Origin of the sequence: Burkholderia sp. BCC0405 (assembly GCF_902833075.1) — a bacterium.
Taxonomy (GTDB): Bacteria; Pseudomonadota; Gammaproteobacteria; order Burkholderiales; family Burkholderiaceae; genus Burkholderia.
On record NZ_CADFEO010000013.1, the window covers coordinates 1 to 230,686 of the forward strand.

Annotated in this window: 195 protein-coding genes, 5 pseudogenes and 1 riboswitch (1 of these 201 cut by a window edge); of the genes and pseudogenes, 110 read left to right on the top strand and 90 right to left on the bottom strand. The window is 66.2% G+C overall.

Annotated elements, in window-relative coordinates:
- Positions 1 to 1,258: 1,258 nt before the first annotated feature.
- The 12 genes from HWX36_RS21680 to HWX36_RS21730 all read left to right on the top strand — a co-directional run bounded on the left by HWX36_RS21680 (position 1,259) and on the right by HWX36_RS21730 (position 9,137).
- On the top strand, positions 1,259 to 1,558 hold the full coding sequence (locus tag HWX36_RS21680) for a hypothetical protein (protein WP_175954580.1): 300 nt from the start codon (positions 1,259 to 1,261) through the stop codon (positions 1,556 to 1,558).
- Positions 1,559 to 1,598: 40 nt separating this feature from the next.
- Positions 1,599 to 1,733, top strand: coding sequence for a hypothetical protein (locus HWX36_RS37665; RefSeq protein ID WP_279613392.1), 135 nt, complete (start codon positions 1,599 to 1,601; stop codon positions 1,731 to 1,733).
- Positions 1,730 to 2,617, top strand: coding sequence for a hypothetical protein (locus HWX36_RS21685; RefSeq protein ID WP_175954582.1), 888 nt, complete (start codon positions 1,730 to 1,732; stop codon positions 2,615 to 2,617). Before HWX36_RS37665 ends, HWX36_RS21685 begins: the two co-directional genes overlap by 4 nt.
- 159 nt (positions 2,618 to 2,776) lie before the next feature.
- On the top strand, positions 2,777 to 3,235 hold the full coding sequence (locus tag HWX36_RS21690; RefSeq protein ID WP_175954584.1) for an MbcA/ParS/Xre antitoxin family protein: 459 nt from the start codon (positions 2,777 to 2,779) through the stop codon (positions 3,233 to 3,235).
- Between the two features lie 3 nt (positions 3,236 to 3,238).
- Complete coding sequence (locus tag HWX36_RS21695; RefSeq protein WP_175954587.1) at positions 3,239 to 3,739, top strand: RES family NAD+ phosphorylase; 501 nt, start codon at positions 3,239 to 3,241, stop codon at positions 3,737 to 3,739.
- 33 nt (positions 3,740 to 3,772) lie between these two features.
- Positions 3,773 to 5,143, top strand: coding sequence for an RES family NAD+ phosphorylase (locus tag HWX36_RS21700; protein ID WP_175954589.1), 1,371 nt, complete (start codon positions 3,773 to 3,775; stop codon positions 5,141 to 5,143).
- 183 nt (positions 5,144 to 5,326) lie between these two features.
- The gene (locus HWX36_RS21705) at positions 5,327 to 5,596 is read left to right on the top strand and encodes a hypothetical protein (RefSeq protein ID WP_175954591.1); all 270 of its coding nucleotides are present in this window, start codon (positions 5,327 to 5,329) and stop codon (positions 5,594 to 5,596) included.
- Positions 5,597 to 5,769: 173 nt separating this feature from the next.
- Positions 5,770 to 6,552 (top strand): hypothetical protein, encoded by a 783-nt coding sequence (locus HWX36_RS21710; protein WP_175954593.1) that lies wholly within the window; start codon positions 5,770 to 5,772, stop codon positions 6,550 to 6,552.
- Positions 6,553 to 6,820: 268 nt separating this feature from the next.
- Positions 6,821 to 7,126 (top strand): hypothetical protein, encoded by a 306-nt coding sequence (locus HWX36_RS21715; protein WP_175954595.1) that lies wholly within the window; start codon positions 6,821 to 6,823, stop codon positions 7,124 to 7,126.
- 72 nt (positions 7,127 to 7,198) lie between these two features.
- Positions 7,199 to 8,286, top strand: a protein-coding gene (locus HWX36_RS21720; RefSeq protein WP_175954597.1) for an IS3 family transposase whose coding sequence is annotated in 2 segments (ribosomal slippage) — positions 7,199 to 7,460 and positions 7,460 to 8,286 — 1,089 coding nt in all. Because the reading frame shifts where the segments join, the coding sequence is not laid out codon by codon here.
- A gap of 52 nt (positions 8,287 to 8,338) precedes the next feature.
- Positions 8,339 to 8,698 carry a M35 family metallo-endopeptidase gene (locus HWX36_RS37820; RefSeq protein WP_347879226.1) on the top strand — a complete coding sequence of 120 codons (360 nt, stop codon included), beginning with the start codon at positions 8,339 to 8,341 and terminating at the stop codon, positions 8,696 to 8,698.
- The gene (locus HWX36_RS21730; protein ID WP_347879227.1) at positions 8,589 to 9,137 is read left to right on the top strand and encodes a hypothetical protein; all 549 of its coding nucleotides are present in this window, start codon (positions 8,589 to 8,591) and stop codon (positions 9,135 to 9,137) included. The genes HWX36_RS37820 and HWX36_RS21730 overlap by 110 nt, the downstream gene beginning before the upstream one ends.
- A 227-nt stretch (positions 9,138 to 9,364) precedes the next feature.
- Here HWX36_RS21730 and HWX36_RS21735 read toward each other — a convergent pair whose 3' ends face one another.
- The gene (locus tag HWX36_RS21735) at positions 9,365 to 10,777 is read right to left on the bottom strand and encodes a discoidin domain-containing protein (protein WP_175954600.1); all 1,413 of its coding nucleotides are present in this window, start codon (positions 10,775 to 10,777) and stop codon (positions 9,365 to 9,367) included.
- Positions 10,778 to 11,045: 268 nt separating this feature from the next.
- On the opposite strand from HWX36_RS21735, the gene HWX36_RS21740 reads away from it, so the two are divergent.
- From HWX36_RS21740 to HWX36_RS37830, 3 genes are all read left to right on the top strand, one after another.
- The gene (locus tag HWX36_RS21740; protein WP_175954602.1) at positions 11,046 to 12,467 is read left to right on the top strand and encodes a PLP-dependent aminotransferase family protein; all 1,422 of its coding nucleotides are present in this window, start codon (positions 11,046 to 11,048) and stop codon (positions 12,465 to 12,467) included.
- Between the two features lie 272 nt (positions 12,468 to 12,739).
- Entirely contained in the window at positions 12,740 to 12,958 is a 219-nt protein-coding gene (locus tag HWX36_RS37825) for a hypothetical protein (protein WP_347879228.1), read from the top strand.
- A 210-nt stretch (positions 12,959 to 13,168) separates the two neighbouring features.
- Positions 13,169 to 13,480 carry a hypothetical protein gene (locus HWX36_RS37830; protein ID WP_347879229.1) on the top strand — a complete coding sequence of 104 codons (312 nt, stop codon included), beginning with the start codon at positions 13,169 to 13,171 and terminating at the stop codon, positions 13,478 to 13,480.
- Positions 13,481 to 13,582: 102 nt separating this feature from the next.
- Here the strand turns inward: HWX36_RS37830 and fdhA are convergent, their stop codons facing one another.
- From fdhA to HWX36_RS21790, 9 genes are all read right to left on the bottom strand, one after another.
- Positions 13,583 to 14,779, bottom strand: a complete 1,197-nt coding sequence (gene fdhA / locus HWX36_RS21750; protein WP_059525191.1) for a formaldehyde dehydrogenase, glutathione-independent — start codon at positions 14,777 to 14,779, stop codon at positions 13,583 to 13,585.
- 187 nt (positions 14,780 to 14,966) lie between these two features.
- Positions 14,967 to 15,899 (bottom strand): glucose 1-dehydrogenase, encoded by a 933-nt coding sequence (locus HWX36_RS21755; RefSeq protein ID WP_244136489.1) that lies wholly within the window; start codon positions 15,897 to 15,899, stop codon positions 14,967 to 14,969.
- Positions 15,896 to 17,086, bottom strand: a complete 1,191-nt coding sequence (locus HWX36_RS21760) for an efflux RND transporter periplasmic adaptor subunit (protein WP_175954604.1) — start codon at positions 17,084 to 17,086, stop codon at positions 15,896 to 15,898. Before HWX36_RS21760 ends, HWX36_RS21755 begins: the two co-directional genes overlap by 4 nt.
- On the bottom strand, positions 17,086 to 18,942 hold the full coding sequence (locus HWX36_RS21765; RefSeq protein ID WP_175954606.1) for an efflux transporter outer membrane subunit: 1,857 nt from the start codon (positions 18,940 to 18,942) through the stop codon (positions 17,086 to 17,088). Before HWX36_RS21765 ends, HWX36_RS21760 begins: the two co-directional genes overlap by 1 nt.
- Positions 18,943 to 18,950: 8 nt before the next feature.
- Positions 18,951 to 19,889 (bottom strand): glycosyltransferase family 2 protein, encoded by a 939-nt coding sequence (locus tag HWX36_RS21770; protein ID WP_175954608.1) that lies wholly within the window; start codon positions 19,887 to 19,889, stop codon positions 18,951 to 18,953.
- 10 nt (positions 19,890 to 19,899) lie between these two features.
- Positions 19,900 to 21,495 (bottom strand): DHA2 family efflux MFS transporter permease subunit, encoded by a 1,596-nt coding sequence (locus HWX36_RS21775; RefSeq protein WP_175954610.1) that lies wholly within the window; start codon positions 21,493 to 21,495, stop codon positions 19,900 to 19,902.
- Complete coding sequence (locus tag HWX36_RS21780; protein ID WP_175954613.1) at positions 21,492 to 22,775, bottom strand: nucleotide disphospho-sugar-binding domain-containing protein; 1,284 nt, start codon at positions 22,773 to 22,775, stop codon at positions 21,492 to 21,494. The genes HWX36_RS21775 and HWX36_RS21780 overlap by 4 nt, the downstream gene beginning before the upstream one ends.
- Before the next feature lie 17 nt (positions 22,776 to 22,792).
- Entirely contained in the window at positions 22,793 to 23,362 is a 570-nt protein-coding gene (locus HWX36_RS21785) for an isoprenylcysteine carboxylmethyltransferase family protein (RefSeq protein ID WP_175954614.1), read from the bottom strand.
- Positions 23,363 to 23,429: 67 nt separating this feature from the next.
- A complete protein-coding gene (locus tag HWX36_RS21790) occupies positions 23,430 to 24,332 on the bottom strand; it encodes an alpha/beta hydrolase (protein ID WP_175954616.1) in 903 nt (300 codons plus the stop codon).
- A gap of 719 nt (positions 24,333 to 25,051) precedes the next feature.
- Here HWX36_RS21790 and betI point away from each other — a divergent pair.
- Genes betI through betA form a run of 3 tightly spaced genes read left to right on the top strand, consistent with a single transcriptional unit; the run spans position 25,052 to position 28,855 of the window.
- Complete coding sequence (gene betI / locus HWX36_RS21795; RefSeq protein WP_175954618.1) at positions 25,052 to 25,636, top strand: transcriptional regulator BetI; 585 nt, start codon at positions 25,052 to 25,054, stop codon at positions 25,634 to 25,636.
- Between the two features lie 32 nt (positions 25,637 to 25,668).
- A complete protein-coding gene (gene betB, locus HWX36_RS21800) occupies positions 25,669 to 27,138 on the top strand; it encodes a betaine-aldehyde dehydrogenase (RefSeq protein WP_175954620.1) in 1,470 nt (489 codons plus the stop codon).
- 16 nt (positions 27,139 to 27,154) lie between these two features.
- Complete coding sequence (betA, locus tag HWX36_RS21805) at positions 27,155 to 28,855, top strand: choline dehydrogenase (RefSeq protein WP_175954622.1); 1,701 nt, start codon at positions 27,155 to 27,157, stop codon at positions 28,853 to 28,855.
- Between the two features lie 104 nt (positions 28,856 to 28,959).
- Here the strand turns inward: betA and HWX36_RS21810 are convergent, their stop codons facing one another.
- The 10 genes from HWX36_RS21810 to HWX36_RS21855 all read right to left on the bottom strand — a co-directional run bounded on the left by HWX36_RS21810 (position 28,960) and on the right by HWX36_RS21855 (position 38,752).
- A complete protein-coding gene (locus tag HWX36_RS21810; RefSeq protein WP_175954624.1) occupies positions 28,960 to 29,544 on the bottom strand; it encodes a dual specificity protein phosphatase family protein in 585 nt (194 codons plus the stop codon).
- A 13-nt stretch (positions 29,545 to 29,557) separates the two neighbouring features.
- On the bottom strand, positions 29,558 to 30,052 hold the full coding sequence (locus HWX36_RS21815; protein ID WP_175954626.1) for a hypothetical protein: 495 nt from the start codon (positions 30,050 to 30,052) through the stop codon (positions 29,558 to 29,560).
- Positions 30,049 to 31,191 carry a glycosyltransferase gene (locus HWX36_RS21820; RefSeq protein ID WP_175954628.1) on the bottom strand — a complete coding sequence of 381 codons (1,143 nt, stop codon included), beginning with the start codon at positions 31,189 to 31,191 and terminating at the stop codon, positions 30,049 to 30,051. Before HWX36_RS21820 ends, HWX36_RS21815 begins: the two co-directional genes overlap by 4 nt.
- A gap of 418 nt (positions 31,192 to 31,609) precedes the next feature.
- Entirely contained in the window at positions 31,610 to 32,701 is a 1,092-nt protein-coding gene (locus HWX36_RS21825; protein ID WP_175954920.1) for a hypothetical protein, read from the bottom strand.
- A 232-nt stretch (positions 32,702 to 32,933) separates the two neighbouring features.
- Complete coding sequence (locus tag HWX36_RS37835; protein WP_347879230.1) at positions 32,934 to 33,203, bottom strand: hypothetical protein; 270 nt, start codon at positions 33,201 to 33,203, stop codon at positions 32,934 to 32,936.
- 182 nt (positions 33,204 to 33,385) lie between these two features.
- Positions 33,386 to 33,889, bottom strand: a complete 504-nt coding sequence (locus tag HWX36_RS21835) for an activator protein (RefSeq protein WP_069260616.1) — start codon at positions 33,887 to 33,889, stop codon at positions 33,386 to 33,388.
- A gap of 121 nt (positions 33,890 to 34,010) precedes the next feature.
- Positions 34,011 to 34,835: an OmpW family outer membrane protein gene (locus HWX36_RS21840; RefSeq protein WP_175954632.1), complete on the bottom strand. Its 825-nt coding sequence runs from the start codon at positions 34,833 to 34,835 to the stop codon at positions 34,011 to 34,013.
- Between the two features lie 73 nt (positions 34,836 to 34,908).
- The gene (locus HWX36_RS21845; RefSeq protein ID WP_175954633.1) at positions 34,909 to 36,162 is read right to left on the bottom strand and encodes a DUF2957 domain-containing protein; all 1,254 of its coding nucleotides are present in this window, start codon (positions 36,160 to 36,162) and stop codon (positions 34,909 to 34,911) included.
- A 71-nt stretch (positions 36,163 to 36,233) separates the two neighbouring features.
- Entirely contained in the window at positions 36,234 to 37,838 is a 1,605-nt protein-coding gene (locus HWX36_RS21850; RefSeq protein ID WP_175954635.1) for a DUF2957 domain-containing protein, read from the bottom strand.
- A gap of 617 nt (positions 37,839 to 38,455) precedes the next feature.
- Positions 38,456 to 38,752, bottom strand: a complete 297-nt coding sequence (locus HWX36_RS21855) for a cupin domain-containing protein (protein WP_175954637.1) — start codon at positions 38,750 to 38,752, stop codon at positions 38,456 to 38,458.
- A 435-nt stretch (positions 38,753 to 39,187) separates the two neighbouring features.
- Between HWX36_RS21855 and HWX36_RS21860 the strand changes: the two genes are divergently transcribed.
- The 4 genes from HWX36_RS21860 (at position 39,188) to HWX36_RS21875 (ending at position 42,890) form a co-directional block, all read left to right on the top strand.
- Positions 39,188 to 40,132, top strand: coding sequence for an ABC transporter ATP-binding protein (locus tag HWX36_RS21860; RefSeq protein WP_175954639.1), 945 nt, complete (start codon positions 39,188 to 39,190; stop codon positions 40,130 to 40,132).
- A 3-nt stretch (positions 40,133 to 40,135) separates the two neighbouring features.
- Positions 40,136 to 40,897 carry an ABC transporter permease gene (locus HWX36_RS21865; RefSeq protein WP_175954641.1) on the top strand — a complete coding sequence of 254 codons (762 nt, stop codon included), beginning with the start codon at positions 40,136 to 40,138 and terminating at the stop codon, positions 40,895 to 40,897.
- A 159-nt stretch (positions 40,898 to 41,056) separates the two neighbouring features.
- Positions 41,057 to 42,478: an MFS transporter gene (locus tag HWX36_RS21870; protein WP_175954643.1), complete on the top strand. Its 1,422-nt coding sequence runs from the start codon at positions 41,057 to 41,059 to the stop codon at positions 42,476 to 42,478.
- A 97-nt stretch (positions 42,479 to 42,575) separates the two neighbouring features.
- Positions 42,576 to 42,890 carry a hypothetical protein gene (locus tag HWX36_RS21875; protein ID WP_244136490.1) on the top strand — a complete coding sequence of 105 codons (315 nt, stop codon included), beginning with the start codon at positions 42,576 to 42,578 and terminating at the stop codon, positions 42,888 to 42,890.
- A 53-nt stretch (positions 42,891 to 42,943) separates the two neighbouring features.
- Here HWX36_RS21875 and HWX36_RS21880 read toward each other — a convergent pair whose 3' ends face one another.
- Positions 42,944 to 43,174 carry a hypothetical protein gene (locus HWX36_RS21880; RefSeq protein WP_027790668.1) on the bottom strand — a complete coding sequence of 77 codons (231 nt, stop codon included), beginning with the start codon at positions 43,172 to 43,174 and terminating at the stop codon, positions 42,944 to 42,946.
- A gap of 206 nt (positions 43,175 to 43,380) precedes the next feature.
- On the opposite strand from HWX36_RS21880, the gene HWX36_RS21885 reads away from it, so the two are divergent.
- On the top strand, positions 43,381 to 43,812 hold the full coding sequence (locus HWX36_RS21885; RefSeq protein WP_175954645.1) for a YciI family protein: 432 nt from the start codon (positions 43,381 to 43,383) through the stop codon (positions 43,810 to 43,812).
- A 68-nt stretch (positions 43,813 to 43,880) separates the two neighbouring features.
- On the opposite strand, the gene HWX36_RS21890 is transcribed toward HWX36_RS21885, so the two are convergent.
- Positions 43,881 to 44,477, bottom strand: coding sequence for a TetR/AcrR family transcriptional regulator (locus HWX36_RS21890; protein ID WP_175954647.1), 597 nt, complete (start codon positions 44,475 to 44,477; stop codon positions 43,881 to 43,883).
- Between the two features lie 182 nt (positions 44,478 to 44,659).
- On the opposite strand from HWX36_RS21890, the gene HWX36_RS21895 reads away from it, so the two are divergent.
- From HWX36_RS21895 to HWX36_RS21925, 7 genes and pseudogenes are all read left to right on the top strand, one after another.
- The gene (locus HWX36_RS21895; protein WP_175954649.1) at positions 44,660 to 45,430 is read left to right on the top strand and encodes an alpha/beta hydrolase; all 771 of its coding nucleotides are present in this window, start codon (positions 44,660 to 44,662) and stop codon (positions 45,428 to 45,430) included.
- Positions 45,431 to 45,517: 87 nt separating this feature from the next.
- A complete protein-coding gene (locus HWX36_RS21900) occupies positions 45,518 to 46,324 on the top strand; it encodes a DinB family protein (protein WP_175954651.1) in 807 nt (268 codons plus the stop codon).
- Entirely contained in the window at positions 46,321 to 47,061 is a 741-nt protein-coding gene (locus tag HWX36_RS21905) for an alpha/beta hydrolase (protein WP_175954653.1), read from the top strand. Before HWX36_RS21900 ends, HWX36_RS21905 begins: the two co-directional genes overlap by 4 nt.
- Before the next feature lie 97 nt (positions 47,062 to 47,158).
- Positions 47,159 to 48,049, top strand: coding sequence for an alpha/beta hydrolase family protein (locus tag HWX36_RS21910; RefSeq protein WP_175954655.1), 891 nt, complete (start codon positions 47,159 to 47,161; stop codon positions 48,047 to 48,049).
- Between the two features lie 10 nt (positions 48,050 to 48,059).
- Positions 48,060 to 48,212: pseudogene (locus HWX36_RS21915) on the top strand (LysR family transcriptional regulator); the annotation flags it as partial.
- A gap of 132 nt (positions 48,213 to 48,344) precedes the next feature.
- On the top strand, positions 48,345 to 48,671 hold the full coding sequence (locus HWX36_RS21920) for a carboxymuconolactone decarboxylase family protein (RefSeq protein WP_175954657.1): 327 nt from the start codon (positions 48,345 to 48,347) through the stop codon (positions 48,669 to 48,671).
- A gap of 51 nt (positions 48,672 to 48,722) precedes the next feature.
- On the top strand, positions 48,723 to 49,730 hold the full coding sequence (locus HWX36_RS21925) for an aldo/keto reductase (protein WP_175954659.1): 1,008 nt from the start codon (positions 48,723 to 48,725) through the stop codon (positions 49,728 to 49,730).
- A gap of 97 nt (positions 49,731 to 49,827) precedes the next feature.
- Here the strand turns inward: HWX36_RS21925 and HWX36_RS21930 are convergent, their stop codons facing one another.
- The gene (locus HWX36_RS21930) at positions 49,828 to 50,058 is read right to left on the bottom strand and encodes a hypothetical protein (protein WP_175954661.1); all 231 of its coding nucleotides are present in this window, start codon (positions 50,056 to 50,058) and stop codon (positions 49,828 to 49,830) included.
- A 208-nt stretch (positions 50,059 to 50,266) separates the two neighbouring features.
- The gene (locus HWX36_RS21935; RefSeq protein ID WP_175954663.1) at positions 50,267 to 51,166 is read right to left on the bottom strand and encodes a hypothetical protein; all 900 of its coding nucleotides are present in this window, start codon (positions 51,164 to 51,166) and stop codon (positions 50,267 to 50,269) included.
- A gap of 78 nt (positions 51,167 to 51,244) precedes the next feature.
- Here HWX36_RS21935 and HWX36_RS21940 point away from each other — a divergent pair, with 78 nt between their 5' ends.
- Positions 51,245 to 51,583 carry a helix-turn-helix transcriptional regulator gene (locus HWX36_RS21940; RefSeq protein WP_011354126.1) on the top strand — a complete coding sequence of 113 codons (339 nt, stop codon included), beginning with the start codon at positions 51,245 to 51,247 and terminating at the stop codon, positions 51,581 to 51,583.
- Positions 51,584 to 51,717: 134 nt separating this feature from the next.
- On the opposite strand, the gene pbpC is transcribed toward HWX36_RS21940, so the two are convergent.
- Both pbpC and HWX36_RS21950 read right to left on the bottom strand, forming a co-directional pair.
- Positions 51,718 to 54,132, bottom strand: a complete 2,415-nt coding sequence (pbpC, locus tag HWX36_RS21945) for a penicillin-binding protein 1C (RefSeq protein WP_175954665.1) — start codon at positions 54,130 to 54,132, stop codon at positions 51,718 to 51,720.
- A 54-nt stretch (positions 54,133 to 54,186) separates the two neighbouring features.
- The gene (locus HWX36_RS21950) at positions 54,187 to 60,213 is read right to left on the bottom strand and encodes an MG2 domain-containing protein (protein ID WP_175954667.1); all 6,027 of its coding nucleotides are present in this window, start codon (positions 60,211 to 60,213) and stop codon (positions 54,187 to 54,189) included.
- A 284-nt stretch (positions 60,214 to 60,497) separates the two neighbouring features.
- On the opposite strand from HWX36_RS21950, the pseudogene HWX36_RS21955 reads away from it, so the two are divergent.
- Together HWX36_RS21955 and HWX36_RS21960 are read left to right on the top strand one after the other, a co-directional pair.
- Positions 60,498 to 61,217 (top strand): annotated as a pseudogene (locus tag HWX36_RS21955) (ABC transporter permease); the annotation flags it as partial.
- A gap of 519 nt (positions 61,218 to 61,736) precedes the next feature.
- Positions 61,737 to 63,701, top strand: coding sequence for a Xaa-Pro dipeptidyl-peptidase (locus tag HWX36_RS21960; protein ID WP_175954669.1), 1,965 nt, complete (start codon positions 61,737 to 61,739; stop codon positions 63,699 to 63,701).
- 100 nt (positions 63,702 to 63,801) lie between these two features.
- On the opposite strand, the gene HWX36_RS21965 is transcribed toward HWX36_RS21960, so the two are convergent.
- Positions 63,802 to 64,731 (bottom strand): 2-hydroxyacid dehydrogenase, encoded by a 930-nt coding sequence (locus HWX36_RS21965; RefSeq protein ID WP_175954671.1) that lies wholly within the window; start codon positions 64,729 to 64,731, stop codon positions 63,802 to 63,804.
- A 164-nt stretch (positions 64,732 to 64,895) separates the two neighbouring features.
- Between HWX36_RS21965 and HWX36_RS21970 the strand changes: the two genes are divergently transcribed.
- The 8 genes from HWX36_RS21970 to HWX36_RS22005 all read left to right on the top strand — a co-directional run bounded on the left by HWX36_RS21970 (position 64,896) and on the right by HWX36_RS22005 (position 72,600).
- Positions 64,896 to 65,819 (top strand): ABC transporter substrate-binding protein, encoded by a 924-nt coding sequence (locus HWX36_RS21970; protein ID WP_175954673.1) that lies wholly within the window; start codon positions 64,896 to 64,898, stop codon positions 65,817 to 65,819.
- Entirely contained in the window at positions 65,816 to 66,994 is a 1,179-nt protein-coding gene (locus HWX36_RS21975) for an ABC transporter permease (RefSeq protein WP_175954674.1), read from the top strand. Before HWX36_RS21970 ends, HWX36_RS21975 begins: the two co-directional genes overlap by 4 nt.
- Positions 66,991 to 67,929 (top strand): ABC transporter ATP-binding protein, encoded by a 939-nt coding sequence (locus tag HWX36_RS21980; protein WP_175954676.1) that lies wholly within the window; start codon positions 66,991 to 66,993, stop codon positions 67,927 to 67,929. The genes HWX36_RS21975 and HWX36_RS21980 overlap by 4 nt, the downstream gene beginning before the upstream one ends.
- Entirely contained in the window at positions 67,926 to 68,702 is a 777-nt protein-coding gene (locus HWX36_RS21985) for an ABC transporter permease (RefSeq protein ID WP_175954677.1), read from the top strand. The genes HWX36_RS21980 and HWX36_RS21985 overlap by 4 nt, the downstream gene beginning before the upstream one ends.
- Positions 68,703 to 68,921: 219 nt before the next feature.
- Positions 68,922 to 69,590, top strand: coding sequence for a lytic transglycosylase domain-containing protein (locus HWX36_RS21990; protein WP_175954679.1), 669 nt, complete (start codon positions 68,922 to 68,924; stop codon positions 69,588 to 69,590).
- A 30-nt stretch (positions 69,591 to 69,620) separates the two neighbouring features.
- A complete protein-coding gene (locus HWX36_RS21995; protein WP_175954680.1) occupies positions 69,621 to 70,544 on the top strand; it encodes a LysR family transcriptional regulator in 924 nt (307 codons plus the stop codon).
- 145 nt (positions 70,545 to 70,689) lie between these two features.
- Positions 70,690 to 71,412 carry an alpha/beta hydrolase gene (locus tag HWX36_RS22000; protein ID WP_208457813.1) on the top strand — a complete coding sequence of 241 codons (723 nt, stop codon included), beginning with the start codon at positions 70,690 to 70,692 and terminating at the stop codon, positions 71,410 to 71,412.
- 396 nt (positions 71,413 to 71,808) lie between these two features.
- On the top strand, positions 71,809 to 72,600 hold the full coding sequence (locus HWX36_RS22005) for a response regulator transcription factor (protein WP_175954682.1): 792 nt from the start codon (positions 71,809 to 71,811) through the stop codon (positions 72,598 to 72,600).
- Between the two features lie 162 nt (positions 72,601 to 72,762).
- Here the strand turns inward: HWX36_RS22005 and HWX36_RS22010 are convergent, their stop codons facing one another.
- The gene (locus tag HWX36_RS22010) at positions 72,763 to 73,638 is read right to left on the bottom strand and encodes a LysR family transcriptional regulator (RefSeq protein ID WP_175954683.1); all 876 of its coding nucleotides are present in this window, start codon (positions 73,636 to 73,638) and stop codon (positions 72,763 to 72,765) included.
- Positions 73,639 to 73,809: 171 nt separating this feature from the next.
- On the opposite strand from HWX36_RS22010, the gene HWX36_RS22015 reads away from it, so the two are divergent.
- Positions 73,810 to 74,883, top strand: a complete 1,074-nt coding sequence (locus tag HWX36_RS22015) for an alkene reductase (protein WP_175954685.1) — start codon at positions 73,810 to 73,812, stop codon at positions 74,881 to 74,883.
- 132 nt (positions 74,884 to 75,015) lie between these two features.
- Here the strand turns inward: HWX36_RS22015 and HWX36_RS22020 are convergent.
- The 7 genes and pseudogenes from HWX36_RS22020 to HWX36_RS22050 all read right to left on the bottom strand — a co-directional run bounded on the left by HWX36_RS22020 (position 75,016) and on the right by HWX36_RS22050 (position 82,562).
- Positions 75,016 to 75,337: pseudogene (locus HWX36_RS22020) on the bottom strand (helix-turn-helix transcriptional regulator).
- Between the two features lie 197 nt (positions 75,338 to 75,534).
- A complete protein-coding gene (locus HWX36_RS22025; protein WP_175954687.1) occupies positions 75,535 to 75,975 on the bottom strand; it encodes a dihydroneopterin aldolase in 441 nt (146 codons plus the stop codon).
- Positions 75,972 to 76,604, bottom strand: coding sequence for a sarcosine oxidase subunit gamma (locus HWX36_RS22030; protein WP_175954689.1), 633 nt, complete (start codon positions 76,602 to 76,604; stop codon positions 75,972 to 75,974). Before HWX36_RS22030 ends, HWX36_RS22025 begins: the two co-directional genes overlap by 4 nt.
- A complete protein-coding gene (locus HWX36_RS22035) occupies positions 76,594 to 79,605 on the bottom strand; it encodes a sarcosine oxidase subunit alpha family protein (RefSeq protein ID WP_175954690.1) in 3,012 nt (1,003 codons plus the stop codon). The genes HWX36_RS22030 and HWX36_RS22035 overlap by 11 nt, the downstream gene beginning before the upstream one ends.
- Entirely contained in the window at positions 79,602 to 79,901 is a 300-nt protein-coding gene (locus HWX36_RS22040; RefSeq protein ID WP_069260676.1) for a sarcosine oxidase subunit delta, read from the bottom strand. The genes HWX36_RS22035 and HWX36_RS22040 overlap by 4 nt, the downstream gene beginning before the upstream one ends.
- Positions 79,902 to 79,915: 14 nt before the next feature.
- Positions 79,916 to 81,160: a sarcosine oxidase subunit beta family protein gene (locus tag HWX36_RS22045; protein ID WP_006480591.1), complete on the bottom strand. Its 1,245-nt coding sequence runs from the start codon at positions 81,158 to 81,160 to the stop codon at positions 79,916 to 79,918.
- Between the two features lie 16 nt (positions 81,161 to 81,176).
- Positions 81,177 to 82,562, bottom strand: coding sequence for an L-serine ammonia-lyase (locus tag HWX36_RS22050; RefSeq protein ID WP_175954692.1), 1,386 nt, complete (start codon positions 82,560 to 82,562; stop codon positions 81,177 to 81,179).
- Between the two features lie 285 nt (positions 82,563 to 82,847).
- Between HWX36_RS22050 and HWX36_RS22055 the strand changes: the two genes are divergently transcribed.
- From HWX36_RS22055 to denD, 8 genes are all read left to right on the top strand, one after another.
- Positions 82,848 to 83,921: a GlxA family transcriptional regulator gene (locus HWX36_RS22055; RefSeq protein ID WP_175954694.1), complete on the top strand. Its 1,074-nt coding sequence runs from the start codon at positions 82,848 to 82,850 to the stop codon at positions 83,919 to 83,921.
- A 201-nt stretch (positions 83,922 to 84,122) separates the two neighbouring features.
- Positions 84,123 to 84,827 (top strand): FadR/GntR family transcriptional regulator, encoded by a 705-nt coding sequence (locus HWX36_RS22060; RefSeq protein WP_175954695.1) that lies wholly within the window; start codon positions 84,123 to 84,125, stop codon positions 84,825 to 84,827.
- Positions 84,828 to 84,888: 61 nt separating this feature from the next.
- Positions 84,889 to 85,779 (top strand): L-threonate dehydrogenase, encoded by an 891-nt coding sequence (gene ltnD / locus HWX36_RS22065; protein ID WP_175954697.1) that lies wholly within the window; start codon positions 84,889 to 84,891, stop codon positions 85,777 to 85,779.
- Positions 85,780 to 85,798: 19 nt separating this feature from the next.
- Positions 85,799 to 87,094: a 3-oxo-tetronate kinase gene (gene otnK, locus HWX36_RS22070; protein WP_175954699.1), complete on the top strand. Its 1,296-nt coding sequence runs from the start codon at positions 85,799 to 85,801 to the stop codon at positions 87,092 to 87,094.
- Positions 87,094 to 87,732: an aldolase gene (locus HWX36_RS22075; RefSeq protein ID WP_175954924.1), complete on the top strand. Its 639-nt coding sequence runs from the start codon at positions 87,094 to 87,096 to the stop codon at positions 87,730 to 87,732. Before otnK ends, HWX36_RS22075 begins: the two co-directional genes overlap by 1 nt.
- 113 nt (positions 87,733 to 87,845) lie before the next feature.
- Positions 87,846 to 89,171: an MFS transporter gene (locus HWX36_RS22080; protein ID WP_175954701.1), complete on the top strand. Its 1,326-nt coding sequence runs from the start codon at positions 87,846 to 87,848 to the stop codon at positions 89,169 to 89,171.
- An 84-nt stretch (positions 89,172 to 89,255) separates the two neighbouring features.
- On the top strand, positions 89,256 to 90,032 hold the full coding sequence (gene otnI, locus HWX36_RS22085; protein ID WP_175954702.1) for a 2-oxo-tetronate isomerase: 777 nt from the start codon (positions 89,256 to 89,258) through the stop codon (positions 90,030 to 90,032).
- A gap of 28 nt (positions 90,033 to 90,060) precedes the next feature.
- Positions 90,061 to 91,032: a D-erythronate dehydrogenase gene (denD, locus tag HWX36_RS22090; RefSeq protein ID WP_175954704.1), complete on the top strand. Its 972-nt coding sequence runs from the start codon at positions 90,061 to 90,063 to the stop codon at positions 91,030 to 91,032.
- A gap of 43 nt (positions 91,033 to 91,075) precedes the next feature.
- Here denD and HWX36_RS22095 read toward each other — a convergent pair whose 3' ends face one another.
- The 3 genes from HWX36_RS22095 to HWX36_RS22105 all read right to left on the bottom strand — a co-directional run bounded on the left by HWX36_RS22095 (position 91,076) and on the right by HWX36_RS22105 (position 93,743).
- Positions 91,076 to 92,164: a lysylphosphatidylglycerol synthase domain-containing protein gene (locus HWX36_RS22095; protein WP_175954707.1), complete on the bottom strand. Its 1,089-nt coding sequence runs from the start codon at positions 92,162 to 92,164 to the stop codon at positions 91,076 to 91,078.
- Positions 92,161 to 93,330, bottom strand: coding sequence for a bacteriohopanetetrol glucosamine biosynthesis glycosyltransferase HpnI (gene hpnI, locus HWX36_RS22100; RefSeq protein ID WP_175954709.1), 1,170 nt, complete (start codon positions 93,328 to 93,330; stop codon positions 92,161 to 92,163). The genes HWX36_RS22095 and hpnI overlap by 4 nt, the downstream gene beginning before the upstream one ends.
- Positions 93,331 to 93,392: 62 nt before the next feature.
- Positions 93,393 to 93,743, bottom strand: a complete 351-nt coding sequence (locus HWX36_RS22105) for a hypothetical protein (protein WP_175954711.1) — start codon at positions 93,741 to 93,743, stop codon at positions 93,393 to 93,395.
- Between the two features lie 293 nt (positions 93,744 to 94,036).
- On the opposite strand from HWX36_RS22105, the gene HWX36_RS22110 reads away from it, so the two are divergent.
- The 4 genes from HWX36_RS22110 (at position 94,037) to HWX36_RS37670 (ending at position 96,873) form a co-directional block, all read left to right on the top strand.
- Complete coding sequence (locus HWX36_RS22110) at positions 94,037 to 94,696, top strand: response regulator (RefSeq protein WP_175954713.1); 660 nt, start codon at positions 94,037 to 94,039, stop codon at positions 94,694 to 94,696.
- A gap of 32 nt (positions 94,697 to 94,728) precedes the next feature.
- Positions 94,729 to 96,147 (top strand): ATP-binding protein, encoded by a 1,419-nt coding sequence (locus tag HWX36_RS22115; RefSeq protein ID WP_244136491.1) that lies wholly within the window; start codon positions 94,729 to 94,731, stop codon positions 96,145 to 96,147.
- 70 nt (positions 96,148 to 96,217) lie between these two features.
- Positions 96,218 to 96,745 carry a cytochrome b gene (locus HWX36_RS22120; protein WP_175954718.1) on the top strand — a complete coding sequence of 176 codons (528 nt, stop codon included), beginning with the start codon at positions 96,218 to 96,220 and terminating at the stop codon, positions 96,743 to 96,745.
- Positions 96,742 to 96,873, top strand: a complete 132-nt coding sequence (locus tag HWX36_RS37670) for a hypothetical protein (RefSeq protein WP_279613393.1) — start codon at positions 96,742 to 96,744, stop codon at positions 96,871 to 96,873. Before HWX36_RS22120 ends, HWX36_RS37670 begins: the two co-directional genes overlap by 4 nt.
- Before the next feature lie 139 nt (positions 96,874 to 97,012).
- On the opposite strand, the gene HWX36_RS22125 is transcribed toward HWX36_RS37670, so the two are convergent.
- Both HWX36_RS22125 and HWX36_RS22130 read right to left on the bottom strand, forming a co-directional pair.
- On the bottom strand, positions 97,013 to 97,288 hold the full coding sequence (locus HWX36_RS22125) for a DUF4148 domain-containing protein (protein ID WP_175954720.1): 276 nt from the start codon (positions 97,286 to 97,288) through the stop codon (positions 97,013 to 97,015).
- A gap of 71 nt (positions 97,289 to 97,359) precedes the next feature.
- Positions 97,360 to 97,704, bottom strand: coding sequence for a DUF4148 domain-containing protein (locus HWX36_RS22130; RefSeq protein ID WP_175954722.1), 345 nt, complete (start codon positions 97,702 to 97,704; stop codon positions 97,360 to 97,362).
- 242 nt (positions 97,705 to 97,946) lie between these two features.
- On the opposite strand from HWX36_RS22130, the gene HWX36_RS22135 reads away from it, so the two are divergent.
- Positions 97,947 to 98,636 carry an aspartyl/asparaginyl beta-hydroxylase domain-containing protein gene (locus tag HWX36_RS22135; RefSeq protein WP_175954724.1) on the top strand — a complete coding sequence of 230 codons (690 nt, stop codon included), beginning with the start codon at positions 97,947 to 97,949 and terminating at the stop codon, positions 98,634 to 98,636.
- A gap of 25 nt (positions 98,637 to 98,661) precedes the next feature.
- Here the strand turns inward: HWX36_RS22135 and HWX36_RS22140 are convergent, their stop codons facing one another.
- The gene (locus tag HWX36_RS22140) at positions 98,662 to 99,618 is read right to left on the bottom strand and encodes a LysR substrate-binding domain-containing protein (RefSeq protein ID WP_175954725.1); all 957 of its coding nucleotides are present in this window, start codon (positions 99,616 to 99,618) and stop codon (positions 98,662 to 98,664) included.
- Between the two features lie 80 nt (positions 99,619 to 99,698).
- On the opposite strand from HWX36_RS22140, the gene HWX36_RS22145 reads away from it, so the two are divergent.
- Entirely contained in the window at positions 99,699 to 100,097 is a 399-nt protein-coding gene (locus tag HWX36_RS22145) for a nuclear transport factor 2 family protein (protein ID WP_175954727.1), read from the top strand.
- Positions 100,098 to 100,166: 69 nt separating this feature from the next.
- On the opposite strand, the gene HWX36_RS22150 is transcribed toward HWX36_RS22145, so the two are convergent.
- Positions 100,167 to 100,532 (bottom strand): ASCH domain-containing protein, encoded by a 366-nt coding sequence (locus HWX36_RS22150; protein ID WP_175954730.1) that lies wholly within the window; start codon positions 100,530 to 100,532, stop codon positions 100,167 to 100,169.
- 270 nt (positions 100,533 to 100,802) lie between these two features.
- On the opposite strand from HWX36_RS22150, the gene HWX36_RS22155 reads away from it, so the two are divergent.
- The 3 genes from HWX36_RS22155 (at position 100,803) to HWX36_RS22165 (ending at position 103,157) form a co-directional block, all read left to right on the top strand.
- On the top strand, positions 100,803 to 101,072 hold the full coding sequence (locus HWX36_RS22155) for a MoaD/ThiS family protein (RefSeq protein WP_175954732.1): 270 nt from the start codon (positions 100,803 to 100,805) through the stop codon (positions 101,070 to 101,072).
- A 52-nt stretch (positions 101,073 to 101,124) separates the two neighbouring features.
- Entirely contained in the window at positions 101,125 to 102,273 is a 1,149-nt protein-coding gene (locus HWX36_RS22160; RefSeq protein ID WP_175954734.1) for an exo-alpha-sialidase, read from the top strand.
- Between the two features lie 158 nt (positions 102,274 to 102,431).
- Entirely contained in the window at positions 102,432 to 103,157 is a 726-nt protein-coding gene (locus tag HWX36_RS22165) for a hypothetical protein (protein WP_175954737.1), read from the top strand.
- A gap of 52 nt (positions 103,158 to 103,209) precedes the next feature.
- Here HWX36_RS22165 and HWX36_RS22170 read toward each other — a convergent pair whose 3' ends face one another.
- The gene (locus tag HWX36_RS22170; protein WP_175954739.1) at positions 103,210 to 104,133 is read right to left on the bottom strand and encodes a LysR substrate-binding domain-containing protein; all 924 of its coding nucleotides are present in this window, start codon (positions 104,131 to 104,133) and stop codon (positions 103,210 to 103,212) included.
- Between the two features lie 147 nt (positions 104,134 to 104,280).
- On the opposite strand from HWX36_RS22170, the gene HWX36_RS22175 reads away from it, so the two are divergent.
- Entirely contained in the window at positions 104,281 to 104,706 is a 426-nt protein-coding gene (locus HWX36_RS22175) for a PACE efflux transporter (protein ID WP_175954741.1), read from the top strand.
- 9 nt (positions 104,707 to 104,715) lie between these two features.
- Here HWX36_RS22175 and HWX36_RS22180 read toward each other — a convergent pair whose 3' ends face one another.
- The 5 genes and pseudogenes from HWX36_RS22180 to HWX36_RS22200 form a co-directional block, all read right to left on the bottom strand.
- Positions 104,716 to 105,342, bottom strand: coding sequence for a trimeric intracellular cation channel family protein (locus HWX36_RS22180; protein WP_175954744.1), 627 nt, complete (start codon positions 105,340 to 105,342; stop codon positions 104,716 to 104,718).
- Positions 105,343 to 105,638: 296 nt separating this feature from the next.
- Positions 105,639 to 106,586: a choline ABC transporter substrate-binding protein gene (locus HWX36_RS22185; protein WP_175954746.1), complete on the bottom strand. Its 948-nt coding sequence runs from the start codon at positions 106,584 to 106,586 to the stop codon at positions 105,639 to 105,641.
- Positions 106,587 to 106,684: 98 nt separating this feature from the next.
- Positions 106,685 to 107,683 carry a GlxA family transcriptional regulator gene (locus tag HWX36_RS22190; protein ID WP_175954748.1) on the bottom strand — a complete coding sequence of 333 codons (999 nt, stop codon included), beginning with the start codon at positions 107,681 to 107,683 and terminating at the stop codon, positions 106,685 to 106,687.
- 105 nt (positions 107,684 to 107,788) lie between these two features.
- Positions 107,789 to 108,685 (bottom strand): choline ABC transporter permease subunit, encoded by an 897-nt coding sequence (gene choW / locus HWX36_RS22195; protein WP_175954750.1) that lies wholly within the window; start codon positions 108,683 to 108,685, stop codon positions 107,789 to 107,791.
- Positions 108,678 to 109,971, bottom strand: a pseudogene (locus tag HWX36_RS22200) (glycine betaine/L-proline ABC transporter ATP-binding protein); the annotation flags it as partial. The pseudogene HWX36_RS22200 and the gene choW, both read right to left, overlap by 8 nt.
- A gap of 482 nt (positions 109,972 to 110,453) precedes the next feature.
- On the opposite strand from HWX36_RS22200, the gene HWX36_RS22205 reads away from it, so the two are divergent.
- The 3 genes from HWX36_RS22205 (at position 110,454) to HWX36_RS22215 (ending at position 115,998) form a co-directional block, all read left to right on the top strand.
- Entirely contained in the window at positions 110,454 to 113,861 is a 3,408-nt protein-coding gene (locus HWX36_RS22205) for a DUF2339 domain-containing protein (RefSeq protein WP_175954751.1), read from the top strand.
- Positions 113,858 to 115,216, top strand: coding sequence for a DUF3999 domain-containing protein (locus tag HWX36_RS22210; protein WP_175954753.1), 1,359 nt, complete (start codon positions 113,858 to 113,860; stop codon positions 115,214 to 115,216). The genes HWX36_RS22205 and HWX36_RS22210 overlap by 4 nt, the downstream gene beginning before the upstream one ends.
- 134 nt (positions 115,217 to 115,350) lie before the next feature.
- Complete coding sequence (locus HWX36_RS22215) at positions 115,351 to 115,998, top strand: lytic transglycosylase domain-containing protein (protein WP_175954755.1); 648 nt, start codon at positions 115,351 to 115,353, stop codon at positions 115,996 to 115,998.
- On the opposite strand, the gene HWX36_RS22220 is transcribed toward HWX36_RS22215, so the two are convergent.
- The 3 genes from HWX36_RS22220 to HWX36_RS22230 form a co-directional block, all read right to left on the bottom strand.
- Positions 115,989 to 116,705: a winged helix-turn-helix domain-containing protein gene (locus HWX36_RS22220; RefSeq protein ID WP_175954757.1), complete on the bottom strand. Its 717-nt coding sequence runs from the start codon at positions 116,703 to 116,705 to the stop codon at positions 115,989 to 115,991. The two genes, HWX36_RS22215 and HWX36_RS22220, sit on opposite strands and share 10 nt — an antisense overlap.
- 64 nt (positions 116,706 to 116,769) lie before the next feature.
- Positions 116,770 to 118,827 (bottom strand): potassium-transporting ATPase subunit KdpB, encoded by a 2,058-nt coding sequence (gene kdpB, locus HWX36_RS22225; protein WP_175954928.1) that lies wholly within the window; start codon positions 118,825 to 118,827, stop codon positions 116,770 to 116,772.
- Between the two features lie 311 nt (positions 118,828 to 119,138).
- On the bottom strand, positions 119,139 to 119,936 hold the full coding sequence (locus tag HWX36_RS22230) for a GNAT family N-acetyltransferase (RefSeq protein WP_175954759.1): 798 nt from the start codon (positions 119,934 to 119,936) through the stop codon (positions 119,139 to 119,141).
- Between the two features lie 279 nt (positions 119,937 to 120,215).
- Here HWX36_RS22230 and HWX36_RS22235 point away from each other — a divergent pair, with 279 nt between their 5' ends.
- From HWX36_RS22235 to HWX36_RS22285, 11 genes are all read left to right on the top strand, one after another.
- Positions 120,216 to 120,521 carry an NIPSNAP family protein gene (locus HWX36_RS22235; protein WP_175954761.1) on the top strand — a complete coding sequence of 102 codons (306 nt, stop codon included), beginning with the start codon at positions 120,216 to 120,218 and terminating at the stop codon, positions 120,519 to 120,521.
- A gap of 310 nt (positions 120,522 to 120,831) precedes the next feature.
- On the top strand, positions 120,832 to 121,482 hold the full coding sequence (locus tag HWX36_RS22240) for an NAD(P)H-dependent oxidoreductase (RefSeq protein WP_175954763.1): 651 nt from the start codon (positions 120,832 to 120,834) through the stop codon (positions 121,480 to 121,482).
- Between the two features lie 230 nt (positions 121,483 to 121,712).
- Entirely contained in the window at positions 121,713 to 121,931 is a 219-nt protein-coding gene (locus tag HWX36_RS22245; RefSeq protein ID WP_175954765.1) for a transcriptional regulator, read from the top strand.
- A gap of 95 nt (positions 121,932 to 122,026) precedes the next feature.
- Positions 122,027 to 122,929, top strand: a complete 903-nt coding sequence (locus HWX36_RS22250) for a ferritin-like domain-containing protein (RefSeq protein WP_175954767.1) — start codon at positions 122,027 to 122,029, stop codon at positions 122,927 to 122,929.
- A gap of 1,217 nt (positions 122,930 to 124,146) precedes the next feature.
- Positions 124,147 to 131,325 (top strand): ESPR-type extended signal peptide-containing protein, encoded by a 7,179-nt coding sequence (locus HWX36_RS22255; protein WP_175954930.1) that lies wholly within the window; start codon positions 124,147 to 124,149, stop codon positions 131,323 to 131,325.
- 124 nt (positions 131,326 to 131,449) lie between these two features.
- The gene (locus HWX36_RS22260) at positions 131,450 to 132,112 is read left to right on the top strand and encodes an OmpA family protein (RefSeq protein WP_175954769.1); all 663 of its coding nucleotides are present in this window, start codon (positions 131,450 to 131,452) and stop codon (positions 132,110 to 132,112) included.
- Between the two features lie 402 nt (positions 132,113 to 132,514).
- Positions 132,515 to 133,660 (top strand): DUF2827 domain-containing protein, encoded by a 1,146-nt coding sequence (locus HWX36_RS22265; RefSeq protein ID WP_175954771.1) that lies wholly within the window; start codon positions 132,515 to 132,517, stop codon positions 133,658 to 133,660.
- Positions 133,661 to 133,674: 14 nt separating this feature from the next.
- Positions 133,675 to 134,829: a DUF2827 domain-containing protein gene (locus HWX36_RS22270; protein ID WP_175954773.1), complete on the top strand. Its 1,155-nt coding sequence runs from the start codon at positions 133,675 to 133,677 to the stop codon at positions 134,827 to 134,829.
- A gap of 25 nt (positions 134,830 to 134,854) precedes the next feature.
- Positions 134,855 to 135,322 carry a DUF4019 domain-containing protein gene (locus HWX36_RS22275; RefSeq protein ID WP_175954775.1) on the top strand — a complete coding sequence of 156 codons (468 nt, stop codon included), beginning with the start codon at positions 134,855 to 134,857 and terminating at the stop codon, positions 135,320 to 135,322.
- 28 nt (positions 135,323 to 135,350) lie between these two features.
- The gene (locus HWX36_RS22280; RefSeq protein ID WP_175954776.1) at positions 135,351 to 136,487 is read left to right on the top strand and encodes a DUF2827 family protein; all 1,137 of its coding nucleotides are present in this window, start codon (positions 135,351 to 135,353) and stop codon (positions 136,485 to 136,487) included.
- Between the two features lie 23 nt (positions 136,488 to 136,510).
- Complete coding sequence (locus tag HWX36_RS22285; protein ID WP_175954778.1) at positions 136,511 to 138,484, top strand: FkbM family methyltransferase; 1,974 nt, start codon at positions 136,511 to 136,513, stop codon at positions 138,482 to 138,484.
- A gap of 98 nt (positions 138,485 to 138,582) precedes the next feature.
- Here the strand turns inward: HWX36_RS22285 and HWX36_RS22290 are convergent, their stop codons facing one another.
- From HWX36_RS22290 to HWX36_RS22335, 10 genes are all read right to left on the bottom strand, one after another.
- Entirely contained in the window at positions 138,583 to 138,999 is a 417-nt protein-coding gene (locus tag HWX36_RS22290; RefSeq protein WP_175954780.1) for a hypothetical protein, read from the bottom strand.
- Between the two features lie 93 nt (positions 139,000 to 139,092).
- A complete protein-coding gene (locus tag HWX36_RS22295) occupies positions 139,093 to 139,896 on the bottom strand; it encodes an EAL domain-containing protein (RefSeq protein WP_175954782.1) in 804 nt (267 codons plus the stop codon).
- A 787-nt stretch (positions 139,897 to 140,683) separates the two neighbouring features.
- Positions 140,684 to 141,826, bottom strand: a complete 1,143-nt coding sequence (locus HWX36_RS22300; protein ID WP_175954784.1) for a DUF2827 domain-containing protein — start codon at positions 141,824 to 141,826, stop codon at positions 140,684 to 140,686.
- Positions 141,827 to 141,929: 103 nt separating this feature from the next.
- Positions 141,930 to 142,223: a hypothetical protein gene (locus tag HWX36_RS37300; RefSeq protein ID WP_244136492.1), complete on the bottom strand. Its 294-nt coding sequence runs from the start codon at positions 142,221 to 142,223 to the stop codon at positions 141,930 to 141,932.
- 36 nt (positions 142,224 to 142,259) lie between these two features.
- The gene (locus tag HWX36_RS22310; protein ID WP_175954786.1) at positions 142,260 to 144,374 is read right to left on the bottom strand and encodes a phospholipase C, phosphocholine-specific; all 2,115 of its coding nucleotides are present in this window, start codon (positions 144,372 to 144,374) and stop codon (positions 142,260 to 142,262) included.
- 42 nt (positions 144,375 to 144,416) lie between these two features.
- A complete protein-coding gene (locus HWX36_RS22315; RefSeq protein ID WP_175954787.1) occupies positions 144,417 to 144,620 on the bottom strand; it encodes a hypothetical protein in 204 nt (67 codons plus the stop codon).
- Positions 144,621 to 144,937: 317 nt separating this feature from the next.
- Positions 144,938 to 146,935 (bottom strand): acetyl/propionyl/methylcrotonyl-CoA carboxylase subunit alpha, encoded by a 1,998-nt coding sequence (locus HWX36_RS22320; protein ID WP_175954789.1) that lies wholly within the window; start codon positions 146,933 to 146,935, stop codon positions 144,938 to 144,940.
- 45 nt (positions 146,936 to 146,980) lie between these two features.
- Positions 146,981 to 147,766, bottom strand: a complete 786-nt coding sequence (locus tag HWX36_RS22325) for an enoyl-CoA hydratase/isomerase family protein (protein WP_034190576.1) — start codon at positions 147,764 to 147,766, stop codon at positions 146,981 to 146,983.
- A 19-nt stretch (positions 147,767 to 147,785) separates the two neighbouring features.
- Positions 147,786 to 149,393, bottom strand: coding sequence for a carboxyl transferase domain-containing protein (locus HWX36_RS22330; protein ID WP_175954791.1), 1,608 nt, complete (start codon positions 149,391 to 149,393; stop codon positions 147,786 to 147,788).
- A 31-nt stretch (positions 149,394 to 149,424) separates the two neighbouring features.
- The gene (locus HWX36_RS22335; protein ID WP_021163017.1) at positions 149,425 to 150,606 is read right to left on the bottom strand and encodes an isovaleryl-CoA dehydrogenase; all 1,182 of its coding nucleotides are present in this window, start codon (positions 150,604 to 150,606) and stop codon (positions 149,425 to 149,427) included.
- A 170-nt stretch (positions 150,607 to 150,776) separates the two neighbouring features.
- Here HWX36_RS22335 and HWX36_RS22340 point away from each other — a divergent pair, with 170 nt between their 5' ends.
- Positions 150,777 to 151,523, top strand: coding sequence for a TetR/AcrR family transcriptional regulator (locus HWX36_RS22340; protein ID WP_175954793.1), 747 nt, complete (start codon positions 150,777 to 150,779; stop codon positions 151,521 to 151,523).
- Positions 151,524 to 151,583: 60 nt separating this feature from the next.
- Here HWX36_RS22340 and HWX36_RS22345 read toward each other — a convergent pair whose 3' ends face one another.
- Entirely contained in the window at positions 151,584 to 152,030 is a 447-nt protein-coding gene (locus tag HWX36_RS22345) for a hypothetical protein (protein ID WP_175954795.1), read from the bottom strand.
- Between the two features lie 236 nt (positions 152,031 to 152,266).
- Entirely contained in the window at positions 152,267 to 157,426 is a 5,160-nt protein-coding gene (locus HWX36_RS22350; RefSeq protein ID WP_175954797.1) for a DUF6531 domain-containing protein, read from the bottom strand.
- Positions 157,427 to 158,653: 1,227 nt separating this feature from the next.
- On the opposite strand from HWX36_RS22350, the gene gspG reads away from it, so the two are divergent.
- From gspG to HWX36_RS22420, 13 genes are all read left to right on the top strand, one after another.
- A complete protein-coding gene (gene gspG / locus HWX36_RS22360; protein ID WP_175954801.1) occupies positions 158,654 to 159,085 on the top strand; it encodes a type II secretion system major pseudopilin GspG in 432 nt (143 codons plus the stop codon).
- Positions 159,086 to 159,132: 47 nt separating this feature from the next.
- Positions 159,133 to 160,389 carry a type II secretion system F family protein gene (locus HWX36_RS22365; protein WP_175954803.1) on the top strand — a complete coding sequence of 419 codons (1,257 nt, stop codon included), beginning with the start codon at positions 159,133 to 159,135 and terminating at the stop codon, positions 160,387 to 160,389.
- Entirely contained in the window at positions 160,386 to 162,059 is a 1,674-nt protein-coding gene (locus tag HWX36_RS22370) for a GspE/PulE family protein (protein ID WP_175954805.1), read from the top strand. The genes HWX36_RS22365 and HWX36_RS22370 overlap by 4 nt, the downstream gene beginning before the upstream one ends.
- Positions 162,040 to 162,879, top strand: a complete 840-nt coding sequence (locus HWX36_RS22375; RefSeq protein WP_175954807.1) for a hypothetical protein — start codon at positions 162,040 to 162,042, stop codon at positions 162,877 to 162,879. The genes HWX36_RS22370 and HWX36_RS22375 overlap by 20 nt, the downstream gene beginning before the upstream one ends.
- A complete protein-coding gene (locus HWX36_RS22380) occupies positions 162,880 to 163,455 on the top strand; it encodes a PilN domain-containing protein (RefSeq protein ID WP_175954809.1) in 576 nt (191 codons plus the stop codon).
- Complete coding sequence (locus HWX36_RS22385; protein WP_175954811.1) at positions 163,452 to 164,018, top strand: hypothetical protein; 567 nt, start codon at positions 163,452 to 163,454, stop codon at positions 164,016 to 164,018. The genes HWX36_RS22380 and HWX36_RS22385 overlap by 4 nt, the downstream gene beginning before the upstream one ends.
- 29 nt (positions 164,019 to 164,047) lie before the next feature.
- Positions 164,048 to 164,647: a hypothetical protein gene (locus HWX36_RS22390; RefSeq protein WP_208457815.1), complete on the top strand. Its 600-nt coding sequence runs from the start codon at positions 164,048 to 164,050 to the stop codon at positions 164,645 to 164,647.
- A gap of 11 nt (positions 164,648 to 164,658) precedes the next feature.
- Positions 164,659 to 167,010, top strand: a complete 2,352-nt coding sequence (locus HWX36_RS22395) for a tetratricopeptide repeat protein (RefSeq protein WP_175954815.1) — start codon at positions 164,659 to 164,661, stop codon at positions 167,008 to 167,010.
- A gap of 1 nt (position 167,011) precedes the next feature.
- Entirely contained in the window at positions 167,012 to 167,491 is a 480-nt protein-coding gene (locus HWX36_RS22400; protein ID WP_175954817.1) for a type II secretion system protein, read from the top strand.
- A gap of 6 nt (positions 167,492 to 167,497) precedes the next feature.
- A complete protein-coding gene (locus HWX36_RS22405; RefSeq protein ID WP_175954818.1) occupies positions 167,498 to 167,878 on the top strand; it encodes a prepilin-type N-terminal cleavage/methylation domain-containing protein in 381 nt (126 codons plus the stop codon).
- Positions 167,879 to 167,934: 56 nt separating this feature from the next.
- Positions 167,935 to 168,366, top strand: a complete 432-nt coding sequence (locus HWX36_RS22410) for a type II secretion system protein (protein WP_208457816.1) — start codon at positions 167,935 to 167,937, stop codon at positions 168,364 to 168,366.
- Positions 168,367 to 168,579: 213 nt separating this feature from the next.
- The gene (locus HWX36_RS22415) at positions 168,580 to 170,754 is read left to right on the top strand and encodes a TonB-dependent siderophore receptor (RefSeq protein ID WP_175954822.1); all 2,175 of its coding nucleotides are present in this window, start codon (positions 168,580 to 168,582) and stop codon (positions 170,752 to 170,754) included.
- Positions 170,755 to 171,288: 534 nt separating this feature from the next.
- Positions 171,289 to 172,491, top strand: coding sequence for a multidrug effflux MFS transporter (locus tag HWX36_RS22420; protein ID WP_175954824.1), 1,203 nt, complete (start codon positions 171,289 to 171,291; stop codon positions 172,489 to 172,491).
- 33 nt (positions 172,492 to 172,524) lie between these two features.
- Here HWX36_RS22420 and HWX36_RS22425 read toward each other — a convergent pair whose 3' ends face one another.
- The 4 genes from HWX36_RS22425 to HWX36_RS22440 all read right to left on the bottom strand — a co-directional run bounded on the left by HWX36_RS22425 (position 172,525) and on the right by HWX36_RS22440 (position 177,586).
- The gene (locus tag HWX36_RS22425) at positions 172,525 to 173,400 is read right to left on the bottom strand and encodes a LysR family transcriptional regulator (protein ID WP_175954826.1); all 876 of its coding nucleotides are present in this window, start codon (positions 173,398 to 173,400) and stop codon (positions 172,525 to 172,527) included.
- Between the two features lie 466 nt (positions 173,401 to 173,866).
- Complete coding sequence (locus HWX36_RS22430; protein WP_175954828.1) at positions 173,867 to 175,789, bottom strand: SMP-30/gluconolactonase/LRE family protein; 1,923 nt, start codon at positions 175,787 to 175,789, stop codon at positions 173,867 to 173,869.
- A gap of 272 nt (positions 175,790 to 176,061) precedes the next feature.
- Positions 176,062 to 176,247, bottom strand: coding sequence for a hypothetical protein (locus HWX36_RS22435; RefSeq protein ID WP_175954830.1), 186 nt, complete (start codon positions 176,245 to 176,247; stop codon positions 176,062 to 176,064).
- A gap of 145 nt (positions 176,248 to 176,392) precedes the next feature.
- A complete protein-coding gene (locus HWX36_RS22440; RefSeq protein WP_175954832.1) occupies positions 176,393 to 177,586 on the bottom strand; it encodes a porin in 1,194 nt (397 codons plus the stop codon).
- Between the two features lie 305 nt (positions 177,587 to 177,891).
- Between HWX36_RS22440 and HWX36_RS22445 the strand changes: the two genes are divergently transcribed.
- The 4 genes from HWX36_RS22445 to HWX36_RS22460 all read left to right on the top strand — a co-directional run bounded on the left by HWX36_RS22445 (position 177,892) and on the right by HWX36_RS22460 (position 180,582).
- Complete coding sequence (locus tag HWX36_RS22445; protein ID WP_175954833.1) at positions 177,892 to 178,524, top strand: LysE family translocator; 633 nt, start codon at positions 177,892 to 177,894, stop codon at positions 178,522 to 178,524.
- Positions 178,525 to 178,536: 12 nt separating this feature from the next.
- Positions 178,537 to 179,073 carry a GNAT family protein gene (locus tag HWX36_RS22450; protein ID WP_175954835.1) on the top strand — a complete coding sequence of 179 codons (537 nt, stop codon included), beginning with the start codon at positions 178,537 to 178,539 and terminating at the stop codon, positions 179,071 to 179,073.
- Between the two features lie 110 nt (positions 179,074 to 179,183).
- A complete protein-coding gene (locus HWX36_RS22455; protein WP_175954837.1) occupies positions 179,184 to 179,918 on the top strand; it encodes a metallophosphoesterase family protein in 735 nt (244 codons plus the stop codon).
- A 52-nt stretch (positions 179,919 to 179,970) separates the two neighbouring features.
- The gene (locus tag HWX36_RS22460; RefSeq protein WP_175954839.1) at positions 179,971 to 180,582 is read left to right on the top strand and encodes an alpha/beta fold hydrolase; all 612 of its coding nucleotides are present in this window, start codon (positions 179,971 to 179,973) and stop codon (positions 180,580 to 180,582) included.
- 96 nt (positions 180,583 to 180,678) lie between these two features.
- On the opposite strand, the gene HWX36_RS22465 is transcribed toward HWX36_RS22460, so the two are convergent.
- Together HWX36_RS22465 and HWX36_RS22470 are read right to left on the bottom strand one after the other, a co-directional pair.
- Positions 180,679 to 182,001, bottom strand: coding sequence for an ATP-binding protein (locus HWX36_RS22465; protein WP_175954841.1), 1,323 nt, complete (start codon positions 181,999 to 182,001; stop codon positions 180,679 to 180,681).
- Positions 181,998 to 182,738, bottom strand: a complete 741-nt coding sequence (locus tag HWX36_RS22470; RefSeq protein WP_175954843.1) for a response regulator — start codon at positions 182,736 to 182,738, stop codon at positions 181,998 to 182,000. Before HWX36_RS22470 ends, HWX36_RS22465 begins: the two co-directional genes overlap by 4 nt.
- Positions 182,739 to 182,965: 227 nt before the next feature.
- Between HWX36_RS22470 and HWX36_RS22475 the strand changes: the two genes are divergently transcribed.
- A complete protein-coding gene (locus tag HWX36_RS22475) occupies positions 182,966 to 183,547 on the top strand; it encodes a thioredoxin family protein (RefSeq protein WP_175954846.1) in 582 nt (193 codons plus the stop codon).
- Positions 183,548 to 183,602: 55 nt separating this feature from the next.
- Here the strand turns inward: HWX36_RS22475 and HWX36_RS22480 are convergent, their stop codons facing one another.
- The gene (locus HWX36_RS22480; RefSeq protein ID WP_175954848.1) at positions 183,603 to 184,241 is read right to left on the bottom strand and encodes an FMN-binding negative transcriptional regulator; all 639 of its coding nucleotides are present in this window, start codon (positions 184,239 to 184,241) and stop codon (positions 183,603 to 183,605) included.
- Between the two features lie 123 nt (positions 184,242 to 184,364).
- Between HWX36_RS22480 and HWX36_RS22485 the strand changes: the two genes are divergently transcribed.
- Positions 184,365 to 185,870, top strand: a complete 1,506-nt coding sequence (locus HWX36_RS22485) for a PLP-dependent aminotransferase family protein (protein WP_175954850.1) — start codon at positions 184,365 to 184,367, stop codon at positions 185,868 to 185,870.
- 135 nt (positions 185,871 to 186,005) lie between these two features.
- On the opposite strand, the gene HWX36_RS22490 is transcribed toward HWX36_RS22485, so the two are convergent.
- On the bottom strand, positions 186,006 to 187,916 hold the full coding sequence (locus HWX36_RS22490) for a WG repeat-containing protein (protein ID WP_175954851.1): 1,911 nt from the start codon (positions 187,914 to 187,916) through the stop codon (positions 186,006 to 186,008).
- Positions 187,917 to 188,111: 195 nt separating this feature from the next.
- On the opposite strand from HWX36_RS22490, the gene HWX36_RS22495 reads away from it, so the two are divergent.
- Positions 188,112 to 188,420, top strand: a complete 309-nt coding sequence (locus HWX36_RS22495) for a nuclear transport factor 2 family protein (RefSeq protein ID WP_175954853.1) — start codon at positions 188,112 to 188,114, stop codon at positions 188,418 to 188,420.
- On the opposite strand, the pseudogene HWX36_RS22500 reads toward HWX36_RS22495, so the two are convergent.
- The 3 genes and pseudogenes from HWX36_RS22500 to HWX36_RS22510 all read right to left on the bottom strand — a co-directional run.
- Positions 188,381 to 188,725 (bottom strand): annotated as a pseudogene (locus HWX36_RS22500) (nucleoside hydrolase); the annotation flags it as partial. The gene HWX36_RS22495 and the pseudogene HWX36_RS22500 overlap by 40 nt on opposite strands.
- Positions 188,726 to 188,731: 6 nt before the next feature.
- Entirely contained in the window at positions 188,732 to 190,078 is a 1,347-nt protein-coding gene (locus tag HWX36_RS22505; RefSeq protein WP_175954855.1) for a hypothetical protein, read from the bottom strand.
- A 370-nt stretch (positions 190,079 to 190,448) separates the two neighbouring features.
- The gene (locus HWX36_RS22510; RefSeq protein ID WP_175954857.1) at positions 190,449 to 191,876 is read right to left on the bottom strand and encodes an MFS transporter; all 1,428 of its coding nucleotides are present in this window, start codon (positions 191,874 to 191,876) and stop codon (positions 190,449 to 190,451) included.
- Positions 191,877 to 191,962: 86 nt separating this feature from the next.
- Between HWX36_RS22510 and HWX36_RS22515 the strand changes: the two genes are divergently transcribed.
- Positions 191,963 to 192,136 carry a hypothetical protein gene (locus HWX36_RS22515; RefSeq protein ID WP_175954859.1) on the top strand — a complete coding sequence of 58 codons (174 nt, stop codon included), beginning with the start codon at positions 191,963 to 191,965 and terminating at the stop codon, positions 192,134 to 192,136.
- 256 nt (positions 192,137 to 192,392) lie between these two features.
- On the opposite strand, the gene HWX36_RS22520 is transcribed toward HWX36_RS22515, so the two are convergent.
- From HWX36_RS22520 to HWX36_RS22530, 3 genes are all read right to left on the bottom strand, one after another.
- Complete coding sequence (locus tag HWX36_RS22520) at positions 192,393 to 192,701, bottom strand: hypothetical protein (protein ID WP_175954861.1); 309 nt, start codon at positions 192,699 to 192,701, stop codon at positions 192,393 to 192,395.
- A gap of 275 nt (positions 192,702 to 192,976) precedes the next feature.
- The gene (locus tag HWX36_RS22525; protein WP_175954863.1) at positions 192,977 to 193,555 is read right to left on the bottom strand and encodes a hypothetical protein; all 579 of its coding nucleotides are present in this window, start codon (positions 193,553 to 193,555) and stop codon (positions 192,977 to 192,979) included.
- Between the two features lies 1 nt (position 193,556).
- Positions 193,557 to 198,221 (bottom strand): RHS repeat-associated core domain-containing protein, encoded by a 4,665-nt coding sequence (locus HWX36_RS22530; protein ID WP_175954865.1) that lies wholly within the window; start codon positions 198,219 to 198,221, stop codon positions 193,557 to 193,559.
- A 466-nt stretch (positions 198,222 to 198,687) separates the two neighbouring features.
- Between HWX36_RS22530 and HWX36_RS22535 the strand changes: the two genes are divergently transcribed.
- Positions 198,688 to 201,135 carry a DUF3772 domain-containing protein gene (locus HWX36_RS22535; RefSeq protein ID WP_175954867.1) on the top strand — a complete coding sequence of 816 codons (2,448 nt, stop codon included), beginning with the start codon at positions 198,688 to 198,690 and terminating at the stop codon, positions 201,133 to 201,135.
- A gap of 105 nt (positions 201,136 to 201,240) precedes the next feature.
- Here HWX36_RS22535 and HWX36_RS22540 read toward each other — a convergent pair whose 3' ends face one another.
- A complete protein-coding gene (locus HWX36_RS22540; RefSeq protein ID WP_175954869.1) occupies positions 201,241 to 202,752 on the bottom strand; it encodes an aldehyde dehydrogenase family protein in 1,512 nt (503 codons plus the stop codon).
- Between the two features lie 731 nt (positions 202,753 to 203,483).
- Here HWX36_RS22540 and HWX36_RS22545 point away from each other — a divergent pair.
- The 3 genes from HWX36_RS22545 (at position 203,484) to HWX36_RS22555 (ending at position 207,170) form a co-directional block, all read left to right on the top strand.
- Positions 203,484 to 204,968, top strand: a complete 1,485-nt coding sequence (locus tag HWX36_RS22545; protein WP_244136494.1) for an amino acid permease — start codon at positions 203,484 to 203,486, stop codon at positions 204,966 to 204,968.
- A 142-nt stretch (positions 204,969 to 205,110) separates the two neighbouring features.
- A complete protein-coding gene (locus tag HWX36_RS22550) occupies positions 205,111 to 206,379 on the top strand; it encodes an FAD-binding oxidoreductase (protein WP_175954873.1) in 1,269 nt (422 codons plus the stop codon).
- 116 nt (positions 206,380 to 206,495) lie between these two features.
- Positions 206,496 to 207,170, top strand: coding sequence for a TetR family transcriptional regulator (locus HWX36_RS22555; RefSeq protein ID WP_175954875.1), 675 nt, complete (start codon positions 206,496 to 206,498; stop codon positions 207,168 to 207,170).
- 75 nt (positions 207,171 to 207,245) lie between these two features.
- Here the strand turns inward: HWX36_RS22555 and HWX36_RS22560 are convergent, their stop codons facing one another.
- Both HWX36_RS22560 and HWX36_RS22565 read right to left on the bottom strand, forming a co-directional pair.
- A complete protein-coding gene (locus HWX36_RS22560; RefSeq protein ID WP_175954877.1) occupies positions 207,246 to 209,033 on the bottom strand; it encodes a phospholipase D-like domain-containing protein in 1,788 nt (595 codons plus the stop codon).
- 105 nt (positions 209,034 to 209,138) lie between these two features.
- Positions 209,139 to 209,897 carry a DeoR/GlpR family DNA-binding transcription regulator gene (locus tag HWX36_RS22565; RefSeq protein WP_175954879.1) on the bottom strand — a complete coding sequence of 253 codons (759 nt, stop codon included), beginning with the start codon at positions 209,895 to 209,897 and terminating at the stop codon, positions 209,139 to 209,141.
- Between the two features lie 208 nt (positions 209,898 to 210,105).
- Between HWX36_RS22565 and HWX36_RS22570 the strand changes: the two genes are divergently transcribed.
- The 3 genes from HWX36_RS22570 (at position 210,106) to nadE (ending at position 212,483) form a co-directional block, all read left to right on the top strand.
- Positions 210,106 to 210,291 carry a hypothetical protein gene (locus HWX36_RS22570; protein WP_060083291.1) on the top strand — a complete coding sequence of 62 codons (186 nt, stop codon included), beginning with the start codon at positions 210,106 to 210,108 and terminating at the stop codon, positions 210,289 to 210,291.
- A 235-nt stretch (positions 210,292 to 210,526) separates the two neighbouring features.
- Complete coding sequence (locus HWX36_RS22575) at positions 210,527 to 211,396, top strand: DMT family transporter (RefSeq protein ID WP_175954881.1); 870 nt, start codon at positions 210,527 to 210,529, stop codon at positions 211,394 to 211,396.
- 238 nt (positions 211,397 to 211,634) lie between these two features.
- A complete protein-coding gene (gene nadE, locus HWX36_RS22580) occupies positions 211,635 to 212,483 on the top strand; it encodes an ammonia-dependent NAD(+) synthetase (RefSeq protein ID WP_175954883.1) in 849 nt (282 codons plus the stop codon).
- A gap of 74 nt (positions 212,484 to 212,557) precedes the next feature.
- Here nadE and HWX36_RS22585 read toward each other — a convergent pair whose 3' ends face one another.
- From HWX36_RS22585 to HWX36_RS22595, 3 genes are all read right to left on the bottom strand, one after another.
- Positions 212,558 to 214,234, bottom strand: a complete 1,677-nt coding sequence (locus HWX36_RS22585) for a peptidase S1 (protein ID WP_175954885.1) — start codon at positions 214,232 to 214,234, stop codon at positions 212,558 to 212,560.
- A 75-nt stretch (positions 214,235 to 214,309) separates the two neighbouring features.
- Positions 214,310 to 215,905: a S53 family peptidase gene (locus HWX36_RS22590; RefSeq protein ID WP_175954887.1), complete on the bottom strand. Its 1,596-nt coding sequence runs from the start codon at positions 215,903 to 215,905 to the stop codon at positions 214,310 to 214,312.
- Positions 215,906 to 216,153: 248 nt separating this feature from the next.
- A complete protein-coding gene (locus HWX36_RS22595) occupies positions 216,154 to 216,780 on the bottom strand; it encodes a LysE family translocator (RefSeq protein ID WP_027790530.1) in 627 nt (208 codons plus the stop codon).
- Positions 216,781 to 216,914: 134 nt separating this feature from the next.
- Here HWX36_RS22595 and HWX36_RS22600 point away from each other — a divergent pair, with 134 nt between their 5' ends.
- The gene (locus HWX36_RS22600) at positions 216,915 to 217,379 is read left to right on the top strand and encodes an Lrp/AsnC family transcriptional regulator (RefSeq protein WP_175954889.1); all 465 of its coding nucleotides are present in this window, start codon (positions 216,915 to 216,917) and stop codon (positions 217,377 to 217,379) included.
- Between the two features lie 126 nt (positions 217,380 to 217,505).
- Here HWX36_RS22600 and HWX36_RS22605 read toward each other — a convergent pair whose 3' ends face one another.
- Positions 217,506 to 218,417: a LysR family transcriptional regulator gene (locus HWX36_RS22605; RefSeq protein ID WP_175954932.1), complete on the bottom strand. Its 912-nt coding sequence runs from the start codon at positions 218,415 to 218,417 to the stop codon at positions 217,506 to 217,508.
- A gap of 139 nt (positions 218,418 to 218,556) precedes the next feature.
- Here HWX36_RS22605 and speB point away from each other — a divergent pair, with 139 nt between their 5' ends.
- On the top strand, positions 218,557 to 219,513 hold the full coding sequence (gene speB / locus HWX36_RS22610) for an agmatinase (protein WP_175954891.1): 957 nt from the start codon (positions 218,557 to 218,559) through the stop codon (positions 219,511 to 219,513).
- A 54-nt stretch (positions 219,514 to 219,567) separates the two neighbouring features.
- Entirely contained in the window at positions 219,568 to 220,893 is a 1,326-nt protein-coding gene (locus tag HWX36_RS22615) for an MFS transporter (protein ID WP_175954893.1), read from the top strand.
- A gap of 165 nt (positions 220,894 to 221,058) precedes the next feature.
- Here HWX36_RS22615 and HWX36_RS22620 read toward each other — a convergent pair whose 3' ends face one another.
- The 3 genes from HWX36_RS22620 to metE all read right to left on the bottom strand — a co-directional run bounded on the left by HWX36_RS22620 (position 221,059) and on the right by metE (position 224,071).
- Positions 221,059 to 221,286: an epoxyqueuosine reductase QueH gene (locus tag HWX36_RS22620; protein WP_175954895.1), complete on the bottom strand. Its 228-nt coding sequence runs from the start codon at positions 221,284 to 221,286 to the stop codon at positions 221,059 to 221,061.
- Complete coding sequence (locus HWX36_RS36845; RefSeq protein ID WP_208457817.1) at positions 221,283 to 221,555, bottom strand: hypothetical protein; 273 nt, start codon at positions 221,553 to 221,555, stop codon at positions 221,283 to 221,285. The genes HWX36_RS22620 and HWX36_RS36845 overlap by 4 nt, the downstream gene beginning before the upstream one ends.
- Positions 221,556 to 221,776: 221 nt before the next feature.
- Entirely contained in the window at positions 221,777 to 224,071 is a 2,295-nt protein-coding gene (gene metE, locus HWX36_RS22630) for a 5-methyltetrahydropteroyltriglutamate--homocysteine S-methyltransferase (protein ID WP_175954899.1), read from the bottom strand.
- A gap of 128 nt (positions 224,072 to 224,199) precedes the next feature.
- On the opposite strand from metE, the gene HWX36_RS22635 reads away from it, so the two are divergent.
- Positions 224,200 to 225,108, top strand: coding sequence for a LysR substrate-binding domain-containing protein (locus HWX36_RS22635; RefSeq protein WP_175954901.1), 909 nt, complete (start codon positions 224,200 to 224,202; stop codon positions 225,106 to 225,108).
- Between the two features lie 22 nt (positions 225,109 to 225,130).
- On the opposite strand, the gene HWX36_RS22640 is transcribed toward HWX36_RS22635, so the two are convergent.
- Together HWX36_RS22640 and HWX36_RS22645 are read right to left on the bottom strand one after the other, a co-directional pair.
- Positions 225,131 to 225,853, bottom strand: coding sequence for a CbtA family protein (locus HWX36_RS22640; protein ID WP_175954903.1), 723 nt, complete (start codon positions 225,851 to 225,853; stop codon positions 225,131 to 225,133).
- 13 nt (positions 225,854 to 225,866) lie between these two features.
- On the bottom strand, positions 225,867 to 226,076 hold the full coding sequence (locus tag HWX36_RS22645; RefSeq protein ID WP_011353973.1) for a CbtB-domain containing protein: 210 nt from the start codon (positions 226,074 to 226,076) through the stop codon (positions 225,867 to 225,869).
- Between the two features lie 32 nt (positions 226,077 to 226,108).
- Positions 226,109 to 226,252: riboswitch (cobalamin riboswitch) on the bottom strand.
- A 40-nt stretch (positions 226,253 to 226,292) separates the two neighbouring features.
- Here HWX36_RS22645 and HWX36_RS22650 point away from each other — a divergent pair.
- From HWX36_RS22650 to HWX36_RS22660, 3 genes are all read left to right on the top strand, one after another.
- Positions 226,293 to 226,880, top strand: coding sequence for a histidine phosphatase family protein (locus HWX36_RS22650; protein WP_175954906.1), 588 nt, complete (start codon positions 226,293 to 226,295; stop codon positions 226,878 to 226,880).
- Positions 226,881 to 227,071: 191 nt separating this feature from the next.
- Entirely contained in the window at positions 227,072 to 228,664 is a 1,593-nt protein-coding gene (locus HWX36_RS22655) for an inorganic phosphate transporter (RefSeq protein ID WP_175954908.1), read from the top strand.
- 295 nt (positions 228,665 to 228,959) lie between these two features.
- A complete protein-coding gene (locus HWX36_RS22660; protein ID WP_175954910.1) occupies positions 228,960 to 229,703 on the top strand; it encodes a 2OG-Fe(II) oxygenase in 744 nt (247 codons plus the stop codon).
- Positions 229,704 to 229,979: 276 nt separating this feature from the next.
- Here HWX36_RS22660 and HWX36_RS22665 read toward each other — a convergent pair whose 3' ends face one another.
- On the bottom strand, positions 229,980 to 230,686 hold the 3' end of the coding sequence (locus HWX36_RS22665) for a DHA2 family efflux MFS transporter permease subunit (RefSeq protein ID WP_175954912.1). Its footprint extends 718 nt past the window's final position; only the last 707 of its 1,425 coding nucleotides appear in the window; the start codon falls outside the window, past its right edge; it ends in the stop codon at positions 229,980 to 229,982.

The following is a 230,686-nucleotide window of genomic DNA, read 5'->3' on the forward strand; positions in this document are numbered from 1 at the left end:
CGCCGCTGAGTGCGTGCGTCGGGTTCTCTTCGTCATTTCCTCGGTTCCTTTGCCGGCATTATCGCTGGCTCAGGCCCCGGCCGTTCCACTTATCTGGCTGTCCGATTTTGCGAGGCCACCTCTAAAAATCTCCCGCTGGTCCCGAATCCAATGTCATTTCGGTATCGAGTCGAACGCCGAGATCCATCTATGCGAAAACACTCTACCTTGCGTCGTCGGCCGCTCACGAAGGCCCAGCTTCTACCCCTTCCGGCGGAACAGGTACGTCGCCTATCGCTCAAACACCATCTCGCTCTTGTCGCCCTCTGCAAAGGTCGCGGCGACGTCGATGCCATCGTTACGCTGCCCAACGTGCTGGTTCTAGCCGTCTGTTTATCCGCTGACGGAGATGCGGAGCCGTATCGTTGAGCGGACACCGCACTTGCTCAATGCATTACACGTGTCGGGCGTGGTGAGCCGTGGACCTTGATCGACTCGGAGCGTACGGCACTCGAGGCGTTGGCTCTTATCCATGATGAGCAGCTTTCCGCTGTTCCAGTCCATTGCTACCTCGATGCGCTGGAGCAAGTGCAGCGCACCGACGTACGGGGCGTTGGATTGCCAATTCAGCCCGATGCGCGACAGACTATCAGCTGACTGAGGTCGCAAATGCTATATCCGGTGAGCACCGACAGTCGGAGGAGTCCATAGGGCAAGGGGCTTTCTAGACCAGGCGCATCTGCGTGCCTCCCTCAACTAAAAGTTTCTACGTAGAAACTTTAGCTATCTACGCAAGGAGGTTCGCCGGGCAGCGCTCGCTTGTGTCTCGGACAGCGCTTGGTTTGCCACGGGCAGGTGGCCGAGTCGTTGGCGGCAGAAGTGAAGGGGTCGATAGTAAGGACTATGTTACCCTTCATTTTGGGACAATTGCCCCGCGGACCTGAATCGCGCGCCGAACCGGTGGCCGGGAGGGGCGGTGATCGGCACGGGAGTGCGCCGCCATAGCCCGTGCGGCCGCTATCGCGCGACGGCGGTAGCGCCGGCAGCCGACGCGCGTCCATCTTTGAACGCGCTGTTCCGATATCAGAACGGCGCGTTCAAAGATTCGCGATAGGGTTAGCTGGGGGGCTTGCAATCGTGGGGCGAAGTTGCCATGCCTCGGCGGCTCGCCATGCGAGAATCGCTTGGTCGACCATTGCGCGCCGCAACGCCACAACGTACCGACGTAGCCCGCGTTCGGCTTTTCACGTCAGCGATACCGATTAGGGGAACAACATCGATGAAGATCATTCGGGAGCCGGTCGATGGTTGGATGGTTCGAATGAACGACGAAGTGGGCAAGCGAGTCGTCCCGGGGTCCGTGTTCCGCTTTGGGCGGGTGACGTCGCTGAACGATGGACAGCCGTTGGTGGAAATTCTTCAGCCTGGCTGGACCCATGGCCTCCGATATTTTGTTCCGTTCAACGACGAGGCTGGGGTGCGCGCGTTCTTGGTTGGACTGGGATTTACGGAAAGGCCGCGGGTGACGCCGGGAGATGGCACGCCGCTCTGGGATTTCGACGCCGATGACCAAGCGTGACCGAACTGCCCCGACCCGCGATGTAGCACGGCAGAAAGCGATGCAGGCTGCGAAGCCAGGCTGGGCGAGCGCGCTTCAGTCGGCGCTCGTCACGTTCACGCGCGAAGTGTGGACGGGCGCGGCCGTTGAACAAGTGCCCGCGATCAAGTTGCACCTGACCACGCGACCGACATGATTCGAACCAATTTTCGCGCCGATCTGGTTGCGTACATCGATGCTCGCCTCGCGGAGCTAGAATTTGACCCCAGTTCGGCCGGCGACGCGCGGGAGAACGTGCCCCAGTACGTGATGTTGCTGATCCGCGCGATGCGCCGTATGCCTGCAGTGGCACCGCGCCGCGTAGTCCGTGCCGCCGAATTTTCTGTCCCCGACGTCCATGAAGCCGGATTTCGAGCGCTGGCAAGTGCCGTTGAGCGGGGCGCAACGCTCCGGCCGTGGCTCAGCGTGCGCGTCGCAGATCTCGCGACCCACGACCGGCTTCTGGATGATTGGGGCATTCATCACTTTCACCTCGGCGTGGCACCGCATCCTCGGCGACCGGGGTTTGTCGAGCGGACCGACGAAGTGGTTTTCGCGATGGTGCATCCCGACGCGATCTATTTTCTTGTTGCGACGAGCCACGATCACCGCCGCGCGCCGCTTGTCTGGACTCAGCCTCTGCTGGTTGACCTCGTTCATCGCAATTGGCCGGCCCTCTTGGATACGCCGGTATCGAGTTCGAACGCTGAAGGGATGTCCGCTGAGGAACACGCGAAATTTAGGAAATGCCACGTGAATGTTGGTGTCGCGACGTCAAACGGGGCAACCTATTATCCGCCAGGGGGCGGGTTAATGAGCAACGGCGATAGCGCGCGCGACTATATGTACCAGATGAGGGTGTTGAGGCAGGTTGAACATTTGGAGGCGCTCGTCAAGCATTACGAGGCCCAAATTCGCGCCAAGTTGGCAGTTCCGGACGGAGCGGAATTGGAGCTTAAGGCGCAATTCCAAATCGAGTATCCCGCAGGGCAGTTTGTCCAGGTCTACGATCCGGTTCGTGACGTTGCCCTGGTGTTTTAACGCGGTCGACCGAGATGCTGTTAGTGTTGTATCAGGGCTCTCCGCGGCGAAAGGATAGGGCGTCGCCAGTCGTTCTACTTCCGGCTAAGACGTGGTCGGCGCTCGTTTGCTTCTGACCTGCTTCCCCCGTATCCTATATGGCGTGATCTAGGAAACACGATGACGACCAAATCCACATCCCAACGCTTTTCCAGGACGGCAGGCGCTCCGCGACCAGCCGCGCCGGCGCGCAAGCAGGGTAAGGTGAGCGGGCAAATGACCGCGAAACCCGTGGTGAAGCATGCACACGTCGCGACGAGCGCCAAACGGGCGGTGGCGTTTGTGGGGTCAAATGAGGTCAAGTCGGAGATCGCAAATGCGGTGCGGCGCGAGGTCGGCCGCCAATTGCGGGTAATGGGTACCACATCCCCTGCGGTTCGGCACGATGATGAAACACTGCGCGCTGTGCGGGCCTACGCGCGCGAAGTATTCGGTAGCGCGGAAAAGGCGAATCGTTGGCTCGAACGACCATCGGTTCGCCTCGGCGGCGAAAGTCCGGTTGCTTGGCTCAAAACTCACGACGATCCAGCTGACGTATATAGCGCGTTGGACGCGATCGCTTACGGCGCCGCGGTCTAACCGATGGTGGTATACCGTTTGTGTGCCGCGGCGTGGGCAAGTCGTCGATTCGCACTGAATGGCGAAGGCGCCGCCCGCTATGGACAACGCTGGAACCCCGCTGGACAACGCGCAGCTTATTTCGGGTCTTCGCGGGCCTTGTGCGCCCTCGAGTACCTTGTGCACGTTGGCGACGTCGAAGACGTGCCGGAACTGCGGATGGTTCGTCTTGAGCTGCGTGATGACCTGGCCCACTACGACGACTTCAGCGATGAGCAGCGCCGACGTCTTCCACGTAACTGGCGTGAACGGGATGCGCTGCCGCGCTGTCAGCAATTCGGCGGCGAACGGCTCGGCCCCACCGGTAAGCTCGGTTTCAAGGTTCCTTCTGCCTTGATTCCTGCGGAGTGGAACATCATTCTGAATCCCGACCACCCTACGTTTCGCGATTCGATCGTGTCGTTTCGCAGCGAGGGGCCGTTTGTCTACGACCCGCGGCTGCTGACGATCGGCCAGTCGAGGTAGGGGGCGGAACGCTCGGGAGAAGAGAAAACTACAATGACCAACACTTCTCCATGCGATTCCGACGACGATCGCATCTGTGTCAACTGCATCTGCGACGACTATTTGCGCGACGAGATTCGGGCAAGCGGGTGCGTCGCTTTGTGTTCGGTGTGCGGCGCCACAGCGATCAGTTGGAGTGCGCGGCAGTATGCCCGACGAATTTTTCCGATCTTCGAATCTCGCTTCAATGCAAGCGCGCCTGAGCCCTTCATGGGCACGAGTTTGATATCGGATGGACTCACCGCCGCCGAAGTCATTCAGGCGATCACCAAGTGCGCAGACGATCGGGCGGCGGACCTGATGCTCGAGGCGTTACACGATGAGTGGCCTTGGTCGCCACAAAACGGTGACGACGATCCGTTGGACGATGATCTGCGTTTTAACCTCGACGATCGAGCGACCGCCGATTCGTTTCTCTGGAATGAGATTGAAGAGGAGTTGAGAACCCGTTCGCGGTATTTCAACCCGACCATCGAGACACGGCTGCACGAAATGTTTTCGGGTGTGGAGGCGCTCCCCAACGCAACGCGCCGGTCCGCCGTGAAAGCCGCTGGGCCAGGAACTGATCTAACCCGTGTTTGGCGAATGCGCGTGACCTCGGTGCTGGATGGCTTGAACAAAATACTGACGAACCCGGAGCGCGAGCTTGGTTCGCCGCCGCCGCACGCTGCCCGCTCGGGGCGGATGAACGCGGCCGGAATTTCGGTGTTCTATGGTGCGACGGACATGGAGACGTGTGTTGGCGAAGTGCGGGCGCCGGTAGGGGCGTGCTGTGTCGTCGCTGCGTTTGACATCGTACGCGAGCTGAGCCTGCTGGACATTTCCGTGATCACGGCCGCTGAAGTGGGGAATCTCAGTCACTTCGATCCCGACTACGTTCACAAGCGGGGGCGTGCGGCCTTCCTACAGCATTTGAGTCGTGCGCTCCAAACACCGGTACTCCCGGGAGATGAGGCCGACGGATATCTACCGTCGCAGATGGTTGCTGAATTCCTTGGTTCGCGCCGGCTTCCTCGATTCGACGGCGTCGTGTTTCCCTCGATTCAGTCGGGCGGAAAGGGCACGAATGTCGTTCTCTTTCATCACGCAAGTGTTGTTCAGTCGCCGCCGACTATGAGGCAGCTTGAGCTGGATGCGTCAGATCCTGAGGGCGACGAGCTCTTGATCGTCGAGCGCGTCGTGCCCGTAGCGCGACCGAAGTACGTCGGGGACGGGGCGCCCATTCGATCCGACTATCGAATCCCGGCACTGCGGCTTGCCACCGAAACGATCTCGATCGTCGATGTTAAGGCCGTCGAGTACACATTCGACAGGAGGCGCGTTGGATGGATGGGGCAACAGCCAAGACGACAGCGGAAGTCGTAGAGAAAATAATAGTCTTGTCCGAACGTCACTATTGCCGCTTCAAGCTGGACTCTCCGCCAACGCACGCCTGACTTCGCGAACCATTTCCGCTCAGCATTGGCTCACTTGGACTGCATCCAGATTCGGATACCATATCCGGAATACCGGACCGTGTTTCAATCTGAATGGAGGAAGGACAACACGATGGAACAAGTCACAGAACTGACTATCGCCGCGCAATCGGACGATGAATTCGATGAATTGTGTGATCGTGCGGAAGCCTTGGCGGGGGTAGTTGTCGGCATCGAGAGCAAAGCCGAATCGCTGCACGTGGTGCTCGTCGCCGCGTATCGTTATGACGAGGCGAACTTGACGGTGACGTTTCTCTTGAACACCGAAGCGATGAGGTTGCTCGACCTATCCGTCGACGGTCGCACGACCTTGGAAACTATCGAAGGAATTACGCTACATTAATTCGAGACCCACGGGCGTTGAACCTGGCTATGGCTGCCGCTTGCTGACCGCGGGAAAAATAGTGGTCCAGCGATCGTTCGCGACAGAGGGTGTTTCGAGGGGGATTGGTAGAAACTCTCGTCTGCCGGAACACCGCTCTGAAAGAGCAAGCAAACTCCTCGCCAATCACGACCATGACCGCCCTTGACGCGCTGCACTTGAATCAAACCTTCGCGGATGTGCAGACGGCCCTGTATAGGCCGCGAATCCGCGCGTTTCTGCGTGATGTAGTGCAGCCGGCGCTGACGGCGCTTGATCGCGACATCGAGCACTGGAGCAAAACCCAAGAAGGGGGCGCCCCGTTCGCGCACGCCGACGCCGAGGCGCTGCTGCAAGCAACAATCCAGGCGTTCTGCCTCGCCGTTCAGTCGATCTGGGAACGCCAGCTGCGCGCGTGGCTGAGTGACAGCGTTCACCACGACGGCGCCGGAGACGTTGGCCAGCTACGCAGTGCCCGGAAGGGCCCTTTCGACAAGTTGAGCCTGCTTCTCTACACGTTGCGCGGCGTCGAACTGACGAGCTTTCCGAGCTATGCGGACCTTGCGTTCCTGCAGTTGGTCGCCAACGCTTGCCGCCACGGTGATGGGCCATCGTCGGACGCGCTGTTTCGCGCCCACCCGGAGCTATGGCCGATGTGGACGTCTGCGCCGTACCCGTGGCCCACCGAAAATCCGATTATGGGGCCGCCTGCTGTACCGGCCTTTCGTGAGGCTGTGCTCCCGCGCGAATTGCTCACGCGCTTCGTGAATGCGATTGCGTGGTTCTGGGAAGACGTGTCGTACGTTTGCATGAACAGCTTCGCCCAGAAAGACGACGCGATTGAAGGTCAGCTAGCAGCGATGCGTGCAGCACGCGCATCACGTCTAATTCGCGACGACCGTCGGTCAGGGATCGGCAAGTTTGCAGCGAGTCAATAATCTGCAGACGCTGAGCGCGACTGCAGAAGCCCGCGTATCTGATAACTATTCTTATCAGATAGGAAACTTTTCGCTGTCAGATCGGCCGCATTTTCCCCTATATTTGGCCAGGCCCCGCCGGGCAAGGCCGGGCCGGGCGCGCGGCGCCGTCGGCTCGCCACCGGTTGGGCGGGGCGCCGATCCCGCACGTGGTCGGCGTTACGACTTCCGTGGCAACCATTACGGTGCGCATCGCGCGCGCCTCAACCATTTGACGGAGGACATGAGCATGACCACCATCACGAACGAGACCCGCCTCTGCGTCGGCGGCGTCTTGCACACCTACTCACTGCCTAGTGGGAAAGGCGGTGCCATGGCGAGCTACAACGCCACGGGCGACTACCGCGACCCACAGGCCACGCACCTCTATCGCAGCGTGTCGCTCACGCGCACGACGCCTGACGGGCCGCAAACGCGGGATTTCTTCGTGCTCGACACCCTGCGAGATGACGACGGCAAGGTGATCGTTCAGGGGCTGTCGAATGAGCCGGCCCTCGCGCAGACCCTAGCGGCGCCCGAGCGCTTCTGGCTGTAAGTGGGCCGGTAATCCCCCCGAAAAACCGGTGTGATCAGAAGTGGAATTTTCTTGTTGAGGGAGTTCTACGGAATGAAGAAATCGAGATTCACGGACAGCCAGATCATGGACGCGCTCAAGCGCGTGGAATCGGGGCTGTCGGTGCCGGACCTGTGCCGGGAGTTGGGCATCAGCACGGCGACGTTCTACAAATGGCGTTCGAAGTACGGCGGCATGGACGTTTCGCTGATCGCGCGGATGAAGGAACTGGAGGCCGAGAACGCCCGGCTGCGCAAGATGTACGTCGAGGAGAAGATCAAGGCCGAGATCGTAGCGGAGGCGCTCGCAAAAAAAGATTGAGGCCATCTTGCCGGCGTGAGATGGCCATGCATGCGGTGTGCAGCCGGGGCGTATCGATCCGGCTGGCATGTGAGGCATTTGGGATCAGTCAGGCCTGTTATCGGTACGTCGGTCGGCGCAGCGCCGAGAACGACGAGATTGCGAACTGGCTGCTGCGCCTGACGGACAACCACCGGAACTGGGGCTTCGGACTGTGCTTCCTGTACCTGCGCAACGTGAAAGGCTTCGGCTGGAATCACAAGCGCGTGTACCGGATCTATTGTGAACTGGAGTTGAACCTGCGAATCAAGCCGCGCAAGCGACTGGTCAGGCAGGTCCCGGAACCGCTGGCGGTGCCGTCTGCCGTCAATCAGGTCTGGTCGATGGACTTCATGCACGACCAACTTGCCGACGGACGTAGCATCCGGCTGTTTAACGTGATCGACGACTTCAACCGCGAGGCACTCGGCATCGAGATCGACTTCTCATTGCCGTCCGAACGCGTGATCCGTGCGCTGCGGCAGATCATCGGTTGGCGCGGCAGGCCCAAAGCGATTCGGTGCGATAACGGGCCCGAGTACCTGAGCGCGGCGATCATCGAATGGGCCCGACAGTACGGCATCAGGCTCGACTACATCCAGCCGGGCAAGCCGCAGCAGAATGCGTATGTCGAACGATTCAACCGGACCGTACGGTACGAATGGCTGTCGCAGTACCACTGGGAAGACTTGGACCACGTGCAGCGCTTCGCGACCGATTGGATGTGGACTTACAATCATGACCGCCCGAACATGGCCCTGGGCGGATTTACGCCAAAGCAGCGGTTGGCCGTGGCCGCTTAGTTTCTACTTCTGAACCCCGTGCAAAACGGGGGGATTACCGGTAGTTAAGGTAGTGCGCTCCTTCAATGAAAAGAACGTCGTCCGTACCGGAAGCGCCGCCGATCTGGCGACCGGATGCACACCTAACCCGGTTGGCACCGACGGGGAAGCGGCGCACGTATGCGCGCCGGATACGACAACACATACCATCGCCATCAGCGTGCGATTCTGCACGATGCGCCCGTGGACTGCGAATGCCGATTCCCACGTATCCACTATCATCCATGAAGCAACGCACTTCCACGACACGATGTCATCTACAGATGATCAATACACAATCACGCGATTCCTTCCTGAATGGGGGCGATCGCATCCGGCCTTGGCAATCAACAACGCCGACAGCATTGCGGGGTACGTCGTCGATGGTGACTAAGTTCCTGACTGCCGCCGCGCTCACGTTGATCTGCGCACATGCAGCATCCGCGTGCGACGGTCCGTCGAACATGCCTGCCCATTACATCGACATTGTTTTCGATACTGATTCGAGCGCAATTTCTTCGATCGAACTATCGAGGTTATCGACATGGTCTAGCGATCTGAAAACGCGCTTTCCGATCATCGATACGGTATGGCTTGTAGGACTGGCCGAAAGAACCGAGCGAGACGCGAAGCAGCTTGCAACGCGACGTGCGGAAAACGTGATGACTGCCCTAGGTCAGTTTTCGATCCGTGGCGAGAAAAGCGATTTCATGGGTCAAATTTTCAAACCGGACGAGTTCGGCCAATCGGGGCGGCGCGTCGAGGTGAACGTTAGTCCGGGATGCCCTGATCACTGCTGCCCGAACCTAAACCCGATACCCAGGACGCGTTGACGTAACGCGGAGCGTTCGGACTTGCCCGCGCGAAGCGGTCCGTCTTCTTCTAACCTTTCCGGCACCTTCGCCTTCCCTCGTCCGGTCAGCCCATCGCCCGCGATTGACACACCGCACGCCCAGCGTTTTCCGAAAACATCAAGATTCCGGAATCTGCAACGTATCGGCGACCGCTCCAGCAGTGCCGACACTATGCATCGACTTTGGCCGCCGCTTCCAGCGCGCACTTACGACCCCCACACCTGCATTTCGTAAAGCGAGTAACCCCACTGCGTCGCGCGCTTCGTGCCGAGCATCCGCACGTAGCGGCCGCTTCCGTTGAGATTCGGCAGCGTGACGTGGTTATATGAAACGCCGTTGCTCGTCGAGTAGATCGTCGTCCAGTTGACGTTGTCGTTCGACGTCTGGATCTGGTAGACGAGCGCGCCCGCATCCCAGTAGAGATCGACGTGATCGATATGCTTCGTCGCGCCGAGATCCACGGAGATCCATTGCGGATCGACGCCCGCCCCTTCCGGCGAATCCCAGCGCGTGCTCGTGGTGTTGCCGTCGAACGCCTTGTCGGGGGTGAGCGATGCGTTGTAGCTCGCCGACGCGGCCGCCGGATGTCCCTGCGACAGCAGCGTCGGCTGCGCTGCGGCCGGGCCGCCGTAGTAGCTCGAACCGAGCTTGGCCTTCGTCGTGTCGGCGTTCACGCCGAACTGCGACAGGCTCCAGCGCTGGCCGGTCGTCACGTCGCCGACGTAGAGCTGATAGCCGCCCGCCGTCGTCGACGAGAAGAACACATAGTTGGTGCCGGTCACCGGCGCCGGATCCGAGTTGTTGCTCACGCAATCGTTGATCGGCAACGCGTTCGGCGTCGATGCCGGGTCCGCGGTCTTCGTGTAGATCTGGTCGGCCTGGCCGCTGTCTTTCCAGCGTGCGTAGAACACCATGCCGTCCCCACGCACGATCGGGTAGTACGTCTGCAGTCCGGCCGGGTGATCGAACGTGACGGTGACGCCGGTCGCGAGCGTGCGCTTCATCAGCCCCATATTCGCGCCCGTGCCGGTCGCGTAGTACACGGCGCTCGCATCCGGCGAAAGGTACGGCATCGAGTATTCGGCGCCGGCCGGCGCATTCGTCAGGCTCACGACCGACGTGAACACCGGGCCCGCGCTCGTGTACGACAGCGTGGCCTGCTTGACGTCGCCGTTCTGCTTGAACACGAGCGTCTTGCCGTCCGCGCTGAATTTCGGGTCCTCGTTGCGCGTGGCACCCGTGCTGTTGGTCAGGTTGACCGGCGGCGTGCCGGCGCCAAGCTGCAGCATGAACACGTTCCACGCGCCGTTGCTGATGCCCATGAATGCGAGCCACTTGCCGTCGGGGCTGAACACGCCGTTCATCGGATCGGTGATGCCCCACGTGCTCTTGCTCAGTTGCGTCAGCGTATGAGCCGAGAAGTCGTACAGGAACAACTGGCTCGTGCCGTCGCCGTATTTGACGTAGCTGTGATAGACGAGCTTGCCGGTCAGTGCGGCGGGAAACGTCGTGTTCGGCTGGGCGGCGGGATTGCTGATGCAGGCGGCTTGTGCCGCGCCGCCGGACATGCCGAGGGCGAGGCCGGCCATCAGGCCCGCGATGAGGGTCGTCGATTTCACGCTGGTTGATTCCGGGAAAGGTAAGGAGGACGCCGCGGAAAAGTCCCGCACGCGATGCGCGGGCGCTACGGATCCGCCGCGCGGCAGCGGGGTCTCCGTATCGATCGGACATCGGGAATGAAGCTTGCGCTAGGATGCCCGCTCGTCAGACGAAAGAAAAGGATCAGAGGCCACGCAAAACATGCGGATCAGCGCGTCGACGGGATTGCGCGCGACGGGTGCCGTGCTACTCTTTTTGCAGCGACGCCCACGCGCCCGGAGGGCCGTCATGAAGCGATATGCGGCGCTGGCACAGACGATCGCCGAAGCCATCCGGCGCGGCGATCTGGCGGCCGGTGTGCGCATCCCCACCGTGCGCGCGGCCTGTCGCGCGTACGGCGTGAGCCCGTCCACCGTGTTTCGCGCGTACTACGCGCTCGAAAGCGAGGGTCTGATCGTCGCGCGTGCACGGTCCGGTTATTTCGTTGCGAACCTCGAGGACAAGCACGTGCGGTTCGGCCATGAACCGCCGCGCAAGCCGGCCGCCCCGCCAGCCGGCAACGACGATACGCTGTTCCGCCTGCTCGACTCCCTCAAATGCGACGACATCGTTCCGCTCGGCTCGGCCTTCGCCAGCTATTCGCTGTTCCCGATGAGCAGCCTGTGGCGCGCGATGGCGTCGGCGGCCCGCAACATGGATCGCACGGCCCTGCTGTCCGGCGCGCCGCCCGGCCACGACGGGCTGCGCCGCCAGATCGCGCTGCGCTACCTGAATGCGGGCGGGGCGTTGCCGATGGACGAGATCGTCATCACGACCGGCGCGCTCGAAGCGCTGACGCTCTGCCTGCAAGCGCTGACGCGCCCGGGCGATATCGTCGCGATCGAGCGACCGGCATTCCACGCAGTCCTGGAGGCCGTGCAGCGCCTGCACCTGAAGGCCGTCGAGATTCCAGTCGACCCGCGCACCGGCCTCGATCTCGACGCGCTCGAGAAAGCGCTCGACACGCATCCGGTGCGCGCTTGCTGGTTCATGACGTCGTTCCACAACCCAACCGGCGCGACGCTGACCGACGAGCGCAAGCGCGCGCTGATCGACCTGCTCGCGGCACGCAACGTGCCGCTGATCGAGGACGACGTGTATGGCGAGCTGCATTTCGGGACGGTCCCCACGCGCCCCGCCAAACTGTACGACGACAGCGGGCTCGTCCTGCATTGCGGTTCGTTCTCGAAATGCCTCGCGCCCGGGTTCCGGATCGGCTGGGTCGCGGCCGGACGCTACGTGCGGCAAATCCGTCAGGCAAAAGGCGCGAGCGCGCCGGCGGCCGACGTGCCTGCGCAGATGGCGATTTCGAGCGACCTGCGCGACGGCGCCTACGACCGCTTCCTGCGCAAGCTGCGCCGCAATCTCGCTGCGCACCAGGCGCAGAGGCTGGCGGCCGTGCGCGCCTGTTTTCCCGCGAGTACAGACGTGTTCGCGCCGCCCGGCGGGTATTTCCTGTGGATCGAACGGCCACCGCGCGTGGATGCGATGCACCTGTTCGGCGACGCGATGGCAAGCGGCGTCAGCATTGCGCCGGGGCCGCTCTTTTCCGCGACCGGCGGATTCCGCCGCTATCTTCGGCTCAATGACGGCCGGCCGTGGACGCCGGCCGTCGAGCACGCGATGCAGACCATCGGGACGCTCGCAGCGCGGCAGCGGCAGGACGGATAGGTCGGATCCGACGAATCGCGACGGCCCGCCCGCGCCTTGCGTTTCACGCGCCGACGACCAAGAATGAAGCGGTAGGTCGCCACGGACGAACGTGTTCCGCGCACCCGACGTCACGGAGAACCTCATGAGCACCGCATGCGAACGACCGGCGGCGACGCGCGCTCCGCCGGATGCCTGCACGAGCCGATCGGTTGCCTTGCCGGAAACGATCATGACGACCGGCGAACGTTCGCGTCATTGACGGCGCCCGTCCGCTTGCCGCGATGCGAGTCTTGCCCAACCGCACCATTCACGCACGAGATGACTGGCGCGCGATCCTGAACGCGCGAGCCGAAGCGCGGCGCACGGCCGGCTTCCGCTGCAGGGAATGCGGCTTCGTGGCCTTCCGCGCGCTCGAGCACTGCCCCGTGTGCGGCCGCTGGAACTGGCCGTTCGATTCGATCCGCGTCGCATCGAACGGCGCGCATGCGGCGCACTCCTTTCACACGTGATCATCGCGCATCGCGCGGGCGCTTCGCAACGCGGCATTCCGACGGCCGCGCGCATCGAGCGCGCCGATCCTGAGCCTCCTGACACTCGTTCTGCTGGTCGGCGGCTACGTGACGGTCGACCGGACATGCAAGGCCGATCCCGTTTGTCGCGGGTCGAATGAGTATGGCGCGAGGGCGAGCCATGCCGGCCTGTACGCATCGAACGATCCCGTGCTGCCGGTCCTGCCGGCGCCCGCCTATCTGTTTCATTCGACTGACGGAACGCAGGTGCCAACCGCCCGCCAGGGCAGCCTGGATGTCGGCGAATCCGGCGAACGGACGACAGTCGCGCGAGCCACGCCGGCCATGCGTGCACCCGACCGGTCGCACGGCACCGGCACGGTTCGCCTGGCGGACTCGAATGCCAGGCGTGGCGCCGCGCATCGCGCCCGCGCCTTCCACGGTGTGAGCGTGCACACCACCCATGCGCGACGCACCAGCACCGGCAATACGCAAATCGCGCAGCTCTATCGCGGCCACTGAGCGCGGCCCGCCCTGCTCCGCGCCTCGCCAGTAGAAACGGGCGGCCCGCTTCCGGCACCGCCCGTCTCGCATGACGCGTCGCGCGCGTCGAACGCTAGCGCCTCACGCTGCCAGCAACCCGTGCGGGTCGATGACGAATTTGCGCGGCGCGCCGCCGTCGAACTTCTTGTAGCCTTCCGGCGCCTGGTCGAGCGAAATCACTTCGACGTTGACGATCTTCGCGATCGGCAGCCGGTCGAACAGGATCGCCTGCATCAGGTTGCGGTTGTACTTCAGCACCGGCGTCTGGCCCGTGAAGAACGAGTGCGACTTCGCCCAGCCGAGGCCGAAGCGGATGCTCAGGCTGCCGTGCTGCGCAGCCTTGTCCTTCGCGCCGGGATCGTCCGTCACGTACAGGCCCGGGATGCCGATCGCGCCGGCCGGCCGCGTGATTTCCATCAGCGAGTTCAGCACCGTCGCGGGCGCTTCCTCCGCATGGCCCGACGAACCGTGGCCGTGCGCCTCGAAGCCGACGCAGTCGACCGCGCAGTCGATCTCGGGCACGCCGAGGATCTGCTCGATCTGCTCGCCGAGCGATGCGTCCTTCGACAGGTCGACCGTCTCGAAGCCCATCGCCCGCGCGTGCGCGAGGCGTTCCGCGTTCATGTCGCCGACGATCGTCACGGCCGCGCCGAGCAGGCGCGCCGAGGCGGCCGCCGCCATCCCGACCGGGCCCGCGCCCGCGATATAGACCGTCGAGCCCGGCTTCACGCCCGCGCTCACCGCGCCGTGATAACCGGTCGGCAAAATATCGGACAGGCAGGTCAGATCGCGGATCTTCGCCATCGCCTGATCGCGATCGGGGAATTTCAGCAGGTTGAAATCCGCATACGGCACGAGCACGTACTCGGCCTGGCCACCGATCCAGCCGCCCATGTCGACGTAGCCGTACGCGCCGCCCGCACGCGACGGGTTCACGTTCAGGCACACGCCCGTATGCGTGTCCTTGCACATCGCGCAGCGCCCGCAGGCCACGTTGAACGGCACCGACACGAGATCGCCGAGCTTCAGCGTCTCGACGTCGCGACCGATCTCGACCACTTCGCCCGTGATCTCGTGGCCGAGCACGAGGCCGACCGGCGCGGTCGTGCGGCCGCGCACCATGTGCTGGTCGGAACCGCAGATGTTCGTGCTGACCACTTTCAGGATCACGCCGTGGCCGATCGCGCGGCCGCTCGGATCGACCATCTTCGGATAATCGATTTTCTGGACTTCGACCTGGCCCGGTCCAAGATAGACGACACCTCGATTGCTGCTCATCGTATTGTCTCCATGTCTCGTTGGCTGGCGCCGCGGCGCGCCGGCTCATGCGGCACACGCGCAACGTGCTGTTCGAGAGTAGTCCGGGAGGCAGGGGCGCCGACGTCTCAAACGCGACATGCGTTTGAACGGCGCCGACATCGATGGCGGAAATGCGAAAGTCGGGCGGGAAGCCTTCGGGCGGCAGTCACCCCTGAACCGAATAGCCGCCGTCCACGGGAATCACCGCGCCCGTCACGAAGTCGCACTCGGGGGAGCACAACGCGACGGCGATGCCGGCCAGGTCCCGCGGCGTGCCCCAGCGCCGTAAAGGGGTGCGCGCCAGGACGCTGCGTTCGAGATCCGGAAACAGCCGTTTGGCCTCGGCAATCAGTTCGGTTTCGATCCATCCGGGCAGCAGCGTGTTGACCTGGATGTTGTCCGGCGCCCATTCGACGGCCCACGCCCGGCCCAACTGAACGATCCCGCCCTTGCTGGCCGCGTAGGCCGCACCGTAAGTGGTGCCGAACAGCGACATCATCGAGCCGATATTGACGATCTTGCCGCCGCCGGCGCGCCGGAATGCGGGATGAATGGCCTGCGCGCAGAAATGGGCGCCGCTCAGGTTCGTATCGATGATGCGGTGCCACTCGTCGGCACTCAGTTCATGCCCTGGCTTGCGGATATTCATTCCCGCGTTGTTCACGAGAATGTCCAGCCTGCCGAAATGCCGTTCCGCCTGCTCGACGGCCGCCACGCAGGCGTCGCGCCGCGTGACGTCCGCCTGGACGAACAGGCCCCGCTCGGCGCCGGCGGGCAGCGACGCCAGCGCCGCGTCGCCCTTGACGGGATCGCGGCCGACTAGAACGACGCGCGCGCCGGCCTCGACCATGCCGCGCGCGATGCCGAGCCCGATGCCGCTCGCCCCTCCGGTAATGACGGCCACCTTGCCTGAAAGATCGAACACACGTGCCTCCGATTCGCGTTGCTGTCCCGATAGCGCGACAGCATAGCCCTGCGCGACACGGCGTTGCGCCGGTACGAAGCACGATATTTTCTGCCGTGAATCATGCTTTTTTCGAATCTTTCGGACATCGGCCGGCCGGTGCCCGCGGCGCATCGCACAGCGGCGGACGATCAACCGCCGGCATTCTCCCGAATGATCGCCGCGGCGGCCGCATCGGCCTCGCTCGCGACGCCGTCGTGCACGCGCGTGCTGACGGCCGGTGTCGGCGGCTCGCTGTCGAGCGCGTGGCCGTTGCGGTCGTGCGTATCGACCGTCGCGCGCATCGACAGCCCGACGCGCAGCGGATGCGCGGCGAGATCGCGCGCGTCGAGCGCGATCACGACCGGCACACGCTGCACGACCTTGATCCAGTTGCCGGCCGCGTTCTGCGACGGCAGCATCGAGAACGCACTGCCGGTGCCCGCCGAGAAGCCCTGCACGCGGCCGCGATAGGTCACGCGCGAGCCGTACAGATCCGACACGACTTCGACGGGCTGCCCGATGCGCATGTGGCGGATCTGCCCTTCCTTGAAATTCGCCTCGATCCACAGCTGGTCGAGCTGCACGATCGACATCAGCGGCACGCCGGGCCCGACCTGCTGGCCGACCTGCACCGACCGCTGCCCGATCGTGCCGGCGACCGGCGCGACGATCGTCGTGCGCTTCAGGTTCCGGAACGCGAGCTTGAACTGCGCGGCCGCCTGCACGACGGCCGGGCTTTCGTCGACGGGCAGTTTGGTGCCGAGCGCACGCGCCGCATCGAGCTGCGCCTGCGCGGCCGCGAGATTCGCCTGCGCGCCGGCCACCGCCGCGCGTGCGCGCGCCAGTTCCTCGGGCGCGACGATCTCGACCGATGCGCCCGAGCGCGCGGCGAGCGCGCGCTGCGCGAGCGACAGGTCGGCGCGCCGCGCGTTCACGGCCTCGACATACATCGTGTTCGAGATCTTCGCGTTCGCGACCTGCCGCACCGCCTGTGCGAGCTGCGCCTTCGCCTGCGCGAACGCGACGGACGCCTCGGTGTCGTCGAGCCGCACGAGTGTCTGGCCGGCTCGCACGGCCTGCGTATCGGCAACCACGACGTCGGTCACCGATCCGGGGATCTGCGCGGCGACCTGGACGATGCTGCCGGCGACGTAAGCGTCGTCGGTATCTTCGTAGTAGCGGTCGCTCAACAGCCAGTATGCGATCCACGCGAGCGCGGCCACCAGCACAACCGCGAAGAACGCGATGAAGCGCTTGCGGCGCGTCGCACGGCGCGCGTCGAGTGCCGGGTCGTTCAATGCGGCCGGCGGCGCGGCGGTATGGAGGTTGTCGTGGTGCATCAGTCGCTTTGCGTAACGATCAATCGATCGTGCTGAAACAGGGGAATCGGCGGCATGACCGACGGGCTCGGCGCCGGGTTCTCGACTGCCGTGTGCGCGAGAACGGGCGCACCGCGAGGCGTCGCGCCGACGGCTGGCATGCGCGCCGCGTCGTCGCGCCGTGCGGAACCCGGATTCGATGCAGCGACGATCGGCGGCACGGCCGCGCGCTCCGCACGGGCATCCGCCGGCGGCCCCGCCACCGGCCGGCTCGCGGTCGGTGTGGTCGCAGCAGCCACGGCAGCCGCCGCGGGCGGAGCAGCAGAAGCGCCTCGCTTCGCCACCCCGCTACGCGCCCGATGCACGGCCGGCGCCTGTGCGACCGTTGCCCCTGCATCGAACCCGCCGCCCAGCGCGCCGATCAGACCGACGCGCAGCGTCCGCTGCCGGCCGAGCAGCGCGATCAACTGCGCGCGCTCGTCGACCAGCGTGAGATCCGCGACGTCCACGTCCTTCTGCATCAGCACGCCGCGCCGGTGACGGTCGGTCGCGATCTCCACGATCTTCTGCGCGGCCGCGACCGCGTCCTGCTGCTGCGCGACGAGCGTCTGCGACGTCTGCAGCGACGTGACGAACTGCGCGACCTGCCCGAGCGCATCGTCGACGGTCTTGTTGTACAGCCCGATCGCGACATCGGCCTGCGCGACATCCGCACCGAGCTTCGCCTTCAGCCGGCCGCGATCGAAGATCGGCAGCGAGATCGCCGGACCGATGGAGCCGGCGAGCGCGTCGCGCGAGAACAGCGACGCGGGCGTCAGCGCGAACACGCCGCCGAGCGCGACGAGGTTCACGTCCGGATAGAACTGGGCGCGCGTCGAATCGGCATTCGCGAACGCGGCTTCGACGCGCAACCGCGCGGCGACGATGTCGGGCCGGCGCCCCAGGAGATCGGCCGGCAGCCGCGCCGGCAGCGCACCGCCCGCGAACGCGCCGACCCGCGGCCGCTGCAGCGCGAGCCCGCGCTCGGGGCCACGGCCCGACAGCACGCCGAGCTGCAGTTGCGCGAGCTTGATCTGCTCGTCGTTCAGCGCGATCTGCGCGAGCAGCTTGCTGCGCTTGATCGATGCGTCGCTCGCGTCGTACGCGTTGTCGAGCCCGCGCGCGGTGCGCTCGCGCAGCACGGCCGTCACGCGCTGGCTGACCTTCAGCTTCTGCTGCAACAGATCCTGCGTCGCATACGCCTGGTCGAGCTGGCAGTACACGGTGACGATCGCGACCGCCAGCGTGAGCCGCACCTGCTCGGCCTCGACCCGCGCCGCTTCGCGCAGCGACATCAGGCTTTTCGTCGCGGCGCGGTTCTTCCCCCACAGGTCGAGCTGGTAGGTCAGCCCGACGAACACCGACGACGGCGAGGTGTTCGGATCGCCGAAGATCTCGACAGGTACGCGGTAGCCGCTAACCGATACGTCGGCGACGTCGTTGCCCGGTTTCGGCATCCGCGCACGGCTGACCGTTGCGCCGGCCGTGCCCGTCAGCCCCGTCAACGAATCGAACTGCTGAAGCTGCGCCTGCGCGATCCTGAGCCGCGCCTGCGCGACCTGCAGATCGGGGTTGTTTTGCGACGCCTCGGCGACCAGCGCGTCTAGCTGCGGATCCTGCAACTGCTTCACCCAGTCGGGCGCGGGCCATGCGCCGTTCACGCCGGGGCCCGCCGTGTGTGCGAGTGCATCGTCGGCCGGCGCGTGCAACGACAGCGACGGCAGAAAGCCCGACGGCACGCATCCGCTCAACACCAGCGACACTGCCGCGGCGACGATCATCATCGAGCCGCCCTGCGCGCCGCGCGCCGGATCCGCGTTTCCATTCATACGCCGCATCGCGCCCCTCATCCCTGCTGAACGCGCTGCGCCCGCGCGGCCAGACGCGGCCGCGCGCGTTCGAGCGGGCCGAGCCGGCCGAACAGGCCGTCCGCGACGCCGAACAGGATGCCGGCGAGCTTCGCGCGCTTGTCGCGTTCGACGAGCGCGATCTGCACGACCTGCCACACGGTCAGCAGGTTCGGCACGATCGCCACCGGAAAGCGCAGCCCGTACTGCATCCCGAGCTGCACCGCGTTGCGCGCACTGTAGTAGCGCCGTTGCCACGAGTGATTCATCGACGTCATTTCGAAAGGGCCGATCGCGTGACGCTGCTTTGCGCCGATCCGGTGCGGCAGCACCAGCGACGGCACGACATAGAGCGGCACGTTGCGCGACAGCGCGCGGAAGCTGTATTCGGTATCGACGTGATCGATGAACAGCGTCTCGTCGAACCGGCCGAGCACGTCGAACGCGTCGCGCGACACGACGCACCCCGAGGAAATCAGGAACGCGCAGCGTTGCAGCGGCGCGCCCGGCTCGATCCGCAAGCGGCGCAGCCCGATCCCGTTGGTCGACAGTTCGGGCAGGAAGCTGCGCGCGTTCTCGTCGAAGATGCGCGGGCCGGCCAGGAACGCGCGCCCCGCGAGCCCTGCGCAGACATCACGCATCGCGGGGAAATACGCAGCCGGCACCGACGAATCCTGGTCGAACAGCGCCACGGCATCGATGCGATCGCGAAACAGCACCGCAAGCCCCGCGTTGTACGCGCCCGCGATCCCGCCGCGATTGCCGTGATGCAGCAGCGCGATGCCTTCGCGCGCGCACAGCTCGCGTGCCCGTGCATCGGGCTGCGGCGTGTTGTCGACGACGAGCAGCGCGTCGCACGCGTGCCGCCATGCGCCGAGTGCGTCGAGCTGCGCATCGCTCGGGTGATACAGGATCACGAGTGCGCCAAGTGTCGTCATGTTCCTCTCCTCAATGCCCGAACGACGCCGCCGCGCCGCGTTTCGGCCGCGTCAGCCACATCATTGCCGCGAGAGCGAGACACGTCATGCTCGCCATCCAGAACATGTCGTTGGTCGCCATCATGTACGCCTGCTGCATCACGACCTGGTGCAGCGTCGTCAGCTCGCGCACGCCGTCCACGCCCATCGCGTTCAGCGTGTGCACGAAGCGCTGCGTGTTCGCCGACGCATGCGTGACGGATTGCGACACGACGTCGTAGTGATACGTCGCGCGGTTGTCCCACAGCGTCACGCTCATCGCGGTGCCGAACGCGGCCGACAGCGTGCGCAGGAAGTTCGACAGGCTCGACGCGGCGGCGAGCCGGTCGTCCGGAATACGCGACAGCGTCGCGGCGGTCAGCGGGATGAAGAAGCACGGCAGCCCGATCCCCTGGATCAGCCCCGGCGCGGCGATCTGCGCGAACGTCATCTTCAGCGTGAAATGCGCATCCCACGCGAGCACGGCCGCAAACACGAGGAAGCCGAAGGTCGCGAGCACGCGCGCGTCGAAGCGATGCGCATGCAGCCCGACGAGGATCGAGAACACCAGCGCGAGCACGCCGAGCGATGCCGTGGCGAGCCCCGCATGGAACGCGTTGTAGCCCATCACGGCCTGCATCCACAGCGGGAACACGACGCCGACCACCGAAAAGCTCATCATCCCGAGCGAGATGATCAGCACGCAGAACGAGAACGTGCGATCGCGGAACAGGCCGAGATCGACGACGGGATGCGCCTCGCCCGCCTCCCAGATCAGCAGCGACACGATCGAGAGCGCCGCGACCACCGCCAGCGCGACGATCAGCGGCGAGCCGAACCAGCCGCGATCGTGGCCGAGATCGAGCATCGCCTGCAGCGAGCCGACGCCGATCACGAGCAGCACGATGCCCGGCACGTCGATCGGGCCGGCCTCGCCGCGTTGCGCATCAGGGCGCAGCATCGCGGTGCAGGCCGCGAACGAGAACAGCCCGATCGGCAAATTGATCAGGAAGATCCACGGCCACGAGAAGTTGTCGACGATCCAGCCGCCGACCACCGGCCCGAAGATCGGCGCGAGCAGGACCGTCATCGCCCACAGCGCAAGCGCGATCGTGCGCTTGTCCGGCGGGAACGTGCGCAACAGGATCGTCTGCGACAGCGGCACCATCGGCCCCGAGCACAGCCCCTGCAGCGCGCGGCAGATCACCAGCACGTGCAGGTCGCGCGCGAGCCCGCACAACAGCGACGTCAGCGTGAACAGCAGCACCGCGCCGACGAACAGCCGTAACTCGCCGACGCGGCGGGCGAGCCAGCCCGTCAACGGCACCGCGATCGCGGCCGCGACCGAATACGAACTGATCACCCAGGTGCCCTGGCTGTTCGATACGCCGAGACTGCCGGAGATCGCCGGCACCGCGACGTTCGTCACGGTCGAGTCGAGCACCTCGATGAAGGTCGCGAGCGACAGCGCGAACGTCAGCAGCGCAAGCCGGATGCCGCGCACCGGCTGCGCGGCCGGCTTGGGGGCCGGCATGTCGAACGCGGACGGCGCGACGGGCCCGTCGTGAAGCGGCGACGCGCTGCTCATGCGCCGGCCACCGCAACGTCGGGCCGCGTGGCTGACTGCCCGTGCGCCGGTGCGAACCGCTCGATGAAATCGGCGGCGGCATCGCAGCCGTCCCGCTCGGCCGCAAGCAGCGCGCGCGTGCGCGCCGCGTGGGCCGCGAACGATGGTTCGCCGAGCACGCGCGCGAGCGCCGCGCCGAGGCGCGCGCCGTCGATCGGGCCGTCGACGCGCACGCCGCACCCGCTCACGGCGACCCGCTGCGCGTTGTCGAACTGGTCGTGCGCGAACGGCGTGACGACCTGCGCGATCCCGGCTTCGAACGCGAGCGCCGCGGTGCCGATCCCGCCGTGATGCACGAGCGCACGGCAAAGCGGCAGCAGCGTGCGCATCGGCACGAAGTGACGCACAAGCAACCGCTCGCTGCTGCGTGCCGCATCGTCGGGCGTCAGCAGGATGCCGCGCGCGCCGGTCGCACGCAGCGCGTCCGCCACCGCGCGCGCGTAGGCCGCGTGATCGACCAGTGTCGAACCGGCCGTAAAAACGACCGGCGGCTCGCCGGCCGACAGAAATGCGTCGAGTTCGACGTCATAGGCCGGCGCCGCGACATCGTTGAACAACGGAAAGCCGCTTTGCACATGATTCGCGGGCCAGTCGCGCTGCGGCGGCGCGAACCAGCCGGGAAACAGGCACAGCACGCCGTCGGTCGAATGCAGCCAGCGGCCCAGCACGCGCCGCACGGGCGCGAGCCCGAGATCGCGGCGCACCGCGTTCAGTGCGGGGCCGCAGGTGCGATCGAGCACCTGGCGCTCGATCAGCGTCATCAGCGCCGCCTTCACGGGCAGCGGCCAGCGCGCGGGAATGGTCAGGCGCGGGTGGGTCGGCGGCGCATGCGCGGACAACAGCGTCGACGGCGACACCTGCACCGACACGTACGGCGTGCCGTGCAGTTCCTGCATGAAGCGCGCGGAGAACGCCCACAGCGTGCCGACGAGCACCGTATCGCGGTCGGTCAGCGCACGCAGCGCGTCGTAATGCGGGCGCAGCGTCGGCGCGATCACCTGCCACAACGTACGGAACGACGTGCGCGGATCCCACAGCGCGGGGTTCGCCATCGCGGCTTCGTAGTCGGCCTGCGTGCCGATCGGCACGAATGCGAACCCGCAACGGCGCACGGCCGGCTCGAACGGCGCGTGCGTGCAGAACACCACGTCGTGACCGCGCGACGCGAGCGTGCGCGCAACGCCGAGCAGCGGATGCACGTCGCCCGCCGAGCCGATCGCGGTCACGATCATTTTCGCCATCGTGCGCCTCGCGGGGTTCAATAGAAGCCGGGAATCAGCGCCGCGACTTCGCGACGGTACTGCGTGTACGCCGGCCCGAAATACCCGGTCAGCCAGCTTTCCTCGACGCGCACCTTGTACGCGAGCGACGCGAACACGAGCAGTACGCCGATCGCGCCACGCCATTCGCCGCCGATCAGCGCCGCCCCGACGAGCGCGACCAGGCAGCCCGTGTAGATCGGGTGACGCACGAGCCCGTACGGCCCGGTGCGGACGAGTTCATGGTTTTCCTTCAGCGTGACCGACACGCTCCAGTTCGTGCCGAGGTGCAGCCGCGCCCACACCGAGAACAGCAGGCCGGCCACCAGCACCGCGAGCCCGCACTGCGCCTGCAGGCCGAAACGCTGCCAGTCCGGCACGAGCGCCTGCCACGACGGATCGGGCAGGATGATCAGCGCGCCGCCGACGATCAGCGGAATCGACTGCAGCGTGCGCGAGCGTGACGCTTCCTTGCGCACGGTCGTCTTCACGCCCTGCGAAGTGGCGATCCAGTAGGCGAGCCACGCGGCCCAAGGAACGACGATGGCGATGGTCTGGACGATATTCACGGCTGGCCTGCCTCGTTGGGATGGGAATTCGGAAGCGCCGCGCGTACCGGACGCACGGCATGCGGCGTCACGACGACAACACGTGCATCGATGCGGGCACGCACGCCTGCGCGGCAGCACGCGCGACGCCGGCGGCAAGCGACGACCCGCCGCAGAAAAAGTCGAGCAGCGCCGAACGCGTGTATTCGCGCTGCGCGCGACCTTCGATGTCGAGGAAGTGGCCGGCGTCCGGCACCGTCGCGAACCGCGCGCGCGGCACGTGCGCGCCGAGCTGGCGCACGTCGGCGGGCGTCGTGTATTCGTCACGCTCGCCGTTCAGGAACAGCAGCTCGCAGCCGATGTTCGAGAACTCGCTGAAGTAGCGCTCGGGTTGCAGCGACAGGATCTGGTCGACGTGGAACGCGACCTGGTCCTGCTCGTCGCGCGGCAGGCGCGTGAGATACCGGTAGTTGTACAGCTTCATGATGCGCGGCAGGTAGCGGCCGACAGTGTCGTTCAGCAACTGCGCGGCCTTCAGGTTCTCGCCGGCCGCGATGTGATCGCGGGCGCGCGTCACGTAGTCGACCATCGCATCGTTCAGGAGCGGCGAGAACGAGCAGATCGCCGCGCGCCGCACGCTCGGGCAGCCGCGTGCGAGCGCGAACAGCGACGCGACGCCGCCCCACGACACCGATACGAGGTACGCCGGCGCGAAACGCTCGACCAGGTACTGCAGGATCGCGGCCTCGTCGTCCTTCGTCAGGATGAAGCAGCCCGGGTTGTGCTGGCGCGACTGCCCCGCATACGGCAGGTCGAAGCAGATCGTGTTCATCCGCTCGCCGAGATACTGGACGGTCTGCCCGAACGACGCGGTCGTCGCGAGCGCGCCGTTGACGAGCATCGCCGTGTCGAACGCCGGGTCGAACACGTTCCGTTCGACGTAGACCTTCAGACCATTCGGCAGCGGCACCACGTGTTTTTCGGTCAGCATCGTCGTTCTCCGGTGGATGCGGCGTCTCGACGTCGCGGCATGCTGCAGGTGCGCAATGACTGCGCCGGATTCTCGCGCGCGCTACGAATCGCGCTGTTGGCCAATGCACCGCGCCAATTCCGGCGGCATCGATTCATTCCTCATAGTGCGGCGCCATACTAATACGGACAATATTACTGACTCAAGTCATTCCAACGATACCCTCTACTCCATTAGGAAATTCTGCGGATTCAAATTATTCCCTCATTTTTTATGGTAAGCGGAATTCGTCCGAGGACGATCGCAATCGTTTGCGAGGCGATGAAATACCCCGTTTTAATCACACACATCCGTTTGAAATCAATGCGTTATGAATTTTCATTCGCTCATTTAAAACGGATTTCCATGAATGAATCCTGACGCCTTTTTTCGAGCCAACTTCCATGCCAGACCGAATATCACATAATTCAACACTCTTTCATTCAGCAATCGATTCGACACCTGCAACGATTAGCCGGATTGATCGCTCGCTTCACAAAGCGTTTTAAACAAACTCCAGCTTTTTTAATCATCTTTCAATTATTTTCCCGCACCTGCACAACGCCCGATCGGAGCCTCGTTCACCTGCCGGATACCCGCTGAAACCGTCAGACCCCGATTTTTTGTTGATTGAACGATCAATAAAAAACCGCTAAGCTCTCGACTTCCATGAACGGCCCGTCCGGGTGAAGGGAGTCGCGATGCCGAAAGTCGGAATGCGGGAGATTCGCCGCGCACAGTTGATCGACGCCACGCTGCGCTCGATCGACGAAACGGGCCTGCCCGGCACGACGCTCGCATCGGTCGCGCAGCGCGCGAACATCTCGACGGGCATCGTCAGCCACTACTTCGGCGACAAGGACGGCCTGCTCGAAGCGACGATGCGGCACGTGCTGCGCGACCTGTGGTCGGCCACCACGCGGCGCCGCGTGTCGGCACGCAAGGATCCGCGCTCGCGGCTGCGCGCGGTCGTCGCCGCGAACTTCGACGACACGCAGGTCAGCGCGCCCGTGATGAAGACGTGGCTCGCGTTCTGGTCGCAGAGCATGCACGACCCGATGCTCAAGCGTCTGCAGCACGTCAACACACGGCGCCTCCACTCGAACCTGTGCGCCGAATTCGCGAAGGCGTTGCCGCGCAAGCAAGCGCGCGAAGCCGCCAGCGGCCTCGCCGCGCTGATCGACGGTCTGTGGCTGCGCGGCGCACTCGCCGGCGGCCCGATCGACACCCGGGCTGCATTGAAGCTCGCCCACGATTACATCGACCTGCTGCTCGCGTCCGACTGACGCGTCACGCAGTCGCCCTCAAGGAGATCCTCATGTCCGTATTCGGTTTGCAGCGCCTCTACATCGGCGGCGGTTACGTCGACGCCACGAGCGGCAAGACTTTCGACACCTTCGATCCCGCCACCGGCGAACTGCTCGCGCAGGTGCAGCAGGCCAGCGCGGCCGACGTCGACCGCGCGGTGGCGTCCGCCCAGGAAGGCCAGCGTGAATGGGCGGCGATGACCGCGATGCAGCGCTCGCGCATCCTGCGCCGCGCGGTCGACCTGCTGCGCGAGCGCAACGACGAACTCGCGGCGCTCGAAACGCGCGACACCGGCAAGCCGATCGCCGAGACGCTCGCGGTCGACATCGTCACCGGCGCGGACGTGATCGAGTACTACGCGGGCCTCGCGACCGCGATCGAAGGGCTGCAGGTGCCGCTGCGCGCCGAGTCGTTCGTCTACACGCGCCGCGAGCCGCTCGGCGTGTGCGCGGGCATCGGCGCCTGGAACTACCCGATCCAGATCGCGTGCTGGAAGACGGCGCCCGCGCTCGCGGCCGGCAACGCGATGGTGTTCAAGCCGAGCGAAGTCACGCCGCTCACCGCGCTGAAGCTCGCGGAAATCTATACGGAAGCCGGCGTGCCGGCCGGCGTGTTCAACGTCGTGCAGGGCGACGGCTCGGTCGGCGCGCTGCTCACCGGCCACCCCGACATCGCGAAGGTGTCGTTCACCGGCGGCGTCGAAACCGGCAAGAAGGTGATGTCGCTGGCCGGCGCGTCGTCGCTGAAGGAAGTGACGATGGAACTCGGCGGCAAGTCGCCGCTGATCGTGTTCGACGATGCGGATCTCGACCGCGCGGCCGACATCGCCGTGACCGCCAACTTCTTCAGCTCGGGCCAGGTCTGCACGAACGGCACGCGCGTGTTCGTGCACCGCTCGATCAAGGACGCGTTCACGCAGCGCGTGCTCGAACGCGTGAAGCGCATCCGCGTCGGCAAGCCGACCGATGCCGACACCAACTTCGGCCCGCTCGTGTCAGCCGCGCAACTCGACAAGGTGCTCGGCTTCATCGAGAGCGGCAAGGCCGAGGGCGCGAAGCTGCTCGCGGGCGGCACGCGCCTGACCGACGGCCACTTCGGCAGCGGGCAGTACGTCGCGCCGACCGTGTTCGGGGATTGCCGCGACGACATGAAGATCGTCCGCGAGGAAATTTTCGGGCCGGTGATGAGCATCCTCGATTTCGAATCGGAGGACGAAGTGATCGCCCGCGCGAACGACACGCACTACGGCCTGGCAGCCGGCGTCGTGACCGAGAACCTGTCGCGCGCGCACCGCACGATCCATCGTCTCGAAGCCGGCATCTGCTGGATCAACACGTGGGGCGAATCGCCGGCCGAGATGCCGGTTGGCGGATACAAGCAATCCGGTGTCGGACGCGAGAACGGCATCACCACGCTCGAGCACTACACTCGAATCAAGTCGGTGCAGGTCGAGCTCGGCCGCTACAACCCGGTGTTTTAAAGAAGGAGAATCCGTCATGACGACACGCGAATACGACTACATCATCTGCGGCGCAGGTTCCGCGGGCAACGTGCTCGCCACGCGCCTGACGGAAGATCCGGACGTCACGGTGCTGCTGCTCGAAGCGGGCGGCCCCGACTACCGCTTCGACTTCCGCACGCAGATGCCGGCCGCCCTCGCCTATCCGCTGCAGGGCCGCCGCTACAACTGGGCGTACGAAACCGACCCCGAGCCGCACATGGACAACCGCCGGATGGAATGCGGCCGCGGCAAGGGGCTCGGCGGCTCGTCGCTGATCAACGGGATGTGCTACATCCGCGGCAACGCGCTCGACTACGACAACTGGTCGACGCACAAGGGCCTCGAGAACTGGACGTACCTCGACTGCCTGCCGTACTTCAAGAAAGCCGAGACGCGCGACGTCGGCCCGAACGACTATCACGGCGGCAACGGCCCCGTGTCGGTCACGACCAGCAAGCCGGGCGTGAACCCGCTGTTCGAAGCGATGGTCGATGCCGGCGTGCAGGCCGGCTATCCGCGCACCGACGACCTGAACGGCTATCAGCAGGAAGGCTTCGGCCCGATGGACCGCACCGTCACGCCGAAGGGCCGCCGCGCCAGCACCGCGCGCGGCTACCTCGACCAGGCGAAGGCGCGGCCGAACCTCGAGATCGTCACCCACGCGCTCGCCGACCGCATCCTGTTCGACGGCAAGCGCGCGTCGGGCGTCACGTACCTGCGCGGCAGCGAGCGCGCGACCGCGCAGGCGCGCCGCGAAGTGCTCGTGTGCAGCGGCGCGATCGCATCGCCGCAACTGCTGCAGCGCTCGGGCGTCGGCCCCGGCGCGTGGCTGAAGGAACTCGACATTCCCGTCGTGCTCGACCTGCCCGGTGTCGGCCAGAACCTGCAGGATCACCTGGAGATGTACATCCAGTACGAGTGCAAGGAGCCGGTATCGCTGTACCCGGCGCTCAAGTGGTGGAACCAGCCGAAGATCGGCCTCGAATGGATGCTGAACGGCACCGGCCTCGGCGCGAGCAACCACTTCGAGGCGGGCGGCTTCATCCGCACGCGCGACGACGATCTGTGGCCGAACATCCAGTATCACTTCCTGCCCGTTGCGATCAACTACAACGGCTCGAACGCGATCGAGATGCACGGCTTCCAGGCGCACGTCGGCTCGATGCGCTCGCCGAGCCGCGGCCGCGTGAAGCTGCGCTCGCGCGATCCGAACGCGCACCCGAGCATCCTGTTCAACTACATGGCCGAAGCACTCGACTGGCGCGAGTTCCGCGATGCGATCCGCGCGACGCGCGAGATCATGCGGCAGCCCGCGCTCGACCGCTATCGCGGCCGCGAGCTGAATCCGGGCGCCGACTGCAAGTCGGACAAGGAACTCGACGCGTTCGTGCGCGCCCGCGCGGAGACCGCGTTCCATCCGTCATGCTCGTGCAAGATGGGTTACGACGATATGGCCGTGGTCGATGAAGAAGGGCGCGTGCACGGGCTCGACGGCCTGCGCGTCGTCGATGCGTCGATCATGCCGATCATCACGACCGGCAACCTCAATGCGCCGACGATCATGATCGCCGAGAAGATCGCCGACAGGATTCGCGGGCGCAAGGCGCTTGCGCGGGTGGACGTGCCTTACTTCGTGGCGAACGGGGCGATGGCGAGGAATGTCGCGAAGGCGGTGCGGCAGCCGGAGACGGTTTGACGACGGCGGGCGCGCTGCCCGCTCACCGGTACTGACGAAACGCCGCCGGCAGCGATTGTCGGCGGCGTTTTTCATGCGTTTTTCATGCGTTTTTCATGCGTTCGTCAGCCGCTGTTCACTTCTCGCTTCAAACGCTCGACGTCCACGTGCATCAGATAGTGCGTGATGTTCTTCCAGATCGGATGGAACCCGTAGCCGCCGTGCTGCAGTTCATCGAGCGCCTGCTCGCGCGTCCAGCCCTGGTACACCATCCGGTACAACGCCGACACGAGGCCGGTACGATCGGCGCCGTGCTGGCAGTGGATCAGCACCGGGCCGTCCTGGTCCGCCGTGCGCAGCGCCTTCAGCGCGGTGACCATGTCTTCGTCGCGAATGTCCCACGTGTTGATCCGGATGCGCTGCATCTTGATCTGCGTGCCGGCCAGGATGCTGTCGTCCGCGTGAAACGAACGGAAGCTGATGACCTTGCGGATGCCGAGCTTCTGCAGCTCCGGCACGTCCGAGCGCGACAGCTGGGCGCTGCGGTACAGCGTCGGCGTGATGCGGTGCAGGTTGTTCACGTGCGCATCGGTCACGCCCTGCGCCCAATTGATCGGCCGGGCGGACACCTCGGCAGCCGGGTCCGCCTCGGCCGGCTGCACGAGTCCGGCAAGCGTGGCGGCGATCGCGGCAATGACGGCGATTTTCATGTCGGGTCTGGGCTCAGTAAAAGGCGCGCTTGCGCTCGCGGGAAAGCATGAACAGCACGATCGCGGCGGCGCTCATCGTCCAGTAGTCGGTCGGGGCCACGCCCAGCCAGTGGATATGCCATGGCACGTTGGCCGGATTGAAGCGGGCCAGGCCGTAAGCCGGATTCAGCACGAACCACAGGAAATCCTCGGTCAGCCAGAACACCATGATGCACGCGACGATGCGGGCTTCGATGCGCCACGACCACCGTCCGCTGAACACGGCCGGCAGGTGAAAGAACAGCGCGACGAACGGGAACACCCATGCGTGGTAGCCGGTCATCGGGCGCCCGCCCCAGAAGATGTCGAGCAGCCAGTGATGCTCGATGCGCCACGTCGGCAGGTTGGCGGCCCAGCCCGCGCTGCCTTCGATCTGGATCTCCACGTTCGCGAAGAAGTACGCGAGCAACACGACCCACGCGACGACGAACACCGTATGGCGCGTCGGCACAAAACGCGCGCCGCTCATGCGGCCGGCTCCAGGCCCAGCACGCGATCGAGCACGAAGCGGCCGGCGAGCGGCCGCCCGAGCGGCGCGAGACGGCGGCGCATGTCGGCGAGACGCTCCGGCGTCTGCAGCAACGCGCGGATCCGGTAGACGAGCGCATCGTCGTCGATCGCCTTCAGCGCGACGCCCTGTTCGAGCAGGAAATCCGCATTGCGCTCTTCCTGGCCCGGAATCGGCGAGTTGACGATCATCGGCAACTGCATCGCGAGGCATTCGGACGTCGTCAGCCCGCCCGGCTTCGTGATCACGAGGTCGGCACAGGCCATCAGGCGTTCGACCTGCTGCGTGAAGCCCTGCGGAAACAGCCGGCCCGGATGCCGCGCGGCCAGTGCCTGCAACGACGCCAGCATCGCCTTGTTCTTGCCCGCCAGCGCGATCAGCTGGAAGTCGGCGTCCATCTCCAGCAGGCGCGCGGCCAGTACGTCGAGGCCGCCGAGGCCCGCGCCGCCGGACATCATCAGGAACGTCGGGCGCGCGGGATCGAGGCCGAATCCGGCCGCGCAGGCCGCGCGATCGAGCGGCTGGCCGAATGCCGGCATGATCGGAATGCCGCTGACGTGCACCGTTTCCGGCGCCATGCCGCGCGCATGCATGCGCCACGCGATCTCGTCGTTGGCCGCGAAATAGCCGCGCATGTTCGGCACGACCCACATGCTGTGCAGGTCGAAATCGGTGACCTGCACCCACACCGGCGTGTCGACGCGCCCCTTGCGGATCTCGCGCGACAGCAGTTCGGCCGGCAGGAAGTGCGTGCAGATGATCGCGTCCGGGCGCTGCCGTTCGATCTCCGCGAGCAGCGCCCGGCAATTGAGCCGCTCGATCGCGCGCCGGATCTTCTGCGACGGCGCGGCGGGATCGACTTCGTCGGTCTTCTGGTACAGGTAGCCCCACAGCGCCGGCTGGCTGCTGACGAGCTTGATGTAGAGATCGGTGTAAAGCTTGCGAAAGCCGGTGGACACGAAATCCATCACGTCCAGGTGGGTGGCTTCGATGCCGGCGGGATGGTGGTCGGCGAACGCGCGGATCGCTTCGGCCGCGCGGGTATGGCCGGCGCCGGCGCTGACGCTCAGGAGGAGGATCTTCTTGCTTTGCTTTGACATCTGACTGACCGTTTCGATGAAAGGGGGCCGGAGGCGGGTTCGCAGCGGCGCGCTCACGCGGCGGCGGTTTGCGTCCGGTGTACAACAAGCCTGGCAGATCTTCGGCGGTGCGGGCGGCCGGTTACAGCGAAGCGATCGCCCGCATCGACTGCGGAATCATACTGCGTTCGGTCGATGGCGCCTGGATCGGGGAGGCGCGCAGGCGGTCGGGCGGTCAGGAAAGATGGACGGCATGGCATGCGACCAGTGGCCGGCATGACGGCTCGGCGCGTCACCGGCCGACGCCCGTTCACGCGTGCGAACGGGGCCCGGCATTTCGGCGCGAGCCACGTGCTCGTGCGCGATTGGTTTGGCATCCTCGCATGTCGGTTCGGCAAAGCCGATGCATCGGCCGGCCGTGTCCCACGAGGTTCCCGAATCAGGGTATTGCACCGCCCTGCTTGCGCATCCGCTTCCCGCGAACGATCGGGTTCCATCGCGACGTCAGGCTCATCGCGCCTTGCAGGCGTTCGAACGCGACGTCCTCCTTCGGCCCGAATCGGCTGACCGCCGGCCATGCAAGCACGTGATCGAGCCACGCCTGCCACTCGTCACCATGAAAGCGGCGACCGACTTCCCTCACGGCGTCCGGTGCCGCGATCACGATGCCAGCCAGCAGGGAGTAGGCCCAGAAGCTGCCCGCGCCGACGAGCTGATCGAGCCTGCACACGGATAACGCCGCGAGCAGCCCGTCCACCGACGCGAGATCGGCGCGATGCGTGCGGATCGCCCGCGCCACGAGGTTGTGCTGACCGCCATACGCGGCAATGGACGTTCCGTTGCCGGCGGCGAGCACGGCCGAGAACGTCGCGAGCGCAGCCATCTCGTCGATGCGCGATGCATCGTCGCGCGGCCCGCACGCGCGCAGCACGATCGCGTCGATGACGGCGCCAGGCAAGGCCGACGTTGCTCCACTCGCCGCCGCGACGGCGGCCAGCCTGTCTCTCAGGTTCTTCACGGGCGGCATCTCGTCCTGCGCACCCTTTTCATGTTCAGTGCTTTCGCCGTCATCGCCCCCGTTGCCTTCGACACCGCCGGCAATCCGCTCGAGCGCGGCCCAGCCGACATCGGGGTCGTCGAATGCGCAGGCATCGATCGCGCCGTGCGCGGTGTCGAACACGGCGCGCGAGCCGGGGCAGCTGCGTTCGGCTTCGGCGAGTTGCTGCATCGAAGGCACATGCGAGCACGCGCCACGCCGGTCCGTCAGGTCGCATGCGCAGGCGCCGCCGTCCGAGGCGATCCACGGCGCGAGCCGGTGAAGCATCGCCGTCGCTTCCCGGGACAGGCTCGCGCCAGCCCGCATGCGTATCGCGTGCGACGCGATGACGGTCGTGTCGTCGGCGTCACACGCCTGCGCCGCGCAAGCGGCAGCGTCGAGTCGTTCGATCAGGTACTGCAGCCACGCGGCCGTGCGCAGCCGGTCAGGCGTTGCGCCGCGGGCATCTCCATACTTTGCTGGATCGGTAAGCATGGGTCTTCCGGGAGTGTTCTGGCCAATTGGAATAGGGTTAATTCGGTCGAATCGGCTGGCGCGGTACGCCGTGCCGACCCGCAAGACCCCACGCGTCGGATCGCGACCCGTGGGGTCAGCCTGTCGCCACGCTGATCCGGGCGACGGCTCGAAAACGTCGAAGAAGCGGAAATCCGCGTCCATCCCGCGCCGCCTTCGTGCGCGGCAAGCACGCCGCCTCGATCGGCGGCGCTTACTGAGCGCGGGACTTCGGCGACATGATGACCGTGCCGTTCACCGTGCAATCCGGCGTCAGCACGGCGTGGTTGAACGTCGCCATACAGTGGATCGGACCGACCGCCCCCTTCTGGAGCGACGTGAGCCCCGACGCCGAAAACGGTTCTCCATTCGGATTCGTCGGCAAGCCATCCGCTCGCGAAGCGGTCACTGCGAATGCGGGTGCGGCCGAAACCGCGGTAACGACGACCGCGGCGGCAAGCGATGCAATTTGACGAATTTTCATCTGTACGGCCCTCTCTCTTGATATATGGCGGCCTTCCTCGAGAAACGCGACCGCTCTGCCGAACGAATCCGGCCGTCGCGCCGATACACGCGACGGCACGGACCCATCGAAACCGCGAATACCCGCCGCACCTACCACACGGCCCTCGCGCGCGGCGGGCATCCTGCTTCGATCTGCGACACTTACTGCACGTGGAACTTCGGCGACGTCAGGACCGTGCCGCCCACCGTGCAATCCGGCGTCAGCACGGCATTGTTGAACGTCAGCGACGAGTTCGAATCGCTCCACGCCGTCACGACCTTGCTCGGCCCGCAAGTGCCGAGCAGCGTCACGGTCACCTTCGCGTTATTGATCGACAGCTGTGTCGTGCTGTCAGCCTGCCCCGTCCACGGCGACGCGCTGCTCGCGCTGCCGGCGATGAGGCCGCACGTCCCGCCGCCGGTGAACTGCGTCGACGTGATGTTGACGATGCCGGTCGACGTGATCGTGCCGTTGAAGGTCGCGGTACAGGAAGCGCTGATCGATCCCTTGCTGAGATTCGTGATCCCCGACGCCGAGAACGGCTCGCCATTCGGGTTCATCGGCTGACCGTCGGCCCGCGAAACGGTAACGGCGAAAGCAGGCGCGGCCGAAACCGCGGTGAAAGCCACTGCAGCAACAAGCGATACGATTTTGCGAATGCTCATTTGAACTGCCCCCTCTCTTCACAAATGGCGGCATGCCGCCAGGAACGCGACCTCCCGGCCGGAAGGGTCCGGCCAACCGGTCGCAGGAAGCCGCCGGCGCGCGTCATGCGCGCCGGACGGCTCAGAACTTGTAGGAAATCCCGACGAACGTGATCAGCGGATCGGCCTTCAGCCGCGTGCGCGTGGTGGCGAGCGTCGAGCCGTCGGCCGCCTTGATCACGAGCGACGAGTAGGTCTTCAGCGGCATGTACGTCAGCGTTGCCGTGAGCCCCCAGTGCTTGTCGATCGCATAGCTCGCGCCGACGTTGTAGACCGGCGTGAACGACGACGACGCCTTGCCCTCCACCGACGTCGGCCCCGGCTTGCCTGCGCCGGCCGCGAGTACGCTGCCGAGGTTCTCGTTGATGTCCTTCGCGAAGTTGCCATTCAGCTCGATGTTGCTGAACCAGCTGTAGGCCACGCCGATCCCGACGAACGGCCGGAACCGCGCCGTCGGCGAATTGAAGTAGTACTGCAGAATGACCGTCGGGCTCCATTGCCGCGCGTTCTTCACCGCCGGCTGGTTCGCCGGATCGTCCATGTTGACGCTGCCGAGCGCGCCGGCCGGGCCGGGCGGCCGGATCGTGCCGTGCCCGGTCAACGTGAACTCGGGCGGCACGCCGAGCACCGACGTGACCGCGATATGGTCGGTGAAGAAGTGCGTGAGCGTGAGGCCGACCGTATCGGCATTGTTGACCGTCAGGCTCGTGCCCGGCGACGTGAACGACCCGGGCAGGCGCAGCGGCCCGTTGATCGGCATGCTCGCGAGATTCGTCGTCAGCCCGTTGGTCGAATCCTGCGGCATGATGTGCAGCCAGCCCAGCGTCGCGACGTTGTCGCCTGCCTGCTGGGCCGATGCGAGCGTCGACACGCCTGCGACGACACCCGCGACAATCAGCTTCCTCATGAAGTCTCCCCTCATTCTGTCCGGGCGCCGCGCACCTGCGCGCGGCGCCGCCGTGTCTCCATCCAGGCGTGCGTCACTGCACGAATGCGCCGACCGTGAAGTACGGGTTGCTCGTATCGTTCATGTCGAGGAACCCGAACACGCCGCCGGTGAACACGAACTTGCCGGTCGCCGGCCCCGACGCCGCGTCCGCATGCACGGTCGTGACGACACCGGGCACCTTCTGCGTGTAGTCGAGGTTCAGCGCGCGCGTGAGCGCGGCCTGCGACGCATTGAACGGATCGAGCAGCGTGGCCTGCGCGCCGACGAGCGCGGTCGCGCGGTAGTTGAATGCGCTGTCGACACCCGTGTACTCGCCGTTCTGCGAGCCTTGCGCGATCGCCGTCTGCGGGCTCAGGAACGAGATGCCCGATTCGTCGTCCGCGCTCGGCGGGCCTTGCGTGAGGTCCGCGTTGGCCGCACCGGTGCGGATGAAGATCGGCACGAGCTGGTTGCGCAGCTTGCCGACGATCAGAATTCCCTTGCCGGCCTTCGCCGGATCGGCCGCGGCGAGCGTCGGCGGAATCTGCGGCAGGTAGTTGAGCGACTGGAACGCCGGCGCATCGGGCCGCAGCGTGAACGGCTGGTTCACGGTCGCGCTCGACACGAGCGGCTGCCCGCCGTTCTTCTTGCCGAAGTTGTCGGTCTCGACGTAGCTGCCGTCCGCGTTGATCGTCACCTGCTGGTCGAGCGCCACCGGCTGGAAGCTCTGCGACGGCACCTGGTGATAGCCGAGCTGGTTGTACTTGCCGGCGATCTTCGTCAGGTCGGTTTCCAGCGACGAGAAGCTGATGAACGGGTAGTACGGGAACGTCGTCTGCGCAATCTTGCCCACGCCGATCACGCCGTTGAACTGGATCGTCGCGCCGGGAATCGCGCCGCCCAGCACGCCTTCGCCGAGGAACAGCCGCGCGGGCCGGTTCGGGTCGAGGCTGGCGTTCTGCATCCGGAACGTGCACTGGTTCAGCTTCACCGTCGGCAGCCCCGTTTCGTCGGCGAGCGTGCCGTCGACCACGTTGGCCGGCGCCGTGTCGCGGGTCGGCTGCACGGTACCCGTGGTGCTCGGCACCGGCGATGCGAGATACGTCATCCGGTACGTCATCTTCGTCGTATCGAGCTGCACCTTCACAAGCTCGCCCGACCCCGATCCGCCGATGAACACCGTGTTGTAGTCGATCGTCTGCGGGCACAGCCGGACCACCGGCGCGGGCGGCGGGTCGCCGTCTCCGCCGCATGCCGCCAGCACGGGCGCGAGCGACGCCACGGCCATCCATTGCTTCAAATTCATAGGAATCCTCTTGAAATCCGATTCGCCGGCGGCGGCGCGTGCGCCGCCGGTGTTACGTGTTCAGTGCAGGGTTACTGGACGAACGCGCCGACCGTGAAGAACGGGTTGACCTGGCTGTTGTTGACGACCATCGCGTAGACGTTGCCGGCCGTCACGATCCAGCCCTTGTCGCCCTTCTTGAAGATCGCCACGTTGCCGCTGGCGCCCTTCGCGTTGAAGTCGCTGTTGGCCGTGACCGCGATCTTGCCGGGCGATGCCTGCGTATAGTCCAGCCCGAACTGAGCCGTCTCCGACGACGTCTGCGGATCGATGAATGCCGCGGTATTGCCCTGGAAGAGCGTCGACGTGTAGTTCGCCGCGATGGTCGATACGGCGGTGCCATCGGTACAGTTGCCGGCAGACGGCGTGAAGTAATTGAAACTGGTGTTGAACACGCCCGGCAGGTCCGGATGCGGGATCATCGGGTCGAAGCTCGGTCGCGCAGCAGCCGCGTTGCTCGACGGCCCGTTGTTCGTCACCACACCGCACGCGGACGCGCTCGTCGCACCGATGAACCCGCCCTTCAGCACGTTGGCCGCAACCGGTGTGGAAGGCGCGAGCACCGAGATGCCGACTTCCGCATCGGCCACCGAACCGAACGGATTGCCCGGCGGGGCATACGCGTACCCTACGCGGATCACCACCGGCACCAGTGCACCGTTCAGCTTGCCGACGATCATCACGCCATGGGCCTGGCTCGGCACGAGAAGCACGATCGGCTGCCCTTGGCCGGCCGACGGATACGGCTGCCCCGTCTGCGCATTGCTGACGAATACGTTGTCGGACGTGCCGTCCGCGTTCTTGCGCAACGTCCACGGCGTGCCGGTCGTCTGACACGAGTAGTCGCTGCCTTGCGTGATCGTGCACGAGCCGTCCGCATTGAGCGTCTGGTTCCAGTTCACGACGTCCGGCTGCCAGCCCTGCGGCGTGGTGGTCTGGAAGCCGGTGCCGGTCGGCGACAGGTGAATGCCGACTTCGTTGTATGCGCCGGCCACCTTCGTGAAATCCGTTTCCGTGTCGGTAAAGCCGATGAACGGATAGAAGTCGAACGTGCGCGACGGTACAGTACCGAGGAAGTAGCCCGGCACGACCTCGATCCCCTGGAACGCGATCGTCGCACCCGGAATCCCGCCGCCCACGACGCCGTTGCCGACGAACAGCATCGGCGGATCCGCGCGATTGATCGTCACCGAATACGTGCCGTCGCTCGTCGCGCCGCTGTCGAGCACGAATGCGCAGCGGTTCTGCTCGGCCGTCGGAAGATTGGTCGGATGATGGAACGCGCCGCTGATCGTCAGGCCCGCGCGCGTGTTGTTGATCTGCCCCGCAGACGTCGGCACCGACGAGTCGAGGAACTGCATCTGATAGGTGAGCTTCGTCGTGTCGAACTTCACCTTCACGTACTCGCCGCTGCCCGAACCGCCCGTATACGTCGTCGTGTAATCGAGCGCGTCCGGACACAGCTTCGTCACGACGGGCGGCGTCGTTTCGGCACCGCTCGGCCCGCATGCGCTGCCCGAACATTGCGGCACATTGATCGGCCCCGGATCGTCGCCGCCGCCGCAACCGGCGACGAACGGCAAAGCGGCTACCGCGCACGACAGGATCGCCTTCCGCCATTCAGGAATGCAAATCATCAACCCCTCCTTTTCAGGTACGACAAGTCTCGTCCGGACAGGCTGCATGGCCCGCCGGTTGGTATCGCGCCGCGGCACGAACGCGCGGCGCATGACGATGCGCGCAAGACGGCCGCGATGCCGGTCAGGCAAATGCGGCACGCGCCGCGGCGGCAGACAAGCGCTGTCCCGCGGCGCCGTCATGCGGCACGGCGCCGTCGGAACGATCGAAACGGGAAGTGGTTCGCCGCTACACGGCGATAGGGCAACGCAGGCATGCGATCTGCGTCGCGCCTGCATTCAGCGAAAAAACGGGAAACGGCAGTCCGACCGGCCCCGCGGATACGCGTCTCATCTATGGGTCTCCATCCGTACGCTTGATTCGTTATCGTGATGCGTCGTTTGTGGAAACTATGATCGGGCGATACCCACAAGTAAATGGATGCAGAGTTCCAAACGACCGAAACCGCGCAATCCTAGCGTTCATACGGTATTTGACAGATTTTCAAACAGCCTTCAATTTATTTGCTCAGACAAATACCCAAGCTGTATAACACGCGTTTGAACGGCGCCTGCCGATCCGCGCTTGGCCAAGCCAGCCGGGCCTGAGCCGCTCGCATGCATGTTGCGGCGCAACCTTACACATCGATGATCGCGAGCGTGCCGTGGCTGCCCGGCAGCACCGCGTGAAGGGTTCCGGCAAGCGCCAGGTACATCTGCCCGGCCTCGACCACGACCGTCTCGCCCCCGACCTCGAGCATCATCCGGCCGTCCAGCACCAGCAATCCCTCGTTGTAGTCGTGCACTTCCGCTTCATAAGCCTGCGCATCCATGCGCAGCACCTTGATCCTGGCCGGCCCGACCTCGCCGACGATCGTGGATTTCCACGCGACGGCCTGCGCCGCCGCCACGGATCTGAAATCGATCAAAGCCATGTGCCCCGCTCCGCGAACGATGAGAGGAACGCATTATCGCGAGCGCCGCGCATGCCGTCCCGGTACGGCGCGGCGGCCTTCGGGCGGCACAGTCGGCCGGCCAGCCGCGCGGCGGCCGAGCCGAGCCCCGATCGCTGCCCGATTCGCCGAAAGCGGCGCAAATTGTTCGCGCATCGCAAATAAAGCGCCGCGTTATTCAGCAACACACGGTCAATTCACGCAAATCCGGCGCCGGCAACGCACGCCCTTTCCACGAGCATGCATTTCCATCTACCGATTGCTAATATGGCGGTCCCGCGATCCCGCACCACAACGCCGTTCGACATGACGCCCGTTCGCCATGCCGTCCCCGATCCCGGCCGCTTCGCGAGCGGCGGCGATGCCGGGCACGCGCGGCACACACCGTCGCGCCGGCCGGCCATGCCACCCGTGAGCATGCAACCGATCCTTTCCGTCTCCGATCTTTCCAAGACCTACGCGTCCGGCTTCCAGGCGCTGAAGCACGTGACCCTCGATATCCGCCCCGGCGAGATCTTCGCGCTGCTCGGCCCGAACGGCGCCGGCAAGACGACGCTGATCGGCTCGATCTGCGGCATCGTCACGCCGACCGAAGGGCGCGTGACGGTCGGCGGCCACGACATTCGCGATCGATACCGCGCGGCCCGTGAAATGATCGGCCTCGTGCCGCAGGAACTGACGACCGACGCGTTCGAAACCGTCTGGGCGACCGTGTCGTTCAGCCGCGGCCTGTTCGGCAAGGCGCCCAATCCCGCGCATATCGAGAAGACGCTGAAGGCGCTGTCGCTGTGGGACAAGCGCGACAGCAAGCTGATGACGCTGTCGGGCGGCATGAAGCGCCGCGTGATGATCGCGAAGGCGCTGTCGCATGAGCCGCGCATCCTGTTCCTCGACGAACCGACGGCCGGCGTCGACGTCGAGCTGCGCCGCGACATGTGGAAGCTCGTCGATTCGCTGCGCGAGAGCGGCGTGACGATCCTGCTGACCACGCACTACATCGAGGAAGCCGAGGAAATGGCCGACCGGATCGGCATCATCCTCGGCGGCGAGCTCGTGCTCGTCGAGGAAAAGCATGAGCTGATGCGCAAGCTCGGCAAGAAGCAGCTCACCGTGCAGCTCGAGCACCCGCTCGCCGACGTGCCGCCCGCGCTCGCGCCGTTCGGGCTCGAACGCGCGGACGACGGCGCCGCGCTCGTCTACACGTACGACTCGCAGCGCGACGACGCGAGCATCGCGAAGCTGATCAACGCGCTCGGCTCGGCCGGCATCGGCTTCCGCGACCTGCACACGACGCAGAGCTCGCTCGAGGACATTTTCGTCAGCCTGATCGACAACCGCCGCAACGGCATGCAAGGAGCCTGACGCATGAACCTGCAAGGCATCAGCGCGATCTACCGCGCAGAAATGGCCCGCACGCGCCGCACGCTGATGCAGAGCATCATCGCGCCGGTGATCTCGACGTCGCTGTACTTCGTGGTGTTCGGCTCCGCGATCGGCTCGCGCATCAGCGACGTGAACGGCATCGGCTACGGCTCGTTCATCGTGCCGGGCCTCGTGATGCTGTCGCTGCTGTCGCAGAGCATCTCGAACGCGTCGTTCGGCATCTACTTCCCGCGCTTCACGGGCACGATCTACGAGATTCTCTCCGCGCCCGTGTCGTACTGGGAGATCGTGATCGCGTATGTGGGCGCGGCCGCGTCGAAGTCGATCCTGCTCGGCGTGATCATCCTCGCCACGGCCGGCCTGTTCGTGCCGCTGCACATCCTGCATCCGTTCTGGATGGTGCTGTTCCTCGTGCTGACGGCGATCACGTTCAGCCTGTTCGGCTTCGTGATCGGCATCTGGGCCGACAGCTTCGAGAAGCTGCAGCTCGTGCCGCTGCTGATCATCACGCCGCTCACGTTCCTCGGCGGCAGCTTCTATTCGGTCGACATGCTGCCGCCCGCGTGGCGCGTCGTCACGCTGTTCAACCCGATCGTCTACCTGGTCAGCGGCTTCCGCTGGTCGTTCTACGGCATCGCCGACGTGCACGTGGGCGTCAGCCTCGGCGCGACGTCGCTGTTCCTCGTCATCCTGCTGGCGATCGTCGCGTGGATGTTCCGCACCGGCTACAAGCTGAAGAACTGACGCAAGACGGCGCACCCCGCGCCGCCGCCGATGACGCATTTGAGCAAGCAGGCGGCGTTTTTCCTCTGATGCGGCATTTTGTGGTCGCGTCTACTGAAGATGAAGCATCGGGGCCTCGGAGCACACGCTTCGCGGCCCCTTTTCATTTCAGAGGACGCCATGCCCGCCGCCACCGCTCCCGCCTCCGCCGCCGCCCGGCTCGAACGCCTGCCGTTCTCCGGCTATCACAAGCGGATCTTCTTCATCATCGCGATCGCGTTCTTCTTCGACTCGGTCGACCTCGGCACGATGACCTTCGTGCTCGGCTCGATCCGCAAGGAGTTCGGGCTGTCGACCGCGGCCGCCGGCCTCGTTGCGAGCGCAAGCTTCTTCGGGATGGTACTCGGCGCGGCCGTCGCCGGCCTGCTCGCCGACCGCTTCGGCCGCCGGCCCGTGTTCCAGTGGAGCATGGTGCTGTGGGGCGCGGCCTCCTATCTGTGCTCGACCGCGCAGAGCGTCGACGCGCTGATCGTCTACCGCGTGCTGCTCGGGATCGGGATGGGGATGGAATTCCCGGTCGCGCAAACCTTGCTGTCGGAATTCGTGCCGACCGAGAAGCGCGGCCGCCTGATCGCGCTGATGGACGGCTTCTGGCCGCTCGGCTTCATCACGGCCGGCATCGTCGCGTACTTCGTGCTGCCGCAGTTCGGCTGGCGCACCGTGTTCGCGCTGCTCGCGATTCCCGCCGTGTTCGTGCTCGTCGTGCGCCGCATCGTGCCGGAATCGCCGCGCTGGCTCGAACATGCGGGCCGGCACGCGGAAGCCGACACGGTGATGCACGCGATCGAGGCGAAGGTGATGCGCTCGGCCGGCGTCACCACGCTGCCGCCGCCGTCGCGGCTTGCCGAGCCGGTCGCCGCCCGCGGGCGCGGCGCGCTGCGCGAGATCTGGAGCGGCGTGTACCGGCGCCGCACGGTGATGGTGTGGCTGCTGTGGTTCTTCGCGCTGCTCGGCTTCTACGGCCTCACGTCGTGGCTCGGCGCGCTGCTGCAGCAGGCCGGCTTCGAAGTCACGAAATCGGTGTTCTACACGGTGCTGATCTCGCTCGGCGGCGTGCCGGGCTTCCTGTGCGCCGCGTGGCTCGTCGAGCGCTGGGGGCGCAAGCCGACCTGCATCGCGTCGCTGCTCGGCGGCGGCGCGATGGCATACGCATACGGCCAGAGCGCGCTGTACGGCGGCAGCATGGCGCTGCTGATCGGCACCGGCCTCGCGATGCAGTTCTTCCTGTTCGGGATGTGGGCCGCGCTGTACACGTACACGCCGGAGCTGTACGGCACCGGCGCGCGCGCGACGGGCTCGGGCTTCGCGTCGGCGATCGGGCGCGTCGGCTCGCTGATCGGCCCTTACGTGGTCGGTGTCGTGCTGCCCGTGTTCGGCCAGGGCGGCGTGTTCACGCTCGGCGCGCTGTCGTTCGTCGCGGCCGCGCTCGCCGTGTGGACGCTCGGGATCGAGACGAAGGGCCTCGCGCTGGAGCAACTGGCGGCGGGCGATGAAGCGGGTAGCGGCGGCCGGTACGCGGCCGCGGCGGACAAGGTGTCCTGAGCGCCCGGTCAGCCTGGGTGTTCCTGACGGCCGGGACGGCGTTCGGTGCCGTGCCCGGCCGGCCGCTGCTTGAACTGACAGGATTCGCGGCCAGCCCGTGCCGATCTTCACGAAGCATGTCCATCAATGGGATGCGCTGGTCGTGTATCTGCCGGCGTACCAGGCGCTGCTGTCGTCGGACCTCCTGATGCGCTTCGGCGACGAAGCCGCCGCCGACCCGCTGCCGGCGTTCCTCGATTCGATCCGGCGCTCGGACTACCTGCCGTCGCTCGCACACCTGGCGAGTGCGGTGCGCCGGACCCAGGCGCTCGATCTCGACGTCATCCTGCCGATGCACGGCCCGGTGATCACGCACGACATCCCGCGCGTGCTCGCCGGCGCGATCGCGCATTGCGACGCCGCCGCCGCGTAAGCCGCGGAGTCGGCAATCCGACGGCGGCGCAGCAGGTTCCGAGCCGGTTCCGGTCAGGCGCCGGCGACGACGAACTCTTCGGCCGCCTTGCGCTGCACTGCGGCCATCACCGCCAGTTCGCGCTTGCTGCGCGCGTCGCCGGACACGACACCCGTTGCGTTCTTCGCCTTCGCGCCCAGCGGGAAGAAGACAAACGACGCGCCGGCCGGAGCCGCCGGCTCGGCGCGCAAGCGTTTGTTCAGGATTTTCAGGTACTTTTTCTTCGAGACTTCCTTGGCAGCCATGGCGTCCTCCGCGTGAACGTGGTGAAGATCAGCATACCAGTTTTGGCAACAGGCTCCGCTGCAAGGCCCGCCGGTGCGCAGTCAGCGAAAATTCGTCGGCCCGATGTCGATTCGCGCCGCCGTCGCGCGTCGTGTTGTCGTAACCGATCGTCTTGCCGTCGGCACGGCCGGCGGCGCCCCCTCATTCCATTCAAGGAGAGTCCGCCATGCGCGTCCTGGTAATCGTCAAGGCCACCGCCGATTCCGAATCCGGCCGGATGCCCGACCCTGAAATGATCGCCGCGATGGGCCGGTTCAACGAAGAACTGGCGCAAGCCGGCATCCTGCTCGCCGCCGACGGGTTGCATCCGAGCATGCGCGGCAAGCGCGTGCACTTCGCCGGCAAGAACCGCACCGTCATCGACGGCCCGTTCGCCGAGACGAAGGAACTCGTCGCCGGCTTCTGGCTGTGGCAGGTGAAATCGATGGAAGAAGCGGTCGAATGGGTGAAGCGCTGCCCGAACCCGATGCCGGGCGACTCCGACATCGAGATCCGCCCGCTGTTCGAGGCTGAAGACTTCAGCCCGGCCTTCACGGCCGAGTTGCAGGAGCAGAAAGCGCGGCAGCGCGCGCAAGCCGAGGCCGGGAAACACGCATAAGCCGGGCGACGCTCGACGGTTTCGCACGACCGTCGGGCGCCGCGTCTACCCGCTGATGCGTGCGCGTCTCACGCGCGTTTGCGCGGCACCGCGAGCCGCTCGACCGCGCCGCCGGTCACGTCCCTGAACATTCCGGCATTGCCGTACGCCCGCGCGGCGAGCATCGCGCCATAGACCAGCGACACGAATGTCGCGGCCTCGGTCTGCACCGACACGCCCGGCTGCACGATGCCGTCCTTCACCCCTGCCTCGAGCACGCGCACCAGCCACGCGGCGAGGTCGTCGAAATGCGCCTTCACCGCCCGTGCGACTTCGTCAGGCAGCGCCGGCAGTTCCGCGCCGAGCATGCCGGCGACGCAGAACGGCGCGCTGTCGTCCGCGATGCAGCGTTCCCAGTAGCCGAGGTATGCGCGCATCTGCACCAGCGCGTCGGCGCCGCTCGATTCGAGCAGCGCCATGTCGGCATCGAAGTTCGCCTGCGACTGCTGCAGCACGGCAACCGCCAGATCCGCCTTCGTCGGAAAGTGGTGGTGAATGCTCGCCTTCCGGATGTCGATCGCGTCCGCAATGTCGGCATAGCTGAATCCGCTGTAGCCGCGCCGCATGATCAGTTGCCGCCCGGCTTCGAGAATGCGGGCCGCCGTGCTGTCACCCGTTACCGTCATATTTGCCTACCATCTAGTCGGATGAAAAACAGGATAGTTTACCGCCCTGAGATAGTCTTTTCCAGTCGCAGTTTCTCCTTGCCTCATTTACCTACCTACTAGTAGGATGAGTACATCGACGAAACAAGAAGCCTGTCGATACCCGACGGTTCCCTACCCTGTCTTTCTTCTGGAGAATGAAAATGAAGCGCTTGTCCCAAGTCCGCCAGATCGCGGCCGCTGTCGCGTTGTCCGCCGCCGCACTCGGCTCGCATGCGGCCGTCGCCGCCCCCGTCAAGAACGTCGTGCTGGTCCACGGCTACTTCGCCGACGGCTCGGGCTGGCAAGCCGTCTCGAACATCCTGACGCGCGACGGCTACAAGGTTGCCGTCGTGCAGCAGCCGGAAACGTCGTTCGACGACGACGTGAAGGCGACCCGCCGCGTGGTCGACGCGCAGGACGGCCCGAGCATCCTCGTCGGCCACAGCTACGGCGGCGCGGTGATCACGGAGGCCGGCAACGACGACAAGGTCGCGGGCCTCGTCTACGTGGCCGCGTTCCAGCCCGACACCGGCGAAAGCCCGCTCGACCTGACCAAGAAGACGCCGCCCGCGACGAAGGCGATCAAGGCCACCGAAGACGGCCACCTGGTGTTCGACGAAGCGTCGTTCCACGCCGACTTCGCAGCCGACGTGCCGGCCGCCGAAGCGAAATTCATGGCGATCTCGCAAGTGACGCCGGCCGCGCAGTCGTTCGGCGTGCCGATCACGCACGCCGCATGGCGGACGAAGCCGAGCTGGGCAGTGGTCGCCACGGCCGACCGCGCGATCAACCCCGAGCTCGAGCGCTTCATGACGCAACGCGCCGGCAGCAAGACGATCGAACTCAAGTCGAGCCACGTCGCCTACCTCTCGCACCCGGCCGAAGTCGCGAAGCTGATCGAACAGGCTGCCAAGGGCGCCGGCAAAGAGTGAGGCAACCCATCGCCCGCATCCCGCCGTTGACGCTGCCCGCCGAGTAACGTATCGTTTTGACACGTTACTCGGCGAAATCCTTCCGTCATGCATTCCCGCTTCGACCGTTTCCGCACCACCGCGCTCGGCGCCCAGCTCGAAGCGTTGATCGCGCAACCCGAGCGCTACGCCGAATTCGCGGCGCTGTCGCGCGTGGGCGTCGCCGCGATCGGCGCGGTTCAGCACGAGATCGCGCACAAATTCCCCGAAATCGAAACCGACACGACCGCCCGCCAGTTCTGCGGCGCGATGGTCGCGGAAATCATGCGCCGCCACGGCCACGACGTCGTGCAGGCACGCGGGCGGCTCGGCGGCACGCTGTTCAGCTATGGCGCGGTGTTCAGCGCCTATCCGCAGGTGCTGCCATTCGCTGATGCGGTCGCCGCGCTGGCGCGCCTGCCCGACCGGCTCGCCGCGTATGCCGCACACGTGCCGGCCGCGCTGTGGACACGCCGCCCCGACGGCACGGGCTTCTCGCTCGTCGAGCACGCGTGCCACCTGCGCGATCTCGACGCGGTGTTCGCCGAACGCATCGACGCCGTGCGCACGCTCGAACTGCCGGTGATCGCGTCCGTCGACGGCACCGTGCTCGCCGCGCAACGCGACTATCTCGCGCAGCCGCTTGACGCGGCCGTCTCGGCATTCCGCGCGGGCCGCGCCGCGCTGTGCGCAACCGTGGCCGCACTGGCGCCGTCGCAACTCGCACGCTGCGGGCTGCGCGACGGCATCCGCCGCATGTCGCTCGACGAACTCGTGCGCGAACTGCTCGACCACGACCGCACGCATGTGCTCGAACTCGACGAACTGCTCGCCGAACTCGGATTGCCGCCCCTTCCTTCCACGCCCGCCCCATGACCCGGCCCACGCCCGTCGTCTTCATCCACGGTTTCATCGGCACGCTCGACGTGCGCGGGTGGAACGGCCCGCATCTCGCCCCCGACCTGCTCGGCTACGGCGCGCATCGCGCGGTACCGTTCGACGCGATCACGCTCGCCGCGCAGGTCGAGCATGTGCGACACGCCATCGATACGCACTTCGGAATGCAGCCGGTCGATATCGTCGGCCACTCGGTCGGCGGTGCGATCGCGATGCTGTTCGCGCACGCGCACCCCGAACGCGTGCGGCGGATCGTCAACGTCGAAGGCAACTTCACGCTCGACGATGCGTTCTGGTCGGCGTCGGTCGGCCGCATGACGGCCGCCGAAGCCGACGCGATGCTCGACGGCCTGCGCGCCGATCCGCCCGGCTGGCTGCGCGGCGCGATCGACGCGCCATCGCCGGGCCTGCTCGACGACGCCCGCCGCTGGCTCGCGCATCAGCCGGCATCGACGCTGCGCGCGATGGGCCGCTCGGTCGTCGCGACGACCGGCGAACCCGGCTATCTGCGGCGGCTCGCCCAGGTATTCGAGCATCGCCCGGTCTGGCTGATGGCCGGCGAACGCTCGCGCGCGGGCTGGCACGTGCCCGACTGGGCACGCGCCCGCTGCGCCGGCTTCGACACGATCGAACGCTGCGGGCACCTGATCCCGGCCGAACGGCCCGATGCGTTTCGCGCGGCGCTCGAGCGCATCGTGTCCGCGCCGGCCGCCTGACAACCCGTAGGATTCGCCGAAATATGGTTGAAAGGCGCGGTTGCTAGAGTCGCCCGAACAGGGTTTCCCGGCGCCCGGCGCCGAACGGGGTCGACACATGCGAGGATCGCTGAACCTGGCACGCGCCTTCTGGCTGCTTCTGCTGGTCGCCATTTCAGGCCCTGCCCTCGCATTCCATGCGCGCGTCGTCGCGATTCCCAGCGCCGCGATGAACGAGACGCTCGAGGCCACCGTCGTGCTGCCCGACGCTTATGCGCGCGGCGCCCGCAACGGCGACCGCTATCCGGTCGTCTATCTGCTGCACGGCTCGGGCGGCGACCATACCGACTGGACGTCGAACACGCACATCGCCGCGCTGGCCGACCGTTACCACGTGATCCTCGTGATGCCCGACGGCGGGCACGAGAGCTGGTACATCGACAGCCCGTTCGACTCGGGCAGCCGCTACGAAACCTTCATCGGCGACGAAGTCGTGTCCTACGTCGATTCGCACTTCCGCACGATCGCGACGCAACGCGCCCGCGCGATCACCGGGCTCAGCATGGGCGGCTTCGGCGCGCTGCGCATTGCGCTCGACCGGCCCGACACGTTCGGCGCGGTCGGCAGCATCAGCGGCGCGGTCGATCCGCGCTGCTGCGAGGACGAGCCGGGCATCGACCATGTATTCGGCGACCCCGGCCGCCATCCGTCGTTCTGGAACCGCAACGTGATCGCCGCCAACGCCGGCGCGTTCGTGCGCGCGCATCTCGACCTCACGATCGATTGCGGCCGCGACGACACGTTCGTCGGCTCGAACCGCACGCTGCACGAACGGCTCGTCGCGCTCGGCGTGCCGCACGACTATGCGGAGCGGCCTGGCGGCCACACCTGGGATTACTGGGGGAATGCGATCCGCTACCAGATGCGGTTCTTCGCGACGTCGTTCCAGCATGGCGGCTATGCGTACCATCCCGCGCCCCGTGCGCCGGGCGTGACGCGCGCGGGTTGACGCGCGTTGCATCGCCGCGTCGCATGTCGCCGCCGGCCGCCTCGACAGCGTGCTTGAAGACGGGTGCCCGACCTTCCCCGGTCATCACCTGTACGACGCGAGCCGGCGGCAGTCGTCACGCGCGCTCGCGGTGAGCGTCGAGGCGCTGCGCTATCGCACATGAGTCGACGACGCGCCGCCGCTGCGCCGCGATTCATGAACCGGATCGATAAGTGCATGCGGATTGCCGGGGATTATCGATAGGCGCATCGGTGACTACCATCGACGGTGTTCCCCACGTTCCCCGGAGCCCTCGATGTCCGAACCGACTTCCGCCGCGCGCAAAGCGTTCGGCGCCATCGCCCCCGCCCTCGCCGACTACACCGACAACGTGCTGTTCGGCGACGTCTGGCAGCGCCCCGGCCTGTCTCCGCGCGATCGCAGCCTCGTCACGGTCGCGAGCCTCGTGTCGCTGTATCGCGTCAACGAACTGCCGTTCCACCTGAAGAAGGCGCTCGACAACGGCCTCACGCGCGACGAGCTGGTCGAAACGATCACGCACCTCGCGTTCTACTCGGGCTGGCCGACCGCAAGCTCGGCGCTGCCGATCGCGCAGCGCGTGTTCGACGAAGCCGGCGCGTAAGCACGGCCGCCCCTCATTCAACCGGCGGGCGCGCGCCCGCATGGAGCCTTCATGGATTACCGCTATCTCGGGCGCAGCGCGCTCAAGGTGTCGCCGCTGTGTCTCGGCGCAATGATGTTCGGCGGCGAGACCGACGAAGCGACATCCTCACGGATCATCGACAAGGCGTTCGACCAGGGCGTCAATTTCATCGACACGGCCGACGTCTATCACGCCGGCCGCTCGGAAGAAGTCGTCGGCCGCGCGATTGCGTCGCGTCGCGACAGCTGGGTCGTCGCGACGAAGTTCGGCTATCCGGCCGGGCCGGACGCCGGGCCGAACCGGCAGGGCCAGTCGCGCAAATGGATCGTCGAATCGGTCGACGCGAGCCTGAAGCGGCTCGGCACCGACTACATCGACATCCTCTATTTCCATCGCGCGCTGACCGATGCGCCGCTCGATGAAGGCATGCGCGCGATCGCCGACCTGATCCGGCAAGGCAAGCTGCGCTACTTCGGGTTGTCGAACTTCAAGGGCTGGCGCATCGCCGAGGTCGTGCGACTCGCCGACCAGCTCGGCATCGATCGCCCGGTCGCGAGCGAACCGCTGTACAACCTCGTCGATCGCACGGCCGAGGTCGAACAGCTTCCGGCCGCCGCGCACTACGGGATCGGCGTCGTGCCGTACAGCCCGCTCGCGCGCGGCGTGCTGACCGGCAAATATGCGGTGAATGCGCAGCCGCCCGCCGATTCGCGCGCCGGCCGCGGCGACCGGCGTATCCAGCAAACGGAATGGCGGCCCGAATCGTTGCACATCGCACAGCAGGTGGCCGCGCATGCGGCCGCGCGCGGCACGACGTCGGTTGCGTTCGCGCTTGCGTGGGTCATGAAGAACCGCATCGTCAGTTCGACGATCGCGGGGCCGCGCACCGAAGCGCATTGGGACAGCTACATCGATGCGCTCACGCTCGAACTCGGCCCGGACGACGAACGGTTCGTCGATGCGCTCGTGCCGCCCGGCCATGCATCGACGCACGGCTATACCGATCCCGGCTACCCGGTCGAAGGCCGCAAGGTCTGAAGCTGGAGCGGGATGATTGAATGACATGCCGGGCGCGATGCCCGGCATGAAGATGAACACGCGTCGCCCGACGCGCATTCACGTTGATGCTGCTTGATCAGTTGTCGTGCGTCGTGTCGGCGCTGACGACGCGATCGAAGCATTCCTGCGCACGCGCCAACTCGTCGAGCGCGCGATCGAGGCGCGACATCGCGCGTGCATATTCGGCCGACGAAACGTCGTCGTCGCTTTCGCCGCGCACGGCGCGAAAGGCCTGATCGACGTTGCGCGTGGCTTCGACGAAGCGTTGCGCGGCCCGGGCTTCCCGCGAACAGATGTGGGTCGACATCGACACTTCTCCCTCAGGGTTGCAGTGTGAAGCACGCCGACGCTCAGTGTGCGTGGTGCGCATGTCGGCGGCGTGAACCACGACCCATCGATTGTCGACGCATCGGCCGCCGCGCAGCGCGCTTCGTGCCGATTGTCTCTCTGCGCTCGCCGCTCCGCTATGGCGAGATTGCAACACATTCTTGCGCGATTCCGCTGCGCGCGTTTCGTCATGCGCGCCCGATGCGCGAATGCGCAAGGCCCGCGAACGCGGCCGCCTCACCCGGCGACAGGTCGAACAGGTCGCCGGTGAGATCGCGCGGATGCTCGGCCGCCGGCCGATTGCGCAAGCGCGCGACGTGCGTGGGCGCAACATACGCGGCCGCCGTTTCGATCGGCGGCACGTCGAACAGATCGCGCGTGACGCCGCGCACGGCGTCGGTCGGCGAGCGGCCGCGCAAGCGCGCAACGAGTTCGACGAAGCGATCGAAATCGCCCGCGCGCGTGGCCTTGTTCACCTCCGCGAGATCGCGCGCCTTCAACACGCACGGCTGCGCGAGCCGCACGAAATACGGTGCTTCGAGCTCGACCGACAGCGCGAGCGGATAGCTCTTGCCCGTCTGCTCCTTCGCGCGCCCGACGCAATCGACCACGGCCGCCCCTTGTGCGGCGCCGAGCGGCTTGCCGGTGCTCACGCTGCGCAGGTGATCGGGAAACACGCGCAATTGCGTGCCGACCGTCAGCGCGGTGGATGACGCGCACACGAGCGCGTAGTGCTGTTCGCGGCGCCGGCCCGACGGCAACGTCGAGCGACTGGCGATGAACGTGTGCGGCGGCAACGGCCGCACCTGCCCGCTCGCGTCGACCCATGCATTCCACAGCAGCATGTCTTTCCGCTCGCCTGCGCGCGGGCGCGATGCGACCGGCGAAAACAGCGCGAGCAGCGAGCCGGTGCGATGCGCGGCGACTTGCGCGCTGCTGCCGAGCGGCTGGTTGATGCCCCACAGAAACCGCCCGCCCCCGAGCCGGCGCTCCCATTCCTTGCGGAGCACGACGGTCGGCAGTTCCTCGCCGGACTCGGCACCGATCTTGGTCCAGCAGAACGTGGGGGGGAGGTGTTTCAGTGTCATCAACTTTCTCGGGATACAGCCTCGCCGGTGACAGCAAGCCCATTCAACAGCCGTAACTGTATAGGTATAATGCATCGCATGGAAGCCCCGGACCAAGATTTTCCCGTTCAAGACCTGTTGCGCCGTCTGATGGCAGATACACGCTCGTCCAGCGAAATAGCGCGACTCTCCGGGGTCAGCCAGCCGACCGTATCGCGCCTGAGGCTATCGAACGGGCATCGGCTGCGCCGCAGCGCGCCATTCAATAAGCTATGCAGTTTCTATGGTGTCGATACCGGGCCGTCGCGCCGCCAGTACAACGACCTGCTGCGCGACGCGATCGTCGACGCATGGGATGGGTCGGACGAGCACGGGCGCGCGCTGCTGGTCGTGATCCAGGGGTTGAAGGGGTTGCAGGCGAAGGCGGATGATGGGTGATGGGGGGGTGCGGGACGCTGGATCTCCGCCGCTGCGATTGCGATCGGCAGCGGCTTGCTGCTATCTGCCAGTCGCTGATCCCGAAGTGCAAAAGCCAGCGTCCGTAACGCGCGATACGGGTACGGATAAAGCCCCTACTGCTCCAGCCCCACCGCCAGCGGCCGCTGATCGCTGCGCCCGTGATCGTCGACCACCCGCACCGTATAACTGCCGGCCGTACCCGGCTGCCAGAACAGCGCATCGCCCGGCGCACTGCGCCCGACAAACACGTCGTTGACGAACCAGTACAGCGCATGCGCACTCGCGTCGGCCGTCGCGTTGAACGCGATGCGCGTCTCCTCGGTATGCTTCACGCGCATCGCATACGTACTGCCGCGCAGCGGCGACGTGATGCGCGGCGGGTCGCCCTCGACCTGCCCCGCGTCGCGGCAGTCCGCGTTCTGCGGCGGCCGCCGGCGCGGAATGCCGGCCTGCGTGAACACCTGCTGCAGATCCGACGGCCAGAACTCGAAGATCTCCGTATGCGTGCGCTTGCCGTCGTACGGCGGGCACGCGGCCTTCCCTGTCGCATCGTCGATCACGACCGGCCGGTGCACGGTACTCACGCGAATCGGCGACGTGCCCGGAATGAACCACGTCCAGCCCTGCTGCGGGCACCACTCGTTCGGCAAATCGCCGCTCGCGAGGCAGATTCGCACGCGCTTCAGCTTCGGCGGCACCGCGCGCGGCGGCTCGACGAGCGTGCGCTCGGCATTCAGCGCATCGACGACCTGGAAGAACAGCGGCGCCGCCGCATCGACGCCGACGAACGCCGTATTGGTCGAGTTGTCGAAGTTGCCGACCCACACGACCAGCACGTACGGGCCGAACACGCCGGCCGTCCACGCATCGCGGAACGACCATGACGTGCCGGTCTTCCAGTAGACCGGCACGCTCGATGGCTGCGCGCCGCTCGTCTCGTCGGGGCGCAGATGCTGGCGCAGCATGTCCATCGTCATGTAGCTCGCCTCGGCGCTGAGCAGACGCCGGCCGGGCAACGCCGGTTCGTCCGCGCGCAGCCGCAGCGGCCGGAACTCGCCGCGATTCGCGAGCATCGCGTAGAGCGCCGCGAGATCCTGCATCGTCACTTCGCCGCCGCCGAGCACGAGCGCGAGCCCGTAGTGCTGCGCGCTCGCGAGCCGGCGCACGCCGGCTTCCTGCAGGAACCGGTACAGATCGGGCGACTTGAGCTGCGACGCGACCCACACGGCCGGCACGTTGCGGCTGCGGTTCAGCGCATCGGTCGCGGTGATCGGCCCGAGAAAATGGCCGTCGAAATTCTCCGGCGCATACGGGCCGAACGCGGTCGGCACGTCGCGCAGCACGGTCTGCGGGTGCAGCACGCCCTGGTCGAAGCCGAGCGCATAGATGAACGGCTTGAGCGTCGAGCCGGGCGAACGCCGCGCAAGCGTACCGTTCACCTGCCCGTCGATCGTGCGGTCGAAGAAGTTCGCGGAGCCGACGAGCGCCTTCACGCCCATGTCGCGCGTATCGACGAGGATCGCCGCCGCATTGCGCACGCCGCGCGTGTCGTTGCGCGCGACATAGCGTGCAATCTGCCGCTCGAGCGTGTGCTGCAGGTCGAGATCGAGTGTCGTCACGAGCCGCGCGTCGGCGTCGCTGTCGTTCGCCGCCGCGCTCGCGGCCGTGCGCCACGCGCTGCGCGCGGCGAGCGCCTGGTCGACCGCATGCGGCGCATCGAACGGCAGCGCGGACAGCGGCCGCATTGCCAGCGGCAACGCGAACAGCGGCTTGAACGATGCATCGCCCGGATGCTTCGTCAGCCAGCGCGCATACAGCCGGTTGCGCGACGCGGCCAGCGCGCGGTTGATTTCATCCTGCCCGCCGCGCACCCGCCGCGCCGGGTCCTGCGGAATCACCGCGAGCGCGAGCGCCTCAGGCAGCGTCAGCGCGTCGGGCATCCGGTCGAAATAGACGACGCTCGCGGTGCCCGCGCCTTCGACGTTGCGGCCGTACGGCGCATCGTTCAGATACGCTTCGAGGATCTGCCGTTTCGAATAGAAGAGTTCGAGCTGCACCGCGCGCGCAACCTGCTCGAGCTTGCCGGCCGGCGTGCGCGTGTTCAGCCGCCACAGCGAGCGTGCGAGCTGCATCGTCAGCGTCGAGCCGCCCTGCGGATTGCCGCCGCGCACGTACGTGATCCACGCGCCGCGCGCGAGCCCGTACGGATTGAAACCGGGATGCCACCAGAACCAGCGGTCCTCGTGCAGCATCACGGCTTCGACGAGTTGCGGCGACATCCGCTCGAGCGGCACCCACAGCCGGTAGCGGTCGTCCTTCGCGAGCGTGAGCCGCAGCAAGCGGCCCTGTGCGTCGACCACCGCGACCGACGACGGCTTCCAGTCGCGCAGCGGCGGATGCGGCCACAGCCGGCACGCGGCCAGCACGCCGAACACGAGCAGCGCGCCGGCGAGCCAGTTCTGCCAGCGATGCAACCAACGGCCGGCGCCGTGCAGCACGCGCCGGAGCACCGAAACGGCGTCAGCCACGCGCGGGCGCTCCTCGCACCCGGCGCGGCCGGCAACGACGTTGCAGCCTCATCGTCATCGCACGCGCTCCACCGTCAGCGTCGTACCGCCGGGCGCCTGTGCCTGCAAGCGGCGGTCGTACATCGACTCGCCGTATGCCGGCGGCGCGATGAAGCGGCCCGCGTTGCTCGCCTTGATCCGGTAGACGAACTCGCGCACGTCGGTCGTCGCGGTGCCGTAGATCACCACGCGATCCTCGCGCACGTCCGCGAACTGCGGCTGCCACGTGGAACCCTTCACGCCGATCGGCGAACGCCACGGTGCGTCGGCCACCGGCGCCGACGCGCCGCCATCGCCACTGCTGTCGCCATCCGGTGCGTCGGTGACGGGCGGCGGCGCGATCACCGGATCGAAGCCGCCCGGCAACAGGTCGACGATCGCGACGTTGCCGACGCTCGCGTTGCCCGTCGCGCGGATCTTCAGGTGCACATCGATCTCCTGGCCGACCGTGATCTTGTCGAGCGGCTTGCCGTCCGTGCCGGTGTAGTCGCGCACGATCTCCAGCCCGTTCTTGATCGCCTTCGTCGACGTGCCGCGGTCGTAGCCCGACTGGCTCGCGATCCACCACGCGGGCAGCGAGCTGCCGTTCACGAAATCGACGCGCGACGCACCGGCCGACCACGTGCCCGAGCGCACGAGGTTCGCCTGGATCGACGACACGTCCTTCGGCGCGGCGCCCGCGCGGACCTCGTCGATCGAGAGCTGGTCGAGCTGGCCCGCACTCGACGCCGCGTACGCATCGAGCGCGAGGATCGTCATCGCCGACGACAGCGTGTTGTAGCGGTTGTCGACGAGCGGCGCGGCGAGGTTGTCCATCGCGCGCGGCGACAGCTTGCGCACGCGGTCGGGGAAGTGCTTCGCGATCAGGTACAGCACGCTCGCGTCGCGCGTCAGCGGATCGAGGTAGTAGCCGGTCACGTAGCCGCCGTCGGAGGCGCGCTTGCGCTCGAGCAGCGCCTGCGGGCCCGCGATCAGCGCCGCGGCCTCCTTGTCCTGCTTCAGCAGCTGGTACGACGCGGCGAGCCATGCAGCCGCGAGATCGTTCTTCCAGTCGTTCGGGTACGCATCCTGCAGCCGCTTCTGCACGGCCGCGAGGCTGTTGGTCGTCACGTTGCCCTGGCGCGTCAGCAGATACACCGCGTACGCGCGCTGCCGCAGCAGGTCGAGCGAACCGAGCGAATCGTTCGCTGCAAGCTTCTGCAGATACGCGTTCCCCGCGTCGAGCATGTCCTTCGGCACCGCGATGCCGCGCTCGCGCGCGTCGAGCAGCACGTGCATCGCGTACGCGGACACGAACGGATCGGCGTCGGGCGTCGCGCTCCACAGGCCGAACCCGCCCTGCGCGTTCTGCCGGCTGCGCAGCACGCCGAGGAACTGCACGATCGCCGCCGCGTTCGTCGCGTCGGCGCCGGCGTCGGCCGCATGCATCGCGCTCGTCAGCGCGCGCACCGACAGCCACTTCGCCGCGAACACGCGCGGCACGGCCGCGCTCACCAATTGCTCGCTGCAGTAGTGCTCGAAGTTGACGAGGTACGACGACAAGCCTTCGGACAGCACGAGCGGCGCGGTCGAGATGCTCGCGTCGCGCGATGCATACGCGTCGTACATCGGCCGCAGGTTCGGCACGCTTGCCTTCTTGCCCGGATCGAGTCGCGCGATGTCGAGCTGCGTGCGGAACGCGGCGGCCGGCCGCACCGATACGTCGACACGCTGCTGCGCGCCCTTCGCGCCATAGCGCGCGCCGAACGACAGCGAACCCGAGCCGAGCGTATCGGTCGCCTTCACGCGGAACATCGCGACACCCTCGTGCTGCGGCGCGAGCGCGACGTTCTGCGTGGCCGGCCCCATCACCTGCAACTGCGGGCCTGTCTTCAGCGTGACCGCGACCGGCACCGGCTGGTTGCCGGCACCCGTCAGGTTGTTCGCGACGCCGACACTGACGTCGGCCTCGTCGCCCGGCGCGAGCGTCGTCGGCACGTTCGGCGACAGCACGAAATCGCCGCGCACCGTCGTCGCGCCTTCGAACGTGCCGACCAGATCCGGCGACACCGACACCGCCATCACGCGCAGCTTGCCGTTGAAATAGTCGGGTACGGTGTAGCTCAGGCGCGTGTCGCCGTTCACGTCGACGATCCCCGACCAGTAGACGACCGGTTTGTCGCGCTTGCGCTTGAACGGGTTCAGCTGGCGGCCGATCGCATCGTCGGCGTCGCCGCCGGGCGCGGCCATCGCCATCAGCTTCTCGAAGTCCGGCAGGATCAGGTCGAGGATCTGCGACGTGCCGACTTCGAGCATCCGCTTGCGGAAGAAGAACTTCAGCGGATCGCCGAGCTTGTAGCGCGCGACCTGCAGGATGCCCTCGTCGACCGCGAACACGACGATCTTCGCGGGCTTCGCCGAATGCACGGTGAAATTCACCGTGTCGCCGGGCTTCACGAGCGCGGGCGCATCGACCGACACCGCGTTGCGGCGCGCATCGAGGTTCACGGAGAACGGCACGACGCCGTAGCTCAGCGGGCTCATGAAGATTTCATCGGACGACGGATCGCGGATGTACTGCACGTTGATGTAGCCGTTGCCCTCGAAGCCGGCCGGCACCGTGATGTGCTGGATCGAGCTCGTCGTGTCCGCATGGAACCACGCGTGCGCATACACCTTGTCGCGCTCGATCGTGATCAGGCCGCTGCCCGCGTAAGGCGCGCGGATCGCGATCTCGACCTGCTCGCCCGGCTTGTAGTCGTGCTTCGCGAGGGTCACCTGCAGCTCCGCGTTGCGGTCGAGCGAGCGCGTGACGTTCGCATCGCCCGTGACCGAATACTCGATCCGGTTCACCGCCGCGCCGGCCGCGTTGCGGATCACGAGCGCATAGCTGCCCGGCTTGTCGGTGCGCAGCGTGAAGTCGAGCCCGCCCGCCGGAATCGTCAGCGGCTTCTCGTCGACCGGCACTTCCTTCAACCGCGAATCGTATTTGTACGCGCCGGAATCCTGCTTGGTCAGCACCGACACGTAGCGCTCCTCGACGAGCTGCGCGCGCAGGTCCTTCACGTCGATCGCCTTCGCGTTCGGATCGATCGCGACGAGCCGCACCGTGCGCGGGCTGCCACGCTTCACGTAGCCGAGATCGTCGACCGACTTGTAGCCGACGAGCCAGTCGTTGTTCGACACGAGCGTCTGCGCATTCGCGGCGACGCTGCGGCCGCCTTCCGCTTCATAGGCCTTCGCCTGGAAGTAGAGCTGGTAAGTCGCGTCCGCGTACTTGTCGAGATCGAGATCGAACTCGGCATGGCCCTTGTCGTCGGTCGCGCCGTCCTGCAGCGTCGTCGTATAGCCCTCCTTCGCGCGGCGGGCATCGAAGAAGCGATAGCCCTGCCAGCTGCGGAACGACGGCCACACCGGGCGCAGCGTCAGCGTCGCCGCGACGCGGCGCTTCTCCGCGGGCGTGCCGAACAGGTTCTGCGCATCGACGATCCCCTTCAGCCCCTTCGGCTTCACCCATCCTTCGACGACCTGCTGCGACAGCTTCGCGTCGACCTTCATCCGGTCGGGCAGGAACTCCTTCACCTGCACCGTCGTGCTGCCGATCGGCTCGGCACCCGGCTGGCCGTCCTTGACGATGTACAGGTTGACCGTCCACGTGCCGGTCGGCGCCGTTTCGGCCGTCGTATAGCCGAGCTCGGTGAAACCCGTCGCATCGACGGTCACCGGCTTGCGCTCGACGGTGATCCCGCGCGGATCGACGATCTCCGCCTGCAGCGGCACGCCGGCCGGGCTGCGCGCCCAGCTCGCCGCGCGCACGATCAGGCCGATGTGGAACGGATCGCCGGGCCGATACAGGCCGCGATCCGAGAACAGGTACGCGGACAGCTGCCCCTGGCCCGTCGCATTGCGCTCGCCGTCGACGTCGAAACGCGAGAAGTCGAGCTGGCGATCGCGGCCGGCCACCGGCAGGAACGACAGGTCGGTGTCCTTCTTCACGACATACAGCTGCGGCCGCTTCTCGCGGTCGAGCCCCTTGAACGCGGGGAAATGCACGATGCCGTCGGCGCCGGTCGTCTGCGTGAACAGCGCCTGGCCGTTCACCGCGAGCACCGACACGGTTGCGCCCGCAACCGGGCGGCCGTTGCGGATCGACTGGACGAACACGTCCTGGCTGCCGTCCAGCGCCTTCTTGACCAGCATCCCGAGATCGGTCACGACGATCAGGCGCGTGTCGCCGAGCGCGTTGTCGCTGTCGCTGTCGTCGCCGTTGCCGTTGCCGTTGCCGTTGTCGTTGCTGTCGCCCGAATCGGCGCTGTCCGACTGATCCTGGCTGCCGTCGCCGGACGATGCATCGCTGTCCTTCGCATCGTCGGCTTTCTTCTTCTCGGCCGCCGGGTCGTACTTCGTCAGGTGCAGCAGGAACACGCCGCGCTTGCCGCCCTTCAGGTACTGGCCGAGATCGATGCCTTCGTAATGCGCCTTGCCGGGGTCGCCCGCCGGGAACGCGCGCGTCTGCACGAAGCGCTCGACGATGTGATCCTCGCTGAACGAATACGACAGCTCGGGCCGCGCGTACGTGCCGTTGTTGAAGCTCACGAGATGCTGGAGCTGGTCGGGCAGCACGCGGCCGATCTCGACCTTCATCCCCGGCAGGTTGCGCGACACGACCGACAGCCGCTTGCTGCCGCTCATCGACAGCAGCGAACCGTCGGCCATGAAGCGCAGCAGCTTCGGATAGTCGGGCACCGTGAACGCGGTCGTCACCGGCTCGCCGAGCAGGTAGCCACCCGCCGATTTCAGGTCGCCCGCGAAACGCACGACGATGCGATCGCCCGGCGTCGCGTGATACTTGAAGCTTTGCAGCGTGGCGTAGTCGTTCTCGGTCGGCACCGCGTCGAGCGGCAGCGGCTTCGACTGCTTCAGCACCGCATCGCTGATGTCGGCCACGTTCCATTCGTACGGCGGATCGTCGTCCGACTGATCGACGCCCGGCTTGCGCTTCGGCAGCACCCACGCCTTGGCGCGCGCGGCCAGGTCGGCGCTGCGCACGCCGTCCGACGCTTCCGCGACGAGCACCTGCTCGGGTTCGTAGCGCTCGTTGTCGACGAGCGTCGGCGCGATATTGTCGATGGACAGGCTGTAGAGCCCCGGCACGTCGACCGAAGCATGCAGCACGTCCGGCGTGCCGTTGCCGCCGCGCGCGCTCTTCACGCCCTTGTCGACGTCGAGCCGTGCCACCAGCGGATCGCGCGGAATCTCGAGCGGCTGCGAGTAGACCCACGCGCTCGTCTTCATCTTGTCGTAGTTGACCGTATAGCGCAGCGGCGTCGAATTCTTGCCGTCGCGGCCGACCAGCACGAGGCCGATGCGCTTCTCGAACTCGGCCGGATCGACCGGGTAGTTGAAGCGCAGTTGCAGCAGCGCCTGCTTCTCCGCCGGATTGTCGGGGTTCTGATAGAACTCATTGTTGCCGACCGTTGCGGCGAACGCCGGCAGGTCGAATGCGAAACGGTCGTCGTGCATCGTCACCTGCGGCGCGAACACCCGGTGCACCGCGAAACGCACCTCGACGTGCGCGCCGACCGGCCAGTCGGCCCCCGGCGTGAAGCGCAGCGTCTTGTCGTCGACCCACTCCCATGCGCCCTTCAGCGCAGGCGTCATCTCGATGCCGTCGCCGGCCGGCTTGCCGACCCGTTCGATCGGCGCCGCCGATTGCGCGAACACGACTTCGAGCGGATGCACGGTGACCTTCGGTTTGTCGGTGTCGTCCACCTCATAGGTGGTGATCGCCGGCGCCTTCACGGTGAAGCTGACGGTTTCGGGCTCGGGCGGCTTCGGGCGATGCTTGAGCCAGTACCCGCCATAGCCGAGCGCGGCCGCGAGCAGCACGAGGCCGCCGGCATGCCACGGGCGGCGGCGCACGGCCGCGGCGGTGATGCCCATCCACGCGGGCGCCGCCCACGACACATCGCCGACCAGCGGCCGCAGCGCGCAGCCGAGCAGCCACCAGACGAAGCCCGCCACGCGAATCGGCAGGAGCAACAGGAAGCGCAGCAAATCCATTGTTATTTCCTTGTCAAGGACATGCTGCCTGGTGCGGCAACCTTCCCCGAATTGTTTTGGGTCTGTGACGGCGCGGCCCGGTTGCGCCGTAATTGCTTGGTATGTTCGACCGGATGCTGGGCGCCATTATCGATCAGACCCGAAACGATGGAAACATCGCCGTGCCGGCGCGCAACGCCGCCGAATGACCGGCCGGTCGGGCGGATTTCGGCTCGCCGGCCGACCGCTGCGCGCGCTCGCGCCGCGTTCGCTAAAATGCGCGGCTTCGCATGATTCGAATCGAAATGAAAGGAAACCGCTTGAAACTCCCGTTCGAATGGCAGATCGGGCTGCGCTATGCGCGCGGCGGCCGGCGCTCGGCCGGCGACGGCTTCGTGTCGTTCATCGCGGGCGCCGCGATGGCCGGCATTGCGCTCGGCGTCGCCGCACTGATCGTCGTCTTGTCGGTGATGAACGGCTTCCGCACCGAAGTGCGCGACCGGATGCTGTCGGTGCTCGCGCACGTGGAAATCTTCTCGCCGACCGGCGCGATGCCCGACTGGCGGCTCACCGCGCACGAATCGCTGCGGAATCCGGCGGTGCGCGCCGTGGCGCCCTATGTCGACGCGCAGGCACTGCTGACGAACGCAGGCAGCGTGACGGGCGTCGCGCTGCGCGGCATCGATCCGGTGCTGGAGCCACGCGTGTCCGAGATCGCGCGCAAGCTGAAGACCGGGCGGCTCGACGCACTCGTGCCAGGCGAGATGGGCATCGTGCTCGGCTCGGCGCTGGCCGACGCGCTGCACGTGAAGATCGGCGACCGCATCACGTTCTTCGCGCCCGGCAACACCGCGCGCATCGGCGATGCGCTGCCGCGGTTCCGGCAGTTCAACGTGGTCGGTACGTTCGAGTCGGGCCACTACCAGTACGACAGCGCGCTCGCGTACATCCATCTCCGCGACGCGCAGACGCTGTTCAACGTGCGCGCACCGACCGGCATCCGGCTGCGCCTCGACGAATTGAAACCGATCGCTCGGCGCGCCTCAAAACTTTGTTTGACTCAAACTAAAAAAGTTTGACACCGAGATTTCACTGAGATAAGTTTTGCGCAAGCTTCCGGAAAGCATTCCGGCCAGCGCCGCCGACTCGCGTCGCGCTTTCCTGCCGTTGCAGCACCGCCGTTCGCAACATCCCCGCCTCATCGCATCGTGCCGTTCCGTTTCATCTGAAACCTGAAGGAAGATCGGGTATGCCCGCATTTGATTCGCACTCCTGCGTTCATTTCGTACCGCCTGCCTCGCATCGACCGTGCGGCACGAACCAGCCGCCGCGCTGACGCTGTCCGTTCGGGGCGATGCCGTCGCCCCGACACCCGCCGGGTTGCGCGATGCGTGACGCGCGTCGACGCCGGCCGTGACACCCGGGCATCGCGCCCGGCGCTTTCGAAGGTGCCGTTCCGTTTCATCCGATGCAGCACCCGGCCGGGCCGCAGGGGGCATATCGCGGGCCGTCCGGTTCCAGACAATCACAACAAGAGGTCGACAATGGACATTCATCGAACCGGATTGCGTCGCGCGTGGCTTCCCGCGCTCGTTGCAGCCGCGACGCTCGCCGCATGCGGCGGCGACGACGGCGGCAGCGTGGCGGGCGTCTCCGCGCTCGCGCAGGGCCAACAAGAGGGGGCCGCCGCCGCCGCGGCCGACAAGCAATCACCGGCATCACGCATTTCGCCGTCCGGCGTGCCGTACGCCAATCCGGCCAGCGGCGGCCGCTACCGGCCCGTGATCGCGAACGGCCAGGTGCAGCCGTCGCTGTCGGGCGGCACGATCGAGGAGAACGCGTGGGTCGACACGCCGGTCGATTCCGACGGCGACGGCACGCGCGACCGCATCCACGTGCGCATCGTGCGCCCGAGCGAAACCGCGAACGGCGCGCGCACGCCCGTCATCGTGCTCGCCAGCCCGTACTACGCGGGCCTCGCCGACAGCCCCGACCACAACGTCGACGTCGAACTCGACGGCACGCCGCACCCCGCCGCCAACGCATCGGCCGCCGCGGCCGCATCGACATCCGCGCGCATCATGGCCGCCGCGCCGCAGGTGCGGCTGCAGCAGCAGGTCGAAGCGGCCGCCGCCGGGCGCTCGTGGATCGAGAGCTATTTCATCCCTCGCGGCTTCACGATCGTCTACGCGGATTCGCTCGGCACCGCCGGCTCGGACGGCTGCCCGACGATCCTCACGCGCGACGAATCGGTCGCGATGGCATCGGTGATCCGCTGGCTCGGCCGCGACGCGACCGCGAAGGACGCGAACGGCAAGACGGTCGTCGCGAACTGGTCGACGGGCCACGTCGGCATGTACGGCGTGTCGTACGACGGCACGCTGCCGAAGATGGTCGCGAGCCTGCGCACGCGCGGGCTCGACGCGATCGTGCCGGTCGCCGGGCTGACGAACATGTACGGCTACTACCGCTCGGGCGGGCTCGTGCGCGCGCCGGAAGGCTATCAGGGCGAGGACGTCGATGTGTACATCAAGGCGCTGCTGACGAACGCGCATCCGGAGCGCTGCACGCACCTGATCGACGAAGCATTGCAGCAGGAAGACCGCAAGACCGGCGACTATTCGCCGTTCTGGGCCGCGCGCGACATTCCCACCGCATACGCGGTCGCGCCGGCGCTCGTCGCGCAGGGGCTGACCGACGACAACGTGCGCGTCGACCAGTCGACGTCGTGGCATCTCGCGATGCGGCGCCAGGGCGTACCGACGCAGCTGTGGCTGCATCGCCTGAAGCACACCGACCCGACCCACGTGCCGGCGATGGCCGATGCGTGGACCGCCGAAGTGAACCGCTGGTTTACGCGCTACCTGATCGGTTTCGACAACGGCGTCGAACGCGATCCGCGCGCGGTGATCGAGCAGGCGGACGGCACGCTGCTGAAGGAAGCGGACTGGGCCGCACGCCATGCCACGCCGGTCACGTATTTCGCGGGCGGCGACGGCGCGGGCACAGGCACGCTGCTGCGACTGCCGACCGGCGGCCCGCTCGCCCGTTTCACCGACGATGCGCGCATCACCGCGCTCACGCTGGCGAACGCGCCGACGGGCGAGAACCGCAGCCGTTTCGAAACCGCGCCGCTCACGGCCGCGACACGCCTGTCCGGCGCCGCGACCGCACGCGTCAGGCTGACCTTCACGGCGGTAGCCAACGTGACGGCCCTGCTGGTCGATCGTGCGCCGGACGGCACGGCCACGATCGTCACGCGTGCGTGGACCGACCCGCGCAACCGGTGGTCCGAGTGGCGCTCGGAGCCCGTGCTGCCCGGCATGCCGTACGACCTGAAGCTGACGTTCATGCCGCGTGACTACAAGCTGGAAGCCGGCCACCGGCTGGGGCTCGTCGTGCTGTCCAGCGACAACGAGGCCACGCTGCGCCCGACGCCGGGCACGGGCCTGACGCTCGATCCGGCCGGTACGTCGGTGACGGTGCCGCTGGCTTCGGCTTCGTCCTGAGCGGGCGCGCGTGACGCAAAGCGGACGGCGACCGATGTCGTTTCGACGTCGGTCGCCGTCCGCACTGTTTTATGTCCGAAAAACCCGACTCAATCGTGACTTAAACCGGCGTCAGCACCGGCTGCCCCGCGAAATGCCGCGCGGCGTTGTCGAGAAACTGCCGCACCGACCGATCGAGCGCCTCGGGCGACCAGCCGCCCATGTGCGGCGTCAGCACGACGCTGTCGAGATCCGTCAGCGCACGCGGCGGCTCCGGTTCGCCTTCGTACACGTCGAGCCCCGCACCCGCGATGCGCCCTTCGCGCAACGCTTCCGCCAAAGCAGCGGTATCGACAACGCTGCCGCGTGACACGTTGACGACGAACCCGCCGGGGCCGAGCGCATCGAGCACCGCACGATCGATCAGGTGCCGCGTGCCCGCGCCGCCCGGCGTCGCGACGATCAGGAAATCGGCCCACTGCGCGAGCGCGTCGACGCGGTCGAAATAGCGGTAGGGAACCTTCTTCTCCGACCGGTTGTGATAACCGATCTCGATATCGAAGCCGGCCGCGCGGCGCGCGCACTTCTCGCCGATCTTGCCGAGCCCGACGATGCCGAGCTTCTTGCCCGATACGTTCGGCGGCATCGGCAGCCCTTCGCGCCACACGCCCGCGCGGGTTTTCGCATCGAGCCGCACGACACCGCGCACCGCCGCGAGCAGCAGCGCGAACGCGTGATCGGCGACGCAATCGTCGTTGGTGCCGGCACCCGTCACGACCGTGACGCCGCGCGCCTTCGCATGCGCAACGTCGATATGCTCGTAGCCGGCGCCGAGCGCGCTGACGAACGTGAGTTGCGGAAGACGATCGATCTCGGCGGCGGTGAGCCCCGTGCTGCCGTTGGTCAGCACCGCGCGTATCGTGCCGCCGTATTCGGCGATCGCGCGTTCGCGTTCTTCGGCAGTCGGGGCGTAGCGCACGTCGAACGACGCGGCGATCTCGCGATGCGCGTCGCCGCGCAATGCGATGAGGACCAGCAGCTCGGGCTTCATGGCAGGAAGTGTCCGCAGGCGGGAATGGATCTCAGTGTAACAAGCCCGCGTGACGGATGCGGGTTATCCCCACGCGGGCTGTGGGCACGCCGCCGCGCACGGTTTGCCAAAGCCGGCTCAGTCAAGTAACTTTCGGCGTACGCCCCCGTCCTGGAGATTGGCTCATGAAGCTCGCCCTGCCCGCCCGGATCCTGGGCCTCGCATTCGCCGCCGCGCTCGTCGCGCCCGGCGCGCACGCCGACACGCCCGTCGTGGTGTCGTCGAAGATCGACACCGAAGGCAACCTGCTCGGCAACCTCATTGCGCAGGTGCTGAAGGCCCACGGCATTCCGGTCACCGAAAAGATCGCGCTCGGCACGACGCCGATCGTGCGCAAGGCGCTCACGAGCGGCGAGATCGACATCTACCCCGAATACACGGGCAACGCCGCGTTCTTCTTCAACAAGGCCGACGATCCCGTGTGGAAGAACGCAAGCCAGGGCTACGACACCGCGAAGAAGCTCGACTACGCGGCGAACCATCTCGTGTGGCTCGCCCCGGCGCCCGCGAACAACACATGGGGCGTCGCCGTGCTCGCGCCGGTCGCGCAGTCGCAGCATCTGAAGACCTTCTCCGATTTCGGCAAGTGGGTCGCGGGCGGCGGCAAACTGAAACTCGCCGCGTCGGCCGAATTCGTGAACAGCGCGTCCGCGTTGCCGTCATTCGAGAAGGCGTACGGCTTCAAGCTGAAGCCCGAGCAGCTCGTCGTGCTGTCCGGCGGCGACACGGCCGCGACGATCAAGGCCGCCGCGAACCAGACCGACGGCGTGAACGCCGCGATGGTCTACGGCACCGACGGCGGCATCGCATCAAGCGGCCTCGCGGTGCTCGACGACGACAAGCACGTGCAGCCCGTCTATGCGCCGACGCCCGTGATCCGCGAAGCCGTGCTGAAAGCCCATCCGCAGATCGCCGACTACCTGAAGCCCGTGTTCGCGAGCCTCGACCTGAAGACGCTGCAGTCGCTGAACGCGCGTATCCAGATCAACGGCGAGCCGGCGGCCGGCGTCGCGAAAAGCTATCTGAAATCGAAGGGCTTCGTTAAATGACGGATCGCGCGGCGGCGTCCGCGCGGCGCGTGACACCCGACAAGGTCGGCATCCTGATCGGCGTACTGACGATCGTCGCCGTGCTCGGCCTGCCGTTCGCGGTGCTGAGGCCGAACCGGATCGCGGCCGGCGCCGACCTGTCGGTGTTCGCCGCGCTGCCCGCCGTACAGGGCGCCGTACTCGCCGCGCTGTGGATCGCCGGCGCGCTGTGGGCGATGACGGCAAGCCGCCCCGCCTGGCGGCTCGCCGCCGGCTGCACGTGGCTCGCCACGCTCGCGTACGCGGTCGGTGCGGCCGCGACGCACGTCGTCGCACCTGACGACACGCTCGCCCGCGTGTCGCCCTCCTCCGGCGTCTGGCTGCTGCTGTTCGCGTGGGCCGTGCTGGTCGCCGACGCACTCGCGCGGCTCGCATTCGGCCCGTGGCGGCGTCTCGCCGCGCTCGTCGTCGCGATAGCGGCGATTTCGGTGCCGCTCGCGAGCGGCTGGTGGGACGGCCTCTCGGTGATGCGCGAATACGCGGTGCGCAGCGACGATTTCTGGCGCGAGGCGATCCGGCACGTGTCGCTCGCGGGCGGCTCGGTGGCCGCCGCGCTCGTCGCGGGCGTGCCGCTCGGCATCGCCTGCGCGCGCATCGCAGCGGTGCGTACCGTCGCGATGCCCGTGCTCAATGTCGTGCAGACGATCCCCAGCATCGCGATGTACGGGCTGATGATGGCGCCGCTCGGTTTGCTCGCCGCGCACGTGCCGCTCGCGGCCGCGCTGGGCATCCGCGGCATCGGCGTCGCGCCGGCCGTGCTCGCGCTGTTCCTGTATTCGCTGCTGCCGATTGCGTCGAGCGTCGCGGTCGGGCTCGGCCAGGTGCCGCCGCACGTCACGGAAGCGGCGCGCGCGATGGGCATGACGCGCGCGCAGCGGTTGCTGCGCGTCGATCTCGCGCTCGCGCTGCCGGTGATCCTGAGCGGCGTGCGCATCGTGCTCGTGCAGAACATCGGGCTGACCGCGGTCGCCGCGCTGATCGGAGGCGGCGGATTCGGCACCTTCATTTTCCAGGGGATCGGGCAATCGGCCGCCGATCTCGTGCTGCTTGGCGCGATCCCGACGATCGCGCTCGCGCTGGTGGCCGCCGTCATGTTCGAAGCCGCGACCACGCTCGCGAAGGGGCGTGCAGGATGATCGAGATCGAACGCGCGGGCAAACGCTTCGGCGATATCGTCGCCGTCGACGACGTATCGCTGACGATGCAGCGCGGCACCATCACCGCACTCGTCGGCGCATCGGGCAGCGGCAAGTCGACGCTGCTGCGCATGATCAACCGGCTGATCGCGCCCACCAGCGGCACGATCCGCATCGACGGTGTCGATACGGCCACCGTTGCGCCCGAACAGCTTCGCCGCGGCATCGGCTATGCGATCCAGGGGCACGGACTGTTTCCGCACTGGAGCGTCGCGCGCAACATCGCGACCGTGCCGCGCCTGCTCGGCTGGCCGGCCGATCGCATCGATGCGCGCGTGAACGAATTACTGGACCTGTTCCATCTCGCGCCGGCCGAGTTCGCGGACAAGCTGCCGCACGAACTGTCGGGCGGCCAGCAACAACGCGTCGGCGTGGCGCGCGCGCTCGCGGCCGAGCCCGCGATGCTGCTGATGGACGAGCCGTTCGGCGCGCTCGATCCGATCATCCGCAACAAGGCGCAGGACGACCTGTTCGCGCTGCAGCGCCGCCTCGGCATCACGGTCGTGATCGTCACGCACGATATCGAGGAAGCGCTGAAGCTCGGCGACACGATCGCGGTGATGGACGCCGGCCGGCTCTTGCAGGTCGCTTCGCCGGCCGAGATTCTCGGCAAGCCGGCGGCCGGCGTCGTCGAGCAGCTCGTCGCCGGCGTCGACCGGCCGCTGCGCCTGCTCGCGCTGACACCGATCGACGCGGTGGCCGAACCCGGTCATGCCGACGGCGAACCGATCGCCGCGACACGCACGCTGCGCGATGCGGTGTCCGAGCTGCTGTGGCGCGGTGTCGATGTGCTGCCGGTCGGAGATGGCGACGGCCACAACACGCGCCGCATCACGCTCGACGCGATCCGCGCACACGCGAGGAAGCCCGCATGACGACGCACGGCGTGCGGCCTGCGCGTGCGGCGCTGCCCCGGCGGCTGCCTGCCCACGCGGCCCGCGCGGCCGCGCTCGCACTGCTGCTCGTGCTGCTGTTGCGCCCTGCATGGCTGCAAGGCTTGTTCGCACCGTTCGCGGACAACGGCGCGCCGGTCATCTACGATCGCGCGAGCCTGCTCGACCTCACGCTCGCGCATCTCGGCACGGTCGCGCTGTCCAGCCTGATCGGCACGATCGTCGCGGTCGCGGCCGGCATCGCGGTCACGCGGCCGTGGGGCGCGGATTTCCTGCCGGTCGCGCGCAGCGTCGTCGATATCGGCCAGACCTTCCCGCCCGTCGCGGTGCTCGCGCTCGCGGTGCCGGCCGTCGGCTTCGGATTGAAGCCCGTGCTGATTGCGCTCGTGCTGTATGGCCTCCTGCCCGTGTTCGAAAGCACGATCGCGGGGCTCGAGGACGTGCCGCGCGATGTTGTCGACGCCGCGCGCGGGATGGGGATGAGCGGCTGGCAGCAACTCGTTTCGGTCGAGCTGCCGCTCGCGTTTCCGGTGATCGTCAACGGGGTCCGGCTCGCGGTCGTGATCAATCTCGGCACCGCGACGATCGGCTCGACAGTCGCCGCGCGCGGGCTCGGCGACGTGATCATCGCGGGTTTGCAGACGTCGAATACCGCATTCGTGCTGCAGGGCGGCGTAATCGTCGGGCTGCTTGCGGTGCTCGTCAGCGATGCGATCGGCGCGATTGCACGGGTGGCGGCCGCACGGCGCGCGTAAGGTCTGCGGCGCAGCACGCTTTATGCGTGTGTTAAAAAACGTCAGCGCGAGATTGCGCGGCGTTTATCTGGACTACGATGCGTGTCCGCGCAACGATCGCCCTATCGATTCGTTGCGCACCGAAACAAGCCTACATGCCGCTTTCATTCGAGCCGGCGTTCGACAACCCTTGGAGATTGGCCGATATACTATGCGCCTCTCATTTCCCCGCACTTCACCATGCGACGGTTTCTCTCGCTAATCGTGCTTTCGTTCGGCATCGCGCACCAGGCATCGGCGCAGCAAGCGCCCGCGCTGCCCGCGTCCGCGCCCGAAGCGATTGCATCGGCGCCGCCCGTCGCATCCGCGCCGCTCGCCGACGCCAACGATCAGCCGAACGAAGCAAACCGCCGCATCACGGCCTACCTGACGAAGAAGTTCGGCGTCGCGAAGGAACGGGCCGCGAAGCTCGCCGATATCGTGAGCGTTACCGCGACGAAATATTCGCTGCCTCCCGCACTCGTTTACGCCATCATCTCGATCGAATCGCGCTTCCAGGAAAAGGCACGCGGCCAGCATGGCGCGACCGGGCTGATGCAGGTCGTACCGGCCGCGCACCGCGGCCTGCTGCGCAACGTGAAGGACCTGACCGAGCCGAACGCGAACGTCGAAGCCGGGTCGGCCATCCTGTCGGGCTACGTGAGGGCGGCAGGCGGCAACGTGCAGGCCGGGCTGAAGAGCTATGGCGGGTCGAACGCGTATGCGGCGAAGGTGATGCAGCGCGTCGATTCGTTCCGGTTCGTGCTCGAACCCGACGACGCGAACACCGCGAAAGCCTCCAATGACGCGAAGGGCCGCATGGTGCCGGTCAGCGAGACGTCGAACCCGACGTCGGCCCGCAGCAACTAGGGTCCGTTGACATTCGACGACTCGTGCCGCATGAAGCCCCTCGATCTGACGCGTTTCGATCTCAACCTGCTGGTTGTACTGGAGGCGCTCTGGACGGAGCGGCACGTCGGCCGAGCCGCTGCAAAACTGCATTTGTCCCAGTCCGCGACCAGCCACGCGTTGTCGAGACTGCGTGCCGCTTTCGACGATCAGCTTTTCATTCGTCACCCCCGCGGGATCGAGCCGACGCCGCTGGCTGTCGAATTGATGCCGCAAGTGGCGACGGTGCTCGAGTCGGTGAGGCTCGTCGTCAGTCCGCGTGGCGCGTTCGATCCCGGCCGCTTTCAAGGGACGCTCTCGGTAGCAGCCACCGATCACGCCGTATTGACGGTCATCAGCCCGGTTCTGGCAAAAATCCAGGCCGCCGCGCCTAGCGCGGTGCTGAAGCTCAGGCCGGCCGACGCCGAATCCGCCCTGCGCATGCTGGACAGTGGCGAGCTCGACATCGTATTGGGGGCGGGCTCCTTTTTTCAGATCCCGCAGCGTTTCGAGTGCCATATCGTCCATAAAGAGCGCTTCATCGGCATTGCCCGCAAGGGGCACGCGGCGCTGGTCAAACGAGGTAACAAGCTGCACATGGATCTGGGCGACTTCGTTCGGCTACCCCACATCCTGGTCTCGCCGCGCGGCGATGCGCGGGGTGCCGTCGACGATGCGCTGGAGTCCATAGGCCGTAACCGCAAGGTGAGCGCCACGTGCCCCAGCTTCCTGGCGGTTCCGTTCATGGTTGGTGCTTCGGAATCGATTGCCGTCGTCGCCGAGCGGGTCGCACTGCGGTTGCAAGAGACGGCACAACTGAGCCTTTTTGAGCTCCCGTTGGCGTTGCCAAGCTGGGAGGTGCTCGTCATACGAGCCCGAGGGCGCGCCAACGAACCCGTCGTTCAGTGGATTACCGGCATGATGCTTGCCGGCTGAGCATCGGCAGGGGCCCGTCGTCGTTGGCGCGACCATGAGGCCATGAATCTCGTGCATCGACATCGTGTGCAAATGCCATTGGATCGAACGCCGCGGTCCTCCTAAAGTCGGGTCATCGTTCATTCACCCCGACAGGAGTACCCCAGTGAAAGAGCCCACCTTGGTCATGATTCCCTGCTTCTCGGGCGCCCCGTGGCACCTTGACCAGTTGACCGCCTTGCAGCACCGCACCATGCGCACCCTTCGTTTGCCGGACGACGTGAGCGATCTGGAACAGTTGGCCGACTTCCTCATCGACCAAACGAAGGACCTCGAGAACTATGTGCTGGTGGGCGACTCATATGGCGCCGTCTCCTCGATCGCGGTTGCGATGCGACAGCCGAAGAGCCTCAAGGGCCTGGTGCTCTCCGGCGGTTTTGCCAGGAGCCCGATCACGTCGCCCCTGCTCAAGACGCTGGCAGCGCTGGCACCATTCTTCCCCGGGCCCTTTTACCGGCAGACGACCCTTCGCTTACACGCAGCGCAACTGGCTTCGTCGTTCGACAAGGACGGGGAGATTGCATGGTCGACCGGAAAGACTCGCGCCCTCTTCGTCAAGGAGACGCCACACAAAGCCTACGTCAACCGTATGCGGTCGATCGAAACGACGGACTATACGGCCAAGCTTAAAAATATCGACGTCCCCACGCTCATTCTGACTCCCGCGGATGACAAGCTGATCGGCAAAGAAGCGGCAGGGATCCTCCTGGATGGCATAACGCACGCACAGGAAGTCGTCATGCCGCGCACGGGTCACATGTTCAGGTTTTCGCATCCCGGCGCCTACTCTCTCGAGATCAAAAAATTCCTGGATCGAGTGTCGCTATAAGGACTCTCGCAATAACGGCGGTTTTCCGGGTGTTTTCATTCTTGTATCCAAATATAAACGGCGCCCACGATAAAGGCGCCGACCAGCGAATTCGAATTCACCCGTACCGGGAACACATCGCGACTGCTTGTCCGATTCCCGGGTTCGTCGATGGGGAAGCGGGATTGGGTTGATGGCCCGTCCCGATAATGGCGAAACACGAGCTGATTTCGATCGCGGCACGTACGTGCTCGGACAGGATAAGGCGGAAAGCCATGAGTATCGGGCGCGCTGAACATCAATTGCGAATGATGGTAAGCGAATCGGCAGACAAACGGGCATATGCATGCCCCACGGCGACGTTTGACCGGATGTCCACCGATTCGAAACGCAGGCGCAATACCGAGTGGTGACGCAATGAACATCTTGTTGATTGAGGACGACCCGATTCAAGCATCGGTTTTCGAAAGGGCATTAAAGAATCGGCGTCAAGAAATATGCCGTGTGCGTGATGGTGAGCATGCCGTACGGTTTCTCCGGTCCCGGCGTGTTGAACTGGTTGTGCTTGACTGGCATTTACCTACGATGAGCGGTATCGAAATGTTGCACTGGATACGCGCGAATCTCGGCGACGAGCCTACCGTGATGTTTCTGACTGCCAGGGTTCTCGAGACGGACGTCGTTGCCGCGCTCGAGGCGGGGGCTGATGCGTATATTGCCAAGCCCATTCGGGAACTTGAACTTGCTGCGCGCGTCATGGCGCTGTTGCGTCGACATGGTCATGAAAGGAGCCATACGACCTCGACGCAGGTTGGCGCTTACGTACTGGACCCGGCGGCACAATGCATTTCGTTTCGCGGCGAGACGATCGAATTGACCTCGAAAGAGTTCACGCTGGCGAGGTGCTTGTTCGAGAATCTTGGCAGGTTGATGCCCCGGGACACGCTGGCAGTGTGCGCATGGGGTAGAACGCTCGACGGGACATCGAGGAGCCTCGACACCCATATCTATCGACTTCGCCAAAAGTTGATGCTGCGTCCGGAAAACGGTCTTCGCCTGAGTGCCGTGTACACGCACGGCTATCGGCTCGACGAAGTTGCAGGAACGTCATTGGACGCCACTTCGACAGGTTCGACGAAGAATGGACAGCGCGACATTGCGGAGGACGCGCATTCGGTGTCGATGCTTGAAGTGTTGCGTGTTGCGTGATGCCTGATCCGGAATCGATTATCCCTCTACGCCCGACCTGCTTGAATCACTCGATTCCAGACAGTATTCGCGGGCGTGGATGGCTCGCGACCGCTCACCACGCTCGCGGTCTGGCAGACAACTCGCGTCGCAGGCGATTCGTGATGTCGTGCATATCGCCCGTCACGCCCGCGCGAAACGCTCCCGCAAAAACTCGATGAAATGCTGCGTCTTCGCGGGCAGCAGCCGCGTTTCCGTCATCGCATAGACGGGAATCGGCTCGCCTTCCCATGCGGGCATCACGTGGCGCAACCGGCCGGCGGCCAGATCATCCGCGACGATCTCTTCCGACAGCACGATGATGCCCGCATCGAGCGTGGCCAGGCGCCGCAGCATGCCGACGCTGTTTATCGCGAAACGGCTGCTCACCGGTACCGCGACGGTGCGCGTGCCGTCATGCAGCGTCCACGTGCCGGCCTTCGCCAGGCTGAGGCACGCGTGCCGCGCCAGGTCGTCCGGCGTGTGCGGCTCGCCCTCGCGCGCGAGATAGCCGGGCGACGCATACAGGTAGTTCCCGAGCGTAGCCAGCCGCCGCGCGATCAGCTGGGAATCGTCGGATTCGCCCATGCGGATCGCCACGTCGAACGGTTCGCTCACCAGATCGACACGCCGCGACGTCAGCTCGAAATCGAACGTCAGCTTCGGGTAACGATTCGAGAACTCGACGATCAGCGGCGCCAGGTAGGTCACGGCGAAATCGACCGGAAACGATGCGCGCAGCACGCCCGTCGGTTCGGCCAGCAGATCGCCGAGCTGCTCGTGCGCGAGTCGCGCCTCGTCGACGATGCGCGTGCAGCGCTCGAAGTACAGCCGGCCGGCCTCGGTCAGCTCGATCCGGCGCGTCGTGCGATGCAGCAGCCGTAGCCCGATCGCCTTCTCCAGCGCGCCGATACGCCGCGACAGCGTCGAGTTCGGCATCCCCAGCGTCTCGGCCGCGCTGCGAAAGCCCTTCGCCTTCACGACTTCGACGAACAGCGCCATGTCGTTCAGCAGCTCCATGCTCATTGCTCCACCAATGGATCAATGTTATCCAGATTACCCGCTTTATCCCGAAAAGGAAGCAATGGATGATAGCTGCGTGGAGGCGAGGCCCGCGCAACGATGCGCGGCCGAAGCCTGAACCGGCATCGTCCCGGTGCCGCCGTCCCGAACTTCGAGGAGCAACGCATCATGAGCCAACTGTTCACCCCGGCCCGCGTGGGCCGCTACACGCTGCAAAACCGCCTCGTCATGGCGCCGATGACGCGCAGCCGCGCGGCCGTCGACGGCACGCCCGGCCAATGGGCCGCCGAATACTACGCGCAGCGCGCGAGCCTGGGCCTGATCGTCACCGAAGGCACGCAGCCTTCCGACGACGGGCAGGGCTATCTCACCACGCCCGGCATCTATACCGACGCGCACGTCGCCGGCTGGAAGACCATCAGCGACGCCGTGCATGCGCGCGGCAGCCGGCTGTTCATCCAGCTGATGCACGTCGGGCGCATGTCCCATCCGGACAATACGCCGCATCACCGGCAGGGTGTCGCGCCGTCGGCGATCGCACCGGGCGCGCAGATGTTCACGCTCAAGGGGATGCAGGACATCCCGGTGCCGCGCGCGTTGACGACCGAGGAAGTGCGCGCGACCGTCGACGACTTCCGCACCGCGGCGCGCCGCGCGATCGAGGCCGGCGCCGACGGCGTCGAGATCCACGGTGCGAACGGGTATCTCGTCCAGCAGTTCTTCTCGCCGAATGCGAACACGCGCACCGACGCGTATGGCGGCTCGACCGAGAACCGCGCCCGCTTCGCGATCGAGGTCGCGACGGCGATCGCCGACGAGATCGGCGCCGACCGCACCGCGATCCGCCTGTCGCCCGGCGCCACGCTCGGCGGCGTGGACGAAGGCGAGCAAGGGCCGGACCTGAACCGCTATCTGGTGACCGAACTCGACCGTCTCGGCCTCGCTTACCTGCACGTGATGCATCATGGCAATGAAGCGCTGCTGGCCGACCTCCGCGCGCGCTGGAACGGCATGCTGATCCTGAACCGACCGGGCCGCGCGCGCGACGCGATCGGCGCGGACTTGAAGACGGGGCTCGCCGATCTCGAAGCGTACGGGCAGATGGTGCTGGCGAATCCGGATTTCGTGACGCGGCTGAAGACGGGCGCGCCGATGAACGATGCGCGGCACGAGACGTTCTTCGGCGGCGATGCGCGCGGGTATGTGGATTATCCGGCGCTGGATGGGGCGGCTGCGGCTTGACGCGACCGATCGGGGCGATCGCTGCGACACGCTGGAACGGGTGCCGCGGCGATCGCCCGCGGAACGCTCGACGTCAAAGCAGCGCGGTGTTCACGTTGGGCACCATCGGCGCGATGCGCAGGCGATGAACCATCAGGCACCCTCTCGCGACACGGTCGGATCGGGCGGCTCGGCCAATTCATGCAGCGCCTTGCGCGCCACGGGCACTTCGCGTTTCGGCACGACGAGCACATTAAGCCCCAGGCCGTCGAGCACCTTGAACAGTTTGTCGACGCCCACTGCCCGGCCGTTTTCGAGACGCGACAGCACGTCCTTGGAGACGCCGAGCATATCGGCCGCGTCATCGATCCGCATCTGGTTCTGCGCCCGCCGGTTGCGGACGAGCGCCCAACGCCGCAAGATCCGGTGCAAGCGGATCGGGGGATGCAATCGGGCGCGGCAATGTACGAGCCATAATTCCGGGATACCAGGAACAAAAGCGCCGCCGACTGCGCGCCGGCGGCATTGTTACGTAAATATCGGAATTATCGGTTAGAACGCCGGAAACGATCAATTATTCGCATATTTCAGGAACTATGCGAACTCGTGAGCACGTACCCACCCGGCCGACCTCCATCGCCCCATCATCCCCGCCGCCCACCTCCTTCCGCATCAAAACTGCCCCGCCGCGCCCGTCCACCTCAAATAATCCCCGCGCGTCCAGTCGAGCGACACGCCGACCCGTTTGGTGCCGGGCCGGATCTTCGGCTTGTACACCGACAGCGTCAGCGACTCGAGCGCCGGCCACTCGCGGAACGACAGCACCGCGAGATCGGCGACCAGCGTCTCGAGCAATCGTGTATGCGGCTTGTGCGACAGGAACGCGGCAACACGCGCGCAATAGCCGTCGTAATCGATCCACTCGCCCTGCTCGCTCGGCTCGCACCGATAGCCGAGCCTTGCATCGATCACGATCGGCTGCGGCGCTTCATGCTCGTGCGCATGAATGCCGATCCGCGCGGGCACCTTCAGTTCGTCGACGAACACGCTCCAGCCGCGCCCGCGCAGGCGCGGCGCGTCGATCGCCACGAACGGTTCGTCGAACGGCTTCATGATGCCAGCGGCGCGGCCGCGTCGAGCATGATGCGCACGAAGTAGTCGGCGAAGCTGCGGCGCAGGACGATCTCGAACGCATCGTCACCGGTCGGGATCAGCACGATCGACGACTTGAAGTAGTGCGACTGCGCGCACTGGCCCGGCTTGAACGCACGCGGATGGAGATCGAGCGGGCAGCCGCGCGCGAGCACGTCGCGCACGCATTCGCCGCCGATCTCGACAACCGTATAGCCGCTACCGACGTCGACGGCCGCCGCATACGAACCCTGCACGGCCTCCGCGAGCTTCGCTTCGAGCACACCGGCCGGCACGGGCCCGTGCGAGCGCACGAGCCACTCGTCGGGGCCGAGCCACAGCACGTCGTACTCGGCGCCGCGCGCAACCGTGTTCGGCGCCGCGGGCGGCCGGCAGCCGACCACGCGCTCGAACGCGCTCACGAACGCCGGATCGCTCAACTCGCCGCGCACGTTGACGAGATCGAGGAACGGCCGCTCGCGCAGCGTGAACTTCTTCGAGGCGCGCGCCTGGTGCGGCTTCAGCACGTCGGCCGCGCCGACGAGCGGCGATTCAAGCGTCACGCCGCCCGCGCCCGCCACCTGCGTCTGGTTTCTGGTTTCATTCCACATGCTGGCGCACCCCTTCGGTATCGTAGAAAACCGGGCTCGAGATCTTCGCGGTGACGCGCTTGCCGTTGGCCAGCGGAATCACGACGCTCTCGCCCATCTTGTTCAGGCCGCCCTTTACCACCGCGAGCGCGATCGAGCGCTTCAGGATCGGGCTGTAGTAGCTCGACGTCACGTGGCCGATCATCGGCGTCGGATCGACCGCCGACACCTGCGTGTCCTTCGCGACGATCTGCGCGCCTTCCGGCAGCACGAACTGTTCGTCCTCGGTCAGCAGGCCGACGAACTGCTTGCGGCCTTCCTTCGCGGTATCCGAACGCGCGAGCGAACGCTTGCCGAGGAAATCCTTCGACTTCGCGACGAGCCCGCCCATCCCGAGGTCGTACGGCGTGACCGAGCCGTCGGTATCCTGGCCGACGATGATGTAGCCCTTCTCCGCGCGCAGCACGTGCATCGTCTCGGTGCCGTACGGCGTGATGTCGAACTCGGCGCCGGCCGCCATCAACGCTTCCCATACCGCGCGGCCCGCGTTCGCCGGCACGTTCACTTCATAGGCGAGCTCGCCCGAGAAGCTGATCCGCATCACGCGCGCCTTCGCACCCGCGACGGTGCCGTTCCGGTAGCTCATGAACGGGAACGCCTCGTTGCCGAAGTCGATGTCCTGGCACACCTTCTGCACGACCTTGCGGCTCTTCGGGCCGACCACCGCGAACGTCGCCCAGTGATCGGTAACCGACGACAGCCGCACCTTCATGTCGGGCCATTCGGTCTGCAACCAGCGCTCGAGCCACGTCAGCACGCGCGCCGCGCCGCCCGTCGTGGTCGTCATCATGAAATGCTGGTCGGCGAGGCGCACCGTCACGCCGTCGTCGAACACCATCCCGTTCTCGTCGAGCATGAGCCCGTAGCGGCACTTGCCCACTTCGAGCTTGTTCCACGGGTTCGTGTACATCCAGTTCAGCAGCTTCACTGCGTCCGGGCCCTGGATGTCGATCTTGCCGAGCGTCGACGCGTCGAGGATGCCGACGCTGTTGCGCACCGCGAGGCATTCGCGCTTCACGGCCGCATGGAGATCCTCGCCGTTCTTCGGGAAGTACCACGGCCGCTTCCAGTTGCCGACGTCCTCGAACAGCGCGCCGTGCTCGACGTGCCACTCGTGCACGCAGGTCTTGCGGATCGGATCGAGGAAATCGCCGAGCTCGCGGCCCGCGAACGTGCCGAACGACACCGGCGTGTAGTTCGGGCGGAACGTCGTCGTGCCCGTTTCCGGAATCGTCTTGCCGAGCGCCCCCGCGAGGATCGCCATCCCGTTGATGTTGCCGAGCTTGCCCTGGTCGGTGCCGAAGCCCATCGCCGTGTAGCGCTTCACGTGCTCGACCGACTCGAAGCCTTCGCGCGCGGCCAGCAGGATGTCGGCGGCCGACACGTCGTTCTGGAAGTCGACGAACTGCTTCGGGCCGCGCGCCGCGGCTTCGCGGCTGCCGACGAGCCACAGCGGCTGCAGTGCGCCCTCGACCGTTTCCGCGACCTGCGGCGCGACCGCGCGCTGCGCAGCCGTAAAGCCTGCCGCCTTCGCGGCTTCCACGCCCGCATCGACCGCGAGCCGCAGCGCACGCGCCAGGCCGAATTCGCCGGCCGCCGCGCCGATGCTCGCCTCCGCCTGCACGGGCTTGCCCGGCAGGAAGCACGCCTTCTCGTCGCTCCAGCAGGCCTTGCCGCCCGATTGCGCGAACAGGTGCAGCACCGGGCTGAAGCCGCCCGACATCGCGACGAGGTCGCACGGCAGCGTCTGCAGCTTGCCGCCCACCTGGCCGTTCGAGAGCGACGCGACGTCGACCGACGAGACGCGCCACTTGCCCGATGCGCTCGTCACGACCGCGCCGCTCATCACCGTCACGCCCTGCCGCTTCGCGGCGGCCGGCAGCGCGCCGTTCGACGATGCGCGCGAATCGACGACCGTCACCTTCGCGCCGCACGCCTTCAGGTCGAGCGCGGCCTGGTAGGCGCGATCGTTGTTCGTGAACACGACCGCGTTGCGGCCCGGCAGCACGCCGAAGCGATGCACGTAGGTGGACACCGCGCCGGCGAGCATCACGCCGGGCAGGTCGTTGTTGCCGAACACGATCGGACGCTCGTGCGCGCCGGTCGCGAGGATCACGCGCTTCGCGCGGACCTTCCACAGCAGCTCGCGCGTGCCCTTGCGCATCGACACCGGCAGATGATCGGTCAAACGCTGCGTGACCGTCACGAGGTTGTGGTCCTGGTAGCCGAACGCGGTGCTGCGCGACAGGATCGTCACGTCGGGCAGCTTGCGCAGCTCGGCCTCGATCTTCTCGACCCACTGCAGCGCGGGCTTCGCGTCGATCTCCGCACGGCACGACAGCAGGCTGCCGCCGAGCTCGCGCTGGTCGTCGACGAGAATCACGCGCGCGCCGGCCGTGGCCGCCGCATGCGCGGCCGCGAGGCCCGACGGGCCACCGCCGACCACGAGCACGTCGCAGTGCGCGTAGCACTTGTCGTAGCGATCGGCGTCGAGCGCTTCCGGCGCCTTGCCGAGGCCGGCGGCTTCGCGGATCTTCTCTTCGTACTTCGGCCACATCTTGCGCGGCCACATGAACGTCTTGTAGTAGAAGCCGGCCGGCAGGAAGCGCGAGAGCTTCTGGTTGATCGCGTACTTGTCGTTCTCGAGCGTCGGCTCGGCGTTCACGCTGGACGCGACGAGCCCCTGGTACAGCTCGATCTCGGTCGCGCGTGCGTTCGGCACCGTGTACGGGCCCGATTCGAGCTGCACGACGGCGTTCGGTTCCGCGACGTCGGCCGTCACGATCCCGCGCGGACGGTGGTACTTGAAACTGCGCGCGACGAAGTGCACGCCGTTCGCGAGCAGCGCGGACGCGAGCGTGTCGCCCTGGAAGCCCTGATACGTGCGGCCGTTGAACGTGAACGTCAACGGGATCGCGCGATTGATGCGGCCACCGGTGCCGAGGCGGTCTTTCTGGCTCATTTGCTCGTGCCCTCTTCGTGTGCGTTGGCGGCAGCTTCACCGCCGAACTTTTCGTAGCCCTTGATATCGTAGGTCACCGTGTCGCGCGTGGCCTTGAACCAGCGGCGGCAGCCCTGCGCATGCAGCCATTGCTCCTTGTGCAGCCCGCGCTTGTTCTCGCGCATGAACACGTACTCGCCCCATTCGCGGTCGGTCATGTTCTCGTTGTTCACCGGGCGCACGATGTCGGCTTCACCGCCGCACGAGAACTCGGATTCGGCGCGCGGCCCGCACCACGGACATTCGATCAGCAACATGTTTTTCTCCTCGTTCAGTGCGCGACGGCGGCAGCGCCGTGCTCGTCGATCAGGTGGCCCGTGTAGAAACGGTCGAGCGCGAACGGCGCGTTCAGCGGATGCGGTTCGTCGCGGGCGATCGTGTGCGCGAACACCCAGCCCGAGCCGGGCGTCGCCTTGAAGCCACCGGTGCCCCAGCCGCAGTTGAAGTAGAGGCCCTTCACATCGGTCTTGGTGATGATCGGGCACGCGTCCGGCGACACGTCGACGATGCCGCCCCACTGGCGGTTCATCCGCACGCGCGAGAACACCGGGAACATCTCGACGATCGCCTGCAGCGTGCTTTCGATGATGTGGAAGCTGCCGCGCTGGCCGAAGCCCGTGTACTGGTCGATGCCTGCGCCGATCACGAGGTCGCCCTTGTCGGACTGGCTGATGTACGCGTGCACCGCGTTCGACATGATCACCGAGTTGACCACCGGCTTGATCGGCTCGGACACCAGCGCCTGCAGCGGGTGGCTTTCGATCGGCAGGCGCACGCCGGCCATGTCGGCGAGCGTCGTCGTGTTGCCGGCCGCCACTACCGCGACCTTCTTCGCCTTGATGAAACCCTTCACCGTATCGACGCCGACCACCGCGCCGCCTTCGCGGCGAATGCCCGTGACCTGGCAGTTCTGGATGATGTCGACACCCGCGCGGTCCGCGCCGCGCGCGAAGCCCCAGGCCACCGCGTCGTGACGCGCCACCCCCGCGCGACGCTGGATCGATGCGCCGAGCACCGGGTAGCGGCTGTTCAGGTTGATGGTCGGCTCGATTTCCTTGATCTGCGCGGGCGTCAGGAATTCGGCGTCGACGCCGTTGAGCCGGTTCGCGTTCACGCGGCGCTCGGTGTCACGCACGTCCTGAAGCGTGTGGGCCAGGTTCATCACGCCGCGCTGGCTGAACATCACGTTGTAGTTCAGGTCCTGCGACAGCCCTTCCCACAGCTTCATCGCCTTCTCGTACAGCGCGGCCGATTCGTCCCACAGATAGTTCGAGCGCACGATCGTCGTGTTGCGCGCGGTGTTGCCGCCGCCGATCCAGCCCTTCTCGAGGATCGCGACGTTCGTGATCCCGTGCTCCTTCGCGAGGTAGTACGCGGTCGCGAGGCCGTGGCCGCCGCCGCCGACGATCACGACGTCGTATTCCTTCTTCGGTTCCGGGCTCTTCCACTGCTTTTCCCAGTTCTCGTGATACGAGAGGCCGTTGCGGAACAGGCTGAATATCGAGTAGCGGCTCATGTTGGTGATCCTTCGTTTAGCATTCGATGACGTTCACGGCCAGTCCGCCGCGCGACGTTTCCTTGTATTTCGTCTTCATGTCCGCGCCCGTCTCGCGCATCGTCTTGATGACCGAATCGAGCGACACGTAGTGCTGGCCGTTGCCCTTGAGCGCCATGCGCGATGCGTTCAGCGCCTTGATCGCGCCCATCGCGTTGCGCTCGATGCACGGGATCTGCACGAGCCCGCCGACCGGGTCGCAGGTCATCCCGAGGTTGTGCTCCATGCCGATCTCGGCCGCGTTCTCGACCTGGTCGGGCGTGCCGCCCATCACCGCGGCGAGCGCGGCGGCGGCCATCGAGCACGCGACACCCACTTCGCCCTGGCAACCGACTTCCGCACCGGAGATCGACGCGGTTTCCTTGTAGATGATCCCGATCGCCGCGGCCGTCATCAGGAATTCGACGATGCCGGCTTCGTTCGAGCCCGGTACGAACTTCACGTAGTAGTGCAGCACCGCGGGAATCACGCCGGCCGCGCCGTTGGTCGGCGCGGTGACGACACGGCCGCCCGCCGCGTTCTCCTCGTTGACGGCCATCGCGTACAGGTTGACCCAGTCGAGCATCGACAGCGGGTCGCGCAGCGACTCTTCCGAGCGCGCGCGCAGGCGGGCATTCAGCTCGGCCGCGCGGCGCTTCACGCGCATCGGGCCCGGCAGGTCGCCCTCGACCTTGCAGCCGCGCTCGACGCATGCGGCCATCGTGCGCCAGATCGCAAGCAGCCCGGCGCGCACTTCGTCGGCGGGACGCAGTGCGGATTCGTTGCGCATCATCAGCTCGGCGATCGACAGCCCGTGTTCGCGGCACTGGCGCATCAGGTCGTCGCCGGTACGGAACGGGTACGGCACCTCGACCGCCGCGCGCACGCCGTTCACGCGATCGCCGTCGCGGTTCACGACGAAGCCGCCGCCGACCGAGTAATACTCTTTCTCGACGAGCAACTGGCCGTGCTCGTCGAAAGCCTGGAAACGCATGCCGTTCGGGTGCACGATGCTCGTGCCGCTCATCAGCTTGCGATAGAAGCCGATGTGCTCCTTTTCCTCGAAGCGGACGGTCTGCTTGCCGAGCAGCGACAGCGATTTCTCCGCGCGGATCGCGGCGAGCCGCGGCTCGATCAGGTCCGGATCGATCGTGTCGGGCAGGTGGCCCTCGAGACCGAGCAGCACGGCCTTGTCGGTGCCGTGGCCCTTGCCGGTCGCGCCGAGCGAGCCGTACAGCTCGACGCGCACGCGGCGCACGAAGCCGAGCAGGTTCGCGTCCTCCACGTGCGACGCGAAGCGACACGCGGCGATCATCGGGCCGACCGTATGCGAACTGGACGGGCCGATGCCGATCTTGAACAGGTCGAACGCGCTGACGTTCATCTGGCTTCCTCTGGGTGGGACACACGTGAAATGACGTTGGCGCCAGTACATCAAAGCGTAAAATCGGCCGATAGAACAAAAACGGCATCGGCGTGGGATACCGCCGCCAAGCGCCGCTTCGGCGGCCCCGAAAGTGCGTTTTGGCGATGGTTCGCGACGGAAAACCACAAGTCCGGCCGAAGCCGATCGGCGACGCTGGCTACATCCGCGCCGCCCCGGCAGCCGTACCCGCAACCCGAGTGAAACGAGTGAGACCGCCTGCCCGGCGTGACGAGATTGGCCGCGATGACACCCGACGTACCCGCTTCCCCCCTCGCGGAACCCGCGCCGCGGCGCATCCGCTTCGGCATCGTGCTGCTGCCGAACTTCACGCTGACGGCCTTCTCGGGCTTCGTCGACATGCTGCGGCTGTCGGCCGACGACGGCGACTACAGCAAGCCCGTGCGCTGCGCGTGGAGCGTGATCGGCGAGACCCTCGCGCCGGTGCGCGCGAGTTGCGGGATCCAGATCACGCCGTGGGAGACGTTCGACGCGGCCGAACCGTTCGACTACGTGGTGGTGGTCGGCGGGCTGCTGCATTCGGGGCCGCAAGCCGGCCCCGAAACGCTCGACTTCATCCGCCGCACGGCGACGGGCGGCGCGACGGTCGTCGGGATCTGCACCGGCGTGTTTACGCTGATGCGCGCCGGCGTGCTCGACGGCTACCGCACCTGCGTGAGCTGGTTCCACTATTGGGATTTCATCGAACGCTTTCCGAACGCCGATCCCGACCTCCTGATCGCCGACCGGCTGTTCGTGATCGACCGCCGCCGCATCACCTGTTCGGGCGGCCGCGCGTCGATCGACGTCGCCGCCGCGATCCTGCTGCGCCATTTCGATCATGCAACCGTGCAGAAGGCGCTGCGCATCCTGCTGGTGGGCGAGATGCAGAAGGGCAACGCGCCGCAGCCGCATCCGCCGGGGCTCGAACCCGCGACGCACCCGAAGGTCAAGCGCGCGATTCTCCTGATGGAACAGCATGTCGGGCGTGCGCTGTCGCTCGACGAGCTCGCGAGCAAGCTCGATTTGTCGACACGGCAGCTCGAGCGGCTGTTCAAGGCCGAGACGGGCAAGAGCCCGCAGGTGTTCGCGAAGCAGGTGCGGCTGCGCACCGCCGCGTGGCTGCTGACGAGTTCGGACCGCACGGTGGCCGATATCGCGTCGAGCTGCGGATTCGCCGATGCGTCGCACCTCGGGCGCGAGTTCCGCAAGCAGTTCGGCGTGCCGCCGGCGACTTATCGGGAACGTGGGGGTGAGGTGGCGGAGGCCGCCGGGGCGCCGGATGCGGCGGTCGACCCCGTCGAGGACATCGCCGATTGACGGCCGAAGGCACCTGCACTTCACTGTCCAAGCCAGCCGACAAACTGCAAAGCGACACCCGTTCACGGCGGTTTCAACCCGATTGGAACCGGTTTCAGTCAACTTGACCGACGTTGAACGACATTGATCGAGGGTTATCCCGGATGCTGCGTTGCGTCCAAATTTGTATGATGACCACATAACCTGACAAACCAGAGCACCATGTTCGAGAAAATTCCCGCCCGTGCGATGAGCGACCATGTCGCGCAGCAACTGCTCAAGCAGATCGAAGCCGGCAGTTTCTCCGCCACCGGCAAGCTGCCGACGGAGGCCGTGCTCGCGCAGGAATTCGGCGTGAGCCGCACCGTGATTCGCGAGGCGATCTCGCGGCTGAAGAACGAAGGCGTGGTCGAGCCGCGCCAGGGCAGCGGCGTGTTCGTGAACCAGCACGGCGCGATCCGGCCGCTGCGGATCGACTACGCGGAGGCAGTCGAAGCCACCTCGCTGCCGCACCTGCTCGCGGTGCGCCGCGCGATCGAGGCCGAGGTCGCGGCCGAAGCCGCGTTGAATCACACCGATGAAGACATGGCCGACATCGACGATGCGCTGCGCAAGATCGACGATGCGGTGGCCGAAGGGCGCGACGGCGTCGCGGAAGACGTCGCGTTCCACCGCACGATCGCGGCCGTCACCGGCAACCCGTATTTCCTGAAGACGCTGCAGTTCCTGAACCAGTACCTCGAAGCCGGCGTGAAGGTCACGCGGCGCAACGAAGCGACGCGCGAGGATTTCTCGCGCCAGGTACGCGAGGAGCATGCGGCGATCGCCGACGCGATCCGCGCGCGCGACCCGATGGCCGCACGCAACGCGGCGCGCACGCACATGTACAACGCCGCCCGCCGTCTCGCGGAAGCCGGCATCTGCTGAAGCCGGCGGCGCCTGCCGCGGTCGTTGTCCCGAACCTCTCCCGAATCGATCAAGGTTGACCATGTCACGAAATGTTGGAGTCATCGGCCTCGGCGCGATGGGCCTCGGCGTCGCCCGCTCGCTGCTGCGCGCCGGCCTGCGCGTGCACGCCTGCGACGTGCGCGGCACCGTGCTGCAGGCGTTCGCCGCCGAAGGCGGCATCGCCTGCGCGACGCCAGCCGAACTCGGCGCGCAGTGCGATGTCGTCGTCACGCTCGTCGTCAATGCCGCGCAGACCGAAACGGTGCTGTTCGGCGAGCACGGCGCGGTCGCGGCGATGAAGCCCGGCAGCGTCGTGATCGCGAGCGCGACCGTCGCGCCCGAATTCGCGGTCGCGCTCGGCGCGCGCATCGAGGCCGCCGGCCTGCAGATGCTCGATGCACCCGTGTCGGGCGGCGCGGCGCGCGCGGCCTCCGGCGAGATGACGATGATGACGTCGGGCCCGGCCGCCGCGTACGCGGGCTGCGAGGACGTGCTCGCGGCGATCGCCGGCAAGGTCTACCGCCTCGGCGACGCGCACGGCATCGGCTCGAAAGTGAAGATCATCAACCAGTTGCTGGCCGGCGTGCACATCGCGGCAGCGGCCGAGGCGATGGCGCTCGGCCTGCGCGAAGGTGTCGATGCCGACGCGCTGTACGACGTGATCACGCACAGCGCCGGCAATTCATGGATGTTCGAGAATCGCGTGCCGCACATCCTGAACGGCGACTACACGCCGCTGTCGGCGGTCGACATCTTCGTGAAGGATCTCGGCCTCGTGCTCGATACCGCGCGCCGCAGCAAGTTCCCGCTGCCGCTGTCGGCCACCGCGCACCAGATGTTCATGAGCGCGTCGAGCGCCGGCCACGGCGGCGAGGACGATGCCGCCGTGATCAAGACGTTCCCCGGCATCACGCTGCCGCCCGCCCGCTGATTCGTACGACGCCCCTGCCATGACTGCTTCCGCTTCCCGTCCCCTGCTCGGCTGCATCGCCGACGATTTCACCGGCGCAACCGATCTCGCGAACATGCTCGTCAAGAGCGGCATGCGCACCGTGCAGACGATCGGCGTGCCTGCCGACGGCACCGCAGACACCACGCTCGACGCCGATGCGATCGTCGTCGCCCTGAAGTCGCGCACGATCCCCGCGGCCGACGCCGTCGCGCAATCGCTCGCCGCGTACGCATGGCTGCGCACACAAGGCTGCCGGCAGTTCTTCTTCAAGTACTGCTCGACCTTCGATTCGACCGACGCGGGCAACATCGGGCCCGTCGCCGATGCGCTGCTCGATGCGGCCGGCGGCGGCTTCACGATCGCATGCCCGGCGTTCCCCGAGAACGGCCGCACGATCTATCGCGGCCACCTGTTCGTCGGCGACGCGCTGCTGAACGAATCGGGGATGGAGAACCATCCGCTCACGCCGATGAAGGACGCGAACCTCGTGCGCGTGCTGCGGCGGCAGACGAACTCGCCGGTCGGCCTGATCCGCTACGACACGATCGCGCTGGGCGCGGCCGCCGTGCGCACGCGGATCGAGCAACTGCGCGCGGAAGGCGTGCGCTTCGCAATCGCCGATGCGCTGTCCGACCGCGACCTGTACGTGCTCGGCGAAGCATGCGCGGGCCTGCCGCTCGTTACCGGCGGCTCGGGCATCGCGCTCGGCCTGCCCGCGAATTTTCGTCGCGCGGAGCAACTGCCCGAGCGCGACAACGCGGCGTCGCTGCCGCGCATCGACGGGCTGTCGGCCGTGCTCGCCGGCAGTGCATCGAAAGCAACCAACGCGCAGGTCGCCGCGTGGCGCGCGACGCGGCCGAGCTTCCGCGTCGATCCGCTCGCGGCTTCGCGCGGCGAGCCTGTCGTCGAAGAAGCGCTCGCCTTCGCGCGTGCACACCTGCCACAGCCGGTGCTGATCTACGCGACCGCGACGCCCGACGAAGTGAAGGCCGTGCAGCAGGCGCTCGGCGTCGACGCGGCCGGCCAGCTCGTCGAAGCCACGCTCGCGGCGATCGCGCGCGGCCTGCGTGATCTCGGCGTGCGCAAGTTCGTCGTCGCCGGTGGCGAAACGTCCGGCGCGGTCGTGCAGGCGCTCGGCGTGAAGTCGCTGCAGATCGGCGCGCAGATCGATCCGGGCGTGCCGGCGACGGCCACCATCGACGCGCAGCCGCTTGGCCTCGCGCTGAAGTCCGGCAACTTCGGCGCCACGGACTTTTTCGACAAGGCGCTGCGCGCGCTTGACGGAGCCGCATGATGAGCGATGAAGCGAAACTGCGCGAAGAGATCTGCGTCGTCGGCGCAAGCCTGTACGCACGCGGCCACGCGGTCGGCAGCGCCGGCAACATCAGCGCGCGCCTGCCCGACGGCTGGCTGATCACGCCGACCGATGCGTGCCTCGGCCGGCTCGACCCGAACGACATCGCGAAAGTGGGCCTCGACGGCCAGCCCGTATCGGGCGGCAAGCCGTCGAAGACGCTCGCGCTGCATCGCGGCATCTACGCGCGCAACGCGGAAGCGAACGGCGTCGTCCACACGCATTCGACGCACCTCGTCGCGCTGACGCTCGCGGGCGTGTGGCGCGACACCGACGTGCTGCCGCCGATCACGCCGTACTACGTGATGAAGGTCGGCCACATTCCGTTGATCCGTTACCGCCGCCCCGGCGATCCTGCCGTCGCGGCCGAAGTCGCGGCGCTCGCCGGCCAGGTGCGCGGCGTGCTGCTCGACCGCCTCGGCCCGGTGATGTGGGGGCCGTCGGTGTCGCACGCGTCATATGCGCTCGAGGAGCTCGAGGAAACGGCGCGGCTGTGGCTGATGACGCACCCGAAACCCGAGCCGCTTTCCGACGCGGCACTCGACGAACTGCGCGAGACCTTCGGCGCACGCTGGTAACGCGGCGCGTCACGTACCGATTCCCCTGCCCGCCGTGTGCGCGGGCCTTCCGTCAGCACACACACACGATCCGGCGGCGGTCGCGCCGCCGGCACACGATACAGGAGACGACGATGACTGCTCTCGACGCGGCCGCTGGCCGCTCGCCCGCCGCGCCCGCCCATGCCGCGGAACTCGACCGCACCTACCGGAAAGTGTTCTGGCGCATCGTGCCGTTCCTGATGCTCTGCTACGTGGTCGCATATCTCGACCGCGTGAACGTCGGCTTCGCGAAGCTGCAGATGTCGCAGGATCTCGCGTTCAGCGAAACCGTGTTCGGGCTCGGCGCCGGCATTTTCTTTCTGGGCTATTTTCTGTTCGAACTGCCAAGCAACCTGCTGATGCACCGCATCGGCGCGCGCATCTGGATCGCGCGGATCATGATCACGTGGGGCCTGCTGTCCGCGCTGTTCGCCTTCGTGCAGACGCCGACGCAGTTCTACGTGCTGCGCTTCCTGCTCGGCCTCGCGGAAGCCGGCTTCTATCCCGGCGTGATCCTGTACCTCACCTACTGGTTCCCGTCGCATCGCCGCGCGAAGATCATCGCGGTGTTCATGTCCGCGATTCCCGTGTCGGGCATCTTCGGCAACCCGCTGTCGGGCTGGATCATGGAGCGCTTCCACGGCGGCTCGGGCTTTCACGGGTGGCAATGGATGTTCATGATCGAAGCCGTGCCGGCCGTGCTCGTCGGCATCGCGACGATCCTGTATCTCGACAACGGCATCCGCGGCGCGAAGTGGCTCGACGAGCGCGAGAAGCAGCTGCTGGAAGACGAGATCGCCGCGCAGCCGCAGGAACGGCAGCAGCACGGCCATTCGCTGAAGGCCGTGTTCTCGGATCCGCGCATGTGGTGGATGTCGCTGATCTACTTTGCGTTCGTCACGGGCCAGTACGGCCTCACGTTCTGGATGCCGACGCTCGTCAAATCGACCGGCATCACCGATACGCTGCAGATCGGCCTGCTGTCGGCGATTCCGTTCCTCGTCGCGATCGTCGTGATGAACCTGTTCGGCCACAGCTCGGACAAGCGCCGCGAACGCCGCTGGCATCTGATCGTGCCAGCGCTGATGGGCGCGCTCGGGTTTGCGGTCGCCGCGTCGTACTCGCACAATACGGCGGTGTCGATCGTGTTCCTGTCGCTCGCGGCCGGCGGCGTGCTGACCTGCGCACCGCTGTTCTGGTCGCTGCCGACCGCGTTCCTCGCGGGCTCCGCGGCCGCGGCCGGGATCGCGATCATCAACTCGGTCGGCAACCTCGCCGGTTTCGCGAGCCCGTACGTGATCGGCTACCTGAAGGACGTCACGCACAGCACGGCGTCCGGCATGTACGTGCTCGCCGCGATGCTCGTGATCGGCGCGATCGCCGTGTGGCTCACGCCCGCGAAACTCGTGAACCGCTGATTCGCTGAGCCGCTGAGCCGCTGAGCCGCCATTCGACGCGGGGCGCCGTGCGCCCCGCCCCATTCATTCACAGGACCCGCTGCCATGCCACGCTTCGCCGCCAACCTCTCGATGATGTACACCGAGCACGCGTTCCTCGAACGCTTCGCCGCTGCCGCCTACGACGGTTTCAAGGCCGTCGAGTACCTGTTCCCGTACGACTTCGCCGCCGAGGATATTCGCGCGCGCCTCGACACGCACAACCTCGAACAGGCGCTGTTCAACGCGCCGCCGGGCGACTGGGCCGCGGGCGAACGCGGCATCGCGTCGCTACCGGGCCGCGAGGACGAGTTCCGGCGCGGTATCGACCAGGCGCTCGACTATGCGCGCGTGCTCGGCAACAAGAAGCTGCACGTGATGGCCGGCATGGCGCCGCCGGGCGCCGACCGTGCACGCCATCGCGACACCTACCTGGCGAACCTGCGGCATGCGGCGCAGGCCGCCGCCGCACGCGGCGTCACGATCCTGATCGAGCCGATCAACCAGCGCGACATGCCGGGCTATTTCCTGAGCCGCCAGGATGACGCACAGGCGATCTGCGCGGAAGTCGGCGCGCCGAACCTGAAGGTCCAGTTCGACTGTTACCACTGCCAGATCGTCGAAGGCGATCTGGCGATGAAGCTCAGGCGCGATTTCGCGGGCATCGGCCACATCCAGATCGCGGGCGTGCCCGAGCGCCACGAGCCGGATATCGGCGAACTCAACTACCCGTACCTGTTCGAGCTGATCGACGCGCTCGGCTACGACGGCTGGATCGGCTGCGAATACCGCCCGAAGGCCGGCACGTCGGCCGGCCTCGGCTGGCTCAAGCCGTACCTGTGATTCCTGCATTCCCACGAGGATAAAGAACATGAAAGTACTGATCACCGGCGGCGCCGGCTTTCTCGGCCAGCGTCTCGCGCGCAAGCTGCTCGAGCGCGGCGAACTGGCCGGCCCAGACGGCCGCCGCGAGAAGATCGACGAGCTGGTGCTGCTCGACGTCGTCGCAGGCAGCGATTTCCGCGACGCACGCGTGACGTCGATCGTCGGCGACATCGCCGATCGCGCGGTGCTCGAAAGCGCGATCGACACGCACACCGGCGCGATCTTCCACCTCGCGGCGATCGTCAGCGGGCAGGCCGAAGCGGATTTCGATCTCGGCATGCGGATCAACCTCGACGCGTCGCGCACGCTGCTCGAAGTGTGCCGCGCGCGCGGCCACCAGCCGCGCGTCGTGTTCACGAGCTCCGTCGCGGTCTATGGCGGCACGCTGCCGGACATCGTGCAGGACGACACCGCGCTGAACCCGCAATCGTCGTACGGCGCCGAGAAGGCGATCGCCGAACTGCTGCTGTGCGACTACGCGCGGCGCGGCTTCGTCGATGGCCGCGTGCTGCGGTTGCCGACGATCAGCGTGCGGCCGGGCCGCCCGAACGCGGCTGCGTCGTCGTTCGCGAGCGGCATCATCCGCGAGCCGCTGAACGGTGAGGAAAGCGTATGCCCGGTGCCGGGTTCGACGCGGCTGTGGCTGCTGTCGCCGCGCGGCGCGATCGAGGCGCTCGTCGCGGGCTGCGAGATCGACAGCGCGAAGCTCGGCAACAAACGCGTGATCAACCTGCCCGGCCTGTCGGTATCGGTCGACGAAATGATCGCGGCCCTGCGCGACGTCGCGGGCGACGACGTCGTGAAGCTGATCCGCCATGTGCCGGACGAGCGCGTCGAGAAGATCGTCGGCAGCTGGCCGGGCCGCTGGGATACGTCGCGTGCGCAAGCGCTCGGGCTGAAGGGCGATACGTCGTTCGCGGACGTGATCCGCAGCCATCTCGCCGACGAACGGCGCTGATGCCCGCGCCGGCGGCCGCGCGGGCACCGGCGCCCCGGTCGCATCAACGCGGCCGGGCGGATTCGCCGATGGGCAACGACGCGCGTTGCGTTCCGCCCGACCGGTTCGCCGAACCGGCCGCCCACTGCCACGCGAGCAGGCCCGGCAGATAAAACAGCAGGTCGCGCACGCGGCGGGCGCCGGCCAGTGCGAGACAGGTCGGCGGGTCGAACCCGAGCAGCCCGCCGATCAGCACGAACCCGCCCTCCTGCACACCGAGGCCGCCCGGCATCAGGAACGCGATGCTGCTCACGAGCTGGATCAACGCCTCGATCGCGAGCGCCTGCGCAAAGGTCGGCTCCGCACCGAGGAAATACAGCGCCAGCCAGATTTCCAGCGCGTAGCCCACGAACTGCAACGTCTGCCAGATCGCGAGATAGCGCACGACGATGCCGGTCCTTCTCCAGATCATCCGGATCGACTGATCGGTGCGCGCCGATTCGCCGACCAGCGCCACCACCTTGCCGCTCGTGACGCGGTTGAGCACGCGCATCGCGCGTTCGAACGGCCGCGCATGCTGCACCAGCGCGAACAGCAGCAGCACCGGCACCAGCGCGGCCATGCCGATCGCGAGATTCGCGGCCACCCGCGCGGCGTCGGACGACACATGCTCAAGCACGTAGCCGATCGCAACCAGCGCGAACACGAGCTGACTGATCAGCGTCAGCTGCATGTCGGCGACGAGGCTGGCGACGGCGGTTGCCGGCCGCACGCCCGCCTGCCGCAGCAGGCCGAACGACACGATCTCGCCGCCGATCCGCGCGACCGGCAACAAGCCGTTGATCGATTCGCGAATCCACACGAGCTTCAGCATCGTCGCGAACGACGGCCGGCGCGGGCCGCGGATCAGCATCCGCCAGTCCCACGCATTCGCCAGCATCGGCAGGATGTGGGCCAGTGCCGCGAGCAACAGCCCCGCGCCGGCGACCTGCAGGCGATGCAGGACTGCCAGCGGATGCTCGTGCCAGATCAGCCATACGGCGAGCGCGAGCCCGCCCAGCGCCGCCACCTGCCCCACATGGCGCAGGCGTGCGTCGCCCCGCGCGGCGTTCCGCTCCGCAGCATCCACGCCGGGGTTCGTCCGTGTCGTCATGATTCGCTCGCGGGCGACAGCAGGCCTTCCCGGTCGACGCGAAAGCGCGTGCCGCGCCACACGACATGCGACGAGAAGAAGCTCGACACGAACACGAAGAACTGCAGGAGATCGACGAACGGCAGCCACAGCGCGCCGCGCAGGCCCGCGCCGGTCGCCCGGCTCGTTCTCAGCATCAGCAGCGCCCGCGCGCCGAGCGCCGAGGCCATCAGCCCGCACGTGGCGGTCGTGCCGCCGGAGAACAACAGCGCCAGCAGCGCCAGCGGCACCGGGTGCATCAACACCGAGCCGGCGTGACCGAGCCGGTCCGCCGCGCGGATCGTGCAGCTCCAGCGCAACTCGTGTGCGTACAGCTTCGCGAACGTCTCCTCGACACACGCATGCCCGACGACGAACGGCGGAACGACGACCTGCGCGCCCGCCTGCCGCACCGCCTCGCCCAACGCATGATCCTCGGCAAGGTGATGCGCGAAACGCGTGAGCCCGCCGATGCGTTCGAGCGTCGCGCGCGTGATCGCAATCGTCTGGCCAAAGCAGGGCCGTGCGCGCCCGATGAAGAGCCCGGTAATGACGCCCGGCAGGAAATGGTAGTTCGTCATCGCGACGGCGATACCGGGCCAGAAGCCCGGCGATGCGATGCCGCGATACACGCTCGTCACGATGCCGACATCCGGCTGCTGCAGCGCGCCGACGACGGCGCGCAAATAATCGCGCTCGACCAGCACGTCGCTGTCGGCGAGACAGAGCACCGAATACTCCGCGTGTTCGAGCATGTTCACGAGATTGGCGATCTTGCGGTTCGGCCCGTACAGCCGCGCATCGGCGACGACCTTGATGTTCGCGTCCGGGTAGCGCGCACGCAGCGTCTCGACGGCCGCGAGGGCCTTGTCGTTCGCATCGTGCACGCCGAACAGGTGCTGGACCGGCCCCGGATAATTCTGCACGAAGAAGCTTTCGAGATGCTGTACGAGCTGCCACTCGTCGCCGTGCAGCGGCTTCGCGACGGTGACGCCCGGATAATCGCGCGGCTCGGCCGCCGCCCGGGAAAAGAACCGGCCGACCAGCACGCTCGCCGTGATCGTGTATGCAATGCCCAGTAATACGCCCAGCCCGCAGACGATCGACACTGCCCCGGCCAGCGCGCTCAGCACATGCAGCAAAACCATGCTTCTCCCCAGTGGTGACCCGTACGTCCGTGGCACCCGGAAGCCGCCGCGCGCACGCGGGTTCACCCGTGCGCGCCGCCGTATCGATTCCCGTGGAGCCGGATGTGAAGGATGACCAAGCGACGGTACGCGCAATCAGATGACACAACTACCGTGCGGCGATCGATTCCTGTCACACACACGTAGCCGCACGCGAGCGCGGCCCGGAACGCGACATCGGCAAGCTTGCGGGCCGAAAGGATCGCGGTGGCGACCGCGATGACGACCCAGATGCGAAACGTCATCGTCGTGAAAAATGCTTCGGGTATGCGCCAGGCAAGCCACGACACCAGCACGAAACACTGAATGAACAGGCCGGCCAGCGCGGCGATCAGCAGGTGGGCGCGCCATCGCTCGATCGTCGAGGATGTCATGAGGAATGAATCTCCCGTACGGACGACTCGCGTCGATCGGCGATCGATTGGAAGGTCGCGGATTGACGGGCAAGCACGTGCGACTTGTGCCGGACATGCGTGACCCGGTTCGGGATCCGGGGAAGCGGAAAACAACCCGAGAACTGTTGTGGCCGATGGTAGCGGGATTAACTGCGGCAAACCTTAAGCCTTCTTCAGAATCGCGGGAAGCTTGATGCAGCACAATTACAATCCGTTGCACGGCATGCACGGTTGCACTCGTACAATCGCACCCACCTGCACCCGAATCGACCATGCGACTCCTCCTTGTTGAAGACGACGACCTGATCGGCAGCGGTCTCGAGATCAGCCTGAGCCAGGCCGGCTATCACGTCGACTGGTTGCGCGACGGTCGCGCGGCCGCCGCGGCGCTCGCGACGACGCGCTTCGCGCTCGTCGTGCTCGATCTCGGCCTGCCGGGAAAATCGGGCACGGAACTGCTGCGTGCGTTGCGAAACGCGGGCGACACGGTCCCCGTGCTGGTGCTGACCGCGCGCGGCACGGTGGCCGACCGGGTTCGCGGCCTCGACGACGGCGCGGACGACTATCTCGCGAAACCGTTCGAGCTGACCGAGGTGCTCGCCCGCTGCCGTGCGCTTGTGCGCCGGTCGCAGGGCCGCGCCGGCGACGAAATCGTGTGGCGCGACATCACGATCGACCTGACCGCCCACACGGTGACACGCGACGCATCGCGCATCGCACTGACCTCGCGCGAGTGGGCCATTCTGGTTCAGCTCGTCAGCCACCCGGGCGCGCCGCAGTCGCGCGCGCGTCTCGAAGACACCCTGTACGGCTGGCAGGAAGGCATCGAAAGCAATGTAATCGAGGTCCATATTTCGAATCTGCGCAAGAAGCTCGGCGCGGAACTGATCCGCACCGTCCGCGGCATCGGCTACGTTGTCGACCTCGCATGATCTCCCGGTCGATACGGCGCAGAGTTTCATCGATGGCGCTCGGCTGCGTGACCGTCGTATGGCTCGTCGCCGTATTCGGCAGCTTCCGCTACGCGACACGCGAGATCGGCGAATGGGAAGACGCCCGCCTCGTCGAATATGCGTCGCTGCTGGTCGATCTGTCGCCCGCCGACCTCGAGCGCCTCGCCCGTGTTCCGCCGGACGCACGCGTCGAACTGGATCGCGGCAACGCAAGATCCGGCCCTGAAACCGATGGCGATCGCCTGCCGCGCGACGTCCTGTTCGAGGTGCGCGACGCGCGAGGTAACGTGGTCGCGTCGAGCCTCCCGGCCGAAGCGGCCGGATTGCCGGATATCCGCAACCCGCGCGGCATCCCGGAAACGATCGTCATTCACGATGCGCGCTGGCGCACGCACACGTTGCGCGACAACGCGTCGGGGCGCTGGATACGCGTGATGGAGATCGCCAATACGCGCAGCGATCTGGCGACCGGCATCGCGCGCGGCATCGTCCTGCCGCTGATCGCTGCACTCCCGGTGCTGGCGCTCCTCCTCTGGTACCTGATCGGGCGCGGTCTCGCGCCGTTGAAAACGCTGTCGGCGCTGATCGGCGCGCGCGACGCGCGATCGCTCGAACCGCTCGGCATCGCCACCGTGCCGGACGAAGTGCGCGCGCTGGTCGACGCGATCGACCGCCTGCTGGCCAGGCTGCGGCAATCGATCGTGCGCGAGCGCGCGTTCACGTCCGACGCCGCGCACGAACTCAAGACGCCGCTGGCCGCGATCAAGGTCCAGGCCCAGGTGGCGATCGCGACCGACGATCCGGCTTGCAAGCAGCTGGCGATGCAGCGGGTCGTTCAAGGCGTCGACCGCAGCGCGCGGCTCGCCGAGCAGTTGCTGCTGCTCGCGCGGCTCGACGAGTACGAGTGCATTCCGACGCACGCCGTCGTCGTTCGCGAACTCGTCGATGCCGCCGTCGATCGCCATCTCGCGAAGGCATCGGACAAGGCCATCGACCTCGTGGCCGGCACCGTGTCCGGACAGGCGATCGAGGCCGATCCGATCCTGATCGGCATCCTGCTCGACAACCTCGTCGACAACGCCATCAAGTACGGCCGTCAAGGCGGCCGCATCGAACTCGCCGTGCATGACGACGGCGCGCTGCAACGCATCGTCGTGCGCGACGACGGCCCGGGCGTCGCGCTCGACGAGCACGAGCGGCTCGGCGACCGCTTCTATCGCGGCAGCGGCGCGCAGTCGCCCGGCAGCGGACTCGGGCTATCGATCGTTACGCGCATCGCACAGTACTTCGGCGGCACCGTGCAGTTCGGAGCCGGCATCGGCGGCCAGGGCCTCGGCGTCGCGATTGCGCTGCCGTCGGCGGACGCGGGCGGATCGGTGCCGGCCGGCACGCCCGACGACGGATCGTCGCGCGCGATGCCGCGCGCTTAACGTTTCGTTAAGGATGCGGCAGTAGAATCCACCCGACCCATACCGTCCCCGTCGTCCGCCAGGAGTCTTCATGCCCACGCCCGCCCGATATGACACCGTTGCACGCTTGCTTCACTGGCTGATCGTCGCACTCGTCGTCGCGCAGTATGCGATCGGCTGGACGATGCCCGACGTGCATCGCGATACGCAGCCCATCGGCCTGATCGCCGCGCACCTCCTCGTGGGAACCGCGCTGCTCGCCGCGATGGCTTGTCGCGTGCTGTGGCGCGCGACGCATCGCCCGCCCGCGAGCGACCTGCCGCCCGCGATGCGCGCGCTGTCGGGTGTCACGCATGTCGCGCTCTACGCGCTGCTGATCGCGGTGCCGCTGCTCGGCTGGATCAACGCGTCGTCGCGCGCATGGGGCGTGACGCTGTTCGGGATCGTGCCGTTGCCCGCGCTGTCGGCGGCCGGCTCCGGATTCGGCCACGCGATGGGCGACGTGCACGGCGTCCTCGCATGGGTGCTGTTCGGCGGCATTTGCCTGCACGTCGCAGCCGCGCTGGCGCATCGCTTCGTGCTGCGCGATCAGGTCGTGCAGCGCATGATGCCCTGGTGATTGCCACGCTGACGGCACGGCATGCCATCGCGCGCATGAACCGGGTTGCCGCCGAGGCCGATACCGTCTTCGTTGCGCTTCATCGCGCGAACGACGCACCCGACGCTCGCATGCGGCTGACGAGATGATCGCGGCGCCGCGCGAAGCGGCGCGCGATGACGGGCAGCGCCGCCGGCGCCCTTTTTCCGCGTCGAGCGGCACCAACGGGTGCCGTCCTGCCGTGCCGAGAACACAGCGGCCTGAAGTCGCACAAGACCATATCGACACCTAGTTGCTGGTCTGCGCCGGCGTATCGGGGGCCGGTGCATGCGGTGCGGCAGCCGCCATCCGGGCCCGGTCCTGCTCGGCAAGCTTCGCTTGCGCCGCCTGGATGTCCGCCGGATACTCGCCTTCGTCACCCTTCGCCGGGTCGTACCCGGCTGCTTCCAGACGCATCAATTCGTTGCGCACCTGCGCGCGCGTCAGCGGTGCGGCCGATTGCGCGAAGGCCGACTGACCGACGATCGCGCCAATCATCGTCAGTACTGCGATATAGGTTTTCATCATGAACTCCTTCAATGTTCCGTATCGATCAACCTGGTTGAATGCCCGACCTGCAAACGCAGGCGGCTGCGTCAGCTTCCGAAATAGATCGTGCAGAAGCTCGCGGGGCCAACGCAGGCGGCAGAACCTTGGCGCGGCGACATCGTCGCCGGCTTGCCCGCGTCGGATGACGCGGCCGGATCGCTGCCGACCGCCGTGCCGGCCTGATGCTGCGGCATCCGTTCGACCTGCCGCTGGAACAGCGGGCTCACGTCCGGATACGACGTATCGGTCACGAAGCGCAGCCCGTTGTGTTCGGCATCGATCAGTTCCTGCCTGACCTGCGCGCGCGTCAATTCCTGTGCGGATGCTTGCGTCGCGATACCCGCAAGCGAAATCGCCGCCACCGCGGCAGCCACCAGCCAATGCGTGTTCATGTTCCACTCCTTGAGAAGTCAACGAGACGATGTGCTACACCCGTATGACGACGGAGCGCGTGCGTTTATTCCCGCGCGTCGCGCAGCCCGGATCACGCGGCTTCTCCGGCGCCGGGAATGCCGGGATGGACGTTCATGAAACTGTCATTCTTTCGTCAGCCGGCGTAACCTGACGTAACGCAGCGCCCGCCGCGCTTCGGGCAGACTGACGTCGCCCCCTACGGATCGCCCCTCGATCGACCATGTCCGTCGCTTACGACTATGCAGCCAGCCTGCTGCGCACGCTGTACGACCGCCATATCGACGGCGGCGCGGTGCTCGACACGGCCGCGTTTCCCGACGCCGAGCGTTTCGTCCGGGCGTGGACCGACATCCAGGCAGAGGCATTCGCCGTGGCGCGCGACATGCCGCGCATCCCGCGCTTTCACGAGATCATGCGCGAGCAGTACGACATCTCGGCCAACGACGCACGCGACTGGCGGATGTTCATCATGCAGGCGTACGGCCAACCGTTCCCGCGCAACCTGTCGCGCTGCCCGACCATCGCATCGATCGTTGCGGCGTCGCCGGACGTGCTGTCCGCATCGCTGTCGTTCCTCGCGCCCGGCAAGCACGTTCCACCGCATCGCGGGCCGTTTCGCGGCATCCTGCGTGGCTATCTCGTGCTGTCGATGCCGACGCGCGCGGACGGCACGCCGGCCGCCGTGCTGAAAATCGACGGCCACGAATACCGGCTCGAGGAAGGACGTTTCCTGCTGTGGGACGACACATTCATGCACGAGGTGTGGAACGACAGCGACGCCGTGCGGATCGTGCTGCTGCTCGATATCCGCCGGCGCGGGATGCCGCGCCTGCTCACGTGGCTGTCGAATGCGGTGATCGGCGTCGTGCGGCTCGGGATCAGGATGCGCGGGCGGTCGATTCCGGTCTAGGGCCTGTGAGCGCCACGGATTCCCGTCACGCCATGCACGGCGAATCGTCCTGCGCCATCTCAGTCAGGATCGACGTCAGCGCGCGAATCCTGGGTTGCGTCGCGCGCGGCGACGGGTACACGAGAAAATAACCGAGACCGTTGTCCACAACGTCGCCGAAGGGGGCCACCAGCGTCCCGGCCGCGAGCCGGTCCCGGGCCATGCGCGGGTCGCCGATCGCCACGCCGTGCCCCTGCTCGGCGGCAGTGAGCGTCAACTCGAGCGTGTCCAGCACGAGCCCGGCTTCCGGATCGACCTCCGTCGCGCCGACGGCGGCGAGCCAGCAGCGCCACTCTTCATGCCCGCGGGCGGGATGCAGCAAGGTGGCCTGCGCAAGGTCGTCGATCGATTTCAACGAAGCGGCCAGCGTGCCGGTACACATCGGCGTCAGCCGCTCTGCAAACAGCGGAACCGACACCATGCCGGCCCAGCGCCCGGCCCCGCGCACGACGATCGCGTCGACGTCGGTTCCGGCGAAATCCGGCGTGTCGTCCGCCGACGTCTGGATACGCAGTTCGGTCCGCGGGAGCGCGCGATTGATCGCCGGAAGACGCGGCAGCAGCCAGCGGATCGCGAAGGTCGACGGCAACCGCAGCGTGAGAACCGGAGCGACGCCGCTATGCGCCTCCGCGTGACGTGCCAGCCGCGTCAGGACGTCGACGGCCACCGTCAGCAACGCGCCGCCTTCCGCTGTGAGCGCCAGCCCCGACGCTTGTCGCACGAACAGCGCGCACTTGTAATGCGCTTCCAGTTGCTGCACCTGACGGCTCACCGCACCCTGTGTCCTGCACAGGTGATCGGCGGCCCGGCTGAAGCTGCCCAGTTCGGCGGCGGCGACGAATGCCTGGAACGCCGTCAATGGCGGCAGCGCTCGCGTGAGTTCGGCGAGCGGGTATGCACGGGCCGCATGCCCGGGTTGCGGATTTTTCGATTGTTCGGACATCGCTGCATCGCTATCGTGGTTGCGCCCGGTACGCATCGCCTGTCGCGGCCCGGCTCGTCAACAATCAGCGGAGAAAGAGAATGGTCTCGTCGTCGAAGGCACTATACACGCAGCAGGTCGACACCTACCTGAAGGCGCTCGAGCGCGGCGACGTCGAGTCGATCTGCGCGCTGTTCACGCCGGATGCACGGATTTTTTCTCCGTTTCTCGGCTGGATGCAGCCGAAGCCGTTCTTCGACAAGGTCGTTGCGGCATCCGGACAAAGCCGGATCACGGCGATCGACATCTGCGTCAGCGCGACCGGCGCACGACGGGCAACCGGTTACTTCGTCTACGACTGGGGGCTGAAGGACGGCACCGCCGTGCAATTCGAATGCGTCGACGTGTTCGAGTTCGACATCAACGGGCTCGTCGAGCGCATGGTCATCGTGTACGACACGCATCCGATCAGGGAGACGGTTGGCGACAAATATGCGTAGTACAACTTCCCGATAGCTGCGTGACGCACCTGCGTGTCGGCTCCGTCGTTCCCGGAAGGGGACGCGGTGTCACGACGCATGACACTGCGCGACATCCAGCCGATAGACGCCGCGTTTCGCCGCGCACCGGAACGGCGGGTCGATCGCCCGTATGTTCGTCAACTCCCAGCACACGTATCCGGCACACCATTGCTTGCCTTGCGAGCGTGCTTCGTCGGGTGTCCAGTCGTGCACGCCCACGACGTCGACCAACGCGAGCGCAACGCCGTCCGGATCTTCCTGCCCGTCCTCGCGCAGATAGATCGTGTTCTGCACCAGCACGAGGTCGGTCAACGGGATGGCCGGCGGCGCCCAGGAGCGGATTTCGACCTGCTTGCGTCCCGCGAGAATGTCGTCGACGGCGGGCGTGACGATCGACAGGGCCAGTCGTGGCATGACGGATATTTCCTGCAGTCAATTGGCATTCGTTGCGTGGCCGTCAGGCAACCTCTCGGTCAGGACAGGCGTGCAGCCACGGTCGGGGCACGATTGTTGCGGATTCGCCGAATCCTGTCGACGGGCACGGCGATCGCGTTGTCAAGGGCCGATGTCTTTCGACCCCGTTATGTCGCCGACGGCCTGCCGCCGACATTTGGCGCGGCCCTGAAACGCCCGGCGGATCGCCTAAACTACAGACCGTCCCTTCGCCTCTCTTCCGCCCCCGTCATGGCGCACCTCTTCTTCGCCGCGTCGATCCAGCGGCATATCGAAACGCCCGAGCGCGACGTCGATGCCCGCTCGGTCGGCGAGGCATTCGACACCGTTTTCAGCGAGCTGCCGCGCCTGCGCGGCTATATCCTCGACGACCAGGGTTCGCTGCGAAAGCACCTGTCGGTCTTCATCGACGGCCAGCCGATACGCGACCGGCAACGTCTGTCCGACGCGCTCGGGGATGCCAGCCGCGTTTACGTCGTGCAGGCGCTTTCCGGCGGGTAGGAACGAGGGATCTGCATTCGGGTTTTGCATGGCACCGCCAAGGACACGAGACATGAGCGATCGATTGCTAGTTGCCACCCGCAAGGGACTGTTCGTTCTGCAGCACGATGGCCACGGCGGCTGGTCGCTCGACGCGCCGCACTTCCCCGGCGAACCGGTCAGCATGACGCTGGCCGATCCGCGCGACGGCACGCTGTACGCCGCGCTCAATCTCGGCCATTTCGGCGTGAAGCTGCATCGCCGGCGGGCGGGCGCGTCCGACTGGGAAGAGTGCGCCGTGCCCGTCTACCCGCCGCAACCGGCCGACGAAGCGCCAGGGCGCAACGATACCGGCGCGGCCACGAACGACGAGGACGATGCGCCGCCCGCGCCACCGCGCGCCCCGTGGTCGCTTCAGCAGATCTGGTCGCTCGAAGCCGGCGGCGCCGACGAGCCGGGCGTGCTGTGGGCCGGCACGATTCCCGGCGGGCTGTTCCGCTCCGACGACGGCGGCCGTTCCTGGGCGCTCAACCGGGCATTGTGGGATCGCCCGGAGCGCGCCGAATGGGGCGGCGGCGGATACGATGCGCCGGGCATCCATTCGGTGATGGTCGATCCGCGCGACAGCCGGCACGTGACGATCGGCATCTCGTGCGGCGGCGTGTGGCAAACCACCGACGGCGGCGCGACATGGCGCGTGACCGCCGACAGCATGGAAGCCGACTACATGCCGCCCGAGCGGCGCGGCGAACCGAACATGCAGGACCCGCACCGCGTCGTGCAGTGCGCGGCCAACCCGGACGTGCTATGGACGCAGCATCACTGCGCGATCTTCCGCTCGACCGACGGCGCCGAACACTGGAGGCGGATCGACGCGCAACCGTCGAGCTTCGGCTTCGCGGTCGCCGTGCACCCGCGCGAACCGGACACCGCGTGGTTCGTGCCCGCCGTGAAGGACGCGTGCCGGATTCCGGTGGACGGGCGATTCGTCGTCACGCGCACGCGCGACGGCGGGCGCAGTTTCGAGCAATTCGCGAACGGGTTGCCGAGTGCGCCGGCGTACGACCTCGTGTATCGGCACGGGCTCGCGATCGATGACACCGGCACGCGCCTCGCGATGGGATCGACCACTGGCGGGTTATGGACGTCCGGTGACGGCGGCGAAAACTGGCGGTTGGTGTCTGCGCATTTGCCACCGGTTTATTGCGTCAGGTTCGGGTGACGGTGGGTGGGCGGGCCGGTCGACGGCCCACTTCGGGGCGTCGAAGCCGATTCAAAGTGCAGTGGCCCGCTCGTCGGGGAACGGCGCATCCGCAAGCAGCCCGATCGGGTCGCCGAATCGCTTACACTGCACGCCCGGCCTTTCATCACCCTGTCGCCATGCGATTTCTCCGGTCGTTTCCCGAGCGTTTCGACGCGGCGCCGCGCAGCCTGCGTGCGCTGCTTGCGTTCGCCGTCCTCGCCACCTCCGCCGCTGCACAGGGCGCCGTGCCACACACCGACGACGAGCCGTGCGGCAAGGTCGACGCCGGCTACGAACTCGACGACAGCATACAGGGTGCGTTCGGCTCGACCCAGCCCGTGACCGCCTGCATCGACGTGCTGCGCGGGCAGCCCGACGGCCCGCGGCGCCTGCGTATCTTCGTCGACGGCAAGCGCGTGCTGACGAACGACGCGATCGCGATGGGGCCGGGCGACGGCGGCATGATGGGCGACCCTTATCAGGGGCTCGACGTCAGCCACGGTTCGCTGATCGTGCGGAACGATGGCGGCGGCGGCCCCTTACGCTGGGGCGAAACCTGGCGCGTGACGACGCGCAACGGCCAATGGATCGTCGCGGGATGGGACGCGTACAGTTGGGACTTCCGCTGGGACGGCGGCGGCAGCAGCGAATCCCATACGAGCGTCAATGCGTTGACGGGAGACGTACATGACAGCCACGCACCGCTCCCTGGCGACGAAGCCCCCACGAAACGCGCGGCCCGCCGCACCTGCAAGCTGCCCGGCGTATGGCGCAGCCCGGCCGTCGCGCAGGTCGCGACGATACGCGACCGAAGCTGGCATTGCGACGCGACGCTCGCGAAGCCGATACGCGTCGTGGAATGACCGGCGCGGCACCCGCCTGCGCGTGATGCGCGGTGCGACCTTGCGTTCCCGCTCAGCCCCCTCCCCCCATCCGCCCCACCGCCTCCCGCGTCTGCGCAATCTCCGCCTCGAGCCAGTCCAGAAACGACCTGACCTGCGGCTCGCGCTCCCGCCCGGGCCGGCACAGCGCGACAAAACGCGCGCCCGCCATCCGCACCGACGGCTCGATCGGCGCCAATGCCCCATGCGCGACATGCTCGGCAGCCAGCACGGAGCTGAGCAGCGCGATGCCCTGCCCATGCAGTACCGCCTGCAACGCGTAATGCTCGTCGTCGTAGTGGCGAAACACCGCGCGCTCGAGCCACGCTTCGCGTCCAGCCGCGCGACACCACGACGCCCAGTCGACCGACACCGGCAGCGGCGTATCCCACACGGTCTCGATCAGGTCGAGCGGCTCGTCCGTGCAATGCGCGTCGAACCCGGCCGCCGCATACGCGCCGAAATACTCGTCGATCAGCGCAATCTCGTGCAGCGCCGGAAACGTGCGCGACGTTGCGCGAATCGCGAGATCGATCCGCGCATCGCGTTCGAGATCCGCGAGCGTGTTGCCGGTTTCGACCTTGACGTGCAGGTGCGGATCGACACGACGAAACCGGCCGAGGCGCGGAATCAGCCACATCGCGGCGAACGCGGGCGTGGTGGTCAGCACGAGCGTGCGCTCGCCGGTCGCCTCGGGCCGCACCGCGTCGAGCCCGCGGCTCAATGCGAGCAGTGCATCGTGACTCGCTCGGAACAGGCGCTCGCCTTCGTCCGTGAGTCTCACACCGCTCGCACCGCGCTCGAACAGCAGCACGCCGAGCCGGCTTTCGAGCGACTTGATCTGGTGCGACACGGCGGCCGGCGTCACGGACAGTTCGTCCGCGGCGGCCTTGAACGCGCCGAGCCGCGCCGACGACTCGAATACACGCAATGCAGTCAGGGGGATTTTCGAGAACACGGGGCCTCGCGGGCCGGATCGGGCCGGGTTGAATTCAATTGAATCCGGGTGAGATTAGGTGAATTGAAGCGGGCGTGCAACGCGAATAGCCTTGCGGGACGTCGCGGCACGGTGCCGCGGCGAGTGGCGTCCAACCGGAGCAACAACGTGCAAGGCCTACCGCGCAGGATCACGCAGGCGGTGCTCTACGAAGCAATCGCGATTTCCTGCATCTCGCCCGTGATCGCGGCGATCTTCAAGCAGGACCTCGTCTATTCGGGAGCGCTGTCGGCGACGATGTCGGCGATCGCGATGCTGTGGAACATGATCTTCAACGCGCTGTTCGAGCGCTGGGAAGCGTCGCGCCGGCAGCCGTCACGCACGCTCGGGCGGCGGATCCTGCATGCCACCGGATTCGAAGGTGGGCTGATCTTCATCCTGGTGCCCGTCGTGTCGTGGTGGCTCGCCATCTCGTGGCTCGACGCGTTCGTCTTCGACATCGGGTTGTTCGCGTTCTTCTTCTGTTACGCGTTCGTATTCCAGTGGATGTTCGATCGGGTGTTCGACGTACCGGCGGCGACGAAGGGGCCGTGAGCCGTACGCTCACGCACCGGTGGCGATTTTCGGCAATTGCCAGCCGAAGCGCACCGCCGCCATCCGCACCGCAAAGCATGCAACACCGCCCAGCACGGCCGCGACGATCGGCGGACAACCGAGCCGCCTGCACGACACGACGCACACCGCGCCGAGCAGCGCCGCGCTCGCATAAATATCCGTGACCAGGACGACCGGCACCCGCGCGAGCAGGACATCGCGAACGACCCCGCCGCCACAGCCGGTCACGGCGCCCATCAGCGTCGCGATGAACGGGTGAACCCGGAATTCGAGCGCCTTCACCGCGCCCGCGACCGCGAACAACGCGAGGCCGGCCGCATCGAGCGTCGTGAGCAGCGACGGAGAAAACGCGGCGACCCGCTCATGAAACACGAACGCGAACAGACCCGAAGCGAACGCGAGCGCCGGATAGCGCCAATCGCTCACGGCGCTCGGCGGCCGTGCGCCGATCAGCAGATCGCGGATTACGCCGCCGCCGAGCGCGACGACGAGCGACAACACCATGACCCCGAACAGGTCGAGTCCGGCACCGATCGCCGCATTGGCGCCCTCGTTCGCGAACACCACCGTGCCCGCGAGATCGGCGGCAAGCACCACTTGCTCGATGCGCTTCATGCGAAAGGGCCGTCGGGGTGCTGCGTCATCCGGTGGCGGCCTGTGTCGACACAAGCGGACATGCGGTTCAGCCGCCTGCCGTCTTCCTGTCGCCATCCGGATACCTCACACGCGTTGCGGATCATGGCCGCCTCCTCGATCGGGATCGAGCAGTCTAGCGCATCGGCCGCTTACCGTCGGGTCGCGCGTGAAGCCAAACGCAAAAAGCCGGCGGAAGCAGGATGTGCCCCCTGCTTCCGCCGGCTCGAAAGCGCGCCGGGCTTCCGGTCAGGACCGCGAAGCCCCGCGCACCTCGCTCAATGCACGCCGAGATAAGCCTTCACCGCCGGCAGGCCCGGCTTGCCGTCGAGCGTCGTCACGCCCGCGAGCCACTTGTCGAGCGCCTGCGGGTTCGCCTTCAGCCACTCGGCCGCCGCCTTGTTCGGATCTTCCTTGTTCATGATCGGCACCATCACGTGGTTCTCGATCGACGTCGTGAACTGCAGGTTCGACACGAACTTCGCGACGTTCGGGCAGCGCTGCGAGTAGTCGGGCGGCGTCGCCGTGAGCACCTTCGCTTCGCCGTAGTTCGGGCCGAACACGTCGTCGCCGCCGGTCAGGTAGTCGATCTTCATCTGCACGTTCATCGGATGCGGTTCCCAGCCGAGGAACACGATCCACTGCTTGTTGCGGATCGCGCGATTCACCTCGACCAGCATTCCGGCCTCGCTCGACTCGACCAGCTTGAACTTGCCGAGACCGAACTGGTTGCCGTCGATCATCTTCTTGATCAGCGCATTGCCGTCGTTACCCGGTTCGATCCCGTAGAGCTTGCCGTTCAGCTTGTCCGCGTATTTTTGAATATCCGCGAACGACTTCAGGCCGCCCTGGTACACGTAGTCAGGCACCGCGAGCGTGTATTTCGCGCCGGTCAGGTTCGGCGTCGAGAGCACCTTGATCGTGCCGGCCTTCGTGAACGGCTGGATGATCGGGTCCATCGTCGGCGACCAGTAGCCGAGGAACACGTCGATCTGCTTGCTCTTGATGCCGGCGAACGTGATCGGCACCGATGCGATCGTCTTCGTCGGGCTGTAGCCGAGCCCCTCCAGCATCGTCGACGCAAGGCCCGTGGTCGCCGCGATGTCGGACCAGCCGACGTCCGCGAAGCGCACGTTCTTGCACACGGGCGGATCGGCCGCATACACGGCCGACATCGGCGCGGTTACCCCGATCCCGCACACGGCTGCGATCAATAGGCGCTTCATCTTGCTTCTCCTCAAAGTGATGTCGTTTGCTTGAATGCGGGATCGTTTATTGAAGCCGCGTGCCGCGATCCCGGCGGCGGCGCGGACCATCGGTTCGGTCAGCGCCCCGGCAACCGGCGCTCGTAGCTCGGCGCGTGGCCGAACTGCGCCCGGTAGGCCTTGCTGAAATGGCATGGCGAATGAAAACCGCAGACCGTCGTCACACGCGCGATCGACGCGTCGGTCGTGCGCAGCAGGTCGCGCGCGCGCTTCAGGCGCAGCGTCAGGTAATAGTGGGTGGGCGACACGTTCAGGTACACCTTGAACATGCGCTGCAGATGCCGCTGCGACAACCGCACGAGCCGCGCGAGCTCCTCGAGCGACAGCGGCTCCTCGATGTTCGCCTCCATCAATCGCACGACCTCGATCAGCTCCGCCCGCGAGAAGCCGACGCGCGCATCGACCGGAATCGGCTGCGTATCGGTCGAGCTGCGGATGCGCTCGAGGATGAACTGCTCGGAAACCTGCGCGGCCAGCTGCTGGCCGAACCGCGTGCCGACCAGGTTCAGCATCAGGTCGAGCGGCGCGGTGCCGCCGGTGCAGGTGAGCCGGTCGCGGTCGACGACGAACAATTCGTCGGCGAAGCCGACTTGCGGAAACTCGGCATGCAGCGCGGAGAGGTTCTCCCAGTGCACGGTGCAGCGATAGCCGTCGAGCAACCCGCTCGACATCAACGCATACGCGCCCGTGCAGATGCCGCCGAGCGGCAGACCGCGTTCGGCGAGCGCCGCGAGCGTATCGCGCGCGCCTTCGTCGACCACGTCGCGGATGTGGATGCCGCCGCACACGATCATCACGTCGGGCAGGTTCGTGTAGTCGAGCGCTTGCGTAGGCCGTACCGCGATGCCGTTACTGGCGTGCACCGGGCGGCCGTCGAGCGAGTAGATCGACCACTGGTAGTGATCGGCACGCCCGACGTAGTTCGCCATCCGAAGCACTTCGACCGCGCTCGAGAACGCGATCATCGAGAAGTTCGGCAGCGTCAGGAAGCCGAAATGGGCGAGGGACGAAACCGGTGAAACGCAGGCGGCGGGCGCGGCAGCGACGGCGGACGTCACATCGGTCTCCTGGCGAGGAGGTTGCAGGGGGCCAGCCCCGCGGCATACGCCGCGGAAGCCGTTACTCATTCTGGGTGCGCGGCCGGGGGCGCCGGCCGCCGGAGGTCAGGCCTGTGCGGGGGCGGCCTTCACGCGAAACAGCTGCTTGAGGCCCGAGAACAGCGGCGCCTTCACGGTGCCCGGGGCACGGCCGAAGCTTTCGGTGATGCGGTCGAGAATGATCGCGAGCAGCACGACCGACAGACCGCTTTCGAAACCGAGGCCGATGTCGAGGCGCTGGATACTGGCGAGCACGTCGTTGCCGAGGCCGCCCGCGCCGACCATCGACGCGATGATCACCATCGACAGCGCCATCATGATCGTCTGGTTCACGCCCTGCATGATCGACGGCAGCGCATTCGGGAACTGCACCTTGTACAGCAGCTGCCACGGCGTGCAGCCGAAGGCCTGGCCGGCTTCGACGATCTCGCGGTTCACGTGGCGGATACCGAGGCTCGTCAGTCGCACCGCAGGCGGCATCGCGAAGATCACCGTCGACAGGATCCCCGGCACGCGGCCGAGACCGAACAGCATGGCAGCCGGAATCAGGTAGACGAACGCAGGCATCGTCTGCATCAGGTCGAGGATCGGGCGCACGGTCGCGGCGACCCACTTGCTCTTCGCGGCCCAGATGCCCAGCGGGATGCCGAGCACGAGGCTGATGATCGTCGACGACAGCGTGAGGCCGAGCGTGATGACCGTCTGGTCCCAGAAGCCGGTCGCGAAGATCAGCAGCAGCGACGCGGTGGTGAACAGTGCGAAGCGCCAGCCCACCCGCCACAACCCGACGCCGATGAAGATGGCCATCATCATCCACATCGGGATCGCCTGCAGGCCGTGCTCGACGAATGCCGCGAGCCCCTCGATCGCCTGGCCGATCGTGTCGAACGTCTTGGCGTCGTGGTCGAGCAGATAGTGAACGGACTGGTCGACCCAGGTACCGAGCGGAATCATTTCAGACATGGGAACCTCGCGAGCGCGTGATGGCCTTCAGGATGAGCGCACGATCGACCGAGCCGCAGTAGCAGCCATCGTCGTCGACGACCGGCAGTGCATTCGGGCTCGCGACCACACGCGCGACGACATGTTCGAGCGACGCATCGCGCCGGATGCTTTCGATCGGCCGCACGGACGGCGTAGCCTGACCGATCGCATCGCGCGTGACGAAGCCGCGGATCTTGCGTTCGCCGTCGAGCACGAACGCGTATTCGGCACTGCCGTTCAGCGATGCCGCGACGTTCGCGGCATCGCACTTCGACATGGTCGGCACGGCGCCCGTCTGCATCAGGTCGCCGGCCGTCAGGTAGCGGCTGGTGTCGATGCCGTCGAAGAACGCGCGCACGTAATCGTCGGCCGGGTTCGCGATGATGTCCTGCGGCGTGCCGACCTGCACGAGACGGCCGCCCTCCATGATCGCGATGCGGTTGCCGATGCGCAGCGCTTCCTCCAGATCGTGCGACACGAACATGATCGTGCGGCGCTGTTCCTTCTGCAGTTGCAGCAGCACATCCTGCATTTCCCGGCGCTTGAGCGGATCGAGTGCGGAGAACGCCTCGTCCATGATCATCAGCGACGGGTTCACGGCCAGCGCGCGGGCGAGGCCGACGCGCTGCTGCATGCCGCCCGACAGCTCGGACGGCAGCTTCTGCGAAAACGGCGCGAGGCCGACCTGCTCGAGCACTTCCATCGCGCGGCGCTCGCGTTCCTTCCTGCTGACGCCCGCGACTTCCAGGCCGAATGCGGCATTCGACACCACGGAGCGGTGCGGCATCAGCGCGAACGACTGGAACACCATGCTCATGTCCTTGCGGCGCAGCGCGGTGAGCGCCGAGCGGCGCGCCGACGCAACGTCGAGCCCGTCGATCATCACTTTGCCCGCGCTCGGGTCGACGAGGCGGTTCACGAGGCGGATCAGCGTGGATTTGCCGGAGCCGGACAGGCCCATCAGCACGAAAATTTCGCCTTCCTGCACATCGAAGGAAACGTTGTGCACGCCGACGACCTGGCCGGTGCGCTTGAGCACGTCATCCTTCGTCGCACCGGCGGCGAGCATGTCGAGCGCCTGCTGCGGGTTACTTCCAAATACCTTGCACAGACCTTCGACTACGACCTTGGGGGCATCCATCGAAACCTTCTCCTCGTGTAGCGGGGACTCACGCGTGTCACTCAACGTGCCTACATAGTTGCCAGAAAAAACCCCGACCTGCCGACGAATTACGACAAACGCTTGCGCAAATACGACACGGCCTCCAGCCCCGCCGGGCGGCCCGCAGCACGCGGCGGCACCCGATTGCGGCGGCGCAATACGCGCAAGGCCAGCAACGACGGGCATCACGCGCCTGACTTGTGCGCAGCAGCGCGGCGCATATCGCGTCGCGCTCTGCGCCAATTCGCATCGGGCACGCGTCGCTTTACGACAATTTCACGTCCGATCGCGCGCCGATCTGCTCAGACGAAAGCGCATCGCCTCCACCCGTAAAAAGCATGACCGTGCAAAAAACCGCGCGACGACACCGGACGGCGCATGCCGCGATACCGCGTCAACCCGGAAAATCCGCGACGACCGCTGTGATACATTCCCCGCCAACAGGCTGATCGCGACGCAGGCCGCCACGCGGCCACCATGGTCAGCCGCGCATGCCGGTTCGCCTGCCGGCCATGCCGATACCGCCTCGATCGGCACACATCCGATCGCAGGCCGATAACGATACGAGAGAGGGAGCAAGGCGAAATGAACTGGGCTTTTACCGCAATCGGCTTCATCGTGGGCGGGATTGCCGCATGGATCGGGAATTTCTCCGCCGTCTACGGCGCACTGCTCGGCGCCGCGATCGGGTTCTGCCTCGACAACACGCGGCAACAGCGCAAGCGCAAGGCCAAGGGCGCGACACCCGACACGTTCGCGATGCAGGCACCTCCCGCCCAGCCGCCGGTTCCGCTGGCCGAGCGCGTCGCGCGCCTCGAAGCGACCGTCGAGACGCTGACGCGCGAAGTCGCGTCGCTGCGCGGCCAGCTCGCCGGCGCGAAGGCCGGTTCGGCCACGACTGACGCGGCAGTGCACACACCCACCGGCACGGCCGCTGCATCTGCCCCGCCATCCGCACCCGTCCCGCCTGCGGCCGCCCTGCCGCCGCGCGCGCCTGCCCAGCCGGCCGCCGCACGCACCGCCGCACCGGCGATCGCATCGGCGCCGGCTCCCGCGCCGGTTCGCGCCGCCACGCCTGCGCCGCCACCGGCCGCCGCGATCCGCGCGAGCGAAATGCCGGCCGCCCCGGCTCCCGCACCGTCAGCGCCCCCCGCACCGCCCAAGCCGCGCGAACCCGACATCGCCGAGCGCGCATTCCGCGCCGCGCGCGACTGGCTGCTCGGCGGCAACACGGTCGTGCGCGTCGGGATCATCGTGCTGTTCTTCGGCGTCGCATTCCTGCTCAAGTACGCGGCCGACAACAACATGCTGCCGATCGAATTCCGCCTCGCGGGGACCGCGCTTGCCGCGGCCGCGCTGCTCGCGATCGGCTGGCGCGTGCGTGCGCGCCGCGCGGCGTACGGGCTCGTGCTGCAGGGAGGCGGTGTCGGCATCCTGTACCTGACGATCTTCGCCGCGACCAAGCTGTACGCGCTGCTGCCCGTCGGCGCCGCGTTCCCGCTGATGGTCGCGGTGTGCGCGCTGAGCGCGTTCCTCGCGGTGCGGCAGAACGCGCTGCCGCTCGCGTTCATGGGCACCGCGGGCGGTTTTCTCGCGCCGGTGCTGCTGTCGACCGGCCAGGGGAACCATGTCGCGCTGTTCAGCTACTACGCGCTGCTGAACGCGGGCATCTTCGCGATCGCCTGGTTCAAGGCGTGGCGTCCGCTGAACCTGCTCGGCTTCGTGTTCACGTTCACGATCGGCTCGGCGTGGGGCGTGACGGCCTACCGCCCCGCGCTGTTCGCGAGCACCGAACCGTTCCTCATCCTGTTCTTCCTGATGTATGTCGGCATCGCGCTGCTGTATGCGGTGAAGCGCGAGCTCGCGCTGCGGCACTACGTGGACGGCACGCTCGTGTTCGGCACGCCGATCGTCGCGACCGCGCTGCAGGCGTCGCTCGTGAAGGACATGCCGTTCGGGCTCGCGTGGAGCGCCGTCGCGCTATCGGCGTTCTACGTCGCGGTCACCGCGTGGCTCGCGCGGCGCCGCGACCGCCTCGCGCTGCTGTTCGAATCCACGCTCGCGCTCGCGGTGATCTTCGCGACGCTGGCGGTGCCGCTCGCGTTCTCGGGCCCGACGACCAGCGCGGCGTGGGCGATCGAAGGCGCGGCCGTCGTCTGGCTCGGCGTGCGCGAGAAGCGCATGCTGCGGTTCGGCTTCGGCCTGCTGATGCAGGTTGCCGCGGCCGGCGCGTTCTTCACGAGCCTGCTCGGGCCGGCCGACGCCGCCGCGCTGCCGGTGCTCAACAGCCCGTACATCGCGATGCTGCTGATCGCGCTCGCCGGCCTGTTCACCGGCTGGTGGCTGCACGGGCGCGGCGAAGCGCGCGCGTGGCATGCATGGATGCCCGAGATCGGTGCCGCCGCCGCCGCGTGGGGGCTGCTGTGGTGGGTGAGCGGCGGCCTGCACGAGATCCTCGTGTACGCGAGCCGTCACGTCGACCTGCATGCCGACCGCTTCGTCGTCGATACGACTGCGCTGTTCGCGGCCGGCACCGCGTGGCTCGCGCATGTCGCGCGCCGCCGGCTCGCGTGGCCGCTCGCCGAATGGCCCGCACTCGCGCTGACGCCGGTACTGGCGCTGCTCGCGCTGCGTGCGTTCGATGCACACGAAGCGCCGCTGTCGGGGATGGGCGCGTTCGCGTGGCCGGTCGCCGTCGGCGCGGGCCTTGCGCTGCTGTGGCGCCAGTCGCGCGGCACGGCAGGCGCCGATTCCGCGAAAGGCGCGGCGCCCGGCGTCGCGCAATCCATTTCGGCAGGCATCGTCGCGCCGCTGCATACGCTGATGTTCTGGACCGTGTGCGGGCTGCTGTCGCTCGAAGGCTTCTGGCGCCTGCGCGCGTACGTGCCCGAAGGCGCGTGGAGCTGGAGCGCGTGGGCCTACGGCTTCGGTGCGCTGCTCCTGCTGGTGTCGGGCCCCGGCTCGCGGCTGCGCTGGCCCATCGCGGCGTTTCCGCGTGCGTACCAGGTGTGGGGCGCGGCACCGCTCGCCGCACTGCTGTGGCTGTGGAGCCTCGCCAGCGTGATCAGCGACGGCAATGCGGCGCCGCTCTTCTGGCTGCCGCTGCTCAACCCGCTCGACATCGCGCAGTGCCTGGTGTTCGTCGCGTTCGCCGTGTGGCTGCGCCGGCTGCGGACGCTCGGCATCGCGTGGCATCCGCGCGTCGTCGACTACGCGGCCATCGCCACCGTGTTCCTGTGGTTCAACGCACTGATGCTGCGCACGCTGCATCATCGTTTCCATCTGGTCTACGACATCGACACCGTGCTGTCGTCGTTCGGCATCCAGCAGGTGTTCATGGTCGGCTGGAGCCTGTTTGCGTTCGCCGGGATGTGGCTGACGCGTCGCGACGGCATCGCCCGCGTGTGCGCGCTCGCGTCGCTGCCGCTCATCGTCGTGATGTGGGTGTGGACCTTCTACGCGAACTTCACGCAGGACGGCGGAAGCTGGGCGCGCGTGCCGCTCTTCAACCCGCTCGACCTCGTGCTCGTGGTGGTCTACGCGCTCGCCGCGTCGTGGTTCGTGCGCGCACGCAAGCTCGGCTGGTCGTTCGGCAAATATCGCGTCGAGCTGCTGAGTGCGGCCGGTGCGACCGCGTTCCTGTGGCTGAACGCGATCCTGCTGCGCACGCTGCATCACTGGGCCGGCGTGCCGTACGAACTCGGCGCGATGGCGGAATCGACGCTCGTGCAGGCGTCGGTGTCCGTGTACTGGACGCTCTGCGCGCTCGCGATCACGATCTGGGCCACACGCCGCGGGCTGCGTCCGCTGTGGTTCGTCGGCGCCGCGCTGCTCGCGCTCACGGTCGTCAAGCTGTTCCTGTTCGACCTGTCGCACGTCGCCGGCATCGAGCGCATCGTGTCGTTCATCGGCATCGGCGTGCTGCTGCTGTTGATCGGCTATTTCTCGCCGCTGCCGCCGAAGGCCGCCGCGCAGCAGGACGACAACGCATGAAACGACTCGCCGCCCTGCTCGGATTGAGCCTGCTCGCGTCGTTCGCGGCCGCCGACGGCACGCCGGGCGCCGGGCACATCCCGCAGCGCTTCTCGCTCGACCTCGACGGCGCCGCCGCTTATTACCAGCTCACCGTGCCGCAGCCCGTCTACGCGGCGAGCCGGCGCGACGATCTCGGCGACCTGCGCATCTTCAACGGCGCGGGCGAGCCGGTGCCGTATTCGCTCGACGCACCCGCGGCGGCCGCGCCCACCGTCCCGCCGAAACGCACGCCGGTGCACTGGTTTCCGCTGCCGCCCGCCCGTGCCGACAACGGCAACGCGACGCTTGGCGTGACGGTCGGCCCGGACGGCGCGCTGCGCGCAGGGGTCGCCGCACCGGTGCGCGCGAAGCACGGCGCGGATCTCGTCGACCTGTCGCATGCGGACGGCGACATCGACGCGCTGCTGGTGCACGTGGGCGACGACAGCTACCAGGGGCGTGTCGCCGTCGAAGCCAGCGACGACCTGCGTAGCTGGCGATCGCTCGGCAGCACGCAGTTGCTGAAGGTCGGCCACGGCGACACCATGCTGGTGCAGGAACGCATCGCACTCGAAGGCGCGTCGCCGCGCTACCTGCGGCTCGACTGGCTCGACGGCGCGCCCGCGGTGACGTCGATCGACGTCGAGACGCACCCTAGCGATGCGCACGGGACCGACACCGCGTCCGTCCCGCGCCAATGGCGCGACGCCGTGCGGGTGCGGGCCGGCGGTTCGCCCGGCGAATACCTGTTCGACACCGATGGCGCGTATCCGGTCGACCGCGTGCGGATCGACCTGCCGCAGCCGAACACCGTCGCGCGGGCGACACTGCAGAGCCGCGCCGACGCGCAGGCGCCGTGGCGCGACGTCGCGGGCGCCGTGCTGTTCCGGCTGCAGGGCAAGGCCGGCGAGCAGCGCAATCCGCCGCTCGAATTCGCGGCGAATACGGATCGCGCGTGGCGGATCGTCGTCGACATACGCAACGGCGGATTCGGCGGTGGCCAGCCGGCCGTCGCGATCGGCTGGCATCCGGCCGCGCTGACGTTCGTCGCGCGCGGCACGCCGCCGTTTACGCTCGGCGTCGGTGACGCGTCGCTCGTATCGTCGGCCGTGAGCCGCGACGCGTTGCTGGTCGGCATGGCGCCCGAAGTGCGGCCGGCGCGCGTCGGCCCGGCGTTGCCGGTATCGGCGGTCACGCCGGCGCCGGCGGTCGATACGGACGCACCGCGCCGCTACGTGCTGTGGGGCGCGCTGGTCGTCGCGGTCGGCGTGCTCGGCACGATTGCATGGCGCCTCGCGAAAGGCGGTGGCGATGCACGCGGCCGCGACGAGTGACGAGTAACGACGCGCGGTCATGCGCGCCCCCGTCGCCCGTCTTTACGCGCCGTTTATCCCGCGTGCCGGTTTCTTTCGACGGTCGCAATGCATAACTGCGTACAGTCGTCGCATCGGAACCACGATGCGACGACATGCAGGAAACCTATCCATCGTATGACCCGCCGGCGCCGCGCCTGCGCGCGGCCCGGCCGCTGAAGCGGCTTCTGCAGCCATTCGCGATCGCACTGTCGCTGTCGATCGCCGTGCCCGCCCATGCCGACGACACGCCGGCGGCGCCCGTCGCCGCCGCCAGCCTCACCGAAGCGTCGCTCCCTCCCACCCTCGATACGATCGTCACGGCGCTGCGCAACCGCTTTCACGTCGCGTATGCCGACGCGCGCACGATCGCGCGCGCAGTGCAGACCGAATCGGATCGCTACGGGCTTGCACCGGCGCTGCTGCTCGCAATCATCGCGGTCGAGTCGGGCTTCGATCGCCACGCGGTCAGTGTCGCCGGCGCGCGCGGGTTGATGCAGGTGCTGCCCACCGCCCATCGCGATCTCGTCGCGCATGTCAAGGACCTGTCCGATCCGGCCACCAACGTGCGAATCGGCGCGGCCATCTTCCGCGGCTATCTCGACGATGCGGACGGCGACGTCGAAACCGCGCTCGTGCGCTACAACGGCGGCACGAAGCGCTATGCACGGCGCGTCGCGCTGCGCGTGCAGCAATTCGATGCGCAGTTGCGCCGTTCAAACGACATGGCGAGTGACGAACCGCGGACGGACACTCACCCCTGAGCGCGTCGCGACTGCACGCCGGCCAGCCGGTAGCCGACGCCTGGCTCCGTCACGATGTACGCGGGCCGCCTCGGATCCGGCTCCAGCTTGCGCCGCAGGTGGCCGACATACACGCGCAGGTAGTGCGGATCCTTGCCGTGCGTCGCGCCCCACACCTCGTTCAGCAGGCGCTCGTGCGTGAGCGGCTGGCCCGCATGATGCGCGAGCACGGCCAGCAAGCGGAATTCGATCGGACTGAGATGCACGCGCGCCCCGCCGCGCAACACCTGGCGATCGCCGAGATCGACGGTCACGTCGCCGAAACGCACGCGGACCGCATCGAGGCGCCCGCCGCCGGCCTGCCGCCGCAGGTGCGCGCGAATTCGCGCGATCAATTCGGCCGCGCCGAACGGCTTCGTCAGATAGTCGTCCGCGCCGGCGTCGAGCGCGGCCACCTTGACGCTTTCCGCACTCAACGCCGACAGCACGATCAGCGGCGCGGCCGAGCACGCGCGCAGCGCACGGATCAGCGCGGTGCCGCCCATGTCGCGCAGGTTCGTGTCCGCGACGATCAGGTCGGGGCGGCGCGCGCCGACCACCGTCACGCCCGCCGCACCGGTCGCGGCCTCGCACACATGCATGTGTTCGGCCTTCAGCGCGACACGGACGAAATGCCGGATGAACCTGTCTTCGTCGACGATCGCGATGACGACGGTCGGTTCGCTCATCCGGCAGCGCCTTCGTCCGGCGCGTCATGCGCGCTCACGCACGCCGCACGGTGCGCGTCCATGCTCAGGCCCATCCGCATGCCACCAGCACCACGTCGATCAGCTTGATGAACGGGAACGGCAGCAGCACGCCACCCAGGCCGTACAGCAACAGGTTCCTGCGCAGCAGCGGCGCGGCGCCGAGCGGGCGATAGCGCACGCCCTTCAACGCGAGCGGGATCAGCGCGACGATGATCAGCGCGTTGAAGATCACCGCCGACAGGATCGCCGACGCCGGCGACGCGAGATGCATCACGTCGAGCACTCGCAGTTGCGGATAGGTCGTCGCGAACGCGGCCGGGATGATCGCGAAATACTTCGCGATGTCGTTCGCGATCGAGAATGTCGTCAGCGAACCGCGCGTCATCAGCATCTGCTTGCCGATCTCGACGATCTCGATCAGCTTCGTCGGGTTCGAGTCGAGGTCGACCATGTTGCCGGCTTCCTTCGCCGCCTGCGTCCCGGTGTTCATCGCGACCGCCACGTCGGCCTGCGCAAGCGCCGGCGCGTCGTTGGTGCCATCGCCCGTCATCGCGACGAGACGCCCGGCCGCCTGGTGCTCGCGGATCGTCGCGAGCTTGGTTTCCGGCGTCGCTTCCGCGAGGAAATCGTCGACCCCTGCTTCCGCCGCGATCGCCGCCGCCGTCAGCCGGTTGTCGCCCGTCACCATCACGGTCTTGATGCCCATCTTGCGCAGTTCCGCGAAGCGCTCCTTGATCCCGCCCTTCACGATGTCCTTCAGCTCGATCACGCCGAGCACGCGCGCGACACCGTCGACGCACTCCGCCACCGCGAGCGGCGTGCTGCCGCGACGCGCGATGTCGGTCACGACCGCGTCGACTTCGCGCGTGACGCGGCCACCGTGGGACTCGACGTAATGCCTGATCGCATCCGCCGCGCCCTTGCGGATCTCGCGGCCGGGCAAGTCGACGCCGCTCATCCGCGTCTGCGCGCTGAACGACAGGAACACCGGATGCAGCGCCTGCAAGTCGCGCTCGCGCAGGTTGAAACGCTGCTTCGCGAGCACGACGATGCTGCGGCCTTCCGGTGTTTCATCGGCGAGCGACGACAGCTGCGCGGCATCGGCCAGCGCTTCCTCGGTCACGAACGGCGCGGGCACGAACGTCGATGCCTGGCGGTTGCCGAGCGTGATCGTGCCGGTCTTGTCGAGCAGCAGCACGTCGACGTCGCCGGCCGCTTCGACCGCACGGCCCGACGTCGCGATCACGTTCGCCTGCATCATCCGGCTCATCCCGGCCACGCCGATCGCGGACAGGAGGCCGCCGATCGTCGTCGGGATCAGGCACACGAGCAGCGCAACCAGTGCGGTGATCGTTACCACGTGGCCGGTCTTCACCGCTTCGACCGCGAACGTCGAGAACGGCAGCAAGGTGGCGGTCGCGAGCAGCATCACGATCGTCAACGCGACGAGCAGGATCGTCAGCGCGATTTCGTTCGGCGTCTTCTTGCGCTTCGCGCCCTCGACCATCGCGATCATCCGGTCGAGGAACGCCTCGCCCGGGTTCGCGGTGACCTTGACGACGATCCAGTCCGACAGCACGCGCGTGCCGCCCGTCACCGACGAGAAGTCGCCGCCCGCCTCGCGGATCACCGGCGCGGATTCGCCGGTGATCGCCGATTCGTCGACCGACGCGACACCTTCGATCACGTCACCGTCGGCCGGGATCGTGTCGCCGGTTTCAACGAGCACGACGTCGCCTTTGCGCAGGTCGGTCGACGCCATCACTTCGACGGCCGCCTTCGCGCGCGCCGCCGCGAGCTTTTTCGCGACCACGTTGTGTTTCGCGCTGCGCAACGATGCGGCCTGCGCCTTCGAGCGCCCTTCCGCGAGCGCTTCGGCGAAGTTCGCGAACAGCACGGTGAACCACAGCCACAGCGCGATCGCGACGATGAAGCCGGCGGGCGCTTCGGCCTGGCCGAACAGCGCGGCGATCCACAGGATCGTGGTCAGGATGCTGCCGACGTACACGCAGAACATCACCGGGTTGCGGAACTGCGTGCGCGGCGTGAGCTTGCGGAATGAATCGGCGATCGCCGGGCGCACGAGCGCGGGATCGAACATCGAGCGCGCGGGCGTGCGCGCATGGCCCGGATGCTCGGGGCGCGGGCCTGTCACGGGCGAGAGAGACATGGCGGGTTTCCTTTACCGCCGCGCATGCTCGCGTGCGGCTTCCGTTTCCACGCAACCATCTTATGAAGGTTCGCGTGAAGATCGCGGCAAAGGATCGCGTCAGGGTATAAAAAGCGCGTAAACATCCGTTTCGCCGCGGCGCGGCGAGGGTGTCTCAAGGGCCTTACACGAGCGGAAGCGCCACACTCCGCTCATCCGGCGTTTACGCGGCAAAGCAGGAAAACGAACCGGGGGCGCGGCGTTCAGCCGACCGTGTAGCGCCCGTGCTGACGCGGACGCCACGGCGACGAGCGGCAACTCGCAGCGCCGGCCGCGCGTCGTGCCGCCCAGCCTGCGCCACGCCGCCCGTGCAGGTCGCGCCGGGCCAGTGCGGCCACCCGCGCCGGCAACGCATGCGCGAGACGCCGCACGGCCGCCACGCGCGCGGCCATGCGCGACGCCGGTGACGCCGGCAACACGCGGCGCGCGGCCTGTGCGCCGGGCCGCTTGCAGAGGATCGCGCTGTCATAGCGCTTGCCGTCGAAGCGCATCACGTCGACAACGTCGAAACCCTGTGCGCCGTAGAACGCGAGCAGGTGCGAAGCGGGATGCGGCGTATCGAGCGCGAGCAGCGTATAGCCGCGCAGCGCGGCCCACTGTTCGGCGAACGCCAGCAGCAACGCGCCGATCCCGCGGCTCTGGCAATCGGGGTCCACCGCCACCTGCCGCACGCTCGCAACGCCTTCGCGCCGGTACAGCGAACACGCCGACGACGAATCGGTCGCATACAGCGTGGCCGTGCCGATCACGCGCCCGCCGCACACGGCGACGTAGCACTCGCCCGCTTCCGCGCGGCGACGCGTGACGTCCTCGCTCTGGTCGACGCACGTGCAGTTGAGTCCCATCGCACCGAGCCGCGCGAACGCGCGATGCAGCATCGGCGTGAGTTGTGCATAGCTGTCGAAAGCCGGATCGAAACGCCGCACGATCACCCGATCGGCGCACACGGAAGGCGGCGCGGCAGGCGTGTGTCCGGCGATCGCGTTCCAGGGTATCGACATTGCCATGCTCCGTGGTTGGGATGCCCGAAGTCTATGAGCGCGCCAACCGCCCTCGCAAGAAAAAATGTCGTAAAAGTTCGGGGAAATGCGTGCGGGAGAGACGGTCGCGACCGTGCATGCCACGGCGCCGTGAGCGTCGCGGCGAGCGCATGAAAGCGCACCGATCGTTGTTTGCGCAAGCAATTCGCGCTGCGGCCGGATCACGCGTCGGCGAGCGCCGTTGACACAGGCCGCGGCGCCTTCCAGACTCGCGGATTCCTTCCCTCACCGAGCGCGCTCATGATCACCTGTTTCCTTCGCTACGTCATCGATCCGTACAAGCTCGACCAGTTCGAAGCGTACGGCAAGATGTGGATTCCGCTCGTCGAAAAGTTCGGCGGCACGCATCACGGCTACTTCCTGCCGTCCGAAGGGGCGAACGACATCGCGCTCGCCATGTTCTCGTTCCCGAGTCTCGCCGAATACGAGCGCTACCGCGAACGCTCGATGGACGATCCGGCCTGCCAGGCCGCGTTCCGCTACGCCGAGGAAACGCGCTGCATCGTCAGCTACGAACGCAGCTTCTTCCGGCCGGTGTTCGAGTAACGGGCAACGGCCCGGCACATCGCGCCCCTTTTCCTGGCCGGGACGAAAAAAAGCCCCGCCTGCATCCGCGCGGCGGGGCCAACCCATGTCAGTAGAGACATCATGGAGGAGACGGGCCCATCTTATCGACCGCGGCCCGCCGTCCCAACCAAGCATTTCTGCTATCGATCTGGGCGGCCGCGCACACGATTGCCCCTGCTGCCCGGCATATCGATAGAACGAAAAGTCGTTTTCAGAGTGGTGGCGGGGTCGTTACCATCTGGTTTTAAGCCTGTGCTTAGCCGGGCAAGCCATCCCCAAGGAGCGCCCCTTGACTGCATTCGATCAACACCGCCGCCCGTTCGTCGTCGGCATTGGCGGTACCACCCGGGCAGCGTCGTCGACCGAACGCGCGCTGTCGTTCGCGTTGCGCGGCGCGCAGGCGGCCGGCGCACGCACGCGGCTGTTCGACGGCCCGTTCCTGCATACGCTGCCGCACTACGCCCCCGAACACAAAACGCTGACCGACGCGCAGCGCGAACTGATCGACACCGTGCGCCAGGCCGACGCGATCATCATCGCGACGCCCGGCTATCACGGCGGGGTCTCCGGCCTCGTGAAGAACGCGCTCGACACGCTCGAGGAACTGCGCGCGGACGATCGCCCGTATCTCGACGGCCGTGCGGTCGGCCTGATCGTCACCGCCTACGGCTGGCAGGCGGCCGGCACCGTGCTGACGTCGCTGCGTTCGATCGTGCATGCGTTGCGCGGCTGGCCGACGCCGTTCGGCGCGACCGTGAACACGCTCGAAACGCGCTTCGACAGCGCCGACAGCTGCTCGGATCCAAAGGTCGTCGCGCAGCTCGAGACGGTCGGCACGCAGGCGGCCGAGTTCGCGCTCGCGTTCGCATCGCATCGCGCGGCCTCGCATGCGGCATCGGTCGACGCACTCGCGCCCGTGCTGAAGATCGCCAACCAGTAATCCCCCGCCTTCCACCGCCCGCGCCCGGCCGACCTCGTTCGCCGGCGCGGGCGGCGCACGTTCGGACGGACGGCTGCGCGCCGTGCACGCCGACGCGTCTCCCCGCCCTTCCCCGAGCCCCGTGCCGATAACGATTCGGCTCGCTGCGTGATTTGCATTGGCCGAAAGATTGGTTCACGCCGCGGGCGGGTTTTCGTACGCTGAACCTCCGAACTTTCTCCGCGCACCTCATGAACCGTACGATCCGCTACAAGGGCTACGAAGTCGCCCCCGCTGCCGCCCGGTTGCCGAACGGGCTGTTCGCCGCCAACCTGACGATCGAGAAGGCGAGCGGCGGCCCGTCGCCGCGCGCGGTTTCGTTCGACGCAATCGATTTCTTCTTCGAGGAAGAGCACGCGCTGGCCTACGCGTCCCGCTGGGGCCGCCTCTGGATCGATACGCACGCGTGACGCGCGCCTGGCCGGCGTGCACATGGCCGCTCGAAAATACGCGATTACGGAAGCTATGCAAGAATCTTTCGATCCGTAATCGCACGACAACAGCCATGAGTGACACGCTGCAGGAAAAGCATGCAGCGGCAGATCACGCAATGCGCAACTGGACCTTCGAGAGGCAAGGTCCGGTCCGGATCGGTTCCGATGCGCACATGCAGATGTTCTGCCGCATGCTGCTCGACACACACAATCCGTACAAGCCGGCGGTGATCGACTGGCCGGCGCTCACACCCGCCGAGCTCAAACGACTCACGTCGCTGCCGATCTGGGACATCGCGGTGCAGACCGAAGGCCGCGCATCGATCCGCGTGGCAACTTATGCGGCGACAATCGACGATCCGCTGCTGCGCCGCGCGCTCGAGATGGACGGCGGCGAGGAAGCGCGCCACAAGGTCGTGCTGTCGAAGCTCGTCGACGCATACGGCATCCGGCTCGCTCCCGAGCCGGCCTACCCTGCGCCGAAAGATCCCGAGTGGTGGTGGATCGTCACGGGCTTCAGCGAATGCATCGACAGCTTCTTCGCGTTCGGCCTGTTCCGTTCCGCGCAGCGCTCCGGCTATTTCCCGCCCGAACTCGTCGACACCTTCGAGCCGGTGATCCAGGAAGAAGGCCGCCACATCCTGTTCTTCGTGAACTGGTATGCGTGGTACTGGCGCTCGCTCCCGTGGTGGCGCCGGCCGTGGTTCTTCGCGCGGGTCGCGGCCGTATGGGTGCATTTGATCCGGGAGCGCATCGGCATCGCGCGCGGCATCGATTCCGACGGCGTCGCACGTGACGCAAACTTCCCGGCGACCGGCACCGCCGACATCGGCGACGCGCTCAATCCGCGCGAGCTGATCGAACTGTGTCTCGCCGAGAACGACCGGCGGATGGCCGGCTACGACAAGCGTCTGCTGCGCCCGATGTTCGTGCCGCGCATGGCGCGGCTTGCATTGCGGTTTCTGAAGAAGTAAAGCAACTGCGTCGGGGCAAAAATCCGGTTCCTGGTTGTCCGGTCGGGCAACCGGGTAACGCCCCGCGACGATCGAAACACCGGGGCTGCCTGAATCCCGCACCGACCGGATCGCGGACAATTGCGTCACCCACATCCGGCGCGCCGCAAGCGATACGCGGCGATCGACGCATCCGTTCTGTTCGATGGCCCGCGCCCGGGCCGCGTTCGAACTCCGCTACGCATTCGACGCGCTTCCGCATCACCGGGGCTGCCCTGCCCGCCGCCCGCTCGAGATTTCCCCATCGCATGCGGTGTGGAACCTCACCAACCGCCATCGAGCCGCCGAATGCGGCGCACCTGACGCGCTCATTCCCGCCCTTTTTTCCTCGGTACTTTGGCGCGTGCGGACAGATTGTCGCACCCGGGATTTGACGATTCCGGAACGTCGTCGCCGACGCCGGACAGCCTCTTTAACAACCTGTCGCGAACGGGCGCACCGCCGACGCAGGTCACGCCTGCCTGACGGATTCATTCCGTTTTCGCACCCCTTGCGATTATCCACATTGCCGAAATAGTCAATAGGACAAGTTTGAAAGATGAATGACGACGGTCCGACCTACCGCCCCGTAGCACTTTTTTACACATTCGGCGGGCCAACTGGCCCGGAATGCCCGCCACGCGCACCATCGCTGCGGACGAGATGCGCAAATCAGCACAGACCGATGCTAGATATTTCAAATTAAATTGATTTACGGATAATCCTTAAAATCAATATAAAATCAGCACTCAAATTCATAATTAACAAATTAACAAGACAGCAACAACATTATCCATTAGCACCTCGCCCAATATTACGCGAGTGAAAGGATTGCTTATCCCGCAAACGTTTGCTATTTCATTAGTCTTACAAATAAGGACTTCAGATGTGTAGGCCACCGCACAAAACCGCCACAACCATATGATTTTTATGAAGAAATATAGGGCGAGCCGGCGGACCACAAACCATACATCAAACATTCTTACAACTTTCAAATGCGTTCTTCACCAACGTGTCAAAAGTCGACGTATTAACCATTTTTTAACTTTCAAAACCCTCCATTTATCACTTTTTATCAATCTAAAAAACCTCCCTCCAATAAACTCCGCCCATCAATTTTGAGATTCACGCGGGCGCACGGAGCATTCCTCTAACGAAAGAGACCAGTGTGTGGCGTGCATATTTGGAGGTAGCTGGACATGAACCGCACATACCGCTCGATCTGGAACGAATCCCTCGGCGCGTGGGTCGCCGCATCGGAACACGACTCGGCACGGGGCAAGCCGAACAAGTCGGCTGTCGCCATCGCCGTGCTGGCCATTCTGGCAGCGCTGCCTTCGCTCGCGAACGCCACTACGCTGATTCCAGGTACAACGAACGGCACGCAATTCACCGTGTCGTCGTGTACGTCGGGTGGCAGCAGCGGTACTACCGGCCGGACGACGACGCCCAATACCAGCGCCTATCCTGTCGACGGATCCGGCACCTACTCCACCGTCGCAGGCTGTAACGCCTCCGGCAACAACGTTCTCGCAGCCACGGTGTATGGCGCGTTCGCCCAGGTGACCGGCAACGGCGGCACGGCCATGGGTTTCCTGTCGTCCGCTGCGCTTTGGGGCACTTCCGCCGGCCTCGAATCGACTGCCAGCGGCACGGCGGCGACCGCGCTCGGCTTCGGTGCAACCGCCAACGCGTTGAATTCGGTTGCGATCGGCGGGGCGGGCGGCAACGGCACGACGCCGCTTTCGTACGCAAACTCGACCATCGCATCGGGCGCCGGCGCGATTGCGATCGGCAGCAATGCAACGAAAGGCGCACAAGCCGCCGCCGCCGACAGCATCGCGCTCGGCGGCCAGTCGTCGGTCACCTCCACCGCAACGTCCGGCATCGCGATCGGCCGCGGTGCGACGGTGAACGGCGCATACGGCATCGCACAGGGCGATGGCGTGACGACCGGCGCAACCGGCTACAACGTCGCGATCGGCTCGTCGGGCACGACCGCCAACAGCGGTTCCGCGAACGGCGGCGCCGTGGCGATCGGCCGCTCGCAGACCGCCAGCGGCGACGGCGCGGTGGCGCTCGGCAACGGCAACTCGGCGAACGGCACGGGCTCGGTCGCACTCGGTAACAGCAGCACGGCAACCAATAGCTCCGTGGCGCTCGGCAGCTCGGCGTCGGCAACGGGCGCCAACGGCTCGATTGCCATCGGCAATGCGTCGACAGCAAATGGCACCGGCGCGATCTCGCTCGGCAACTCCGGCAGCTTCGCCGCCAACTCAATCGCGAGCGGCACGGACGCACTCGCACTCGGCAACGGCTCGACGGCCAGCGGCGCCGCCGGTGCGGTCGCCGTAGGTGCCGCAGCCGTGGCGTCCGGTACGTACGGGACGGCAATCGGTTCCAATTCGACGGCAAGCGTCGCAAAATCGGTCGCCCTCGGCTACAACTCCCTGACAACCAGCGCGGCGACAACGACGTCCGGCGGCACCACCACCGTCAGCAGCGCCACGATCGGTGGCCAAACGTTCGGCAACTTCGCAGGCTCTGGCGCGGCAGGCGGCGTCGTCAGCGTCGGTACGGCCGGCAACGAGCGTCGCATCCAGAACGTTGCCGCGGGTCTCGTCACGGCGACCAGCACCGATGCGATCAACGGCAGCCAGCTCTACTCGGTCGCAAGCACGACGACTTCGAGCATCACGAGCCTGTCGACGTCGGCTTCGACCGGTTTGTCGTCGGCGAACAGCTCGATCTCGTCGCTGTCGACGTCGACGTCGACGGGTCTGTCGTCGGCCAACAGCTCGATCGGATCGCTGTCCACCGGCCTCTCGTCGACCAATAGTTCGGTTACTTCACTGTCGACTTCCACGTCGACGGGTCTGTCGTCGGCCACCAGCTCGATCGGATCGCTGTCCACCGGCCTTTCGTCGACCAACAGCTCGGTCACTTCGCTGTCGACTTCCACGTCGACGGGTCTCTCGTCGGCCACCAGCTCGATCGGATCGCTGTCCACCGGCCTCTCGTCGGCCAATAGTTCGGTTACTTCACTGTCGACTTCCACGTCGACGGGTCTCTCGTCGGCCACCAGCTCGATCGGATCGCTGTCCACCGGCCTCTCGTCGACCAACAGTTCGGTCACTTCGCTGTCGACTTCGACGTCGACCGGTCTGTCGTCGGCCACCAGCTCGATCGGATCGCTGTCCACCGGCCTCTCGTCGACCAACAGTTCGGTCACTTCGCTGTCGACTTCGACGTCGACCGGTCTGTCGTCGGCCAACAGCTCGATCGGCTCGCTGTCCACCGGCCTCTCGTCGACCAACAGTTCGGTCACTTCGCTGTCGACTTCGACGTCGACCGGGTTGTCGTCGGCCACCAGCTCGATCGGCTCGCTCTCGACTGGCCTTTCGTCGACCAACAGCTCGGTGACCTCGCTGTCAACTTCCACGTCAACCGGTCTCTCGTCGGCCACCAGCTCGATCGGCTCGCTCTCGACCGGCCTTTCGTCGACCAACAGCTCGGTCACCTCGCTGTCGACCTCCACGTCGACCGGCCTGTCGTCCGCCAATAGCTCGATCACGTCGCTGTCCACGTCGACCTCGACCGGTATCAACTCGCTGTCCACCGGCATCAGCTCGACCAACAGCTCGGTCACCTCGCTGTCGACTTCCACGTCGACGGGTCTGTCGTCGGCCAATAGCTCGATCACTTCGCTGTCCACGTCGACCTCGACCGGTATCAACTCGCTGTCCACCGGCATCAGCTCGACCAACAGCTCGGTCACCTCGCTGTCCACGTCGACTTCGACCGGCATCAATTCGCTGTCCACCGGCCTGAGCAGCACAAACAGCTCGATCCTGTCGCTGTCCACGTCGACCTCGACCGGCATCGGCTCGCTGTCCACCGGCCTGAGCAGCACGAACAGCTCGGTAACCTCGCTGTCCACGTCAACCTCGACCGCGATCAACGCCGCGAAGACGCACTACTACAGCGTCAACGACGGCGGCACGCAGCAAGCCAACTACAACGACGACGGCGCAACGGGCGTCAACTCGCTCGCCGCCGGCGTAGCCGCAACTGCCGCGGGCGCAAGCAGCGTCGCCGTCGGCAACGGCGCGAACGCGGCAGGCGCAAGCGGCGTCGCCGTCGGCAGCAGCGCAAGCGCGAGCGCAAGCAGCGCGGTCGCGATCGGCTCGAACGCCGTCGCGAACAACGTCGGCAGCGTCGCCCTGGGCAGCGGCTCCGTCACGGCAGCGGCCAACCCGACGCCCACCGGTACCATCGGCGGCGTAACCGCCACGTTCGCGGGCGGGAATCCGACGAGCGTGGTCAGCGTCGGTAGCGCCGGTGCCGAGCGTCAAATCACGAACGTTGCGGCCGGCGAGATCTCCGCAACCAGTACCGACGCCATCAACGGCTCGCAGCTCTTTGCAACCAATTCGGTCGTGAATTCGCTGTCGACGACGGTGTCGTCGTCCAGCAGCGCAATCTCGTCGCTGTCGACCGGTATTAGCTCGTTGTCGACCGGCCTGAGTTCAACCAACAGCTCGGTCACGTCGCTGTCGACTTCAACGTCGACCGGCCTGTCGTCGGCCAACAGTTCGATCACCTCGCTGTCCACCTCGACTTCGACGGGCCTCTCGTCAGCTAACAGCTCGATCACGTCGCTGTCCACGTCGACCTCGACCGGCATCAGCTCGCTGTCCACGGGCCTCAGCTCGACCGATAGCTCGGTGACCTCGTTGTCGACCTCCACGTCGACCGGCCTCTCGTCGGCGAATAGCTCGATCACGTCGCTGTCCACGTCGACCTCGACCGGCATCAGCTCGCTGTCCACGGGCCTCAGCTCGACCGATAGCTCGGTGACCTCGTTGTCGACCTCCACGTCGACCGGCCTCTCGTCGGCGAATAGCTCGATCACGTCGCTGTCCACGTCGACCTCGACCGGCATCAGCTCGCTGTCCACGGGCCTGAGTTCGACCGATAGCTCGGTGACGTCGCTGTCGACCTCCACGTCGACCGGTCTGTCGTCGGCAAACAGCTCGATCACTTCGCTGTCCACGTCGACTTCGACCGGCATCAGCTCGCTGTCCACGGGCCTCAGCTCGACCGACAGCTCGGTGACCTCGCTTTCGACGTCCACGTCGACCGGCCTGTCATCGGCCAATAGCTCAATCACCTCGCTGTCCACGTCGACCTCGACCGGCATCAGCTCGCTGTCCACGGGCCTGAGCTCGACCGACAGCTCGGTGACCTCGCTTTCGACCTCCACGTCGACCGGCCTCTCGTCGGCCAACAGCTCGATCACGTCGCTGTCCACGTCGACCTCGACCGGCATCAGCTCGCTGTCCACGGGCTTGAGCTCGACCGACAGCTCGGTGACCTCGCTTTCGACTTCCACGTCGACCGGCCTGTCGTCGGCGAATAGCTCGATCACCTCGTTGTCGACCTCCACGTCGACCGGTCTGTCGTCGGCAAACAGCTCGATCACTTCGCTGTCCACGTCGACCTCGACGGGCATCAACTCGCTGTCGACCGGACTGAGCTCGACCGATAGCTCGGTCACCTCGCTCTCGACCTCCACGTCGACGGGTCTGTCGTCGGCTAACAGTTCGATCACGTCACTGTCGACCTCGACCTCGACGGGGATCAATTCGCTGTCGACCGGCCTGAGCTCGACCGATAGCTCGGTCACGTCGCTCTCGACTTCCACGTCGACCGGCCTGTCGTCGGCTAACAGCTCGATCACGTCGCTGTCCACGTCGACTTCGACGGGCATCAACTCGCTGTCGACCGGCCTGAGCTCGACCGACAGCTCGGTGACCTCGCTGTCGACCTCGACCTCGACGGGGATCAATTCGCTGTCCACCGGCCTGAGCTCGACCGATAGCTCGGTCACCTCGTTGTCGACTTCCACGTCGACCGGCCTGTCATCGGCCAATAGCTCGATCACCTCGCTGTCGACCTCGACTTCGACGGGGATCAATTCGCTGTCCACGGGCCTGAGCTCGACCGACAGCTCGGTGACCTCGCTTTCGACCTCCACGTCGACGGGCCTCTCGTCGGCGACTAGCTCGATCACGTCACTGTCGACCTCGACCTCGACGGGGATCAATTCGCTGTCCACGGGCCTGAGCTCGACCGACAGCTCGGTGACCTCGCTGTCGACCTCCACGTCGACCGGCCTGTCGTCGGCCAACAGTTCGATCACGTCACTGTCCACGTCGACCTCGACGGGGATCAATTCGCTGTCCACGGGCCTGAGCTCGACCGACAGCTCGGTGACCTCGTTGTCGACTTCCACATCGACGGGCCTCTCGTCGGCGACTAGCTCGATCACCTCGCTGTCCACCTCGACCTCGACCGGCCTCTCGTCGGCCAACAGCTCGATCACCTCGCTGTCCACCTCGACCTCGACCGGCCTGTCCTCGGCTAACAGCTCGATCAGCTCGCTGTCGACTTCGACCTCGACCGGCCTGTCCTCGGCGAACAGCTCGATCAGCTCGCTGTCGACCTCGACCTCGACCGGCCTCTCGTCGGCCAACAGCTCGATCACGTCGCTGTCGACCTCGACCTCGACCGGCATCAACTCGCTGTCCACCGGCCTGAGCAGCACGAACAGCACGATCCTGTCGCTGTCCACGTCGACGTCGACCGGCATCGGCTCGCTGTCCACCGGACTGAGCAGCACGAACAGCTCGGTAACCTCGCTGTCCACGTCGACCTCGACCGCGATCAACGCCGCGAAGACGCACTACTACAGCGTCAACGACAACGGCGTGCAGCAAGGCAACTACGCCAACGACGGCGCAACGGGCACCAACGCCCTCGCGGCCGGCGTGAACGCGAGCGCAGCAGGCGCCAGCAGCGTCGCGGTCGGCGACGGCTCGAACGCGCAGTCGGCAGGCGCGGTCGCAATCGGCCAGAACGCATCGGCAACGGGCGGCAAGGCCGTGTCGATCGGCTCCGGCAACACGGCAAGCGGCGACGGCGCGGTCGCGATCGGCGACCCGAGCATCGCGACGGGCACCGGCGCGGTGGCGATGGGCGCGAACGACACGGCGACCGGCGACGGCGCAGTGGCGCTCGGCAACGCGAACACGGCAAACGGCGCCAGCGCACTCGCCCTCGGCAGTTCGAACCAGGCCACCGCGGACAACACGATCGCGCTGGGCAACCAGTCCACGGCCAGCGCAGTCGGCGCACAGGCCTACGGCTCGAGTGCAACGGCAAGCGCCGCCAACTCGCTCGCGTTCGGGTCGAACGCGCTGGCCAACGTCGCCAACTCGGTCGCACTCGGCGCGAACTCGGTCACGAGCGCCGCGAACCCGACGTCGAGCGCCACGATCGGCGGCGTCACGTACTTCTTCGCGGGCAGCTCGCCGGTCGGCGTGGTGAGCGTCGGCGCACCGGGCCAGGAACGCCAGATCACGAACGTCGCCGCAGGCCAGGTCTCGGCCACGAGCACGGACGCGATCAACGGCAGCCAGCTCAACGCGACGAACAACGCGGTGAATGCGCTGTCGACGTCGACCGCGTCGAACGTCGCGTCGCTGTCGACGGGCATCAACTCGCTGTCCACGGGTCTCAGCTCAACGAACAGCAACCTCACGTCGCTGTCCACGTCGACCTCGACCGCGATCAACTCGCTGTCGACGGGCCTGAGCACGACGAACAGCAACGTCAATTCGCTGTCGACGTCGACCTCGACCGGCATCGGCTCGCTGTCCACCGGCCTGAGCACGACGAACAGCAACGTGGCGTCGCTGTCGACCGGCGTGAACAACATCAACAACCAGTTGACCCAGTTGTCGACGTCAATCAACAACACCAACAACAACACGCGTATCGCCAACAACAACAACGGCATCGCGGCCGACATGAACGGCACGGGCAGCGATCACCCGACCGTCACCGCGGGTTCGAACTCGGTGGCGATCGGCGCGAACTCGACGGACGGCGGCCGCCAGAACGTCGTGTCGGTCGGCAGCGACACGCAGCAGCGTCAGATCATCAACGTCGCGCCGGGTACGCAAGGCACCGACGCGGTGAACGTGAACCAGCTGACGCAGGTGCAGACGACGCTGTCGACGGCACTGTCGGGCCAGCAGGCGCAGATCAACTCGCTGGGTTCGCAACTGCAGCAGACCGACCAGATGGCGAAGCAGGGTATCGCGGCCGTCGGCGCGATGGCGTCGATCCCGCAGCTCGATCGCGACGCCAACTTCGGGATGGGCGTGGGCACGTCGACCTTCCTCGGCCAGAAGGCGATGGCGGTCAACATGCAGGCTCGCATCACGGAGAACCTGAAGGCGTCGATCAACGGCGGCTTCAGCGGCGGTCAGCGGGTGATCGGCGCCGGCATGCTGTACCAGTGGAAGTAACGCGTCGCGCCGCCAGGCCGCCCGGCTCGCCAGCCGGCCGGCCCGCGGCGGCCACGACGGCCAGACGGGCCCGCCGCGCCACCCGCGGCGGGCTTCAGTCAACCCAAGCATTGAGGATGTAACCGTGAACAAACTCGCTCTTGCGCTCGCACTTTCCGCAACGGCCCTCGCTGCATGCTCGACCGCATCCGGCCCGACCTTCAGCGCCTCCGAACTGCAACCGCGCGACGGCGTGCGTACCTTCCAGGTGGACTGTCACGGCCTGCTGTCGGGCCCGCAGACCTGCATGAAGGCCGCCCGCAAGATTTGCGGCGAAGAGCCGGTGCGCGCCGTCGACTCGGCCCGTGCGCTGCGCGACAAATCCGATCCCGCGACGCTCGTGTTCCAGTGCGGCGCCGCGCCGGCCGAAGCGGCGTCGGCCGCCGCGCCGGCGGCTGCCGTCGTCGAACAGGTGAACCTGTCGGGCGACGCGCTGTTCGCAACCGACCACGCGACGCTCACCCCGACCGCGCGCGAATCGCTCGACCGGTTGCTGAGCGAGCGCGCAGACCGTACGTACTCGCAGGTGAGCGTCACCGGCTTTACGGATGCGGTGGGCAGCGACGACTACAACCTCGCGCTGTCGAAGCGCCGCGCCGAATCCGTCGCGGCGTACCTGAAGGCGCACGGCCTGAAGACCGACTCGCTGACGGTCACGGGTCGCGGCAAGGCCGATCCGGTCGCGTCCAACGCGACGCCGGAAGGCCGCGCCAGCAACCGCCGCGTCGAAATCCGCCTGCAGCGCTGAGCGGGCCGCCGCCGCGCGCGGCGGCCCGATCCGACCGGCCGCCAGCGCCGCGCCGGGCTCGCACCCGACCTGCGCCGGACCGCCCGGGCGCCGCTTCGCCGGCGCCCGTTTCCGTTGGCCGGCGGCTATGTCAAAGTTCGTCACGTCCTGCCAAAACCGGTGGTTTCCGTGCCACAATCGCCGCAGACAGTCGCCGGGGCAGCCTGCCCGAATCGCACGCCGTGCCAGGCGTGCCCGACGACACGCCGGAAACCGGCTGCCGCCCTCGCGAACCAGGTCGCCCGATTCGCCCGCCGCGGCGCACCGGCGTACATGCAACCATGACAATCCACGGCGCGCCGCTGCCAGGCCAGACGCTCGACGCGATGCCCGGACGCACGATGCCGCAGAGGAAACCAACCGGTGACGGACATCAATGAAGCCGCCTCGGGCGGCACCCGCAGGCAACGGCCGGCGGTCGGCATCTCGCTGTTTGCGCGCGACGGCCAGGCGATCTGGGAAAACGGCATCCACCAGAACATCGCGTTCCTCGCGATGATGCTCAAGCGCTCGGATCGTGTCGGCCCCGTCTACTTCCTGAACGGCGGCGACGCCAGCGCGCTGCCGGCCGGCCTCGAACTCGACGGCCTCGACATCCCGCTCGTGAAGCCCTCCGACGTCACGCACGAACTCGACGTCGTGATCGAAATGGGCGCACAGCTGCCGGTCGAATGGCTCCGGCACATGAAGGCGCTCGGCAAGAAAATCGCCGCATTCTTCTGCGGGCACGTGTACGCCGGCCTGTGCGAAACCCCGATCTTCGGCAAACCGTCGGGGCACATCTTCAACGGCGCGCCGTTCGACGAAGTGTGGCTGCTGCCGCAATACGACAAGGCCGCGGCGCCGATGCTGCAGACCATCCTGCGCGCGCCGGTCCACCTGATGCCGCACATCTGGTCGCCCTACTTCCTCGAGCGCCGCATCGCCGCGCTCGCCGCGGAAGGCGCGACGTTCGGCTATCGGCCGGGCCGCCGCCCGTGGCGCCTGGCGACGCTCGAACCGAACATCTCGGTCGCCAAGTCCTGCCATTACCCGATGCTCGCGTGCGACGAGCTCTACCGTGCGCGCCCGGACGCGGTTCAGCACATGTTCGTCGTGAACTCACTGCACATGAAGGAGCATCCGACCTTCGTGCACTTCGCGAACAGCCTCGATCTCGTGCGCCAGCACAAGGCGACCTTCGAGCCGCGCCTCGACCTGCCGGGCTTCATGGCGCGCCATGCGGACGCAGTCGTGTCGCACCACTGGGAAAACGGGCAGAACTACCTGTATTACGACGTGCTGTACGGTGGCTACCCGCTGATCCACAACTCGACGCTGATCGGCGACGCCGGCTACTACTACCCGGACTTCGATTCCGCCGCGGGCGGCCGGGCGCTGCTCGATGCGTGGCTGCACCACGACGAACGCCTCGACGACTACCGCGCGAAAGCCGGCCGGCTGCTGCAGTCGGTCTCGATCGACAACCCCGCGAACCTCGACGCGTTCGTCTCGCGTCTGGTCGCCTGAACCGGAGCATACGCATGTCGGACTCCAATGCCCGTCAAGCGCCCGGCGAGGGCAAGCGTCTCGTCGTCGGCGTGTCGCTGTTCGTGCGCGGCGCCGGCCAGTCGCTGTGGGAAAACGGCATCTTCCAGAACTGCCTGCTGCTGATCCTGCTGCTGCGCCAGTCGCCGCTCGTCGCGCAAGCCGTAATGGTGAACGGCGGCGAACAGGTCGCCGATCCGCAGATGATGCTCGGCGAATGGGACGTGCCGCTGCTGTCGATGGACGAAGCGCTGCAGCGCTGCGACGTGCTGATCGAAATGAGCGCGCAGTTCGGCGCCGACTACCTGCGCGCGTTCCGCGAGCGCGGCGGCAAGGTCGTCACGATGCGCGTCGGCAACGACTACGTGATCGACATCGAACGCGCAATGTTCGACAAGCCGTCGGGTTTCCTGTTCTCGGGCGCGCCGTACGACGCCGTGTGGACGATTCCCGAATTCGAGCGCTCGTGCCTGCACTATTACCAGACGGGCCTGCGCGCGCCCGTCACGATCGTCCCGCACATCTGGCACCCGATGCTGTTCGACAAGGCGCGCGCGACGCTCGGCGCGGGGCTGTCGTATGGCTATCAGCCCGGCAAGCCGCGCTGGCGCGTGACGATGTTCGAGCCGAACATCTGCATGGTGAAGACGAGCGTCATCCCGATGCTGGTGGCCGAGGAAGCGTATCGCGCCAAGCCTGATTTCCTCGAGTTCGTGCGCGTGTGCAACACGCTGCACCTGAAGGAGCATGCGACGTTCGTCCACTTCGCGAAGAGCCTCGACATCGTGAACCACGGGATCACGACGTTCGAAAGCCGCTATGCAGTGTACGAGTTCATGGCCGCGTACGGCGATGCGGTGGTGTCGCACACCTGGGAAAACGCGCAGAACTACCTGTACTACGAGCTGCTGTACGGCGACTATCCGCTGATCCACAACTCGCCGTTCCTCGGCAAGGCCGGGTATTTCTATCCGGACTTCGACTGCCAGGCCGGCGGCCTCGCGCTGCTGAAGGCATTCGCCGAGCACGACGCCAACCTCGACGCCTATCGCGAGCAGTCGAAGCACGTGCTCAGTTCCGTCAGCATCTACAACCCCGAGAACGTCTCCGCCTATACGGACGCGATCGCCACCCTCTATCGCGACGCCTGACGCGCCGCCCATTCCGGACTCCGACATGAACGCACGCCCGACCCTCACCCGCGCCAAATGGCTGATCGGCTGCGCCGTCGCTTCGATCGCGATCGGCGCACACGCGCAATCGTCAGGCGAATCGGCCGACGCGCTGCTCAGCGACTCGGATGCGGTGTTCAAGCAGCTCGACGCCGGCAAGTACGCCGCGGTTTGGACCGACGCGGCCCCGTTCGTGAAGTCGCGCATCAAGCAGGATCAGTTCGCGGCCGACATGCAGCGCGCCCGCCAGTCGGTCGGCACGGTGCGCCATCGCGGCTGGGCGCAGATCACGCGCATCCGCTACACGAACGCGGGCACGACGCCCGACGGGCTGTATGCGAACGTCGACTATACGACCACGCTGGCGAGCGGCGCGACCGTGTTCGAGAAGCTGAGCTTTCGCCTCGAGGACGACGGCCAGTGGCGCCTGACCGGCTACGTGCCGCGCCAGTCTCAGAACTACGCGCCGTAAGTCGCGCCCCCTGCACCCCGGAGCCGCCATGAAACTCAATGTCGCGATAACGATGAACGTACAGCGCGACGCGACGCAGTCGATCTGGTACAACGGCGCGAACCAGCACTGCGTGTACCTGTACATGCTGCTGAAGCGCTCGCCGCTGATCGGCGAGGTCTGGCTCGCGCACGACGACGGCATCACCGACTATCCGCAGGCGCTGATGATGGACGCGTTCGGCGGCGCGCTGCGGCCGCTGTCGGCCGTGGTCCACCAGACCGACCTGCTGATCGAGATGAACGCGTTCATCGATTCGACCCACACGGACGCCGTGCGCCGGCGCGGCGGCAAGTGCGTGTCGTATCGCTTCGGCAACGACTACGTGATCGCCGTCGAGACGATCAACTTCGAGAAGAACCCATGGCGGCCGAACCCGAACCGCGTGCAGTTCGACGAGATCTGGACCAACCCGCAGCACATGCATACGTGCGCGGCGTATTTCCAGGCCGTCTATCGCGCGCCGGTGATCGAGCTGCCGCACATCTGGTCGCCGTATTTCATCGAGCGCAGCCTCGACGCCGATCCTGACCTGAAGGCGCGCTTCGGCTACCGCAACCACGGCCCCGCGAAGCGCATCGCGTTCTTCGAGCCGAACCTGAACGTCGTGAAGAGCTCGATCGTGCCGATGCTCGCCGCGAACGCGTGCTATGTCGAGCACCCGGAGCTCGTCGAGCACGTGTACATGACCAATACGTTCGACAAGAAGGAAAACGTCGCCTTCAAGCATCTCGCGCTCGGGCTCGAGATGGTGCGCGACGGCAAGGCGACCGCCGACGTGCGCGCGCCGTTCGTCGCATGGGCCGCGCATCACACCGACATCGTCGTGTCGCACCACTGGGAAAACGGCCTGAACTACCTGCTGTACGACGCGCTTTACGGCAACTACCCGCTCGTGCACAACTCACCGTTCCTGCGCGACGTCGGCTACTACTATCCGGACTTCGAGATCTTCGATGCGGCGCGCGCGATCGCGACCGCCGCGCAGACGCACGACGCGCGACTCGACGACTACGCGGCGGCGGCCCGCCGCTGCCTGCACCAGGTCGACACGCTCGCCGAGCACAATGTCCACGCCTATTCCGCGCAGATCCGGCAGCTGTTTGCCGAGCGCGCGCTCGGCTGACCTCACGAGTCCACGCCACGCCCATGAATCAGACCGTCCGCAATTTCGTCGTGATCGACTCGATCCACGGCCCGTTCGTCATCAACCGGCACTGCGCGCTTCAGGCCGAAGCGCTGATCAAGACCGGCCGGCCGCATATCCAGGGCGAGCTCGATACGATCCTGCACGTGATCGACCAGTTGCCGGACAACGCGATCGCGGTGGACGGCGGCGCGAACGCGGGGCTCGTGTGCGTGCCGATCGCGCACCGGCTGCATGCGCGCGGCGGCCGCGTGTATGCGTTCGAGCCGCAGCGCACGCTGTTCCATGCGCTCGGCGGCACTGTCGCGCTGAACCAGCTCGACAACCTCCATCTGCTGAACATGGGGCTCGCCAGCACCAACGGCACGATGAAAGTGCCCGACGTCGACTACGGACAGGACGCCGACTTCGGCACGGTCTCGCTCGTCGACGGGCAGGCCGAGGGCGGCACGCCGACACCCGTCGTGCGGCTCGACTCGCTCGGGCTGCCTCGGCTGGATTTCCTGAAGCTCGACATCGAAGGGATGGAGATCGACGCGCTGCGCGGCGCGCGCCAGCTGATCGAGACGCATCTGCCGTGGTGCTGGATCGAATACTGGAAAGTCGGCGAGGCGCCGATCATCGCCACGTTCGCCGGACTCGACTACACGTTCTACCGCATCGACGGCCTGAACATGCTGTGTGTGCCGAACCCGCGCTGGGACCGGCAGAAGCTGATCATCTCGGGCGAACCGCTCGCCGTCGCGGCGCAGGCGGAACACGATATGGCGCCCCCGGCAACGACAGCCGCAGCCGCCGATGCGCCCGAAACGAGCTGGAATCTCGCACTCGACCACGAGTCGCGCTGCGAATGGGGCCATGCAATCGAACGCTGGCAGCGTGCGCGCGGCCGCGGGCTCGACGACGATGCGATCGCGCTGCAGCTGGCGTCGTGCTACGGCTTCGCCGGCGCCCCCGAAGCCGGGCTCGCGGCGCTCGAACGCTTCGGCGATCCTGCCGCGCTGCCCGATGCGACGCGCGGGCGCATCGAACTCGCGCGCGCGACGCTGCTGCTGCGCGCCGGCCGGCGCGACGAGGCCGCCCGTGCCACCATCGCCAGCGAAAACGTGCTGACGGCCACGCAGTTCGGGCTGCCGACGGACCGGCTCTACCAGGGCCAGCCGCTGCAGGGCAAGCGGCTGCTGGTGCTCAGCTACGGCGGCGTCGGCGACCAGCTCCAGTACGCGCGCTACCTGCATGCGCTCGACACGCTCGGCTGCACGAGCGTGACCGTCGTCGTGCCTGACGCGCTGACGGGCCTGCTGCGTCACACGTTCCCGCACATCGAATTCGTCGGCGCACACGGCGCCTGGGTCGACACGTCGCAACTCGCGCACGACTACTGGTGTTCGTTCCTGATGCTCGCCGCGCAGTTCGGCTACGCGCCGGCGCCCGCAGGCGCGGCGGCCGCGTACCTGTCTTGCCCGCCCGAGCGCGCGGCCGCGTGGCGCGAGCGCGTGCAGCGCGACGGCCACGCCGCCGGCACGCGCCGCATCGGGCTCAACTGGCGCGGGCGCGAAGAAAGCGACACGCGCTTCCATCGCGCGGCCAGCCTGCTCGATCTCGCGCCGCTCACGCGGATGCATGGCCACGCCGCGTACTGCATCAATCGCGACCTGTCCGCGCAGTCCGAGCAATCGGCGCTGCCGGTGACGTTCCCGCATCACGCGATCGGTGATTTCAGCGACCTGGCGGCGCTGATGCTCACGCTGGATGCCGTGGTGACCACCTGCACCGCACACATCCACCTCGCCGGCGCGCTCGGCGTGCCGGCCGTGCTGCTGCTCAGCCCGAAAGCCGATGCGCGCTGGGAAACGGGCTCGCGCACCGCACTCTATCCGGGCATCCGGATCGTGCGCGCCGCGCACGTCGGGCAATGGGACGACGCGGTCGACCGCGCGATGGCGTTCGTGCTCGGCGGATTCGGGAAGGATTGATCGACTGGATGCGGATCGGGGCCGCTGCATGCGGATGATGTCGGCGCGGGCCGCGCATCTCGCGCTGCACCATGGCCCGTGACTGGCGCGAACGGGCGCTAGACCAGCACCCGATCGCCGCTCTGCGCGGCGAACCTACGGCCATGCCGCTGCCCTATCCGCGCGAGCACCGCGAAGCAACGCGCCATCGGCCGGCTGGCGCCGCCGGATTGCTTGACGAGGCTGTCGGATACGCCACGCGCGATTGCCGAATCGTCGCCGCACGCGCCCGCGATGACACCCGCGTAATAGTGGCGCGCCGCCAGCTCGCGGCAGCCGGCGTCGAGCGGCCTCATTCGCTGAATGCGACGCGCAATGGCTTTGAGGCCGTCGAGATACGGCGCGACGTCGATCGGCACATCGGTCGATTCGGCGCCCAGTTGCCACAGCATGTCGGCCAGCTCGGCGATCGCGACGAGGTCGCGCGCACCGTTCGCCTGCGTGCCCGTTCCGGCTCCGGCCTTCGTCCCTGCCATGCTCACGCCCCTTTGCGATTCGTCCCGGCCACGCGCCGGTCTCGCCCGACATCGGCGTGCATCGTGCACGCCACCTCGCCTGTTCCCGCGCCGTCACGCGGCGGCCGGCGACCGCCATGAAAAGCGAATGCCCTGCGCCCAGGCGACGCCGGCATCCAGGACGATCTGCCGGTCGACCTCGCTCTCCACGCCTTCGACGACGACGTGGCGCGCGCCTTCATGCGCGAACGCGATCAGCCGGCGAAACTGGTAGCGCCCGATCGCGTTGCGCTTGATCATCGACAGGATCGACCGGTCGAGCTTCACGATGTCGGGATTGCCGACCACCAGGTTGTTCAATGCGCTGAAGCCGACACCGAAATCGTCGATCGCGATGCGGCACCCGGCTTGCCGGAAGCGGTTCACGAACGATCGCCCCGCGACGGGATTCAGCGGCCCCGTCTCCGTGATCTCGACCACCAGCCGCGCAGCGACCGACGGCTCGCGCTCGAGCCGCCTGAAGATGGCCAGCCACGCGTCGTCGACCACCGCGCTCGCCGCCGCCACATTGCAGCCGTAGACGGCAGCCGGATCGGCGCGCAGCGCGTCGATCGTCCGGCCGACCACGAGCCGGTCGAACCACCGCATCAGCCCGAGCGCCTCGAGGCGCGGCAGGAACGCGACCGGCGGCAGCGCATCGCGCTCGCCCCACCGCAATCGCGCCAGGCATTCCTGGTACAGCACGCCGCCCGACAGATCGGCCCGGCACACGGGCTCTTGCGCGAACCCGAGCCGGCTTTCCACGAAACTGCGTACCGACGCGAGGTCGGGATGATCGTCGGGGGCGCCGAACACGAGATCGATTTCGTCACGATTCGCTTCCCGATTCGCCTCCAGGCGAGCTTCGACCGCATTCATCCGGCGCTCCGGCAAATGGCGAGCCGCCGGTCGCGGCTCGACCTCAAGAAACATGCGGAGCAAGCCGACCACAACGCGCTCCGCTGCCTACCCGGCCCATCCTGTTATGTCGATCTTTTCCGGGAGCGTACTTTTCGCTTCGGCGCGCCGTCAAATTCGATATTTTTCAACGATATTCAGTTACTGGGAATACACCACGGATGCACGATACCGACTGTGCGACAGGCCACACTAACGCAAATTACGGAACCCCGATTCAGATATCGTTTATTCTTTTTCTTCTAAACAACCACAGCCAACTCAATTCTTCCGAAATTTGCGGGCCTCGAAATCGGAAAATCTCAATTGATCAGATAAATACCGGCCCGCGAAGCATTGTCCGTGCCCACTGCCAGGCCCGCCGCGGAGGTCTGTCATCCGGTTTGCTTTTCGCCGGAAATCGGCCGCCGCGCGCCATTCGATCACCGCAGCATTCAATTTTATCGTTTCAAACGAATTACTGGATTTCCAACCAGGAATCAATCCGCCTTGAATCAATAATATCAAGTTAATTCATATGACTATTATCGATTGAAACATGTTTAACAATCTTAAAGACTTGTTAACCTATAAAATAATTTCTGACGGACTTCCCTCGGAGCCGTCAGATTCGTGCCTTCAAAAACCGTCGAACCGATCGGGTTCGGCGGTTTCTTTTTTAACGGCATCATTTCGTCAGACATTAGGGCGGGCCAATCCCGATAGCGGGATTCGGCGCGCCGGTGTGCGCCGCGCGAAAAATCGGGCCTTATGCGGCCGATGCGCCGATCAGATTCGCGAGCAGCGCGTCGTATTCGGCAACGAGCGCCGGATTCGCCGCCGTATAGCGGGCGAGGATCTCGCGCTGGCGCCGCGTGTACGCTTCCCAGTCGTCATCGTGCGTATGCAGCGCGCGCAACAGCGCATCGGCGCCCTGCTGCACGTCGTTGTCCGGATAGTAGTAGCCGAGATCGGGCGCGAGGCTCGCGTTGTGCACGAGCGGATAGCCCTGCCAGCACACGTCGAAATAGAAATAGTTGAGCGGGTTCGACCATTGGTGCGACACGACGATATCGGTCAGGTCGGCCAGGAACAGCGGCGTATCGAAGCGTCCGACGAAGCTCGCCTTGCCTGCGCGCACGATGTCGAGGTAGTTCATCAGCATCACGAACTCGGGGCTGTCGTGCGCGAGACGGTCGGCGTTCGTCACGTGCGTGAAGCAGATCGCGTCGGGATCGCGGCGATATGCTTCGTCGATGATCAGCATCGGATACACGCAGAACTTCACCACGTCGTGGTTCGGCTCCATCACCGTCAGACGCTTGCCGGGCTCGCTGCGCGGCCGGTACTCGCCGCGCTCGGGCAGCGGCTGCGCGCGCGCACTCAGGAACATCGGATCCCACACGAACGGCACGACGCGCCCCGGGCAGCGGCGCAGCGACTGCAGGAACGGCAGCGACGAGGGCGCGATCTGCGGAATCGCCCACACCTCGTCGTAGCCGCGGTTGATGAACAGCGAATCCCATAGCCGGCGGCCGAACAGCATCGACTCCATCACGTTGATGTACTCGACGCCGCAGCAGTAGCTGACGAGCTTCGCGCCGCGCGCCTTCAGGTAGGCCGTTTGCTCCGCGTTGACCTGGCCGCCGAGCTCGATCAGCACGTCGACGGAATCCTTCATGTCGTCGAACGTGCGCGTGTCGAATACGCTGCGATCCCACGGCAACGCATCGGTGAGCGGCACATCGGTGGTGTTGACCAGCGTCACGCGGTAGCCGTGCGGCGACGCCATCAGCAGCTTCGCGAGAAACAGCGCGTTCTGCTTGATGCCGTTGATCCACAGGCTTTCGTCGGGCGCACGCAGTCCGATCGTGATACCGATGCGCAGGCCGTTCAGGACAGGAGACGTCATCGTCGGCGGGATGGGAGGTTGGATGGAAGTGGAATGAAGCAGTGTAGCGCGCGAAGCGCCGCCCGCGTCAAGCGGCGGCGCACGTCGACGGCAATCGGGCATTCTAGCGGACCGCCGGCCCGGACACTGTCATGGATTGTTCGCCCGCACCGGCCGCATTGAAGTGAGAGGTCACCTGCCGGCCATGGTCGCCACCGCGCGGGGGATACCGCTTCATCACGCCGGCCGGTTGCGTGGTGACGAGACGCGAAATCAATCCGGTATCGGGGCGCACAGAGCGGCCAAGCTCGGCGAACGACACATCGGCCTGCGTATCGAAGAACGGATAGCGGCCGCTCGTCGCCGCGTTGAAGGGCGCGGCAACGCTGGCTCGCCATGCGTCGTTCAGGCTCGCCACGGCCGGATCCAACCAGCCGGCGCGCCCCGCTTGCCGTCAGATCGCCGTCATCGTCGGCGCCACGGCGGCCGGATCGGTGATGCTGGCCTTGCCGGTTTCGACGTGCCCCGCGATGCGGCGCATCCAGCCCGCGTTCCCCGCCACCGTGAACTGCAGGTCGTACCAGTGGCTGCTGCACGACAAATCCCAGTGCGCTTCGACGCGCTGCCCCGGCGGAATCGTCAGCGTGCGCGCGGCCCCGCCGTACGCGACATCGATCGCCGTGACCGTGAGCGCGCTGGTGCCGGCATTGGCGAGCGTCACGTAGATGTCGCCGTTGGCGACGTCATAGCACGGTGTGATTTCCGGCTTCGCACCGGCATCCGCGGCGGCGGCCCCCGCGAAGCGCCGGAAATAGCCGTTCGGGCCCCAGACGCTCACCAGGTAGTTGCCGTTCGCGTCGAGCGCCCACGTATCGGTCAGTTGCTTGCCCGCTTCGACCGTGTAGCGGCGCGGCATCGCGGTGGCGTCGCCGGTATAAACCCAGAAGTGCGCGCCTTGCGTGCCGGTATTCGCGAACGTCAGTGCGTAGCCTTGCGCCCCGAGCTGGCCGGTGACGTGCAATTCGTACGGCAGCGCGCGCGCCGGCCGCGTGCCGGGCTCCTGCGCCGTCACGACCTGCTGCGCGGTGCTCGCCGGCGCGGTCTGCGACGACGCGCGCGAGCATTGCAGGTCCGCCTGCGCGACATACGCCTGCGTGCTCGGCAACGTCGGCACCGTTGCATCCGGTTTCGAGAAGTCGAGCGCGGAGGTCAGGTCGCCGCAAATCGCGCGGCGCCACGGCGAGATGTTCGTTTCCATCACGCCGAAACGCTTCTCGATGAATTGCAGCACCGACGTGTGATCGAAGACCTGCGAGCAGACGAAGCCGCCCTTCGACCACGGCGAGACGACGAACATCGGCACGCGCGGGCCGAGCCCGTACGGCAGGTTGTCGGCGGTATACGCGCCGGTCTGCGTCTTGGTCACGACGTTGTGCCGCTCGAGCGACACGTCCACGGTGCTCATGCCGGAGCCCGGCAGCGTCGGCGCCTGCGGCGGCACGACATGGTCGAAGAAGCCGTCGTTCTCGTCGTACATGATGAGCAGGACGGTCTTGCTCCACACGTCCGGATTGGACGTCAGTGCATCGAGGATGTTCGACAGGTAATAAGCGCCGTACAGCGGCGTGAACTTCGGATGTTCCGAATACGCGGCGGGCGGCAGCAGCCACGATACCTGCGGCAGCGCGTTCGCCTGCACGTCGGCTTTCAGCTGCGTGATCGAGCGCGTGCTCATCCCGCGCGTCTGCAGCGACGAACCGGCCGGCGCGTTCACGAAGTTCTCGAAGCACGCGAGCATGTTCGTGCCATAGTTGCCGGTGAAATTGTCGAACCCGGTGCCCTGCTGGTAGATCTGCCACGAGATGCCGGCCTGCTCGAGCCGCTCCGGGTAGGTCTTCCAGCTGAAGGGCGGCAACTGGATCTTGTCGAACTGGTTGTCGATGTAATCGGTGTTGTCGAGCAGCGGGCCGCCGCCCGTGCCGAGCGGATCGACCATGCCCGTCATCAGGTACATGCGGTTCGGATGCGTGTTGCCCGGAATCGAGCAGAAGTAGTTGTCGCACACCGTGAACGCATCCGCGAGCGCGTAGTGGAACGGGATGTCGTCGCGGACGTGGTAGCCCATCGTCATGTTGGACTTCTGCACCGCCCATTGGTCCGCACGGCCGTTGTCGATCGCGCCGTGCGTCGTCGCCCACGTATGCGGCAGGCCGCCGATGCACTGCGCGTTGACGCCCGGGTTGGTCGTGTCGTAGCGGAACGGCGCGATCACGCTCGTCTTGTCCTCCTGCCGCGGCTGGAACCACACCGGCTTGCCGTTCGGCAGCGTGACCGGGAAGCGGTCGTTATAGCCGCGCACGCCGCTCAGGTGACCGAGGTAGTGGTCGAACGAGCGGTTTTCCTGCATGAACACGACGATGTGCTGGACATCCTGGATCGTGCCCGTCACGGTATTCGGCTCGATCGCCAGCGCCTTGCGGATCGATTCGGGAAGCAGTGCGGTGGCGGCGGTCGCACCGGCGAGGCCGGCCGAGAACTTCAGGAAATCGCGTCGCGAATGGGTGGCCATGCGGGTTGCTCTTGATTGGATTTCTGGTGGGAACGACCGGGATCAGGAAGCGGGCGAAGAGGCAGGTGCGGTGAAACCGGGCGGGCAGTGCATCTGCGCGGTGGCGACCAGGCCGTCGCCGCATGCGGCCTTCTGCTGCGCGACGGGTGCGGCGGGTGCGGTCAGGTCGTCGTTGCAGGCGCCGAGGAGTACTGTCAGCGCGATCAGGCCAGCGACCGCGACGGGCCGTAGGGCCGAGTTTCGCATAACGTCTCTCCGTGGATATGAGGACGTGACACGGGCGCGGGTGCGCACCGGTCATGTCGACGGCGAGATGCTAATTACAGCGTGTTACACGACAGTGTCGCGCAAGGAGGCGAGCTGCGTGCTCACGGACAGCAGCACGTGTCAGGACGGAAAGATGAGCAAGCGGCGTAATGCAATCGAAAGATTCGCATTGCTTCGTTTTTGCCGAGCGATCGAAGCAGGCTTGTCGCAGTACCGCTCGTGCAACGAATCTCGAAGCGTCTTTGACGGGCCGGCAGCCGCGACAGCCGGCCCGCAACCAGCGAAACAGGCGACCCTCAGCCTTCCGCCATCATCAGCAACTGCGCGCCATCCGCGACCTGGTCGCCGACGCCGTACAGCACTTCCGCGACAACGCCCGCGCTCGGCGCACCGATCGTGTGCTCCATCTTCATCGCTTCCATCACGATCAGCGGCGTGCCGGCTTCGACCTTCTGGCCGGGCTCGACCAGCACCGCGATCACCTTGCCGGGCATCGGCGCGGTCAGGCGGCCACCGCCCTGCTCCGCGTCACCCGCATGCGCGAGCAGGTTGCGCCATTCGAGCGTCTCGGCCGCGCCCTGCGTGAATACATGGAACGTGTCGCCGTCCGCATACACGCGGCCGCTGCTGCGCACGCCGCCGAGCGTCACGTCGAAATCGAGCGGCGTGGCGCCGCGCGTCCACGCGAACGGTTGCGCGGCTGCGCCGCCGGCCGCGAGGCGCGCAAGCGCACCGTCGTCCTCGTAGGTGACCGTCACGTCCGCTTCGCGCTCGGCCGCACGCCATTCGAGCGTGCGGCGATAGCCGCCGTTCAGTCGCCAGTTGGGCAGCGCGTCCCACGGCGACGAACCCTGCGCGGCCGCGCCGCGCTCGCGTGCGAGCAGCGCCGCGCAGGCAAGCGCGAGCGTCGCGCGCGGCGGCTCTTGCGGCGCGAACAGCGCGTCGTGATTGCGCTCGATCAGGCCCGTATCGAGATCGGCCGCCGCGAACGGTTCGCACGCAACGATCCGCTGCAGGAACGCGGCGTTCGTGTGCAGGCCGACCACTTCGCATGCGCGCAGCGCGCGCAGCATCAGGCTCAGCGCTTCCGCACGGTCCGCGCCATGGACGATCAGCTTCGCGATCATCGGATCGTAGAACGGCGTGATCGCATCGCCTTCGCGCACGCCGCTGTCGACGCGCACCGATGCACCGATCGCGAACTCGACGCCTGCCGGCAACCGCAGGTGCTTCAGCGTGCCCGTCGACGGCAGGAAGCCGCGCGCCGGGTTCTCCGCATAGAGACGCGCCTCGAGCGCATGGCCCTGCACGTGTAGTTCGTCCTGCTTCAGCGGCAGCGGCTCGCCGGATGCGACGCGCAGTTGCCATTCGACGAGATCCAGCCCCGTGACCATCTCGGTGACCGGATGCTCGACCTGCAGACGCGTGTTCATTTCCATGAAGTAGAACGCGTCGCCCGTCATGATGAACTCGACGGTGCCCGCGCCGACATAGCCGACCGCGCGCGCGGCCGCGACGGCCGCTTCGCCCATCGCACGGCGCACGTCGTCGTGCAGGCCCGGCGCCGGCGCTTCTTCGAGCACCTTCTGGTGACGGCGCTGCACCGAGCAGTCGCGGTCGAACAAGTACACGGTATTGCCGTGCGTGTCGCCGAACACCTGCACCTCGACGTGGCGCGGGCGTGTCAGGTATTTCTCGATCAGCACGCGATCGTTGCCGAAGCTGCTCGCGGCTTCGCGCTGGCACGACGCGAGCGCCGCCGGGAAATCGTCGGAGCGCTCGACCACGCGCATGCCCTTGCCGCCGCCGCCCGCGCTGGCCTTCAGCAGCACCGGGTAGCCGATCTCGTCGGCTTCGCGATGCAGGTTGGCGGCGTCCTGGTCGTCGCCGTGATAGCCGGGCACGAGCGGCACCGCAGCCGCGTGCATCAGCGCCTTCGCGGCAGCCTTCGAGCCCATCGCCGCGATCGCGTCGACCGGCGGCCCGATGAAGACGATGCCGGCCGCTTCGCACGCATGCGCGAAATCTTCGTTCTCCGACAGAAAGCCGTAGCCGGGGTGGATCGCCTGCGCGCCGGTGGCGCGCGCCGCTTCGATGATGCGCTCGATGCGCAGGTAGCTGTCGGCCGCGGCCGAGCCGCCGATGTGCACGGCTTCGTCGCACGCGGCCACGTGTTTCGCGTTCGCGTCCGCGTCGGAATAGACGGCGACGCTCGCAATCCCGAGACGTTTGCACGTCGCGGCGACGCGGCACGCGATTTCGCCTCGGTTGGCGATCAGAATCTTGTCGAACATGGCTTCGGTGTCGTCCGGATAGAGTGGGTCACGCGCGCTGCGCAATCATTCACGCCACGACGGCGTGCGCTTTTCGAGGAAGGACGCAATCCCTTCGCGCGCTTCCGCGCCGGCGCGGGTGCGCGCGATCCAGTCGGCGGTCTGCTCGATCAGCGTCGCATCGAGCGGGCGGCCGGCCACGTCGGCGACGAGCCGCTTGCACGCCTTCACCGCGTCGGGGCCGTTCGCGACGAGCGTCGCGGCCAGCTTCGCGACCGTTTCGTCGAGCGCATCGGCCGGCACCGCGTCGTGAATGAAACCGAGCGACGCCGCACGTGCACTGTCGAACACCTCGGCCGTCGTGAAGTAGCGGCGCGCCGCGCGCTCGCCCATCGCACGCACGACGTACGGCGCGATCGTCGCGGGGATCAGCCCGAGTCGCGCTTCCGACAGGCAGAACTTCACGCCGTCGGCGGCAATCGCGATGTCGGCCGCCGCCACCAGGCCCACGCCGCCCGCGTATGCATCGCCATGCACGCGTGCGATCACCGGCTTGCCGCAGCGATGGATCGCCTCGAGCATCCGCGCGAGCTTGCGCGCATCGGCACGGTTCTCGTCGTCCGAGTAACCGGCCATCTTCTTCATCCAGTTCAGGTCCGCACCCGCGCAGAACGCCGCCCCTTCCGCGGCGAGCACGATCGCGCGCACGCCTTCGTGCGCGTCGAGCCATTCGAACGCGGTGGTGAGCTCGGCGATCGTCGTCTCGTTGAACGCGTTGCGCACGTCGGGACGCGCGAGCGTGACGGTCGCCACGCGGCCGGCTTCACTGACCTTGATCGTTTCGTATCGCATCGTTCAGCCCTCCCGGCCGTTACATGCGGAACACGCCGAAGCGCGTCTCGTCGATCGGCGCGTTCATCGAAGCAGCGAGGCCGAGCCCGAGCACGTCACGCGTTTGCGCGGGGTCGATCACGCCGTCGTCCCACAGCCGCGCGCTCGCGTAATACGGATGGCCCTGGCGCTCGTACTGGTCGCGGATCGGCTGCTTGAACGCATCCTCTTCCTCGGCGGACCACGAACCGCCCTTCGCCTCGATGCCGTCGCGGCGCACCGTCGCGAGCACCGACGCGGCCTGCTCGCCGCCCATCACCGAGATCCGCGCGTTCGGCCACATCCACAGGAAGCGCGGGCCGAATGCGCGGCCGCACATCCCGTAGTTGCCGGCGCCGAACGAGCCGCCGATGATCACCGTGAACTTCGGCACCTTCGCATTCGACACGGCCGTCACCATCTTCGCACCGTGCCGTGCGATGCCTTCGTTCTCGTACTTGCGCCCGACCATGAAGCCCGTGATGTTCTGCAGGAACACGAGCGGAATCTTGCGCTGGCAGCACAGCTCGATGAAATGCGCGCCCTTCACGGCCGACTCGGAGAACAGGATGCCGTTGTTCGCGACGATCCCGACCGGGTGGCCCCAGATGTGCGCGAAACCCGTGACGAGCGTCGTGCCGAAGCGCGCCTTGAATTCGTCGAACTCGGAATCGTCGACGATGCGCGCGATCACCTCGCGCACGTCGAACGGCTTGCGCGTATCGACCGGGATCACGCCGTACAGGCTCTTTGCGTCGTAGCGCGGCGGCTTCGGCTCGCGCAGCGCCACCGGCGGCGCGATCTTCGGCGCGAGGTGATCGACGATGTTGCGCGCGATCGACAGCGCATGCGCGTCGTTCTGCGCGAGATGATCGGCCACGCCCGACAGGCGCGTATGCACGTCGCCGCCGCCGAGATCCTCGGCGCTCACTTCCTCGCCGGTCGCGGCCTTCACGAGCGGCGGGCCGCCGAGGAAAATCGTGCCCTGCTCCTTCACGATGATCGACTCGTCGCTCATCGCCGGCACGTACGCGCCGCCCGCCGTGCACGAACCCATCACGACGGCGATCTGCGCGATCCCCGCGGCGGACATCGTCGCCTGGTTGAAGAAGATACGGCCGAAGTGGTCGCGATCGGGGAATACGTCGTCCTGGTTCGGCAGGTTCGCGCCGCCCGAATCGACGAGGTACACGCACGGCAGCCGGTTTTCCGCGGCGATCTCCTGCGCGCGCACGTGCTTCTTCACGGTAACCGGATAGTAGGTGCCGCCCTTGACCGTCGCGTCGTTGCACACGATCACGCATTCGCGGCCGGCGATCCGGCCGATCCCGGTGATAATGCCCGCGCCCGGCGCGTCGTCGTTGTACATGCCGTTCGCCGCGAGCTGCGAGAACTCGAGGAACGGCGCGCCCGGATCGAGCAGTTGCGCGATACGCTCGCGCGGCAGCAGCTTGCCGCGCGACAGGTGCTTGTCGCGCGCGGCTTGCCCGCCGCCCTGCGCGAGCTGTTCGATCTTCGCGCGCAGGTCGGCGACGACCGCCTCGAGCGCCGCGGTATTCGCGCGGAAGTCTTCCGAGCGCGGGTTCAGTTTCGATTCGATGATCGGCATCGACGGGGCTCCGTTCGCGTGACGTGGGGCGTTACATCGTTTCCGCGAACAGCTCGCGGCCGATCAGCATCCGGCGGATCTCGCTCGTGCCGGCGCCGATCTCGTACAGCTTTGCATCGCGCCACAGGCGCCCGACCGGGTATTCGTTGATGTAGCCGTTACCGCCGAGGATCTGGATCGCCTCGCCGGCCATCCAGGTCGCCTTCTCGGCCGTGTAGAGAATCACGCCCGCGCAGTCCTTGCGCACCTGGCGGATGTGGTCGCTGCCCGCCGAATCGAGGTGGCGGCCGACCGCGTACAGGTACGCGCGGCACGCCTGGAACGTGGTGTACATGTCGGCGACCTTGCCCTGGATCAACTGGAATTCGCCGATCGCCTGGCCGAACTGCTTGCGGTCGTGGATGTACGGCACCACCGCATCGAGGCACGCGGCCATGATGCCCGTCGGGCCGCCCGACAGCACGGCGCGCTCGTAGTCGAGGCCGCTCATCAGCACCTTCACGCCGCCGTTGAGCTGGCCGAGGATGTTCTCCTCCGGCACCTCGACGTCCTGGAACACCAGCTCGCCCGTGTGCGAGCCGCGCATGCCGAGCTTGTCGAGCTTCTGCGCGACCGAGAAGCCCTTCATCCCCTTCTCGACGATGAACGCGGTGATGCCGCGCGGGCCGGCTTCGAGGTCGGTCTTCGCGTAGACCACCAGCGTGTCGCAATCGGGGCCGTTGGTGATCCACATCTTCGTGCCGTTCAGCACGTAGCGATCGCCGCGCTTGTCGGCGCGCAGCTTCATGCTGACGACGTCGGAGCCGGCGTTCGGCTCGCTCATCGCGAGCGCGCCGATGTGTTCGCCCGACACGAGCTTCGGCAGGTATTTCTGTTTCTGCGCCTCGGTGCCGTTGCGGTGGATCTGGTTCACGCACAGGTTCGAGTGCGCGCCGTACGACAGGCCGATCGACGCCGATGCGCGCGAGATCTCTTCCATCGCGACCATGTGGGCGGTGTAGCCCATGTTCGCGCCGCCGTATTCCTCGGCGACCGTCATGCCGAGCACGCCGAGATCGCCGAACTTCTTCCACAGATCCATCGGAAACTGGTCGGTGCGGTCGACCTCCGCCGCGCGCGGCGTGATTTCCTTCGCCGCGAACGTCGCGACGGCGTCGCGCAGCATCTCGATGTCTTCACCGAGCATGAATTGCACACCGGGCAGGTTGATCATGTCTCCTCCGTCTCCAGAAAGTGTGTGGCACTCACCGATTTCTGAGTTTCGCTCAAATCGAATGAATGCTCAGATTCATTGACCAATACAGCGTAAATTTTGCACAGTTTCGCGCCTCGCCGGGTGGGGCGTCAATAGTTTTTTGAGTGACACTCAGATATCATGCCGAGATGACAGCCGCTACCGCCGACACCATGACCGCCACCGTCAAAGCCGACCGCGCCGACACGCCGCGCGCGCCCGCCGGGCGCAAATCCCAGCAACGCGTGCAGGACATTCTGCGCGCCGGCCGGGAAGTGTTCGCCGAAAAAGGTTACGAGCATGCGACGGCCGCCGAGATCGCGCAGCGCGTGGGCGTCTCGGAGGCGACGGTGTTCAGCTATTTCCGCGGCAAGCGCGAGCTGTGCGCGCGCGTCATCGCGGATTGGTACGACGAAAACATTGCCGCGTTCGAGCACGGGATGCCGCAGGACGCGTCGGTGCAGCAGCAGTTCGCGTTCATCGTGCGCACCCACCTGCGGTTGATGCTGGTGAACGGCACGGGCCTGTGCGCGCTGGTGCTGTCGGAAGGCCGCGCGAAGCAGCATGCGCTGAGCGACGAGCTCACCGCGCTGCAGCGCCGCTACACCGCGCCGCTGATGGACGTGCTCGCGCGCGGCCAGGCGGCCGGGCAGGTGCGCACCGACCTGCCGCTGAGCCTGCTGCGTTCGATGGTGTTCGGGCCGATCGAGCACGTGCTGTGGGATGCGATCCTCGGGCACCGCAAGCTCGATACGGAAACGACGGCCACGCAGCTCGTCGACATGCTGTGGGCCGCCGTGCAGCCGCCCGCGCCGGAACAGGCGGCGCTGGTGCGCTTCAGGAACGACGTGGCGGAAGCCGTGCGGCGGCTGGAAGGCGACAGCACGCGCGGGTGACGCGCGGCGGCCGGATGGCGGCGCCGCGGCACGATGGCCGCGGCGCGCCGGTCGGTTCGCTCAGTTTGCGAGGCGGCAGTGCGCCAGCTTCAGGCCCGGCAGGACGGGGGCGTCGATATAGCCTTCGTTCACGCAGCTGAAGCGGAATGCGGCCGACGTGACGAACGGCTTGATCTCGCCGCCGGGGAATTTCGGCTTCAGCGCATCCTGGTCGGCCACGTCGAAATGCGTGTCGAACTGCTCGCCGTCGGCCGTCAGCGCGCCGAAATAGGTGCCGCCCGGGTCGCTGCCCATCCGGATCACGGCGCCGACGAACACCAGGCGCTTGCCGTCGTACTTCGTCTTCGCGGCGGCCATGTCCTGCGTATAGGCCTCGATGACGGCGCCGTAACGCGCGTCGATCGCGGGCTCGGTGTCCGACGCGGCGCAGGCGGTCTGGTGAACGCCCGCCAGCAGCGTGCACGCCGCCAGCGCGGCCGCCGCGAACGGCGCGGAAATCTTCTTCATGGGTGGTCTCTCCCGTCTAGCGTGGTGGTTGAACTGATTGAAGCCCGGCGCCTGCGCCGGACGAATGCGCTTCCGTTGCTTTAGTCGTTCGAATGGCGGAACACGGCTGCGATCACTTCACCACCCGCATGGTCATGTGCGGTGCGCAGCGTCGCGCTGAACGCGACGTGACTGGAAGATGACATGGTGCGGCCCCCGGCTCTCTCATTGAATTTCACTGCGTCTGATTTTGGCCGCTACGGTAGCAGACGGCCGACGGGCTGGCAATCGCGACTCGACTTGCGTGACAAGAGGCAATCGATCCCCGGATCAAACACGTAACGCCGCACCAGCTTGCCGCCGCCGTCGTATTCACCCACCAGCTTCTGACCGTCGTACAACAATGCCGTATCGACGCCATTGATACTCGTCTTGACCAGTCGACCTTCCGGGTCGTACGTCAATGCCGCGCTCGTGCCCGAACGGCTTGCCGTCTTCAGCCGGTTATCCAGGTCATACGTATACGTCCACGCCCCGTCGCTCGTCAGGTTGCCGTTGCGGTCATACCTCACCGCCTTCCCCGCCACCCCCGTGTACTGGTTCAGCGCGTTCGTCGCGTACGTATTCGACACCGCCGCAGGCACCCACCCGTACCGGTTGTTCGACACGCTCGACTGCTTGATGTCCCCCAACTGGTTACGCGTGAAGCTCGACAGCCAGTCCTCCGCGCTGCTCGTGAAGCGGTGATTCTGAGTCGACAGCCAACCCTGGTTGTCATACGCGTATTCCGTGCGCGTGCCGTTGCCCAGCTCCACACGCGTGCGACGGTTCAGCGCGTCGTAGCTGTACTTCGCCAGGCTCGTCGTGCCGTTCTCCAGCAACTGCGACGGCCGGCCATAGCCGTCATACGCGATCCCTACATGGAAACCATCCGGCCATGCAACATCCGTCACGTTGCCCGCCGCGTCGTAGCGGTAGCTCAGCGTCCGGCCCGCCGCGCTCGTCTGCGTCAGTTGACCCAACCCGTCGTAGCTGTTCGTCACCGTCTGGCCGCCATCGCTGTACTGCGATGCCGTCTTCAGGCCGCGCAAGTCATAGCTGTACTGAACGTTACCCACGCCTCCAGGGAACGTCCGTGTACTCACGCGATTCAACGCATCGAACGTCTGCGATACCGTCTGGCCGTCACGCTTGCGCTGCGTGACCAGATTGCCGTTCCCATCCCACGCGTACTGCTCGAAGTCGTTCGCGTTGCCCATCCCAGGACGACCTTCCAGCGGGTAGTGCGTCCGGTAAAGCCGATCGTGACCGTCGTACAGGTTGACCGTCGTATTGCCCTTCGCGTCGGTCGTCGTCGCCACCGTCCCGTTCGGGTTGTACGCATAGCTCACGTACGTCTGCTCCAGACCCGTACCCACTGCCTTGCGCACGCTCTTCACACGGTCGTCCGCGTAGTACGCCGTCTCCGTCACCCGATTGCCGCCGTCCGCTGCACTCAGGTATTGTGTGACGCGGCTCGGGCGATGGTGGTCGTCGTACGCCGTATCGGTTATCGGCGTCGGCGACGCCTCGACCGGGCACGTCGTCACGTTCGCCGTCTTCGCCGGCCCCCATACCCGCACCACGTCACCCATTGCGTTGTAGCGCTTGCACGTCACCATCGCGCCGCCGGCGATGGCTACACCGCGTCGAATTTCGCGATTGTTCGCGTCATAGGCGATCACTTCGTCCGCGCCTAGCAAACTCGCGTTCGTACGCGTTACGTTGTCGCGCTTGTCGTACGTGTAGGTGATTTTCGGTGCACCGTCGCGCTGGCTCGAAACCAAGCGCCCTTCGTTGTCGAAAGTCGTCACGGTCTTGATACGCTGACCGGTATCGTCCTGCGTCACGACAGCGGGCGTATGGTCCGCCGCGTAACTGATCGCCGTCGACGTGGTGCGCGCGGCGTCGATCCGCTCGGTCACGCGTGTCGGTCGATAGAACGTACCTTTGCCCTGCGGCGTCACTTGCTCATAGGTAAAGGTCGTGACAGGCGAAGCGCCGCCTACAGCGGGTTTCGTGATCCGCTCGAGCAGCCAGGCGTAGTTATAGGAGAACGACGTCACGTTGCCGCGCGCATCCGTAACGGATGCCAGCCGGTCACCCAGATAGGCAAACTTCTGCGTCAAGGCCGGATCGCCGGATCCGGGGCGCGGATATTGCGTGATGGTCGCTGGCTGGTGGGAGCAAAGATACGTAGCGTTATTGCACGTCAGATCGTAGTAGACGTACTCGATGCGATTGCCTTCAGGACGCGTTTCGCGCACGAGACGATTCTGGCCGTCATAGTCTTTGAGCGTCCAGTTGCCCATCGGGTCGCCGGACTGCAGCAGATTGCCCTCTCCGTCGAAATAGTTCGTGCGCGCCGTGCCGCCCGGCCCCACCTCCTCCGTCCGCGAACCGGCAAAGTAATAGTTGAACACGTTGCCTGCGGCACTCGTTTGCGTCCGCATACGACCCAGCGTGTCGTAGACGTTCGTCACGACGGGTATGTTCGGGAAACTCGGCTCGTAGAACTTCGTCATCCGGCCGGGCTTGTCATACTCGAAGCGTGTCGCAAACCCGTCCGGATCGGTCACACTGACCAGGTTGGAATTGCCGTCATACGCATAACGCACGGTTTTCTGCGGGCTGGAAACGCTCTGCAGAAGGCCGTTCGAATAAGCCAGCGTGAGGCTGCGACCCAGGCTGTTTTCAACCCGCGTCAACAGATCGCCGGCCCACGTGAAATCGATCGCCTTTCCGCTCTGCTCGACGTAGCGTGACGCCTTGCCCGTCTGCAAATCGAACGTAAAGCGTGCGGAGCCGTCCGTGCCCGCTCGATTGATGGTGTAGCTCGCCGTCTTGCTGATACTGTCTTCGGAGAGGGACACCGACTTGCCCGGAGGCGAACTGTATCCACCGGATGTGCTGTAACCGATGCCCGGCAGCCTGACGAATACATCGCTGTTCAAACCCAGCTTGACGATCCTCGTATTGTCGACGAGTTGATCGCCAAACCAGCGCTGCGCGATTACCGCGGTCAGGAACCGGTCCGCCGAAACGTCAGGCTCGTTCAGCAAATCCAGCGATACCTTGTGCTCGACAATCGTGCCTACCGCATCGAGCGCCAGACGGTCGCCCATGCCAAGGAATCCATCGGACGCGGTGCGGACATTGAGATCGTAGTTGTGCGTCCAGCCTTTACCGAGCACGCCTGCCTGGTTCTTCATGCCGCTGCTGTAGAAGCGTTGAAAATTCAGGCTGTCGGGCGAATCGCCGCGGCCGGTCTTGACATCCTGATGCTCGAACAGGAAGTTGCCGTGAACCATGTCGACCGGATCGCCTGCCACGGCTTGCGGCCCGAAATAGCCAGTCAGATTGACCGGCGACTTCGCCGTGCTCACCGTCTTGGCGTTGTAGGTCGGTGCGGGAACGGGGGACGTGAAGTACCCGCCAGAATACCCACCGCTGATGGTCGACCCGAGCAGGCGAGCGTTCCCCATCCCGCGCACGAAGTAGCCGACGCCGTTCCAGCGATTCTCGACCAGCCGACAGTTGCCGGGAATCAGCAGTTGAAATCCCTTTCCTACGTAATACTGAAAATTCCCTAAATGTGGCTCGCAGTTCCTCAAGGCCGGACTAACCACGTTCGCATAGTTGCCGCCCCTGGCGTTGTAGATCGTCTGCCCTTGCATCATCGCCATGTCGAGCAGTTTCACCGTCGATACCGCCGACACGCCTGAGGTCTGATTGACCGCCGTCGATTCGAGAATCGACAAATGCATCCCGTTGCTGTCGAAAACGGCCCGTTCGAGTGCCGTGTTGCCGTCCATTTGAACGGGTGAACTCATGTTGCTCGGCAGATCGACGTACGGACCATCGGTATAGCCCGCGATGCCGACCTGATGCTGCTGAACGGTATATGCGTTCGCGAGGCGATCGGTGATCGATGCGCTGCGAGTCGTCTGCGACACCCATTGCGCACCCATCACGCCAAGGCTTGCGCCGAGCACGGGTTCGCTGTCGTCCGCATGGCCGGCCGCGCGAAGCTCTTCCAGATTCTTGAGATAGTGCTGCGACAACCCGCGGCCGGTCGGGCCCCAGCCGTTCACGATCAGGTACTTGCCACCACCCTTGATGTGCTGCTCGAACGCATGGTCCGACTGATCGTTCGGATACGCGTTGTGCCACACGACAAAGGTCACCACGCTGTCCGCGCCCGGTGCGACCGCTGCCCCCGGCGCGCCCATCGTCTGGCCGTCGAGCCGGAGCACCGGCTGATTCGATGCGTTGTAGGTGATTGTCAGACGCTTGCCGTAGATGGCATCGGCGGTGAAGGTTTGATCGATGCCTTGGTACAGCACGCGCACGGTCGGCTTGTACCCGACCGGAATGTCGTCCCACTCCTGCGGTGCCCAGCGCGTATCGAGCAACGCGTTTTGAGTCTGTCGCAACGCGCCCGAATAGAACGGGATGATGGACTTGCCGCCGACAATGTCGCTCAGGGTCGCGGTCGGCTTCTTCTTGCTGATCCAGCCCGCAAGATTCATCGATGCACGGCCGAGATCGTCGCGGATACCGGTACGCTTCAAACCTCGCACCAGATCGGGCGTCACCGTCGCACCGGCCCTCGCGTTCTGCAGGAACGTCGCCGGGTTGTAGCCCGCTGCCGCATTCAGGTCGATGCCGGCCTTGACGACGTGTGGCTTGTAGCTCGGATCGAACGTGTACCACGTCCCGCCGATATTGGTTTTGACCCAGAAATGCTCGATCGAGATTCCGGTCATCGACGCGCTCAACCCCGGGCAGCCGCCTGCCTGCGTCGCATTGACGTCGTAGATCGGGATCTGGGTCTGCCCCATCAGGTTCAGCACCGCGCACACGTTATGGGTCGGCACGCCGTACCAATCCGCAAACTGCTTCGCGCTGAGTTTGATCACGCCACGCACGATCCGCGTGTCGTAGCCCGACAGGCGTAGCAGCGACACCATCAACTGGGACTGATCGGCCGCGCTGCCCTGGTTGTCGAGCACCGCGCCAAGCGCGCCTTTGTGGATACCGCGTACCGGGTCGATTTCGACGTTGTTGCGAACGTACTGGTAGATCAGGTCCGGGTGATAGCGCAACGCACGGGCGAGTTCTTCGAGCGATGCCGGGCCCGGTGGCGCGCCGTTTGTGACGATACCGTTGTCAGCCGTGATCCCGACCCCGCGCGTCATGCGCGGCGGCTGCGCGAAATTCTGCAGGGGGACGTCTTCGCGTGCGGCTTTCCTGCCGCGCTTGCGGTCGAGCTTCGCCATCGTCTCGATCGTCCCATTGGCGTTGATGCCTGCCGGCATCTCGCGTGCGGCCCGCTTGTCGTGCTCGATCGCCTCGGTTGCGGCAACCGGCGCCATCCACGCACGGATGGCATTCGGTTGAGGCGCGAACTCTTGCCCCGCCGGCACGCGAATCGAACGCGACAGCCCCTCCGACGGCCCGCGCCCGCGACGAATCGCAGGTTGCGGCGAAGACGGCTGCGCGTTCGACGCCGGATTTACGTCGACAACAGCCGGTGTTGTGCTGGAGAACTGCACATTGCCGGCCTCGGCCGTACCGAAACACAACGCCAGCCATCCCGCGAGCGATGCAAGCGCGACGGGTCGGGTGATTTTCCATTTTCGGGCAGTGCGACAAATGACCTCGCGCATGCACATGGACGCAACCTCGGACATCGAACGGCTCCTTGGATGTAAATATTTTTATGATTGAGATCGATGTTTACGCAAAGGAATGGCACGCCCACACCCATTCCCAAAAATGGATGAATACATAAACACACTGGATTCAGGCCGGCAAGGCATCATCGCTTTTGTACGAAATCCAAATTATCAATTTCGTACAAGCCTCATTTTCCTTGTGACATTCCCGATCTTCTTGAATTGAACGCCCGTTATGCCGGCGGCGTCGACGAAACGACGCTTGTACGGTTGCCAGCGGCATCATAGTTGTAGATGATCGTGGTGGCTTTGGCACCATCGCTATAGACCACCCGCGTCAATCGTCCCAAAGCGTCGTACGTGTAGTCAGTTTGACTGGCCGAATATGCAGATGCCGACAATGCCAGCCAAACGATGCCTGTCACCCACCGCAGCGCCGATCGCATCGCCCCCGGCGCCAATCGAGCTTGCACGCCTCCGGGCAGCCTCGTGCCCCTTCGCCCCGACCTATCTTCAACCTCATACATGGTGACGCCCCTCTTCTTCTGTTCACTTCATCATCAAACGATTTATATCTCTGAAAAATCCGAATATTCGTCGCACAATGCACGCAGCAAGATAAACGACTCGGAAGCAACTCTACATATTCATTACATTCACCTCAAACCCGTTCACTCGAACAAGTTCCAAAAACGACATCGCACTTCCATTTCACGCAAGCCTCTGCTCGATTCCCACGCATCCGAATGCGCACCGAACGCATTGGTTAATTCATCAAAAATTGTCACAACTTGCCATCGCCAATCCAGAATCAAAATCGCTCTCACCACCCGTCACCATGAAACGACATTACTCGTAACGGTTAGCATGCCTTTACATACGGAAATCAAGCCGATATAGTTCGAAAAAATTTCTACAGAAATCATGCGCAAATTCACGAACCAAAATGCGAGCGCGAGCGATCAGCGAGGCTTTACTCTCCTCGAATTGCTGGTCGTCCTGGTCATCATCGGGCTCCTTGCGGGCATCGTCGGGCCACGACTCTTTGCCAACGTCGACAAGTCGAAGATGACTACCGCGAACGCGCAGATCCATGTCTTGAGCAAAGCGCTCGACCAGTTGCGGCTGGACATCGGCCGTTATCCGACGACACAAGAAGGATTGGCGCTGCTGGTCTCTCCGCCCGCCAACGGCACACCCGGCTGGAATGGCCCTTATCTGAAAAAAGCCGTGCCACTGGATCCATGGGGCATGCCGTACCAGTACGCGTCCCCCGGCACGCACAACCCGGATTACGACGTCGTGTCGTACGGCCCGAGCAAAAGCGCGACGGCCGTCAACGCCCTCCACAACTGAGCCGCTGGCGTTTTCCAGCAGGCCGTCATCGTCGGTTGATCGGTATCGTGTCGAAATTCTTCTTGCTTGGCCTGAATGCGCACGGCGAGCTGCAACAGTTCGATTTGCTCGCGTCGAATCGTGAAGACGCACAACGGGAGGCGATGCGCCGCGCAAGGCAAGCGGCCGTGCAGGTTGTCGAAATCGGTTCGACCAGCGGCGCTCGCTCGGGCATGATGCGCTCCCGCCTGCCGCTCGCCGGCCTGGTCCGGCGTCAGCGTTTCGACCTGCCGCTGTTCGGCTACGAACTGCTGGCATTGCTGCGTGCGGGATTGGCGCTCACCGAAGCGCTCGAAGCCCTGGATGAACGTGGGCGACAAAGCCGATCCGGCGCAGCGGAAGAGCAAGGCCACTATGTGCTGCCGGAACTGGTGCGCCTGATGCGGCAGGGAAAATCGTTTTCGGCGGCACTCGCCGCGCACCCCGACTGCTTTTCGGCACTGTTCATCGCGATGATCTCGGCCAGCGAACAGACGGGAGGAATGACCGATGCGCTGGAGCGCTACCTGCAGTATCACGCGCAGGTCAGCGCCGTTCGGCAAAGGCTCATCGCCGCGTCACTCTACCCCGCGCTGCTGATGTTCACGGGAACCACGGTCGCATTCTTTCTGGTCTGGTTTCTCGCGCCCCGCTTCGCGCACGTCTACGAAGGGATGCTGTCGGCAGACTTACCGATGCTGTCGCGGTGGTTGCTCGATGCGGGAATGCTCGTCGGCGAGCACACGCTCGCTTCGCTCGGCTGCTTGTTCGCGCTCCTCATCGGCGCCGCCGCAGCGTTCACGCGCCCTGCCGCGCAACAACGGTGCCTGGCGTTGCTCGGCCGGATTGGCTGGATCGGCGAAATGCTGAAGCTGATGCAACTGGCGCGCTTCTACCGCTCGCTCGGGATGCTGCTGCAAGGCGGCGTCCCGCTGCTGCCTTCGCTCGACATGACTCGGGACCTGCTGCCACTCACGCTTCAGGACGGTCTAACACGCTCCATGGCCAGCATCGCGCAAGGCAAGAAATTGAGCGAAAGCCTGCGGCATGACGGGTTGACGACCACGATCGCGCTGCGTCTGCTGCGCGCGGGCGAGCGCAATGGCCAGATCGCCGGAATGCTGGAACAGGCGGCGATGTTCCATGAGCGCGAGATCACTCAATGGGTCGAGCGGTTCTCACGTCTGGTGGAACCGATCCTGATGCTGATCATTGGCCTGGGAATCGGCGCGATCGTCGTGCTGCTGTATCTGCCGGTGTTCGATCTGGCGGGGAAACTGCAATGAGCGACGCACCGGCCGAAGCGGTATCGCTGCTCGCCCAAGCCCGGGCGCTGGCCCGCACCCATGGCGAACCCGTTCTATGCACGCTCGAAAAAGCCGGCAGCTTCTCTGTCGATGCGATGCTCCAGTTCGTCGCCAGCGAAAGCGGGACGGCCCTGCTTCGGCTCGCGCAGATGGAAGCCATGACGCCGGATTTTTCCGGATTCAGCTATGCGGAATGCCTGCAGAAAAATTGCGTGGTGTTGCACGACGGCGATGATCGCCGCACCCTGGTTTGCGACGATCCTTGGCATACCACGCTGATTACGCTGGCAAGCTACCGCATTCCCGGCTATTTCGATCTGGCCTTCGCGCATCCGCTCGAACTGAAGGCATTACTTACCCGGTTCGGCAGCGATCAGGACGCGCTGTCCCAGTTGATCCGGCTCGACAAAACGGACAACGGCGCGAGCGATTCGGAGGAAATCTCGCTGGCCTCGATCGCCGGCGACGAAAGTCAGGTCGTGCGGCTCGTCAATTCGACGCTGTACGACGCGCACCGTAACCGGGTATCGGACATCCATTTCGAAAACTCGCTGCGCGGGCTCTCGATCAAGTACCGAATCGACGGCGTCATCTCGACCGCGCGCGTCCTGCCGGACCCGGCGATCGCCGAACAGGTCATTTCGCGCCTGAAAGTGATGGCCGAACTCGACATCGGGGAAAAGCGCATTCCGCAAGACGGGCGATTTTCCGTGTCGATCGATCCGCGCGAAGTGGATTTCCGGGTGTCGATCATGCCAGGTCTGTTCGGAGAAGACGCGGTGTTGCGGATTCTCGATCGGCAATCGCTGACGGCCGACATGGCGCAGTTGAACCTAAGCATGCTCGGCGTTGACGAGCCGACGCGTCAGGTGATGCGCCGGCTCGCGAATCAACCGCACGGCATGCTGCTCGTGACGGGTCCCACAGGCTCCGGCAAAACCACGACGTTGTACGCAACGCTGTCCGAGATCAAACGCGGCGAGGACAAGATCATCACGATCGAGGATCCGGTCGAATATCAACTCGACGATATCCTGCAAATTCCCGTCAACGAGAAAAAGGGCCTGACGTTCGCACGCGGGCTGCGCTCGATTCTGCGACATGACCCGGACCGGATCCTGGTCGGCGAGATCCGCGACCGCGAGACGGCGGAAATCGCTATTCAAGCGGCATTGACCGGACACCTGGTCTACACGACCGTCCATGCGAACAACGTGTTCGACGTGCTGAGCCGCTTCAGGCACATGCAGATCGATCCGTACAGCTTCGTGACGGCGTTGAACGGTGTAGTCGCGCAGCGACTGATCCGGTTGAACTGCACGCACTGCGCGGCGCCGATCGCGCCGGACGAAGCATTACTGCGGGATTCGCGCGTCACGCGCGAGCAATTGGCCGATGGAACGTTGATGAAGGGCACGGGCTGCGCGAACTGTCGAGGCAACGGCTATCGCGGCCGGTGCGCATTGGCGGAGGTGCTGGTGCTGGACGACCCGCTACGCGAAGCGATTCTGCAGCAAATGCCGACCGGTCGACTGAAAGAGATGGCACGCCAGCGCGGGATGCACCTGATGCGCGAGCAGGCGATCGAAGCCGTTAAGCGCGGACAGACTACCTTGGAAGAAATCAATCGTGTCACGTTTGCCGATTGAGCCCGACATTCGGCAAGCCGTTCAGCGGACTGCCAGGCTCGCTCTCGACGTCAAAGAATGTGCGACCAGGGCAACGCGACCGGAGCGCCTGCGCGTCTATCTCGGGCACGATGCGCTGGCCGTGTGCCACTTCGCCGGCCGCTTCAAGCCGGTGGTGCGGCATCAAGCAATCCTGCACCCGGGTAGCGGCGCACATGGTCTGGCCGGCCAGTTGGCGACGCTGGGTGCCTGGTTGGACGCGCAGCCGATGCGCGGCGAAATCGAGTGGATCGTCGGCATCGATCATGTCCGCTATTTGCTGCTGCCCTGGGATCCGCGCGCGGTGCAAGACGCATTCTGCCGGTCGCTGACGACCGCGCTCTTTGCACAAAGCTTTGGCGGCGACGTCCCCATCGATGCCTATCAGCTACGATTTGGGCCGCTCGCGTTTGGCCGGCCACGCCTGGTATCGCTGATCGCGAACGACGCGATTCGCGAGCTGGCGGCTTTTTCCACGCGGCGGGCATGCCGGACCCGGCTGATTGCCCCCGCCATGAGCGTGGTATGGGACCGCTACTTTGCACGACTGAAGAAGAGTGCCGGGGTACTCGCGCTCGTCGAGGGGCCGCGTCTGCTGCGCGTGGGTTACGACCATGGCCACGTAACGACTTTCTCGATTCAGCCTTTTTCCGACACCCAGCCATCCACGATGCCCGGCGACGCAACCTGGATCTTTCCAGCGCATTACCGGGCCGGCGCTGCTGGCGGCGCGTTGACGCTCGACGGTCACACGCCGGATGACGATGCGCAGCTCGCCTACGCGCTTTGCGGAGTCGTCTGAATGGGTCGTCTGAACTGGAACCATGCATCTCGGCCCCGCTGGAACCGGCCGTGGGTCGCCGTCGGCGGCATCGCACTCGCGGCATGTCTTCACGCATTGTGGTGGCGCGACGTGCTGCTTACACAACGCAACGAGATCGTCGAGCAAGCCGAGCATCTGTCGCACCAGGCAGCCGTACCGAAACATTCAGCTGCGCCCCCCTCCCCTACCGCACTCGATCGCGTCTTCGCCGAATTGCGTTATCCGTGGACCGACATGCTGGACAGCTTGGGAGCGGCAACGCAACCCGGCGTCAATCTGCTGACGCTGGAGCCCGACGTCGATATTCGGCACGTGCGAATCGGCGGTGTTGCCAATCGAACACAGGATGTGCTCGATCTGATCACCGTGCTGCAAGAAAATCCGGCTTGGTCATCGGTCCGACTGGTCAGCCAGACGAGAAATGCTGATGCCAGCCCGACGCCTGCTCAGGACTCCGTTCCACCTCTGCCGAACTTCCCGCCCCTGCCGGGACTGTCGGGCGCGCTATCGTCGACGCTGTCTTTTACATTAAGCGCCGATTGGAGACGACCATGAGCCGCCAACGTATCCTGCAAATCGTATCCTGGCGCGGTACCTGGCTGTTGAATCGACTCCAATCGCCGCACGTCACCGTCACTGCGCTGCTGGCTCTGTGGGCGTTGCTGACCGGTACGATCGATTACCCGCTGTTCAAGGAAACGCGGCGGATGGCAATGCAACTGGCGTCGATACCGGAACCGGCGCCAGTCGGACCGGCTGCACGGAAAGCCGAGCCGCGCAATCTGGCGAAGGAATTCGCGGCTACCCTGCCGGAGTTCGACGCCTATCCGGATCAGCTACGCGATTTGCACGCGCTCGCGGACAAGCACGGCATCGTCATCACGCGGGCAGACTACCGATATGAGTTGCTTGCCGAGCTGCCTATCGAGAAGCTCGCGATACACATGGATATCAACGGGCCGGACGAAGCCCATCGCCGGTTCCTGCAGGCGATGCTCAACGCATTGTCCAATCTGTCGATCGCCCGTCTGGCCTACGCGAAAAGCACCGACGGATCGACGAAGGTCGAGCAGAAGCTGGATATTCACCTGTATTACAGGGTGAGGGCGGCTGCATGAAAAGGACCGTATCCTCTCCCGTACAGTTCATGCTGGCCGCGACGATTGTCGGCTCGGCCGTTTCGCTGCTCAAACCGGATCCGGTTGAACTACCTGTGCTGACGGAGCGGGCTGAAAAACCGCCCCCTGACTCCCGGACAACCGTTCCCTCACGCGCCGACCAGCCCGATGCGCCCTGGCAGCGTCCACGGTTGCCGGATTCGATGACGACGGCCGAAGCGCCCAAGCCGAAGATTGCATCGGATCTGCCGCCGTTACCACCAGCCGGCTCGCTCGCCAGTATGGATAGAACGCCGCCGTTGCCGTCCCCTGCCCCGTCCCAACCCTCCGCGCCGGACATCGTGTATCTGGGCCGCATGATTCGAGACGGTAATACACAGGTCTTCTTCGCATCGAGCGGCGGCGAGCCGATCGTGCTGAGCCAGGGCGGCGTGTTGGACGGCAGTTGGAAAATCCGGTCGATCTCATCGACCCACGTCACGCTGCGGCACGTGCATTCCGGCGAAACCCGCTCGATCACGATGGGCGACCGGGCCGGCGGCGGTCAGCCCGGCAGAATGCCCGCCCAGGTCGGCCAAGGCTTTCTGGCCAGTCATCCGGCCGACGTACAGATCCAACCCGTCCATTGACAGGCAGAAGAATGAACCAGGTGTGTTTCAGACATCGAGCAAACGCTGTTTCCAGCTCGATTCGACGGTTGCCGCGGGCCTTGGGTATGACTGTACTCATCGCCAGTTTCAGCGGCTGCGTTGGCTATACCGACTGGCGTCAAGGTAACAAGCTGATCGAGAAAGGTCAGGTCGGTCAGGGGCTGGAGCAGATGCAGCAGGCATCGAAGGAGAATCCGGAGCGGTATCGGATGAAATTCATTGCCGAGCGCGACAACCAGGTACGGTTGCTGATGCAAAAGGCCGTGATCGCGCGCGCAAACAGCCAGGCCGACGAAGCGCTGGCTGCGTATCAGCAAGTGCTGCGTTACGATCCGCAGCATAGCGAGGCCTTGCGCGGCGTGAGTCTGATCGCGCGCGAGCAGCGTGCGCAAGCCGAACTGGATGAAGCGCGCGCGGCGCTCGGCAAAGGCGACACCGCGACTGCCCGGCAGTTGCTGAATGCGATCCTGTCGGAAAACCCCGGTCACAAGGTAGCCAGCTCGACGCTGCAACAGGTCGACGCGCAATCCACGCGTGCGACGATGGTCCTGCCGGCGCTGAATCAATCGCTGCAAAAACCGGTCACACTGGAACTGAAGGACGTCGACATCCGCTCGGTACTGTCGATCCTGACCCAGACGTCCGGCGTCAGCTTCGTGCTGGACAAGGAAGTCAACCCCGATCTGCGCACGACCGTCTACGCGCGCGATACATCGGTCATCGATGCACTGAACTTGATACTGCAGACTTCGCAGCTCGAAAGGAAGGTGTTGAACGACACAACGATGCTGATCTATCCGTCGACCGAAGAAAAGAAAAAGCGCTACGATGATCTGGTCGTGCGTTCCTATTACCTGAACAGCGCGGATCCTCAGAAGGTTCAGGACATGCTGCGCACGATCGTCGCGCCAAAATCGATGTACGTGGACGGCCGGCTGAAGATGCTGGTGGTACGCGACACCGAAACGGTGCAGGACACGATCGTCCGACTGCTGAATCTCTACGACATCGCGAGCCCGGAAGTGATTCTCGATGTCGAGGTGCTGGAGGTCAATTCGAGCGATCTGCTCAACCTGGGGATCCAGTTTCCGGACAATGTCAGCGCCAGAATGGTCGGGCCCACCGGCGTGGCGGGCAGCATGACGATCGGCGATCTGAAACACCTGAACCGGGACAGCTTCCCGCTGAGCTTCCCGGATCCGCTTGCGGTGCTGAACCTGCGCCAAACGAGCGGCAGTACACGCACGCTGGCCAATCCGCGCATTCGCGTCGTCGATCACGAAAAGGCCAGCGTGTTGATCGGCGACAAGGTGCCGGTCATCACGTCGACGGTGAATCAGACGTCCAATGCGATCACCGAATCGGTCAACTATCTGGATGTCGGCCTGAAGCTCGAGGTCGAACCGGAGATCCATGTCGATAACGATGTGACGATGAAAGTGGCGCTGGAAGTCAGCAATATCGTCAAGGAAGTTCGTTCGTCGGCCACCGGCCTCCTCGCCTATCAAATCGGCACGCGCAACGCGAATACGGTGCTGCGACTGCACGAAGGCGAAACGCAGGCGTTGGCGGGCCTGATCAAGAACGACACTCAGGAATCCGGCACGCATGTGCCTGGTCTGGGAAAAATCCCCGTGCTCGGACGACTGTTCTCGAACAACAGCGACACCGCCACGCGCTCGGAAATCGTACTGCTGATCACGCCGCATATCGCCCGCTCGCTCGCGATGCCGAACGCATACGCGCAAGCGTTCCCGAGCGGCACGGCCGAACAAGTGTCGACCCGGCCGCTACGATTGACGCCTGCGGCCCGGTACAGCGATTCGGACGATCTGTCCGCGCCGGCCACGGTCGATCCGGCCGGCGATTTCGTCGTCTCCTCCGCTTCGGCATCGGGAGCCCGCATCGCCATCGCCTCGTCACCCGCGTCACCGACGCTCGGTGCACCGCCGTCGGGCAGCCCCCCGGATAGCGTCCGCTTCGATCTCGCGACGCCATCGCAAACCCCGCCGAACAGTCGCTTTACCGTCAATTTTCTGGCGAACGGGTCGGGCTTCGAAGAGGCACGGATAGACCTGGTGCTCGACCAACCGGGGATCCGGTTGCTGAAGGTCGAACCCCGCGACGGTGTCGCGCTCGATGCACGCCAGGACGGCAGAGTCGTTCACGTTACGGTCGGCAAGGCAAGCGCCGACGGCTCGCTCGGCATGCTGGCGTTCCAGGCTGGGCAGGCATCGACGGTTCCGGTCAACCTGTCGCTGCAAAACCTGAAAGTGCGAAAGAACGACGCGCCGCTGGCCGGCACGGTCACGCTGCCCAAGCAATTGACGGTGTCCGATTGAGATGATGCGATCCTATGAATCAGGTTTCACGCTGATCGAGATGATCGTGACGGTCGCGCTGGTGGCCATCATCGCGTCCGTCGCCACGCCGTTCCTCAGGATGCAGCAACAACGCGAGAAGGAACGCGAGCTGAAGACGGCCTTGCGGGAGATTCGCTCCGCGATCGACGCCTACAAGTTGGCCGGCGACGAAGGGCGGATCGCACGCTCGGTCGATTCGACCGGTTATCCGATCTCGTTGGACCAGCTGGTTTCGGGAACTGCCGATCAACGTGATCCGAAGAGCCCCCCGATTCGATTTTTACGACGTATTCCGCGTGACCCGATGAACCCGTCGTCGTCGATCTCCGCCGCTGACAGTTGGGGCAAGCGCAGCTATGCCAGCGAAGCGGACAATCCACGGGAAGGAGCTGACGTGTACGACGTGTTTTCGACAAGCCACCGAAAGGGCACCAACGGGATCCCGTACCGGGAGTGGTAATCGACTATGCCGAACAAGTCCGCCCGCGGTTTTACTCTGATCGAATTGTTGGTCGTACTCACGATCATTGCGACGCTTCTGTCGATCGTCGCGCCCCGATACATCCACCAGACCGACCGAGCAAAAGAAGCTGCGCTCAGGGAAAATCTGTCGGTGATGCGTCGCGCGCTGGACGAGTATTACGGCGATACCGGCCAGTACCCGGACAGGTTGACCGCACTCACCGAGCAGCACTATCTGCGAGCATTTCCGCTCGACCCTCTAACCAACCGGGCGGATAGCTGGGTGCCAGTGATGGGAACCGACAATGACGAAAAAACCATCGTGGACGTAAAAAGCGGCGCGGCGGGCAGCGCGCTCGACGGGACCGATTACAGCACATGGTAAGTTGCCGCACACGTCTTGGCCGTCAGCGCGGCGTCGCTTACTTTTGGGCGCTGTTGATGGTGCTGTTCGTCACGCTCGGACTCGGCAAGCTGCTGGACAATGTCGCCAAATCGAATCGGCGGGCGCGCGAAGCGGAACTGCTCTACGTCGGCAACCTGTATCGGGACGCAATCCGACAGTACTCAGAGAGCACACCCGCAGGCACACGACCGTACCCTGACAAGCTCGACGACCTGCTGCGCGATCCGCGCTATCCGGTCATACGCCGTTACCTGCGACAACGCTATCGCGACCCGATTACCCGACAAGCCTTCGATCCCATTCAAGCACCGACAGGCGGCGTGATGGGCGTCCGCAGTTCATCCACCCAAAAGCCCATCAAGATAACCGGCTTCAACAACGATCAGACAGGATTCTCGACTGCGCGGCGCTACCAACAATGGGAATTCATTTACACGCCCAACATCATGGCTCCACCTAAGAAATAAGACACCTGCGGTGTGGCATGTTGGGCCGGCACGCGTTACAAATCGCTAATCGCCGAACGCCACGCGGCTCAGGATAGCTCGCTCGGAAATCTCTCGTTCCTGGCACCCCATTAATTGCAAATGATTCTCATTACATATATTATTCACCCTCTGGTCGCGGTGGAACGCCGCGGCCCGCGCCACGATCCTTAGCACTCCATCCTGCATCGATTCATGCCACCCCGACGAACGCCCCACCGCGCCCGGACCTTGCGTCCGTGGCGCACGAGCCTGCCTGCCCTGATCACGCTTTGCGTCGCGAGCGGCACGCCTGCCGATGCCGCCGAACCCGCCGCCTCAGCCTCCGCTTCCACGCCCTCGACGCCGGCCGCGCGCGCACTCCCGGCCATCAGCGTCAGCGCATCGGCAACCGCCGATCCAACGGTCGGCTATCAGCCGCGCACCACGAGCATCGCGGGCGGCGACAACCGTTCGATCAAGGAGATTCCGCAATCGGTCGCGGTGGTCAGCAGCAGCGTGATGCAGGACCAGCAGGCGCGCTCGCTCGACGACGTGCTCGGCAACATCAGCGGCGTCACCCAGACCAACACGCTCGGCGGCACGCGCGACGCGTTCATCAAGCGCGGCTTCGGGTCGAACAACGACGGCTCCGTGCTCGTCGACGGCGTGCGCACGCCGGTGCTGCACAGCTATCTTGCGACGATCGACCGCGTCGAAGTGCTGAAGGGCCCGGCGTCGCTGCTCTACGGGATGCAGGATCCGGGCGGCGTGATCAACCTCGTCACGCGCAAGCCGGAAGACACGTTCGGCGGCTCGATCTCGGCCTCGCGCACGAGCCATGGCGGCAGCAGCGCGACGTTCGACCTCACGGGCCCGCTCGGCAAGCCGGGGCAGGTCGCGGGCGGCACGCTCGCGTTCCGGCTGACCGGCCAATACGACACGAGCCGCTACTGGCGCAGCTTCGGCCGCCAGCGCGATGCACTGATCGCGCCCGCGCTGTCGTGGCACGACGCGAACACGTCGGTCGACGTCAGCTACCAGTATGTCGACTACACGACGCCGTTCGATCGCGGCACCGTGCTCGTGAACGGCCAGCTCGACGATGCGCTGCGCTATCGCCGCTACGAGGAAGCGTGGTCGCAGAGCACCGGCATCCAGGAAACGCTGCGCGCGCGCATCGAGCACCGCTTCTCCGACGCGTGGCGCGTGCGCGCGACCTATGGCTGGGGCCGCGACCGCTACGCTCAATACATTACCCGCGCCACCGCGTTCAACGGCACGACCGGCGCACTGGCGCGCTCGTCCGATGCGAACCTCGGGCGCAACGATTCCGACCAGATCGCGACGCTCGGCCTGCTCGGCAACGTGACGCTCGCCGGGATGAACCACGCGATCTACTTCGGCGGCGAATACGAGCGCCAGCGCAGCTTCCGCGGCGACACGATCCGCGGCAAGGCGACCAAGGGCTTCAACCTTTACGATCCCGTGTACGACCTGCTCGCGCCGGGCGGCGCACCCAACCCGAAGCAAAGCGATTCGCGCTCGGTGGTGCATGCGTATTCGCTGGTCGTGCAGGACTCGGTGAAGCTCACCGACCGGCTCACCGCGGTGGGCGGAATGCGCTCGGAAAACTGGCAGCAGGAATCGGGGATGGGCCGGCCGTTCGTGTTCGCCGACCGCTCGCGCGGCAACGTCTGGCTCCCGCAGTTCGGGCTCGCGTATGCGCTCACGCCGACGCTGACCGCCTACGCGAACGTGAGCCGCTCGTTCAAGCCGAACGTCGCCACGAACGTCGCGGCGCCGCTCGCGCCGGAATACGGCCGCGTGCTCGAGGCCGGGCTGAAGTTCAGCCTGAAGCCCGCGATCACCGGCACGCTCGCGGTCTACCAGATCGACAAGCGCAACGTCGCGGTCACGGTCAACGATCTGACGTCGACGATCGGCACCGCTCGCTCGCGCGGGATCGAGCTCGACGTCGCGGGGCAGATCACGCGCCATCTGAGCGTGATCGGCAGCTACGCTTATACGAATGCGAACGATCGCGACAGCAACACGCCGCTCGTCAACGTCGCGCGCCACACGGGCAGCCTCTTCGCGGTGTACGACACGGCGATCGCGAACCTGCCCGGCCGCTGGCGCTTCGGCGGCGGCGCACGTCTCGTCGGTGCACGCCCGGGCGACACCGCGAACAGCTTCACGCTGCCCGGCTACGTGACCGTCGACGCATTCGCAGCCTACGAAACGACGATCGGCAAGTTCCCGACGCGCTTGCAGCTCAACGTGAAGAACCTGCTCGACAAGACCTACTACCCGTCGAGCAACAACAGCCTGATCGTCGCAGTCGGCGAGCCACGGCTCGTCACGCTGACGACGACGGTGTCGTTCTGACGCCCTGATGTTCTGATGCGCTGATACGTGCGTGGGCTTTCCGGCAAGCGGCAGCCCATGCGCAAACCCGCATCAGCGGCCGCGCTCCGCCGCCCCCCACTCCCCCACCCACTCCTAAGCGCAGCGTCCCGGCCACTTCACGATCGCTCGCTCGATCGCGGCAAACGCACACGTGTTGCGTCGAGCAACAACGCGACAACAACGCGGCGACGAAACACCGCTCGACCATCCGGCGAACCCGGCGCTGCAGCGAAACGCGTCGTTGCTCGCCGCCAACACCCGCGCCGGAATCTCCTTGACCGGCGTCCTGCACGACACCCGACGCCGTCCTCCACACGCCTCCCCGGCACCCGCTTCAGCACCCGCTTCAGCCCCCGTTTCGCCGCCAGCAAAAATGCATCCGAGCGATGCAATTCCGCCCGCGCCCGAACCGCATCGCACGCCGTATGATCGGCCCGGCCTTTTCCCAAGGCTGTCCAAAGCGCGTCGCCCTCTCCATCCGTTCACGCGCTCCCCCACAATCACCCAGCGAACATGTCCAACTTCTCACTCATCCTCGTCGTCTCCCTGTTGAGCGCCTTTGGCCTGATCGCGTCCGACGTCTACCTGCCCGCGATGCCGTCGATGGCCCATGCGTTTTCGATCGCTGCATGGCAGATGCCGCAGACGGTATCGGCCTACCTGATCGCGCTCGCCTGTGCGCAACTGTGCTACGGCCCCCTCTCCGATCGATGGGGACGCAAGCCGGTGCTGACGGTCGGCATCGTCGTGTACATCCTGGGCTCGATCGGCTGCGCAAGCGCAGGCGGCTTCGCGAGCTTTCTCGGATGGCGCGTCGTCGAAGCGCTCGGCGCGGCGTCCGGCCTCGTCATCGGTCGCGCGATCATCGCCGACACGTGCGACAAGCACGCATCCGCGAAGGTCTACAGCATCGTGTATCCGCTCGTGTCGCTGTCTCCGGCGATCGCCCCCGCGATCGGCGGATATCTGGCCGCGTGGTTCGGGTGGCGCAGCAATTTCATTTTCGTCGCCGCGTTTGGCGGGGTCGCGCTCGTGCTCGTCCAGCGTCTTCTGAAGGAAACGCGGCCGGCCGCCACGCCGCGGCAACATCGCGCCGCGCCGCTGGCCGGCTTCGCCGACGTGCTCGGGGACCGCGCATTCATCCGTTACACGCTCGTCGTCTGCGCGATCTATTGCGCGTGGTTCGTCTACCTGACGCAGTCGCCGTTCATCTTCGCCGGCCTCGGCCTGTCGGAACAGCAAAGCGGCTGGCTCTATCTGCCGCTGACCGCCGGCATCATTTCCGCCAACCTGCTCTCGCGCCGCATGCTCGACCGGATGTCTTACGACGCGATCGTCGCGGCCGGCATCGGCTGCTTCGTGGCCGGCGGCCTCGCGTTCGCCCTGTGCGAGTCGTCGCACGTCAAGGGCATCGTCGCGATCGTCTTGCCCATGTTCCTCGTCAGCCTGTCGAACGGATCGTCGCTGTCGCTCGCCGTGTCGCGCGCCATCGCAAGCGAGCGCGGCCGGGCGGCCACGGCGTCCGGGCTCGTCGGCTTCTTCCAGATCGGCAGTGCGTCGCTCGCGGCCACCGTGTCCAGCAGCCTGCTCGGTACCGGCAGCCACGTGCTGGCGACGGCCATCCCGTTCTTCGCGATCGTCGCGGCGGTTGCGATCGTGCCTCGCTGGTATGCCGCGCGACGCATGCGCTCGATGCGCGAGACCCAGCCCCGTTGAGTACCCGGCCCCGCACCGGCAGGATCCCGGCCGCTATCGATAGCGGTCGAACGCAGCAGCGATCTCGGCGGTGACGGCCCGAACGCGCGCCGTCCGGTTCAGGTCCGTATGCGACACGAGCCAGACCTGATACGGCACGGCTCGCGACCTGTCGGGCCAGATTCGCACGAGCGAATCATCTTCTTGCGCCATATACACTGGCAGTTCGCCGATGCCGATGCCCGACCGGATCGCCGTCGCCAGCATCAGGCTCGAACTCACTTGCGCCACGATGCGCCCGCGTTCCATCGATTCGCCGCAGAGCGTGTCGCCCTGGTTCGACGTGATGGCGGGTTGGTAGACGACCAGGTCGTACCCTTCGAAAGCGGACCCGATCGCGGGCGCGCCATGTGCATCCAGATACTCGCGGCTCGCGAACAGCCCGACCTCCCACTCGGCCAGCTTCCGGCGGACGAGATCGGGGTTTTCCGGCATCACGGTTCGAATCGCGAGATCCGCATCACGCCGGGTCAGGTTGAGCAGCTGCACCGACGTCGTCAGGACCACGTGTATCGCGGGGCATTTCCGTCGCAACGACCGTATCGCGGGCACGACGAAATCCATCGCAAGGGAATCGGTCGTCGTCACCCGGACCTCGCCTTCGAGCCGGTCGTCCGAGCCGTGAACACGGCGCTCGAAGTCACTCGCCGCTTGCTCCATCGCTTCCGCGGCCTGCAGCGAATGCTCGCCGACCTGCGTCACGACATAGCCGGACGACGTCTTGAGGAACAGCTTCGCGCCCAGCGCCTTCTCGAGCGCCGCCAGGCGTCGCCCCACGGTGGCCTGATCGACATCGAGCACGGCCGCGGCTTCGCGCAGCGTCCCGGTGCGATGAACTGCCAGAAAAACGCGGGCATCGTCCCAGTTCATGGATAACGTTCTCTCTCGGTAAAGCATGTGTGCATTCGTCGAGGCAATTATACAAGCCGCCCCTCGACGCCCTGCGCCACATGATCAGTCATCCATATCAATATTCCGATCAATTCTTCTGCCGAAACCGGAGCTGCCCGCTGGATGTCCCCGACGACCCGGCGCTCCGAAGAAGGTCGGATGCAACATTCGCCCCGATGATCGTTGCATCGATCGCGCCGCCCGCACCCTGCCGTCCAGTCAACAGCGCCTCGAATACCTCCCCTCCGATACCGCGGTTTTCCGTATTGAGCGCGCGCCGCCAGACTGACGACGCATTCGCGACGCCGCATCACCGCACGGCAACGCGACACACCCCCGCCAAAACGATTCCGGGAGGTAAGCCATGTCCGACCGGCACGCGCGCCGAGGCGCGCACAAGACACTCGGCCGCGCGGCCGGCGTCGCGCTGCTCGCCGCCGCGCATTCACGGATGCCAGCGGTACACGATCATGCTCGTGCCGTTGTAGTTGTCCTTCGTGATCACGTATTCGCCGGTCGAGCGCAGGTACGCGCGGATCCCGTACATCGAGTCGACGTCGTTGCCGACGTCCATCGCCGACGTGTTCGAGTTGGTCAGCGTCGTGACGAGCGCGCCGGTATTGAGATCGAACACGTCGACGTTCGGCACGGTGTGCACGTAGCCGACGAACAGGTAGTGGCCGGCCGCCGCGATCGATTTCGGATTCGCGCTGGTCAGGTTGATCACCGGGTTCGGCGCGGTCGTATTGCCGCTCTTCCAGCCGTGATAGACCTCGATGTGTCCGTTCATCGCGGTCCAGTCCCAATTGTTCGCGAGGCCCTGCGCGAGGATCATCGTGTCGCTGTCAGACTGGTAGACGATGCGCGTGGTCGGCGCCACGGTGCTTGGCACGGCCGTGGTGGTCGCCTTGCCCCATGACGGCTTGCCGGTCGCGTCGAAGCCCGTCATCGGGTAATGCGCAATCGCGTTGGAGCCGTTCAGCCCGGCCCACACGTCGCCGTTGCCGTCGATGTCGAAACCGGCCGTGACCTGCAGCGTCGTGTTGAACGGCTTGCCCGGCAGCGAGCCGGCCGGATTGGCGATATAGCCGGTTGCCGGCGTGAAGTAATAGAAGTTGAAGTTGCCGGGGTTCTGGCCCGACGCGACGAGAATCCGGTTGCCGCCGACCGTCACGAGCTGGCCGAAGTGCTGGCCGCGCTGGTAGTCGTTCATGTCGAGGCGCGGGTCCTTCGGATAGGTGAACGGATCGACCGTGTTCGCGACGAACGTGCCGCCCGCCGAGCCCGTATAGACGTTGTTGCCGCTGTAGAAGAACGCGCCGTCGGTGGCCGGGTCGGGCGCGGCAATCGCCTCGAAGTTCAGCGCCTGCAGCTTCCATTGCAGCGCGCCCGTCGGGCTGTACGAATGAAGGTCGGTGCTGCCGTTGCGCCCGAGATCCCAGCCGCCGCCCCACGCGTTGTTGAGCACGTAGAGGTTGCCGCCCGAATCCTTGCCGATGCCGACCACGCGCGTGAAGCGCTTGTCGCCGACCTGCCCCTTGATGCCCGAGGTCGTGTCGAGATAGCCGCCCTGCACGCCGAACGTGCCGATCTGCTGCGGCAACCCGGCAAGGTTGTAGATCTTGATGTTCATGTCCGGGCCCTGGTCGCCCACCAGCAACTGCCCCGTCGACGCATCGAAATACAACGCCGACGGCCGCGCGCCGGCCGCCATCTGGATCGTATTCATCAGCGTGCCGGTCGCGCTGTACTGCACGACCGCGCCCGCGCTCATGCGCGCGACCCACAGGTTGCCCGCCGCATCGAGCGCCAGCGCGCCGGGCCCGGTCACGCCGATGTCGCGCTGCCACACACCGTCGGTCGTATAGACGCGCACGCGGTTGCCGTAGAAATCGCTCGCGTACAGCAGGTTGCCGGCCGTCGCGAGGCCGGTGATCACGTCCGGGTTCGGGAGGCCCGTCCATGTGCTGACCGGGATGCGCAGGTCGCGCTGGTTCGTGCTGCGGTTGTAGCGGCCCACCGAGCCGCTGCCGAAGTTGCGGTTGTAGCCGAGCGCGACGAAGATCGACGTCGCGTTGCCGGTGATCGCGCCGCCCTGGAATTCGTCGTGGATACCGATCGTGCCCATCGGCTGGCCGTTCTGGTAGAGCGCGACGCCGCCCGCATTCTCGTCCCAGCGCGACGCCGTGTAGATCACGCCCTCGGGCGCGACCCACATCGAGCGCGCCGCATTGCCGACGTGCTGGGCCAGCGTGCCGTACGTGTTCGCGAGCCAGTCGGTCGAGTATTGCACCTGCGCGTGACTCGCCGGCGCCAGCATTGCCATGCACATTCCCAGCAACGCCGCCCGAATTTGTTTCATTGACATGAATAATGCTCCCGAACGTTCAATTGTCGATACTGTAAATTGCCGCGCATGAAATATTGATGATTCCAGCTAAAGCGCATTCGCCTTCATCCCGAATTATTTCACTCCGTTCTTTTTGCCGTCCGGGGCTGTTCCGTCAACGACGGTCAAACCCGAACGCCGGGCCGATACGGTCTTACAGTCGCACGGTTTTGGTGCCTTTTCCCCGGCATTTTCTTCCGGATCATTCAATACGAATACGTCATTTTTTCTGAAACACGCGCATTGCCTTTTCATTCTCCGAAAATAAGCCAAATGATTACAAATCGAAATTTAAATGAAAGAGAAAAAATAATATCCGGCGCAATCGCGTTGTCGCGATTCAGCGCAGCGGGATGCGGCGGAAGGAAGGAAAAAGAAAGCGGGATACGGCGGATAAAAACCGAACCGCGCGCCGCCGGCCCGCCGCGCAGCGTCATGGTGACGGTTCCGCACCGGCAACTCGCGGAATGCGTTCGAGCCGTGTCGTCGCCTCCAGGAAAGGAGGCGGCAGGATAGGAGCATGCGTGCAACGTCGCCGGCATCGGCTGCTGGCAACGTTGCGCCTGCAACGATGGTGATGCGTCAGAACTTCTGGCGCAGGCCGAGGCTGACGATGGCCTGCGAGCGCGAATCGGACGAGTGGCCGTTCGCCTTGTCGGACACCGACGCCGTCGCGGCCACCGGCCGGCCCAGCGCGTCGAGCGTCATGCCCGATGCGTGCTGGTACGCGCCGAGCAGGTACACGCTGGTGCGCTTCGACAGGTCGTAGACGGCGCCGAGCGTGACGTTGTGATACTGCGCGCGGTCGTCCACACCGTCGACATCGCTGCCGCGCGTGTAGCTGTAGCCCGCGAACAGCTGCGTCTGCGGGCGCACGTTCCAGCGCGTGAACACACCCGCGACGTTGAACGTCGCGTGGCCCGTGAACAGCGACTGGCCGCCGCTGCGGTACTGCACGTTGCTGTAGTTCACGCCGACGACGGCCGGGCCGAAATCGTAGGTCGCGCCGGTCGCGATGATCTGCTGCGATTGCGCGCTCGCATAGCCTTCGTTGATCGACGAGTTGAACAGCCCGTCGTCGGTACTCTGCCACTTGCCGGCCGTCGGGTCGGTCGCCCCCGTCTTGCTGTTGTCCGACCGCTCGTAGCCGACGCCGACGCGCAGCGGGCCCGCCGCGTATGCCGCGCCGACGCTCCACGTGTTGCGCTGCTTCATGCTGCCCGGCTGGCTGCCAAAGCCGTACAGCGCGCCGAACGTGAAGCCCGAGTAGTTGGCGCTCGTGTACTTGATCGAGCTGTCGACACGTGCGGTCTGGTCGAGGTCGTCTATGTCGCCCGGGTGCGCGCCGAAGCCGCCGATGTACGACGACGGGCCGACCGGGCTCACGAAGTCGTCGAGCGACGTGTACTGGCGGCCGAGCGTGACCGTACCGTAGCGGTCGCTGCCGAGGCCGACGAACGCCTGGCGGCCGAACTGGCGGCCACCCTGCCCCGACGTGCCGTTCGTGATGTCGAAGCCGTTCTCGAGGACGAACAGCGCGCGCATCCCGCCGCCGAGATCCTCCGAACCCTTGATGCCCCATCGGCTGCCGGACAGGTTGCCGGTCGTGAGCCCGACGTTCGAATGGCCGGTGTACGCCCCCGCGGAGCCGGCCCGTTCATTGCTGCGATAGGTCACGCCCGCATCGACGATGCCGTACAGCGTGACGGAGCTTTGCGCGGCGGCGATGCCCGCGAGCGAGAGCAGCAGCGGGGCTGCGATCAGTTGCTTGTTCATGATTGTCGTGTCTCCGGGCGTTGAACCCGTTGTTCTGGCTGTCAGTTGCGAGTAGCGCGCGGGCGGCAAGATCCGCCGGCGGTGCGAGGCCGGCGGCGTCCGCGCGCGACGACGCGGCGGGCATGCCCACTGCGGCCGCCATGGTAGATGGAACCGGTTTCGATCGAAAGCGCAATGATGAAAACAGTTTCTTGCCAAAATCGAGATAGTCGAAGAGGCAGCCTTGTGCGCGGCGCGGCGCACCTGTACAGCCCCGTCGGGCGCAGCCGATAATCGAACGCCCGCCATCCATCGGGAGTGCCTTCATGCATGAAGCGACCCTGCTGGTCTTCGCCGCCGTCGCGTTCGTCAGTATCGCGACACCCGGCCCGACCGTGCTGCTCGCGCTGACCAACGGCTCGCGCCACGGCGTGCGCCGCGCGGCCTGCGGCTTCGCGGGCGCGATGCTGTCCGACTTCGCGCTGATCGTCGCGGTCGCGTTCGGCCTCGGCGCGCTGCTGACGGCGTCGGCGTTCTGGTTCCCGGTGGTGAAGTGGCTCGGCGCCGCGTACCTCGCGTATGTGGGCATCCGGCTGCTGATGTCGAAGGGTTCGCTCGACGTCGCCGCCGCGCACGGTGGCGCGGCATCCGGGCGCAACGCGTCGATCTTCGCGAAGCGTTTCCTCACGGCGGTGACGAACCCGAAGGGCTATCTGTTCTTCTCCGCCGTCCTGCCGCAGTTCCTGGATCCGTCCGCGCCGCTCGCGCCGCAATACGTCGCGCTCGCGGTCACGTTCGCGCTGCTCGGCGGTATCGTGATGTTCGGCTACGCGCTGCTCGGCGCGCGCGCGGTGCGGCTTCTGAAGCGCGCGGGCGCGCCGTGGCTCGAACGCACCTGCGGCGCGATGCTGCTTGCGCTCGCAGGGTCGCTGGCGCTGCCCCGGCGTCATGCGTCGTAGGGGCGGATTCCGATGAAAATCGCTACGCCGCCCCGCTCCGGCTATCCGGGCCTGTCGCTCCGCCAGCTCGAACGCGCCGACCTCGACGCGTGGTACGCGTACCTGTCGAACCCCGACGTCTTCCGCCATACGAGCTGGAACCTGCGCTCGCCCGACGACCTGCTGCCGCTGTTCGACGCCATCGAATCGACGGACCCCGACTCGATCCGCCGTCTCGCCGTGATCGACGACGCATCGGGTGCGCTCGCCGGGACGATCGGCCTGCATACCGTATCGACCGCGAACCGCTCGGCGGAAATCGCTTACGATCTCGCGCCGTCGCACTGGGGGCGCGGGATCGCAAGCGCACTGTGTACGGCCGTCACAGAGTGGGCATTCGCCGACGACGGCTTCATGCGCATGCAGGCCGTCGTGCTGACCGGCAACGAAGGCTCCGCGCGCGTGCTGCAGAAGTGCGGCTACCGCTACGAAGGGCTGTTGCGCGCATACAGGATGGTGCGCGGCACGCCGGGCGATTTCGCGATGTACGCGCGCCTCGCGACCGACTGACGCGCAACCCGCGGCTTCACGCCAAACCCTCACCGCTGCGCATGCGCACGCCATTGGACGGCCTGCGCCGAATTGGCGACAATCGCCGTTCCCCTCTTCGACGATCCGCCATGAAAATCGCCGCACTGTCGGACATCCACGGCAACCTCGCCGCACTCGACGCGGTGCTCGACGACGTCCGCCGCCGCGGCGCCGACGTGATCGTCAACCTCGGCGACATCCTGTCCGGCGCGCTCCATCCGGCCGAAACGGCCGACCGCCTGATCGCGCTCGGCCTGCCGACCATCAAGGGCAATCACGAACGGCAACTGCTCACCGGCGATCGCGAGTCGATGCGGCTGTCGGATCGCTGGGCGCACGACACGCTGCGCGCCGACCATCTCGACTGGGTCGCCGCGCTCCCCGAACGCATGACGCTCGGCGACGACGTGCTGATGGTGCACGGCACGCCCGACAGCGACCTCGTCTATTTCCTCGAAACGGTCACGCCCGACGGCTGCCGTGCGGCCACGCCCGATGAAATCGCGCAGCGCGCGGGCGACGAACCGGCGTCGCTGATCCTGTGCGGCCACACGCACATTCCGCGCACGGCGAAGCTCGACGACGGCCGCCTGATCGTCAACCCGGGCAGCGTCGGGCTGCAGGCCTACACGGACGACCTGCCGCACCCGCACCGCATCGAGACGGGCTCGCCGCATGCGCGCTACGCGATGGTGTCGCGCACGGCCGCCGGCTGGAACGTCGAGTTCCATGCGGTCGAATACGACTGGCACACGGCCGCGGCCACCGCGGCATCGCGCGGGCGCGACGACTGGACCGTCGCGCTGCGCACCGGCCGGTGCTGATGCGCCCGGCCCCCCCTCCCGCTTCACTTCATTCACCGGAAACCGCACCGCCATGCCCGTTCCGTCGCAACTGCTCTTCCTGCCCGGCGCATCGGGCAGCACCGCCTTCTGGCAACCGCTCGCCGGCCTGCTGACGCATCCGGCCGAGCGCCGGATCGTCGGCTATCCGGGTTTCGGCGACACGCCGCGCGATCCGGCCGTCGACGATTTCGACAGCCTCGTGCGTCATGTTCTGGAAACGATCGACCGGCCGACCGCCGTGATTGCCCAATCGATGGGCGGCGTGATCGCGATGCGCGCGGCGCTCGACAAGCCCGCACTGATCACGCACCTCGTGCTGACGGTCACGTCCGGCGGACTCGACATGGCGGGGCTCGGTGCGCAGGACTGGCGCACCGGTTTCGCGCAAGCCAACCCGCAGCATCCCGACTGGTTCCTGACATTCCAGGCCGACCTGTCGCGGGACATCGGCCGCATTGCGCAGCCGACGCTGCTGCTGTGGGGCGACGACGATCCGATCAGCCCCGTCGCGGCCGGCCGGCGCCTGCTCGAACGGTTGCCCGATGCGCAGCTGCATGTCGTGCCCGGCGGCCGGCACGATCTCGCGGCCGCGCATGCGGCTGCGCTCGCACCGCTCGTCGATGCGCATCTGCAGCGCGTGTGACGCCGCGCGCGGCAGCTTCAACGTCGGCTTCGGTTTCGATTCAGGCTTCGACTTCGGCACAAGCCTGAAACCAAGCCGCTCACGCGCCGCCTCCCGTCACCCCGCATTCCTCAGCGTGAGCCGCGCCTCGAGCCCGCCGCCGTCCGTCCGGTTGTTCAGCGTGAGCGTGCCGCCCATCGCGAGCGCGAGTTGCCGCGCGATCGCGAGGCCGAGCCCCGTGCCGCCCGTCTCGCGGTTGCGCGACGTCTCCACGCGCCGGAACGGCTCGAACACCGCGTCGAGCTGATCGTCCGGAATGCCGGGCCCGCGGTCGAGCACGGCGATCACCGCGCCGCCGTCCGGCCCGGCCTGCACGTCGATCTCGGCCGCGCCCGCGAATTTCAGCGCGTTGTCGACGAGGTTGCCGACGATGCGGCGCAGCGCCTTCGGCCGCGTGACGAGCGCGAGCGGCGCGCGGCTGTGCAGCGCAACGTCCTGCCCCGCATCCGTGTAGTCGCATACGATGCTGTCGAGCAGCGCGTCGAGATCGATGCGGCGCGCGGCCTCCTCGGTGCCGTGCAGCGTCCGCGCGTACGCCACGCCCTCCTTCACCAGATGCTCCATCTCGAGCAGGTCCTGGCGCAGCTTCGCGCCCTGCGCGTCGTCGTCCATCATGTCGACGCGCAAGCGCATCCGCGTGATCGGCGTCTGCAGGTCGTGCGAGATCGACGCGAGGATCTGCATGCGTTCGGCCATGGACTGCGCGATGCGATCCTGCATCGCGTTGAATGCCCGGGCGGCGCGCGCGACTTCCGACGGCCCGCCCTCGTTCAGCCGCTCGCCCTTCAAGTCGGGGCCCAGTGCGTCGGCGGCCTGCGCGAGCTGCTTGAGCGGCCGCGTCGCGAGCCGCACCGCGAGCCAGCAGCACGCGGCCAGCACCGCAAGCTGCAGCACGAGTACGACCGGCAGCCAGCCCGACAGCGGCACCGTCGACATCGGACGAATGTCGATCGTCAGCGGCGACCCGTCGGTCAGCCGCAGATGCACCTGCAGGTGTTCGCGGTCGCCGGGAATCGCGTTCGCGGTCAGCGGGTAGTCGCCGCCGATGCCGTCGGAAATCGACCGCTCGACGCGCGCCGACAGCCGCGCCTCCGGCGGCGTGCCGGTATCGCCGGGCCCGAGAATGAACGCATAGCTGCGCCGCGCGAGGCGCGGCAGCCACGCGGCGCGCTCGGCGGGCGGCAGGTGGTCGAGCAGCGCGACCGAGCTCGCGACCTCGCGCTCGATGTAGCCCATCATCAGGTTGGTGGTCGCCTGGTCGCGCTCGGTCATGGTGAGCCAGAACGACAGCGTCTGCGCGAGCGCGAGGCCCACGCACAGGATCAGCGCGAGCCGCGCGAACAGCGAGCGCGGCCAGTGCCACGGCATGCGCGCGCTCATGGCGTACCGTCGACGGCGGTCACGGCCGACGAGAACACATAGCCCTCGTTGCGCAGCGTCTTGATGTAGCGCGGTTCGCGCGCGCCGTCCCGCAGGCGCTGGCGCAGCCGGCTCACGAGCAGGTCGATCGAGCGGTCGAACGGATCGGACTGCCGCCCCTGCGTGAGATTGAGCAGCTGATCGCGCGTCAGCACGCGCTGCGGGTTGTCGAGGAACACGCGCAACAGCCGGTATTCGGCGCCGCTCAGCGCGACCAGCGTGCCTTCCGCGTCGAGCAGGTGGCGCCCGGTCGTGTCGAGCCGCCATTCGCCGAACGCGAGCATTTCCGCTGTTTCCGTCACCTGCATGCCGGGCGGCAGCATGCGCGCGCGCCGCAGCACCGAGCGGATCCGCGCGAGCAGCTCACGCACCGCGAACGGCTTGGCCAGGTAGTCGTCGGCGCCCATCTCGAGGCCGATGATGCGGTCGGTTTCCTCGCCGCGTGCGGTCAGCATCAGCACGGGCACCGTACGGAACTTGCCCGCGCGCAGGTCGCGGCACAGCGTGAGGCCGTCCTCGCCGGGCAGCATCAGGTCGAGCACGATCAGGTCGGGGGCACCGTCGTCCAGTGCGTTGCGCATCTCGCGGCCGTTCGCGGCCAGCGACACGCGCATGCCGTTCTTCTCCAGATAATCCGCGAGCAGTTCGCGGATCGCGCGATCGTCGTCGACGATCAGCACGTGGTCGATCTTGTCCATGAGTCGTCGTCGGTGTCGAGGTATTCGGGCTGGCGATGTCCGCTTTTATACCGCACGGCGGGCATGCGTTTGTATCCCAATGTATCGCGCCGCCGCGACGACACACAACATTGCACACGCGTGGCTCGCCGGACACATCGCAGATACGTCGGCGCCGCCTAATAGGGCCTGTCGAAACCCGTCCGGCCACCGCCTCCGAGCGGCGGCCTCCCGCTCAGGAGAACGCCATGCTGCCCCGACTCAAGATTGCCGCCCTCGTCATCGCCCTTGCCGCCTCGACCGGGCTCGCCGCCTTCGCGGGCACCCGCGACGACGCCGGCATGCCGGCCGCGCAGGCCGGTACGGCGGCGCCCGATTTCACCGGCATCGACCGCTGGCACAACAGCACGCCGCTGACGCTCGGCCAGTTGCGCGGCAGGGTCGTGCTCGTCGATTTCTGGACGTACTCGTGCATCAACTGCATTCATACGATTCCGTACGTGAAGGAGTGGGACCGGAAGTATCGCGACCAGGGGCTCGTCGTGGTCGGCGTGCATACGCCCGAGTTTCCGTTCGAGCGCGACGCGGGCAACGTCGCCGATGCGATCAGGCGCTTCGGCATCCGGTATCCGGTCGCGCAGGACAACCGCTACGACACGTGGCGCGCGTACGGCAACCAGTACTGGCCCGCGCTGTACCTGATCGACGCGAACGGGAAGGTGATCTATACGCGCGATGGCGAAGGCGGGTACGACAAGACCGAGGCTGCGATCCGCGGTGCGCTCGCGCAGGCCGGTGAAGGCGCGAAGGGCACGACGCGCACGCAATGACGGGCCGGCGCGCGGGCGTGGCACTTGCCCGCTCGCGCCTGCCTGTCGCGAGCGTTCACCCGCGCTTCGCGTCGGCCGCCTCGATCATCGCTTCGCCGATCGCGAGGTTGCCGTTCGCGACCAGCGCGTCGCCCGCGCCGCGAATATCGGCCTCCTCCTTGTTCTGCCCGAGCTTGCGCTTGCCGACGAGCCGCGTGATCTCGATCTGCAGTCCGACGATCGACTGCAGCATCGCGTCGAGATAATCCTTCGGCGCGTCGCCCATCTTCCACGGCGCCGGCTGCGACGCCTCGTGCGTGCGCGTGAGCCGCGCGACCACGCCGCGCACGAACGTCTCGTCGTCGCGCACCGTGATGCGGCCGTGCGCATGCACGACCACGTAGTTCCACGTCGGCACCTGCCGGTGCGCCACATGTTTGCTCGGATACCAGGTCGGCGAGATGTATGCGTCGCCCGCGCGGAAGATCACGAGCACCTCGTCGCCGTTCGCGACGTCCTGCCAGAGCGGATTCGCGCGCGCGACGTGCGCATGCAGCTCGTCGGGGCCACTGTCGCCCGGCAGCAGCTCGAACGGGATGTGGTTCGCGTCGAGCCCGCTCTTGCCGTGCGTGATCAGGCTCCCGAACGGATGCTGCACGATCAGCTCTCGTAGCGCGTCGGGATTGGTTTCGGCGAAATCGGCGGGGACGTACATGTCGGCTCCACGGTCATGCGGGGGTTGGAATGGCTCGGGCGCTGGCCCGTCATGCGCCGATTGTGGCTCCAAACTGGTTTATGCTGTAGAGCCGGTTTGAAACAATTTCAGCAGACCAGAATCATGGCAAGAACGGCCCGGAACGTCGACATCCCGTCGCTCGGCGCGCTCGATCGTGCGGCCGGCGACCTGAGCCGCCAGCTCGCGCAGGCGCTGCGCGAAGCCGTGCGGCGCGGCGACGTCCGGCCCGGCGACACGCTGCCGTCCACACGGCTGCTCGCCGCGTCGCTGCAGGTGGCGCGCGGCACCGTCGTCGATGCGTATGCGCAGCTCATCGCCGAAGGCTTTCTCGAATCGCGCGGCGGCGCGGGCACGCGGGTCGCGCACGCGCTAGCGGAGCCGCCCGTCAACGCCCCCGAGCCGCCCGCCCGGCGCCGCCCCCCGGTGCGCGCCGGCCTGCCCGAACCTGCCGCCACGTTCGCACGGATCGCCGGCGAATTCCGTCCGCTGCCGGCCATGCCGTTCGCGATCTCGGTGCCGATCGGGCTCACCGCCCCCGACGACATCTGGCGCCGGCTCGGCAACCGGCTGCGCGCGCGCGGCGCCGGCGCGCCATCCGGCTATGCCGATCCGCAAGGCGCGCTGCCGCTGCGCGAAGCGATCGCCGACTACGTGCGCCGCTCGCGCTCGGTGCGCTGCGATGCGAACCAAGTCGTGATCACGAGCGGCACGCAGCAGGGGCTGCATCTCGCAAGCCAGGTGCTGCTTGGCGCTGGCGATCAGGCATGGGTCGAGAATCCGGCCTATCGCGGCATCACCGCGCTGCTCGACAGCACCGGGCGGCGCGACGCGATGGTGCGGGTGCCGGTCGACGCCGACGGTATCGACGTCGAGGCCGGTATCCGTCTCGCGCCGCATGCGCGGGTCGCATTCGTCACGCCGTCGCATCAGTATCCGCTCGGCATGCCGCTCAGCATGGCGCGGCGCAATGCGCTGCTCGCGTGGGCGCGCGCACGGCACGCATGGGTAGTCGAGGACGATTACGACAGCGAGCTGCGCTACGAAGGCCATCCATTCCCGTCGCTGCAAGGGCTCGACCCCGATCGCGTGATCTACCTCGGCACGTTCAGCAAGATCCTGTTTCCGTCGCTTCGGCTCGGCTACGTGATCGCGCCCGACGATCTCGTGCCCGCGTTCTGCGGCGCCCGCGTGCTGATGGATCGTCATGTGCCGACCGCCGACCAGCACGTGCTGGCCGCGTTCATCGCGGAAGGCCATCTCGACCGCCACATCCGCCGCGTGCGCGGCGTGTATGCGGAACAGCGCGCGCTGCTGATCGACACGCTCGGGGCGCGGCTGCCGCGCGAACGCGCGTGGGTGCAGCCGGGCGACCAGGGGATGCACGTCGTGCTGTGGCTCGCGGAAGGGATCGACGATCTCGACGTGGTCGAACGCGCCGCGCAAGCCGGCGTCGCGGTGCGCGCGGTATCGCCGATGTTCGCGCCGGGCACGGCCCGCCCGGGGCTCGTGCTGGGCTTCGGCGGGTTCGGCCGCGCGCAGATGGAGGCGGCCGCGCAGCGGCTCGCGGATGTGGTTTCGTCAGCGGAATCGCGGCCGCGCGTGCCGTAAAAGGGGGGGCGGCAGGCAACTAACGTAATCGTCTGTCAATCCTGCAAGCAAACGGGCCGTTCTGGCCGGCGTCGCACCGTTCACCGCTGCCGGCCGCGCGCGCGGCCACGCCGGCATGCACGACAGCAGTCCTGCCTATCGACGCGTCATCGCCGCACGCCCGTCCGCGTACAGCCATACGGGCACGCCGTCGTCGCGCAAGGCGGCGACCGGTTCGCCCAGGCTCCAGTTCTGCGCGACCGCGACACGGCGGACAAACCACGGCATCAGCATCGCGTGTCCGACGCCGGCGTTGCGATCGTCGTCGAACAGCGCATCGTCACCGATCCGCGTATAACGCGCCGGATGCAGCACGGTACCGTCCGCGCGAAGCACCGTCGCCCGCACGTCGTGGCCGCTCTCGTCCTGCACACAGGCCAGCCAGCCGTGATCGGCGCCCCAGAACAGGCCGGCCACGTCGTCGTAGCGCCCCTGCGCGACCGTTGCGCCCGTCTCGAGATCGCAGATCGCGAGTTGCACCGGCTCGCCCGGCAGGACGCCGATCGCGTAACGCGTGAACAGCTCGCCCGGCACGGCTTCGTCATCGGGTAACCACGGCAGCGCCCCCATGTTGACGAAGTCGAACGGTGTCAGCACGCGGCCCTGCCCGTCGACAATCGCGCAACGCCCGTCGTCGCGCCGAACGATGTGGCGGATCGCGCCGAGCTCGGTCAGCATGTCGGTCCGTTCGTCGTCGGTCAGCCTGGCGACTTCCGCGTAATGCGGTTCGACGACGACCCGGCCCTTCGCATCGACGAGGCCGACGTGACCATCGCGCTGCGCGACGAAGGCGCCGCATTCGGACGACCATTCGAGCGCGTCCCACTCGGGCGGCGCGCGCCATTGTCCGTCGCGCCCGATCAGCCCCCACCGCTCGCCTTCGGATACCGCCGCGACGGCGCCGTTCTCGAATTCATGCGCATCGTCGAAACGCGGCGGAATCACCCACGCACCGTGCGTGTCGACGAAGCCCCAGCGGCCGTCCAGGCTCGCGGATGCGATCCCGCCGGTGAAATCGCCGAAATCGTCGAGCGACGGTTCGAGCGCCCACGTGCCGTCCGTGCGCACGAGTCCAAACCGCTCGCCGACGCGCACGCATGCGACGTCGCCGCTGAAATCCCACACGGCGTCGAATGACGGTTCGCGCACGATCCGCATCTCGTCGCCATCGCTATCGCCATCGGCAAACAGCAGGCCGACCTTCCCGTCACGCGCGGCCCACAGCAACCGGCCGTCGCGCGCGCCGCTCGTCCACAGGCTCGTCCACTCGGGCGGCACGATCACGCGCCACGCGTCGTCGATTTCACGCCGCACGCCCCACCGGCCGTTGCGTGCGCGAAAGCTGAACGTGCCGTGGCCGAGCCAGTTGCCGTGCACCTCGCCGGCATCGAACATCTCGGCAAACATCACGCCGCGCGGCGGCTCCTGACGGACGAAATAGTGATGCGACATGCAGCCGAACCCGAAGCCCCACGCCCAGTCGCGCCAGTCGGGTGGCGTATCGATCTCGAGCGCATCGCGCACGCCGTGCACGTCGCGAAAGTCCATGCAGTTCGCGACCTGCCACCACAGGCGCGTGCAGGTATCGCGTTCCTGGTCGATGTAGTCGTTCGGATCGCCGCCGTCGAACCACGACAACTCGTCGAGATTCGCGGAAAACCGTGGTGCGCCGTGCGCATCGCCGAGCGCGTCGATCGATTCGCCGAGATGACGCACGAGCGCATCGAACTGACGCGCGAGCGCCGGATCGTCACCGGGCAGCGGATACGCGACGACGAACGACGCGAGCCGGCTGAGTCGCGCATGCGCCGCACGCGCGTCGCTGGCGAGATTCGGCGTCCCGGCATCGCCGAACACGCGCTGATCGGTAATCGCGTCGCCCGCGCCGCCATCGGCGAGCAGCACGCGCCACAGCAGCGGAAAGTGATTGTTGGATTCCGCGAGCGCGATCGTTCGCGCGTCGTCGCCGTCACCGGCCTGGAGATACAGCCATGATCGATTGCCCATCGGAAGGGTCGCCCTCGTCTTTGTTGTTGCTGTTGTCGTGTCGGCGCTCATTATAGGAGCGCGCGATGACGAAGGCAGTTGCCGGCACCGCGCCCCGCGCTCCGCGCTCCGCGCCAGATTAATCCACCCGGACGAAGCAGAGCCGCCCCGCGCCGCGCACCATCGTCGTCATCGTTCAACGACGGTGGCGCCCGCGTGACCCACAGCGCAGTCGAGATCGCGAACCCGCTCTACCGCTACGGGGAACTGCTGGACACCGGTGACTTGCCGGGCGTCGCCGAGCTGTTCCGGCACGCGCGCATCAAGACGCAGGAAGGTGCGCCGACGATCAGCGCGGATGAACTGCACGCACTGCTCAGCGCAAGCGTCCAGCGTGATGCGTGCGGTACACCGCGCACGAAGCATGGGGTGAGGATTCCGATCATCGAGATCGACGAAGCCGCGCATCGCGTGACTGCCCGCGTTCAGGGCAGCTTCGCGATGCGCTCGACGAGCGTCGCGTAGAAGCGGTCCGTGTCGACCTCGTTGATCCACGTCGCATTCGCCGCTCGGCCGCTGCGCCCGCTCCAGTCGACGACCATCTCGCCAAGCGTCCACCGCCCGGTCGTCTCGACCATCACGTTCACCCTGCGTCCACCGAACAGCGTCGGATCGACGAGATAGCCGAGCGCGGTCGGGTCGTACCTCGGCGCGTCTTCGACGCCGCGCCGCTTCTTGTTGTACGCCAGTTCCGCATCCATGATGTCGGCGACGATCGCGCCGCAGCGGTTGCCCAGCGCGCGGAACGACGCGACGCGCGCCAGCGTGATCGACGGTCAGTCCGCCGTGTCGCCGCCCTTCGGCACCTTCGACCACGCCTTGCGCCCCGGCAACGGCGACCACGCAGGCCGCGTCTTGCGTGCGCTGTCGATCACGACCAGGTAGCGGCCCGCGATCGGCGTGATGTCGCGGTCGCGACGCAGCACCCACAACGACTTGCCAGCTTCGACGCGCGCCTGGTAATCGTCGTCGAGCAGGCCGTGCCGGTCGAAGAACGTGTTCAGCGACGCGGGAATCCGCACGCACCCCTTCGAGTGCCGTATGCCCAGCAGCGGTTCAAGGCGATCGGGATCGGTCGCATGCATCTGGAAGCGCATCGGCGACACGCCGCCCTTGCCCCAGCCGCGCTCGCCGTCCACCCAGCCGAAGTCGTAGATGCGCATGTCGCGGCGGCCGTAGCCGCGAATGCCGTTCTCGTTCGTCGTGCCTTCCGCGCGGAAGTCCATGTTGTCCGGCGAGTGATGGAACACGCCGAGCGGTGTCAGGAAATGGTCGTACTTGCCCGGCAGCCCGGTGCCGACCGGCGATGCGCCGATCATCATCCACGCGTTGGCCGGCGTCGCGCGGAAGTAGATGAACAGCGCCTGCACGTTCGGTGAGCGGTCGACCATCGCGATGTATTCGCCCGCCAGGTTGCCGAGGTCCGCTTCGGCGAGCGCCTTCTGGAGCCGCTCGCCGTACGCGCGCTGCTCGCTTGCAGGCACGTTCAGGCGCCGCGTGACTTCCTGTGTGAAGCGCTTGCGCATGTCGACCGCGCGTGCCGTCGCAATTTTTGCCTCTTCGGCCGACAGGGGGGGATGCTGGCGCGGCGGTGTCGGCGCGGGTGCCTCGGCCTCGCTGGCGGGCGTGGCGGAAGCGGCCGATGCAGGTGTGGCGGCTGATGCGGCGGAAGCAGCAGAAGCTGCGGAGGGCGCCGATGCACTCGATGCACTCGATGCACTTGATGCGCCCGATGCCGGACTGGCAGGCTCCGCAGGATGTGCGTGTGATGCCGCAGGCGCGGGCTGGGCCGCCGACGCACCCGACGATGCACGCGCTGACGAAGCAGCATGCGCGCGAGAAGCCGCCGATACGGACAACTCGACTGATGAGGACGACGTAGCAGCGGGCAACGGTGCGTCGGACGCCGCAAAGGCAGGCCGCGCGACAAGCACGGAGATCGGCAGTGCCGCAACGAGCCAGAAACACGCAGCGGCGACACGAGCAAGACAACGCGGCTTCGCAAATCGCCGCGCTTGGCTGAAAAGCATCATACGTTCGAAGCCATCGGCCGATCCGGCCGCCGCATGCTGCTGTTGCGAGCGGCGCAGCTTCCGCGCGAGCCATCGACACATCCGGCGCATCGTATGCGCCCGGCGCCGACGCCTCTTCGCGGTGGAGCCGTTCGCTGTTGCAACGCAACCGGCCCGATGGCGGCTAATGAGTCGTCAGGCCCTTCATTTTACGCGTCCGCGCAAGAATCGGCAGGGAGGAACGGCGCGGTTTTGCGCTTCGTCACGCTTTGTTTCAACTCGTTGCCGCTCGCCGTTTGATTGCGTGGCAGGCTTGTGCGTTGGGCGCTCGAGATCGATACAGGGAGCCGTGTGTTTCGCCAAGGCACGACTGCATCTTCAAATCGATTCGTATGCCAGATCATTTCCGATACTCGATGCAATCACCATCGCATCGCACGCATGCCGCACGAACCATGCGACATGCGTGCGCGACCACCGATCACTTCGAGATGGTTTCGAGCGCAATGCCCTTCGTGCGCGGCCCCATGAGCCCGATCGCAGCCATCACGATCACCATCGCGCCCGCAATGAACGCGAAGACGCCGAAGGTGCCGAAACCCTTCAGCACGGCCGCGATCACGAACGACGAGAAGATCGCCGAGAAGCGGCTCCACGAATAGACGAAGCCGACGGCCCGTGCGCGGATCGACGTCGGGAACAGTTCGGCCTGATACGCGTGGAAGCTGTACGACATGATGTTGCTGGCGAGCGTGAGGCCGATGCCGAGCACGATCAGGAACGCGCCCACCGTCGTCTGGCTGAACAGCAACCCGCAGACGACGATCGCCGCCGCCATCGAGACGATCACCGACTTGCGCTCGAAGCGGTCGGCGATCACGAGGCCGATCAGCGGGCCGACCGGCGCGGCGAGTGCGATCACGCTCGAATACATCAGGCTCGACGTGATCGTGATGCCCTGCTTGATCAGCAGCGTCGGCACCCAGTTCGCGAAACCGTAGAAGCCGACCGTCTGGAACACGTTGAAGATCGTCATCATGATCGTGCGGCTGCGATACGGCTGCACCCACATGTCGCGGAAGCTGCCGCGCGGCGGCACGGGCTCGGCGGGCGCGGGCGGCGGCAGCGGCCGGCCGTATTCGGCTTCGACCTTCGCCTCGAGCGTGCGCATGATGCGGTCGGCTTCGTCGACCCGGCCCTGCTGCGCGAGCCAGCGCGGGCTTTCCGGCAGTTCGCGGCGGATCCACCATACGAACAGCGCGCCGTGCGCGCCGATCAGCACGACCCAGCGCCAGCCGTCGAGGCCGAACGGGGCATGCGGCACGAGCAGGTATGCGAGGAACGCGACCACCGGCACCGCGACGAACCCGACCGCCTGCTCGCACGCGAATGCACGGCCGCGGATCTGCTTCGGCACGAGTTCGGAGATGTATGTGCCGATCGTCACCATCTCGACGCCGAGGCCGAGACCGACGACGAAGCGCCAGAAGTTCAGCCCGGCGGCGGTGTCCTGGAACGCCATCACGACGTTGGCCGCCGTGTACCACAGCAGCGACCACGTGAAGATCGCGCGGCGGCCGAAGCGGTCGGCGAGGAAACCGCACGCGATCGTGCCGATGAAGAGCCCGGAGAACAGCGCCGCGATGAAGCTCGCGACACCCGTGGTGCCGAACAAGCCGTGCGTCGTCGCCGAGAGGATTTCGCTTTTCACGAGGCCGGGGGCGACGTAGCCGCTATAGAGCAGGTCGTAAAGCTCGAAGAAGAAGCCGAGGCTCAGCAGGACGACGAGTTTCCAGACGGTGCGGGTGGGCGGCAGGCGGTCGAGGCGGGCCGAGATGGAGCCGGGATCGATCGCCGCAGGGCGGGCGGCGCCCGCTGCGACGAGCGGGTCGGGCTGGGTGGATGCCATGGTGGCAAGTCTCCGGATTCTTGATTGTCTTGGCGCTACCAGTGGGGCGTTGGCGAGCGGCTTCGCGCATTTTAGCGAGGCAAGCGGTGGAGCACATCAGCCAACTGACGCGCAGCCCGGCGTCGCCACGCACCGGAGCGGCCTTGATCAATCCGGTTCCACCGTCATTGGCGAGCGCAGCATGGCGTCATATTGGTTTCACCGTCGGCCAATCGATATTGGCTGCCTTCAAGCTGTCGTCCAAAACCATCGCACCCTGACAAATCGCGATTCGCTAATCAGATCAATCCATGCCGTCAGACTCGATACACATTGAGGCAAATCAAATCACATTAGAAAATACAACCAATTGTCCATCAGGGCATCTCCCTTTCCATCCGCACGGGAACGCGTCATCCAAATAGATACTCAAAATATCCTTCCAAATACTTGAAAGAAATCATTTGCATAGCACCGAAGCATTATTTCAATATCCCGGCACATCAACTCAATCATCTGACATTATATCGAACCCGATCATTTCTCGATGACACCATTGAAATTTTTTGACTCAATATCCCCATATCCATTCTTCCGAAACCGAACCATGATTAAACGACTCCACTCAAAGGTATCAGCAAACATACCAGCAGAGTCGGTAACAGTTATCCACTCGTCGAACTCATCGAATGAATCATTCCTAGCAAAGTGACGTGCCACGGCAGTATCCGTAGTTATATATCCCCCAGACAAATCATCTCTATACGGTCGATCGCAAAAGGATCCTCTCTCAAGAAATCGAACAAATTCATCCGCCTCAGTTAAAATCTGCTGCCGTGCCTTCATCGCGACACCCCCTTAATTCTATTCCGGATATTTTTCTCCCAATGACGACGACGCCATCCGGAAACTTTTCGTGCCACTTCCCTCGCGATGGGTTTGCATACCAAGGGAAGTATTCGACGCCTACACTCGTGGTGTCCTGATAGTACTTGTCGTACTGCGCGCAGTTCAGCATGCCGACCGGACATCGCGGGTCGGCTCTTTGAGACAGGGCGCAATACTTCTTGGCAGATCGTTCCTTGCTTCCGGTTAGCCCAACAGTTTTACCGCAACAGATATCACGTAACCTGAGCGAAAAACAACCCTTCGCATTTATCTTTGTCGACAAACAAATAAGCCAGGGCATCGCTCAGCCCAAATATATCCGTCCAGTTCTCCGGAAAATCGCCCGAATACAGTTGCAAGGAGAATTCAAGACCCTGGTCGAGTGCCAAGCTTTCGTTTTGGAGGAATCCAGGCGACGCACCAATTCCGCTACCTTGATATGGTTGCGCGACATCATCCCCGACAATTAGCCTTCTAGCCGGTATGACATCCCTCCCAAAGACCTCCCCTCCTTTCTCATGAAAAACAACCTGAGTCGTCCTCCCCCCCTTAATAATTGCCATTTCTCCAGGATCACCGTGATACGTTATGCGATCCAAGAAATAGTCATCCTTTGAGTAAAACGAAAACACCGAGATATACTCAGCCCCGCCCTCAACCTCAAGGAACGTGGCCGGCAGAGATGCCACCAATTGAAGCTCTTCTCCCGATGAGGTCGTCGGCCACGCTACGAGCCCCCCAATAAGCGCCCCACCTCCGATCCTCGGCTCAAGCGCGTCATAGCACTCCGAATCCATTAATAGCTTTTTCATATCAACCCTCACATATGCACGGACATTTTTTCGCCAGAAATGCTTTTGCCCGCTTCCTAAGCCGCCTCGCTTGACTTGCCGAAATTCCAGCCTTTCTCAAGCCACCCTGAGTAATATCCAGCTCTCGCTTAATATCATCATGAAACTCGTTTCTACCGAGCCCGTAAGTCTGTCTTATCTTGCCTTCGTGATAATGCGCACCGCCTATTTTACGAGTATCAGTAGCAGGACCTCGGGTATGCCTATCGAGATCAAGTGCAATTGAAGGATTGTCCGCATCTCTGCAATTTTTGCTAGCCAATCCTTTTTGCACTAGATATTCGTGGCGAAGAAGCTCGTGAGCTTGTAAACCGTCGCCAACGTTATCGCCCCCATTAAGATCCCCGTAGGTGCCGAGTTGTCCTACCTTCGCAAGCCCCATTGGATCAATCCAACCTACCGGATCGGGAGCATACTGATAGACATTGATGCCGCCGGCAAGGCCGATAGGATCCTTGCTAATAAACCGACCATTACTCGGATCGTAATACCGATTCCGGTTATACCTCAGCCCCGTCTCCGCATCCTCCTGCTGCCCCTGAAACCGAATCGGGTTCCGCGGCGCGATACCCGCCCGCTGCGATACCCGCGCAATCACCTCCCGCGCTTCACCCCAGGCCCGATACGACGCCTCCCACACCACCTCGCCGGCCTCGTCCGTCATCAACAACGGCGTACCGATCTGGTCACAGTGGTAGTAGAACAAGTGCGCGTCCGACTGCCGTTCCGGCACACGTTGCAGCGGATCGTTCTCCGGCACATACGGCTCGCCTTCCCGCCACACCGGTGTCTGAATCCCCGCAACCGGCTGAGCCGTTACATATTGCGCAAGCGGGACGAACGATTCCGGCTCGTACACATACTGCGTCGCGCTGCCTTCGCTGCTTTCATAAGCAAGCTGATCACCATCCCAGCCGAACACCGTTCGCACACCATCGACGTCCTTGCCGATCCGGCGCCCGAAAGGATCGTAGAAATACCGAGCCTCATGCCGCCGCTCAGACTCCTCGACGCGCGCGATTCTCAACCGGTTGAATCCATCCCACTCATATTGCTGCCTACCCGACGGCGAACGCTTCCCGATCAAATTCCCGCGCGCATCGTATTCGAAGTGCGTGCCGGCGTATTCCTTCAACAGATTGCCGAGCACCTTCGGCACTTTCGGCGGCAACGTGCTGTCCACGCTGTCCGGCACCACAGGACTCGCCTTCGCCAGCCCCGGCGTACGCGCGTGTTTGGGACTGCCTTGATCAACGATATTGCTCGCCGGGTCGAACGCAAAATGCTCCGCGCCGAGCGGCCCGATCGCCGCAATGAGGCGGCCGATCGGGTCATAGCGATAACTGATCAACCCCTTCCGGCTGTCCTCGATATGTTCGAGTTGTCCAACGGCATCGTACCGATAGCGACGCTCGGCCAGCGCTGCCGGCGCATTTGATCGCCGAACGGACTGCCGGGTAATCCGGCCGGCCGGATCGTATTGCGTCTGCTGCGCCAGCTTGCTCGACAGCGTCCGCCCCGTTTCACGGTGCAGATCGTCACGCTCGAACTGGATTCGCTCCTCGCCATCGAGCACGAGCCCGTGCACGTGTCCGGAGCCATAGGTCAGCCAGTCCAGCACATGCCCATCGGGTCGAACGGTCTTGATCCGCGTGCCGATTTCATCGTATTCGTGATGCCACACGTAGCTGCGCGAGTCGCCAAACAGCCGGTAGGCGTGATGCTCGCGAACCAGATTGCCGACCGGATCGAAGAACATCTGCATCCGGCTGTGACTGTTGCGCGCCTCGATGAGCCGGCCGCTCGCGTCGTACGCAAACCGCTCCTCGCTGGCGCCCGAGATCCGGCGTGCGATCCGGCCAGCCTGATCGAATTCGAGTTCCGTCACCTGCCCGGCCTCGTCGATCTTCACCGGCTGCAGCGAGCCCTCGTCGTAGCTGTACGTCGTTCGCTTGCCGTCGAAACCGATCTCCTCCAGCAAGCGCCCCGCAGGATCGTAGTGAAACTGATAGGTCGCGCGATTTGCGTCGGTCAATGCAGTCAAGCGGCCGAGACGGTCATAGCGATATGAAAGCGTAAAGCCGAGCGCATCGACGCGGCTTGCCACACGCCCCGCCACGTCGTACGAATAGCGCGTGACGCGCTCCATCGGATCGGTTTGGGACAGCAACCGGCCTTCTGCATCATGCGTGAATCGAACGGTACCCGCCGCCGACGAGATCTCGCTCAACCCGCCATTCTTGCCGTACTGGTAGACCGTGGCATGACCCGCGGCGTCGATCGACTGCGCAAGTCTCCCGGCGCCATCGTATTGCCACTTCGCCACCTTGCCGGAACAGTCGGTGTATTGCAGCAACTGCCCGGCGTCATCGTAGACGAGCGAAGTCGCACCGCCCTTGGCATCGATCGTCTCGATCGGCATTCCGCTGGCGTTGTACACGTACTTCGTCTCATGCCCGAGCGGATCCTTCTGCCCCACCAGATTGCCCGCGTCATCGTACGAACGTTCCCACACGTACCCTTCGGGGTCCTTGAGTCGAACGAGCTGATCCTTGTCGTCGTATTCCATCGCGACAACCGCCCCGTCGACGCGATAATGCTTCGTCAGGTTCCCGCGCGCGTCGTAGTCCATCTCCTCGATGCCGCCGTCGCGATGAACGTGCATCACCAGGTTGTTGTCCTGGTCGCGCCGCATCCACTCCTCGGTCCCATCCGGATACGCGATCCGGTACATGTACCCGCGGATGTTGTAGTAGTACCGCGTGACGTTGCCCAGCGCGTCGGTCACATAGGTCAACCGGATGTTCGGATGCCACATCAGGCGAATGTCGTGACTGCCGTCATCGGCATATTCACGCACGCACTGTGCGTTCGTATTGTCGTCGCGCTCGCCTCCCTCCCACTCGAGGTTCATGCCGCGGCCCGTGCGATCCGTGTAGCGGGTAATCAGATGGCGATGGTACGCATACTGACGCGCGTTACCGTAACGATCAGTTGCCCGAACCAGATCGCCGTGCTCGTCGTATTGGTACTGCGCGAGTGTCGTGCGCGTATTCGCGTCGATGATCTGCTCGATCGTTGCGATACGCCCGCGGCTGTCGTGACGAAACGCGAGCGTATGCCCGGCCGAGCTGACGAGCCGCGCCAGTCGATTCGCGTCGTCGTAATCGAGCGCGATCGTATTTCCCGCGCGGTCCTTCTGCAATGCGAGGCGGAACGAATCGCCGCGCTTCTCGTAGACGTGAAGCAAATCGTGACCGTACGCGACAGTCACCCACGTGTCGTCGAGCCGGCTCAGCGTTACGCCTTCCACGCGGTCGTCGTGAACGGCACCTGCCGCGAGCGCCGGATATTCGATGTTGCGGCCCGTTGAATCGCTGTAGATCCACTTGCCGCCCCGAACGTCGATACGCGTCATGTACGGCGACAGCCAGCGCGCCCCCAGCTCGCCGTCATCGTATCCGGCCAGCCGGGACCGATAGACCCGCATCCACACGACGGGCATCGCACCCGGCAATTCAAAATCGGCATGGGAAAACGTCTCGTCGCCAAACGAATAGCTGATCGAACCGCCCGACGCCCCGAGCCCGCACTCTTCGCAGTGGTCGACGCCGGCGCCCTTCGCTTTCGCCTCCTTCTTCGTCGCGGCAATCGGCACCTGCGCCCGCCGGGCCTCTGCTTCCGTCGTGCCCTGCGACTTGATCGACGCGGCCCGCATCGCTTCACGCTTGTGCCGCAGCGCATTGATCAGCTTCAGCAGCAGCCACATCAGCTTGCCTTCGTCGCTGCCCTTCAGTTCGTTGATCTTGGCGACCACTACCGGCGCCAACGTACGCAACGACACCGCAATCGAGCGGATCGGCGCGACGTACTTCTCGGGAACGAGCCCGGCCGCCGTGCTGCCGACGGAGTTGGCGTTGCGCTTGCCCTTCGCCACCAGGGACTCGGACAGGTAACCCCACGCCCCCTTTACCGGGTCCGTGCTGAGCCATCCGCTCTTCTTCATCAACTGCCGGTATTTGGCGGCCTCCTGTTCGTTCTTCGTCGGATCGAACAGCTTGCCCGCCACCACCGCGTCGATGCCGTCGGCCAGACCCGTGAAGATCTCCTGCGCTTTCGCCGCGCAATGATCGATCAGGTCGTCGACCACGGCCTGCAGCTTCGTCAGGAAGTCCTCGACCTCGGTCGAAAACGACGCCTGCACGTGCGTGACGACGATCGACACGATCGCGGCGCCGATGTCACGCTTGTGAATCAGAAGCTGATTGCGGATCAGCGCCAGCAGCGGCCGAGCCGTGAGGCGCATCGGCGCCAGTACCGGCGGAAACGGAATCACGCCGATCAGGTTGATCGCCAGTCCGAGATAGTCGAGCAGTTCACCGCCACGCTTGCGGATGATCGAGACGATGTCGGTGAGCGCATCGGCCAGCGCCATGAGGTTGTTGAGGACCGGAATCATGCTGGCCACCGTCGCCAGCCGGTCGACGTTCACGTAGCCGTTCGTCACGCTGATCAGCCACGCGTTGAAGCCTTCGCCGGACGCCACGACGTCGTCCGGATGCACATCGGTCAGCCACGGGGTGGCCTGCTCATATTCCGCGCCCGGCGGGAGTTTTTGATCTGCCATGCTCTCAGGATTCTTTTCATTGTTCGTTTTTCGGCTCGCGGAAGCCGTCCCCGGTTCATATATTGGACGTCATGCCAGCGAACCGCGGCATTGTACCGACGAATGGACGACTGGAAAATGAAAGGTCACGGCGCTCGAACCCGCACCTAAAACGGGTTATCGCACCCTATTTTTGGCGCGACTTGCCCCGAATGGTATGTAAATTCGGTAACCATCTATCTGGCCGATCAGCGTCACCGAGCACCACGAACCGCGACCTTTCCTGCCGGGCACAATCCACGCAAGCCCGATCAACCGGGCATAAGCTGCCAAATCGTGGCCCGTCGCCCCCATGCGGCGCCCCGATTCCGCCCCCGCGGATTCGAACATCGCTCGTCGCCACACCCCGGTAACATGCTACCGGGCCAACCACCGGCTTCCGGGCGCCTTTCGGCGACCGGCATCGTCGGCAAATCGTAAGCATTCCATGTTCATACAACGACTATCCAACTACGCTCGCCGGATCGCACTGATCGCGCTGCTGCAGTTCGCCGCGATCGCGACCGCGTCGGCGTTTCCGGCGGCCGCGTCGGCCCCGAGCGCGAGCGGCGTCGGCGCGCCCGTCCCGGCCATCTCGCTGAACGACGCCGTCGCGCAGCTCAAGCAGATGCAGGCGGAACTGGACCGCATCAAGCAGCAGACCTCGACCGCGTCCAACAGCAAGGAACTGGACGCGCTCAGCGACTCGACGCAGGAACTGAGCACCGACGTCGACAAGCTGCAGAGCGATCTCGTCCCGCAGCGCGCGCAAATCCAGGCGCAACTCGACGTCCTGGGCCCGGCGCCTGCCGAGGGCGCCGCGCCGGAAGCGCCGGCCGTCGCGAAGCAGCGGGCCACGCTGAATACGCGCAAGACCCAGATCGATGCGGCGCTGAAACAGGTTGCCGACCAGAAGACCAGCGTCACGAACCTGAACGAGCAGTTCGCGAAGCTGCATCGCGGCCTGCTGAAGAACCAGCTCGCGTTCCGTTCGGGCGGCATTTTCAGCGCGCAGTTCTGGCTGCCGCTGTTCCATCTTTCGCCGGACGACGCCCAGCGGCTCGGGGATTTCGACGAAGAAATGCTCGACATGCTGCGCTCGTCGTGGGTGCCGGGACAAAAGGCGATCACCGTGCTGCTGCTGGTTGCCGCGTTCGCGGCATGGATGGGCGGCCGCCGGCTCATCGAGCGCGGCCTCGCGTGGTTTTGCGTGAACCGCCTGCCGGCCACCCGTTTGCGCCGCAGCGCGCTGGCGTTGTCGACCGCGCTGTCGACGCTGCTGGCAACTGCCATCGCCGTCCAGATCTTTTACCTCGCCGTCGCACGCCATTACGACCTCACGCCAGCGCTGAGCGATCTGTGGGATCAGTTCGCGAAGCTCGCCGCAACCTGCGCACTGATCGCCGGGCTCGGCCGTGCGCTGCTCTGCACGAAACATCCGTCGTGGCGCCTGCCCGCGCTCGCCGATCCCGTCGCGCGCGCGATGAAGCCGTTCCCCGGCATCCTGGCCGCGTTGCTGCTGATGTCCGGCACGCTCGAATCGATCAACCGGATCGTCGACACCAGCCTGTCGGTCACGCTGTTCGGCCGCGGGATCGTGTCGCTGGTCGTCGCGGTCACGGTCGGCGCGTCGCTGCTGCGCTCGAACCGCGCGCGTAGCCGGCTCGCGGCGGCCGGCGAGGCGCCCGAGCAGCGCTCGACGCTCGCCGGGCTGATCCACGCCGGCGTCACGCTGGCGATCGTCGCGACGCTGATCGCACTCCTGATCGGCTACATCACGGTGGCGCGCTTCATCACGTACGAGCTCGTGTGGTTCGAGATCGTGCTGTGCGCCACCTACATCCTGATCCAGTTGACGCGCGACGCGAGCGAAAGCCTGTTCTCGCCGGGCCTGTCGACGGGCCGGCAGATCAAGCACCTGTTCGCGCTCGAAGACCGGCACCTCGACCAGGCCCGCACGGTCCTGTCCGGTTTCGGCACGAGCCTGCTGATGCTGATCGCGGCCATCGCGCTGATGACGGGCGGCTTCGGCACGACGCCGGGCGATCTGCTCGACAGTGCAGTCGCGATGATCGGCAGCCAGCGGCTGCAGAGCCTGAACATCATGCCCGACCGGATCATGAACGCGGGAATCGGGTTCGCGATCGGCTTCTACCTGCTGCGCTCGCTGCGCCGCTGGCTCGACAGCGAGTTCATGCCCGCGCTCGGCATGGATACCGGGATGCGCGTGTCGCTGATCACGCTGTTCACCAACGTCGGCTATGTGCTGCTCGTGCTGATGACGCTCGGGCTGCTCGGCGTCCGGTGGAACAACCTCGCGTGGATCGTCAGTGCGTTGTCGGTGGGTATCGGTTTCGGCCTGCAGGAGATCGTGAAGAATTTCGTGTCGGGGTTGATCCTGCTGACCGAACGCCCGGTGAAGGTCGGCGACATGATCAGCATCGCGGGCGTCGAGGGCGACATTCGCCGCATCAACGTGCGTGCGACCGAGATCCAGCTCAGCGACCGCTCGACCGTGATCGTGCCGAACTCGCAACTGATCTCGCAGAACCTGCGCAACGTGACGATGGGCAACAGCACGCAGGGCGTCGCGACGCTGGTGCTGACGTTCCCGCTGAACACCGATCCCGAGCAGGTGCGCGACCTGCTGCTCGACGCGTATCGCTCGCACGAGGCGATTCTCGAGAAGCCGGCGCCGTCGGTCACGTTCAGCCAGCTCACGCCGGATGGCATCACGCTGAGCGTGACGGGTTACGTGTCGAGCCCGCGGATCGCCGGTTCGACGAAGAGCGATCTGCTGTTCGAGATCCTGAAGCAGTTGCGCGCGGCGGGGATCACGCTGTCGAGCCCGCAGATGCTGGTGGTGCAGAACATGCCGGCTGCGGGAGACGCATGACGCGGCTCGTACGCCCGCCGTCGCGCGGATGAACGAAGGGCCGGCACCGCAACGCGGCAGCCGGCCCTTTCTACTCACACGCAGCGCCCTCCCGGGCGCTCCGCATCAAACATCGAACTTCACCCCCTGCGCCAGCGGCAACTGCCGGCTGTAGTTGATCGTGTTCGTCGCGCGGCGCATATACGCCTTCCACGCATCCGAACCCGACTCGCGGCCGCCGCCCGTTTCCTTCTCGCCGCCGAACGCGCCGCCGATCTCCGCGCCGCTCGTGCCGATGTTCACGTTGACGATCCCGCAATCGCTGCCCGCTGCCGACATGAACTGCTCGGCCTCGCGCATGTCGTTCGTGAAGATCGCCGACGACAGGCCTTGCGGCACCGCGTTGTGCAGTTCGATCGCGTCGTCGAAGTTGTCGTAGACCATCACGTACAGGATCGGTGCGAACGTCTCGCGCTCGACCACCGCCGATTGCTTCGGCATCCGCACGATGGCCGGACGCACGTAGTACGCATCCGCGTGACCGACGTCGACGCGCTCGCCGCCCTTCACTTCGCCGCCCTGCTCGCGTGCATCGGCCAGCGCCTTCTGCATCGCGTCGAACGACGCGCGATCGACCAGCGGGCCGACCAGCGTGCCTTCTTCAAGCGGGTTGCCGACCTTCACCGACGCATAGGCCTTCTCGATACGCGGCAGCAGCTGTTCGACCAGGCTGCGATGCACGAACAGGCGGCGCAGCGTCGTGCAGCGCTGGCCAGCCGTGCCGACCGCCGCGAACGTGACCGCGCGCACGACGAGATCGAGATCGGCGCTCGGCGCGACGATCATCCCGTTGTTGCCGCCGAGTTCGAGGATGCCGCGCGCGAGACGCTGGCTCAGCACCTTCGCGACTTCCTGGCCCATCCGCACGCTGCCCGTCGCGCTGACCACCGGCACCTTCTTCGACGCCGTCAGCACCTCGCCGACATCGCGCATGCCGAGCACCAGCTGGCTCAGCTCCGCCGGCGCGACGCCCGGGTGGGTCTTCTCGAATTCGCGGATCGCCTTCTGGAGCAGCACGTGGCACGCGATCGCGGTGAGCGGCGTCTTCTCGGACGGCTTCCACACGACCGAATCGCCGCACACGAATGCGAGCGCCGCGTTCCATGCCCACACGGCGACCGGGAAGTTGAACGCCGAGATCACGCCGCACACGCCGATCGGGTGCCACGTTTCCATCATCCGGTGGCCGGGGCGCTCGGAGGCGATCGTGAGGCCGTAAAGCTGGCGCGACAGGCCGACCGCGAAATCGCAGATGTCGATCATTTCCTGCACTTCGCCGAGGCCTTCCGACGTGATCTTGCCGGCCTCGAGCGTGACGAGGCGGCCGAGCTCGGCCTTGTGCTCACGCAGCACGTTGCCGAACACGCGCACGAGTTCGCCGCGCACCGGCGCCGGCACCGTGCGCCACTTGAGGAATGCGTCGTGCGCGGCGTCGATCTTGCGCTCGGCGTCGGCGGGCGTGTCGACGGCCAGCGTCGCGAGCGTCGCGCCGTCGAGCGGCGAACGCGCGGTCAACGCGTTGCCTTTCCACTGGGCGAGATCGATATCGAGCGCGGCAAGAATGTCGTTGAATTGCATCACTTCCTCTTCAGGGACAGATTGATCGGTGCGGCGGCAGCGCCGCCCGCGTGATTCGATTGGAGCGCGTTCGCGCGCCCTGTGCAAGCGGATGCGCCGCGCGGCAGACCCGGTGCGCCGCACGGCGCATCGCGCTGCGCCCCCGCCGGAAGCCCGCCGGACGGCGCGCTCCCGCCTCGCGGCGGCACGATCCATGAAACACATTGTCGGCGGCCACAAGTCGGGCCGCTATTGATATTAACTCACGACTTCATTCCGAAAACGCAACACCTCGGCGAGCCGGACCGATCCATTCTCGTGCCGATATGGGACGTTTCCAACGCCCGCAGCCAGGCCATCGGACGCATCCCGACGCGATGCAAGTTGATGATAAAGCTGCATCACCCTGTTCGGAAATATCGTTTGCCGGCCCATGCACCGGGCACACACAATCGTTGCGACGTCGAGGTGCAATGCACCCGGCGCGCCGCCGGCCGCCGTGACGGCTGCCGGACGACAGACGAAGGCGACACGCATCGCGGCCCGGTTCATCCGGCCCGTTTCAGCACCGCATTACCGCTGCCCGGCCGGCAGCCGGCAACGCGTCGCGCTTCGTCACCGAAAAACAATCCCGGAGACAGCGCCCAGCGCCCGCCATGCATTCCGATACCCGCCCCGATTCGCCCCGTCCGTCCGGCTCGCCGCCCGCGAAGCCGTCCCTCCACCGCGCGCTGCAGGCCCGCCATCTGCGGATGATCGCCATCGGCGGCTCGATCGGCACGGGCCTGTTCGTCGCGTCCGGCGCGTCGATCTCGCAGGCCGGCCCCGGCGGCGCGATGCTCGCGTACATGGTGATCGGCCTGATGGTCTATTTCCTGATGACGAGCCTCGGCGAAATGGCCGCGTTCATGCCCGTGTCGGGCTCGTTCGCGACCTACGGCGCGAAGTTCGTCGACGAAGGCTTCGGCTTCGCGCTCGGCTGGAACTACTGGTACAGCTGGGCCGTGACGCTGGCGGTGGAACTGGTCGCCGCGCAACTCGTGATGCACTACTGGTTCCCGCACGTGCCGGGCGTCTGGTGGAGCGCGCTGTTCCTCACGTTGATCTTCGCGCTCAACGCGCTGTCGGTGCGCGGCTTCGGCGAAGCCGAATACTGGTTCGCGCTGATCAAGGTGCTGACGGTGCTCGCGTTCGTCGGCGTCGGCCTGCTGATGATCTTCGGGATCATGCAGGGCGGCCCGAGCGCGGGCTGGGGCAACTTCACGATCGGCGACGCGCCGTTCGCCGGCGGCTGGGCGACGATGCTCGGCGTCGCGATGATCGCGGGCTTCTCGTTCCAGGGCACCGAAATGATCGGCGTCGCGGCCGGCGAATCGGAAAACCCGCGCACGACGATCCCGCGCGCGGTGAAGCAGATTTTCTGGCGCATCCTGCTGTTCTACGTGCTGGCGATCTTCGTGATCGGCGTGCTGATTCCCTATACCGACCCGAGCCTGCTGAAGAGCGACGTGACCGACATCGGCGTGAGCCCGTTCACGCTGGTGTTCCGCCACGCGGGCCTCGCATTCGCGGCCGGCGTGATGAACGCGGTGATCCTGACGGCCGTGCTGTCGGCCGGCAACTCGGGCATGTATGCGTCGACGCGGATGCTCTACAACCTCGCGGTCGAAGGCCGCGCGCCGAAGATCTTCGCGAAGCTGTCGCGCGGGGGCGTGCCGCGCAACGCGCTGTATGCGACGACGGCCGTCGGCGCGCTGTGTTTCCTCACGTCGCTCTACGGCGACAAGACCGTGTACCTGTGGCTGCTGAACACGTCGGGCATGGCCGGCTTCATCACGTGGCTCGGCATCGCGGTCAGCCACTACCGGTTCCGCAAGGGCTTCCTGAAACAGGGCTACCGGCTCGACCAACTGCCGTACCGGTCGAAGTGGTTCCCGTTCGGCCCGCTGTTCGCATTCGCGCTGTGCGCGGTCGTCGCGCTCGGCCAGGATTACCAGGCGTTCCTCTCCGACAAGATCGACTGGGTCGGCGTCGCCGCGACCTACATCGGCCTGCCGTTCTTCCTCGCGATCTGGCTCGGCTACGCGCTCGTGCGCAAATGCCGCCTCGTGCGCTACGAAGACATGGAGATCGCGCCGTGGATCGAACGCAACGCGACGCCCGCACCCGCGCCGCAGGCCGACACCGGCTACGCGGGCTATGTCGCCCGGCCGGCCAACCCGACGCCGGGCGCCTGACCGCGCGGATCGGCCCGGATCGCACCGGCCGCCCCCGAACGCGGCGGCCGACGCCCAGCCCCCCATTCGACGCGGCGCGCACGTTCAGGCAAGATCGACGCGCGCCGCCTGTTTTTCCGCCGTTACGAGTCAACGAAATCGCATGCAGAACTTCTACGAAGCCACCGTTACCCGCCAGCCCTACCCGCAACTGACCGGCACGATCGACACGCAGGTCTGCATCGTCGGCGGCGGCCTCGCCGGCCTGTGCACGGCGCTCGGCCTCGTCGAGCGCGGCGTGCATGACGTCGTCGTGCTCGACAGCGAACGGGTCGGCTTCGGCGCGTCGGGCCGCAACGGCGGTTTCGTGTTCGGCGGCTACAGCCTCGACAACGCCGACCTGCTGCGCACGCTCGGCCGCGACGAAGGGCGCCGGTTGTACCGGCTCACCGTCGATGCGGTCGACCTGATCCGCGCGCGGATCGCGCGCTACGGCATCGACTGCGACATCGTCGACCAGGGCGTGATGCTCGCGAACTGGTTCGACGATCCGTCCCGGCTCGACAGCGTGCGCACGCTGATGAAGGATGAACTCGGCGTCGACTGGGAACCCGTTTCGACGGACGCGCTGCGCAAGCGGCTGAAGACGCGGCGCTATTACGGCGGCCTGTTCGAGCCGAACGCCTTCCACTTCCATCCGCTCAAGTACGTGCTCGGCGTCGCGGCGGCCGCATCGCGCGGCGGCGCGCGCGTGTACGAACGCTCGGCCGCGCTCGGCATCGCGCGCGAAGGCGCCGGGTACATCGTGCGCACGGCGCAGGGCACGGTGCGCGCCAAGGACGTCGTGTTCGCCGGCGGCGGCTACGCGCGCGGCGTGTCGCCGCGCATCGAGCGCGCGGTGCTGCCGATCGCGACCTACGTGATCGCGACCGAACCGCTCGGCGCGCGCCTGCCCGACGCGATCGACGCGCCGTACGCGATCTACGACACGCGTTTCGCGTTCGACTATTACCGTCCGCTGAAGGACACGCGCATCCTGTGGGGCGGCCGGATCTCCGTGCTCGACCGCGGCCCCGACGCAATCGCGCGCCTGCTGCGGCGCGACCTGCTGCGCGTGTATCCGCAACTGGAAGGCGTGAAGGTCGACTACGCGTGGGGCGGGCTGATGAGCTACGCGCGGCACAAGATGCCGCAGATCGGCCGCGACGCGGACGGCGTGTGGCACGCGATCGCGTTCGGCGGCCACGGGATGGCGCCGACCACGGTGGCCGGCGAAGCGCTCGCGGCCGCGCTGGCCGAAGGCCGGCCGGTGCCGGAAGGCTTCAATGCGTTCGGGCTCACGCGCACGTTCGGGCTGGCGGGCCTCGCCGCCGCGCAGCTCACGTACACGGCGTATCAGGCCCGCGACGCGCTCGCCTCCTGCCGCCGCTGAGCGGCGGCCACGGTGGCCGAAACCGCCCTGCCGATTAGAGCGTCAGGTCGGCCGGGCGGGGATTTCCCGCATGCTAGAATGGCTTTTCCAAGCCGCCGAAGCCACAATAAAGTCACATGAAAGCAGGAAGCAAGGCCGCCACGTCCGACACCCGCGCGCTTCCGTCCGATGCGCGGCGCAAATACGATCCCGAGCAAACCAAGCGCAATATCCTCGACGTCGCCACGCAGGAATTCTCCGCGATGGGCCTCGCGGGCGCGCGCGTCGATGCCATCGCCGAGCGGACCAACACGACGAAGCGGATGCTCTACTACTACTTCGAAAGCAAGGAAGGCTTGTACGAGGCCGTGCTGGAGAAGGTGTACGGCGATATCCGCGCACTCGAGCAGGAACTGCACGTCGGTGACATGGAGCCGCGCGAGGGCATGCGCCGCCTCGTCGAATTCACGTTCGACTATCACGACAAGCATCGCGACTTCGTCCGCCTCGTGTCGATCGAGAACATCCACGGCGCGAAGTATCTCGAACAGCTCAAGTCGTTCAAGAACCGCAACGTCAGCATCATCAAGACGCTCGAGGAACTGGTCGAACGCGGCGCGGCGAGCGGCGCGTTCCGCCAGGACATCGACGCGTTCGACCTGCACCTGCTGATCAGCTCGTTCTGCTTCCACCGCGTGGCGAACCGCTACACGTTCGGCGCCGCGTTCGGCCGCGACCCGTCGGCACCGCGCCTGCGCGCGCGGCATCGCGACACGATCGCCGACGCCGTGCTGCGCTACGTCGCCGCATAAGCGGCGGCGTCGGCCGGTTTCGCGGCCAGTCTCACGCCGGGCGCGCCTCGACCGCGCCCGTCGTTCTCTCGTGCGTCAGTCCGCCGGCGTGGTCGACGCCAGCGCGATCCGCGCCTTCTCTTCCGGGCTTCCCGCCACGTAATACTTCTTCGCCCAGCTCGAATCGGGCGCGAGCGCGAGCCGCGCATGCGTGCCCGTGCCGGCGCCGTGCTGCTTTGCGCCGATCGCCAGCGCCCGCGCGCGATAGTGCTCGTACAGCCGCAGGAATTCCGCAAGATAGATCGCCGCGATCCGCTGATCGCGGATCTCGAGCAGGTTCTCGTCGTTGTACTGCTCGGAATTGCGGCTCATGTTCGCCGAGCCCGTATAGACGACCGGATTCGCGCCCTCCGCATCGATCACGATGAACTTGTGATGGATCACGACGGGCGGAAAGGCCGGCGCCGGTTCTCCCGGAAACAGCCGCAATTCCGGCTCGAAGCCCTGCGGCACGGTGGCCGGCGAGAAATACGCGGCATCGATCACGTCGTGGTTGTCACGGCTGCGGTGATACAGCTCGAGGTTCGCGAGCGTCGCGGCATCGAGCGTCTGACCGGCATGCTGCGCCGCATCGGCCTTCGTCGCGTTGCCGACGTTGATCCTGTTCACCAGCCCGAACATCATCAGGCCGCGGTCGCCGGCGGCGAAACACGCATCGCGCAACGCCGCGTCGGTCGGCATGAACAGGCAGAACGACACCGAATGCTTCGCGGCCGCGATCGCGGCGACGATCGTGTCGATCTCGGTGCGCTGCCCCGCCGGCTCCGGCGAAAACGCGAGCCGCACCTGCGCACTGCCGATCGTCATCGGTTCCGACCAGCCCGGCGACAGCCGCGCCGTCTCCGCGATCGACGGATTCCCGGCCAGCGCATGCGCGCGATCGTTGTACAGCGCGGCAAGCGCGGGCGAATCGAACGCGTGCAGCACGTTCGCCTGCTCCGTGAGCCCCTCGGTCGTGAAGTTCGCGGAACCGGTCAGCACGCGTGAGGGCACCGCATTCGACGACGCATCGGTCACGATGAACTTGTCGTGCATGATGTGCGTCTTGTCGCGCGGCGCGAGCGTCGCGAGACCCTGCAGCGCGTCGACGGCCGGCTGGTTCGGCGACGGCAGCGGCGGCTTGCCCTTGCGCGCCGTCGTGTGCGCGTCGTAGACGATCGCGAGCGACGCTTCGCCGTGCCGGCGTCCGAACGCTTCGAACGCCGGCCGCGCCCACAGCGTGTCGGTCAGGTGATAGACGGCCGACGCCGCGCGCGACGCGGGGTCGAGCATCTCCGCGAACACCTGCTCCATGTCGTTCGCGAGCCACGTGCGCAGCTTCAGCGCCTGCGCGTCGCTCGGCGCCGCGTTCGGCGCGAGGCCCAGCGCCGCCACCTGCTTCGCGAAGGCCTGCGAGCTGACCACCGCACGGTTGAACCACGTGCCGATGCCGTCCTCGATGTGCGCGGGCAACACGACGTCGCACACGCCGGCTTGCGCGTCGAGCACCTGCAGGTTCGCCGGCGTACCGACGACCGGATACACGTCATAGCGGAACGCCGCGCCGCGATCCTGCGGATCGATGCGCGCGTCCCACCACATGAATTTCTGGATCGGCGCCTGGTCGGTCGGCGCGTCGCCCTGCGTGTGCGCGGCCGGGCCGTCGAACGTCAGGCGGTTCGGCAGCCAGCTGTCCGGCGCGCGCGTCTTGCCGTCGGCCGACCAGAAGCCCGGCGTGCGCCGGATCGCGAAGCCGAGGAAATCGGCACGCGACGCCGCATCGGGCCAGTCGAAAGCCAGCAGGACCAGGGTGGGGGAAAGATAGCTGCGCACGCTGACGGTCATTCGTTGCTCCCTGGCCTTGCGGCCGGTCGAGGTGAATGAGTCAGTCTTGACGCCGGTTCTTCCCTGCGGATGACGGTTCGATGAACCTTGTATGTCGGACGCGCGTCAGTCGCACACGAGCAGTTCGATCCCGCGCGCGGTCAACGCGCGGCGCACGGCCTTGTCGGGTGCGCGCTCGGTCACCAGATAGCGGGCGGCAGCCGTGCCGTTGATGCGCACCGGCGTCACGCGGCCGAATTTCGAATGATCGGCGACGATGATCGCCATGCCCGCCGCCGCGATCATCCGGCTGCGCACTTCGGCCGCGAGTCGCGAGTAGTCGGTGCACTCGCCGTCGGGCGTGATCCCGCCGGCGCCCACGAACGCGAAATCGACGTGGTACTGCGCGAGCTGCTGGATCGTGTCGAGCCCGAACGTGGCGTCCTCGTCGTCGGACAGCTCGCCGCCGAGCAGCGTCACGCGGTTGCCGTTGCGCCGCGCGAGCACGAACGCGGTGCGCCAGTCGTTCGTGTAGACCGACAGCCGGTGCCGGTCGGCGAGCGCCAGCGCAACCGCATGCGGCGTGCTGCCCGAATCGATCAGCACCGATGCATCGTCGGGCACGAACTCGGCCGCGCGCCGCCCGATCGTGCGCTTCGCTTCGGCGTTCGCGGCTTCGCGCTCGGACAGGCTCGGCTCGCGGCGATCCGCGGCCAGCGCGCCGCCATGCGTCATCACGAGCAGGCCGCGTGCGGCCAGTGCGTTCAGGTCGCGCCGCACGGTTTCGCGCGACACGTCGAGCGAGCGGACGAGTTCCGCGACCGACAATGCGCCCGACCGCCCGAGTTCCGACAGAATGAATTGATGACGTTGTTCCGCCAGCATCGCGTGTGCGCCCGAGGCGACTGGTAATGGGTAAGCGGCCCATTGTATTACGGCCGTTTGACCGGCATTTGACTGCGTCGGGAAACCCGCCGGGCCGGGTTTCCCGAAAGCGAAATTCTGTATTGCCTGACGCGCGCGAATCGGCGCGGCGCCGGTTGCTACACTCTGCGCTTCGCCGAACGACAGACCAAGCAAAGGGGCTCGCGCCATGTATCGCAAAGGCAGTGTGATCGAAATCCAGTTTCCGCCCGAACGTCTCAACGACGCGGCCGGCGATCCGTACTGGATCGACCTGACGCTCGACGAGGCCCGCCGGCTCTACGAACAGCTCGCCGCGCGCTTCGCGAACGACGCGCGCGCCAACCAGCCGCTCGACACGTTCTCGATCGACTGATCCCCGCGGCTTCACGCTCGCCCGCTCCGCACGCGGCGCGTGCCCTTCCCGTCCGAGCGCCTGCCCCGATCGATCACCGGCCCGCGCCGGAAGCCGGTTGCACGGCACGCAACGAGCGCCGGCGCATTCACACGATGCGCGGCATGAGTGCAGGATTCGACAAGACGCCCGCATCGCTTCCCCCGATACTGGCCGACTTCACGATTCCGTCCGGCCGCGTCGCGGCCCGCCACGCATGCTTACCTCGATCGTCGCCGCCGCTTTCGTCGCCCTCTGGTCCACCGGCTTCATCGTTGCGCGGGCAATCAAGCCCTACGCCGATCCCAACCTGTTCCTGCTCGCGCGTTTCGCGGGCACGGCCGCGCTGTTCGGCGCGGTGGCGCTCGTCGCGCGCGCACCGTGGCCGGCCCGCCGCGAATGGCCGCGCCACCTGATCGCGGGCGCGCTGCTGCAGGGCATCTATCTCGGCGCAAGCTACTGGGCCGTCGCGCAAGGGCTGAACGCGGGCGTCATGGCGCTGCTCGGCGCGCTGCAGCCGCTCGCCACCGCCGTGCTCGCCGTCCCGCTGTTCAACGAGCGCCTGCCTGCCCCCGGCTGGTTCGGGATGGCGCTCGGGCTCGCCGGCGTCGCGCTCGTGCTGGCGCCGAAGGTCACAGGCGGTGTCGCGCCACCGCCGGGCGCCGCGCCGGCGTGGCTCGTCGTGGCCGTCTCGGTGCTCGCGGTCGGGTCGATCACCGCCGGCTCGCTGTACCAGAAAGGCAAGCTCGCGCAGAGCGACCTGCGCACGGCGGTCGCCATCCAGAACTTCGGTGCGGCGATCGTCGCGGCCATCTCCGTCGCCCTGCTGCACGAGACGCGCTGGATCGGCGCGCCGGCGCTGTGGGTGTCGCTCGTATGGGGCATCGTGTTCCTGTCCGGCGGCGCGGTCACGATGCTGATGTGGATGCTGCGGCGCGGCAACGCCGCGCGCGCGACATCGCTGCTGTTCCTCGCGCCGCCGCTGGCCGCGCTGCAGGGCTACTGGCTGTTCGGCGAAACGCTCGCGGCGATCCAGCTCGCCGGCTTCGCGCTCGCGCTGGTGGGCGTCGTGCTCGCGCGACGCTGACGCACCTGCCCGTGTGCGTAGTCGTGCGGCTGCCTGCACGCCCGCCACGCGCATCGACTACCGGCCATGCGAATGCCCGTTGCGCGGCATCCTGCACCCGCCCGGCGCACCGTGCACCACGGCGATGCAGCCCGTCTCGCCGAAGCAACGCGACATCGCCGGATCGCACGCCCGGCGCGGCGCCGCGGCGCGATTGCGCTTATGATGGGCGCCTTGATTTTGTTCCGGAACTTCCTTCATGACATCCGCCGATTTCGCCAGCCGCCAACGCGCGATCATTGCCGAACTGAACGTCGCCCCGCAATTCGACGCCGAGGCCGAGATTGCCCGCCGCGTCGAGTTCCTCGCGCAATACCTTCGTTCGACCGGCCTGCGGACCTACGTGCTCGGCATCAGCGGCGGCGTCGATTCGTCGACGGCCGGCCGGCTCGCGCAACTGGCGGTCGAACGCCTGCGCGCCGACGACTACGACGCACGTTTCATCGCGATGCGCTTGCCGAACGGCGTGCAGAACGACGAAGACGATGCGCAGCGCGCACTCGCGTTCGTCCGCGCGGACGAGGAGCTGACCGTCAACGTGAAGCCGGCCGCCGACGCGATGCTCGCCGCGCTGGCCGTGTCCGGCCATGCGTTCGAGACGCCGGCGCAGCAGGATTTCGTGCACGGCAACATCAAGGCGCGCGAGCGCATGATCGCGCAGTACGCGGTGGCCGGTGCACGGCGCGGCATCGTGATCGGCACCGATCACGCGGCCGAATCGTTGATGGGGTTCTTCACGAAATTCGGTGACGGCGGCGCGGACATCCTGCCGCTCGCGGGGCTCAACAAGCGTCGCGTGCGCGCGGTGGCCCGTGCGCTTGACGGCGACGAACTGATCGTGATGAAGGTGCCGACTGCCGATCTCGAGGAACTGCGCCCGCTGCGCCCCGACGAACACGCGTACGGCGTGAGCTACGACGAGATCGACGATTTCCTCGAAGGCAAGCCGGTAAGCGACCACGTGTACGAGACGGTGCTGCGCTTCTACGACGCTTCGCGCCACAAGCGCGCGCTGCCGTACACGATGTTCGACTGGCCGGCTGCATAAGCGGCCGCCCAGACTGGACAATACCGCCGCGCGCACCGTAACGGCTGCGCGCGGCGTCGTACCGGCGGGCAACGCTACGCGTGCCCGCCCGTCTTCTTCGCCTGCAGTGCGCGAATCCGCATCCGCGCGCCCGTATCGCTGACCGTCGCGTCGTACATCGCCGCGAGATCGCGCTTGAGCGCGGTACGCGAGCCGCCGTCGAGATACACCATGTGCCCCGACGGGTAGAAACGCGCGGACAGGTTCTGCCGCACCTTCGGATCCTCGAGCGGCATCTGCTGCAGGTCGATCACGGTCTGGTAGAACGGCGTGACGAAATCGTAGAAGCCGTTCGCCGACAGCACCTTCAGGTCGACGTTCAGCGCCATCACCGCCGCGAGATCGCCGGCCGTATAGAGGATCACGTTCCCCTGCGCATCGATGCCCTGCTGCGCGCCGGTCGGGTCGATGTGACTGAAATCCCAGTTCTGGAACGCCTGGTCGTTCAGGTCGGTGAACGCGGAATTCGACGTGAACTTCAGCTGCTCGTTCAGGTAGCTGTTCCACATCGCCGTATAGACGCCCGTCACGGCCGTCATCGTCGGATCGTTGCCGCCCGAGTTCGGGTCGATCTTGCCGGCGATACCCGACGAGATCCCGGTCACGCGGCCGTCGTACGATCCGAGCGCGAGCCCCTGCGCATGCAGCAGCGTCGTCAGGAACAGCGAATTGCCGCGCGCGTCGTAGCCGGCGATGTTCAGACTCCACGATTGCAGCGTCGCCGTATCGATGCCCGTGTATTGCGACAGCTTCTGCACGGCCGCCGGGTCCGCATGCGGGACCGTGCGCAACGCGTTCAGGTAGTCGGTGCGCGCGAACTGCGCGACTTCCTCGACGAACGCGCCGAGATCCGTCGGCGCCGGCGTAACGCCGAGCTTCTTGTGATACCACGCATCGGCCGCCGCGGTCGGCAGCGCACCGACCGGGTTGCCGGCCTGCCGGTAGTCCAGGATCGACGACTGCAGCGTGACGCCGTTCAGGTCGACGCCGTCTTCGTGCAGCTTGTACGCGAGCACGCAGCTGCGCGCGGTGCCGTACGATTCGCCGAACAGGTACTTCGGCGAATTCCAGCGGTTGTTCTTCGTCAAGTAGCGCTTGATGAACTGCTTCAGCGAATCCGCGTCCTGGTCGACGCCCCAGAAATTGCGATTCTTGTTCGGCGCGACGGCCGCCGAATAGCCGGTGCCGACCGGGTTGATGAACACCAGGTCGCTGTGGTCGATCATGCTGTCCGGGTTGTCCTCCATCTGGTACGGCGCAGGCGGCGTGAAGCCCGGCATCGACGTCTTGATGCGCTTCGGCGCGAACGAACCCAGCAGCACGAACACCGACGACGAGCCCGGCCCGCCGTTATAGAAGAATGTCACGGGCCGCGTTTCCTCCTTCGCGCCGTCGGCCGTGAACGCGACGTAGAAGATCTTCGCGGCCGGCTGCGAACTGCTCGGGTCGACCGTCACGAGGTGGCCGGCCGTCGCCGTGTAGGCGATGCGCTTCCCGTCGATCAGGATCGTGTGATGCGTGATCGCGGCCGCCTCGGTCGTGTCGGTCACCGAATCGTCGGGGCCGTTGCCGTACGCGACCGGATCGAAGAACGGCTGGTCGCGCCCGTGGCTGAGCGCGACCGGATTGACGGTCGGCGGCACGCCATGCGAATTGTGGTCGCCGTGATGCAGCGGATACACGCCGCCGGAGGATGCGGAATCGATGCCCATCGTGCTGCTCCTGGAGGTGAGAAAAAGGCGCGGACAGGAAGCCCGCGCCATACGGAAAGACGTGAACCGCTGCCGTCAGCTCGACGGCTTGCGCGTCAGGATCGCCGCGAGCCGCGCGCCGTTCGGGCTGCCGAGGCCCGTGCACGCATCCCAGCCCGGCGCGGCCGCATACGTGCCGTTCGAGCCCTGCGTGATGTCGCGCAGCGCGCCCGGATTCTTGTAGAGCACCGGGTTGACCCAGCCGGCGGTCGCACCGCTCGCCGCCGCATTGATCCGCGCGATCAGCGCGGCCCACAGCGGCGCGACCGCGCTCGTGCCGCCCATCACCGTGGCCGTGCCCGCGATCGACACTTCGTAGCCCGTCTGCGGCGACGCGTCGCCGGCAACGTCCGGCACGCCGCGCTTTGCGAGCGGTGCGCTGCGGCCGTCGGCGCGCGTGACGGTGAGCCCCTGCTGCCACGCCGGCAGGTCGAACAGCGTGCTGACGCCGCCCCCGCCCGCGCCGCCGCCGGCGGCCTCGTCGTTCCACGCGACCTCGCTACGGATGCCCTGCCCGGGCAGCGCGTCGAGCTGCGTGCCGCCGCAGCCGAGCACGTACGGGCTCGATGCCGGGAAGTCGACATGATCCGCGCCGTCCTGCAGACCGTCGCCCGAGCCGCTGTCGCCGGACGCCGCGCACACCGTGATGCCCTGCGCGGCCGCCGCCTGCAACACGCGGTCGAACGCCTGAGCGGACTGCGCCTGCCAGATCGCCTCCGGGCCGCCCCAGCTGATCGAGATCACCGACGGCTTGTTGGTCGTATCGTTGACGGCCGCGTTGACGGCCTGGATGAAGCCCGCGTCGCTGTTCGGCGCGAAGTACACGGCGATCTTCGCGGCCGGCGCGATCGCGCCGGCAATCTCGATGTCGAGCGCGACTTCGCCGTCCGGGCCGCTCGGGTCGCCGGTCGGCGTGTTGCGGCCGGTGCCGACGTTCACGTCGACGAGCGTCGGCGGCGTCGTGATGCCGAGCCCGCGGAAATACTGCTGGATGTCGGCCGCGCGGTAGCCGCCGCCGAGCTCGATGATCGCGATGCACTGCCCGGCGCCGTCGCCGGCCGGGAAGCCGTACAGCGATGCCAGTTGGATCGGGGTGAACGTGACGCCCGCCGCGCCGCCGCGCGCGGGCTTGAACGGCGGTCGCAGCCGGAAGTGCGGCCGCGCCTGCGGGCGGCTGTCGAGGCCGAGCACGGCCGTGACGGCATCGCCGAGATCGTCGGGCAGCGCGATCGGGCCCGAGCGGCCGCGATACTGGCCGATCGATTGATGCTCGAAGCGCTCGAGCTTGACGCCGAACACGGCTTCGAACTGCTGGATCGTGCCGGACAGCACGACGACGCTTTCGACGGGATCGACGCGGTCGACCGTCAACTGGTGGCGACGTGCGAAGTCCTCGGCCTTGCGAATGTCGTCGGGATTGGCGGAAAAGCGTTGCGCGAAGGTTTCGCGCGACACCGGTTTCGCTTGCGCGTCGCCGGTGGCGAGCTGGTGAAGCAGCGTATCGAGTTGCCCTTCTTCCTGCCGCCGCAACATGATCGTGACGTGGATGCGTTCTGCCGGATCGCACGGGCCGAGGCACTTGGACTCGGGGACGATTCGGGGTTCACGGTCGGCGTGAAGATGCCTTGCCATGTTCAGACCCTCCTTGGTACCGCGTTGCACGGAACAGCCAGGAAATCGGACAGGGCCGGCGGGAGACGGTTCCGTTCGTTCGGTCGGGTTCGCTCAGCGCGAAGTAACAGGGAGTTTAGAACAGTCGGACGATTTGCGCGCACGCCCTTCTGCGACGGGGCGCAAGCCAGGGCCGGCGGTGCGCGCGGCTTCCATCGGGTGCGACGACGCGCCGCGCGACCCGCGCAGGCGCGACGCCGCATCGGCGCTCAGTCCATCGACAGCCGCAGCGCAAAGCCGATCAGCGCCGCGGAAAACGTCCAGCGCTGCACCGTCTGCGCGAGCGGATGCGCGCGCATCCACGCGGCGATCCGCGATGCGCCAAACACGCACGCGAGGTCGAAGCACACGCCGGCCGCCACCAGCAACGCGCCCAGCTCGAACATCTGCAACACGACCGGGCCGGCCTCGGGGCGCACGAACTGCGGCAGCAGCACCGAGCAGAACAGCAGCGCCTTCGGGTTCAGCAGGTTGGTGAGCAAGCCCTTCACGAACGACTGGCGCAGCTCGCCCGCCGTCGCTGCCGCGTCGCCATCGCCGAGCGCGAACACGGGGGAACGGAACACCTGGATCGCGACATACGCGAGATAGAGCGCGCCGCCGTAGCGGATCACTTCGTACAGCCACGGCGCGCTGCGGATCAGCGCCGCGACGCCGCAGGCGGACAGCGTCACGTGCGCGGTCCGCGCGAGCGACAGGCCTGCCGCCGCCGCCATCCCCGGCCGCACGCCGCGGCCGATGCTGGTCTGCAGCACCAGCGCCATGTCCGGCCCCGGCACCGCGTAGATGGCCGCCAGCGCGGCGAGATAAATCAACAGCAAATGCGTGGAAATCATGGTCTGCCCCTGTCCTCTTACGGCGATATGTTGCCGCCAGCGGGCGAGAGATTATTGGCCATCTTTGGTCCAGAATTGGCGATCTATAGGGGAATCCGCCACAATCATCGAATCTGCAACAGGAATCCGCCAACATGACCGAACTCGACAAAACCGACCGCGCCATCCTTGCCACGGTGCAGCGCGACGGCCGCCTGCCGATCGCCCGCCTCGCCGACACCGTGGGCCTCTCCGAGACCCCTTGCGCGCGGCGCCTGAAACGTCTCGAAAACGACGGCTACATCGAGCGCTACCGCGCGCAGCTGTCGCGCCAGGCGCTCGGTTTCGGCGTCGTTGCGTTCGTGCTCGTGCGGTTCGCGACGCACGACCGCAAGACCGCCGACCGCTTCGAGCGGGAGGTGCTCGGCATCGAGCGGATCCTGGCGTGCCACAACGTGGCGGGCACCGCCGACTATCTGTTGCAGGTCGTGGCGCGCGACCTCGACGACTACGGCACGTTCCTGCGCGAATCGCTGCGGATGCTGCCGGGCGTGACGTCGATCGAATCGGCGCTGTCGCTGCGCGAGGTCAAGCATGACGCGGGGTTGCCGGTGCCGTGATGCCGGCGGGTGGGCGGTGCGCGCAAGCCGCACCCGACGCCCGATCCATCACTTCGACGCCGATCGATGTGGGCCGCGTCGGGCCACGCCGCTGCAACACTCGTTCACAGTGTTGAGGCCGGCGGCCTATGCGATGTCGGGCGGCTGGTGCGCGCGTTCGAGATCCTCGAGAAACGCATCCACGAGCGGATTGCCGCGCCCGTTGCGCGCGACGACCATGTGGAACGTCACGTCGTAGCGCAGTTGCTCCGGATTGAGCGGCGCGAGCAGCCCCTGCGCGACGTACGGCGCGGCAAAGTGCTGCGGCAGGTAGCCGAGGTGGTGGCCGGACAGGATCAGCAGCGCGACGGCCTCCATGTTGTCGGCCGTCGCGGTCACGCGATCGGGCGTCGTCGACATCTGCGCCTCGGGCAGCGGATACGAGCGCCACGCCCATTCGAAGCCCGCGACGTCGGCCGGCGTCAGCGCGCCGGCGCCGTCGAACAGCGGATGGCCGCGGCCGCAGTACGCAACCTGGCGCTCGATGAACAGCGGCGTGTAGTGCAGCGACGGCACCCGGTGCCAGAAATAGCCGACCGCGATCTGGATCTCGTCGCTCAGCAGCTTCTCCTCGAGATCGCCCGGCGCGCGCACGGAGATCGAGAAACGCACGGCCTCGTCGCGGGTGCGAAACGCGGCGATCGCCTCGGCGATCCGCGCGTTCTGGCTCACCGGCGTATGGCCGATCAGGCCGATATTCAGCGTGCCGACCAGCTGACGATCCATGTGCCGCGCGGCCATCCCGAATTCATCGAGCGCCGCGAGCAGCTTGCGGCTCATCGCGTGGAAGCGCTCACCCTTCGGCGTGAGCCGGAAACCGCTGCGGCCGCGCTCGCAGAGCCGGTAGCCGAGGCGCGTCTCGAGCGACGAAAGCTGTGCGCTGATCGTCGACTGCCCGACGTTCAGCACGGCCTGCGCGGCCGATACGCCGCCTGCGTCCGTGACCGCGAGAAACACGCGGATCAACCGCAGATCGAGGGTCGACAGATTCCCCAGCACACTCATCCCCTTCCATACATCGATGAGAATCGATGTTTACGTCGATATCTTCGCATTCTTCTTTGCAGGCGGAGCGCGTAAAACTGTGCGCCAAGCCGCGTCGCATGATACGGCAACCCCACATCGGAAGAGACAGCCCATGAACGACCACCCCCATTTCCAGCCGCTCGGCGGCAATGAAATGCCGCGCTGCGGCGGCATCGCGACGATGATGCGCCTGCCGCACGTGGCGAGCGCCGAAGGCCTCGACGCCTGTTTCGTCGGCGTGCCGTTCGATCTCGGCACCTCCAACCGCACCGGCGCACGCTTCGGCCCGCGCCAGATCCGCACCGAATCCGTGCTGCTGCGCCCGTACAACATGGCCACGCGCGCAGCCCCATTCGATTCGCTGCAGATCGCCGACATCGGCGACGTCGCGATCAATCCGTACAACCTGCACGATTCCATCGCACGCATCGAAGCCGCGTACGACGCGATCCTCGAGCACGACTGCAAGCCGATCACGCTCGGCGGCGACCATACGATCGCGCTGCCGATCCTGCGCGCGATCCATCGCAAGCACGGCAAGGTTGCATTGATCCACGTCGATGCACACGCCGACGTGAACGACACGATGATGGGCGAAAAGATCGCGCACGGCACGCCGTTCCGCCGCGCGGTCGAGGAAGGCCTGCTGCACGGCGACAAGGTCACGCAGATCGGCCTGCGCGGCACCGGCTACGCGGCCGAGGATTTCGACTGGTGCCGCGAGCAGGGCTTCCGCGTCGTCCAGGCGGAGGAATGCTGGAACAAGTCGCTCGCGCCGCTGATGGAAGAAGTGCGCGAGCGCGTCGGCGATACGCCCGTCTACATCAGCTTCGACATCGACGGCATCGATCCAGCCTACGCGCCGGGCACCGGCACGCCGGAAATCGCGGGCCTCACGGTGCCGCAGGCGCTCGAGATCATCCGCGGCGCGAAGGGGCTGAACATCGTCGGCTGCGATCTCGTCGAAGTCGCGCCGCCGTACGACCCGTTCGGCACCACGGCGCTGCTCGGCGCGAACCTCGCGTACGAGCTGCTGTGCGTGCTGCCGGGCGTCGCGTACCGCGACTGATCCGCGCGCCGCCGCCTATTCCAAATCAAAGGATTCAGAGGAGCACAAATCAAGATGGGGACTTCCGTCAAGCAACCCAAGCGGGCGGCGCTCGCGTCGTTCGTCGGCACCACGATCGAGTGGTACGACTTCTATAGCTACGCGACCGCCGCCGCCATCGTGTTCGGGCCGCTGTTCTTTCCCGGCGAAAACCGCTTCGTCAGCCTGCTCGCATCGTTCGGCTCGTTCGCGGTCGGCTTCTTCGCACGGCCGCTCGGCGGCGTGATGTTCGGCTACCTCGGCGACCGCTTCGGCCGCAAGCGTTCGCTGCTCGCGACGCTGATGCTGATGGCCGTGTCGACGGTCGCGATCGGCCTGCTGCCGACCCATGCGCAAGCCGGCGTGATTGCACCGATCCTGCTCGTGCTGATGCGCGTGCTGCAAGGCATCGCGGTCGGCGGCGAATGGGGCGGCGCGGTGCTGCTCGCGGGCGAGCATGCACCGGAAGGCAAGCGCACGTTCTTCGCGTCGTTCGCGCAGCTCGGCAGCGCGAGCGGCCTGATCCTGTCGATGCTCGCGTTCGGCGCGATCAGCACGCTGTCGAAGGAAGACATGATGAGCTGGGGCTGGCGCGTGCCGTTCCTCGCGAGTTCCGTACTGCTGATTGTCGGCTTCGTGATCCGCGCGAGCGTGTCCGAATCGCCCGAGTTCGAGGAAGTCAAGCGGAGCGGCAACATCGCGCAAAAACCGCTGCGGGAAGCGCTCAAGTACTGGCCGCTGCTGCTGCTCGCCATCGGTGCGAACGTGTACGGCATCGCCGGCGTGTACTTCAGCAACATCTTCATGATCAGCTATGCGACGCAGTTCCTGTCGCTCGACCGGTCGATGGTGCTGCATTGCATGACGATCGTCGCGGTACTGCAGTTCGTCGTGCAGCTCGCGGCCGCGTTCCTCGCGCAGCGCTTCGGCACCACGCGCGTGCTGCTGATCACCGGCGCATGGGCCGCGATCGTCCCGTTCGTCATGCTGCCGCTCGTGCACATGGGCACGCCGCTGTCGATCACGATCGGCGTCGGCCTCGCGACGCTCGCGGAATCGGGTTACTACTCGGTGGTCGCGGGCTTCGTCAGCGGCATCTTCGTCGCACGCATCCGCTACACGGCGATCTCGATCGCGTACCAGGTGTGCGGCGCACTGGCCGGCGGCCTCACGCCGCTCGTCGCGACCATCATCGCGCAGAACACCGCGCCGCAATGGTGGCCGCTCGCGCTCCAGTACACGAGCGCCGCGATCCTGTCGTCGCTGTGCGTGTGGCTGATTTCGCGCCGCGTGAGCATCGACGATGCGGGCGCGCCGCGCAAGACGGCCGACACGTTGCCGCACGCAGCTCGCACCGCGTAACGCACATAGACACCGGGCTGGCCGCTTCGCCCGCCCGCGTCTCATGCAAAAAAAGCGGCCTTCGTCGAAGGCCGCTTCTTCTTTGCCCGACTCCGGCCGCCACGCGCCCGTCTTTCCGGCTACACCGCGTTCAGCCTTCCTCGCCGCTCTCCGGCGCGTCCGCGCCTAATACATCACGCCGCCCCGGATCAATTCACAACCGTTCGACTTGCGCTGCAGGTTGGCGTCGCGCGGCGAATACGTGCATCCGCAGTACGCCTGCCGATAGAACGTCTCGCGTTGGCTGACCTCGATCATGGGCGCCGAACCGCCGCCCGTGCGCCAGTTGTATTCCCCGCCCTCGCTGTAGCCGCCGGGCCGCGACAGCGGTTTGCGTTTGTCGACGGTCGTCATGTTCGCTCCGTACCGAATACGGTATTCAGAATGACGGCGCGCATCGCGCCGTCCGCCTGCTCGGCGCGCGCTTGCGCCGCACCGAGATCCGGTGAATCGCGATCGGTATCAATCAGAGTCGCCTGCGCATCGTCGCTCGCGATCCATGCGCTGGCCATGTCACGCAGCATCGCCCGGTCGGTACGCAACAGCCGGCTCACGACCACCCGGCCGATTTCCTCGTAGATCGCCCAGCAATCGTCGCTGCCGTCCTCGAGCGCCTTCAGCAATCGGTCGATTGCGTCGTTCGCGGCCTGGCTCATGATGCGCTTCTCCCATCCGAATGAACAAGCCGGCCGGCGTCCGATCCGACGCCGTCCCGCCCGCGATCGCCGCGCCGGATCATGATGCCGCGGCGACAATAGTGGAAACGACGCGTCCCGGCGCCTGCCCGGAACGGTCTCGACCGGTGCGACACCCACCGCCGGATCATCGATCCGCGCAGCGCGTGTTATTGCACCTGGTTGCGCAGCGTCTTCGCGGCTGCGACCATGTTCGTCAGCGCCGGAATCACTTCCGCCCACTGGCGCGTCTTCAGGCCGCAGTCCGGGTTCACCCATAGCCGTTCCGCTGGAATCCGCTCAGCCGCCTTCTTCATCAGGCCGACGATGTGCGCCTGCGTCGGGATGTTTGGCGAGTGAATGTCGTACACGCCCGGCCCGATTTCGTTCGGATACTTGAAGGTGTCGAATGCGTCGAGCAGTTCCATGTCCGAGCGCGACGTCTCGATCGTGATCACGTCCGCATCCATGTCGGCGATCGACGCGATGATGTCGTTGAACTCCGAATAGCACATGTGCGTATGAATCTGCGTTTCGTCCTGCACGCCGTTCGCGGCGACGCGAAACGCTTCGACCGCCCACTTCAGGTACTCGCCCCACTGGGCGCGGCGCAGCGGCAGCCCTTCGCGCAGCGCAGCCTCGTCGATCTGGATCACGCGCACGCCGGCCTTCTCGAGATCGAGCACTTCCTCGCGGATCGCCAGCGCGAGCTGGTAGCACGACACCGAGCGCGGCTGGTCGTCGCGCACGAACGACCAGTTCAGGATCGTCACGGGGCCGGTCAACATGCCCTTCATCGGCTTGCTCGTCAGCGACTGCGCATACGTGATCCATTCGACCGTCATCGCCTTCGGACGGCTGATGTCGCCGAACAGGATCGGCGGCTTCACGCAACGCGAACCGTACGACTGCACCCAGCCGAACTGGCTGAACGCGTAGCCGTCGAGCTGCTCGCCGAAATATTCGACCATGTCGTTACGTTCTGCTTCGCCGTGCACGAGCACGTCGAGTTCGAGCGATTCCTGCTCGCGGACGCTGCGTTCGATCTCGGCCTGCATCGCCTTGCGGTAGCCGGCTTCATCGAGCGCGCCGGCCTTGAACCGGCTGCGGGCCTGACGGATTTCGCCGGTCTGCGGGAACGAGCCGATCGTCGTCGTCGGAAACGCCGGCAGGTTCAGGCGTGCCGACTGCTTCGGCGCGCGCTGCGGATAGGGGCTCACGCGGTTGCCGAGCTGCGCGTCCATCCGGGCGATCGCGGCCTTCACCGCCGGGTTGTTCACGCGCGGCGAGTTGCGACGCGAATGGATCGCGGCGGCGTTCGCGGCCAGCGCATCGGCCACCTTGTCACGGCCTTCGTTCAGTGCGGTCGCGAGCACCTTCAGCTCGTCGAGCTTCTGCAGCGCGAACGCGAGCCACGAGCGGATTTCCGCGTCGAGCTTCTCCTCGCTCGCGAGATCGACCGGCACGTGCAGCAGCGAGCACGACGGCGCAAGCCACAGGCGATCGCCCAGTTGCTTCGCGAGCGGCTCGAGCCAGTCGAGCGTCGCGTTCAGGTCCGTCTTCCAGATGTTGCGGCCGTTGATCGCGCCCACCGACAGCACCCGCTCGGCCGGCAGTTCACGTACCAGCGCGTCGACTTCATCGCGTGCGTTGATCGCGTCGACATGCAGGCCGTCGACCGGCAGCGAGCTCGCGAGCGCCAGATTGCTCTGCAACTGGCCGAAGTACGTCGCGAGCAGCACCTTGATCCGGCGCGTTTCGAGCGCGGCGTACGCGGTCTTGAATGCTTGCTGCCATTCGTCGTCGAGTTCGATGACGAGAATCGGTTCGTCGACCTGTATCCATTCGACGCCCTGCGCGGTCAGCGTGTCGAGCAGCGCGCCGTACACCGGCAGCAGCTTCGGCAGCAGCGCGAGGCGGTCGGAATCGTCCTTCGCCTTGCCGAGCCACAGGTACGTGACGGGGCCGATGATCACCGGCTTCGCGGCCACGCCCTGCGCCTGCGCTTCCGCCAGTTGCTGCAGCAGGCGCGACGGGTCGAGCGAGAAGTTCGTGTCCGCGTGGAACTCCGGCACGATGTAGTGGTAGTTCGTATCGAACCACTTCGTCATTTCACCGGCCGCGACACCACCGCAGCACGCGGCATGTTCTTCCGCCGACTGTGCCGAACGGCCGCGCGCGACGCGGAAATAGTTGTCGAGCACATCGCCGTGGAAGCCCTGCACGCGCTTCGGCAAGTTGCCGAGCGTGAAGCTCATGTCGAGCACCTGATCGTAGAACGCGAAGTCGCCGACCGGGGCCAGGCCCAGGTCGCGCTGGTCGTTCCAGTGACGCTGGCGCAGCTCGGCGCCGAGTGCCTTCAGCTCGTCGCGCGACGATTCGCCCTTCCAGTAGCGTTCGAGACCGAACTTGAGTTCGCGCTTCGCGCCGATGCGCGGAAAACCGAGGTTGTGGGTCGTGACCATGAGCTTCCGTCCAGAAGAGAAATGGAATGTCCGGCAGCCATGATAGGGATTTCAAATCATGAAATAAAATGGCATTATTTCATTCATCCATTAAAGTTATTCATGTGTCTATTGCGCGAGCGAAATCCATGCTGGAACGATTCCATCTTGTCGTCATTCGTGAGGTCGAGCGCCAGGGCTCGCTGACTGCGGCCGCCAATACGCTGCACCTCACGCAATCGGCGCTCAGCCATACCGTCCGGAAAATCGAGCAGCAGCTCGGTGCGCCGATCTGGAATCGGGAAGGTCGTGGCCTGCGGCTCACGCAGGGCGGGCAGTATCTGCTGAAGCTGGCGAACCGGCTGCTGCCGCAGTTCGAGCTCGCCGAGGAGCGGATGAAGCAGTACGCAAAGGGTGAGCGTGGCACGCTGCGCATCGGGATGGAGTGCCACCCGTGCTACCAGTGGCTCCTGAAGGTCGTGTCGCCGTACCTGTCGCGCTGGCCCGACGTCGACGTCGACGTGAAGCAGCGCTTCCAGTTCGGCGGCATCGGCGCGCTGTTCGGCTATGACATCGACGTGCTCGTGACGCCCGATCCGCTGAACAAGCCGGGCCTGCGCTTCGACCCGGTGTTCGACTACGAGCAGGTGCTGGTGGTCGCCGATTCACACCGTTTTGCGAACGCCGAATACGTGACGCCGGAACAGCTCAACGACGAGGTCCTGATCACCTATCCTGTCGAAACCGACCGGCTCGACATCTACACCCAGTTCCTGACGCCGGCGGGCATCGTGCCGAAGCGGCACAAGTCGATCGAGACGACCGACATCATGCTGCAGATGGTGGCGAGCGAACGCGGCGTGGCCGCGCTGCCGAGATGGCTTGCCGACGAATACGCAGACCGGATGCCGGTCGTGCCGGTCAAGCTTGGCAAGAAGGGGATCGCGAAGCAGATCTTCCTCGGCATCCGTGAAGCGGATGAATCGATCGACTATCTGGCCGCGTTCGTCGCGCTGGCGCGCGAATCGACGAAGCGCGCGCCGCGCATGCTGCGCTAGGCGCCCCCCGTTGCCATGCGCGTCAGGCGGCGCGCATGCCGATGCGTTCGCCGCGCTCGACCCATGCGCCGAACAGCAGGCCGATCGTCGTCCACATGATCGCCTGCATGCCGATCGCCGCGGCGCGGAACTTCCACAGGACGACGGCCGGGAAGGCGGCCGGCACCTCGTTGATCGACGGCAGCCCGAACTGCACGGCCGCGATGATCGCGATGAACACGAGCCCCGCGACGATCGACGCGTTCCATTGCCCGAGCTTCGCCAGCAGGTGGCGGCGCACGTTGACCGAGAACACCATCGTCGCGATCGAGATCGCAATCATCAGGAAAAACAAGCCCGTGCGATAGCCGATCGTGTCGGGGTCGCCGACCGACGGCGGATTGGCCGGGTACTTGATGTTCGGCACGATCACCAGCGCGACGAACGCCGCCAGCGCGAGCCACGCGGCCAGCGGCCGCGCCGGGAGGCGGCTGCCTCGGCCATAGGCATACGCAAAGACCAGCGAGAACAATCCGCCGAAGGCCGCGCCGTACGTGACGACGCCGGTCAGCAAGCCGATGCCGGCCTGCGTGTGGCGGCTTACCAGCTCGGGCTCCGGCGCGTCGCCCTTGGCGACGTCGAGTTTTTCTTCAAAGGAGATTGCCTGATCGACTTGCGGTTCGCCGACGATTTTGGCGAAACCGAACGTCAGGAGGCCTGCGGCGATGCCTGCGAGCATCCCGCGCATGAGCAGCTTTCCGACCATCGTGTACTCCGCGTCAGTGGCAGGGGAAGCCGAGCAGATGGCGGCCGTCGTGGACGAACTCGTGGACGTACATGCCCGGCACGAGCGACGTTGCCCCCTGTTCCGCGCCGACGAAATAAATCGCGAGCAACAGGATCAGGCCGACGAACACGGCCCACGGCAACAGTTCACGGACGGGGATGGGCGCCGGCACGACCGCCGGCTTCAGCACTGCTTCGCTCATGGATGCACCTCAGGGGAATCGCGCCCCGACAAATGTTGGATGGGTACGAAGGCAGGTCTGGCTTCCGGGATCATGGATCACCGGTTACAGTGGCGCGACCGCGCCGGAATTGAACCGGCTTCCGCGTTTCGTATCGCGGCGAATTGTACGCGCGAACGTTCGCGTATTGAAGCGGCGGCAGGTGAACGCCCCGTCCCGGATCATCCGAAAAACGACATGAACAAGCATGCCTCGCTGCGCCTGATCGCACACGCATCGACCCGGGCGATGCGTACCGGCACGTTTCCCGACGACGATCCGCTCGACGCGCATGGGCTCGCCAAAGCCGCGGCGCTGCGCGACCGGTGGACAGGCATTGCCGGCGCGCTCGTGCTGTGCAGCCCGGCCCGCTGTGCGGTGCAGACCGCCGATGCGCTCGGCCTGCATGCCGACATCGATGACGCACTGCGTGACATCGACTACCGAAACTGGCGCGGCAAGCGGCTGCACGACCTCGCGCGCGACTTTCCTGACGAACTGGGCGCGTGGATCGGCGATCCGGCCTCGTCGCCGCACGGCGGTGAATCGTTCGACGCAGCGATATGCCGCGTCGGCACATGGTTGAACGCGCTGCAACACCACCGCGACATCGTCGCCGTCACGCATGCGCCGATCGTTCGCGCGGCCATCGCGCATGCGCTGCAGATGGATCCCGACGCGGCAACCCGCATCGACGTCGCACCGCTGTCGTGCACGACATTCGCCGCGTCGCCGCACGGATGGACGTTCATTGCCGACGACGATCGGCGCGACACTGCCAGATAGCCTCCTGCCGTGTTGCGTTCGCGATATCGACCACGACACAAGCCGACGTGTCGTGTCGTGTCGCAATCGCACTTGCATGGCAACGCTCACCTTACGTCGCTGTAAGACACATCGTTCGTACTCCCTGCTGTCATCAAACTGACTGCTAGCCGAAGCTAGGATCGGACGCGGTTCCCTTACGAGATAGCGTCATGAATCAACCTGCTTCGTCCGCCTCGAACAATTCGGGCTCCGTCGAGCGCACCAGACAGCTCGGCTTGGCCGTCTTCCTGCTGGTGCTCGCAATCGGTGCGATCTATATCGCCACGCACCTGATCGACGATCTGTCGCCGATGCGCGAAGGATCGCTGTTCCCGTACCTGATGCTCGGCGCCGCGCTGCTGATCGCGCTCGGCTTCGAATTCGTCAACGGTTTCCACGACACCGCGAACGCGGTGGCCACCGTGATCTATACGCACTCTCTGACGCCGAACGTCGCGGTGATCTGGTCCGGCCTGTGGAACTTCCTCGGCGTGATGATCTCGAGCGGCGCCGTCGCGTTCGGCATCCTGCAACTGCTGCCGGTCGAGTTGATCCTGCAGGTCGGCAGCGGCGCGGGCTTCGCGATGGTGTTCGCGTTGCTGATCGCCGCGATCGTGTGGAACCTCGCGACCTGGTATTTCGGATTGCCGTCGTCGAGCTCGCATACGCTGATCGGGTCGATCATCGGCGTCGGGCTGATGAATCAGCTGATGCACGGGCCGTCCGGCACGAGCGGCGTCGACTGGGGCCAGGCGCTCGGCGTCGGCAAGTCGCTGCTGTTCTCGCCGATCGTCGGCTTCCTGTGCGCGGCGCTACTGCTGTTCGTGCTGAAAACCCTCGTGCGGATTCCCGAGCTGTACAAGGAGCCGCCGAAAAACCAGCCGCCGCCGTTCTGGATTCGTTGCCTGCTGATCCTGACCTGCACCGGCGTATCGTTCGCGCACGGCTCGAACGACGGGCAGAAAGGGATGGGCCTCATCATGCTGATCCTGATCGGCACGGTGCCGACCGCCTACGCGCTGAACAAGGCCGTCACGCCGGCCGAGACACAGACCTTCGTTGCGGTCGCGAACCAGGCAGCCGCGACGTTCGGGAAGTACACGAACGGCGTTGCACCGTCCGCGAACCCGCACGCCGACGTCGAGCTTTACGTCCAGCATCGCGAACTGACGCCGGCCGTGATCCCCGCTGTCCAGCAGTTGTCCGCGTCGCTCGCGACCGCGGTCGGCGCATCGGGCTCGATGGCGGCCGTGCCGCAGCGTGACGTCGACAACGTGCGCAACACGATGTATCTGGTGTCCGAAGCAATTCGCCTGATCGAAAAATCCGGCCAACCCGCGTTCGCTGCCGACGACAAGCTCGCAATCGACAACTATCGCAAACAGCTCGACCACGCGACCAAGTTCATTCCGACGTGGGTGAAGGTTGCGGTCGCGATCGCACTTGGCCTCGGCACGATGGTTGGCTGGAAGCGAATCGTCGTGACCGTCGGCGAGAAAATCGGCAAGCAGCATCTGACGTACGGACAGGGCGCATCGGCCGAACTCGTCGCGATGCTCACGATCGGCGCGGCCGACGTGTACGGATTGCCCGTGTCGACGACGCACGTGCTGTCGTCGGGCGTCGCAGGCACGATGGCGGCGAACGGATCGGGCCTGCAATGGGGCACGGTGCGCAGCCTCGTGCTGGCGTGGGTGCTGACGCTGCCCGCGTCGATCGTACTTGCCGGCGGGCTCTATTGGCTGTTCCGGTCGGTGGTGTAAGCGGTGATTCGGCGGGTGGCCGGCAGGAGCCGGCTACCTGCCGCAGAAGATTCGGCCCTCGCTTCTCCGCTTCTCCCATTCGACTCGTCGAGGCGCCCGGTGCGTCCATGCCGTCGCGAGCGCTCGCCCTCTTCCTTTCCCGAATTGAAGCGCAAGATCCGGAGCGCGCCGGTGCATGGACATCCGTAGACTGGGCTCATCAACATTTACCGTGGACTCAACCGTGCGAACGACGTTGCCGAAGCATTTCGCACGACTGCATGGCGCCACATTGCCGACGAACCGAGGGACGCCCGTGAACATCGCCGACCTGCAACCTGCCGTCGAATCGCTGGAAATCGCGCAACGCGTCGACGCGATCGACTGGACGACTATCGATGCCGATCTCGATCGCCACGGATGCGCGCGCGTGCCGGGCCTGATCTCGGCAAGCGAATGCGCGGCGATCGCGTCGCTCTATCCGCGCGATGCGCTCTATCGCTCGCGCGTCGTGATGGCACGGCACGGGTTCGGGCGCGGCGAATACAAGTATTTCGCATATCCGCTCCCGGCGATCATCGCCGAGCTGCGTGCGACGACCTACCCGCATCTCGCGCCAATCGCGAATCGCTGGAACAAGGCGCTCGGGATCGACATCCGCTATCCGGCAGACCACGCGACCTTCCTCGATCGCTGCCACGCAGCGGGACAGACACGACCGACGCCGCTGATCCTGCAATACGGCGCCGACGACTACAACTGCCTCCATCAGGACCTGTATGGCGAGCACGTCTTTCCGCTCCAGGTCGCGATCCTGTTGTCGGCGCCGGGCCGCGATTTCACCGGCGGGGAATTCGTGCTGACGGAACAGCGGCCACGCATGCAGTCGCGCGCGGAAGTGGTGCCGCTGACGCAAGGCGACGCCGTCATCTTCGCCGTGCACGGCAGGCCCGCACAGGGAACGCGCGGCGTCTATCGCGTCAACCTGCGCCACGGCGTCAGCCGGATTCGGAGCGGCCATCGCCACACGGTCGGCATCATCTTCCATGACGCACAGTGACGGCGATCGGGACGAGCACGACGCTGTCATGCCATCCATCACAGCGGCGGATTCGGGCGGGAAATACTGCACATCCGACGTGCCAATCGCGCGTGATCGATCAGGACGCTTCGCGGATGGGCATCACGACGCGATCGGTTCATTCACCCGCTGTGACAGATGACCGTTTTCGCCTCCCTTCGGAGCATCGCCGCACGACGGATCGACGTTTCAGGTGAGTGACGTCGAGCCGGAACACTCACTTGTCGCAGCACAAAGTCGGCGTGAAACCCGGGCCTATCCGCGCGCGACATTTGCCCGCAGCCGGTCGCCTGCATCGGAGGCAAGACGTGCATAGCCCGGCAACGTCAGCAACGCGAGCGCGCCCGCCGCGACGAACGCCCAGCGGAAATCGTCAAGCACGTAGTGCATGCCGACCGCATCGCCACGCACCAACGCCGCGAGTCGCAGCGACAACGCACCGAACGCGATGCCCATCCCGATCGTCATCTGCTGAGCAGCGCTCCATAGCGTGCTGGCCGCGCTTGTCTGCTGAGCCGGGATATCCGCATAGGCCAGCGTCGCGAGCGTCGTGAACTGCATCGACCGCGTCAGTCCGTAGACGAATACGACGAACAGCGTGATCGCCAAGGGTGTCGATGCGGTCAGCCAGCCGCATGCGATCGTGAAGAGGCCGACTATCGTCACGTCGACGAGTGCAACGCGCCGGAAGCCGAAGCGGTCGAGAATCCACGACGTTCCCGCCTTCATCCCGAGATTGCCGAGCGCACTCGCGAGCAGCAGCAGGCCGGACTGGAACGGCGACAGCCCGAAACCGATCTGGAACAGCAGCGGCAGAAGGTACGGCACGGCATTGATGGCCATCCGTGTGATCGACCCGGTGATCACCGTCACCGAGAACGTCGGCACTTTCAATATCGTGAAATCGAGCAACGGATGTGCGCAACGTCGCGCATGCCACCACGCGGCAATGCCGAACAGCA

Coding starts and splice junctions, on each gene's coding strand:
- HWX36_RS22140 (WP_175954725.1), bottom strand. CDS start 99,618: ATGTCCGAACAATCGAAAAATCCGCAACCCGGGCATGCGGCCCGTGCA.
- HWX36_RS22300 (WP_175954784.1), bottom strand. CDS start 141,826: ATGACGTCTCCTGTCCTGAACGGCCTGCGCATCGGTATCACGATCGGA.
- HWX36_RS22205 (WP_175954751.1), top strand. CDS start 110,454: ATGAACTGGGCTTTTACCGCAATCGGCTTCATCGTGGGCGGGATTGCC.
- HWX36_RS21895 (WP_175954649.1), top strand. CDS start 44,660: ATGAAGCGCTTGTCCCAAGTCCGCCAGATCGCGGCCGCTGTCGCGTTG.
- HWX36_RS21920 (WP_175954657.1), top strand. CDS start 48,345: ATGTCCGAACCGACTTCCGCCGCGCGCAAAGCGTTCGGCGCCATCGCC.
- HWX36_RS37835 (WP_347879230.1), bottom strand. CDS start 33,203: ATGAAAATTCGTCAAATTGCATCGCTTGCCGCCGCGGTCGTCGTTACC.
- HWX36_RS22055 (WP_175954694.1), top strand. CDS start 82,848: ATGACACCCGACGTACCCGCTTCCCCCCTCGCGGAACCCGCGCCGCGG.
- fdhA (WP_059525191.1), bottom strand. CDS start 14,779: ATGAGCAGCAATCGAGGTGTCGTCTATCTTGGACCGGGCCAGGTCGAA.
- HWX36_RS37665 (WP_279613392.1), top strand. CDS start 1,599: ATGCAGGCTGCGAAGCCAGGCTGGGCGAGCGCGCTTCAGTCGGCGCTC.
- HWX36_RS22250 (WP_175954767.1), top strand. CDS start 122,027: ATGAGTGACACGCTGCAGGAAAAGCATGCAGCGGCAGATCACGCAATG.
- HWX36_RS21770 (WP_175954608.1), bottom strand. CDS start 19,889: ATGACGACACTTGGCGCACTCGTGATCCTGTATCACCCGAGCGATGCG.
- HWX36_RS22060 (WP_175954695.1), top strand. CDS start 84,123: ATGTTCGAGAAAATTCCCGCCCGTGCGATGAGCGACCATGTCGCGCAG.
- speB (WP_175954891.1), top strand. CDS start 218,557: ATGAACGACCACCCCCATTTCCAGCCGCTCGGCGGCAATGAAATGCCG.
- HWX36_RS22145 (WP_175954727.1), top strand. CDS start 99,699: ATGGTCTCGTCGTCGAAGGCACTATACACGCAGCAGGTCGACACCTAC.
- HWX36_RS21890 (WP_175954647.1), bottom strand. CDS start 44,477: ATGACGGTAACGGGTGACAGCACGGCGGCCCGCATTCTCGAAGCCGGG.
- HWX36_RS22150 (WP_175954730.1), bottom strand. CDS start 100,532: ATGCCACGACTGGCCCTGTCGATCGTCACGCCCGCCGTCGACGACATT.
- HWX36_RS22640 (WP_175954903.1), bottom strand. CDS start 225,853: ATGGTCGGAAAGCTGCTCATGCGCGGGATGCTCGCAGGCATCGCCGCA.
- HWX36_RS21910 (WP_175954655.1), top strand. CDS start 47,159: ATGCGAGGATCGCTGAACCTGGCACGCGCCTTCTGGCTGCTTCTGCTG.
- metE (WP_175954899.1), bottom strand. CDS start 224,071: ATGGTCACGACCCACAACCTCGGTTTTCCGCGCATCGGCGCGAAGCGC.
- HWX36_RS21950 (WP_175954667.1), bottom strand. CDS start 60,213: ATGGATTTGCTGCGCTTCCTGTTGCTCCTGCCGATTCGCGTGGCGGGC.
- HWX36_RS22520 (WP_175954861.1), bottom strand. CDS start 192,701: ATGAAGGCACGGCAGCAGATTTTAACTGAGGCGGATGAATTTGTTCGA.
- HWX36_RS22335 (WP_021163017.1), bottom strand. CDS start 150,606: ATGATCAACCTGCCCGGTGTGCAATTCATGCTCGGTGAAGACATCGAG.
- gspG (WP_175954801.1), top strand. CDS start 158,654: ATGCGCAAATTCACGAACCAAAATGCGAGCGCGAGCGATCAGCGAGGC.
- HWX36_RS22220 (WP_175954757.1), bottom strand. CDS start 116,705: ATGAGCGAACCGACCGTCGTCATCGCGATCGTCGACGAAGACAGGTTC.
- HWX36_RS21855 (WP_175954637.1), bottom strand. CDS start 38,752: ATGGCTTTGATCGATTTCAGATCCGTGGCGGCGGCGCAGGCCGTCGCG.
- HWX36_RS22405 (WP_175954818.1), top strand. CDS start 167,498: ATGCCGAACAAGTCCGCCCGCGGTTTTACTCTGATCGAATTGTTGGTC.
- HWX36_RS22320 (WP_175954789.1), bottom strand. CDS start 146,935: ATGTTCGACAAGATTCTGATCGCCAACCGAGGCGAAATCGCGTGCCGC.
- HWX36_RS21710 (WP_175954593.1), top strand. CDS start 5,770: ATGACCGCCCTTGACGCGCTGCACTTGAATCAAACCTTCGCGGATGTG.
- HWX36_RS22390 (WP_208457815.1), top strand. CDS start 164,048: ATGCTGGCCGCGACGATTGTCGGCTCGGCCGTTTCGCTGCTCAAACCG.
- HWX36_RS22210 (WP_175954753.1), top strand. CDS start 113,858: ATGAAACGACTCGCCGCCCTGCTCGGATTGAGCCTGCTCGCGTCGTTC.
- HWX36_RS21965 (WP_175954671.1), bottom strand. CDS start 64,731: ATGAAGCCCGAGCTGCTGGTCCTCATCGCATTGCGCGGCGACGCGCAT.
- HWX36_RS22475 (WP_175954846.1), top strand. CDS start 182,966: ATGCTGCCCCGACTCAAGATTGCCGCCCTCGTCATCGCCCTTGCCGCC.
- kdpB (WP_175954928.1), bottom strand. CDS start 118,827: ATGTTCGATCCCGCGCTCGTGCGCCCGGCGATCGCCGATTCATTCCGC.
- HWX36_RS21925 (WP_175954659.1), top strand. CDS start 48,723: ATGGATTACCGCTATCTCGGGCGCAGCGCGCTCAAGGTGTCGCCGCTG.
- HWX36_RS22185 (WP_175954746.1), bottom strand. CDS start 106,586: ATGAAGCGCCTATTGATCGCAGCCGTGTGCGGGATCGGGGTAACCGCG.
- HWX36_RS21880 (WP_027790668.1), bottom strand. CDS start 43,174: ATGGCTGCCAAGGAAGTCTCGAAGAAAAAGTACCTGAAAATCCTGAAC.
- HWX36_RS21820 (WP_175954628.1), bottom strand. CDS start 31,191: ATGTCAAAGCAAAGCAAGAAGATCCTCCTCCTGAGCGTCAGCGCCGGC.
- HWX36_RS22655 (WP_175954908.1), top strand. CDS start 227,072: ATGAATCAACCTGCTTCGTCCGCCTCGAACAATTCGGGCTCCGTCGAG.
- HWX36_RS22570 (WP_060083291.1), top strand. CDS start 210,106: ATGTATCGCAAAGGCAGTGTGATCGAAATCCAGTTTCCGCCCGAACGT.
- HWX36_RS22255 (WP_175954930.1), top strand. CDS start 124,147: ATGAACCGCACATACCGCTCGATCTGGAACGAATCCCTCGGCGCGTGG.
- HWX36_RS21740 (WP_175954602.1), top strand. CDS start 11,046: ATGAAGCGATATGCGGCGCTGGCACAGACGATCGCCGAAGCCATCCGG.
- HWX36_RS22645 (WP_011353973.1), bottom strand. CDS start 226,076: ATGAGCGAAGCAGTGCTGAAGCCGGCGGTCGTGCCGGCGCCCATCCCC.
- HWX36_RS22215 (WP_175954755.1), top strand. CDS start 115,351: ATGCAGGAAACCTATCCATCGTATGACCCGCCGGCGCCGCGCCTGCGC.
- HWX36_RS22465 (WP_175954841.1), bottom strand. CDS start 182,001: ATGAGCGCGCGCATGCCGTGGCACTGGCCGCGCTCGCTGTTCGCGCGG.
- HWX36_RS22235 (WP_175954761.1), top strand. CDS start 120,216: ATGATCACCTGTTTCCTTCGCTACGTCATCGATCCGTACAAGCTCGAC.
- HWX36_RS22635 (WP_175954901.1), top strand. CDS start 224,200: ATGCTGGAACGATTCCATCTTGTCGTCATTCGTGAGGTCGAGCGCCAG.
- HWX36_RS22135 (WP_175954724.1), top strand. CDS start 97,947: ATGTCCGTCGCTTACGACTATGCAGCCAGCCTGCTGCGCACGCTGTAC.
- hpnI (WP_175954709.1), bottom strand. CDS start 93,330: ATGGTTTTGCTGCATGTGCTGAGCGCGCTGGCCGGGGCAGTGTCGATC.
- HWX36_RS22430 (WP_175954828.1), bottom strand. CDS start 175,789: ATGTCAATGAAACAAATTCGGGCGGCGTTGCTGGGAATGTGCATGGCA.
- choW (WP_175954750.1), bottom strand. CDS start 108,685: ATGTCTGAAATGATTCCGCTCGGTACCTGGGTCGACCAGTCCGTTCAC.
- HWX36_RS22015 (WP_175954685.1), top strand. CDS start 73,810: ATGAGCCAACTGTTCACCCCGGCCCGCGTGGGCCGCTACACGCTGCAA.
- HWX36_RS22110 (WP_175954713.1), top strand. CDS start 94,037: ATGCGACTCCTCCTTGTTGAAGACGACGACCTGATCGGCAGCGGTCTC.
- HWX36_RS22350 (WP_175954797.1), bottom strand. CDS start 157,426: ATGGCGCCGGTTGCCGCAACCGAGGCGATCGAGCACGACAAGCGGGCC.
- HWX36_RS22165 (WP_175954737.1), top strand. CDS start 102,432: ATGCGATTTCTCCGGTCGTTTCCCGAGCGTTTCGACGCGGCGCCGCGC.
- HWX36_RS22550 (WP_175954873.1), top strand. CDS start 205,111: ATGCAGAACTTCTACGAAGCCACCGTTACCCGCCAGCCCTACCCGCAA.
- HWX36_RS21765 (WP_175954606.1), bottom strand. CDS start 18,942: ATGCGGCGTATGAATGGAAACGCGGATCCGGCGCGCGGCGCGCAGGGC.
- HWX36_RS22470 (WP_175954843.1), bottom strand. CDS start 182,738: ATGGACAAGATCGACCACGTGCTGATCGTCGACGACGATCGCGCGATC.
- HWX36_RS21940 (WP_011354126.1), top strand. CDS start 51,245: ATGGAAGCCCCGGACCAAGATTTTCCCGTTCAAGACCTGTTGCGCCGT.
- HWX36_RS22295 (WP_175954782.1), bottom strand. CDS start 139,896: ATGAATGCGGTCGAAGCTCGCCTGGAGGCGAATCGGGAAGCGAATCGT.
- otnK (WP_175954699.1), top strand. CDS start 85,799: ATGACTGCTTCCGCTTCCCGTCCCCTGCTCGGCTGCATCGCCGACGAT.
- HWX36_RS21900 (WP_175954651.1), top strand. CDS start 45,518: ATGCATTCCCGCTTCGACCGTTTCCGCACCACCGCGCTCGGCGCCCAG.
- HWX36_RS22290 (WP_175954780.1), bottom strand. CDS start 138,999: ATGGCAGGGACGAAGGCCGGAGCCGGAACGGGCACGCAGGCGAACGGT.
- HWX36_RS22490 (WP_175954851.1), bottom strand. CDS start 187,916: ATGGGCAATCGATCATGGCTGTATCTCCAGGCCGGTGACGGCGACGAC.
- HWX36_RS21680 (WP_175954580.1), top strand. CDS start 1,259: ATGAAGATCATTCGGGAGCCGGTCGATGGTTGGATGGTTCGAATGAAC.
- HWX36_RS21730 (WP_347879227.1), top strand. CDS start 8,589: ATGATCAATACACAATCACGCGATTCCTTCCTGAATGGGGGCGATCGC.
- HWX36_RS21990 (WP_175954679.1), top strand. CDS start 68,922: ATGCGACGGTTTCTCTCGCTAATCGTGCTTTCGTTCGGCATCGCGCAC.
- HWX36_RS21780 (WP_175954613.1), bottom strand. CDS start 22,775: ATGGCGAAAATGATCGTGACCGCGATCGGCTCGGCGGGCGACGTGCAT.
- HWX36_RS22435 (WP_175954830.1), bottom strand. CDS start 176,247: ATGACGCTGCGCGGCGGGCCGGCGGCGCGCGGTTCGGTTTTTATCCGC.
- HWX36_RS22480 (WP_175954848.1), bottom strand. CDS start 184,241: ATGTACGTCCCCGCCGATTTCGCCGAAACCAATCCCGACGCGCTACGA.
- betA (WP_175954622.1), top strand. CDS start 27,155: ATGACGACACGCGAATACGACTACATCATCTGCGGCGCAGGTTCCGCG.
- HWX36_RS21810 (WP_175954624.1), bottom strand. CDS start 29,544: ATGAAAATCGCCGTCATTGCCGCGATCGCCGCCACGCTTGCCGGACTC.
- HWX36_RS22440 (WP_175954832.1), bottom strand. CDS start 177,586: ATGAACAAGCAACTGATCGCAGCCCCGCTGCTGCTCTCGCTCGCGGGC.
- HWX36_RS21935 (WP_175954663.1), bottom strand. CDS start 51,166: ATGACACTGAAACACCTCCCCCCCACGTTCTGCTGGACCAAGATCGGT.
- HWX36_RS21715 (WP_175954595.1), top strand. CDS start 6,821: ATGACCACCATCACGAACGAGACCCGCCTCTGCGTCGGCGGCGTCTTG.
- HWX36_RS22285 (WP_175954778.1), top strand. CDS start 136,511: ATGAATCAGACCGTCCGCAATTTCGTCGTGATCGACTCGATCCACGGC.
- HWX36_RS22230 (WP_175954759.1), bottom strand. CDS start 119,936: ATGTCGATACCCTGGAACGCGATCGCCGGACACACGCCTGCCGCGCCG.
- HWX36_RS22330 (WP_175954791.1), bottom strand. CDS start 149,393: ATGCCGATCATCGAATCGAAACTGAACCCGCGCTCGGAAGACTTCCGC.
- HWX36_RS22385 (WP_175954811.1), top strand. CDS start 163,452: ATGAGCCGCCAACGTATCCTGCAAATCGTATCCTGGCGCGGTACCTGG.
- HWX36_RS22050 (WP_175954692.1), bottom strand. CDS start 82,562: ATGAACGTCAGCGCGTTCGACCTGTTCAAGATCGGCATCGGCCCGTCC.
- HWX36_RS22075 (WP_175954924.1), top strand. CDS start 87,094: ATGAGCGATGAAGCGAAACTGCGCGAAGAGATCTGCGTCGTCGGCGCA.
- HWX36_RS21850 (WP_175954635.1), bottom strand. CDS start 37,838: ATGATTTGCATTCCTGAATGGCGGAAGGCGATCCTGTCGTGCGCGGTA.
- HWX36_RS21960 (WP_175954669.1), top strand. CDS start 61,737: ATGGACATTCATCGAACCGGATTGCGTCGCGCGTGGCTTCCCGCGCTC.
- HWX36_RS21835 (WP_069260616.1), bottom strand. CDS start 33,889: ATGAGCATTCGCAAAATCGTATCGCTTGTTGCTGCAGTGGCTTTCACC.
- HWX36_RS22650 (WP_175954906.1), top strand. CDS start 226,293: ATGAACAAGCATGCCTCGCTGCGCCTGATCGCACACGCATCGACCCGG.
- HWX36_RS21690 (WP_175954584.1), top strand. CDS start 2,777: ATGACGACCAAATCCACATCCCAACGCTTTTCCAGGACGGCAGGCGCT.
- HWX36_RS21885 (WP_175954645.1), top strand. CDS start 43,381: ATGCGCGTCCTGGTAATCGTCAAGGCCACCGCCGATTCCGAATCCGGC.
- HWX36_RS21980 (WP_175954676.1), top strand. CDS start 66,991: ATGATCGAGATCGAACGCGCGGGCAAACGCTTCGGCGATATCGTCGCC.
- ltnD (WP_175954697.1), top strand. CDS start 84,889: ATGTCACGAAATGTTGGAGTCATCGGCCTCGGCGCGATGGGCCTCGGC.
- HWX36_RS21685 (WP_175954582.1), top strand. CDS start 1,730: ATGATTCGAACCAATTTTCGCGCCGATCTGGTTGCGTACATCGATGCT.
- HWX36_RS22540 (WP_175954869.1), bottom strand. CDS start 202,752: ATGCAATTCAACGACATTCTTGCCGCGCTCGATATCGATCTCGCCCAG.
- HWX36_RS22325 (WP_034190576.1), bottom strand. CDS start 147,766: ATGCGATACGAAACGATCAAGGTCAGTGAAGCCGGCCGCGTGGCGACC.
- otnI (WP_175954702.1), top strand. CDS start 89,256: ATGCCACGCTTCGCCGCCAACCTCTCGATGATGTACACCGAGCACGCG.
- HWX36_RS22420 (WP_175954824.1), top strand. CDS start 171,289: ATGTCCAACTTCTCACTCATCCTCGTCGTCTCCCTGTTGAGCGCCTTT.
- HWX36_RS22270 (WP_175954773.1), top strand. CDS start 133,675: ATGTCGGACTCCAATGCCCGTCAAGCGCCCGGCGAGGGCAAGCGTCTC.
- HWX36_RS21995 (WP_175954680.1), top strand. CDS start 69,621: ATGAAGCCCCTCGATCTGACGCGTTTCGATCTCAACCTGCTGGTTGTA.
- HWX36_RS22105 (WP_175954711.1), bottom strand. CDS start 93,743: ATGACATCCTCGACGATCGAGCGATGGCGCGCCCACCTGCTGATCGCC.
- HWX36_RS22410 (WP_208457816.1), top strand. CDS start 167,935: ATGGTGCTGTTCGTCACGCTCGGACTCGGCAAGCTGCTGGACAATGTC.
- HWX36_RS21865 (WP_175954641.1), top strand. CDS start 40,136: ATGAACCTGCAAGGCATCAGCGCGATCTACCGCGCAGAAATGGCCCGC.
- HWX36_RS22120 (WP_175954718.1), top strand. CDS start 96,218: ATGCCCACGCCCGCCCGATATGACACCGTTGCACGCTTGCTTCACTGG.
- HWX36_RS21705 (WP_175954591.1), top strand. CDS start 5,327: ATGGAACAAGTCACAGAACTGACTATCGCCGCGCAATCGGACGATGAA.
- HWX36_RS22525 (WP_175954863.1), bottom strand. CDS start 193,555: ATGAAAAAGCTATTAATGGATTCGGAGTGCTATGACGCGCTTGAGCCG.
- denD (WP_175954704.1), top strand. CDS start 90,061: ATGAAAGTACTGATCACCGGCGGCGCCGGCTTTCTCGGCCAGCGTCTC.
- HWX36_RS22280 (WP_175954776.1), top strand. CDS start 135,351: ATGAAACTCAATGTCGCGATAACGATGAACGTACAGCGCGACGCGACG.
- HWX36_RS22115 (WP_244136491.1), top strand. CDS start 94,729: ATGGCGCTCGGCTGCGTGACCGTCGTATGGCTCGTCGCCGTATTCGGC.
- HWX36_RS22445 (WP_175954833.1), top strand. CDS start 177,892: ATGCATGAAGCGACCCTGCTGGTCTTCGCCGCCGTCGCGTTCGTCAGT.
- HWX36_RS22585 (WP_175954885.1), bottom strand. CDS start 214,234: ATGGGCATCGATTCCGCATCCTCCGGCGGCGTGTATCCGCTGCATCAC.
- HWX36_RS22045 (WP_006480591.1), bottom strand. CDS start 81,160: ATGAGCCGCTACTCGATATTCAGCCTGTTCCGCAACGGCCTCTCGTAT.
- HWX36_RS22125 (WP_175954720.1), bottom strand. CDS start 97,288: ATGAAAACCTATATCGCAGTACTGACGATGATTGGCGCGATCGTCGGT.
- betB (WP_175954620.1), top strand. CDS start 25,669: ATGTCCGTATTCGGTTTGCAGCGCCTCTACATCGGCGGCGGTTACGTC.
- HWX36_RS22040 (WP_069260676.1), bottom strand. CDS start 79,901: ATGTTGCTGATCGAATGTCCGTGGTGCGGGCCGCGCGCCGAATCCGAG.
- HWX36_RS21760 (WP_175954604.1), bottom strand. CDS start 17,086: ATGCACCACGACAACCTCCATACCGCCGCGCCGCCGGCCGCATTGAAC.
- HWX36_RS22130 (WP_175954722.1), bottom strand. CDS start 97,704: ATGAACACGCATTGGCTGGTGGCTGCCGCGGTGGCGGCGATTTCGCTT.
- HWX36_RS22505 (WP_175954855.1), bottom strand. CDS start 190,078: ATGCGCCGGATGTGTCGATGGCTCGCGCGGAAGCTGCGCCGCTCGCAA.
- HWX36_RS22450 (WP_175954835.1), top strand. CDS start 178,537: ATGAAAATCGCTACGCCGCCCCGCTCCGGCTATCCGGGCCTGTCGCTC.
- HWX36_RS22245 (WP_175954765.1), top strand. CDS start 121,713: ATGAACCGTACGATCCGCTACAAGGGCTACGAAGTCGCCCCCGCTGCC.
- HWX36_RS22615 (WP_175954893.1), top strand. CDS start 219,568: ATGGGGACTTCCGTCAAGCAACCCAAGCGGGCGGCGCTCGCGTCGTTC.
- HWX36_RS22565 (WP_175954879.1), bottom strand. CDS start 209,897: ATGCTGGCGGAACAACGTCATCAATTCATTCTGTCGGAACTCGGGCGG.
- HWX36_RS21825 (WP_175954920.1), bottom strand. CDS start 32,701: ATGCTTACCGATCCAGCAAAGTATGGAGATGCCCGCGGCGCAACGCCT.
- HWX36_RS22455 (WP_175954837.1), top strand. CDS start 179,184: ATGAAAATCGCCGCACTGTCGGACATCCACGGCAACCTCGCCGCACTC.
- HWX36_RS22575 (WP_175954881.1), top strand. CDS start 210,527: ATGCTTACCTCGATCGTCGCCGCCGCTTTCGTCGCCCTCTGGTCCACC.
- HWX36_RS22345 (WP_175954795.1), bottom strand. CDS start 152,030: ATGAAGAAGATTTCCGCGCCGTTCGCGGCGGCCGCGCTGGCGGCGTGC.
- HWX36_RS22460 (WP_175954839.1), top strand. CDS start 179,971: ATGCCCGTTCCGTCGCAACTGCTCTTCCTGCCCGGCGCATCGGGCAGC.
- HWX36_RS22600 (WP_175954889.1), top strand. CDS start 216,915: ATGACCGAACTCGACAAAACCGACCGCGCCATCCTTGCCACGGTGCAG.
- HWX36_RS22535 (WP_175954867.1), top strand. CDS start 198,688: ATGTTCATACAACGACTATCCAACTACGCTCGCCGGATCGCACTGATC.
- HWX36_RS22035 (WP_175954690.1), bottom strand. CDS start 79,605: ATGAGCCAGAAAGACCGCCTCGGCACCGGTGGCCGCATCAATCGCGCG.
- HWX36_RS22160 (WP_175954734.1), top strand. CDS start 101,125: ATGAGCGATCGATTGCTAGTTGCCACCCGCAAGGGACTGTTCGTTCTG.
- HWX36_RS22510 (WP_175954857.1), bottom strand. CDS start 191,876: ATGGCATCCACCCAGCCCGACCCGCTCGTCGCAGCGGGCGCCGCCCGC.
- HWX36_RS22315 (WP_175954787.1), bottom strand. CDS start 144,620: ATGCGAAACTCGGCCCTACGGCCCGTCGCGGTCGCTGGCCTGATCGCG.
- HWX36_RS21860 (WP_175954639.1), top strand. CDS start 39,188: ATGCAACCGATCCTTTCCGTCTCCGATCTTTCCAAGACCTACGCGTCC.
- HWX36_RS22560 (WP_175954877.1), bottom strand. CDS start 209,033: ATGACCGTCAGCGTGCGCAGCTATCTTTCCCCCACCCTGGTCCTGCTG.
- HWX36_RS22485 (WP_175954850.1), top strand. CDS start 184,365: ATGGCAAGAACGGCCCGGAACGTCGACATCCCGTCGCTCGGCGCGCTC.
- HWX36_RS22005 (WP_175954682.1), top strand. CDS start 71,809: ATGAACATCTTGTTGATTGAGGACGACCCGATTCAAGCATCGGTTTTC.
- HWX36_RS22545 (WP_244136494.1), top strand. CDS start 203,484: ATGATCGCCATCGGCGGCTCGATCGGCACGGGCCTGTTCGTCGCGTCC.
- HWX36_RS22425 (WP_175954826.1), bottom strand. CDS start 173,400: ATGAACTGGGACGATGCCCGCGTTTTTCTGGCAGTTCATCGCACCGGG.
- HWX36_RS21985 (WP_175954677.1), top strand. CDS start 67,926: ATGACGACGCACGGCGTGCGGCCTGCGCGTGCGGCGCTGCCCCGGCGG.
- HWX36_RS22370 (WP_175954805.1), top strand. CDS start 160,386: ATGAGCGACGCACCGGCCGAAGCGGTATCGCTGCTCGCCCAAGCCCGG.
- HWX36_RS21790 (WP_175954616.1), bottom strand. CDS start 24,332: ATGCTGACCGAAAAACACGTGGTGCCGCTGCCGAATGGTCTGAAGGTC.
- HWX36_RS22030 (WP_175954689.1), bottom strand. CDS start 76,604: ATGTGGAATGAAACCAGAAACCAGACGCAGGTGGCGGGCGCGGGCGGC.
- HWX36_RS22010 (WP_175954683.1), bottom strand. CDS start 73,638: ATGGAGCTGCTGAACGACATGGCGCTGTTCGTCGAAGTCGTGAAGGCG.
- HWX36_RS21845 (WP_175954633.1), bottom strand. CDS start 36,162: ATGAATTTGAAGCAATGGATGGCCGTGGCGTCGCTCGCGCCCGTGCTG.
- HWX36_RS22530 (WP_175954865.1), bottom strand. CDS start 198,221: ATGGCAGATCAAAAACTCCCGCCGGGCGCGGAATATGAGCAGGCCACC.
- HWX36_RS22620 (WP_175954895.1), bottom strand. CDS start 221,286: ATGACGACCGTCGACAAACGCAAACCGCTGTCGCGGCCCGGCGGCTAC.
- HWX36_RS22310 (WP_175954786.1), bottom strand. CDS start 144,374: ATGGCCACCCATTCGCGACGCGATTTCCTGAAGTTCTCGGCCGGCCTC.
- nadE (WP_175954883.1), top strand. CDS start 211,635: ATGACATCCGCCGATTTCGCCAGCCGCCAACGCGCGATCATTGCCGAA.
- HWX36_RS21905 (WP_175954653.1), top strand. CDS start 46,321: ATGACCCGGCCCACGCCCGTCGTCTTCATCCACGGTTTCATCGGCACG.
- HWX36_RS21870 (WP_175954643.1), top strand. CDS start 41,057: ATGCCCGCCGCCACCGCTCCCGCCTCCGCCGCCGCCCGGCTCGAACGC.
- HWX36_RS22380 (WP_175954809.1), top strand. CDS start 162,880: ATGGGTCGTCTGAACTGGAACCATGCATCTCGGCCCCGCTGGAACCGG.
- HWX36_RS22155 (WP_175954732.1), top strand. CDS start 100,803: ATGGCGCACCTCTTCTTCGCCGCGTCGATCCAGCGGCATATCGAAACG.
- HWX36_RS22395 (WP_175954815.1), top strand. CDS start 164,659: ATGAACCAGGTGTGTTTCAGACATCGAGCAAACGCTGTTTCCAGCTCG.
- HWX36_RS22340 (WP_175954793.1), top strand. CDS start 150,777: ATGACAGCCGCTACCGCCGACACCATGACCGCCACCGTCAAAGCCGAC.
- HWX36_RS21975 (WP_175954674.1), top strand. CDS start 65,816: ATGACGGATCGCGCGGCGGCGTCCGCGCGGCGCGTGACACCCGACAAG.
- HWX36_RS21815 (WP_175954626.1), bottom strand. CDS start 30,052: ATGAGCGGCGCGCGTTTTGTGCCGACGCGCCATACGGTGTTCGTCGTC.
- HWX36_RS22590 (WP_175954887.1), bottom strand. CDS start 215,905: ATGGCAAGGCATCTTCACGCCGACCGTGAACCCCGAATCGTCCCCGAG.
- betI (WP_175954618.1), top strand. CDS start 25,052: ATGCCGAAAGTCGGAATGCGGGAGATTCGCCGCGCACAGTTGATCGAC.
- HWX36_RS21695 (WP_175954587.1), top strand. CDS start 3,239: ATGGTGGTATACCGTTTGTGTGCCGCGGCGTGGGCAAGTCGTCGATTC.
- HWX36_RS22555 (WP_175954875.1), top strand. CDS start 206,496: ATGAAAGCAGGAAGCAAGGCCGCCACGTCCGACACCCGCGCGCTTCCG.
- HWX36_RS21700 (WP_175954589.1), top strand. CDS start 3,773: ATGACCAACACTTCTCCATGCGATTCCGACGACGATCGCATCTGTGTC.
- HWX36_RS21930 (WP_175954661.1), bottom strand. CDS start 50,058: ATGTCGACCCACATCTGTTCGCGGGAAGCCCGGGCCGCGCAACGCTTC.
- HWX36_RS22415 (WP_175954822.1), top strand. CDS start 168,580: ATGCCACCCCGACGAACGCCCCACCGCGCCCGGACCTTGCGTCCGTGG.
- HWX36_RS22595 (WP_027790530.1), bottom strand. CDS start 216,780: ATGATTTCCACGCATTTGCTGTTGATTTATCTCGCCGCGCTGGCGGCC.
- HWX36_RS21970 (WP_175954673.1), top strand. CDS start 64,896: ATGAAGCTCGCCCTGCCCGCCCGGATCCTGGGCCTCGCATTCGCCGCC.
- HWX36_RS22180 (WP_175954744.1), bottom strand. CDS start 105,342: ATGAAGCGCATCGAGCAAGTGGTGCTTGCCGCCGATCTCGCGGGCACG.
- HWX36_RS22080 (WP_175954701.1), top strand. CDS start 87,846: ATGACTGCTCTCGACGCGGCCGCTGGCCGCTCGCCCGCCGCGCCCGCC.
- HWX36_RS22095 (WP_175954707.1), bottom strand. CDS start 92,164: ATGACGACACGGACGAACCCCGGCGTGGATGCTGCGGAGCGGAACGCC.
- HWX36_RS21840 (WP_175954632.1), bottom strand. CDS start 34,835: ATGAGGAAGCTGATTGTCGCGGGTGTCGTCGCAGGCGTGTCGACGCTC.
- HWX36_RS21775 (WP_175954610.1), bottom strand. CDS start 21,495: ATGAGCAGCGCGTCGCCGCTTCACGACGGGCCCGTCGCGCCGTCCGCG.
- HWX36_RS22275 (WP_175954775.1), top strand. CDS start 134,855: ATGAACGCACGCCCGACCCTCACCCGCGCCAAATGGCTGATCGGCTGC.
- HWX36_RS22025 (WP_175954687.1), bottom strand. CDS start 75,975: ATGAAGCCGTTCGACGAACCGTTCGTGGCGATCGACGCGCCGCGCCTG.
- HWX36_RS22400 (WP_175954817.1), top strand. CDS start 167,012: ATGATGCGATCCTATGAATCAGGTTTCACGCTGATCGAGATGATCGTG.